The 230,686-nt window shown below is 62.9% G+C and carries 196 protein-coding genes and 18 pseudogenes; 90 read left to right on the top strand and 124 right to left on the bottom strand.

The genetic code is table 11. From position 1 onward, the window contains the following. Nucleotides 1–39 precede the first annotated feature (39 nt). From OKW29_RS10435 to OKW29_RS10425, 3 genes are all read right to left on the bottom strand, one after another. Nucleotides 40–1,215, bottom strand: coding sequence for a M23 family metallopeptidase (locus tag OKW29_RS10435; RefSeq protein ID WP_429290996.1), 1,176 nt, complete (start codon nt 1,213–1,215; stop codon nt 40–42). A gap of 250 nt (nt 1,216–1,465) precedes the next feature. Beyond that, nucleotides 1,466–2,983 carry a mannose-1-phosphate guanylyltransferase/mannose-6-phosphate isomerase gene (locus OKW29_RS10430; RefSeq protein ID WP_429292479.1) on the bottom strand — a complete coding sequence of 506 codons (1,518 nt, stop codon included), beginning with the start codon at nt 2,981–2,983 and terminating at the stop codon, nt 1,466–1,468. A gap of 60 nt (nt 2,984–3,043) precedes the next feature. Next, on the bottom strand, nt 3,044–3,229 hold the full coding sequence (locus OKW29_RS10425) for a hypothetical protein (protein ID WP_184036726.1): 186 nt from the start codon (nt 3,227–3,229) through the stop codon (nt 3,044–3,046). Between the two features lie 172 nt (nt 3,230–3,401). On the opposite strand from OKW29_RS10425, the gene OKW29_RS10420 reads away from it, so the two are divergent. Further along, complete coding sequence (locus OKW29_RS10420) at nt 3,402–3,581, top strand: NAD-dependent epimerase/dehydratase family protein (RefSeq protein WP_429290995.1); 180 nt, start codon at nt 3,402–3,404, stop codon at nt 3,579–3,581. Nucleotides 3,582–3,717: 136 nt separating this feature from the next. Here OKW29_RS10420 and OKW29_RS10415 read toward each other — a convergent pair whose 3' ends face one another. Together OKW29_RS10415 and OKW29_RS10410 are read right to left on the bottom strand one after the other, a co-directional pair. Next, nucleotides 3,718–4,986, bottom strand: coding sequence for a glycosyltransferase family 4 protein (locus OKW29_RS10415; RefSeq protein ID WP_429290994.1), 1,269 nt, complete (start codon nt 4,984–4,986; stop codon nt 3,718–3,720). Between the two features lie 323 nt (nt 4,987–5,309). Further along, nucleotides 5,310–6,320, bottom strand: coding sequence for a GlxA family transcriptional regulator (locus OKW29_RS10410; RefSeq protein WP_429290993.1), 1,011 nt, complete (start codon nt 6,318–6,320; stop codon nt 5,310–5,312). Between the two features lie 471 nt (nt 6,321–6,791). Between OKW29_RS10410 and OKW29_RS10405 the strand changes: the two genes are divergently transcribed. After that, nucleotides 6,792–7,559: a class I SAM-dependent DNA methyltransferase gene (locus tag OKW29_RS10405; RefSeq protein ID WP_429290992.1), complete on the top strand. Its 768-nt coding sequence runs from the start codon at nt 6,792–6,794 to the stop codon at nt 7,557–7,559. Nucleotides 7,560–7,782: 223 nt separating this feature from the next. Here OKW29_RS10405 and OKW29_RS10400 read toward each other — a convergent pair whose 3' ends face one another. Further along, on the bottom strand, nt 7,783–8,943 hold the full coding sequence (locus OKW29_RS10400) for a DegT/DnrJ/EryC1/StrS family aminotransferase (RefSeq protein WP_429290991.1): 1,161 nt from the start codon (nt 8,941–8,943) through the stop codon (nt 7,783–7,785). After that, nucleotides 8,940–9,461: a hypothetical protein gene (locus OKW29_RS10395; RefSeq protein WP_429290990.1), complete on the bottom strand. Its 522-nt coding sequence runs from the start codon at nt 9,459–9,461 to the stop codon at nt 8,940–8,942. Before OKW29_RS10395 ends, OKW29_RS10400 begins: the two co-directional genes overlap by 4 nt. Before the next feature lie 398 nt (nt 9,462–9,859). Here OKW29_RS10395 and OKW29_RS10390 point away from each other — a divergent pair, with 398 nt between their 5' ends. Further along, nucleotides 9,860–10,810 (top strand): GDP-L-fucose synthase family protein, encoded by a 951-nt coding sequence (locus tag OKW29_RS10390; protein ID WP_429290989.1) that lies wholly within the window; start codon nt 9,860–9,862, stop codon nt 10,808–10,810. A gap of 169 nt (nt 10,811–10,979) precedes the next feature. On the opposite strand, the gene OKW29_RS10385 is transcribed toward OKW29_RS10390, so the two are convergent. From OKW29_RS10385 to OKW29_RS10325, 13 genes are all read right to left on the bottom strand, one after another. Then, a complete protein-coding gene (locus OKW29_RS10385; protein WP_429290988.1) occupies nt 10,980–12,038 on the bottom strand; it encodes an IS630 family transposase in 1,059 nt (352 codons plus the stop codon). A gap of 39 nt (nt 12,039–12,077) precedes the next feature. Continuing rightward, a complete protein-coding gene (locus OKW29_RS10380; protein WP_429290987.1) occupies nt 12,078–13,244 on the bottom strand; it encodes a glycosyltransferase in 1,167 nt (388 codons plus the stop codon). Next, the gene (locus OKW29_RS10375; RefSeq protein ID WP_429290986.1) at nt 13,229–14,611 is read right to left on the bottom strand and encodes a hypothetical protein; all 1,383 of its coding nucleotides are present in this window, start codon (nt 14,609–14,611) and stop codon (nt 13,229–13,231) included. The genes OKW29_RS10380 and OKW29_RS10375 overlap by 16 nt, the downstream gene beginning before the upstream one ends. Before the next feature lie 45 nt (nt 14,612–14,656). Further along, entirely contained in the window at nt 14,657–15,775 is a 1,119-nt protein-coding gene (gene gmd, locus OKW29_RS10370; protein WP_429290985.1) for a GDP-mannose 4,6-dehydratase, read from the bottom strand. A gap of 55 nt (nt 15,776–15,830) precedes the next feature. Next, nucleotides 15,831–18,068, bottom strand: a complete 2,238-nt coding sequence (locus OKW29_RS10365; protein ID WP_429290984.1) for a polysaccharide biosynthesis tyrosine autokinase — start codon at nt 18,066–18,068, stop codon at nt 15,831–15,833. Between the two features lie 311 nt (nt 18,069–18,379). After that, nucleotides 18,380–18,622: a DUF6429 family protein gene (locus OKW29_RS10360; protein ID WP_184071575.1), complete on the bottom strand. Its 243-nt coding sequence runs from the start codon at nt 18,620–18,622 to the stop codon at nt 18,380–18,382. Nucleotides 18,623–18,760: 138 nt separating this feature from the next. Continuing rightward, nucleotides 18,761–20,833 carry a hypothetical protein gene (locus OKW29_RS10355; protein ID WP_429290983.1) on the bottom strand — a complete coding sequence of 691 codons (2,073 nt, stop codon included), beginning with the start codon at nt 20,831–20,833 and terminating at the stop codon, nt 18,761–18,763. A 24-nt stretch (nt 20,834–20,857) separates the two neighbouring features. Continuing rightward, on the bottom strand, nt 20,858–22,285 hold the full coding sequence (locus tag OKW29_RS10350; RefSeq protein ID WP_429290982.1) for a lipopolysaccharide biosynthesis protein: 1,428 nt from the start codon (nt 22,283–22,285) through the stop codon (nt 20,858–20,860). A gap of 141 nt (nt 22,286–22,426) precedes the next feature. Continuing rightward, nucleotides 22,427–23,578 (bottom strand): glycosyltransferase, encoded by a 1,152-nt coding sequence (locus OKW29_RS10345; RefSeq protein ID WP_429290981.1) that lies wholly within the window; start codon nt 23,576–23,578, stop codon nt 22,427–22,429. 50 nt (nt 23,579–23,628) lie between these two features. Beyond that, on the bottom strand, nt 23,629–24,498 hold the full coding sequence (locus OKW29_RS10340) for a glycosyltransferase family 2 protein (protein ID WP_429290980.1): 870 nt from the start codon (nt 24,496–24,498) through the stop codon (nt 23,629–23,631). Next, on the bottom strand, nt 24,461–25,099 hold the full coding sequence (locus OKW29_RS10335; RefSeq protein ID WP_429290979.1) for a putative colanic acid biosynthesis acetyltransferase: 639 nt from the start codon (nt 25,097–25,099) through the stop codon (nt 24,461–24,463). The genes OKW29_RS10340 and OKW29_RS10335 overlap by 38 nt, the downstream gene beginning before the upstream one ends. Before the next feature lie 66 nt (nt 25,100–25,165). Further along, nucleotides 25,166–25,354 (bottom strand): GMC oxidoreductase, encoded by a 189-nt coding sequence (locus OKW29_RS10330; RefSeq protein ID WP_429292478.1) that lies wholly within the window; start codon nt 25,352–25,354, stop codon nt 25,166–25,168. A 1,350-nt stretch (nt 25,355–26,704) separates the two neighbouring features. Further along, nucleotides 26,705–27,520 carry an aldo/keto reductase gene (locus OKW29_RS10325; protein ID WP_429290978.1) on the bottom strand — a complete coding sequence of 272 codons (816 nt, stop codon included), beginning with the start codon at nt 27,518–27,520 and terminating at the stop codon, nt 26,705–26,707. A gap of 464 nt (nt 27,521–27,984) precedes the next feature. On the opposite strand from OKW29_RS10325, the gene OKW29_RS10320 reads away from it, so the two are divergent. Both OKW29_RS10320 and OKW29_RS10315 read left to right on the top strand, forming a co-directional pair. Then, nucleotides 27,985–29,238, top strand: coding sequence for a glycosyltransferase WbuB (locus OKW29_RS10320; RefSeq protein ID WP_429290977.1), 1,254 nt, complete (start codon nt 27,985–27,987; stop codon nt 29,236–29,238). A gap of 93 nt (nt 29,239–29,331) precedes the next feature. After that, the gene (locus OKW29_RS10315; RefSeq protein ID WP_429290976.1) at nt 29,332–29,547 is read left to right on the top strand and encodes a hypothetical protein; all 216 of its coding nucleotides are present in this window, start codon (nt 29,332–29,334) and stop codon (nt 29,545–29,547) included. 394 nt (nt 29,548–29,941) lie between these two features. Here OKW29_RS10315 and OKW29_RS10310 read toward each other — a convergent pair whose 3' ends face one another. Further along, complete coding sequence (locus tag OKW29_RS10310; RefSeq protein WP_429290975.1) at nt 29,942–30,184, bottom strand: hypothetical protein; 243 nt, start codon at nt 30,182–30,184, stop codon at nt 29,942–29,944. A 148-nt stretch (nt 30,185–30,332) separates the two neighbouring features. Between OKW29_RS10310 and OKW29_RS10305 the strand changes: the two genes are divergently transcribed. Further along, nucleotides 30,333–31,238 carry a GlxA family transcriptional regulator gene (locus OKW29_RS10305; RefSeq protein ID WP_429290974.1) on the top strand — a complete coding sequence of 302 codons (906 nt, stop codon included), beginning with the start codon at nt 30,333–30,335 and terminating at the stop codon, nt 31,236–31,238. A 399-nt stretch (nt 31,239–31,637) separates the two neighbouring features. Here the strand turns inward: OKW29_RS10305 and OKW29_RS10300 are convergent. After that, nucleotides 31,638–32,394, bottom strand: a pseudogene (locus OKW29_RS10300) (IS110 family transposase). 165 nt (nt 32,395–32,559) lie between these two features. Beyond that, nucleotides 32,560–33,747, bottom strand: a pseudogene (locus OKW29_RS10295) (IS3 family transposase). Between the two features lie 63 nt (nt 33,748–33,810). On the opposite strand from OKW29_RS10295, the pseudogene OKW29_RS10290 reads away from it, so the two are divergent. From OKW29_RS10290 to OKW29_RS10275, 4 genes and pseudogenes are all read left to right on the top strand, one after another. Continuing rightward, nucleotides 33,811–33,956: pseudogene (locus tag OKW29_RS10290) on the top strand (IS5/IS1182 family transposase); the annotation flags it as partial. Nucleotides 33,957–33,987: 31 nt separating this feature from the next. Beyond that, nucleotides 33,988–34,149, top strand: a complete 162-nt coding sequence (locus OKW29_RS10285; protein WP_429290973.1) for a hypothetical protein — start codon at nt 33,988–33,990, stop codon at nt 34,147–34,149. Nucleotides 34,150–34,314: 165 nt separating this feature from the next. Beyond that, a complete protein-coding gene (locus OKW29_RS10280; RefSeq protein ID WP_429290972.1) occupies nt 34,315–35,274 on the top strand; it encodes an IS5 family transposase in 960 nt (319 codons plus the stop codon). Between the two features lie 453 nt (nt 35,275–35,727). Then, nucleotides 35,728–36,711, top strand: coding sequence for a phytanoyl-CoA dioxygenase family protein (locus OKW29_RS10275; protein ID WP_018424982.1), 984 nt, complete (start codon nt 35,728–35,730; stop codon nt 36,709–36,711). A gap of 74 nt (nt 36,712–36,785) precedes the next feature. On the opposite strand, the pseudogene OKW29_RS10270 reads toward OKW29_RS10275, so the two are convergent. After that, nucleotides 36,786–37,968, bottom strand: a pseudogene (locus tag OKW29_RS10270) (IS3 family transposase). 200 nt (nt 37,969–38,168) lie between these two features. Between OKW29_RS10270 and OKW29_RS10265 the strand changes: the two are divergent. Then, the gene (locus OKW29_RS10265; RefSeq protein ID WP_184036555.1) at nt 38,169–38,471 is read left to right on the top strand and encodes an ArsR/SmtB family transcription factor; all 303 of its coding nucleotides are present in this window, start codon (nt 38,169–38,171) and stop codon (nt 38,469–38,471) included. 83 nt (nt 38,472–38,554) lie between these two features. Then, nucleotides 38,555–39,613, top strand: coding sequence for an alkene reductase (locus OKW29_RS10260; RefSeq protein WP_429290971.1), 1,059 nt, complete (start codon nt 38,555–38,557; stop codon nt 39,611–39,613). Between the two features lie 91 nt (nt 39,614–39,704). On the opposite strand, the gene OKW29_RS10255 is transcribed toward OKW29_RS10260, so the two are convergent. Then, entirely contained in the window at nt 39,705–40,232 is a 528-nt protein-coding gene (locus tag OKW29_RS10255) for a GNAT family N-acetyltransferase (protein ID WP_429290970.1), read from the bottom strand. A gap of 150 nt (nt 40,233–40,382) precedes the next feature. Between OKW29_RS10255 and OKW29_RS10250 the strand changes: the two genes are divergently transcribed. From OKW29_RS10250 to OKW29_RS10235, 4 genes are all read left to right on the top strand, one after another. Further along, complete coding sequence (locus OKW29_RS10250) at nt 40,383–41,030, top strand: VTT domain-containing protein (protein WP_184036546.1); 648 nt, start codon at nt 40,383–40,385, stop codon at nt 41,028–41,030. 120 nt (nt 41,031–41,150) lie between these two features. Next, complete coding sequence (locus tag OKW29_RS10245; RefSeq protein WP_184065162.1) at nt 41,151–41,603, top strand: MarR family winged helix-turn-helix transcriptional regulator; 453 nt, start codon at nt 41,151–41,153, stop codon at nt 41,601–41,603. A 45-nt stretch (nt 41,604–41,648) separates the two neighbouring features. Next, on the top strand, nt 41,649–42,215 hold the full coding sequence (locus OKW29_RS10240) for an isochorismatase family protein (RefSeq protein ID WP_187629144.1): 567 nt from the start codon (nt 41,649–41,651) through the stop codon (nt 42,213–42,215). Between the two features lie 63 nt (nt 42,216–42,278). Beyond that, nucleotides 42,279–43,628, top strand: a complete 1,350-nt coding sequence (locus OKW29_RS10235) for an MFS transporter (protein WP_429290969.1) — start codon at nt 42,279–42,281, stop codon at nt 43,626–43,628. Between the two features lie 40 nt (nt 43,629–43,668). On the opposite strand, the pseudogene OKW29_RS10230 reads toward OKW29_RS10235, so the two are convergent. Then, nucleotides 43,669–43,933: pseudogene (locus OKW29_RS10230) on the bottom strand (LysR family transcriptional regulator); the annotation flags it as partial. 230 nt (nt 43,934–44,163) lie between these two features. Here OKW29_RS10230 and OKW29_RS10225 point away from each other — a divergent pair. The 3 genes and pseudogenes from OKW29_RS10225 to OKW29_RS10215 form a co-directional block, all read left to right on the top strand. Beyond that, nucleotides 44,164–45,567, top strand: coding sequence for an MFS transporter (locus OKW29_RS10225; protein ID WP_429290968.1), 1,404 nt, complete (start codon nt 44,164–44,166; stop codon nt 45,565–45,567). Nucleotides 45,568–45,618: 51 nt separating this feature from the next. Further along, nucleotides 45,619–45,759 (top strand): annotated as a pseudogene (locus OKW29_RS10220) (gfo/Idh/MocA family oxidoreductase); the annotation flags it as partial. Further along, a pseudogene (locus tag OKW29_RS10215) lies at nt 45,750–45,836 on the top strand (type II 3-dehydroquinate dehydratase); the annotation flags it as partial. The pseudogenes OKW29_RS10220 and OKW29_RS10215, both read left to right, overlap by 10 nt. A gap of 37 nt (nt 45,837–45,873) precedes the next feature. Here the strand turns inward: OKW29_RS10215 and OKW29_RS10210 are convergent. Next, nucleotides 45,874–46,953 (bottom strand): hypothetical protein, encoded by a 1,080-nt coding sequence (locus OKW29_RS10210; protein WP_429290967.1) that lies wholly within the window; start codon nt 46,951–46,953, stop codon nt 45,874–45,876. A 119-nt stretch (nt 46,954–47,072) separates the two neighbouring features. Between OKW29_RS10210 and OKW29_RS10205 the strand changes: the two genes are divergently transcribed. The 3 genes from OKW29_RS10205 to OKW29_RS10195 all read left to right on the top strand — a co-directional run bounded on the left by OKW29_RS10205 (nt 47,073) and on the right by OKW29_RS10195 (nt 49,934). Then, nucleotides 47,073–47,978 carry a LysR substrate-binding domain-containing protein gene (locus tag OKW29_RS10205; RefSeq protein WP_429290966.1) on the top strand — a complete coding sequence of 302 codons (906 nt, stop codon included), beginning with the start codon at nt 47,073–47,075 and terminating at the stop codon, nt 47,976–47,978. A 98-nt stretch (nt 47,979–48,076) separates the two neighbouring features. After that, nucleotides 48,077–48,751, top strand: a complete 675-nt coding sequence (locus OKW29_RS10200) for an HAD-IA family hydrolase (protein ID WP_429290965.1) — start codon at nt 48,077–48,079, stop codon at nt 48,749–48,751. 34 nt (nt 48,752–48,785) lie between these two features. Continuing rightward, nucleotides 48,786–49,934: a DSD1 family PLP-dependent enzyme gene (locus OKW29_RS10195; protein ID WP_429290964.1), complete on the top strand. Its 1,149-nt coding sequence runs from the start codon at nt 48,786–48,788 to the stop codon at nt 49,932–49,934. A 9-nt stretch (nt 49,935–49,943) separates the two neighbouring features. Here OKW29_RS10195 and hpaR read toward each other — a convergent pair whose 3' ends face one another. After that, a complete protein-coding gene (gene hpaR / locus OKW29_RS10190; protein ID WP_018424961.1) occupies nt 49,944–50,351 on the bottom strand; it encodes a homoprotocatechuate degradation operon regulator HpaR in 408 nt (135 codons plus the stop codon). A gap of 191 nt (nt 50,352–50,542) precedes the next feature. Here hpaR and OKW29_RS10185 point away from each other — a divergent pair, with 191 nt between their 5' ends. From OKW29_RS10185 to hpaI, 7 genes are all read left to right on the top strand, one after another. After that, the gene (locus tag OKW29_RS10185) at nt 50,543–51,316 is read left to right on the top strand and encodes a fumarylacetoacetate hydrolase family protein (protein ID WP_429290963.1); all 774 of its coding nucleotides are present in this window, start codon (nt 50,543–50,545) and stop codon (nt 51,314–51,316) included. Further along, the gene (locus OKW29_RS10180; protein ID WP_429290962.1) at nt 51,313–52,071 is read left to right on the top strand and encodes a fumarylacetoacetate hydrolase family protein; all 759 of its coding nucleotides are present in this window, start codon (nt 51,313–51,315) and stop codon (nt 52,069–52,071) included. The genes OKW29_RS10185 and OKW29_RS10180 overlap by 4 nt, the downstream gene beginning before the upstream one ends. A 40-nt stretch (nt 52,072–52,111) precedes the next feature. Then, nucleotides 52,112–53,569 (top strand): 5-carboxymethyl-2-hydroxymuconate semialdehyde dehydrogenase, encoded by a 1,458-nt coding sequence (gene hpaE, locus OKW29_RS10175; RefSeq protein WP_429290961.1) that lies wholly within the window; start codon nt 52,112–52,114, stop codon nt 53,567–53,569. 82 nt (nt 53,570–53,651) lie between these two features. Continuing rightward, nucleotides 53,652–54,515 (top strand): 3,4-dihydroxyphenylacetate 2,3-dioxygenase, encoded by an 864-nt coding sequence (gene hpaD / locus OKW29_RS10170; RefSeq protein WP_429290960.1) that lies wholly within the window; start codon nt 53,652–53,654, stop codon nt 54,513–54,515. Between the two features lie 19 nt (nt 54,516–54,534). Further along, a complete protein-coding gene (locus OKW29_RS10165) occupies nt 54,535–54,933 on the top strand; it encodes a 5-carboxymethyl-2-hydroxymuconate Delta-isomerase (RefSeq protein WP_090806343.1) in 399 nt (132 codons plus the stop codon). Nucleotides 54,934–54,940: 7 nt separating this feature from the next. Then, nucleotides 54,941–55,744 carry a 2-oxo-hept-4-ene-1,7-dioate hydratase gene (gene hpaH / locus OKW29_RS10160; protein WP_429290959.1) on the top strand — a complete coding sequence of 268 codons (804 nt, stop codon included), beginning with the start codon at nt 54,941–54,943 and terminating at the stop codon, nt 55,742–55,744. A 10-nt stretch (nt 55,745–55,754) separates the two neighbouring features. Then, nucleotides 55,755–56,558, top strand: coding sequence for a 4-hydroxy-2-oxoheptanedioate aldolase (gene hpaI / locus OKW29_RS10155; RefSeq protein ID WP_429290958.1), 804 nt, complete (start codon nt 55,755–55,757; stop codon nt 56,556–56,558). Nucleotides 56,559–56,579: 21 nt separating this feature from the next. Here the strand turns inward: hpaI and OKW29_RS10150 are convergent, their stop codons facing one another. After that, a complete protein-coding gene (locus OKW29_RS10150) occupies nt 56,580–58,901 on the bottom strand; it encodes an EAL domain-containing protein (protein WP_429290957.1) in 2,322 nt (773 codons plus the stop codon). A 378-nt stretch (nt 58,902–59,279) separates the two neighbouring features. Beyond that, nucleotides 59,280–59,435 (bottom strand): hypothetical protein, encoded by a 156-nt coding sequence (locus OKW29_RS10145; RefSeq protein ID WP_429290956.1) that lies wholly within the window; start codon nt 59,433–59,435, stop codon nt 59,280–59,282. A gap of 475 nt (nt 59,436–59,910) precedes the next feature. Here OKW29_RS10145 and bcsD point away from each other — a divergent pair, with 475 nt between their 5' ends. The 10 genes from bcsD (at nt 59,911) to OKW29_RS10095 (ending at nt 76,892) form a co-directional block, all read left to right on the top strand. Then, complete coding sequence (bcsD, locus tag OKW29_RS10140) at nt 59,911–60,366, top strand: cellulose biosynthesis protein BcsD (protein ID WP_429290955.1); 456 nt, start codon at nt 59,911–59,913, stop codon at nt 60,364–60,366. Between the two features lie 147 nt (nt 60,367–60,513). Next, nucleotides 60,514–61,251, top strand: coding sequence for a cellulose biosynthesis protein BcsP (bcsP, locus tag OKW29_RS10135; RefSeq protein ID WP_429290954.1), 738 nt, complete (start codon nt 60,514–60,516; stop codon nt 61,249–61,251). Further along, nucleotides 61,248–62,036, top strand: a complete 789-nt coding sequence (bcsQ, locus tag OKW29_RS10130; protein WP_429290953.1) for a cellulose biosynthesis protein BcsQ — start codon at nt 61,248–61,250, stop codon at nt 62,034–62,036. Before bcsP ends, bcsQ begins: the two co-directional genes overlap by 4 nt. After that, nucleotides 62,033–64,240 carry a UDP-forming cellulose synthase catalytic subunit gene (bcsA, locus tag OKW29_RS10125; protein WP_429290952.1) on the top strand — a complete coding sequence of 736 codons (2,208 nt, stop codon included), beginning with the start codon at nt 62,033–62,035 and terminating at the stop codon, nt 64,238–64,240. The genes bcsQ and bcsA overlap by 4 nt, the downstream gene beginning before the upstream one ends. Before the next feature lie 3 nt (nt 64,241–64,243). Next, nucleotides 64,244–66,808, top strand: coding sequence for a cellulose biosynthesis cyclic di-GMP-binding regulatory protein BcsB (bcsB, locus tag OKW29_RS10120; protein ID WP_429290951.1), 2,565 nt, complete (start codon nt 64,244–64,246; stop codon nt 66,806–66,808). 19 nt (nt 66,809–66,827) lie between these two features. Beyond that, complete coding sequence (gene bcsZ / locus OKW29_RS10115) at nt 66,828–68,015, top strand: cellulose synthase complex periplasmic endoglucanase BcsZ (RefSeq protein WP_429292477.1); 1,188 nt, start codon at nt 66,828–66,830, stop codon at nt 68,013–68,015. Further along, nucleotides 68,006–72,706, top strand: coding sequence for a cellulose synthase subunit BcsC-related outer membrane protein (locus OKW29_RS10110; protein WP_429290950.1), 4,701 nt, complete (start codon nt 68,006–68,008; stop codon nt 72,704–72,706). Before bcsZ ends, OKW29_RS10110 begins: the two co-directional genes overlap by 10 nt. 572 nt (nt 72,707–73,278) lie before the next feature. Then, entirely contained in the window at nt 73,279–75,939 is a 2,661-nt protein-coding gene (locus tag OKW29_RS10105) for a response regulator (RefSeq protein ID WP_429290949.1), read from the top strand. A gap of 205 nt (nt 75,940–76,144) precedes the next feature. Further along, a complete protein-coding gene (locus tag OKW29_RS10100; protein WP_090806367.1) occupies nt 76,145–76,471 on the top strand; it encodes a transposase in 327 nt (108 codons plus the stop codon). A gap of 154 nt (nt 76,472–76,625) precedes the next feature. Beyond that, nucleotides 76,626–76,892 carry a hypothetical protein gene (locus OKW29_RS10095; RefSeq protein WP_184036397.1) on the top strand — a complete coding sequence of 89 codons (267 nt, stop codon included), beginning with the start codon at nt 76,626–76,628 and terminating at the stop codon, nt 76,890–76,892. A 28-nt stretch (nt 76,893–76,920) separates the two neighbouring features. Here the strand turns inward: OKW29_RS10095 and OKW29_RS10090 are convergent, their stop codons facing one another. Genes OKW29_RS10090 through OKW29_RS10080 form a run of 3 tightly spaced genes read right to left on the bottom strand, consistent with a single transcriptional unit; the run spans nt 76,921 to nt 79,325 of the window. Further along, nucleotides 76,921–78,294 carry an ATP-binding protein gene (locus OKW29_RS10090; RefSeq protein ID WP_429290948.1) on the bottom strand — a complete coding sequence of 458 codons (1,374 nt, stop codon included), beginning with the start codon at nt 78,292–78,294 and terminating at the stop codon, nt 76,921–76,923. Beyond that, the gene (locus tag OKW29_RS10085) at nt 78,291–79,004 is read right to left on the bottom strand and encodes a response regulator (protein WP_429290947.1); all 714 of its coding nucleotides are present in this window, start codon (nt 79,002–79,004) and stop codon (nt 78,291–78,293) included. Before OKW29_RS10085 ends, OKW29_RS10090 begins: the two co-directional genes overlap by 4 nt. A gap of 27 nt (nt 79,005–79,031) precedes the next feature. After that, nucleotides 79,032–79,325, bottom strand: coding sequence for an EF-hand domain-containing protein (locus OKW29_RS10080; protein WP_184065271.1), 294 nt, complete (start codon nt 79,323–79,325; stop codon nt 79,032–79,034). 247 nt (nt 79,326–79,572) lie between these two features. On the opposite strand from OKW29_RS10080, the gene OKW29_RS10075 reads away from it, so the two are divergent. Continuing rightward, nucleotides 79,573–79,863: a hypothetical protein gene (locus OKW29_RS10075; RefSeq protein ID WP_184036386.1), complete on the top strand. Its 291-nt coding sequence runs from the start codon at nt 79,573–79,575 to the stop codon at nt 79,861–79,863. A 317-nt stretch (nt 79,864–80,180) separates the two neighbouring features. Beyond that, nucleotides 80,181–80,459: a hypothetical protein gene (locus OKW29_RS10070; RefSeq protein ID WP_429290946.1), complete on the top strand. Its 279-nt coding sequence runs from the start codon at nt 80,181–80,183 to the stop codon at nt 80,457–80,459. Here the strand turns inward: OKW29_RS10070 and OKW29_RS10065 are convergent. Next, a complete protein-coding gene (locus tag OKW29_RS10065; RefSeq protein ID WP_429290945.1) occupies nt 80,448–81,698 on the bottom strand; it encodes an arsenic transporter in 1,251 nt (416 codons plus the stop codon). The genes OKW29_RS10070 and OKW29_RS10065 overlap by 12 nt on opposite strands. Before the next feature lie 273 nt (nt 81,699–81,971). Between OKW29_RS10065 and OKW29_RS10060 the strand changes: the two genes are divergently transcribed. The 3 genes from OKW29_RS10060 to OKW29_RS10050 all read left to right on the top strand — a co-directional run bounded on the left by OKW29_RS10060 (nt 81,972) and on the right by OKW29_RS10050 (nt 83,857). Continuing rightward, complete coding sequence (locus OKW29_RS10060) at nt 81,972–82,535, top strand: cytochrome b (protein ID WP_429290944.1); 564 nt, start codon at nt 81,972–81,974, stop codon at nt 82,533–82,535. Nucleotides 82,536–82,651: 116 nt separating this feature from the next. Then, nucleotides 82,652–83,227: a YceI family protein gene (locus tag OKW29_RS10055; RefSeq protein ID WP_429290943.1), complete on the top strand. Its 576-nt coding sequence runs from the start codon at nt 82,652–82,654 to the stop codon at nt 83,225–83,227. Between the two features lie 48 nt (nt 83,228–83,275). Then, the gene (locus tag OKW29_RS10050) at nt 83,276–83,857 is read left to right on the top strand and encodes a YceI family protein (protein WP_184065285.1); all 582 of its coding nucleotides are present in this window, start codon (nt 83,276–83,278) and stop codon (nt 83,855–83,857) included. A 32-nt stretch (nt 83,858–83,889) separates the two neighbouring features. Here OKW29_RS10050 and OKW29_RS10045 read toward each other — a convergent pair. Beyond that, nucleotides 83,890–84,381: pseudogene (locus tag OKW29_RS10045) on the bottom strand (EAL domain-containing protein); the annotation flags it as partial. A 74-nt stretch (nt 84,382–84,455) separates the two neighbouring features. On the opposite strand from OKW29_RS10045, the pseudogene OKW29_RS10040 reads away from it, so the two are divergent. Further along, nucleotides 84,456–84,777: pseudogene (locus OKW29_RS10040) on the top strand (IS110 family transposase); the annotation flags it as partial. 256 nt (nt 84,778–85,033) lie between these two features. Here the strand turns inward: OKW29_RS10040 and OKW29_RS10035 are convergent. From OKW29_RS10035 to OKW29_RS10025, 3 genes and pseudogenes are all read right to left on the bottom strand, one after another. Continuing rightward, nucleotides 85,034–85,303 (bottom strand): carbohydrate kinase family protein, encoded by a 270-nt coding sequence (locus OKW29_RS10035; RefSeq protein ID WP_429290942.1) that lies wholly within the window; start codon nt 85,301–85,303, stop codon nt 85,034–85,036. Between the two features lie 254 nt (nt 85,304–85,557). Beyond that, nucleotides 85,558–85,997: pseudogene (locus OKW29_RS10030) on the bottom strand (family 1 encapsulin nanocompartment shell protein); the annotation flags it as partial. Continuing rightward, nucleotides 85,990–87,045, bottom strand: coding sequence for a Dyp-type peroxidase (locus tag OKW29_RS10025; RefSeq protein ID WP_429290941.1), 1,056 nt, complete (start codon nt 87,043–87,045; stop codon nt 85,990–85,992). The pseudogene OKW29_RS10030 and the gene OKW29_RS10025, both read right to left, overlap by 8 nt. A gap of 428 nt (nt 87,046–87,473) precedes the next feature. Here OKW29_RS10025 and OKW29_RS10020 point away from each other — a divergent pair. Beyond that, a pseudogene (locus OKW29_RS10020) lies at nt 87,474–87,812 on the top strand (IS6 family transposase); the annotation flags it as partial. Between the two features lie 43 nt (nt 87,813–87,855). Here the strand turns inward: OKW29_RS10020 and OKW29_RS10015 are convergent. Together OKW29_RS10015 and OKW29_RS10010 are read right to left on the bottom strand one after the other, a co-directional pair. Continuing rightward, nucleotides 87,856–88,349 (bottom strand): annotated as a pseudogene (locus OKW29_RS10015) (hypothetical protein). A gap of 484 nt (nt 88,350–88,833) precedes the next feature. Then, the gene (locus tag OKW29_RS10010; RefSeq protein ID WP_429290625.1) at nt 88,834–89,850 is read right to left on the bottom strand and encodes an IS110 family transposase; all 1,017 of its coding nucleotides are present in this window, start codon (nt 89,848–89,850) and stop codon (nt 88,834–88,836) included. A gap of 148 nt (nt 89,851–89,998) precedes the next feature. Here OKW29_RS10010 and OKW29_RS10005 point away from each other — a divergent pair, with 148 nt between their 5' ends. From OKW29_RS10005 to OKW29_RS09995, 3 genes are all read left to right on the top strand, one after another. Continuing rightward, nucleotides 89,999–90,319: a DUF4148 domain-containing protein gene (locus OKW29_RS10005; protein WP_429290940.1), complete on the top strand. Its 321-nt coding sequence runs from the start codon at nt 89,999–90,001 to the stop codon at nt 90,317–90,319. A gap of 1,909 nt (nt 90,320–92,228) precedes the next feature. Then, nucleotides 92,229–96,311 carry an autotransporter outer membrane beta-barrel domain-containing protein gene (locus OKW29_RS10000; protein WP_429290939.1) on the top strand — a complete coding sequence of 1,361 codons (4,083 nt, stop codon included), beginning with the start codon at nt 92,229–92,231 and terminating at the stop codon, nt 96,309–96,311. Continuing rightward, nucleotides 96,305–96,619 (top strand): tetratricopeptide repeat protein, encoded by a 315-nt coding sequence (locus tag OKW29_RS09995; protein ID WP_429290938.1) that lies wholly within the window; start codon nt 96,305–96,307, stop codon nt 96,617–96,619. The genes OKW29_RS10000 and OKW29_RS09995 overlap by 7 nt, the downstream gene beginning before the upstream one ends. Nucleotides 96,620–96,917: 298 nt before the next feature. On the opposite strand, the gene OKW29_RS09990 is transcribed toward OKW29_RS09995, so the two are convergent. Together OKW29_RS09990 and OKW29_RS09985 are read right to left on the bottom strand one after the other, a co-directional pair. Continuing rightward, the gene (locus OKW29_RS09990; protein WP_429290937.1) at nt 96,918–97,670 is read right to left on the bottom strand and encodes a hypothetical protein; all 753 of its coding nucleotides are present in this window, start codon (nt 97,668–97,670) and stop codon (nt 96,918–96,920) included. An 827-nt stretch (nt 97,671–98,497) separates the two neighbouring features. Further along, nucleotides 98,498–99,310: a hypothetical protein gene (locus OKW29_RS09985; protein ID WP_429290936.1), complete on the bottom strand. Its 813-nt coding sequence runs from the start codon at nt 99,308–99,310 to the stop codon at nt 98,498–98,500. 1,088 nt (nt 99,311–100,398) lie between these two features. Here OKW29_RS09985 and dinB point away from each other — a divergent pair. Beyond that, nucleotides 100,399–101,544: a DNA polymerase IV gene (gene dinB / locus OKW29_RS09980; RefSeq protein ID WP_429292476.1), complete on the top strand. Its 1,146-nt coding sequence runs from the start codon at nt 100,399–100,401 to the stop codon at nt 101,542–101,544. 182 nt (nt 101,545–101,726) lie between these two features. After that, nucleotides 101,727–102,514: pseudogene (locus OKW29_RS09975) on the top strand (Y-family DNA polymerase); the annotation flags it as partial. Here OKW29_RS09975 and OKW29_RS09970 read toward each other — a convergent pair. The 6 genes from OKW29_RS09970 to OKW29_RS09945 all read right to left on the bottom strand — a co-directional run bounded on the left by OKW29_RS09970 (nt 102,481) and on the right by OKW29_RS09945 (nt 111,677). Beyond that, nucleotides 102,481–103,953: a heavy metal sensor histidine kinase gene (locus OKW29_RS09970; protein WP_429290935.1), complete on the bottom strand. Its 1,473-nt coding sequence runs from the start codon at nt 103,951–103,953 to the stop codon at nt 102,481–102,483. The pseudogene OKW29_RS09975 and the gene OKW29_RS09970 sit on opposite strands and share 34 nt — an antisense overlap. After that, nucleotides 103,950–104,636 carry a heavy metal response regulator transcription factor gene (locus OKW29_RS09965; RefSeq protein ID WP_018424874.1) on the bottom strand — a complete coding sequence of 229 codons (687 nt, stop codon included), beginning with the start codon at nt 104,634–104,636 and terminating at the stop codon, nt 103,950–103,952. The genes OKW29_RS09970 and OKW29_RS09965 overlap by 4 nt, the downstream gene beginning before the upstream one ends. A 106-nt stretch (nt 104,637–104,742) precedes the next feature. After that, on the bottom strand, nt 104,743–106,278 hold the full coding sequence (locus tag OKW29_RS09960; protein ID WP_429292475.1) for an efflux transporter outer membrane subunit: 1,536 nt from the start codon (nt 106,276–106,278) through the stop codon (nt 104,743–104,745). Nucleotides 106,279–106,328: 50 nt separating this feature from the next. Then, nucleotides 106,329–107,555, bottom strand: a complete 1,227-nt coding sequence (locus OKW29_RS09955; RefSeq protein WP_429290934.1) for an efflux RND transporter periplasmic adaptor subunit — start codon at nt 107,553–107,555, stop codon at nt 106,329–106,331. Between the two features lie 23 nt (nt 107,556–107,578). Further along, entirely contained in the window at nt 107,579–110,833 is a 3,255-nt protein-coding gene (locus tag OKW29_RS09950; RefSeq protein WP_429290933.1) for an efflux RND transporter permease subunit, read from the bottom strand. 409 nt (nt 110,834–111,242) lie between these two features. Next, nucleotides 111,243–111,677 (bottom strand): VOC family protein, encoded by a 435-nt coding sequence (locus OKW29_RS09945; RefSeq protein WP_008918388.1) that lies wholly within the window; start codon nt 111,675–111,677, stop codon nt 111,243–111,245. A 151-nt stretch (nt 111,678–111,828) separates the two neighbouring features. Here OKW29_RS09945 and OKW29_RS09940 point away from each other — a divergent pair, with 151 nt between their 5' ends. From OKW29_RS09940 to OKW29_RS09930, 3 genes and pseudogenes are all read left to right on the top strand, one after another. Further along, nucleotides 111,829–112,704, top strand: coding sequence for a LysR family transcriptional regulator (locus tag OKW29_RS09940; RefSeq protein WP_429290932.1), 876 nt, complete (start codon nt 111,829–111,831; stop codon nt 112,702–112,704). Between the two features lie 17 nt (nt 112,705–112,721). Further along, nucleotides 112,722–112,880: pseudogene (locus OKW29_RS09935) on the top strand (LysE family translocator); the annotation flags it as partial. Nucleotides 112,881–112,979: 99 nt separating this feature from the next. Beyond that, nucleotides 112,980–113,330 (top strand): hypothetical protein, encoded by a 351-nt coding sequence (locus OKW29_RS09930; RefSeq protein WP_184040264.1) that lies wholly within the window; start codon nt 112,980–112,982, stop codon nt 113,328–113,330. Nucleotides 113,331–113,471: 141 nt separating this feature from the next. On the opposite strand, the gene OKW29_RS09925 is transcribed toward OKW29_RS09930, so the two are convergent. From OKW29_RS09925 to OKW29_RS09915, 3 genes are read right to left on the bottom strand one after another with little or no spacing between them, the layout of a single operon-like run. Continuing rightward, the gene (locus tag OKW29_RS09925; protein ID WP_429290931.1) at nt 113,472–114,716 is read right to left on the bottom strand and encodes a complex I 51 kDa subunit family protein; all 1,245 of its coding nucleotides are present in this window, start codon (nt 114,714–114,716) and stop codon (nt 113,472–113,474) included. Nucleotides 114,717–114,736: 20 nt separating this feature from the next. After that, nucleotides 114,737–116,386 (bottom strand): FAD-binding protein, encoded by a 1,650-nt coding sequence (locus OKW29_RS09920; protein ID WP_429290930.1) that lies wholly within the window; start codon nt 116,384–116,386, stop codon nt 114,737–114,739. Between the two features lie 15 nt (nt 116,387–116,401). Then, complete coding sequence (locus tag OKW29_RS09915) at nt 116,402–117,040, bottom strand: 4Fe-4S dicluster domain-containing protein (RefSeq protein WP_018424863.1); 639 nt, start codon at nt 117,038–117,040, stop codon at nt 116,402–116,404. 103 nt (nt 117,041–117,143) lie between these two features. Here OKW29_RS09915 and OKW29_RS09910 point away from each other — a divergent pair, with 103 nt between their 5' ends. After that, entirely contained in the window at nt 117,144–118,586 is a 1,443-nt protein-coding gene (locus tag OKW29_RS09910) for an anion permease (protein WP_429290929.1), read from the top strand. A gap of 63 nt (nt 118,587–118,649) precedes the next feature. Here OKW29_RS09910 and glnA read toward each other — a convergent pair whose 3' ends face one another. From glnA to OKW29_RS09835, 15 genes and pseudogenes are all read right to left on the bottom strand, one after another. After that, a complete protein-coding gene (glnA, locus tag OKW29_RS09905; protein ID WP_429290928.1) occupies nt 118,650–120,155 on the bottom strand; it encodes a type I glutamate--ammonia ligase in 1,506 nt (501 codons plus the stop codon). A gap of 93 nt (nt 120,156–120,248) precedes the next feature. Then, nucleotides 120,249–120,452: a hypothetical protein gene (locus OKW29_RS09900; RefSeq protein ID WP_090806402.1), complete on the bottom strand. Its 204-nt coding sequence runs from the start codon at nt 120,450–120,452 to the stop codon at nt 120,249–120,251. A gap of 651 nt (nt 120,453–121,103) precedes the next feature. After that, nucleotides 121,104–122,270, bottom strand: coding sequence for a radical SAM protein (locus OKW29_RS09895; RefSeq protein WP_429290927.1), 1,167 nt, complete (start codon nt 122,268–122,270; stop codon nt 121,104–121,106). Nucleotides 122,271–122,492: 222 nt separating this feature from the next. Next, the gene (locus OKW29_RS09890; protein ID WP_429290926.1) at nt 122,493–123,584 is read right to left on the bottom strand and encodes a hypothetical protein; all 1,092 of its coding nucleotides are present in this window, start codon (nt 123,582–123,584) and stop codon (nt 122,493–122,495) included. A 473-nt stretch (nt 123,585–124,057) separates the two neighbouring features. Beyond that, complete coding sequence (locus OKW29_RS09885; protein ID WP_409340077.1) at nt 124,058–124,183, bottom strand: zinc ribbon domain-containing protein; 126 nt, start codon at nt 124,181–124,183, stop codon at nt 124,058–124,060. 160 nt (nt 124,184–124,343) lie between these two features. Continuing rightward, nucleotides 124,344–125,960: a methyl-accepting chemotaxis protein gene (locus OKW29_RS09880; protein WP_429290925.1), complete on the bottom strand. Its 1,617-nt coding sequence runs from the start codon at nt 125,958–125,960 to the stop codon at nt 124,344–124,346. A 179-nt stretch (nt 125,961–126,139) separates the two neighbouring features. Further along, nucleotides 126,140–126,832 carry a phosphatase PAP2 family protein gene (locus OKW29_RS09875; RefSeq protein ID WP_429290924.1) on the bottom strand — a complete coding sequence of 231 codons (693 nt, stop codon included), beginning with the start codon at nt 126,830–126,832 and terminating at the stop codon, nt 126,140–126,142. 155 nt (nt 126,833–126,987) lie between these two features. Next, entirely contained in the window at nt 126,988–128,700 is a 1,713-nt protein-coding gene (locus tag OKW29_RS09870) for a SulP family inorganic anion transporter (protein ID WP_429292474.1), read from the bottom strand. A 658-nt stretch (nt 128,701–129,358) separates the two neighbouring features. After that, nucleotides 129,359–130,411, bottom strand: coding sequence for a LacI family DNA-binding transcriptional regulator (locus OKW29_RS09865; RefSeq protein ID WP_184049508.1), 1,053 nt, complete (start codon nt 130,409–130,411; stop codon nt 129,359–129,361). A 45-nt stretch (nt 130,412–130,456) separates the two neighbouring features. Beyond that, entirely contained in the window at nt 130,457–131,617 is a 1,161-nt protein-coding gene (locus OKW29_RS09860; RefSeq protein ID WP_429290923.1) for an ABC transporter ATP-binding protein, read from the bottom strand. 3 nt (nt 131,618–131,620) lie between these two features. Continuing rightward, nucleotides 131,621–132,538, bottom strand: coding sequence for a carbohydrate ABC transporter permease (locus OKW29_RS09855; protein WP_429290922.1), 918 nt, complete (start codon nt 132,536–132,538; stop codon nt 131,621–131,623). After that, nucleotides 132,535–133,491, bottom strand: coding sequence for a carbohydrate ABC transporter permease (locus tag OKW29_RS09850; protein WP_429290921.1), 957 nt, complete (start codon nt 133,489–133,491; stop codon nt 132,535–132,537). The genes OKW29_RS09855 and OKW29_RS09850 overlap by 4 nt, the downstream gene beginning before the upstream one ends. A gap of 8 nt (nt 133,492–133,499) precedes the next feature. Continuing rightward, nucleotides 133,500–134,739, bottom strand: a pseudogene (locus tag OKW29_RS09845) (ABC transporter substrate-binding protein). A gap of 94 nt (nt 134,740–134,833) precedes the next feature. Next, nucleotides 134,834–136,252 (bottom strand): GH1 family beta-glucosidase, encoded by a 1,419-nt coding sequence (locus OKW29_RS09840; protein ID WP_429290920.1) that lies wholly within the window; start codon nt 136,250–136,252, stop codon nt 134,834–134,836. Nucleotides 136,253–136,319: 67 nt separating this feature from the next. Next, a complete protein-coding gene (locus OKW29_RS09835; RefSeq protein ID WP_429290919.1) occupies nt 136,320–136,586 on the bottom strand; it encodes a hypothetical protein in 267 nt (88 codons plus the stop codon). Here OKW29_RS09835 and OKW29_RS09830 point away from each other — a divergent pair. Further along, the gene (locus OKW29_RS09830; RefSeq protein WP_429290918.1) at nt 136,573–136,959 is read left to right on the top strand and encodes an ester cyclase; all 387 of its coding nucleotides are present in this window, start codon (nt 136,573–136,575) and stop codon (nt 136,957–136,959) included. The genes OKW29_RS09835 and OKW29_RS09830 overlap by 14 nt on opposite strands. A gap of 59 nt (nt 136,960–137,018) precedes the next feature. On the opposite strand, the gene OKW29_RS09825 is transcribed toward OKW29_RS09830, so the two are convergent. Further along, on the bottom strand, nt 137,019–137,174 hold the full coding sequence (locus OKW29_RS09825; RefSeq protein ID WP_184074006.1) for a hypothetical protein: 156 nt from the start codon (nt 137,172–137,174) through the stop codon (nt 137,019–137,021). 82 nt (nt 137,175–137,256) lie between these two features. Further along, a complete protein-coding gene (locus OKW29_RS09820) occupies nt 137,257–138,501 on the bottom strand; it encodes a DUF1479 domain-containing protein (RefSeq protein ID WP_429290917.1) in 1,245 nt (414 codons plus the stop codon). Nucleotides 138,502–138,596: 95 nt separating this feature from the next. On the opposite strand from OKW29_RS09820, the gene OKW29_RS09815 reads away from it, so the two are divergent. The 5 genes from OKW29_RS09815 to OKW29_RS09795 all read left to right on the top strand — a co-directional run bounded on the left by OKW29_RS09815 (nt 138,597) and on the right by OKW29_RS09795 (nt 143,342). Beyond that, on the top strand, nt 138,597–139,589 hold the full coding sequence (locus tag OKW29_RS09815; protein WP_429290916.1) for a helix-turn-helix domain-containing protein: 993 nt from the start codon (nt 138,597–138,599) through the stop codon (nt 139,587–139,589). 180 nt (nt 139,590–139,769) lie between these two features. Further along, on the top strand, nt 139,770–140,153 hold the full coding sequence (locus OKW29_RS09810; protein WP_429290915.1) for a nuclear transport factor 2 family protein: 384 nt from the start codon (nt 139,770–139,772) through the stop codon (nt 140,151–140,153). Between the two features lie 104 nt (nt 140,154–140,257). Further along, entirely contained in the window at nt 140,258–141,205 is a 948-nt protein-coding gene (locus OKW29_RS09805; protein ID WP_187630110.1) for a lactate/malate family dehydrogenase, read from the top strand. Nucleotides 141,206–141,257: 52 nt separating this feature from the next. Further along, nucleotides 141,258–142,736 carry a DASS family sodium-coupled anion symporter gene (locus OKW29_RS09800; RefSeq protein WP_429290914.1) on the top strand — a complete coding sequence of 493 codons (1,479 nt, stop codon included), beginning with the start codon at nt 141,258–141,260 and terminating at the stop codon, nt 142,734–142,736. Between the two features lie 147 nt (nt 142,737–142,883). Then, nucleotides 142,884–143,342: an MEKHLA domain-containing protein gene (locus OKW29_RS09795; protein ID WP_429290913.1), complete on the top strand. Its 459-nt coding sequence runs from the start codon at nt 142,884–142,886 to the stop codon at nt 143,340–143,342. Between the two features lie 392 nt (nt 143,343–143,734). Here OKW29_RS09795 and OKW29_RS09790 read toward each other — a convergent pair whose 3' ends face one another. From OKW29_RS09790 to OKW29_RS09775, 4 genes are all read right to left on the bottom strand, one after another. Next, on the bottom strand, nt 143,735–144,208 hold the full coding sequence (locus tag OKW29_RS09790; protein WP_429290912.1) for a hypothetical protein: 474 nt from the start codon (nt 144,206–144,208) through the stop codon (nt 143,735–143,737). Between the two features lies 1 nt (nt 144,209). Further along, nucleotides 144,210–144,548, bottom strand: a complete 339-nt coding sequence (locus OKW29_RS09785; RefSeq protein ID WP_429292473.1) for a M35 family metallo-endopeptidase — start codon at nt 144,546–144,548, stop codon at nt 144,210–144,212. Nucleotides 144,549–144,628: 80 nt separating this feature from the next. Next, a complete protein-coding gene (locus OKW29_RS09780; protein ID WP_429290911.1) occupies nt 144,629–144,943 on the bottom strand; it encodes a hypothetical protein in 315 nt (104 codons plus the stop codon). Nucleotides 144,944–145,493: 550 nt separating this feature from the next. Next, nucleotides 145,494–146,711 (bottom strand): DUF2252 domain-containing protein, encoded by a 1,218-nt coding sequence (locus OKW29_RS09775; RefSeq protein WP_429290910.1) that lies wholly within the window; start codon nt 146,709–146,711, stop codon nt 145,494–145,496. Between the two features lie 100 nt (nt 146,712–146,811). On the opposite strand from OKW29_RS09775, the gene OKW29_RS09770 reads away from it, so the two are divergent. Continuing rightward, nucleotides 146,812–147,150: a hypothetical protein gene (locus OKW29_RS09770; RefSeq protein WP_429290909.1), complete on the top strand. Its 339-nt coding sequence runs from the start codon at nt 146,812–146,814 to the stop codon at nt 147,148–147,150. A 28-nt stretch (nt 147,151–147,178) separates the two neighbouring features. Here the strand turns inward: OKW29_RS09770 and ftrA are convergent, their stop codons facing one another. Beyond that, complete coding sequence (ftrA, locus tag OKW29_RS09765) at nt 147,179–148,138, bottom strand: transcriptional regulator FtrA (protein ID WP_429290908.1); 960 nt, start codon at nt 148,136–148,138, stop codon at nt 147,179–147,181. Between the two features lie 119 nt (nt 148,139–148,257). On the opposite strand from ftrA, the gene OKW29_RS09760 reads away from it, so the two are divergent. Beyond that, entirely contained in the window at nt 148,258–148,713 is a 456-nt protein-coding gene (locus tag OKW29_RS09760) for a rhodanese-like domain-containing protein (RefSeq protein WP_429290907.1), read from the top strand. A gap of 152 nt (nt 148,714–148,865) precedes the next feature. Further along, on the top strand, nt 148,866–150,950 hold the full coding sequence (locus OKW29_RS09755) for a putative bifunctional diguanylate cyclase/phosphodiesterase (protein ID WP_429290906.1): 2,085 nt from the start codon (nt 148,866–148,868) through the stop codon (nt 150,948–150,950). On the opposite strand, the pseudogene OKW29_RS09750 reads toward OKW29_RS09755, so the two are convergent. Next, nucleotides 150,943–151,287: pseudogene (locus OKW29_RS09750) on the bottom strand (dihydrodipicolinate synthase family protein); the annotation flags it as partial. The gene OKW29_RS09755 and the pseudogene OKW29_RS09750 overlap by 8 nt on opposite strands. Before the next feature lie 124 nt (nt 151,288–151,411). Here OKW29_RS09750 and OKW29_RS09745 point away from each other — a divergent pair. Next, nucleotides 151,412–152,704: an aspartate carbamoyltransferase gene (locus tag OKW29_RS09745; RefSeq protein ID WP_429290905.1), complete on the top strand. Its 1,293-nt coding sequence runs from the start codon at nt 151,412–151,414 to the stop codon at nt 152,702–152,704. A 19-nt stretch (nt 152,705–152,723) separates the two neighbouring features. Here the strand turns inward: OKW29_RS09745 and OKW29_RS09740 are convergent, their stop codons facing one another. Both OKW29_RS09740 and OKW29_RS09735 read right to left on the bottom strand, forming a co-directional pair. Then, the gene (locus OKW29_RS09740; protein WP_429290904.1) at nt 152,724–153,584 is read right to left on the bottom strand and encodes an alpha/beta hydrolase; all 861 of its coding nucleotides are present in this window, start codon (nt 153,582–153,584) and stop codon (nt 152,724–152,726) included. A gap of 146 nt (nt 153,585–153,730) precedes the next feature. Next, nucleotides 153,731–154,555, bottom strand: coding sequence for an NAD(P)H-dependent oxidoreductase (locus tag OKW29_RS09735; protein WP_429290903.1), 825 nt, complete (start codon nt 154,553–154,555; stop codon nt 153,731–153,733). A gap of 70 nt (nt 154,556–154,625) precedes the next feature. On the opposite strand from OKW29_RS09735, the gene OKW29_RS09730 reads away from it, so the two are divergent. Beyond that, on the top strand, nt 154,626–155,534 hold the full coding sequence (locus OKW29_RS09730) for a LysR family transcriptional regulator (protein ID WP_429290902.1): 909 nt from the start codon (nt 154,626–154,628) through the stop codon (nt 155,532–155,534). Here OKW29_RS09730 and OKW29_RS09725 read toward each other — a convergent pair whose 3' ends face one another. Continuing rightward, nucleotides 155,535–156,410: an aldo/keto reductase family oxidoreductase gene (locus tag OKW29_RS09725; protein WP_429290901.1), complete on the bottom strand. Its 876-nt coding sequence runs from the start codon at nt 156,408–156,410 to the stop codon at nt 155,535–155,537. It abuts the gene before it with no gap. A 107-nt stretch (nt 156,411–156,517) separates the two neighbouring features. Between OKW29_RS09725 and OKW29_RS09720 the strand changes: the two genes are divergently transcribed. Continuing rightward, complete coding sequence (locus OKW29_RS09720) at nt 156,518–157,444, top strand: LysR family transcriptional regulator (RefSeq protein ID WP_429290900.1); 927 nt, start codon at nt 156,518–156,520, stop codon at nt 157,442–157,444. A 37-nt stretch (nt 157,445–157,481) separates the two neighbouring features. On the opposite strand, the gene OKW29_RS09715 is transcribed toward OKW29_RS09720, so the two are convergent. Next, on the bottom strand, nt 157,482–157,844 hold the full coding sequence (locus tag OKW29_RS09715; RefSeq protein WP_429290899.1) for a response regulator: 363 nt from the start codon (nt 157,842–157,844) through the stop codon (nt 157,482–157,484). A gap of 213 nt (nt 157,845–158,057) precedes the next feature. On the opposite strand from OKW29_RS09715, the gene OKW29_RS09710 reads away from it, so the two are divergent. Beyond that, on the top strand, nt 158,058–159,278 hold the full coding sequence (locus tag OKW29_RS09710) for a sensor histidine kinase (protein WP_429290898.1): 1,221 nt from the start codon (nt 158,058–158,060) through the stop codon (nt 159,276–159,278). 16 nt (nt 159,279–159,294) lie between these two features. Here OKW29_RS09710 and OKW29_RS09705 read toward each other — a convergent pair whose 3' ends face one another. The 4 genes from OKW29_RS09705 to OKW29_RS09690 all read right to left on the bottom strand — a co-directional run bounded on the left by OKW29_RS09705 (nt 159,295) and on the right by OKW29_RS09690 (nt 165,090). Beyond that, nucleotides 159,295–160,101: an oxidoreductase gene (locus OKW29_RS09705; RefSeq protein ID WP_429290897.1), complete on the bottom strand. Its 807-nt coding sequence runs from the start codon at nt 160,099–160,101 to the stop codon at nt 159,295–159,297. 35 nt (nt 160,102–160,136) lie between these two features. Next, entirely contained in the window at nt 160,137–163,277 is a 3,141-nt protein-coding gene (locus OKW29_RS09700; RefSeq protein ID WP_429290896.1) for an efflux RND transporter permease subunit, read from the bottom strand. Next, on the bottom strand, nt 163,274–164,389 hold the full coding sequence (locus OKW29_RS09695) for an efflux RND transporter periplasmic adaptor subunit (RefSeq protein ID WP_429290895.1): 1,116 nt from the start codon (nt 164,387–164,389) through the stop codon (nt 163,274–163,276). The genes OKW29_RS09700 and OKW29_RS09695 overlap by 4 nt, the downstream gene beginning before the upstream one ends. A gap of 83 nt (nt 164,390–164,472) precedes the next feature. Further along, entirely contained in the window at nt 164,473–165,090 is a 618-nt protein-coding gene (locus OKW29_RS09690; protein ID WP_184039356.1) for a TetR/AcrR family transcriptional regulator, read from the bottom strand. Between the two features lie 76 nt (nt 165,091–165,166). Here OKW29_RS09690 and OKW29_RS09685 point away from each other — a divergent pair, with 76 nt between their 5' ends. Continuing rightward, entirely contained in the window at nt 165,167–166,627 is a 1,461-nt protein-coding gene (locus OKW29_RS09685; protein WP_429290894.1) for an efflux transporter outer membrane subunit, read from the top strand. A 131-nt stretch (nt 166,628–166,758) separates the two neighbouring features. Beyond that, a complete protein-coding gene (locus OKW29_RS09680; protein ID WP_429290893.1) occupies nt 166,759–167,334 on the top strand; it encodes a TetR/AcrR family transcriptional regulator in 576 nt (191 codons plus the stop codon). 248 nt (nt 167,335–167,582) lie between these two features. Here OKW29_RS09680 and OKW29_RS09675 read toward each other — a convergent pair whose 3' ends face one another. The 3 genes from OKW29_RS09675 to OKW29_RS09665 are packed head-to-tail and all read right to left on the bottom strand — an operon-like array spanning nt 167,583 to nt 169,022. Then, entirely contained in the window at nt 167,583–168,035 is a 453-nt protein-coding gene (locus OKW29_RS09675; protein WP_184073327.1) for a hypothetical protein, read from the bottom strand. After that, complete coding sequence (locus OKW29_RS09670) at nt 168,019–168,582, bottom strand: lysozyme (protein ID WP_429290892.1); 564 nt, start codon at nt 168,580–168,582, stop codon at nt 168,019–168,021. The genes OKW29_RS09675 and OKW29_RS09670 overlap by 17 nt, the downstream gene beginning before the upstream one ends. Then, nucleotides 168,582–169,022, bottom strand: a complete 441-nt coding sequence (locus OKW29_RS09665) for a hypothetical protein (protein WP_429290891.1) — start codon at nt 169,020–169,022, stop codon at nt 168,582–168,584. The genes OKW29_RS09670 and OKW29_RS09665 overlap by 1 nt, the downstream gene beginning before the upstream one ends. Nucleotides 169,023–169,297: 275 nt before the next feature. Here OKW29_RS09665 and OKW29_RS09660 point away from each other — a divergent pair. Continuing rightward, nucleotides 169,298–169,831 (top strand): annotated as a pseudogene (locus OKW29_RS09660) (transposase domain-containing protein); the annotation flags it as partial. A gap of 159 nt (nt 169,832–169,990) precedes the next feature. On the opposite strand, the gene OKW29_RS09655 reads toward OKW29_RS09660, so the two are convergent. The 3 genes from OKW29_RS09655 to OKW29_RS09645 form a co-directional block, all read right to left on the bottom strand. Next, the gene (locus OKW29_RS09655) at nt 169,991–170,299 is read right to left on the bottom strand and encodes a hypothetical protein (RefSeq protein ID WP_429290890.1); all 309 of its coding nucleotides are present in this window, start codon (nt 170,297–170,299) and stop codon (nt 169,991–169,993) included. Between the two features lie 125 nt (nt 170,300–170,424). Then, nucleotides 170,425–171,378 (bottom strand): hypothetical protein, encoded by a 954-nt coding sequence (locus tag OKW29_RS09650; RefSeq protein ID WP_429290889.1) that lies wholly within the window; start codon nt 171,376–171,378, stop codon nt 170,425–170,427. A 272-nt stretch (nt 171,379–171,650) separates the two neighbouring features. Next, nucleotides 171,651–172,229: a hypothetical protein gene (locus tag OKW29_RS09645; protein ID WP_429290888.1), complete on the bottom strand. Its 579-nt coding sequence runs from the start codon at nt 172,227–172,229 to the stop codon at nt 171,651–171,653. A gap of 242 nt (nt 172,230–172,471) precedes the next feature. Here OKW29_RS09645 and OKW29_RS09640 point away from each other — a divergent pair, with 242 nt between their 5' ends. Further along, complete coding sequence (locus OKW29_RS09640) at nt 172,472–172,747, top strand: metal/formaldehyde-sensitive transcriptional repressor (protein WP_026226594.1); 276 nt, start codon at nt 172,472–172,474, stop codon at nt 172,745–172,747. Nucleotides 172,748–172,753: 6 nt separating this feature from the next. Next, nucleotides 172,754–173,671, top strand: coding sequence for a CDF family Co(II)/Ni(II) efflux transporter DmeF (gene dmeF, locus OKW29_RS09635; RefSeq protein ID WP_429290887.1), 918 nt, complete (start codon nt 172,754–172,756; stop codon nt 173,669–173,671). Between the two features lie 143 nt (nt 173,672–173,814). Here dmeF and pcaF read toward each other — a convergent pair whose 3' ends face one another. The 7 genes from pcaF to OKW29_RS09600 form a co-directional block, all read right to left on the bottom strand. Then, nucleotides 173,815–175,017 carry a 3-oxoadipyl-CoA thiolase gene (gene pcaF / locus OKW29_RS09630; protein WP_184039328.1) on the bottom strand — a complete coding sequence of 401 codons (1,203 nt, stop codon included), beginning with the start codon at nt 175,015–175,017 and terminating at the stop codon, nt 173,815–173,817. Between the two features lie 364 nt (nt 175,018–175,381). Beyond that, on the bottom strand, nt 175,382–176,362 hold the full coding sequence (denD, locus tag OKW29_RS09625; RefSeq protein WP_429290886.1) for a D-erythronate dehydrogenase: 981 nt from the start codon (nt 176,360–176,362) through the stop codon (nt 175,382–175,384). A gap of 33 nt (nt 176,363–176,395) precedes the next feature. Beyond that, a complete protein-coding gene (gene otnI / locus OKW29_RS09620) occupies nt 176,396–177,196 on the bottom strand; it encodes a 2-oxo-tetronate isomerase (RefSeq protein ID WP_429290885.1) in 801 nt (266 codons plus the stop codon). 61 nt (nt 177,197–177,257) lie between these two features. Next, a complete protein-coding gene (locus OKW29_RS09615; RefSeq protein ID WP_429290884.1) occupies nt 177,258–177,920 on the bottom strand; it encodes an aldolase in 663 nt (220 codons plus the stop codon). After that, the gene (gene otnK, locus OKW29_RS09610; protein WP_429290883.1) at nt 177,917–179,230 is read right to left on the bottom strand and encodes a 3-oxo-tetronate kinase; all 1,314 of its coding nucleotides are present in this window, start codon (nt 179,228–179,230) and stop codon (nt 177,917–177,919) included. The genes OKW29_RS09615 and otnK overlap by 4 nt, the downstream gene beginning before the upstream one ends. 14 nt (nt 179,231–179,244) lie before the next feature. After that, nucleotides 179,245–180,135 (bottom strand): L-threonate dehydrogenase, encoded by an 891-nt coding sequence (gene ltnD / locus OKW29_RS09605; protein WP_429290882.1) that lies wholly within the window; start codon nt 180,133–180,135, stop codon nt 179,245–179,247. Nucleotides 180,136–180,208: 73 nt separating this feature from the next. Continuing rightward, complete coding sequence (locus OKW29_RS09600; RefSeq protein ID WP_184073348.1) at nt 180,209–180,913, bottom strand: FadR/GntR family transcriptional regulator; 705 nt, start codon at nt 180,911–180,913, stop codon at nt 180,209–180,211. Nucleotides 180,914–181,157: 244 nt separating this feature from the next. Here OKW29_RS09600 and OKW29_RS09595 point away from each other — a divergent pair, with 244 nt between their 5' ends. Then, nucleotides 181,158–181,982 carry an IclR family transcriptional regulator gene (locus OKW29_RS09595; protein ID WP_018424811.1) on the top strand — a complete coding sequence of 275 codons (825 nt, stop codon included), beginning with the start codon at nt 181,158–181,160 and terminating at the stop codon, nt 181,980–181,982. Nucleotides 181,983–182,066: 84 nt separating this feature from the next. Here OKW29_RS09595 and OKW29_RS09590 read toward each other — a convergent pair whose 3' ends face one another. After that, entirely contained in the window at nt 182,067–183,257 is a 1,191-nt protein-coding gene (locus tag OKW29_RS09590; RefSeq protein ID WP_429290881.1) for a M20 aminoacylase family protein, read from the bottom strand. A 111-nt stretch (nt 183,258–183,368) separates the two neighbouring features. On the opposite strand from OKW29_RS09590, the gene OKW29_RS09585 reads away from it, so the two are divergent. Then, a complete protein-coding gene (locus tag OKW29_RS09585; RefSeq protein WP_184039306.1) occupies nt 183,369–184,277 on the top strand; it encodes a LysR family transcriptional regulator in 909 nt (302 codons plus the stop codon). 15 nt (nt 184,278–184,292) lie between these two features. On the opposite strand, the gene phnN is transcribed toward OKW29_RS09585, so the two are convergent. The 3 genes from phnN to phnF are packed head-to-tail and all read right to left on the bottom strand — an operon-like array spanning nt 184,293 to nt 186,360. Continuing rightward, complete coding sequence (phnN, locus tag OKW29_RS09580; protein WP_090809526.1) at nt 184,293–184,844, bottom strand: phosphonate metabolism protein/1,5-bisphosphokinase (PRPP-forming) PhnN; 552 nt, start codon at nt 184,842–184,844, stop codon at nt 184,293–184,295. Then, nucleotides 184,841–185,605, bottom strand: a complete 765-nt coding sequence (locus OKW29_RS09575) for a DUF1045 domain-containing protein (RefSeq protein ID WP_429290880.1) — start codon at nt 185,603–185,605, stop codon at nt 184,841–184,843. The genes phnN and OKW29_RS09575 overlap by 4 nt, the downstream gene beginning before the upstream one ends. Further along, a complete protein-coding gene (gene phnF, locus OKW29_RS09570) occupies nt 185,602–186,360 on the bottom strand; it encodes a phosphonate metabolism transcriptional regulator PhnF (protein ID WP_184039300.1) in 759 nt (252 codons plus the stop codon). The genes OKW29_RS09575 and phnF overlap by 4 nt, the downstream gene beginning before the upstream one ends. A gap of 179 nt (nt 186,361–186,539) precedes the next feature. On the opposite strand from phnF, the gene phnG reads away from it, so the two are divergent. The 7 genes from phnG to OKW29_RS09535 are packed head-to-tail and all read left to right on the top strand — an operon-like array spanning nt 186,540 to nt 192,491. Further along, a complete protein-coding gene (phnG, locus tag OKW29_RS09565) occupies nt 186,540–187,055 on the top strand; it encodes a phosphonate C-P lyase system protein PhnG (RefSeq protein ID WP_429290879.1) in 516 nt (171 codons plus the stop codon). Further along, entirely contained in the window at nt 187,055–187,672 is a 618-nt protein-coding gene (gene phnH / locus OKW29_RS09560; RefSeq protein ID WP_429290878.1) for a phosphonate C-P lyase system protein PhnH, read from the top strand. The genes phnG and phnH overlap by 1 nt, the downstream gene beginning before the upstream one ends. Then, nucleotides 187,672–188,808, top strand: a complete 1,137-nt coding sequence (locus tag OKW29_RS09555; RefSeq protein WP_429290877.1) for a carbon-phosphorus lyase complex subunit PhnI — start codon at nt 187,672–187,674, stop codon at nt 188,806–188,808. Before phnH ends, OKW29_RS09555 begins: the two co-directional genes overlap by 1 nt. Beyond that, on the top strand, nt 188,805–189,755 hold the full coding sequence (locus tag OKW29_RS09550; RefSeq protein WP_429290876.1) for an alpha-D-ribose 1-methylphosphonate 5-phosphate C-P-lyase PhnJ: 951 nt from the start codon (nt 188,805–188,807) through the stop codon (nt 189,753–189,755). Before OKW29_RS09555 ends, OKW29_RS09550 begins: the two co-directional genes overlap by 4 nt. After that, nucleotides 189,752–190,522, top strand: coding sequence for a phosphonate C-P lyase system protein PhnK (gene phnK, locus OKW29_RS09545; protein ID WP_429290875.1), 771 nt, complete (start codon nt 189,752–189,754; stop codon nt 190,520–190,522). The genes OKW29_RS09550 and phnK overlap by 4 nt, the downstream gene beginning before the upstream one ends. Before the next feature lie 8 nt (nt 190,523–190,530). Continuing rightward, the gene (gene phnL, locus OKW29_RS09540) at nt 190,531–191,319 is read left to right on the top strand and encodes a phosphonate C-P lyase system protein PhnL (protein WP_429290874.1); all 789 of its coding nucleotides are present in this window, start codon (nt 190,531–190,533) and stop codon (nt 191,317–191,319) included. Between the two features lie 38 nt (nt 191,320–191,357). Further along, the gene (locus tag OKW29_RS09535) at nt 191,358–192,491 is read left to right on the top strand and encodes an alpha-D-ribose 1-methylphosphonate 5-triphosphate diphosphatase (RefSeq protein WP_429290873.1); all 1,134 of its coding nucleotides are present in this window, start codon (nt 191,358–191,360) and stop codon (nt 192,489–192,491) included. Nucleotides 192,492–192,517: 26 nt separating this feature from the next. On the opposite strand, the pseudogene OKW29_RS09530 reads toward OKW29_RS09535, so the two are convergent. From OKW29_RS09530 to OKW29_RS09520, 3 genes and pseudogenes are all read right to left on the bottom strand, one after another. Beyond that, nucleotides 192,518–192,745 (bottom strand): annotated as a pseudogene (locus OKW29_RS09530) (hypothetical protein); the annotation flags it as partial. Further along, nucleotides 192,742–194,580, bottom strand: a complete 1,839-nt coding sequence (locus OKW29_RS09525) for a diguanylate cyclase domain-containing protein (RefSeq protein ID WP_187613752.1) — start codon at nt 194,578–194,580, stop codon at nt 192,742–192,744. The pseudogene OKW29_RS09530 and the gene OKW29_RS09525, both read right to left, overlap by 4 nt. Beyond that, a complete protein-coding gene (locus OKW29_RS09520; RefSeq protein WP_429290872.1) occupies nt 194,580–195,821 on the bottom strand; it encodes an extracellular solute-binding protein in 1,242 nt (413 codons plus the stop codon). Before OKW29_RS09520 ends, OKW29_RS09525 begins: the two co-directional genes overlap by 1 nt. A 651-nt stretch (nt 195,822–196,472) precedes the next feature. Here OKW29_RS09520 and OKW29_RS09515 point away from each other — a divergent pair. The 5 genes from OKW29_RS09515 to OKW29_RS09495 all read left to right on the top strand — a co-directional run bounded on the left by OKW29_RS09515 (nt 196,473) and on the right by OKW29_RS09495 (nt 202,902). Next, the gene (locus OKW29_RS09515) at nt 196,473–197,255 is read left to right on the top strand and encodes an ABC transporter substrate-binding protein (RefSeq protein ID WP_184039263.1); all 783 of its coding nucleotides are present in this window, start codon (nt 196,473–196,475) and stop codon (nt 197,253–197,255) included. 267 nt (nt 197,256–197,522) lie between these two features. Further along, nucleotides 197,523–198,638, top strand: a complete 1,116-nt coding sequence (locus OKW29_RS09510; RefSeq protein WP_429290871.1) for a succinylglutamate desuccinylase/aspartoacylase family protein — start codon at nt 197,523–197,525, stop codon at nt 198,636–198,638. Between the two features lie 330 nt (nt 198,639–198,968). Then, on the top strand, nt 198,969–200,147 hold the full coding sequence (locus tag OKW29_RS09505; RefSeq protein ID WP_429292472.1) for a porin: 1,179 nt from the start codon (nt 198,969–198,971) through the stop codon (nt 200,145–200,147). Between the two features lie 363 nt (nt 200,148–200,510). Further along, complete coding sequence (locus OKW29_RS09500; protein ID WP_184073377.1) at nt 200,511–201,803, top strand: MFS transporter; 1,293 nt, start codon at nt 200,511–200,513, stop codon at nt 201,801–201,803. A gap of 43 nt (nt 201,804–201,846) precedes the next feature. Then, a complete protein-coding gene (locus OKW29_RS09495) occupies nt 201,847–202,902 on the top strand; it encodes a serine hydrolase domain-containing protein (RefSeq protein ID WP_429290870.1) in 1,056 nt (351 codons plus the stop codon). A 130-nt stretch (nt 202,903–203,032) separates the two neighbouring features. Here the strand turns inward: OKW29_RS09495 and OKW29_RS09490 are convergent, their stop codons facing one another. From OKW29_RS09490 to OKW29_RS09480, 3 genes are all read right to left on the bottom strand, one after another. Next, complete coding sequence (locus OKW29_RS09490) at nt 203,033–204,766, bottom strand: IlvD/Edd family dehydratase (protein WP_429290869.1); 1,734 nt, start codon at nt 204,764–204,766, stop codon at nt 203,033–203,035. 225 nt (nt 204,767–204,991) lie between these two features. After that, nucleotides 204,992–205,417, bottom strand: coding sequence for a DUF1801 domain-containing protein (locus tag OKW29_RS09485; RefSeq protein WP_429290868.1), 426 nt, complete (start codon nt 205,415–205,417; stop codon nt 204,992–204,994). Nucleotides 205,418–205,657: 240 nt separating this feature from the next. Beyond that, nucleotides 205,658–206,449 carry a DUF899 domain-containing protein gene (locus tag OKW29_RS09480; RefSeq protein ID WP_429290867.1) on the bottom strand — a complete coding sequence of 264 codons (792 nt, stop codon included), beginning with the start codon at nt 206,447–206,449 and terminating at the stop codon, nt 205,658–205,660. 297 nt (nt 206,450–206,746) lie between these two features. Here OKW29_RS09480 and OKW29_RS09475 point away from each other — a divergent pair, with 297 nt between their 5' ends. Further along, nucleotides 206,747–207,190: a VOC family protein gene (locus OKW29_RS09475; protein WP_184060608.1), complete on the top strand. Its 444-nt coding sequence runs from the start codon at nt 206,747–206,749 to the stop codon at nt 207,188–207,190. Between the two features lie 53 nt (nt 207,191–207,243). On the opposite strand, the gene OKW29_RS09470 is transcribed toward OKW29_RS09475, so the two are convergent. The 9 genes from OKW29_RS09470 to OKW29_RS09430 all read right to left on the bottom strand — a co-directional run bounded on the left by OKW29_RS09470 (nt 207,244) and on the right by OKW29_RS09430 (nt 216,065). Then, nucleotides 207,244–207,621, bottom strand: a complete 378-nt coding sequence (locus OKW29_RS09470; RefSeq protein WP_429290866.1) for a BON domain-containing protein — start codon at nt 207,619–207,621, stop codon at nt 207,244–207,246. A 30-nt stretch (nt 207,622–207,651) separates the two neighbouring features. Continuing rightward, a complete protein-coding gene (locus OKW29_RS09465) occupies nt 207,652–208,797 on the bottom strand; it encodes a porin (protein WP_429290865.1) in 1,146 nt (381 codons plus the stop codon). 138 nt (nt 208,798–208,935) lie between these two features. Further along, nucleotides 208,936–210,561 (bottom strand): 3-(methylthio)propionyl-CoA ligase, encoded by a 1,626-nt coding sequence (locus OKW29_RS09460; RefSeq protein ID WP_429290864.1) that lies wholly within the window; start codon nt 210,559–210,561, stop codon nt 208,936–208,938. Nucleotides 210,562–210,610: 49 nt separating this feature from the next. Beyond that, nucleotides 210,611–210,967 (bottom strand): Rieske (2Fe-2S) protein, encoded by a 357-nt coding sequence (locus OKW29_RS09455; protein ID WP_429290863.1) that lies wholly within the window; start codon nt 210,965–210,967, stop codon nt 210,611–210,613. A gap of 32 nt (nt 210,968–210,999) precedes the next feature. Continuing rightward, the gene (locus OKW29_RS09450) at nt 211,000–211,566 is read right to left on the bottom strand and encodes an RBBP9/YdeN family alpha/beta hydrolase (RefSeq protein ID WP_429290862.1); all 567 of its coding nucleotides are present in this window, start codon (nt 211,564–211,566) and stop codon (nt 211,000–211,002) included. Between the two features lie 18 nt (nt 211,567–211,584). Next, nucleotides 211,585–212,433, bottom strand: a complete 849-nt coding sequence (locus tag OKW29_RS09445; protein WP_429290861.1) for a TauD/TfdA dioxygenase family protein — start codon at nt 212,431–212,433, stop codon at nt 211,585–211,587. 10 nt (nt 212,434–212,443) lie between these two features. After that, entirely contained in the window at nt 212,444–213,424 is a 981-nt protein-coding gene (locus OKW29_RS09440) for a quinone oxidoreductase family protein (protein WP_429290860.1), read from the bottom strand. 107 nt (nt 213,425–213,531) lie between these two features. Then, nucleotides 213,532–214,854: an MFS transporter gene (locus OKW29_RS09435; RefSeq protein ID WP_429290859.1), complete on the bottom strand. Its 1,323-nt coding sequence runs from the start codon at nt 214,852–214,854 to the stop codon at nt 213,532–213,534. Between the two features lie 155 nt (nt 214,855–215,009). After that, nucleotides 215,010–216,065, bottom strand: a complete 1,056-nt coding sequence (locus tag OKW29_RS09430) for a 3-keto-5-aminohexanoate cleavage protein (protein WP_187618072.1) — start codon at nt 216,063–216,065, stop codon at nt 215,010–215,012. Nucleotides 216,066–216,307: 242 nt separating this feature from the next. Between OKW29_RS09430 and OKW29_RS09425 the strand changes: the two genes are divergently transcribed. Then, entirely contained in the window at nt 216,308–217,309 is a 1,002-nt protein-coding gene (locus OKW29_RS09425) for an AraC family transcriptional regulator (RefSeq protein ID WP_429290858.1), read from the top strand. Nucleotides 217,310–217,396: 87 nt separating this feature from the next. Here the strand turns inward: OKW29_RS09425 and phaC are convergent, their stop codons facing one another. The 9 genes from phaC to gltS form a co-directional block, all read right to left on the bottom strand. Beyond that, on the bottom strand, nt 217,397–219,139 hold the full coding sequence (gene phaC / locus OKW29_RS09420; protein ID WP_429290857.1) for a class I poly(R)-hydroxyalkanoic acid synthase: 1,743 nt from the start codon (nt 219,137–219,139) through the stop codon (nt 217,397–217,399). A 14-nt stretch (nt 219,140–219,153) separates the two neighbouring features. Next, nucleotides 219,154–219,624 carry a MaoC family dehydratase gene (locus OKW29_RS09415; RefSeq protein ID WP_184074472.1) on the bottom strand — a complete coding sequence of 157 codons (471 nt, stop codon included), beginning with the start codon at nt 219,622–219,624 and terminating at the stop codon, nt 219,154–219,156. A gap of 82 nt (nt 219,625–219,706) precedes the next feature. Continuing rightward, the gene (locus tag OKW29_RS09410) at nt 219,707–220,654 is read right to left on the bottom strand and encodes an electron transfer flavoprotein subunit alpha/FixB family protein (protein ID WP_429290856.1); all 948 of its coding nucleotides are present in this window, start codon (nt 220,652–220,654) and stop codon (nt 219,707–219,709) included. 13 nt (nt 220,655–220,667) lie between these two features. Further along, entirely contained in the window at nt 220,668–221,417 is a 750-nt protein-coding gene (locus tag OKW29_RS09405; RefSeq protein WP_429290855.1) for an electron transfer flavoprotein subunit beta/FixA family protein, read from the bottom strand. 71 nt (nt 221,418–221,488) lie between these two features. Further along, nucleotides 221,489–223,291 (bottom strand): acyl-CoA dehydrogenase, encoded by a 1,803-nt coding sequence (locus OKW29_RS09400; protein ID WP_429290854.1) that lies wholly within the window; start codon nt 223,289–223,291, stop codon nt 221,489–221,491. 212 nt (nt 223,292–223,503) lie between these two features. After that, on the bottom strand, nt 223,504–224,508 hold the full coding sequence (locus OKW29_RS09395) for an AraC family transcriptional regulator (protein ID WP_429290853.1): 1,005 nt from the start codon (nt 224,506–224,508) through the stop codon (nt 223,504–223,506). A gap of 122 nt (nt 224,509–224,630) precedes the next feature. Beyond that, on the bottom strand, nt 224,631–225,092 hold the full coding sequence (locus OKW29_RS09390; protein ID WP_429290852.1) for a hypothetical protein: 462 nt from the start codon (nt 225,090–225,092) through the stop codon (nt 224,631–224,633). 101 nt (nt 225,093–225,193) lie between these two features. Beyond that, the gene (locus OKW29_RS09385) at nt 225,194–226,063 is read right to left on the bottom strand and encodes a class I SAM-dependent methyltransferase (RefSeq protein WP_429290851.1); all 870 of its coding nucleotides are present in this window, start codon (nt 226,061–226,063) and stop codon (nt 225,194–225,196) included. A 42-nt stretch (nt 226,064–226,105) separates the two neighbouring features. Then, complete coding sequence (gene gltS, locus OKW29_RS09380; RefSeq protein ID WP_429290850.1) at nt 226,106–227,308, bottom strand: sodium/glutamate symporter; 1,203 nt, start codon at nt 227,306–227,308, stop codon at nt 226,106–226,108. A 344-nt stretch (nt 227,309–227,652) separates the two neighbouring features. On the opposite strand from gltS, the gene OKW29_RS09375 reads away from it, so the two are divergent. Then, the gene (locus OKW29_RS09375) at nt 227,653–227,805 is read left to right on the top strand and encodes a hypothetical protein (protein WP_187630644.1); all 153 of its coding nucleotides are present in this window, start codon (nt 227,653–227,655) and stop codon (nt 227,803–227,805) included. 75 nt (nt 227,806–227,880) lie between these two features. Here the strand turns inward: OKW29_RS09375 and OKW29_RS09370 are convergent, their stop codons facing one another. Beyond that, nucleotides 227,881–230,319 carry a glucose/quinate/shikimate family membrane-bound PQQ-dependent dehydrogenase gene (locus OKW29_RS09370; RefSeq protein WP_429290849.1) on the bottom strand — a complete coding sequence of 813 codons (2,439 nt, stop codon included), beginning with the start codon at nt 230,317–230,319 and terminating at the stop codon, nt 227,881–227,883. Between the last annotated feature and the right edge of the window lie 367 nt (nt 230,320–230,686).

Here is a 230,686-nt window from a genome sequence, read left to right as displayed (position 1 = left end):
GACTTCGTCAATGCGACAATCTCCGCATCGTCTCGCTCCTCAAACCGAGGAGCCCTCCGCCTTTCCAGATCGATTCGGCGTGCCTTCAGCATTCGACGCCATCCTTGTCGTCGGAATATCGACGGGCAATGCCGCGAGTTTCTCGCGCAGAGCGCCCATCGCACTGTCGAACGCGATTCGCTGAATGGTAGTGAGCGGCATGGCGCCAGTTCGGCTCGTCACAGATATTGGATCGATCGGTTGATTATTCTTGCGCACCTCAAAATGCAGGTGAGCTCCGGTGGCCGTCCCAGTGGCGCCTACCGCGCCGAGCGGTTGCCCTTCAGTCACCGGCGCGCCTACGCGCAAATCACGCGCAAAGGCCGACAGGTGAGCATAGAACGTCGTATAGCCTCGCGGATGACGGAGCACGACGATCTTGCCGTATCCGCTTCGGATGCCAACGAACTGCACGGTTCCCGAGGCAGCCGCGACAACCGGGGTCCCCTTCGGGGCGGCAAAGTCCACACCTGTGTGCATCAGGCGCCTGCCCTTGACCGGATGGGTTCGGTAACCGAATCGCGAACTTACCCGAACGTAATCAAGCGGCATCGAGAATGGCTCAGCGGCAAGCCGCCGTCCGTCAAATGAATAGTAGTCTCCGCCAATTTGCCCCGGCGGGACAAACCACATGGCCTGATAGATCTCACCGCGCGACCGGAGTTCGACGGCCGTTAGATGCTTGCGCTGAATGGTTGTCTCGTCGCGCGCGTAGAGAACATGGTAAGTGTCGTCCTTGTGCGCGGGCGCAGCGAGGTCGAGCCGGGAGGCAAAAATACGCGCGATCTGCGCCCGTATTTCGACCGGCACGCTGGCCCGCTCCAAGGTGTCGAGCAAGTTCCCCTCGATGCGTCCCGCGTATGCACCACTGTAAGATTCCGACATGACAAAAGGTCCAGCGTCAGATAGCTGACTATTCCCGGTTTCAGTAACCAATTTGTCAGTAGCCGGCGCAGCCATCTCCAAGGTCAAGGTCGGTTGGGACGCGCTGGATTTGTTCGCGCGACTGACTATCTCGGATACGATCACCCACGCGGACACACTCAGCACCGCAACCACACCGCACAGCAACACGGCGCGCCCCACAGATTCAAATCGGGAATGCACCAAATGACTGACTTTGGTGGAAATGGCCTGAGCGCTTGCGCAGGCATGACGTAGATAGGACAACCGCATCACTTCGATACCTCACAGTCGGAACAAGAGGGGCCGTGGGCATGAATGACGTTGCTCGAAACGTACCGGAAACCTGACTGACAGAAGGCTCCCCTTCGCGCTACACAACCCAGTAGGAAGAACCTCTAGGCTATGGATTGCGGTTAGCCACGAATATCAGCCCGATCCGATTTTTGAGATAACCGGCGCCAGCGCAAGCGGTTGCATCAACGTAGGATTGGCTTCCGATGCACTATGCAATGCGATAGGGTCAAATTCGGCCGTAGCAGTCGTCCAGGCGCACAATATCGTCCTCGCCGAGATAACTGCCCGATTGAACCTCGATGATTTCGAGCTGCACTTTGCCCGGATTCTCCAACCGATGCTGCACGCCGAGCGGAATGAAGGTCGATTGGTTTTCTGAAAGAAGAAACTGGTCCTCGCCCCGTGTCACGAGCGCGGTGCCGCGCACGACGACCCAGTGCTCGGCGCGATGGTGGTGCATCTGCAATGACAGGCGAGCGCCAGGCGCAACCACGATGCGCTTCACCTGAAACCGCTCGCCGCGCTCGATCGCATCGTAGAAGCCCCACGGACGGCGCACCTTCCGGTGCGTCTCGGCTTCAGGCGCGCGCTGCTCGCGAAAGCGCGCCACCAGCGTCTTGATGTCCTGCGCGTGTGAGCGGTCGGCGACGAGCACGGCGTCGTCCGTGTCGACGACGACTACGTTGGCGGTGCCAACGCATGCAACCAGCCGCCCGCCCTCGGCGCGCACATAGCTCGAGGTCGCGCCTTCGAAAACGACACGCCCGCTCGCGACGTTGCCGAGCCCGTCCTTCTCCATCGCTTCCCACACGGCATCCCAGGATCCGAGGTCCGACCATCCCGCCGCCAATGGCACGACCACGCCTTTGCAAGGCGAGCCGGCCGCGCCGATGTGCTCCATTACCGCATAGTCGATGGAATCCGCCGGCACACGGCCGAACTGAAACGGGCAAGGACGAATGAAGTTGTCGTCCGCCTTGCCTTCCGCGAACGCCGCGGTGCAGGCCGCATGCATGTCGCCGTTGAGCTTGGCTAGCGCTTCGAGCCACACGCCCGCTCGCACGATGAAGATGCCGCTGTTCCACCAGTAGGTGCCTGCAGCGACGTACTGCGCGGCGAGTTCGGTCGTGGGCTTTTCGACGAAGCGGTCGATCAGATGTGCGCCGTTTTCGAGGGCGTCGCCGATTCGGATGTAGCCAAAGCCGGTATCCGGCCGTGTGGGCGCAACGCCAAACGTCACGATCATGGAGCGTTCGGCATATTCAGCGGCAATTGCGATCGCACGATGCAGCGCCGGAATGTCTGAGATGGAATGGTCAGACGGCATCACCACCATGATCGCGTCGTCATCCTGATTAACGGCTGCGAGCGCCGCGAGCGTGAGCGCCGGCGCCGTATCGCGCCGCGCAGGCTCGACGATAATCTTCGCGCAGACGCCGCACGCCCGCACCTGCTCTTCTGTCTGGAACCGGTGTTCCTCCCCACACACGACAATCGGCCGAGTGTCGACGTCGAAGCCGCCGACGAAACCCTCCATCCGTGTGACGGTAGCCTGCAGCAATGAATCCCGTCCGACCACATCGATCAATTGCTTTGGAAACTGCTCACGCGACATCGGCCAGAGGCGCGTGCCCGATCCGCCTGCGAGAATGACCGGGACGATGCGCCGACAGGAGTGCCCGAGCGACGCTTCTGCCTTCGCCGCTGCCATTGCTTCTTCAGAACTCACCGCGTCTTCCATCATCCACCCCTCTGGTCTTGCGTCGAACACGTACTTCCCGGCATCGCCAATTCGATTCATCGGTTATGGGTTCGCCGTGAAGCGCACTTTCTCCTGCTCTCCCACATAGGGGCCCTGCTTGACTTCGATGAAAGATACGTCGTCGATGACCTCGAACCCGTGCCCACCTGACGCCAGCAAGATGACATCACCCGCGCACAGCACGCGGCTCGTCAGGAATTTTCGATCGGCCGTATAGAGCTTGACCATCACGCGGCCCCGCTTGATGAAGAGAGAACGACCTCACGCGTCTGCAAGCATAGGAGCAGTTCCAGGGTCACTAGACGGGTTGACCGAATATGCCATGACGTTGGCTGAAGCGAGTTTCGCGGTACCAGGTGGTCTCACACGCACCACCTGATCTGCTCTTCTTTGGTTCATCATGCACTTATCCAAAGTGTTGCCCGCAGCCCATAAAGGAAGAGTACCTGCACACGAGCAGCTTCGGGCATACCAACGAAGCTACGCTATCGCGAAGGTCGCCGGGCTCAAGCTTTGCGAGGGGTATAACCGACAGCACGGAACGCGGTACATATCGGTGATGTCCGAACGACAACGATGATTTGCAGAACGACCCCGGGTCCGCCGTACTGGCCTTGCTCGACGCCGACGGGGCCGAAGGCGTGTTCAATATCGGATACGGACGGGGACACTGCAATCGCGGATCTTGCCCGTCTCGTCTGTGACCTCACCGTACTCTAATTCATCCAGACTTCCTCTCCCCAACACACCGCACGGGTGCGATATCGTTCGAGCACCCGCGCTAGCGTCGACAAGCGGGCTGCGTCATCGTTGCTCGCAAGACGCCGCGTGCCGCGCTCGATCATCAACTGGCGCAATGCAGGCTGCTCGATCAGACTGAAAAGCGCATCCGCCATGCTGTCGGGCCGAGCCAGATCGACCAGCAGTCCCGCGTCGCCGACTTGCTCGCGCAGCGCCTCGAGGTCCGGGTAAAGGACCGGTACGCCCAGACTGAACGCCTCGAGTGGCGGCAGATTGGTCGGGCCGAAATATGTGGGCATCACTAACGCGATCGACTCGCGATACAAGTAAGGCACGTCGCCGTCCGGAACGAAACCGAGAAAGAACACACGCTCGCCCAGACCGAGATCGGCGGCGACCGAACGCACGTATCTCATGTTGCCGAAATCGCTTCCTGTGAAGACCGCACCTACACGGATGCCATAGCGGGACTCCAGCGCGTGCAGTCCCTTCAACAGAAACACATGGTTCTTGTGCGACCAGAACTGCGCGGGATAGTAGACGTATTTCAGATCGCGCGGAATTTTGTACTTCGTCTTGACATCGACGAAGTGCTCCACGTACGCCTCCTCGGAAAGCACTGTCGCGCGGGCGGGCGAGAATGGCATCAAATGCACGCGTTCGCTGTCTACTCCATATCGCCTGACAACCTTCTCGCGGCCGGCCTGCGAATCGACGAAGATGCCGCAGGCCTTCTTCAAGGCAGATCCGTACAGAAATTCGCGACGCTCGAATTCGTGCTTGATCCGGACTTCGGGAAACTCGACGTCGTCGCGGTGGGACAGATCCCAAACGGTGAACAGGTAGTTGAATCGATCAATCGCCAGTGCGAGGTGGGACGGCGTTGTGAAGTACGCAATGTCCGCGCGCATCACCGAAAGCAAGCGGTCCACCGAAGCCATCTTGCCCGGTTTCCGCAGAAACGCGCGCGGGCCTCCACGGCTATATATTGAACCGAGTCTCGCCGCCAGTCCGCGCAAGCGGGGCACCGGAAAAAAAATAGGTTCAATGCCGCTGCGTCGCAGATCATCGATGGTGGATCGCCGCGTCGTCACAAACTCAACCGCGCAAAGTTCCGGCGGAAGACTCTTTAGCAGCAAGGCAGCATTCTTCGCCTGCTGATAACCCCCACCAGAGGTATGTTCATAGTCTATAAATGCCACCACGCGAATAGGCCGTTCCAAGGAACCGTTTGAATTCGTCACTCCTCGCTCCACGTTTCTTGGTCATCTATATGACGATTGCAGCGCTCGACAACGGTTTTCGCGCTCGGTTTGAATTTAGATTGCGCGAGCTTGCTGGTGCCGTTCGTGACTGATTAAGGCAGGTATTTGGCCGGTCCGACGGCTTCCTGAGAAAAGCCCTTGTGCAAGGCTCATATGACGCTCATGCGGCCCTCGGACATCGAGCTTCCGAGGCGAACAGATGCGCGAAGATCTGTTTCTCCTCGAAAATATTTGAATCTGAATGCCGACCAACTGATTCGAAGGCCTCCTTGTCTCGCGGCGAAACTTTCCCTGGCCAGCTCCTAAGCGGACTTCTCCACAGGATCGGCCGTGGCGCCGCTTTTCTTTCGACAGCGGTATTCCGTCGCCGACATCGAGAATTGCCTCCTGAACACTTTCGAAAGCCGCTCGCCATTCGTCAGTCCAACCCTGCGAGCGATCTTGTCTATCGGCAAGTCGCTTCTGACCAACAGTTCACAACTGAGATCGAGGCGCGCTCGCAAAAGATATTCCGACGGTGTCACTCCCATCTCGCGCTTGAACAGACGCAGGAAGTTCCGCTCGCTCATCGCCACCGTACGAGCCGCGTCGCCTATTGAAACCGGGCGTCCGCAATTTCGCTCGAGCCAGCGCGCGGATTCCTGTGCCTTTTCCGCCTGCGTGTTCGTTCCCATGGTGCTCAGCATGGTCGTCAAATTCTGATCTTTGGAGACGGTGAAGTGATCGGCAACCGCTGTCGCGATGTCGTATCCGAGGTCCCGCTTCACGAGCGCGAGCGAGTTGATCAGCGCATCGCCGCCTTCGGTCGACGCCGCGACGTTAGACGTCTCCGGACTCCAGATGCCCGGATCGACCGAAGCCCAATCGCGGCGAGAAATGCCCGCTGCCGCCAGCAGCAAGTCGCCGTTGCCGAGAGGGTTGACGACGCCGGTCTGCGAACATGCTATGGTCAATAACCCAATGAGCACCTCGTCGGCGGCTGCACGCTTTGCGCCCGGTCCGCCCGCAATATACAGTGCGTCGAAGCCTTGGAACCGCTGGCCGCCCAGGCGCTCGGTCCAAACGCAAACGGATGACGAACAGGCTATCATCCCACCGCAGGCAGAGACTAGACGGACGCTGTAAGTTGCGTTTCTTCTCAGACTGCGAGACTGAATCTCGTTGGCGATATGAAGCACCTCGGCAAGGGTGCCCGCTTCCAGCAGCGAAAAACCGTCGTACAACAAAATTCCTATGAGCTTGACTGCGCGTTCTTTAAATCGGTGGAAAATACCGTTATTTCCTGCATCGCCTAAGCTGGTAGCGTGGGACATGCCGTTACCTCCATTTTGCTTCGGTTCCAGATCGCTGCTCTGGCTTGCGTTGGAACGCTGTGGAAAGCGTATGACCTCGTGAGCTTAGTGCCATATTCGATCCACCATGGCCGCGGTGTCCGCCAAAAGCATGTTTCTGGCCGAGAATGTCGCTCCCAGTATCAACAAGACCAAAACATCGTCTGATTTCTTCAGCGCTGAAAGTGAAAACCATAAAGCCGCTCATCAGCGTTTCCCGACCCACTGGACTTGCTGAGCGATAGACCGATCAGACGGCGAATGCTTCAGCAAGGAAACGACCCGTCAACACCTTGCTGAAAACGGTCATGCATGTAGTCTGAAAATCCCCGCTAGATACCCTTTCTCATGAGCACCCTGAGCTTTGGCTTTGGTTGCCTTCGAATAAACAAGAGTGCGTTCGCGTCACGCGTGACTTCGCCACCGCCATACGACCAGACATGGAGTCGCTTCATGAGCTTCAGCACGAGATATTCGCAATACTATGATCTTTTCTATCATGACAAGAACTACAAGGCGGAAGCGTCGTTTGTCACCGGACTGCTCGGGCGGTACGGAATAGTTGGAGGTCACGTGATGGATCTAGGTTGCGGCACCGGACGCCACGCGGCGGAATTCGCAGCCGCGGGATTTTGTGTTGCTGGCGTCGACATGAGCGCCGATATGCTTGCCCGAGCCGCTGCCAGGTGTACCACTCTGCCAGGCGCAGTAGCGAAGCGACTGACGTTTCAGCAAGGCGACGCGCGGATCGTCCGCACGAACGAACTCTACGACGCAGTCGTCTCGCTCTTCCATGTTGCGAGCTATCAAACGACCAACTCCGATTTCATGGCGATGTGTCACACCGCTGCGACGCACCTGCGGCCATCAGGACTGTTCGTGTTCGATTGCTGGTACGGTCCCGCGGTCCTCGCCGCTCCGCCCGACGTACGCATCAAACGCGCCTCCAGCGAAGAAACCGCGGTGATACAAATCGCCGAGCCCACGATGCGTCCTCATGACAATACTGTCGCGTTCAACTACACCGTCCTGCTAACGGATTTGAAAACGCTGTCGGTCGAGACCGTCCTCGAGACGCATGTGATGCGCTACATGTTCAAGCCCGAGATCGAACTGATGCTGGACCTCAGCGGATTCGAGGTCCTGGACAGTTTGAAGTGCATGGGCGGCGAGTTGGGTGCTACCGATCTCTCAGCGACATTCGTCGCGAGAAAACGGTGATGCTCGGAAACAGCCCGAGCGAGAAAACGTCGGAAAATACAACGAATGGCATGCCATAGCCAGCCTCGTCGATGAGTCGAGGCTGAACCGCCAGGCAGTCCCGCGCTGGCTAAGCGCATCGCGTCAAAGCGGCTCGCCGAAAGCCGCGTGCCACCACCTGCCACCCGGATCAAGTGTTTGTTCCGTTGCGTGACGGGCCATATTTGCTGCGGCGAGCAGTCGGTCAGCACCGCGCTGAACTTGACCTGCTGTTGCAGAAACTTCGCGAAAAGGCGGTGGCCAGCATGTCGCGCACCACGCCCACCGTGTAGTCCTGCTGTGCTTCGGTAAGCGCGAGACCACTCGGCAGATACAATCCCCTGCGACTCATGCGTTCGGCAATCGGGAAATTCTCTCCCTGGAACATCCCTTGCTTGAGAAAAACCGGCTGTTCGTGCATCGGCCAGAAGAACGGCCGCGCGCTGACACCTGCCTCCGCCAGCATGGACCGGAGCTCGTCGGCATCAAAGGGCAAGCTGTCGTCCAATACCATACCGAAGACCCAATAGATATTCTCGGCATATGGCAATGCCACCGGCGCCATCCCGATTCCCGGCACTCCCCGCAAAAGGCTTTCGTAGCGGCGGCCCAACTCGCGCTTTCGCGCGATGTGCGCATCTAGCTTCTCGAATTGCGCCAGCCCGACAGCCGCCTGGAGGTTGCTCATCCGATAATTCCAGCCAAGCTCTTCGTGGACGAATCGCCTCTCAGGCTTGAAACACAGGTTTCGCAAACTTCTCGCGCGCGTAGCCAGCTCGTCGTCGTCGCAGACGATCATGCCCCCTTCCCCCGTCGTGATGTGCTTGTTGGCGTAGAAGCTGAAGCACGATATATCGCCGAAACTGCCGCACTTCGCTTCGTTATAGGTTTGTCCGATTGCCTGCGCAGCATCTTCGATCACAACGAGGTTGTATTTCCTTGCGATATCCAGCAACGGAGCCATATCCACCGGCAGACCGAAAGTGTGCACGGCCATGATCGCCCGCGTCCGGCTCGTGATAGCGCTTTCGATCTTCGTCACGTCCATGTTCCACGTATCCGGACTTGAGTCGACCAGTCTCAAGCGGGCACCGGTGCGAACAATGGCCGATGCGCACGATATGATCGTGTGCGTGGGGATGATAACTTCGTCGTCGGGACCGAGCCGCAGAGCCACCGCCGCCACGTCCAACGCAGCGCTGCCGTTCGCGACGGCAATCGCGTGTCTGCGGCCGACGTAACCCGCCATCGCACGTTCGAAACGCTCGACGAACGCCCCGTCCGAAGAAATCCACCCGCTTTCAATGCATTCGTTCAGATAGACGCGCTCCTTTCCGTCGAGCAGGGGTTCGTTGACCGGAATCATCGCGCGCCGTCCTTAACTTCAAGCTCGACGCCTGGGCCGTTACTCGCTTCACTGCATCGGCTCAGGTTTGCGGACGCGAAGCGCAATTTTTCCTGCTCTCCCATATAGGGCCCTTGTTTGACTTCGAAGAAAGACGCGTCCTCAAGCATCTCGAAGCCGTGACCGCCCCACGCCAGCAAGATGACATCGCCCGCGTACAGTACACGGCTCGACAGGTAGTCCTTATCGGGCGTATAGAACTTCACCAGGACACGGCCACGCTTGACGAAGAGCACCTCTTGCGTCCATTCGATCTGCCGCACCAACTTGCTGTGAAGATGCGCGTCGATCACTTTTCCGGCGGGATGTTCCATGTACGCGAGTTGCTGAGGAAACTCCTTCGGAGTAAAGAAACTCACACCACTTCTCGAGAACGAATCCCGGATGATCATGGCGAGCGTTTCACCTTCGAACGAGACTACTTCGAAATTCGAGTCATGAACGACCTCTGCGTTGCCCGTTATCGATAGAGCTTCCATTTTTTTCCTCGAAGAGAGCCGTTAGTATCCCGACACACCGAACCTTTCGGGAGCAAGGCCGCTTACGACATAAATTGGCCCACGGAGGTCCTTCATGCGTCCCCCCCGAAGCTTAGGATCGGTTCGGCGGCCACACGGTCAGATGGCCGAATACGGAATGAAGTTGGCTGACCGGGGTATTACGTTGCAGCGTCACCTCGCGCATCCTTATATCCTCGGCAACGACCGCGGAGAAACGCACACGGACCGCGCCAATATATTGGCACCGTCCGCCATGACCTTGAATGGTCCATATGCGTTGCTAAGCTGATGAAACCGCACGTCGTAGCCCTTTGAATCAAGTGGCGGGGCAACTCACGTTCCGACCGACGTGTCTCTCTCGACTATTGGCCATTCACATGAACAAAAACTCTCGCATCTATGTCGCCGGACATAAGGGAATGGTCGGCTCGGCTCTCCTTCGGCGCCTTGCCAGTTCCGGATATGATCACGTGATCACGGCCTCGAGACAGTCGCTCGACTTGCTGGATCAGCGCGCCGTGATGGATTTTTTCGCTCGAGAGCACATAGACGTCGTCCTCCTGGCCGCAGCCAAAGTCGGCGGAATTCATGCCAATTCGACTCAGCCGGCTTCGTTTCTCTACGAGAACCTCGTCATCGAAACCAATGTGATTCATGCAGCATTCAAGAGTCACACGCAGAAGCTCGTCTTCTTCGGTTCATCGTGCATCTATCCAAAGCTTTGCCCTCAGCCCATAAAAGAGGATTACCTGCTCACGAGCGCTCTCGAACAAACCAACGAAGCCTATGCCATCTCAAAGATCGCGGGTCACAAGCTTTGTGAAGCGTATAACAAGCAATACGGAACGCGCTTCATATCGGTGATGCCCACGAATCTCTATGGCCCCAACGACAACTATGATCTTCAAGGCAGCCATGTGCTGGCCGCGCTCATCCGCAAGGCGCACGAGGCAAAGCTGAACGGACTCGAATCGCTCCCGGTATGGGGCTCCGGATTGCCGAGACGGGAATTCCTTCATGTAGACGATCTGGCGTCCGCGGTTCTCGTCCTGCTGAGCAACGACCTGGTCGAGGGCATGTTTAATGTCGGATATGGAAAGGACATAGCGATTGCCGACCTCGCACGACTGATCTGCGATGTCGTCGGTTTTTCTGGATCGCTGAGATTCGACTCGTCGAAGCCCGATGGGACGCCGCAAAAGTTGCTCGACGTATCGAAGCTCGCCGCTCTGGGTTGGGCGCCCACGATTACGCTCAGAGAGGGCATCGCCTCAACCTACGCCGACTTCGAGAATGACGTGCAGCGTACCGGGCTCGCCAGCGCCTGACGCATTCACGCGGCGTGCGCGATCCTGCACCACGGATTGAAGTTCCGCCCCTGGTATCCAGGGTACCCGTCTGCCGACTGCGGTTCCTGTCCCTCAATGCCAGCAAATCATGTGACTTTCAAGGCCACGACAGGTCATTCCGGTTAGAGCGGCTGATCAAAGCGTCGGCCTAGTCCGTTGAACCGGATGAATTGCACCGGGTTCGCCGCGATGGATCGGAGTACTTCCATTTCAATGGGCGCGCCTGCTTGTTGTATTGACAGATATAACGCATGAGCTTTTTGTTGAGATCCTTGGTGCTGGTGAATACGCCACGCGCAATGTCGTCGCGCTGGATGCGTGCAAACCAGTTCTCGACCTGATTCAGCCATGACGAATACGTCGGGGTGTAATGTATCGACACTTTCGGATGGTCAACCAGAAATGTTTGAACGGCGTTGCTTTTGTGGCTGCTCACGTTGTCGCAGATCACGTGAATCTCCTTTCCGCGCGGCTGTGCCCATACCACCTCCGTGAGGAACGCAACAAACTGGGCACTGGTATGGCGTGGCGCGGTTTTGCCCAGCACCTCACCGGTGGCAACGTTCAATGCGGCGAACAGGCTCAGGGTGCCGTTGCGTTTGTATTTAAAGCCATGGCTCTCGGCGCGTCCAGGCGAGAGCGGCAACATCAGGTCCTTGCGATCCAGCGCCTGGATGGCTGTCTTCCCGTCCACGCAGAACACCACCGCATGCAACGGCGGATTGAGGTACAGCCCGATCACGTCGGCTACCTTCGCCTCAAAGTCGGGATCGTTGGACACCATGTGGGTATCGAGGCGATGTGGCCGAATGTCGTGCTTGCGCCAGATACGCTGCACCGTCATGAAGGCCATGCCCAACTGTGCCGCCAGTTTGCGGCTGCTCCAGTGTGTCGAGCCGTCGGCCGGCTTACGTCGCAGTGTGTAGTCGAGCACTCTCGCTTCAAGAACCGCCAGGTCAGGTCGCGGTGCCCGGCCTGGATGTCTGCCGTACAGCCCAGCCAAACGCTCACTGGTGAAACGCATTTGCCACGTTGTAATGAAACGCGAATCGCAACGCAATTCCGCCATGATCGCCGCACGCGAGGCTCCTTCGTCGAGCAGCAAGATCAACCGCGCACGCCTCACCTGGCCAACGGCCATCGTGCGGCTGCGCTGCATCGACATCAGCTCTTCGCGCTCGGTTTCGCTCAGATTCATTTTGGCCATGCACTATTCGCATCAGTGCATTTTCATTGGTTCAATGGACTAGTCCTTGATTCGACTGCTCAAAGCCCTGGATATCGACCTTTCTAGCGCGTCTCGCGTCAGAAGTTGGGCGGCTGCTTTCATTGCCCGTTCGATGCTCATGCGTTTGCGGCGATACGTCTGCTCTGCGTTTGCCAACGCATCGGCGATGGACCTTGCATCCGCGGAAACAAAGCATATGGCGTCGTGAATCTCCTTCATGCTCATCGGGGGAAGTTCGGTGGAAATGACCAATCTTCCCGACGCGACATATTCGACAACCTTGAAAGGAAAGACCCCGTTACCCATTTTCTCTATCGAAACATGCGGGTTCACCAGCACGTCACAGTCGGAAATCAATTTGAACAAGACTCTTTCGTCCACCCGACCGTGGAAGTGCACCGGGTAATCTTCGGCGGACAGCCTTGCGAACTCGCATGCCAGCGGACCCGTTCCGCAGACGTGAAACATGAGGCGTCCGCCGGACTTCCGGATCAGGTCGAGAACCACGTCAGCACCCTTCTCGACGCTCAGCCCACCGAAATAGCCAACCATCGTTCTAGCATCTGCCGTTCGCGAGAATGGACGCCGCTGTCCACAAGCTTCAATGAGATCGTCCGACACCACGCCCGGACACAGCACCACTGGACAACCGCTGCGTTGATGTTCGCGTGTCGATAAGTGATCGTTAACCGCAAGACATAACGATGGAGCGGGTAACACATATCGCCATGCGATGAAGTCGAGCAACGGCTTCGGATGCCAGCGGCGACGAGAAAGCAGCCAATCTTCGAACTGGAGGATCAGACGCGCACCGAACCGGTGCGTCAGCACGCGAGCGAGCATCGACTCGAACGCGTACGCGTTATAGATCCATACGGCTTCGGGCTTGCCGACCTTCGCTATCTCATCGCTCAGCGCCAAGACTTCGAAGAGGTTCAGCAGCTTGCCGATGGGCCTTACAGGGTAGCAGCGAAGCGAAATCTCCCGAATGCGTTGCGTGCCGATGACGGAATCCCGACATTTTCTACGTGACCATCCTGCCTCTATATGGCCCGTATTGATCAAAAGAACATCCTTGGAAAGTTGCGATGCCAACGCCAGAAAAAACTCCACCTTGCGTGCGGCCCCCAGATTCACATTTGCCCCACGATTAGAGGCGCTGTAAGGCGCTATGAAAACAAGCATTTCTGCTGCTCCACGTCAGCGACTCCTGCTTCAGTGCCACGCAAGTCAACGCCACGCGATCGACGCGTGGACAAATACGCGCCGAGAGAGCACCCGTAGATGTCCCCAAAGCAGAGCATCAGAGTCGTCACCAGTGGATACTGCTCGAATAGGTTGATGTCCATGCAGGCTGCAATCGTGATCCCAATTAACACCACATATCGAACTGACTGACGCCTCGAATGACGCGGACGGATGCGCCAGAAAAACGCCGTCGCACCCGTCGCGAAAATTAGCATACCCACAATTCCGATTTGAAACTGCATCGTCACGAAGGCGTTATCGATGAGCAGATTGAACCGGTATTGCTCAGGGTCGACGCCCGCACGCTCGAGGAGCATGACGGCTGTGTTCGTGCCTACGCCGAGGCCCCGCCCCAAAAAGAGTTCTCCCGGAGTTGCCTCTGACAACTGCTCCGCTATCTTCCCCAGGTTGGATAAACGACCGCCTTCCTCGAGTTGATCAGTCAGCACATCACCGCGGCCGACCGCTTCCACCATGTGAGAATAGCCAACGATTGCGAGCCAAATAGCAATCGGTAGCGCAGTCACCACCAGCAGCATCCGATCATTACGGCTCAGCCGTCCCCCAAGCGTTTCCCAAACCACTACGCCGACGATGGACGCGATACTGAGCATAGCGAATCGCGTTCCCGAAGAGACGGCAATCGCGACTGCGAGGGAGAGCAATATAAGCCGATAAAACAGCCGGGCGCGGTCCAGAATGAGCACCATGCTTGCAAGCGAAATCGCATACATGCCTGCTAGCGCCGCGTTACTGAACAGGCCCGTGTACCGATCCTGCATAAATAGAACTTGCTGTATTTGTCCGAGTTGTATCCATTGTCGCAGGACAACGTAAAAGTCCAATGCGGCAAGCGCGAGCAATGCGAGGACGAGGGCCGTTTGTCCCTGCTTCTCGGCCGGCAGCAAACTCGCGAACACAAACAGGCCGAATGACGCATGAACCAGCAGAACCCAGCGCAATCCCGCAGGTAGGAAGAACAATGGCGTCCAACCTGCGATGAACGGCACGAGTCCCACCGATACGATGCAAAGAATCCACGTGAAGAACATCAGAATAAACGTACGCATTCCCCCCCGAAAGCGATTCAAACCGAGCGCAAGAGGCCACCCGACTCCGATCAAGGCGATGCTCGCGTCCTTCACGTACTTGACAGCACCTGCGTCATCCATGGCGGCCGAATTTAAGTTCCAGACGTTGATTGCTCCGGTGCCGAGCGCGCCAAGCGCCTGATCCGCGTATTGTGCCAAGCTTGCCGCGAAGAGCGTAAAGACAGCGAGTGAAAATACGAAACGCGGCGACATTCCACACGCTCCTGAGTTACATGCCGATTCGGCCAAACTTCGTCCTTACTCGTGATGCTCCAACGCCCTGTAGCCAGCCAGCGTGATCAGCGCATCCCGCTTGGCGATCTGATAGTCGGACAACACCATTTCCCTGACAAGAGCGCCGAACGTCACGGTCGGTGCCCATCCGAGCTTCGCGTGGGCTTTCGACGGATCGCCGAGCAAGGTCTCGACCTCTGTCGGTCGAAAATAGCGAGGATCCACTCGCACAATGACCGTCCCGGGCGCGACCCGGCATTCCCGGCTGCTCACACTTTCGACGATCCCGACTTCATCGACTCCGCTTCCGTCAAACCGAAGCTTGATGCCGAGTTCGCACGCCGCCTGCTGAACGAATTCGCGCACGCTGTATTGCACGCCAGATGCAATGACAAAGTCTTCCGGCTCGTCCTGTTGCAACATGAGCCATTGCATCTGGACGTAATCGCGCGCGTGTCCCCAGTCGCGTTTCGCCGACAAATTGCCAAGGTAAAGGCAATTCTGCGAACCGATTGCAATACGTGCGATGGCGCGCGTAATTTTGCGCGTAACGAACGTCTCGCCCCGAACGGGTGATTCATGATTGAACAGAATGCCGTTGCAAGCGTATATGCCATACGCCTCGCGATAGTTGACCGTGATCCAGTACGCGTACATCTTCGCTACCGCATACGGACTGCGCGGATAAAAGGGCGTGCCCTCCCGTTGCGGCACTTCCTGCACGAGTCCGAACAACTCCGATGTCGACGCCTGATAGAACCGGGCCGTCTTCTCGAAGCCCAGAATTCGCACGGCTTCTAGCATGCGCAGCGCACCCAGGCCGTCCGCGTTCGCCGTGTACTCAGGCTCCTCAAACGAAACCGCAACATGGCTTTGCGCGGCGAGGTTATAGATCTCATCCGGTTGCACCCGCTGAATAATTCGCAAGATGCTCGACGAGTCGGTCAGGTCGCCATGGTGAAGATGAAAGCGGCGCTGCGATGCGTGGTCGTCCTCGTATAAATGGTCGATGCGATCCGTGTTGAAGAGCGAGGTGCGCCGCTTGACGCCATGCACTTCATATCCTTTGTCGAGCAGGAATTGAGCAAGATAAGAGCCATCCTGGCCTGTGATACCGGTGACCAGTGCAACCTTGTTCGACATGGTTCCTTCTCCTTGTTTTGATACTGCGCTGTGCGTGATACTTCTTGCGATTCGTTCAGGCTGTCCTGACGTTGGACTCGCCGCCGCTTTTGCCGTACCCGTCGTACCCTGAACCGTATCGCGCCTTGTCGAGCGGAACATCGGTAAAGAGAGTTCCTGCCACGTTCACGCCACTACTGCGCAACCGGTTGAGCGCCTCATACAGTTCGTCCACCGGATGCCGACCGTGCCGAACGACCAGCAGCGTTGTACCGGCCTGCCGGCCGATCAGCGTTGCATCGGTGACAGCAAGCACAGGCGGCGTATCGACGACGACAGCGTCATACCGCCGCGATGCAACATCGAGTATCTCGCTCAGTCTCCGGGTCGTGAGCAAGTCCGCGGCGTTTGGCGTCTCGCCCCCGCGCGGGATCAGGTCGACGCCATTCATGACATCGCGGACGACCACGTCGTCAAACGCCGCACCTTTTAGCAACTCGGTCAAGCCGGGGCCGCCAGCCGGGTTGAAGGATCTGTGTATGTCGCCCATGCGCATGTCGGCATCGATCAGGAGCACCTTTTTCCCGCCTGTCGCCAACACGATTGCAAGATTGGCCGCGACAAACGACTTTCCTACCCCGGCACGGGAACTTGTGATCATCACGACATTGTTCCTGACTTCCGATCCGATCGATTGCAACGCTGTTCGCAAGCTTCGCACGCCTTCGACCGCGACATCCCCTGGCCATACCGCAGCAAGCACATGTATGCCCGGAGCCTTGCGGCGCATTGCCTCCTGCAAACGAATTTGCCGTTCGCTGTGCGGCACGACAGCGCAAACGGGTATTCCAAGGGCTGCCTCGATCTCGGCGCTTCGCTCGATTCCACCAGACAACGCCTTGCGAAGGAACGCGGTGACGATTCCCAGTACAAGCCCAAGCACGGCAGACAACGACAATAGTACCTGCCAGTTAGGCTTGCTCGACTTCTCGGGGGGCACGGCGAGATCGACAATGCGCACGTTGCCTACGTTGCCCGCCTTGACGACACGAAGCTGTTGCGCACTGTTCAGGAGATTCGTATAGAGGTCTGTGTCGACCTGAACGTTGCGCATCAGTCGCACTGCGTTTTGCTCCTTGTCCGGCAAACTGGCAACACGCTGGCTCAGCGCTTCGCGGTCTTGTTGCAATCGGGCGATCTTCGAGTCCACCGCCGTAAGTAGCGGGTAACCCTCCTTGTAATGCTGCGAGATGTCGTCGCGCTGCTGCAAGAGTCCGCGCAAGGCGGTATCGAGATCGACAACCTGTTGCAACAACAACCGGCTTTCCACACTCAGATCGACGGTTCCATTGCTATTACGAAAAGCATTGTACTTATCCTCTGCTTGCTGTAATTCGTCCCGCAGCTTCGGCAATTGACCCTCGAGGAAGAGAAGCGAGTGTTCGGCCTCGGACGTACGCCTTGCAAGATCCTGAGCGAGATACTGCTGAGCAACCGCATTGACGATGTCCGCAGTGCGCACCGGGTCGGGTCCCTCCAGGGCAACACCGATCATGCCGGTTTGCGACTTTCTTTCTGAAATGACCAAAGCATCTTTCAGCGCGAGGATCGTGGCCTCTATCGAACTTGACTTCAGTGTAAATTCCCCGCCGGGAGAAGCGGATAACTTATTGACGAGAAGATGTACCTTGCCGTCGCCGAAAGGCACCACCAGCTCGTGGCCGACTTCTCCTTTTCCGAGCGCTTTGCCGTCAGGTGCAATCAACTTGAAGTACGGGGCCTGTCTCGCCTTTACGATGAATTCGTGGCCGATTGCAGCATGAGGAACATCGAATTTCGATACTTCGATCGACTCGTCGCTCCAGGCGAACTGCCGCAGTCCAAACAGGGGTTTCATGCTGGCGGACCCGCTGCGGAGTCGCGCGATCCAACGGCCAATAAGTGGGAAGTACCGAGGTTGCGCCGTAGTTTGGAGATTCAGTTGCTGCACCGCCTCGCCGACCACCAGGCGTGAGCGCATGAGTTCCATCTCGGCGTCTGCACTGGCTTTCACCCTCGAATCGAATATCGAGGCAAGCCGGCCCAACGCTTCGGCTTCGGGAGAGCTGGACGCGGGTGTGCCAATCTGTATGAGCGCATCGGCCCGGTACAAGGGCGGATGCATCAGGCCGTACAACAATCCCAGCGCGAGAACGCCGAGCGCAATCATGCCGATTAGACGCCAGCTCTCGCCGATTGTGCGAAGGTAGTCCGAGATGGAGATCTCATCGCCCTGCAGCGGATCATCGCGCGTGATCTGTTTCCTTGAGGCCATGGTTTCTCGGGTGGAGTGCTTTGCGCCCGCCAGCGGGATAACGCCAGGGGCAACCAGTTACGGGAGCGACGACGCGACGCATTGACCGTGCGTCCATTTGGACAGGTACTCTGCTACTACTTCAATGACTGAAATTCGAGAATGCGGAACATTCGCCGCCGCAGTCTATTTTAGATAAGCCTGCTGCTTGCGCCGTGTCGAGACCGAAATCGCCAAGATGTTGTCGGGTACGATAGGACGGTCGTTTAGAATGAAACGATCCACTGGCCAGTAGCGTGACCTTTGGTGTCGTGAGTTGGAAATTCGTTTCATTAATTGGTTTTGCTGCCAGCGGTGACGAAGTGCTGCTTGAAGAGGCGTTCAGATTCTCGCAGGCCGTCCTCCGTCAGCACCACGGATTTTGCTTTGTTGACCGGATCGGCAATGAGCCCTCGTTCATGCAGTCGGTTGAGCGCATCCCAATCGAAGCTTTTCCAAGCCCGGCTATGGTCATGCAGGGTCAAATAGAGGAGCGCGAGGACAGCATCGTCAATCGCCGCAGTATTGATGTTCATGGCGTTCATCCTGATACCATCAGCTGCCATCGCCAGCGTCTGCTGCTTCATCCTGTTCTGCCTTATTCTCTCCGATCTATAACGCTCGGAGTAGCTCTGCGGTGGGCTTGATCAGCTTTGCCCCAGATGCGGGTTGGTCTAAGTCTCGAACGGCCGGTTGCCGATCATCACGACGTGGTGTGCGCCATGGACAGTAGCTCGTAGTTCCAGCATGTTCCGCGGACTTACAGCAAAACGCAGGACATCGCTTCCCGACACGAGCGTTCCAACCGGAGCGCTCGTACTATTACGCGAAAGCTGCAGCAGATAAAGACCGGACGACGCGCTCTCTACGCGGTTCGCATCGCGTGACACCAGCACCATGACTGCATGCCCTTCTTCGTCCTTCGGGCAGGAAATCTCAGTGTCGAAACTGCCGCCATCGAAATGCACGGTGTAGAGGCCCAATCCACCGATCCGATGCCTGGCATCCTCCAATGCGCGAAGCGCTCCACCGCGTATCGTCACATCGTCGGTGAAAGTGGTGGCAGGCAGGGTGTAGCGAGGCTGCGGTTCTTTGAAAACACAGTCCGATGACTGGACGGATCCGACAGGGCCGTCAGATCGAACGACCGAAACGCCGAAAGACTGCTGGATGTTGACACCGGAAACGCAGGAGGAGACGTCGAGTTCTCCTATGAACGCCGGGACGAGGACGCCATGACCAAGGTAAGGATCGTCCCATCCAGCGCCAACGGCACCGGTTCGCTTGCGATGGTCGCGATAGCCGACGCGTTCCATATAAACGCCGTTGAAGACAGCCGATTGGCATGCATCAACCAGCACCGCTGGACGCGGCGAGTAAGCGTGCGTTATTTGCATGAAGACATTGCTATTCGAAGGGCGCGCATAGCGCGCCATGACGCGTATGCAGAATCCGCAAATGCCCCGATAGGGATACGCCCTCGCCGGTGACGCGGCATTAGTCCGCGCGCTGAGTCTGCGCTCGCTGTTGATTGACTTGAAGAACGTGGCATCGAACCATTGATCGATCTTGCGCTCATCGTCGCCATAGACGCGGTCATAGATGTTACGTACGTTGATGATGGTGCACTTGTCCGCGAAGCCGCCTCGTTCGTTGTAGTCGTCGTTGCGATCGACCCATTGCCCTCCGACAAGAACAGGGACGCCCGTGCGCAGCGCCTCGATATTGCTGAACGTGCACTGTTCCAGCACAGCCGCATAGATACCCACCCCGCAGCCGACAAAGTGAAGTCTGTCAAAGATGCAGCCTGCGAGCGTCGCGGACAGGGCGCCAAAAGCCATGAAGCAATCCACGCATGTCAGATTCTCGAGCCCTGCATCCATCGCCGTGTCGAATTGATCGAGCAAGCCGAAAGTGACTGGCTGCGACGCGTCCGCCATGCCGTAGCGATAGTTGCCCTTCACCACGGCGTTATGTCCACATAGTTTGACCCCCGGCCATACGCCTACGCAATAGGGCTGTCGCATGGCAGGCTCAGACGGGAGTCTCCCGCCTTTTCCCTGCTTAACCGTGCCATCGTCGTGACAAGGGATGGCCAGCGTTCCGCGCGCGGCTGCAAGGTAGAACGTGCCGTTATCAAGCACAACGCACTGAGTCCGGCCCGTCGACGCATAGAGCGATCCTGCGAATGCGACGGCGCGATTGATCGCGTCACCGTCATCCGTCGTGCCGTCACCGCGTGCACCGAACCATCGGGCACGGATGTCGCCCTCGAATACGCGCTTCCAACGCTTTCCGCTCTTCGAAACCAGCACTGTGCCACCATTGTCCCGGCTCAAGACGTCGGTAGGATCGAGCCAATAATATGCAGCATCCAAATCGCGTTCGCCCGCAGCGTGCTGAAAAACGAGCAGTCTCGTAAGCGGTCCGCCGTAGTCACGCAAGCTGGCGTAGCCCTGAATCGGACCTTGCGCAAGCACAAATTCAGCGAGGTGTCGGATTTCGGTGTATGCGAGCGAAGACCTGGTGACTATCACCCTGTCGTCGGGCGACAAGTCGCTCACGGGCTGCATCGAGGTCGAACCGCTCTGCGTGTGCGACGGCTGCAGTCCCGATGCCTGCCGCTGCGCCGCTTGTGCAGATGCGCCAGACAGGCCGAAGCAGGCGGCCATGATTCTCCTCAAGGCACCACGTCTGTTTTTGAGCGCGTCCCCCGCCAACCGCAACTTTTCCTGGAAGTCGGCCATACGTTCAGAAGGTGGGTGTGAGAGTCACGAAAGCGGACCGAGCGACGCGTGCGCAAGAATCTGCTTCCTGAAGAGGCCGATATAGACGCCATAGTCGGCGATGATGCTCGCAATGATGGACGACCAGACCACCCATTCCACTGTGCCGAACTTCAAGAGCAGACATACCTTGAGCGGAATGGATACCGCGCTAAAGATCAGCACGGCAAGCAACTGGGGGCGTAATTCGCTCATTCCATTCAGAAAGATGGTGAAAGCGTTTCCCATTGCTTCGACCACCGCCAGCATCCCCGCCGCGCACAGCAATGGGAAAGGTACAGCCAGGTGATTGCCCGTCCAAACCTTCAGAAGCCAGGGGGAAGCTGCCAGAATCAGCGCGCTTGTCAGCACCGCGATGCCGCCCGTGACGCCCATGGACACCTTCAGCGTGTGCCTGATGAACATCTTCTCACCGCGCGAGTGTGCGTCGGCATAGAGACCCCAGAGCGGTCCCGACAGCATGGCCATCCCGACGGTGATCGCCTGGAACAACCGCTGCGCAACGGCCAGTCTCGCCACTTCCTTCGCGCCGAGAATGTTTGAAACGATCAGGGGATCGCATGCGCTGCCGCATATCATGCCAAGTTGAAGAATCAGGAACATGCCGCTCGTCCGCAGTAGCAGCCTCGAGTCTTGCCACCCCGTTCCCAGCCATATGCCGCGATGAACGCGAATAATCCGCTCCCGGCGAAGACGCCAAACGAGAATCAACGTCGTGCCGACCTGCATGCCATAGGTAGAAAGCACGAGATACGGCAACGGTGCGCGATAGCGGTTGCAGAGATAAAGAAGCGGTAGCGAGAAAAAGTATCCGATCGCAGCAGCGATATGTGGCTCCCATGCTCGCTGAAGACCATAAAAAACCTTTCTCACGCCGCTTAGTGGGATGTTCACGCAAAACAGCGTGATGAAAACCACCGTTGACTCCACCGCTTCTCTTGTGACGTCTGCCGATTCGATCTTGAGCAGCCTTTGGAAGTCCAGCAACCTCACGGCACCAACGAGCACAGCCCCAGCGGCTGCGCCGATCACCACGAGCAGCAGTACGCCGCGAGTCGCAATCGTCTGCAGTTTCTCTTGATCGCCGCTCGTTTTCGTGTCCGCAACCAGGTTGACGAGGCCATTCGCCACGCCAAGGTCAAGCACCGACAACATCACTGCGAGGCTTGATATTGTCATCCAAATGCCAAAGCGCTCTTGCCCGAGATACGGAAGCGTTAAAGAGACCGAGAGCAGCACTACCGCAAAGCCCATCGCGGCACTCACCGCATTGCATGCAGCGGAACGCGCGGCGCGCACATAGCGATCCCTGTCGCGCCCTTCCGAGGCTCCGATACCAAACGGCAAGCGACGAAAACAGAGCCGCAGGATGGAGACCGGTGCGCGCACGAAAAAATTATCTGCAAGCGGCATTGAAGCGTGTGATCCTCTGACGCTGCTCTTCCGCGAATGAGATGTCCTGGAAGGGGCAGCAACGGTTGAGCGTAAAATCGCGCTGACGAACTCAACTTCCTGCGACAGCCATCCTGCACGCGTGTGTTAAAGCAGAAATGCTTACGCTACCTGCTTGCTCATCAACGCGATATAGTTCTGCGCGACTCTGGAGATATGAAACCGATTGTTGAAACACTGCTTTGCCGAACATTGCATCGCAACCTTCTCGTCGTCCGGCAGCATTGCCCATTGCGTCAGAAGGCGGGTGATACCCTCTCGCGTGTCGTCGTCCACGAACCCGGCTCCATCGGCAACGACCTCTTGCCAGATTCCGACCTTGTCGGTCAAGAGCACCGGCACGCCGCACGCTAGTGCTTCGGCCACCACCACGCCGAAGTTTTCCTGATGCGAGGGCAAAACCATGACGTCGGCAGCGCGCAGCAGGGACCACTTGTGCGCCCCCGTTACCATGCCAGGCCAGCTAACACGATCCGCGATGCCGAGCCGCACGGCCTCGCGACGCAATCTCGCCCCGAGTCCATGATCATCGGGGCCTGCGACGACGAGGCGATAGTCGGTGCTCAAGTTCTGGAGATCGTGAAACGACTGGATTAGCAAGTCGCAGCCCTTCTTCTCGTGAATTCGCCCGAGAAAGAGGATAATCTTGCCCGGCGTCGCTAGCGAATGCCGCTGCGCAACGTCCAACGTTTCCGTCGAAGGTGGCGGTGCCGTGCCAATCATCATCATCAGCTCCTTCGCCCTGTACAGCGGAAACGCCAAGCGCGCCAGTTCGCGCTCACTGTCGGTGGTGAAGAGAACCCCCTTCGCATTGCTGATGACATGACGCTCCACAAATATCCAATAGACTAGCTTCTTGGCATGTTTCAACGGGCGGCCGATGTTGAACCATGGATCGAGCATGCCGTGCGGCATCACGAAATATGGGATCTTTTGCGGAAGAAGCGAGAGAACGGCCGCCGCGCTGTGGAACTGCCATATGCCGTCTACGATAATTGCATCGTACTGGTTCGCATGCTGTGTCAGCCACCCAACAAGCCTGAAGTTGAGCGCGTATTTGCCAGCGTGGTGGCCTAGCCTGACAACCAGATCGAAAACATTGTCGTCCGATTTGTCAGCATCAATAGATGAGTCAAGACAGACAATGTCGATAGTGTGTCCGGAAAGCCGGAGCTCCGTCGCGAGCCGTTTGAGCGCCTCAGCAGGACCACCATATCTTCGCTCGATTGACGAGATAATGTGAAGGGTTCTCAAGGCGGGATCTCCGGCTGACACTGACATTCATCATAACGCGCAGGTGCGGTTCAACTCTTCAATTCTTCGCTTAACGTAGGCCGATCGACTTGCGTTCTCGCCGCCCTCATCTTCTCCCTGACTTTCAGAACGATGAAGTACTCATAGACCGACTGCAGCGTCGCATACACCAAGCCCGGGTGCCCGTCGAGGAAGCCTCGACGAACGAAGTAAAGTAGAACGAACTTGATCACCGGGCGGCATGGAAGTTGGTAGAACAGGCGCTTTTGATGATAGCGGCGAGTCTGGAAATCGGCCGCAAACAGCGCCTGGGAAAGGCTGAACTTGTTGCCGTTCGCCTTATTGCGAAGGAACTGATCTGCCTCCAGCGAACTGTAGGCGTTATGCCGTGAAAGCCAGTGCGATAGCCCCTTGCTGAAAGGGAAGTGATCGAGATAGCCGTCGAGCCGGCCAGTCTTGCCATCCACCACGGTGACGGGATTGACGAGCCGTTCATAGTGGATATGCTGGGGTCTGAAAAGCCGAACGAAGTACGGTGAACCCTGCACGTGCCTGAGCCACCTGTCATTGAAGAAGTCGCGGCGTCTAATCTGAAACGCCACCGCATCGCCGGCGTTCGAGACCGCCGTTTCAATCTCCGGTACGAGCAATGGGGGAACGCGCTCGTCGGCATCCAGATACAGCACCCATTCGTGCTTGAATGGGATGTTTTTCAATCCCCAGTTCTGGTGAGTGGACCAGTCGTCGAATGGTCTGGAGATCACGTTCGCGCATACCGAGCGAGCGTACGCGACGGTCCCGTCTGTGCTGAGCGAATCAAATACGTGGATGTCGTCGGACCACCCGATGACGGTCTCAAGACAACCAGGCAAATCCTGTTCTTCATTCTTCGTCAGCACTAGTACGGACACTTTGCTCATTGGGCTCTCCGTGCTTGACTCTAAGAGAAATCTTCCTTGCTGGCATGCCGGCATACACAGTCCACTCATCCAGCAGACTCCGCGTTACCACTGATCGCGCGCCTACAACCGCTCCCGGCGCGATATGAATGCCAGGGCAAACGAATACTTCAGCGCACACCCACGCGTCCGATCCCACAATAATCGGCTTTGCCGTTAGCTGAAACGTCGGATGGTTGTAGTCGTGACTTCCTGTACAGAGCTGCGCGCCCTGCGATATCGTGCAACGCTCACCTAACGTGATGCGTTCGATGGAATACAAGTTCACTCCATTGGCAACGCCTGTAAAGTCGCCGATCGAAAGATTCCATGGCGCCCAGATGCGCACACGCGGATAGACGTGAACACCTGCGCCTATAGTGGCCCCGAATAGTCGCAGAATCCAGCGACGCCACGCATGAAAGACACGCGGCGTCGGTACGAAGAAGACGATGTAGATGACGCCCCAAAGAACCCTCAGAAATCTGTTCGACAACGAAAATGAAGGTCCCTGTCTCGAATTCACGCCTTTCAGGATTATGCTCGGACGAACGCCTTCCCGGTTGATTGCATCTTCAGGCATAGACTCCTCTCTCAACTGACCATCGTAGCGTCAACACGGCTCAATACCCGCGGTTGGCGGAAAGCATCAAGCTTTTGGCGGGGTGCTGCCGGCAGCGTGCTGATTGACACATCGCATCCCCAGCAGCAGGAGCATCATAGTCGGATTCGCCCCACCTCCCGTCGGCAAGACTGACGTGGCAAGCAGCTGGACATTCGCGACACCGAAGAGGTTGAGGTTTTTGTCCACCACGCCATCGGCGGGGCAAGCACCCATGCGAGTCGAACCCGTCGGATGGAAGATGCCTTCTGCGTTATCGATGTTGGCCCAGATTTGCTGTGGCTCGATCGATTTCCATACGCCAAGCGAGGCGAATTTGCTCTTCTCCAAGTTTTTTTAAATAGTTCCGATGTCTCGATTACGTTTTCTTTGTCTTCCGTGGACAACCTCCAGTTGATCTCAGCGAGTGGCAAGCCGAAGCGGTCGCAGCACGTATCGCTGAGAGTGATACGATTGTTGGGAGATGGAAGCTGCTCAACCACCGCATGGACAATCAGGCGCGAGTGAGCGGGAAACAGTAGACGTTTGTTCACGAGCCTCCACCACATGGCGCGCGCAAGCCAGGGGGTATTCGCAATCAAATCGAAGATTACTCGTGGCGGCGGTGACTTACGACGCTGTACATTCCGGAATATCTCCCGTAGCACATCAAAGCCACCGGGTTTCTCAACCTTGAACCCGATGTGGCAGAAACCTGGCGGCAGATGCCGCCGCGCCTCCGCTTGTGGCGCTAGCTCGAAACGAATATTGCGCATTGAACCGGCGGCGCCGAATCGAAAGCCGACGATCTTATTTAGCAAAGCGCTCTCGGAGGCGTCGATTTCCGCTACTTCTGCGGAAATATGATCCGCGAAGTTATGACCGAGCGCAGACGTAAGGGCGGAGACGGCTCCATTGTTCTGACGGTCGATTAGCAATGCCAGACGGGTTGTTTCGATCGCGCCAGCGGCGACGATGAGCTTCCTCCCCGAAATAGCTAGCCTGTCACCATTTTGCGATACCGCTTCCAGTCGGACGCCTTCAGTCTGAGTTTTGATTTTGACGACATGGGCATTCAACCAGACCTGAAGGTTGGCTGCCGCAGCGACGTCAGCGTCCAACAACGCCGCTACATTGCGCTTCGGGAATTCTGGCCACTTGGCGAAACGATTGACATGGGTCCCACCGAACTCGAACGGAAAGGAGACGTCGGAATACAGGCCCGGTTCCAGGGAGAATAGCCGCTCGACGTCACCGATGAAAGGGGTTAGTTCATCGAGTGAGATCGGCCAGTGGGCATTGCAGAGATCAGAGTTTTGGAAGGGAATGAGGGCACCGCCCCATCGCATCGAGGTACCGCCCAGGCATCGGAAACGTCCGTGCGAGGCACCCTTGTAGAACATCCCCTGCTGGACGACTTCATTGAGCGGATGCGTGTCCTCTTCCTGGCGCAATCCGCCGGTTTCCAGGCAGATGACGGTTGCGCCTGTCTTGCGCGCCAGTAGTACGCTGATCGGTAGGCCGACGGTTCCCGCGCCGATGACTATGAAATCGGCTGCCCGCGAAATCGCGCCCTGCCCGCCCAGGTCATTGAGCATTGGCCGTTTCCTCCACGAGCCGGGCATATTGCTGCAGCCTGGCCAACTGCTTCGTGCTAGCGATGATTGCGCCATTCGTATTGCGAAGTAGTGCCCGACGCAGAACCTCTGTCACGGACAGCGGCGACCCCTCCTTGCGGGACGCGGAGACATAACCGTAAGTGATCTGGAAGGGTTTGCGGTAGCAGGTCAGTACGTCAGCCTCCCGACCGGTGAGACTGTCGTGGACCTGAATGAAACGGGTCAGTTCGGAGCCGGCAGCGAGGAACGGTTCGACCTTATCCGTAGTTAGCGCGAGGCCGAAAGTACGGACCGTTCTGTCGCGTAGGAGACTCTCGAGCCATTTCAACCATTCATCAGTATTGAGCAGGGAAAGTTCAGGCTCGTGCAGCGCGTAGATGTCGATAGAGTCACGCTTCAGACGACGCAAACTGCCCTCGAGTGTTCTCTTCGCTCGGGCGACTGAAAAGTCCACCGTTGGACCCGAGATGGCCTTTATGAAGCGCCCTGTCGCCTTGCGAACAAAAACAGCGGCCCCGCTTTGCTCCTCGCCGCCGGGCGAATAGATACCGACTTTGGTGGTGACAGTGACCTCCGGTCGTGCTTTGAGAACGTGGCCAAGATCGCGCTCGGCCAAGCCAAAGCCATAGTAGGGGGCCGTGTCGAAATGGGTAAACCCGGCGTCCACCGCAGAGAATAATAGTCGTCGTCTTGCTTTTTCGGAGCCACTGTTGAAAAGACTGGCGGTGCCGAATATGAATCGCGAAAGTACGATGGGAGTCCCGGTCAACTGAACGCTTTGCACGATTAGCTCCCGCTAAATGCTCGTCAAGCCCGCGCCTTGAATTGAATGACGAGAATGTTCTACCGACGATCAGCGTTACCCCGACGTGAAAGGAATATAAGCGCCGCGCCCTGATGCCCCCCGGTCAAGACGGAAATTGGCAAGAAGTTGTCGGCTTTCGCCCACCGCGAGTGGGAAGAGACCGGCACCAGGCCTCCTGCGCCCACACGACTTGCGATCATATGTCCTGGCTGGCGAAGCCCATCTAGGCGAGGCACGACAAGCATTTGTCCGACCGGGCAATTGGATATCTGCGATCTTCGAATCAGGAAGGCGAACGCGCAGCTTTGACACAACGCGAATACGAATGCGACTGCGAGCAAGCCACGGAACGATAGCCTCCATCAGAGTCCGAACGCATGGGTCGTACATTCCCGTGCCCAACGCAGACTTGATCTTTTTTTTCCCAAGATGTGGATTACTCAATGAAAGTGCTGATAATCTCGCTCAACTATGCGCCAGAGGTGACAGGGGTGGGAAAGTACTCCGCGGAGCTTGCGGAGTGGCTCGCATTACAGGGGCACACGATACGCGTGATAACCGCGTCTCCATACTATCCTGAGTGGCGCATCAAGGCTGGCTATAACGCGTTGACGTACTCGACTGAGCAAATCAACAACGTTTCCGTCATACGCGTTCCCTTCTGGTGCCCCAAGCGCCCGTCGGGTCTGAAGCGCGTGCTACATCTGATGAGCTTCGCGGTCTTCGCGAGTCCGGCCGCCCTATGGCAGATCGCGTGGCGTCCGCACGCCGTGTGGCTCGTAGAGCCACCTTTGTTCGCGTCTCCCGTCGCGTTGTTCGCCGCCCGCGTCGCCAGCGCCTCATGTTGGCTTCATGTACAGGACTACGAAGTCGACGCGGCGTTTCGACTGGGCATACTGAAAGGCCATGTCGCAAGAAAGCTGGCTTTGCGCGTGGAAAGATGGTTGATGTCACGCGCCGACGTCGTCTCGACACCCTCCGCAGCAATGACACGGCTCGCCGTGCAGAAGGGGGTCTCCTCGGAAAAAGCTTTCACCTTTCCCAACTGGGTCGATACTCAACACGCGCATCCAAACAGCACGGACAACCCCTATCGCGCGCAGCTCACCATCGGCCACGGAGCGCTGGTCGTCCTCTACTCAGGCAATCTCGGACTTAAGCAAGGTCTGGAAATCATTGTCGACGCTGCAAAGCTTCTCACGTGGCGCGCGGACATCATGTTCCTGATCTGTGGCGCTGGACCAGCAAAAGATGTCCTACTCGAAAAGGCCCGTGACGTACCGAACGTCAAGTTTCTCGCGCTGCAACCTAAAGAGCGGTTCAATGAATTGCTATCGCTTGCGGACATACACGTCCTTCCACAGCTTGCAGGCGCCGCGGATCTCGTCATGCCTTCGAAGCTTGGCCCGATGCTGTCGAGCAGCCGACCGGTAATTGCGACTGCGAATGAAGGTACCGAGTTATGGAGCGTCATCAACTCGGTTGGCGTCGCAGTCGAGCCCGGCTCTTTCACGGCGTTGTCACACGCCATCCTTCGTCTCGCCGACGACCCGTCGCTTCGTGAGCGCCTTGGCACCCTCGGACGGCAATACGCCGCATCCAATTTCTCGAAAGAAACGATTCTTCTCCAGTTTGAGGCACGGCTTCGCAGCTCAGTTCTCGGCAAACGAGACCTCGGAGACCGCGCGACGACGTAGGCCCACTTAACAGTCTTCGGATCCGGTGCTAGCGCAAATGAGCGAGATCCAGCTTGCTTCGTAAGCCTCACAAAGTATCCTAAGGAGGCAGGGATGAATTCAGAAGGGCTTAGTGCTGACCTTCCCGTAGACTGGACGGATGAGGAGTCGGAGTTCTTTATGCGTGCATTGGAGGCGATCGCACTGGCCTACAAAGAACAGACCATCACGCTTGAAGAGGCCGGAGACCGGATTTGCATGGTTGCGGTCACGAGACTCGGTGAAGCCATGGGCATGAATGATTCAATCAGATGTATTAGCCGGGACTAGATCTGAAGCGGCTTCGCCTTGCAGCGCTTTTCGTCCACCCAGACGTCAACACCTGGACTTTTGCAGACCTTCCCTACTAATTCACCAAGGTATGCGGCCAGTTGAACGCGCCGTAGTTTCATTAAGTCAAAACTTAGCCCTGTCCGGCCGATAAAGGTTGAAAGTAATTGGTGGGATTTTTTTTCACGCGGTAAGTTATGGCGTGTAACGATATTTACGTGGCACAACTCCTCATTATCTTGCCAGTTTATCTTCAAAGTCTACTATATGAAGAATACGCTTGAACTAGGAATACCGATATATGGGAACCTCGCTGATTCGCATCAGGCGCAGACTCCCGATATCGTTATACGAAACGGGAAGTCGATGCTTGTTGTTACTATTTTCTTTCTGATTACCGGGGTTGCTGCCCATATTGCGGTGACGCCTCCGCTATTTTGAAGCGGACACCTTGCATCTCGACATTGAGGCAAGGCCGCTGCATTTTCCGCTGACAGTCGTTTTTATCGCGCGCCGCGACCTGGGATGCCGGGCTTGCATCTCCGCCCTTCGGCAACGTATTTTTCTCGCCTGAAACCTTGTCGATTAAAACGGCAAGGATAAATCTGAAAACGCGAGAATCGAAGTCCGACGACACATGGAAATCCTGTCTTTTTTCTGTGTGACGAATAGAAACCTGCCGAACTGGAGGCCGCATGACGCCAATCTTATCTGACGCGCTAGCACCGCTTGATTGTCCGAGACAGGACATTCGGTCTGTTCAGTGTTCGACAATCGTGAAACACGTGGCGATTATTTTGTATGACGGATTTTCGTTGCTGGACGCCGGTACGCTCGCCGAAGCTCTGCATGTCGCTAATGAATTACAATCTCAAAGTTCGAATCATTCCGTGACATATCGCGTGAACCTCATCTCGGCTGGCGGTGGAGGGGTTGCGTGCTCGTCATCGATGATGGTTTGGACAGACCATTTTTCCACGCGCGATTTCGATCGTCTCGACAACCTCTTCATTCCCAGCGGGAGTGGTGTCGCTCACGCCTCCGTCGACGACAACCTCATTGATCTGTTGCGACTGGTTTGTGCAAGAGGCGTCAGTGTCACCGCGATCGGGAATGGGCACATGGTTTTGTCGGCTGCCGGCGTGGCGCGGTGTGATTGGCCTTCGATGAAGCATGATATCCGTCTCCGATCGTTATCCGCGAGCGCTGCGGAGCATGATCGCGATCAGGCTTTGGTGACCTCGCTCGCACTGCTCAGGATGGATCTGGGAGCGGAGTTGGCCGCGCGCGTGGCGGACCGTCTCGGCTCGGATGGCGGGCGTACATTGGCCCCCGCGTTCGAAGAGATGGATGCAAAGACGCTCGCCGAGAAAGCACGTGCGTCGGCGCGTTGGATCGTCCAGAACTGCGCGAAGCCCATATCGGTGGGCGATGCGGCGCGCACGTCTTCGATGAGTGAGCGCAATTTCCTGCGTCTGTTCAAACGGGAGCTCGGTGTTACGCCTTCAAAGTACCTTCTTGGTGCGCGGCTCGATCTTACGTGCAAGCTGCTCGCCAACAGCGATCTTCCGGTGGACAAGATCGCTCGTAGAACCGGTCTTAGCAACGGAGAGAGACTGTCGAAGCTTTTCCGTAAAGAGCTCTCGATGTCGCCTACTGAGTTCCGGACGCAGAGTCGACGAAAGAGTTGACGTACGAACAGCAATCCAGATGCGCAAGTGGGGAGTCACGTCAAGCGCACCGGTGAACCGCCCCGGGAATCGTGGAGGCTGGTTGGTTTAAGTTAATGCGAGTTCGGCGACCGTTGTTTCAAGTTGCCGATAGTAGTTTGTATATGAACGTCTCCCGTTTGAGCAAGCTCTCTTGTGCGTAGACGGACAGGATGGGTTGCAGCTGTATATCCGGCCTTGCTGCAGCTGGTTCTTCCGCTGCGGGCCACTATGGAATCCGCTGACCCGCACCTCATTTTTCTCACGAGCTCGGAGCTCCTGGAGCCATTCAGGTTTAGCGAATCACGGTCCGACCTGTGTTGCCATCACTCTCGATTCCCAACGCAACCTTCGACGCTCCACTTCAACAGGGTCAATTTCTTACGAGACGTTTCCCACTTCCGCTGGATGTATGCTCACGTATCCCTTCTGGTACGGACGATCATTGGCTAGTACCGCCCAGATCGTCCGCGCCATTCTGTTTGCCAGTACGACAATCACCACGTTCGGATGCCGCCGCTTTTTCAGCTGCTCGACCCACGCGCCTGGTTCTTTCGCATTTATCAACACACTGCGTGCACCGTGGATTAGCAGCGTTCGCAAATATGTGTCGCCGCGCTTACTTATGCCGTGAAGGTTTGCCTTGCCACCCGAACCGGTCTGCTTCGGCACCGACGCCCGTCCTTTAGCCGTAACTTCGCCGTACTCGGTTAGCAGTCCGCGCAAGCCGTTGATTTGCATGGCCCGGAACTTTCACAAGTTGCTCGCGCATGCGATGCAGCGCCAGCATTGCCTGCTGCATTTCAGTTTTCACCGCAACGGCCTTGCCAGGCTGCTGCACAGCAAGCGAGATCGCCCGGGCGTCCGCTGCGTCGTTCTTGTTTTGGATGTTGAATGCCTTCACGAATTCTCCTGGCATCAACTTGACTTGATGGCCCATCTTCAGCAGTGTCCGCGCCCAGTGGTGCGCACCACCGCACGCTTCCATGCCAATAAGGCAACGCAACCGGTTCGCGAAATGTTCGAGTAACGCCGCACGTTTGATTGGTTTGTTCACGATCTCGCCCGTGTCCTCGTCCACGTAGTGCACCTGGAAGACCGTCTTTGCAATATCGATTCCAACTGGCGTCAGCTTCATCTCGGCCTCTCCGGTTTGCCTTTGAACATCCACATAATCTTGCACCATGAGCATGCCCATGCCATAGGCCCGTGAAAGTCGACCTTTGTTACCTGCGAAATTCCTACCATTTCCTCAAGGCGGAGTGACCTTGCCCCCGTTTGACGAATCCCATAGCTGGAGGAATTACGCGGCTTCGCCTCGCTGAGTTGCGAACCAGTTCTTCTCGAATGTCATGGGGCTGACGTAGTCGAGTGTCGAGTGTAACCGGCGCGCATTGTAAAAGCCGAGCCAATCAATCACCTCATCCATTGCAGAACGCCGCGTGGCGAAGTGTCGTCCATGCATGCGTGCTACTTTCAGCGAACCCCACAGACTCTCGGTCGGCGCATTATCCCAACAATCGCCGCGTCGGCTCATCGACGAACGCATGCCATAGGCTTTCAACGTGTCCTGAAACAGGCCGCTGCAGTACTGGGCGGATTCAACCGGTCGCTATGCACGATTACGCCGGCTTCAGGGCGTCGCCGGAACCACGCCATACGCAATGCGTCTGTGACCAGTTCAGCCTTCATGTGCGGTTGCATCGACCAGCCCACCACCTGCCGGCTGAACAGGTCGATGATGACCGCGAGGTACACCCAACCTTCGGCTGTCGCCAGATACGTGATGTCGGTCGTCCAGACCCGGTTCGGCGCGTTAGCACTGAAGTTGCGCTCCAACAGATTCGGCGCGACTGGCAAATCGTGGTTCGAGTTCGTAGTCGCGATGTACTTGCGCTTGTGGCGGGCTCGAATGCCGTGCTGCGCCATCAGCTTGCGAACCCGCTCCTTGCCGACGCGAACGCCACGTGCAAGTAGCTCCTTGCACATGCGCGGCCAGCCGTACTCGCCTTTGACCTGCGCGTGAATCGCCTTGATGTTGCCAGCAGTATGTCGTTGCTCAGGCGGCTTCGCTGCGGCTTGTCCTGCGCAGCGCGTTGTCGGCGCTGATGATAGCCGCTGGGACTGACCTCCAGCACTTCGCACAGCACTGAGACCGGCCAGTGGCGCCGATTGCACTCGATGAACGCGTACTTCACATCGATTCCTTCGCGAAGTACGCCGCGCACTTTTTTAAAATATCGCGCTCCATCTTCAGGCGAGCCACTTCCGCACGCAGCCGCGCCAGCTCCATCTGTTCCGGGCTCACAGGCTTCGCGCCTGCTCCTGCCAGTTTGCCTTCCCGGTCAGCCTTTACCCAGTTGTACAGCGTCTGTTCCACCACACTCAGTGTCCCCGCCACTGCCGCCATGCTTTGCCCAGCCTTGACCAGTCGCACCGCTTCCAGTTTGAACTCGAGCGTGTACTGCGCTCGCTTTGCCTTGCTTGTCATCGTTCTTCTCCTTGCTTGAGTTTACCTGCTCAGCAAGAGATTCGTTTTTCGGGGGCAAGCTCAAACCTGTTCAACCACAAGGAGGCTCGCTACCGGGGCCTGGCTAAAACGGTGCGCAGTACGATACCTTGTTTGCGCTGGGCAATCTGGTGATTGCAAAGAAAGCGTTGTTGCAATCAATGGAGAACTCCGTCTGCGGGGCGGCATAAAGCGCAAAACAGTGGTGAAAGCCCCGCAGAAATGAATATTCGCACTGGCTGGTGGGCAAATCCGCTGGCGGTTCGCGACAGAATCCGCATCGTGCGAACAGCGCTGCACGATCCTTCTTTGTTCAGCGTTTCCTTAACGTCTTTAGCGTTTTACGCCAATCATTTGGCGGAAATGGTTCATCTGGTCTTGTAGTATCGAAGCGAGATGACACGTATGATCGGTGATGCCTTCTAGGGGCGTTGTTGCAAAACCCGAGGCGCTTCGCGAGGGCTTGACGTTTACGCGCAACGATCGGGTTATCCAGGATGTTAACTTCGCATCGAACTGCGTAGATTCTCGATTTTTTTCCCCGAGAAGATGCGCAAGGACGAACGCAAAGCAAGTGAGCCCAAAGGGGTGTACCGCGTCAGGAACTGGCGGGAATACAACGCCGGTTTGATCGCGAGAGGTGACGTGACCATGTGGATCGACGAAAGCGTACTGGTTCAGGTTTCCGGGGCTGGCCCGGCCAGGTGCGGTCGGCCGCGTGTCTACAGCGATGCAGTGATCCAGATGCTTCTCGGGCTCAAACAGGTTTTTCATCTGCCGCTGCGCGCTCTGCAAGGCTTCGCGCTCAGTCTGCACAAACTCGCCTACCCGGGCTTGCCGGTGCCGAACTACACGACCCTGAGCCGTCGCGCACAGACCCTGAAGGTCGTACTGCCAACGCAGCGCCCCGATGAACCCTTGCACCTGGTGATCGACAGTACTGGCCTGAAGGTGTACGGCGAGGGTGAGTGGAAAGTGCGCAAGCACGGCTATTCGAAACGCCGGACATGGCGAAAGGTCCATCTTGCGATGGACACGAACACCGGCCAGATCTGTGCTGCGCTGATGACCCATCAGGACGAAGGTGATGGCGAAGTGTTGCCGGATCTGCTCGACCAGATTCCGGCTGATGTGGTGATCGATACCATCGGCGGCGATGGTGCCTACGACACCAGGCCGTGCCACGCGCAGATTGCCGCGCGTAGCGCGACCCCATCGATTCCGCCGCGCGAGGGAGCGAAGCCCTGGCCAGATAGCACGCCCGGCGCCGCCTGGCGCAATGCAGCTATCGACGCTATCGGGAGAAGCAGTAGGCGCGAATGGAAACTGGCGACTGGCTACCACCGACGCTCGCTTGCCGAGACCTTGATGTACCGGCTCAAGGTACTCACGGGTGCCTGCCTGTGGGCTCGTGAAACTGGATCGCAGGCGACCGAAGTATCGATTCGTGCGGGCGTGCTCAACCGCATGACGGCACTCGCGCGCCCGCAGTCCGTCCGCATTGCCTGAGATCGAAGACATGGAAGTCATTTCGTTCTTACGCTATTTATGCAACAAGGCCCCTTCTAGGGCATGCAGTTATACATAAATGTCGGCATCACCCTTAACGCGTAACCCACGCCGTGTTTAGACAGCAACATGAACCTCTTTGACTCCAAGTCAGGTTGTTTTGACGCCAGGTTTTCCATTGCTGTTGCCGCCGAGGAATCCGCCGGGTTGGACTGCCAATCGTTCCGCAAGCATGCTCATTCGCGTGTCCAGACGCGCATCGCTGAGGCTAGTTGCTTGAATTCCGTCTCTGTCCAGTGCGTCGATGCTGGTTCCAATGCATCACCCAGAACGAGAGTAAAAGTCAAATGCCAAATTATTCAAGCGCCGCACTATGTCGCTGAATGTAAATACCTGTTCTCAAACCGAGCGTCGGCGGGAGAGATTTCGTATAACTGATATGCTGGAGGGCATATGCATCAAATTCTGAGTCCGATTGGCACTAAAATTGAAATTCCGGAAGTTGAGGCCGAGAACGGGACTACCTTCCAATTGACGGATCTGGTCGGCGCCAAGCGCTATTACGAAGAAAACGGCTACGTTGTTGTGCGCAACGTGGTCGATCCGGATATCTGCGATTCCATTCGCGGGGCTTTCGACCACACGGTCAAGCGCTATCCGGGATACATCTACCGTCAGGCCACCGCGAATCCAGAAAAGAACAGGATCAACGAGCACGGCTTCGTGATGAATCCGTTGCTCAATCTTCAGTCACTGAGTGACGCGGACTTCGCGCCGCTAAAGCGACTCGCTGTAAGTGTGTTTGCGAGCGCGCCCATTAAGTCCGTCAACCGGGAACTCTTTTCGGAAGAGGGGACGCTCGTTCAGAGCATGTATTTCGAGGGCAACTCGGAAACCTGGCCCCATCAGGACACGTATTACCTCGACAGCGAGAGCATCGGCACGATGGCTGCCTGCTGGTACGCCCTCGAGGACATTGATGCGGGCGCGGGCCGGTTCTTCGTGGTGCCGAAGAGTCATCGCATCGACATGGCGAAGAACGGGAAGAATTTTGATGTGGCGTTCAATCACGATCGCTACAAGCAACTGGTCAAGAAAATCCTGACGGAACATCGGCTTGAGTTTCGTGCGCCGTTCCTGCAAAAGGGCGACGTCCTGTTCTGGAACGCCAAGACGATTCACGGCAGTTTGCGCACGACGCGCCCGCAGTTTTCCCGCAGCTCACTGACATCGCACTTCATCCCAGCGTCTCATCGGTTCCTGCAGTTTCAGTCGAAAATCAAGCCTTTGCAGCTGCGAGAGTTCGACGGCATGGCATTTCATTGTCCCAAGGACATGGATCGTTTTTCCAGCAGAGTGGTCATGGGAGTGGAAACCACCTTTCCGAAGACGTTCCAGATGACCAAGAGATTGGCCATCAAGGTGTTGGTGAAGTGATGCACTCGGGGACGCTCGCGGGAAAAGGGAACTATGACCTTGCCCCCGTTTGACGAATCCCATAGCTGGAGGAATTACGCGGCTTCGCCTCGCTGAGTTGCGAACCAGTTCTTCTCGAATGTCATGGGGCTGACGTAGTCGAGTGTCGAGTGTAACCGGCGCGCATTGTAAAAGCCGAGCCAATCAATCACCTCATCCATTGCAGAACGCCGCGTGGCGAAGTGTCGTCCATGCATGCGTGCTACTTTCAGCGAACCCCACAGACTCTCGGTCGGCGCATTATCCCAACAATCGCCGCGTCGGCTCATCGACGAACGCATGCCATAGGCTTTCAACGTGTCCTGAAACAGGCCGCTGCAGTACTGGCTGCCCCGGTCGCTATGCACGATTACGCCGGCTTCAGGGCGTCGCCGGAACCACGCCATACGCAATGCGTCTGTGACCAGTTCAGCCTTCATGTGCGGTTGCATCGACCAGCCCACCACCTGCCGGCTGAACAGGTCGATGATGACCGCGAGGTACACCCAACCTTCGGCTGTCGCCAGATACGTGATGTCGGTCGTCCAGACCCGGTTCGGCGCGTTAGCACTGAAGTTGCGCTCCAACAGATTCGGCGCGACTGGCAAATCGTGGTTCGAGTTCGTAGTCGCGATGTACTTGCGCTTGTGGCGGGCTCGAATGCCGTGCTGCGCCATCAGCTTGCGAACCCGCTCCTTGCCGACGCGAACGCCACGTGCAAGTAGCTCCTTGCACATGCGCGGCCAGCCGTACTCGCCTTTGACCTGCGCGTGAATCGCCTTGATGTTGCCAGCAGTATGTCGTTGCTCAGGCGGCTTCGCTGCGGCTTGTCCTGCGCAGCGCGTTGTCGGCGCTGATGATAGCCGCTGGGACTGACCTCCAGCACTTCGCACAGCACTGAGACCGGCCAGTGGCGCCGATTGCACTCGATGAACGCGTACTTCACATCGATTCCTTCGCGAAGTACGCCGCGCACTTTTTTAAAATATCGCGCTCCATCTTCAGGCGAGCCACTTCCGCACGCAGCCGCGCCAGCTCCATCTGTTCCGGGCTCACAGGCTTCGCGCCTGCTCCTGCCAGTTTGCCTTCCCGGTCAGCCTTTACCCAGTTGTACAGCGTCTGTTCCACCACACTCAGTGTCCCCGCCACTGCCGCCATGCTTTGCCCAGCCTTGACCAGTCGCACCGCTTCCAGTTTGAACTCGAGCGTGTACTGCGCTCGCTTTGCCTTGCTTGTCATCGTTCTTCTCCTTGCTTGAGTTTACCTGCTCAGCAAGGGATTCGTTTTTCGGGGGCAAGCTCAGTCGATGCCTATCGCCCCATCCGCAGTAGTGTTTTCACCCATATCGTTAAATTCCGATATATGATTCGTTCTGTAGCGATGCATGTCGCGCACGCCATGCGGCGTGCCGGTTGCCGAATCACCTGAAAACCATCCACATGACGCCCGATTTCGACGCGATCCACAAAGCGCTGGCCAACCCGGTCCGCCGGGAGATTCTCGGCTGGCTGCGTGAGCCGTACGCGCATTTTGCCGATCAGGAGTTGCCGCTCGACCACGGCGTGTGCGCGGGCAAGATCGACTCGCGCTGTGGCCTGTCGCAGTCCACCGTGTCGGCGCACCTGGCCGCGTTGCAGCGCGCGGGGCTCGTCACGTCGAAACGGGTTGGTCAATGGGTGTTTTTCAAACGCAACGAGCCCGTCATTCAGGCGTTCCTCGAATACATGAACGCGAAGCTCTGAGCGCCGCATTCGCATCGCCGCGCTTCCTTTTTCACGCAGTTTTTTGAGGCTCGGGCCTTGCCCGCCGCCAAAGGTGAACTCTTATGCCGACTCTTTTCGATCCGCTGCAAATTGGCGATATCACGCTGCCGAACCGCATCATCATGGCGCCGCTCACGCGTCAGCGCGCCGAGGAAATCCGCGTGCCGAACGCGTTGATGGCGCGCTACTACGCCGAGCGCGCGAGCGCCGGTCTGATCCTCAGCGAAGCGACATCGGTCACGCCGCAAGGCGTCGGCTACGCCGAAACGCCGGGCATCTGGTCGCAGGAGCAGGTCGAAGGCTGGAAGCTCGTCACGCAGGCCGTGCACGACGCGGGCGGCAAGATCTTCCTGCAGCTCTGGCACGTCGGCCGTATTTCGGATCCGGTGTTCCTGAACGGAGAGCTGCCGGTCGCGCCGAGCGCGATCGCGGCGGGTGGTCACGTGAGCCTCGTGCGTCCCGAGCGTCCGTTCGTGACGCCGCGCGCGCTCGAGCTCGATGAAATCGCCGGTGTCATCGAAGCGTTCCGCAAGGGCGCGGAAAACGCCAAGGCCGCGGGCTTCGATGGCGTCGAAGTGCACGGCGCGAACGGCTATCTGCTCGACCAGTTCCTGCAGGACAGCACCAACAAGCGTACCGATGCCTACGGCGGCCCGATCGAAAACCGCGCGCGTCTGCTGCTCGAAGTCACCGACGCGTGCATCAGCGTGTGGGGCGCAAACCGCGTCGGCGTGCATATCGCGCCGCGCCGCGACGCGCACACGATGGGCGATTCCGATCCGGCCGCAACGTTCGGCTATGTCGCGCGCGAACTCGGCAAGCGCAAGATCGCGTTTATCGCGGCACGTGAAGCGCTCGGCGACGACCGCCTCGGCCCGCAGTTGAAGGAAGCGTTCGGCGGCCCGTATATCGCGAACGAGAAGTTCACCAGGGAAAGCGCGCAGCAGGTGCTCGACTCCGGCGAAGCGGATGCGGTGGCCTGGGGTCAGCTGTACATCGCGAATCCGGATCTGGTGCGCCGCTTCGCTGAAGATGCGCCGCTGAACAAGCCGGTCCCGGCGACGTACTATGCGCGCGGCGAAGTCGGCTACACCGATTATCCGGCGCTCGAAACGGTGTAATCGGTAGCGACAGCGGGCTCATGTCCGCTGTATGAAATGACAAAGCGGCGGGCGTGACTGAATTCCAGTCACGCCCGCCGCTTTTTGTGCGCTAGAAAAGCTCGCGCCGCATAAACACCCGTTTCGATTCATCGAGTCCGCGCGCGATATGCGCGTCGCGCCGCGCGAGCAACGCCGCGTCGAGCTCCGACGTGTCGAGATCGCGAAACCCGAGCCGCCGGTAATACGGCGCATTCCACGGCACGTCGCGATACGTCGACAGCACCAGCTGTGTCAATTGTCGCGCGCGCGCGATTCGCGCGACCTCTTCGATCAATGCCGCGCCGATGCGCCTGCCCGCGTGCGAGCTCAGCACATCGAGTTCCTGGACGTAGATGCGCGTCGGCTGCGGCTCGAACATCACGAAGCCCGCGCAGATCGTCTGCTGGTCGAGCGCGACGATGATCTCGCGCGCTTTGATCTTGCGCTCGACGACCTCGCGCGCCATGGGCGGCGCGTCGGCAATCCCGGTCATGCCGACGCTGACGAAACGCAGGCCCGCTTCGAATTCGATGGCACGAATCGTTTCGGCTTCGTGCAAAGCGGCAAATCGGAAGGTGATGGCGGAATCGTGCGACATGGCGTTGCGTCCGATGAAGACCGCCCGAGTTTGACATCGGCACCGCAACATCGACAAGCGGCATATGGCATAAACTCGCGCAAGCGCCCTGCACGCACGCTCGCGGGACTACACTCATCACATCCGAACGCCACCCGAGGCCACGCCAAGATGAACCTGATGAACGTGCTGCAGATCGCGCTGCACCTCGACCAGCACCTGAGCGCGCTGATCGTGCAGTTCGGCACGGCAATCTACGCACTGCTGTTTGTCGTCGTGTTCGTCGAATACGGTTTTCTGCCGCTGTTCTTTCTGCCCGGCGATCCGCTGATCTTCATCTGCGGCGCGCTCGCGGCCACCGGCGCGTTGAACGTGTGGATCATCGCGCCCGTGCTGTTCGTCGCGACGGTCGCCGGCAGCAGCGTCGGGTACGCGATCGGCCATGCGGTCGGCGACAAGGTCTATACCCGCAACTACTACTGGCTCAATCGCGATGCGCTGCGCCGCGCCCACGTGTTCAGCGAGACGCGCGGCCGCCTGACCTTCCTGCTGTCACCGTACATCGCCGTGGTGCGCACGTTTGCACCGTTCGCCGCGGGCGTGTCGCGCATGACGTTCTCGCGCTTCGTCACGTTCGTCACCGCCGGCGCGGCGCTGTGGGTCGTCTCGCTGATCGCGGGCGGCTATCTGTTCGGCAATGTGCCGGTGGTGCGCGAGCATCTGAGTTCGCTGGTGTTGCTAGGCCTCGCGCTCGGCGGTGCGATGCTCGTCGGCGGAGCGGTATGGCGCTTTTTCAACCGGCGCGTGCGGGCGCGCTGAGGCCATCGCGGCGACGTCCCAGCGTACGGCCTCCCGCCACCTCAAAACTTGACCCGGGCGAGATACGAAGGTAACCTTATCAGGAAACCTTCACATCATGTCATCGCACGAGTTCACCGCATGACCCAATCCCCTCCCGCAGTTACGCCGGAAGAACTTCATACGCTCGCCGAAGATCTGCGCGTGCTGGCGGGCAAGCTGCGCCGGCGTCTGCGCGAAGAGTCGCATGTCGGCGACTTCACGCCGTCGCAGGTGCAGGTGCTGAACTTGCTGGAACGCGAAGGCCCGGCCACCGTCACCTCGCTCGCGCGTGCGCACGGCATGCGGCCGCAGTCGATGGGAGAAACGCTCGCGGTACTGAAAGCCGCGGGGCTCGTCAGCGGCACGCCCGATCCTAACGATGGACGGCAGACGGTTCTGTCGCTGACACCCTCCTTTCGCAAGAAGGTCAAGGCAAGCCGCGCGGCACGCGAAGACTGGCTGTACCGCACGATTCAAACGCGTTTCACGGCAGCCGAACAGCAACAACTCGCGACGGGCGTCGATCTGCTGAAACGTCTCGTCGATTTGTAACTCGCGATTCGCGCACACGCGTCTCGCCACTCGCAGGAGCACTTCATGGCACTCACGACTCTCGACGCCAAAACCGCACTGGTCGTCGTCGACCTGCAGCGCGGCATCGTCGCGCTGCCCACCGCCCCCCATCCGGCCAGCGAAATCGTCGAACGTTCGGTTACGCTGCTCGACGCGTTCCGCCGCCACGGCCTGCCCGTCGTGCTCGTGAACGTCACCGCCGGCGCACCGGGCCGCACCGACCAGGGTCGCCACTCCGCCGACTTCCCGCCCGGCTTCGCCGACCTTCTGCCCGAACTGAAGCAGCAGCCGTCGGACCATCTGGTCACGAAGCGCACGTGGGGCGCCTTCACGAACACGGACCTGGCCGCGTATCTGCAACAGCAAGGCGTCACGCAAGTGGTGCTCGTCGGTATCGCGACCAGCATCGGCGTCGAATCGACCGCGCGCTTCGCGAGCGAGGCGGGCCTGAACGTCGCGCTCGTCGTCGACGCGATGACCGATCTGAACGCCGACGCGCACACCAACAGCATCACGCGCATCTTCCCGCGCCTCGGCGAAACCGGCACGACGCGGGAAGTGCTCGATCTGCTAGAACGTTCGCGCGCTTAAAGCCTGAATTGAAGCGGGCCGCTACCCGCATGCGGCCCACCCCGCGTTGAGGAAACCCCTGCCGTGAGCACCACGTTCCGTTCGCTGCGCATATTCAACTATCGTGTCTGGGCGAGCGGCGCGATCGTCTCGAACATCGGCACATGGATGCAGCGCACGGCGCAGGACTGGCTCGTGCTCACCGAGCTTACGCATCACAACGCGACGGCGGTGGGCATCGTGATGTCGCTGCAGTTCGGACCGCAGATGCTGTTGCTGCCGCTCACCGGCTACGCGGCCGATCACGTCGACCGCCGCAAGCTGCTGTTCGCGACCCAGGCGGCAATGGGTACGCTGGCGCTCGCGCTCGGTCTGCTCACGGTCACGGGGCTCGTGCAGCTATGGCAGGTCTACGTATTCGCGGGCCTGCTCGGCTGCGTGACCGCGTTCGATTCCCCCGCACGCCAAACCTTCGTATCCGACCTCGTCGGCGAACGCGATCTCGCGAATGCCGTCGCGCTGAACTCCACGTCGTTCAACGCCGCGCGCATGCTCGGGCCAGCGGTCGCGGGTCTGTTGATCGCGTCGGTGGGCAGTGGCTGGGTGTTTCTGATCAACGCGCTTTCGTTTGTCGCCGTGCTCGGTGCACTGCGCATGCTGCGGCTGGACCAGTTACAGATCAAGCCGCGCAATGTGCGCTCGCGCGGCAGCTTCGTCGAAGGCTTCAAATATGTCTGGACACGCCCCGATCTGAAGGCGGCGCTCCTGATGCTGTTCCTGATCGGCACCTTCGGCCTGAACTTCCCGATCTTCATCTCGACGATGTCCGTCACCGCGTTCCGTGCGGGCGCGGGCGAGTACGGCGTGCTCAGCTCGACGATGGCGATTGGCTCGGTCACCGGCGCTCTGCTCGCCGCGCGCCGCGCGCGGCCCACCATGGGGCTGCTGCTCGGCGCCGGCGCGATGTTCGGCGTCGGCTGCACGGCAGCTGCGCTGATGCCGAACTACGTGCTGTTCGGCATCGTGCTGATTGCGATCGGCGTGTCGACGCAGACCTTCACCACCTCGACCAATAGCCTCGTGCAACTGACCACCGAACCGGCCATGCGCGGCCGCGTGATCGCGATCCTGCTCGCGATCGCGCTCGGCGGCACACCGCTCGGCGCGCCGGTGGTCGGCTGGGTCGCCGACCGTTTCGGGCCGCGCTGGGCGCTCGGCGTCGGCGCTGCATCGGGCTTCGGCGCCGCGCTCGTCGGACTTGTCTATCTGATGCGATACCGGCAACTGAGTTTCTATCGCGAAGGCTGGCGCCTGCGTTACAGCATCGAAGATCCGCGGCCCGTCACGGCCACCACGGTCATTCCCGACTCCGTAACGACGGTTCAGCGTAGCGAGCTGGACGAGGCGGAAGAGGATACGGCTTCGAGCGTGTAAAAGCGCAAGCGTGTGAGCACCGGATCCAGGCAGGCGCAGCTCAGAGTCCGCCCACGCCGCGCGTCGCCAGTGCACACGGTCCGTGCGTCAGCGGCTCCCTGAGAAACTCGATGCACACCTGAATCCGCGCCGACGACGACAAACGCTCGGCCGTCACCGCCCACACTCCCGTATCCCTCCTTCGCCCACTGCACGACGATGTCGCTCAGATTCGACGCGACCGTGCCCGTCACCTTCACGCTCCTTTCGCCATGCGGCCCGCTCAGGCGCCAGACCCCGAAGCGGTCGCCGCGGCCGCGAAACAGTGGGGCAAGGGGCAGTCGTTTGAAGCCGGTTTGAATGCAATGCCCGGCGTACTCAGGCCGTGGTTAACCCGGAGTGCGCCGCGGCAGCTCGTGACACACGTCGATCCATCCCGTTGTGCCGCACCGCGGCAACGAGACCAGGAAAATCCTGGCTTGCGCGGCGCCCGTTTAAAGGCGCCAATGATTCAGCCGTAGAAGCTGACAAAAACATTTCCCATTCAGGAGACGTCATGCAAACGAACGCATCGGCAAGCAGCGGGCATAGCTCGCAGGCGCGCAAGGCTACCGCCAGCGGCTGGATCGGCTCGGCACTCGAGTACTACGATTTCTTCATCTATGCGCAGGCCGCCGCCCTGATCTTTCCTCAGCTGTTCTTCCCTTCCGGTAATCCCAAGATCGCGATCGTCGCATCGCTCGCAACCTACGGCGTCGGCTACGTCGCGCGGCCGATCGGCGCGGTCGTGCTCGGGCACTGGGGCGATACACACGGGCGCAAGAACGTACTGCTCGTCTGCATGTTCCTGATGGGTCTGTCGACGATGGCGGTCGGTCTGCTGCCGACCTATCAGCACGTCGGCTTTCTCGCGCCGGTGCTGCTCGTCGTGCTGCGACTGATCCAGGGCTTCGCGGTCGCTGGTGAAATCTCGGGCGCCAGTTCGATGATCCTCGAACACGCGCCATTCGGGCGACGCGGCTTTTATGCGAGCTTCACGCTGCAAGGCGTGCAGGCCGGCCAGATTCTGGCCGCCGCGGTCTTCCTGCCGCTCGCCTATTTCATGAACGACGCCTCGTTCAATGCGTGGGGCTGGCGCATTCCGTTCCTGCTCAGCTCGGTTGTGCTGATCGCCGGCTACATCATCCGCCGCGAAGTCCACGAAACACCCGCGTTCGAGAAGGAGGACGCGAGCGGCGGCGTGCCGCGCTCGCCGATCGTCGAAGCGTTCAAGTACAACTGGGACGACATGCTGCGCGTCGTGCTGTGCTCGCTGATGAACGTGATCCCGGTCGTCGCGACGATTTTCGGCGCGGCGTACGCGGTGCAGCCGTCGTACGGGATCGGCTTTTCGAAGAGCCTGTATCTGTGGATTCCGGTAATCGGCAACATCGTCGCGGTGCTGGTGATTCCGTACGTGGGCAATCTGTCCGACCGGATCGGGCGGCGTCTGCCGATCATCGTCGGCTCGCTCGGCGCAGGGCTGCTTTCTTTCGCGTATCTGTACGCGATCAGCATCCACAACGTGCCGCTCGCGATGGTGATGTCGATCCTGATGTGGGGCGTCATCTATCAAGGCTACAACGCGATCTTCCCGAGCTTCTACCCGGAACTGTTCCCGACCCGTTCGCGCGTCTCCGCGATGGCGATCGGCCAGAACATCGGCACGACGATCACCGCGTTGCTGCCGGCGCTGTTCGCCTACGTCGCGCCGCCGGGATCGCACAACGTGCCGCTGACGATCGGCGCGATCACGTTCGCCATCACGATCGTCTGCGCGATCGCCGCATGGAGCGCGCGTGAGAACTTCCGTGTGCGGCTTGGCGACCTCGGCGCAAAGAACGTCGTGCCGCTCGACAAGCTCAGCTACGACGCAATGCGCGCGCAGAGCATGGCCGACGCGAAAAAGGCCGCTGCTTGAGCCCGCTTGCCCTTTAACGCGTCTTGATCAGGACTTTCAGGGAACCCGCTCATGAACCGCACCCGGATCGCCGTCGCCGGCGCGGGGTACATCGGCGGCGTCCATCTGGCGGTCGCGCAGCAAAGCGACGCGTGCACGCTGTCGGCGATCGTCGACCCGTCGCTCGCGGCCGAGGCGGGCGTGCCGCTCTGGTCAAAGGACAGATTTGCGGCTTCGGCGTGGGCAGCTATCTGCTCGGGCTGCGCGCGGCGGTATCGGCGGCGGGCTAGCCACGGGAACGCGCCGCGCGGCGCTGGCCTCGCACGGCTAGCGCCATGTTTCGGTCAACTCGTTGGCCAGCACCATCTTCTGGCGCACCACCTCGACGAAGGCCGCGTCGATGCCCGCCTGCGCCTTCAGGAATTTAAGCGCGGCGGAATGCACGGCGCGCAACGCGCCGCCGTCGATGCCCGTCATACGCGCCGCGCCGCGGCGCGTTTCCTCGACCAGATCGCGCGCGCTCGTTAAGTCGGGCGACAAGCCGCATTGCGCGTCGAACGCGGCGCGCAGACCGGCCGCGTAGTCGCGCGACTCGCCGAGCCGCTCCATATCGATCAGCAAATCGACGCCCTCGCCCATGCGCAGCGCGCAGAGGATCCACAACGCAATGAACGCGCGATACGCGTTGTCGCTGTCCACCGTGCGCGCGAATTGCTCGCAGGCGACGGCATACGCGTCATCGGGCATCGACGGTTGCGGCGGCAGGCGTACGCCGCACACGCCGATCGCTTCGCGCACCAGCGGGTCCATCTGATTCAGACCGAGCACGCGAAACGGCGCGGCGACAAAGAATGCATTGCTCCACTGCTGCCGCAGCATCCAACCCGATGCGAACTGCGATGCGGGATTGCGCAGCACGCCCACGTGCAGCGCCTCGGCAAACGCGCGCTTCAGCCACGGCAGACGACCGCCCGTGCGGCAAAACTTGAAGACGGGCACGCGGCCCTGCTCGATCGTGTGCTCGCTCAGCGCGCGCAGATAGGCCTGCAGTGAAGAGAATGTCGCATCGGGATCGCGCGTAAAGCGATCGATGCTGAAGCGCCGGTCGTAACCCGCCACGCCGCGCGCATCTTCGCGCAGAAACGGGCGGTATTCGTCGAAGTATGGTGCGGCGAGCGGCGGGTGCCCCGAGGTCAAGGTCGGCCGCGAAGCGGGCACGTCGGCGGGTTTGAGATCGGCGAGCACATTGCTGAGCGGCTCGTAAAAACCGGCCGCGCGCTCGTGTTCGCGCAGCCGCGACCACACCCACGTGCCCGCGCTGCGCCAGCCCGTGTGCAGAAAAACCGCCTGTTTCAGCGGAGTATTGGGCGTGGCGTCGTACGCGGACGACTCATGAGGCAACGGCATGGGACTTCTCTTCCAATGATTGGATCAATAGACTGGAAGCGCCACTTTACCCTGTGATCGGTCCGGACGCATTATGCTGCGAGATTCCCCGCTCCCGCCATTGCACCCACCTCGCACCCATGAACGATTCGGCCGATATTCGCTTCCTGCTCACGCTGCGCGCGAGCGGCAGCCTGATCGCCGCCGCGCGCCGACTCGCGCTGTCGCCGTCGGCGGTCACGCAGCGCCTGCAGCAACTCGAAAAGAAGCTCGGCATGCAGCTCGTGAACCGCAGCGCGCGCCGCCTGCAATTCACCGACGAAGGCCTGCTGCTGTGCGAGCGCGGCGCCGAACTTATCGAGCAGTTCGACGCGTTGTTCGACGATCTGCAAACGCGCCGCGGCGGCCTCGTCGGCACGCTGAAGATCAATGCGCCGCTCGGTTTCGGACGACGCCATCTGGCGCCGCTGATCGGCGAGTTCCAGCAGCAGAACCCCGACATCGACGTCGCACTGACGCTGTCCGACCGGCCCTTGACCGAAACGCTCGATCGCTTCGATATCGTCGTGCATATCGGCGAGCTGCCGTTGTCGAACCTGGTCGGCTATACGATCGCGCCGAACGCGCGCTTCGTCTGTGCGGCGCCCGCGCTCGTCAAGCGAATCGGCCAGCCCGAATCGCCGGCTGCGTTGAGCCGGCTGCCATGCATCGTGCTGCGCGAAAACAATGAGGACGTGTCACTGTGGCAGTTCAGCAAGGGCCGCACGCGCCGCGGCGTGCGCGTATCCGCGCATCTGAGTTGCAACGACGGTGACGTGATCCGCCAATGGGCCTGCGAGGGACGCGGCGTGATTCTGCGCTCCGAATGGGACGTCGCCGAGGATCTTGCGAAGGGCAAACTCGTGCGTCTGCTGCCGGGCTGGAAAGCGCCGGACGCGAACGTGATCGCGCTCACGCATCAGCGGGCGGGACTGCCCGCGCGCACGCGCCATTTCATGCAGTATCTGCAAGGCCGCTTCAGGCCGCTGCCACCGTGGCGGCGGTGATTCAGTCCATCTGAATCTAAGAGTTAACCTATCTGAACGCTGAAGTACTATCGAAAACCTATAATTGACTCATCCTCAACAGCCGGCCCCATGCAATCATGACTGCCGCCGCCCATTCCACCGACACCCCCGCCTACCCCGACGCGGTCCTGTTCGACCTGCTAACCGCCCTGCTCGACTCGTGGACCTCATGGAACCGTGCGGCAGGCTCCGACGAAGCGGGCCGCGCATGGCGTGCCGCCTATCTGCATCTGACATACGGCTGCGGCCGCTACGTTCCCTACGAACAACTGGTGCGCGAGGCCGCCACGCAAGTCGGTTTGTCCGAATCGGCCGCGAACGCGCTCCAGGCGAACTGGCTGAACCTGACGCCGTGGCCCGGCGCGCTCGGTGCGTTGCGCGCGCTCGCGCCGCACTGCAAGCTCGCGGTCGTCACCAATTGCTCGACGCGGCTCGGCTCGCAGGCGGCCGCGCTCTTGCCCGTGCGCTGGGACGCGATCGTGACCGCCGAGGAAGCCGGCGTCTACAAGCCGGACCCGCAACCGTACCGCCTCGCGCTCGACAAGCTCGGCGTCGAGTCGCGCCGCGCCGCGTTCGTCGCCGGCTCGAGCTACGACATGTTCGGCACCGCGGCCGTCGGCTTGCGGACCTACTGGCACAACCACGTCGGCCTGCCGCTCGTCACGGGAGCGCAGGCGCCCGAGGTCGAAGCGGCATCGCTCGATGGGCTGGTGCCGTGGCTCGCAGGCTTTGGCCGCGATCGTCGTCACTGAATCTCCAACCTCACCCCGCTCCTCAGGTGCAAACATGAAACTCGAACAGATCGAAACCCCGGCCGCGCTGATCGACGTCGCGCGGATGCAGAAGAACATCGCGCGGATGCAGGGGCGGATGAATGCGCTCGGCGTCGCGTTCCGGCCACACGTGAAGACCACCAAGTGCATCGACGTCGTGCGCGCGCAGATCGCCGCCGGCGCGCGCGGCATTACGGTGTCGACGCTGAAGGAAGCGGAAGCGTTCTTCGCGGCCGGCGTCAACGACATCCTGTACGCCGTCAGCATGGTTCCGTCGAAGCTGCCGCGCGCGCTCGCGCTGCGCCGCCAGGGCTGCGAACTGAAGCTCGTGGTCGACAATCCGACCGCCGCCACGGCGATCGCCGCGTTCGGCGACCAGCACGGCGAAACGTTCGAGGTCTGGATCGAGGTCGATACGGACGGGCATCGCTCGGGCATCCAGCCCGAACAGCAGACGCTGCTCGACGTCGGGCGGATCCTGCACGAGAACGGCGTGAAGGTCGGCGGCGTGATGACCCATGCGGGTTCGAGCTACGAGTTGAATACGCCTGAGGCGCTCGCCGCGCTCGCGGAGCAGGAGCGCGCGGGCTGCGTGCGCGCCGCCGAACGGTTGCGCGAGGCGGGCATCGCGTGTCCGGCCGTCAGCGTCGGTTCGACGCCGACCGCGCTCGCCGCGCGGCATCTCGAAGGCGTCACCGAGGTGCGGGCCGGCGTCTACGTGCTGTTCGATCTGGTCATGCACAACGTGGGCGTTTGCACGCTCGACGACATCGCGCTTAGCGTACTCACGACCGTGATCGGTCATCAGGAAGACAAACGCTGGGCGATTCTCGACGCGGGCTGGATGGCGTTAAGCCGTGATCGCGGTACGTCGCGGCAGTCGCACGATTTCGGCTATGGGCAGCCGTGTTTGCTCAATGGCACGTTGCTGCCGGACTATCTCGTGAGCGGCGCCAATCAGGAGCATGGGATTCTTGCGGCGGTTCCGGCCGATGCGCGAGCCGATGCACAGACCGACGACATCGCGCAGCGCTTTCCGATCGGTATGAAACTGCGCGTCCTGCCGAACCACGCTTGTGCGACCGGCGCGCAGTTCCCCGAGTATCACGCGGTTGCGCCGGACGGCAGCAGCGTCGAATGGCAGCGATTTTACGGCTGGTAAGTCAGCGCGTCACTCATCCTCTTCCGACAACCCCGCCAACAGATCGTCGACCGCGCGATACACGCGCTCGACGATCTCCGGTCCCACCTTGCGCTCGAGCTCGCGATAGTGCGCCTCGAGATCCTTCGAAATCACGCGCACCAGTTCGACGCTCGTATCGGTCAGCGACACGAGCACGCGCCGCTGATCCTCCGCGAAACGTTCTTTCGTCACGAGTTCCATGCTCTCCATGCGCGCGAGCACGCCGGCCATGCTCGGGCTCGAAATCGTGCAGATGTCGGAGATGTGGCGCGGCTCCATCGGGCCGTGCTCGTTGAGCGCGCGAATCACGCGCCATTGCTGCTCGGTGAGTCCATGCGCGGTGATCAACGGACGAAAACGCTCCATCATTTTTTCGCGGGCGCGTAACAACAGCATCGGCAAATTGCGGTGCAAAACTCGGGTGGACGCAGCGGACATGGTGGCAAGGAATCAGAAAAAAACAGCTGTCGAAGCTTACGGGAAAACCCCCGATCAACCGGCAGCCTATTGACCGTCGATGATATCAAGCGGGATACTACTAACATCTTAGTGTTTTCGTCAAACTTTCGCCACGAGGCTGCGCATTTATGTTTGCCCTTGCCGATCATCTGCTGCATCCCGAAGGCGACGCGCTGCCTCGCGACGTGGACGCGCACGCCGCGGCCGCGTTGCTGGCACGCGGCGTTGCGTGTCGCGCGCCGGTCGGCGGCGCCGTGTACGGCACCCTGCTGAACGATCGCGCCGCCTTGAACGCGCTGGGCGACGCAGCGCATGCGGCACCGTACAAGGCACCGCCGAAAGCGCCGATTCTGTATCTGAAGCCGCGCAACACGCTGGCCGGGCATCGGGCGCGCGTGGTCGTGCCGGATAACACGCTCGGCGTCGAGGTCGGCGCGTCACTCGGCATCGTGATCGGCCGTACCGCGACGCGCGTCGGCGTCGAGCGCGCGGCGGACTACATCGCCGGCTATACGCTGGTCGGCGATCTGAGCGTGCCGCATACCAACGTGTATCGCCCGAACGTGCGACTGCGCGCATGCGACGGCTTCTGCGTGATCGGACCGGCACTCGTCGCCGCGCGCCACGTCGCGGCGCCGGATCGGCTCGACATCGCCGTCTCGCTGAACCGCGCCGAACCGTTCACGGCAAGCACCGCAACTTCGGTGCGCAACATCGCGCAATTGCTCGCCGACGTCACCGATTTCATGACGCTGAACGCGGGCGACGTGCTCACGCTCGGCGTCCGGCACGGCTCGCCGGTCGCGCACGTCGGCGATACGGCCACGCTGTCGATCGGCACGCTCCCGCCCTTGACCATATCGTTCATCGGCATGGATCAACACAACGGAGAACCGTCATGATGCGCGGCCGCGTCGCCTATGCGGGAGCGATTCACGAAGCGTATCCGCACGAGCAGGGTGTCCGCCTCGCCGACGGCCGCGTGCGTCGCGAGGACGAAGTGGTCTGGCTTGCGCCGATCGAAGTCGGCACGATCTTCGCGCTCGGCCTGAACTACGCCGAGCACGCGAAGGAATTGCAGTTCAGCAAACAGGAAGAACCGCTGGTGTTTCTGAAGGGGCCCGGCACGGTGCTCGGCCATCGCGGCGTCACGCGTCGCCCCGCCGACGTCACGTTCATGCACTCCGAGTGCGAGCTCGCGGTCGTGATCGGGCGAACCGCGCAAAACGTCGCGCGTGAAGACGCCATGCAGCACGTGGCGGGCTACATGATCGCGAACGACTACGCGATTCGCGACTACCTCGAAAACTACTATCGCCCGAATCTGCGCGTGAAAAATCGCGACGGCGGCACGGTGCTCGGCCCCTGGTTCGTCGACGCCGCCGACATCGCCGACGTCACGCAGCTCGAGCTGCGCACGTTCGTCAACGGCACGCGTCAGCAATGCGGCAATACACGCGATCTCGTCACGGGCATCCGCGCACTGATCGAATACCTGAGCGGCTTCATGACGCTCGCGCCCGGCGACGTGATCCTGACCGGCACGCCCGAAGGCATCGTCAACGTCAACACGGGCGACGAAGTCGTCTGCGAAATTGACGGCCTCGGCCGTCTCGTCAACACGATCGCCTCGGACGCGGACTTCGGCCGCGCCTGATCGACAGCAAAAACCCACCGAACAGCGAAAGGACAAGGCAATGCCGATCGACCATCTGATCAACGGCGAGGCGTGCACCTCGAGCGACTATTTCGAAACCGTCAATCCGGCCACCCAGGAAGTGCTCGCCGAGGTCGCACGCGGCGGCGCGAAGGAGATCGATGCGGCCGTGCAAGCGGCCAAAGGCGCCTTCCCCGCCTGGGCCACGAAACCCGCCGCGGAACGCGCGAAGCTGATCCGCAAACTCGGCGAGCTGATCACGAAGCAAGTGCCTGAAATCTCGGAGACCGAAACGAAGGACACCGGCCAGACGATCTCGCAGACGCGCAAGCAACTGGTGCCGCGCGCGGCCGACAACTTCAGCTATTTCGCCGAGATGTGCACGCGCGTAGACGGCCACACGTACCCGACCGACTCGCATCTGAACTACACGCTGTTTCATCCGGTCGGCGTGTGCGCGCTGATCTCGCCGTGGAACGTGCCGTTCATGACGGCCACCTGGAAGGTGGCGCCCTGCCTCGCGTTCGGCAACACCGCTGTGCTGAAGATGAGCGAGCTGTCGCCGCTGACCGCCTCGATGCTCGGCAAGCTCGCGCTCGAAGCGGGCATCCCGGCGGGCGTGCTGAACGTCGTGCACGGCTATGGCAAGGAAGCGGGCGAGCCACTCGTCGCGCATCGCGACGTGCGCGCGGTGTCGTTCACCGGGTCGACCGCGACCGGCAATCGCATCGTGCAAACCGCAGGCCTGAAGAAGTTCTCGATGGAGCTTGGCGGCAAGTCGCCGTTCGTGATCTTCGACGACGCCGACTTCGAACGCGCGCTCGACGCCGCGGTGTTCATGATCTTCTCGAACAATGGCGAGCGCTGCACCGCGGGCTCGCGCATTCTCGTGCAGCGCTCCATTTACGCGCGGTTTGCCGAGCGCTTCGTCGAGCGCGCGAAGCGCCTGACGGTAGGCGATCCGCTCGCGGACAGCACGATCGTCGGCCCGATGATCAGCGAGGGGCATCTCGCCAAAGTGCGCAGCTATATCGAACTCGGCCCGAAGGAAGGTGCCACGCTTGCGTGCGGCGGGCTCGATACGCCCGAGTTGCCCGACGCCTTGCGTCACGGCAATTTCGTCACGCCGACCGTGTTCGTCGACGTCGACAACCGTATGCGCATCGCGCAGGAAGAGATCTTCGGACCGGTCGCGTGCCTGATTCCATTCGACGATGAAGCCGAGGCGATCCGTCTCGCCAACGATGTTTCGTATGGTCTGTCGAGCTATATCTGGACCGAGAACACGGGCCGCGCGTTGCGCGTGGCGGCCGCCGTCGAAGCCGGCATGTGCTTCGTGAACAGCCAGAACGTGCGCGATCTGCGCCAGCCGTTCGGCGGCACGAAGGCGTCGGGTGTGGGCCGTGAAGGCGGGACGTGGAGTTATGAAGTGTTCCTCGAACCGAAGAACGTCTGCGTGTCGCTCGGCTCGCATCATATTCCGCGCTGGGGCATTTAATTGCGACGTCAAACGAAATTGCTAAGGCATGGGACCGGAGTAAGAGCTGACGCTCTAACTCCGCTCGACACTGGAGACCGCGATGGGCAAACTCGCGTTGGCAGCAAAAGTTACACATGTGCCGTCGTTGTATTTATCCGAACTCGACGGTCCGCACAAGGGTTGCCGTCAGGCCGCGATCGACGGACACCATGAAATCGGCCGACGCTGCCGCGAACTTGGCGTCGATACGATCGTCGTGTTCGACGTGCACTGGCTAGTGAATAGCGAATACCGCATCAATTGCGCGCCGAAGTTCGAAGGCGTGTACACGAGCAACGAGCTGCCGCATTTCATCAGGAACATGCCGTACGCGTATCCGGGCAATGTCGGGCTCGGTCAGCTGATCGCGGACGTCGCCAACGAAATGGGCGTGAAAAGCCGCGCGCACAGCGAGACCACGCTCGAGCTCGAATACGGCACGCTGGTGCCGATGCGCTATATGAACGGCGATCAGCACTTCAAGGCGGTGTCGGTGGCGGGCTGGTGCATGTGGCACGACCTCGCGACCAGCGCGTGTTTCGGCCTCGCGGTACGCAAGGCCATCGAAGAACGCTACAACGGTACCGTGGCCATTCTCGCGAGCGGCTCGCTGTCGCATCACTTCGCGAACAACGGCACCGCCGAGCAGTTCATGCACAAAGTCTGGAGCCCGTTCCTCGAACAGATGGATCGCAGCGTGGTGCGCATGTGGGAAGCCGGCGACTGGAAGACCTTCTGCGACATGCTGCCGCTCTACAACGAGAAATGTTGGGGCGAAGGCGGCATGCACGATACCGCGATGCTGCTCGGTGCGCTCGGCTGGGATCGTTACGACGGCAAGGTCGAAGTCGTCAAGCCTTATTTCGGCAGTTCGGGCACCGGCCAGATCAACGCGATCTTCCCGGTCACGCCGCTACCCGTCTGACATTCGCGAAGGAATCGCCATGCCTCACTTGACACTCGAATACAGCGCCAACCTCGCGGACGCGCAACGCCTCGGCGAACTATGCAAAGACCTCGCGCAGTGCCTCGACGCGCAGCGCGATAACGGCGAGCGCGTCTATCCGCTCGGCGGCATCCGCGTGCGCGCGCTGCGCTGCGACCAGTACTGCATCGCCGATGGGCGGCCCGACGCCGCGTTCCTGCACGCGAATCTGAAGATCGGCGCGGGCCGCCCGGAGGCCGTCAAGAAGGCGACCGGCGACGCGCTGTTCGCGCTGATCAAGCAGCGCTTCGCCACTGAGTTCGAACGGCAGGGGCTCGCGTTGTCGCTCGAAATCAACGAGTTCAGCGAAGCGGGCACCTGGAAGCACAACAATCTGCACGCGCGGTTCAAGGGCTGACATCAGCATGCTAGACGAACAAACCATTCGCGACCTCGCCGCGCAACTCGATCACGCGGAAAAGACCCGCACGCAGCTGCGCCATTTTTCCGTGCAGTATCCAGAGATGACCGTACTGGACGGCTACGCGATACAACGCGAGTGGGTCAAGCTGAAACTCGCCGAAGGCCACGTAATCAAGGGCAGGAAGATCGGCCTGACGTCGCGCGCGATGCAGCGCTCGTCGCAGATCGACGAACCGGACTACGCGCCACTGCTCGACAGCATGTTCATCGAAAGCGGCCAGGACATTCGCGTGGATCGCTTCATCGCGCCGCGCGTCGAAGTGGAACTCGCGTTCGTGCTGAACAAACCGCTGAAGGGCCCCGGCGTCACGCTGTTCGATGTGCTCGACGCGACCGCGTACGTGAGCCCGGCCGTCGAAATCATCGACGCGCGCATCGAGCAGTTCGATCGCGAAACACGCGCGCCGCGCAAGGTCCATGACACGATCTCCGACTTCGCCGCGAACGCGGGCGTCGTGCTCGGCGGCCGGCCGGTGCGTCCGCTCGACGTCGACCTGCGCTGGGTCGGCGCGTTGCTGTACAGGAACGGCGCGGTCGAGGAAAGCGGGCTCGCGGCGGCGGTGCTCAACCATCCGGCCACCGGCGTCGCGTGGCTCGCCAACAAAATTGCTCCGCATGACGAATCGTTGAATGCGGGCGACGTGATCCTGAGCGGCTCGTTCACGAGCCCGGTTCCCGCCCGCGCGGGCGACACGTTCCACATCGACTATGGCCCGCTCGGCGGCATCGGTTTGAATTTCATCTGAACGCATCAATATGTCCTTGCCGAACAACCCCTTCAAGCGCGCGCTCGCCGAAGGCAGACCGCAGTTCGGCCTGTGGGCCGCGCTCGCCGACGCCTACGTGACCGAGTTGCTCGCCACCGCCGGCTTCGACTGGCTGCTGATCGACAACGAGCACGCACCGAACGACGTACGCAGCACGCTGTCGCAATTGCAGGCGGTCGCCGCGTATCCGTCGCATCCGGTCGTGCGGCCGGTACGCAGCGACGCCGCGCTGATCAAGCAGTTGCTCGACATCGGCACGCAAACGCTGCTGCTGCCAATGATCGACACGGCCGCGCAAGCGCTCGATGCGGTCGCGGCCACGCGTTATCCGCCACAAGGCATTCGCGGCGTCGGCAGCGCGCTCGCGCGTGCGTCGCGCTGGAATCGCGTGTCCGACTATCTGGACACCGCCGCCGACGAACTGTGCGTGATCGTGCAGGCGGAGACCGTGCAGAGCCTCGACAATCTCGTGGAGATCGCGCATGTGGATGGCGTCGATGGCGTGTTTTTCGGGCCGTCGGATCTGAGCGCATCGATGGGATTGCTCGGCAAGCCGGGCGACGCGCGGGTGCGCGACGCGATTCGCCACGGCATCGATACCGTGCGCACCGCTGGCAAGGCAGCGGGCGTGCTCGCCCCTGATCCCGCGCTGGCGGCCGGATATCTGGCGGCGGGAGCGACCTTCGTCGCGGTCGGCACGGACACCGGCTTGCTGAGCCGCGCGGCCGCGGACCTCGCCGCGTCGTACAAGGAGCTGGCGGCGAGCGCGCCGCAGGTCAAAGGCGGGTATTGAAGCGAAAGCCTTTCACTTCCCCTACTCGCCCGCCGGCCAAGGCAAGCCTCGCGCCGACCAATCCAGCTCGACCCCCATCACACAGCGCCCGCTCGCCAGCTGCACGGCAAGTGTCACTGCGATGCACGGCCGCCCGCTCGCGAGCGACAGATAAGGATTACTGGTGACCGCCTCGCCGGGCAGCAGCACCGCATTGCGGAAGTACGGCCGATGATCCCAGCGCGCATCGCGCGGATTCGCGACCGGCTGCAGCGACGCCGCGTCCTCGCACCACGCCGGCCCACGCACCTCGTGACCGATCTGGCGGCCGGTGTCGTCGAGGATGAAACAGCTGATGCAACGCTTGAAGGTGGCGAGCAGCGCGAACGCGTCGTCCATCATGGCGCCGGCGCGCAAGCCGTCGGCCGCGCGCCGCAGTTCGAGCCGGTACGGCTCCATTTCGGATTCGAACAACGCATGCTGATGCGCACGGCCCTGCGCGATCACGTCGAACGCATCGTCGATCTGGCGATGCACCGACTCGGGCGGCGCGATCTCTGCCGCGGGCCGCCCTAGCAGATAGCCCTGCGCGAAATCGACATTCGACTCGACCGCGAGAATCAGCTCGTCCGCCGTCTCGACGCCTTCGACGACCACCAGCATCCCCGCCTGGTGCAGCAGCGACACGAGTTTCGGCAGGATCGGCTGCTGCGTGCCGTACGTGGTCGCGCGAATCAGCTCGCCGTCGAGCTTGACGAGGTCCGGCCGGATCCGCAGCAGCCGGTCGAGATTCGACTGGCCCGCGCCGAAGTCGTCGACTGCGATCAGGAAGCCGTGCTGGCGATAGCGCGCCGCCGCGCGCGACATCTCGTCGACGCTGCCGCCATGCGATTCGAGAATCTCCAGAATCACGCGCTCGGGTTCGAGCCCTGCGACGCGCACGATCTTCGTCAACTGGTCGGCGTAGCCTTCGGCGACGAAGGTGGACGGCAGGATGTTCAGGAACAGCCACGCGTCGCCGGGCAGCGCGCGACGCGCGTTGCCGAGATGCACCGCGTGGCTCGCGCGGTCGAGCGCGCCTTCGTCGCTCGACGGCTTCGGCGCGAACATCACGACCGGCGGCACCAGCGTGCCGTCGTCATGCTCTCCGCGTAGCAGCGCCTCGAAGCCGACCTGCTTCTGATGCGATAGGCTGTAGAGCGGCTGAAAGTGCGAGATCAGAGAGAAGTCTTCCCAGCGGTAACGCGCCGCGTCGGCGCTCGGATCGCCGAACGGTGACTGCAGCGCGTCGAACGGCAGCGCGCGTTCCGCGCAGACACGGTTGCGGCCCGTCTGCTTCGCGCGCAGCAAGGCTTCGTCCGCGCGATCGAGCAGCATCATGAAGCTTTCGCCGCGCCGATGCTCGGCGACGCCGAAGCTCGCGGTCAGATGGCCGTCCGGCCGTTCGATCGCGGCGATGTCGAGGCGCAGCCGCTCGGCGAGCTGCAGCGCGCCGGTGAGATCATCGTCGAGCAGCAGCGCGAATTCCTCGCCGCCGATGCGGCTCACGCCTGGGTAGAGCGCAACCGCGTCCTTCAGCACCTGCGCGACCTGGAACAGCGCATGGTCGCCGACCGCATGACCGAAGCGGTCGTTGAGCGACTTGAAGCTGTCGATGTCGAGAAAGATCGCGCTGATCTGCGCCCCTGGCGCCAGCGTCTCGAGGCGTCCCTCCGCGTGCTTGACGAACGAGCGACGATTTTGCAGGCCCGTCAGCGGATCGGTCGCCGCGAGTTGCGCGAGCTGGCTCTCGAGCAGAAAGTGATTGCGCCGGAAACGGTAGAAGCCGAAATGGAATACCGCCGCCGTCGGCGCGCCGATCGCGATGACCCACGTCCACACGGCCGCCTCGACCTCGGGCGCATGAGCTTTGCCGCGCAGCAGCGCGATGGCCGCCGCGTAGAACACCACGCTGCCGGTGACGAAATGCGCGGGCGTGAGCCATAGCGGCGCCGCGCAGATCGGTATCACCACGAATGCGGGCAATAGCCACGGCAACGGATACGCGAGGCCCTTCGCGTTCAGCACGAGCCCGGCGATCAGCACCAGTTCGTACGCGACGCCGATCGCGCCGAACAGCGCCGTCGACTTCGCACGCGGGATCGCCAGCACCAGCAGCGCGAGCAGGAGCGCGCACAGCAGCCGGTACGCGAGCGGCCCGGCCGGTGCGCCGACCAGTTCGCGCGCCGTTACCATGCACAGGAACGCAACCACCGTGAAGCCCATCGTCACGAGGGAAAGCGGCCGCTGATGGTCGAGCGAGCGCCGGTGAAAGCGCTCACGCATGCTTGGCTCGGGGAGGTGCTGCGTCGGGATGGCAGACATAGATGGCTGATCAGGGTTTCCGGTCACTCCGCCAATAGTTATCGGCAAACGTTCGATAAACATTTATGGCTAACGTAACGCGACGTATAAATTCCGCGCCTGCGTGCTTGAAAGTCGCGCTGCGTTTCCACTTTGCGATCCGGCGATCGGGTCACCGGCCGGGCCGCGCTACGCCGCCATCACCCGATCGCGCCCCGCAGCTTTCGCCGCGTACAGTACGACGCACGGTCGGCGCGCGCCATCATCTGCGCAAGCCGTACATGGCACCGCGCGTCGTGTGGCCGAGGCACAGCAGCAGCGCCGCTGTCGCGAGAAAGTAGAAGCTGTAGCGCGGCCGGTTGGCCGGGGTTCGGTCAGTATCAGCAGCCCGAGCACCCCCTAGAGGCTCGCGTGATAGGCGGACACCAGCGCGACGCGCGCATTGAAGTTCGGCGCGACGAAGGTCCAGTAGACCATGCCGACCAGCACGAACAGCAGCCCCACATAAGCGGGCCACGGCCGCGAGCGCGTTGGCGGCGATCCAGTAGTTGACACCGCACGGCCATCGCCATTGCGTCCGCCAGAATCGTGACCAGCAGAATAGTGAGTGGATTGAGCATTGCAAATTATTTGAATCGAACGACGCCGCGCCGATCCTTCGCGCGACTCACCATCCGCCGAATGCATGATTAAAAGACTAAAGCTCAAAGCAGGCCGGATTGCCGGCTAATACACATATGGTTCCGCAAGCCTTTTCGCGCGCCAGCGCGAAGATTAACCTTTCAATTTCTTTTAAGCAGCAAAAATTACGCAATTCATGTGTATCGAGTGCGCGTTCATTAACATATAAGCCAAGCAATGGAAAGTGGCTAAAAGCCTGTGTCTTAAGTAGACTTCTCCTGATGTGTGCCGGGCACCCTAGACAACCCGGCAGAAATGACGTAATCGGCGCCCGATTGCCGAACGACTCCGATGCTCAATGGCTGTCACGTTCGCGATGTGCAACGGGCCGCGACCACTTCCGGAAAACATGGTCCCAATCCTCAACTATCTGCTCGAACGCCAAATCTCGCCGCAATGGCGCGGCATGCTGAGCGCGCTGGCGAGCGAGTTCGAAGCGCAAATCGGACACGACGATCTGCGCCAGCTGATGCATCGCGTCGGCAGCCGTTTCGCGCTCGCGTATCCGCTGCCCGCCTGCGCATCCACGGCCGAGCTCGAGCAGGTGTTGAATTCTTACTGGCATCAGATGGATTGGGGTTACGTCGCACTCGCCGATGAGGCGGAGTCGCTGCGCATCATTCACTATTGCGCGCCGCTGCCCGCCTTCGGCGAATCGGCGCTCGCCTGGACGCCGGCATTTCTCGAAGGCGCCTATCAGACGTGGTTGAGCGCGTTGGGCGCGCAGGGTTTGTCGGTCGTGCAGACGAGCGCGTTCGGCGAGGACAGCTCGCTCGAATTCCGCCTCGGCCGTCACCCTGCCTGAGCACCAGCGGGCGCTGCACGCGCACGTGCGAACGAGCGTGCCACGGCGATACAGCCGCCATGCAGAATCAGGGAAGGCAGTTCAAATAAACAGCACCCCGAGCAGTCGGCTTGGGGCCATGCACGGTATGTAACAGACGACGGCATCATGAGTTCATCGAGCGACATCGAAAAACTGTTCGAGCAATTTGGAGGCGACGCCAACGCGTACCAGGAGATCGGCCGCGAGAACGACGCGCGCACCGCGCGCACTCGTTGGCCGCTGCTCGTGACGCTCGATCTGACGCAACCGGCCATTCCGGCAATTGGCCAGCTTCGCGACGCGAAACCACAGCCGCCGATAAGCGTGGCGCCACGGGCCGCCGTCCACGAGGACACGACACCGAAGGACATGGCATCCGTGACGCGCGCGAAGGCACCGCTGTTCACGCGCCCGCACCGGCGTGACATTCCACCGGTACCTGTGGCCGCAGCCCAGCCCGCGGCGCCGAGCGGCGCGTCACGCTTCCGCACGGCTGACGAACTCGACGAGGCGGCCGCGCAAACGATTGCGCCTGTCGCGCCAGGCAGGACACGCCCCGCCGCGCCCGCCGCGCCCGCTTATGGCAGCGCGAGCACGGCACCGGCATCGTCGATGCCACCGCCACCAGCGCCGCAACCCACCTATACCGCCCAACCCGCGCAACCGGCCCAACCGCCGTCGATCCTCGGCAAGATGTTTGCAGCGCAAACCCCGAGCGCGCCGCCGCAAGCGGCCGCGGCCGCGTCGCTGAACTCGGTGTTCGACCGTCTGCGCGGCACGTCCGCCCAAGGCGCGCAAGCACCCGCCGGCACCGCGCGCGGCGGCTTCGCCTCGTGGCTCACCAACGGTCCGCGTCGCTCATGAAAGTCATTGCCGTGGTGTCCGCCAAAGGGGGGGTCGGCAAGACCACCCTCGCCGCCAATCTCGCCTCGGTGCTCGCCAACAGCGGCCGGCGTGTGATTGCACTCGATCTCGATCCGCAGAACGCCCTGCGGCTGCACTTCGGCGTGCCGCTCGACAGCATCGACGGCCTGTCGCGCGCGACTCTGTCGGGCAACCCGTGGCAAACGGTGATGTTCGACGGCATCGACGGCGTGACCGTGCTGCCGTACGGCGCGCTGCTGGAGGACGACCGCCGCCGCCTCGAGGCGCAGATCGACCAGCATCCGCAATGGCTCGCGCAGTCGCTGCAGCACCTGCGGCTCGATGCGTCCGACATCGTGATCGTCGATACGCCGCCCGGCTCGTCGACCTACGTGCGAACCGCGCTGAGCGCGGCCACCTTCGCGTTGAACATCGTGCTCGCCGACGCCGCGTCGTACGCAGCGATCCCGCAGATGGAGCGGCTGATCGAAACCTATGCGGCGCCGCGCGCGGACTTCGGCGGCGTCGGCTACGTGATCAACCAGATCGACCAATCCCGCCAGTTGACCAAGGACGTGCTGAAGGTGCTGCGTCAGATGCTCGCCGGCAAGGTGTTCCCCGGCGTGATCCATCTCGACGAAGGCGTCAGCGAAGCGCTCGCCTGCGACACCACGCTGATCCATTACGATCCGCTGAGCCAGGCCGCCGCCGATTTCCGCGCATGCGCCGCCTGGCTCATGGCGGCGCTCGACGCGATCGCCGCCCAGCCAAGGAACGTCGCATGAGCAGTCCAGCCTCCTCGCGCGAGCCCGAGGGCGGCGAGCCGTCGCGGTTTCAACGCTTCATCGACGCAAGCTTCTGGAACAGCCGCATCGTCACCGGGCTCGTCACGATGCTCGCGCTGTACATGCTGTACTTCGTGTTCACGGTGCCGCTCGAGTTCTATCAGCAGCTGACCTTCGCGACCCTGTGCTTCGTGCTCGCGCTGCTGTTTCGCCGTCGGCCCGGCCGCTACGCGACGATGGTGATGATCATGCTGTCGATCGTCGCGTCGGGCCGCTACATGTACTGGCGGCTGACCGAAACGACGTACTGGGAGCATCCGCTCGACGCCGGCTGGGGTCTGCTGCTCGTGTCCGCCGAGCTCTACGCGACGATCGTGCTGATGCTCGGCTACTTCCAGACCGCGTGGCCGCTCAAGCGCAAGCCGATGCCGCTGCCCGCCAATCGCGACGAATGGCCGACCGTCGACGTGTTCATCCCGACCTACAACGAGCCGCTCGCCGTCGTGAAGCCGACCGTCTACGCGGCGCTCGCGCTCGACTACCCGGCCGACAAGATGTCGATCCACGTGCTCGACGATGGCCGCCGCGCCGAGTTCAAGGCGTTCTGCGAGGAAGTCGGGGTGAACTGGACGATCCGCACGCACAATCGCCACGCGAAGGCCGGCAACATCAACGAGGCGCTGAAGATCACGAGCGGCGAGTACCTCGCGATCTTCGACTGCGATCACATCCCGACCCGCTCGTTCCTGCAGATCGGCCTCGGCTGGTTCCTGCGCGACAAGCTGCTGTCGATGCTGCAAACGCCGCACCACTTCTTCTCCGCCGACCCGTTCGAGCGCAACCTCGGCACTTTCCGCAAGGTGCCGAACGAAGGCGAGCTGTTCTACGGCCTCGTGCAGGACGGCAACGATCTGTGGAACGCGACGTTCTTCTGCGGCTCGTGCGCGCTGCTGCGCCGGAGCATGGTCGACGAGATCGGCGGCATCGCGGTGGAGACCGTCACCGAGGACGCGCACACCGCGCTGAAGCTGCACCGCCTCGGCTACACCACCGCGTATCTGGCGATTCCGCAGGCCGCAGGCCTCGCGACCGAAAGCCTGTCGGGCCACATCGGCCAGCGCATCCGCTGGGCGCGCGGCATGACGCAGATCTTCCGCATCGACAATCCGCTCACCGGCAAGGGGCTGAAGATCGGCCAGCGGCTGTGTTACCTGAACGCGATGATGCACTTCTTCTACGGCGTGCCGCGTCTCGTGTTCCTGACCGCGCCGCTGTCGTATCTGTTCTTCGGCGCGCATGTGATCGAGGCGGCGGCCAGCACGATCGCGATCTACGCGCTACCGCACATGATGCACGCGAGCATCACCAACTCGCGGATGCAGCGCCTGTTCCGCCATTCGTTCTGGGCCGAGGTGTACGAGTCGGTGCTGGCGTCGTACATCACCGCGCCGACGCTGCTCGCGCTGATCAACCCGAAGCTCGGCAAGTTCAACGTGACGGCCAAGGGCGGCGTGATCGAGAAGAGCTACTTCGACTGGTCGATCTCGCGACCGTATCTGTTCCTGCTGCTGCTGAACCTGCTCGGCTTCCTCGCCGGTCTGGTGCACATCTACATGAACTGGCACGTGCGCAGCATCGTCGAGACCACACTGCTCAATCTCGCGTGGACCAGCTACAACATGCTGATCCTCGGTGCGAGCGTGGCCGCCGCGAGCGAGCGCCGCCAGATCCGCGCGGTGCCGCGCGTCGCGATGAAGATGCCGGTGATGCTGAAGTTCTCGACCGGCCGCACGCTCGCGTGCGAAACGATCGACTACTCGGAAGGCGGCGTCGGCGTCGCGCTGCCCAGCACCATCGAAGTGCCGATGCAGGAGCGCGTGACCGTGTCGCTGTTCCGCGGCGACGAAGAGTACGCGTTCCCCGCCACCGTCAGTTTTACCGAGCCGGGACGCGTGGGGCTGCGCTTTTCGTCGATGTCGCGCGAACAGGAGTACGAGTTCGTCAAAACCACCTTCGCCCGCGCGGATGCGTGGACCGGCTGGGCCGAGGGACGCGAGACGGACACCCCGCTGCGCGGTCTGTCGCACGTGCTGAAGGTCGGCGTGCGCGGCATCGCGGGGCTGTTCGAACATCTGTACGACGACTTGCGCAGTTCGATCAAAAGCCGTCCCGCGGACGTCAAGAAGCTAAAAACGAAAGACTGATCTATGGGCTACCGGATGGCCACGGACAATATCGAACGCCCGGCACACGGGCGCAACAGCACTGGACCCCAATCGCGCCTGTTTGCTTGTCGCGGCTTGCGACACTCGCGGCGAATCATGCGCGGCGTCGCCTGCTGGCTCGCGCTTCAGACCGCGCTGGCGTCGTTCGTGCCGCTCGCTGAAGCGGCCAGCCCTGCCGCCGCCGCGGCCAAACCGGCGTCGGACGCGGCGGCACCCGCCGGCGCGCCGCAAACCCTGCAAGTCGCGACCGGTGTCGGCAACGTGCCCGCGCCGAGCGCGGCGGTGCCGTTCGATCCGAACGCGATCGCCCAGGGCCAGCTCGCCACGCCGACGCCCGCGCTCGCGGCGGCGTCGGTGAAGGCGCTCGGCATGCGCACGCCGACCACCGCCGAGCCCGGCACGCTGGTGCCCGGAGGCCGCCGCCAGACGCTGACGTTCGCCGACTTCGGCGCGCTCGACCCGCTGCAATTGCGCGGCGTCGACGGACAGAACGGCATCGCGTTCTCGGTGCGCGGCGACGAGGTCGTGACCGGCGCGACGCTGCATCTGATCTACAGTTATTCGCCCGCGCTGTTGGCGAACCTGTCGCAGCTGAAGGTGCTGGTCAACGGCGAAGTCGCGGCGACACTGCCGCTGCCGCACGAGCAGGCCGGCATGCTGGTCGCGCGCGAGATCACGATCGATCCGCGCTTCATCACCGACTTCAACCACCTGAACCTGCAGCTGATCGGCCACTACACGACGGCCTGCGAAGACCCCGCGAACTCATCGCTGTGGGCGACGATCAGCAACGCGAGCTCGCTCGACCTGACCTACTCGTCGCTCGCGACGAAGGCGGAGCTGGCCGCGCTGCCGCAGCCGTTCTTCGACCGCCGCGACGTGCGCCGCCTCGAGCTTCCGTTCGTGCTCGCGCAGAAGCCGGGCAACGGCACGCTCGAAGCCGCCGGCATCGTCGCGTCGTGGTTCGGCTCGCTCGCCGGCTACCGCGGCGCGGTGTTTCCCACCCAGCTCGACAACGCGCCGCTGTCGGGCAACGCGGTCGTGTTCGCGACCAGCGACCAGCATCCGGCCGGCGTGACGATTCCCGAGATCACCGGGCCGACCATCGCGGTGGTCGAGCGCGACGCGAACGCGCGCGGCAAGCTGCTGCTCGTGCTCGGTCGCAACGAGGCCGAGCTGAAGACCGCCGCGAAATCGCTCGGGATCGGCCATAGCGCGCTGTCCGGCGCGAGCGCCACGATCACGTCGCTGAACGAAATTACGCCGCGCGTGCCGTACGACGCGCCGAACTGGCTGCCGACCGACCGCGCGGTGCGCTTCGGCGAGCTAGCCGATCCGAAAGACCTGACCGTGTTCGGCTACGACGCCGACGCGGTGCGCATCAACATGCGGGTGCCGCCCGATCTGTTCATGTGGCACACGCGCGGCGTGCCGATCGATCTGCGCTACCGCTACACGGTGCGGCCGGCGCGCGACCGCTCGTCGCTGAACATCGGCGTGAACAACGGCTTCGTGCAGGCGCTGCCGATTCCGGCGCGCCCTGCGTCGGTGTTCGACCTGAGCCGCTACTTCAACCTCATCATGCCCGACGGCACCGCCGACGCGCGCCGCAACATCCGCATCCCGCCGCTGCTGATGACGCCGCGCACACAGCTGCGGCTGCACTTCTACTACGACATCCCGAACACCGGCGAATGCGCGGGCCGCCTGCTGCAGAACGTGGTCGGCGCGATCGATCCGAACTCGACGATCGACCTGTCGTCGTTCCCGCACTACATGGCGCTGCCCGATCTGGCCGCGTTCGCCAACAGCGGCTTTCCGTTCACGCGGATGGCGGACCTCTCCGAGACCGCCGTCGTGCTGCCGGACGACCCGGACGCGAGCGACTACAGCCTGTATCTGCTGACGATGGGCCGGATGGGCGAATCGACCGGCTATCCGGTCTCCGGCGTGACCGTCGCTCATGCGGCCGACGTCGGCCGCCTCGCCGACAAGGACCTGCTGGTGTTCGGCGCGCCTGGCAAGCAGCCGCTGTTGCAGCGCTGGTCGAAGTCGATGCCGTTCTCCAGCGACGGCGCCGCGCACACGTTCCAGCTCACCGACCTGGTGTTCAAGCTGCGGGACTGGTGGCACGGCGAGCGCGGCGTCGAGCGCACGCCCGCGCGTGCCGATCTGACGATGGTCAGCTCGAACGGCGCGGCGCTGCTAACCGGCTTCGAGTCGCCGCTGCAGCGAGGCCGCAGCGCGGTTGCGCTGATCAGCGCGGCCGGCCCGTCGGATGCCGATCTGTCCGCCGCGCTGCTCGACGCCGACGTGCTGCCGAAGATTCAAGGCGCGATGGCCGTGATCCATGGCCGCGCCGTCACCATCACGTCGAACGGCACCGCATACTACGTGGGCCGTCTGTCGCCGCAGGAGTATCTGCGCTGGGCACTATCGTCGCATCCGCTGCTGCTGTTGCTCGGCGGCGTGCTCGCCGCGCTGATCATCGCGGCCTTGTGCTACCGGACCCTTCGCGCGATCGCCGCGCGTCGACTGAAGGACTGATGGAACGGCTATGACTCGGATGCGGTTTCGGATCAACAGAAGAACCACTTTTGCGCTGGCGCTCGGTATCGGCATGACGGCGTCGGCCAGTCTGGCGGGTTTGAGCGGCGCCGCTCAGGCCGCGCAGAACGGCGCTGCATGCGGCGACTGGGTCGCCTGGCAAAGCTTCGTGCAACGCTTCGTCCAGGCCGACGGCCGCGTGATCGACTACTCGACGCCGGCCCAGCAGACCACCTCGGAAGGCCAGTCCTACGCGCTCTTTTTCGCGCTGGTCGCCAACGACCGCGCGACCTTCGACAAGCTGCTCGGCTGGACCCGCGCGAATCTCGCGGGCAACCAGTTCGACGTCCAGAACCTGCGGCTGCCCGCATGGCAATGGGGCAAGAAGCCGGACGGCTCGTACGGCGTGCTCGATGCGAATTCGGCATCGGATTCCGACCTCTGGATCGCCTACGATCTGCTGCAGGCCGGCCGCCTGTGGCACAACCCCGCCTACACGCAACTGGGCCAGGCACTCGCCGAGCGCATCGCGCACGACGAAGTCGCGAATCTATCTGGCCTCGGGCCGATGCTGCTGCCGGGGGCGCAGGGCTTCAGGAACGGCAACGTCACGCGTCTGAATCCGAGCTATCTGCCGCTGCCGGTGTTGCGCGCGCTCGCGCACGAGGTGCCGGACGGCCCGTGGGCCAAGCTCGCCGACAACGCTTATCAGTTCGTCAAAACCGTGTCGCCGCAAGGCTTCGCGCCTGACTGGGCGGCGTGGCAGAACGGTCGGTTCGTCGTCGATCCGAAGAACGGCGACGTCGGCAGCTACGATGCGATCCGCGTCTATCTGTGGGCCGGCCTCGCTTCGCCCGCCGATCCGCTCGCGAAGCCGTGGCTCGGCGCGCTCGGCGGCATGCGCGCGAAGGTCGCGCAGAACGGCTTCCCGCCGGAGAAGGTGTCGTCGACCACCGGCGCGTCGAGCGGCGAAGGCCCGCTCAGCTATTGGGGCGCGCTCGCGCCATACTTCAAGACACTGGGCGACGAGCACGGACTCGGCCTCGCGCGCACGCGGCTCGCCGCGCTCGACGCGAACGTTCCGGGCCGTGAACCGGTGTACTACGATCGTGTGTTGGGTCTGTTCGGCACGGGTTTCATCGATGGCCGCTATCGCTTCGATGAAGCCGGCAGTCTCGTGCCCGCCTGGAGGACCGCATGCGATTGAACGCCCTCGCCGTTTCGCTGGATATCGCGCTGTCCGTCGGCGCGGTCTTGTGCGCGGCCGCGGCCGCGCCCGATGCGCTCGCGCAGGCGAGCAAAGATCCGCTGACCGTGCTGATCGATCAGGGCAAGTACTGGCAGTCGCATCAGCGCGGCGACCTCGCCGAGCAGGCCTGGCAGAAGGTGCTCAGCATCGATCCGAAGCAGCCCGACGCCCTGTTCGGCATGGGCATGGTGCTGGCCGACCGCAAGGACGGCGCCGGCGCGCAGCAGTACCTCGCGCGGCTGAAGGCGGTCGCGCCGAATTATCCGAATCTCGATGAGCTCGGCCGCCGCCTTGGCGAGACGAGCCCGCGCGACCAGACCATCAGCGAGGCGCGACGGCTCGCGCAAGCCGGTCAGAGCGCGAGCGCGGTGCAGGAGTATCAGCGCGCGCTGGCCGGCAAGCCCACCACGCCCCAGTTGCAGCTCGAGTATTACCAGGCGCTGTCGGCGACGCCGCAAGGCTGGGACGAAGCACGCCGCGGCCTCGAACAGCTCGCCCACGACAACCCCAACGACCCGCGTTTCGCACTCGCGTACGCGCAGCATCTGACCTATCGCGACGTCACGCGGCGCGACGGTATCGCGCGGCTGCAACAGCTCGCCGGCGACACCTCGGTCGGCGCGGCGGCGAAAAAGAGCTGGCGCCAGGCGCTGCTGTGGCTCGACGCGCGGCCCTCGGACGCCGCGCTGTACGAGTCGTACTTTCAGACCGCCGGTGAAGATGCCGCCGTGAAGGCGCGCTTCGAATCGATGGTGCAGCAGGGCAGCGCGGCGCGCGCCCGCGCGCAGGAAAACGCCGCCGCCGACGCGCGCGGCCGCGTGATCGCCGACGGGTTCGCCGCGCTCGACCGCGACGACATCGTGAGCGCGCGCGCCAGGTTCTCGTCGGTACTCGCGAACAGTCCTAACGATACCGACGCGCTCGGCGGCATGGGTATCGCCGCGCTGAAGCAGGAGCGTTTCGCCGAGGCGCGCAACTACCTCGAGCGCGCCTCGCGCGGACCGAATCCGGCGCGCTGGAAAACCGCGCTCGACAGCGCGACCTACTGGACCTACACGAGCGAAGCGATCGGCGCGCGCAGCAATGGCGAGTTCGCGAAGGCGAAGGCACTGTTCGAGCGCGCGATCGCGCTGAATCCGTCCGACGTGACCGCCCAGGTGCAGCTCGGTGAAATGCTGCTCACGACCGGCGACCCGGCCGGCGCCGAGCAGGCATACCGGATGGCACTGCGCCGCCAGGCCGACAACCCGGACGCGATTCGCGGCCTCGTCGGTGCGCTCGCCGCGCAGGGCCGTGCCGACGAGGCGCTGCAGTTCGCCAATCAGCTGAACGCGCAGCAACAGGCGAAGGTCGGCGGCATCGACCGTTTGCGCGGCGACGCGCAGGCAGCGCAGGCGCGCGCGGCCGAAGCGCGCGGCGATCTCGGCAGCGCGCGCAGCCTGTTCGAAGACGCGCTGCTGAACAAGCCCGACGATCCGTGGCTGCGGCTCGACCTCGCGCGCATCTACGTGCGCCAGGGCGCGGTCGCGAATGCGCGCAGCATGATGGACGGTCTGCTCGCCGCGCATCCGGACATGACCGATGCGCTGTACGCGAGCGCGCTGCTGTCGGCGGAAACGCAGGACTGGTCGACCGGTCTCGCGCAGCTCGACCGTATTGCGCCCGCGCATCGCACCGATGCGATGACGACGTTGCAGCATCGGCTGTGGGTGCATCGGCAGGCCGACCTCGCGACGCGCATGGCGAAGAACGGCCAGACGCAACAGGCCATCGCGACGTTGCGCGCCGCCGAGCCGGTGGCCGGCAACAACCCCGAGCTGATCGGCGTGATCGCCGGCGCGTACCAGCAGGCCGGCGACCTGACCCGCGCGCTCGCACTCGTGCGCGGCGCGATGAGCGCGGCGCCCGGCAACACCGATCTGCTGCTGCAATACGCGAGCATTCTGTCCGCGGCCAACCAGCAGGCCGAGCTCGGCGCCGTGATGCGCCAGTTGCAAGGCATGCAACTGACGCCGCAGCAGCGCACTGACTTCAACAACCTGAATCTCGGCATCGTCATCCGACAAGCCGACGCGGTACGCCTGCGCGGCGATCTCGCGAGCGCCTACGACGTGATCGCGCCGTGGCTCGCCGCGATGCCCGACAACCCCGACCTGCAGGCCGCGCTCGGCCGCATGTATGCGAGCGCGGGCGACGACCGCAACGCGCTCACGAGCTTCCGCGTCGCACTGCAGCGCCGCCCCGACGATCTGAATCTGCTGCAGGCTGCGATCTCGGCTGCGGCCGGCGCGAAGCAGTTCAGCTACGCCGAAACCCTCGCGAACCAGGCGCTCGCCCTCGCGCCCAACGACCCGGGCGTGCTCGCGACCGTGGGGCGCATGTATCGCGCCCAGGGCAAGCTGTCGCTCGCGTCGACCTATCTGCAACGCTCGCTGGTCGCGGCCAATACGCCGCTGGCGGCGAACGCGCCCCGCAACGCAGGCACCAACGTGCCGCGCGGCTGGGAAGCGGCGATGAGCCAGATCGGCGCGACGCCGCTGCCGGGCACCAATCCGTTCGAAGGCAAAACGGCGATCGTCCCTTCGGGCGACGCCGACAATGCCGCGCGTCCCGCGCTTCCGTTCCTGAATACGCAGTCTTCCTCGCCGACGCAGACCGTGCCGAACTATCCGCCGCCCCTTCAGCCCGCGCCGTATGTCGCGCCCTATACGGCGCCCACCGCGACGCCTTATAACGCGCCTGCCGCACAGCCCGCGCCGGTCGCCGCACCGTACGGAGCGCCCCGCTCCGCCGCCGAGGTCGGCGGCTACGGACAGGAATCCAACGGATCGAGCCAGTCGGGCGCGCCGTTGCAGTCTTATCCGGGACAAGGCCAGGCGCCCGGGCAGCCGATGCCGCGGCAGCAGTACGACGCGGGCTATGCGCAGCCGCAGCCCTATGCGCAGCAGCAAGCGTATTCGCAGCCACAGCCTTACCCGCAGCAGCAAGCGTATCCGCAGCAACCGGCATACGGGCAACCAGCGTACGGGCAGCAGCCCTACGGCGCGCAGGACGGCTATGCGGCCACACCGTGGCCTATGTCGCCGGCCGCGCGCCAAGCGCAGGCCAACGCCGCGTCGACGACGGCGCTGCCGTACGGATCGACACGCACGAGCACGCAGAAGAGCACAAAGAAGAGCACGGCGAAAACGAGCCAACCCGCGCCGGTCTACGCGCAGCCGCCGCCGTATCCGCAGCAGCAGGGCTACGCGCAGCCGTATCAGCCGTACCCGCCGCAACAGCCCTATCAACCGCAGCCTTACCCGAACCAGGGCTACTACGCGCAGCAGCCGTACATTCCGCAACCGCCGGCCGGCTACGCGCAGCCGTACTACCCGCCCGGCAGCAACGCGCAGAACAACCCGCAGTCGAACGTCGCGAACGCGCAGACGCTCGGCGTCGCCGAGGAGCTTGCGCAGGTCAATCGCGAGCAGTCGAGCACCGTGTCGGGCGGCCTGATCTTTCGCAATCGCGTCGGCGAGGACGGACTGTCGTCGCTCACCGACATCGAGGCGCCGATTCAGGGGCGTATCAAGGCGGGCAACGGTCACGTGGTCGTGACCGCGACCCCGGTCACGCTCGACGCAGGCACCGCGTCGAACAGCACGTCGACGCTCGCGCGCTTCGGCGCGGGGCTTTCGACCGCGTCGTCGAAAGCGGCGGCGCAGAACGGCACCAACAACTACGGCAGCCAGACCGCGAGCGGTGTGGGCCTGTCCGTCGGCTATGACAGTCGCAGCATCAGCGGCGATATCGGCGTGACGCCGATCGGCTTGCGCGAGACCAACATCGTCGGTGGCGCGCAATACAACGGCGGCATCACCGACAAGGTCTCGTACTCGATCGCGGTCGCGCGACGCGCGGTGACGGACAGCCTGCTGTCGTACGCGGGCGCGCGCGATGCGGCCGCCGGCCTCGAATGGGGCGGCGTCACGTCGAACGGCGCGCTTGCCAGCCTCAGCTGGGACGACGGCACGAGCGGCCTGTACGTGAACGCGTCGTATCAGCACTACATGGGCACCAACGTGCCGGGCAACAACGCGATCAAGGGTGGCGGCGGCGTCTACACGCGTCTGCTGAAAGACGCCGACCAGACGCTGACGGTCGGCGTGAACACGACGATCATGGGCTACAACCGCAATCTGTCGTACTTCACTTATGGCCAGGGCGGCTACTTCAGTCCGCAGCAGTACGTGATCCTGAATCTGCCAGTCGAATGGTCGGGCCGCGCGGGCCTGTTTACATATGACGTGAAAGGTTCGATCGGCGTGCAGCATTATCGCGAGGATACGTCGAACTACTTCCCGCTGAACGACGGCTCGACGCGGCAAGGCGACGCGGCCGCCGCCGCGCAATCCCTCGGCAACGGTCTGACCGCCGTCTACCCGGGTCAGAGCAAGACCGGCGTGTCGTATTCGATCAGCGGCGTCGGTGAATATCAGCTCGCGCCGCAGCTCGCGGTCGGGGCGACCGCGTCGCTCGGCAATGCCTATGAATATCGCGAGTGGCTCGCGGCCGTGTACGTGCGCTACAGCTTCAACAAGCAGACCGGCTTGCAGCCGTTCCCGCCGGTGCCGTTGACGTCGCAGTATCTGTCGCTGTCCAACTGACGGACGCACTCGTTGGATGAGGTCGCGGCTTGCATTCGATGAATCGCAAGCCTCGTCGCCCCCGCCCTCACTTTCGTTCGCACTCCATCGCATAGCGCCGGCAATGCTCGAGATAGCCGGCCTCGTGGCTGCTCACGGCTCGACGGCGGGTTTGGGGAGTGGATATCGTGTGATGTTTTCCTTCGCCATCGTACGGTGCGTTCCGTTGAAGTTCGAAGCTCGCGCAGGAATCGGGGACGACAGCACGATTCGCACCTGACCGTGGGCACGACCACGCCCTACGCGAAGGTATCGAGCCACGCCTGAAATGCGGGCGCTTCTTCCGCTTTCGCCGCGCAGCAAATGCGCCTCGCGGTAAATGTTGCCCGCGCATCGAACGAGGTGCCAAATTGGTACGGTTTCGGACACGGGTGCTTACCCGGCAAAACCCCGAATAGCGTCTGCGATGCATCAACGATAAGGCGTTGTGCCCTACAATATTTGGGGTTCGCGAGACTGCGCAACGCGCGCGAACCCTCGAAGCTTCGGTTAAGAGCCAATCATTTTCGACGTGATTTCACGTGGAGCGCGGCATGCCTTTTCCGGCACAAGACTGCGGCTGCGCTGGCTGGCGCGGCGAGATGGCGCGACGCATCAGCGAATTCGACTGGCGCGCGACCACCCTCGGCGCGATCGAAAACTGGCAGCGCAGTCTGACCTCGACGGTCCAGATGATGCTCGCCTCGCCGGTGCCGCTCGTGCTGTTGTGGGGCGAGCCTGGCTACATGATCTACAACGACGCCTATGCGGTCTTCGCGGGCGGGCGGCATCCGTATCTGCTCGGCCGTCCGGTCGAAGACGGCTGGCCCGAAGTCGCCGATTTCAACCATCACGTGATGGTCACCTGCCTCGCGGGCGGCACGCTGTCATACCGCGACAAGGCGCTCATGCTGCTGCGCGACGGCAAGCCGGAAGACGTGTGGATGGATCTGTACTACAGCCCGGTCGCGGGCGACAGCGGCGCGCCGGCCGGCGTGCTCGCGATGGTTGTCGAGACCACCGGGCGCGTGCTGACCGAGCGCCGGCGCCAGCAAGCCGAAACCGAATTGCACGAGACCAACGAACGCCTGCAGCTCGCTCTGAACACCGGCGCGGTGCTCGGCACCTGGGTGCTCGACGTGCGCACCGGCGAGGTCACGGGCGACGAACGCTTCGCGCGGACCTTCCTGTTTGCGCGCGACAAAGCGTCGAAGGGCGTCGCGCGCGATGCCGTGACGCAGATGATCCACCCCGACGACCAGGCGCTCAACGACCGCCTGACCGCCGAAGCGATCCGCAGCGGCGAGCCGTTTCGCGCCGAGTACCGAATCCGGCGGCCTGACGGCGGCTATATGTGGGTACAGGCGAACGGCCGCTGCCAGTTCGATGAACACGGCGAACCGACGCGCTTTCCGGGCGTGCTGATCGACATTCACGATCGCAAGATCGCCGAACAGCAGCTTCTTCAGTTGACCGAAACGCTTGAGCAGCGCGTCGCCGATTCGATCGCGGCGCGCGCGCTCGCCGAGGAACAGCTGCGCCAGGCGCAGAAGATGGAAGCGATCGGCAGCCTGACGGGCGGCGTGGCGCACGACTTCAACAACGTACTGCAGGTGATCAACGGCAATCTGCAGATGCTCGCGGCCGACGCCGACGACGACCCGGTCACGCAGCGGCGTTTATCCGCCGCGACCGATGCCGTCAAACGCGGCGCGAAGCTCGCCGCGCATCTGCTCGCGTTCGCGCGGCGTCAGCCGCTGTCGCCGACCGTGCTGAATCCGCGCCGCCTGCTGACCGGCATGAGCGAGATGCTGCATCGCGCGCTCGGCGAAACGGTGCGGATCGACACGGTGCTCAGCGACGATCTGTGGAACGTGCAGGTCGACCGCAACCAGCTCGAAAACGCGCTGCTCAATCTCGCGATCAATGCGCGCGACGCGATGCGCGCCGACGGCGTGCTGACCGTGCGCGCGACCAACCGCACGCTCGACGCCGCGTTCTGCCGCGGCAAGCCGGAGTTGTCGCCCGGCGAATACGTGGAGTTCTCGGTTGCCGACACCGGCTCGGGCATGCCGCCCGAAGTGCTGCAACGCGTGTTCGAGCCGTTCTTCACGACCAAACCCGACGGCCACGGCACCGGCCTTGGCCTGTCCATGGTGTTCGGCTTCGCGCGGCAAAGCGGCGGACATGTGTCGATAGAAAGCGAAGTGGGACACGGCACCACGGTGTCGCTGTTCTTTCCGCGCTGCTGCGAGGCGGAGACGCCGGAGACCGTCGATGGCACCGCGGCATCGGTCGGGGGCGGCGAAACGATACTCGTCGTCGAGGACGATGCCGACGTGCGGCTGACCGCGGTCGAAATGCTCGCGCAACTCGGCTACAAGGTGCTGACCGCGTCGAACGGCGACGCGGCGCTCGAATTCATCGACAGCGACGTGCCGATCGATCTGCTGTTCACCGACGTCGTGATACCCGGCAAGCTGAAGAGCGTCGAGCTCGCGCAACGCGCGGCCGCGCGCACGCCACCGCTGCCTACGCTGTTCACGTCGGGCTATACGCGCGACGAAATCGTCCACCACGGCAAGCTCGACGCCGGTATCACGCTGCTGTCGAAGCCGTACCGGCGCGACGATCTTGCCCGTCTGGTGCGTAACGTTCTACGCGCGGGCGCCGCGCGCGCGGACCACGCGGCCGGGATGCGCGAAGCGCGTATCGCCGCATGCGTGCCGCCCGCCGCGTACGAAAGCGCCAACACGTGCGCCACTGCGAAGGGCCCGCGGAAAGCGTCGAACAAAGAGCCGAAGAAAAAGCCGCAACAGCCGATCCAGCCGCGTGCGGCCCACGAAGCCGCGCGCGTGCTGTTCGTCGAGGACGACACCGAATCGCGCGAGGCGCTCGGCGAACTGCTCGGCGCGTTAGGCCTCGCCTGCACCGCGGTCGCGAGCGCGGAAGCAGCGTTGCCGCTCGCGAACACGCAACGCTACGACGTGCTGTTGACCGACCTCACGCTGCCCGGCATGTCCGGCCACGAACTCGCGCGCGCGGTGCGGCGAGTGCAGCCGGAGATACGCGTGCTGCTGGTGTCGGGCTACGGTCGCAGCGCGGAGATCGGGGCGGCGATTCCGGGTGCACGGCTACTCGGCAAGCCGCTCGATATCGCGCAGTTGCGACGCGAGTTCGCGCAATGGCTCGACCACACCGAAGCGGCGTCCTAGGGCCGAAAAGATCAGCGTCAGCTCCTTCAACGTGGTCGCGGTAAGCCCCGGCGCGTCGCAGATGAAGGTCAGGAAAGCAACGCTAGCATCATCGGACGCGAAGCAATCCGCGGTTCAGCGGGCCAAACCCCGCGTAAATCCGGAATTAGAAGGAACCGCCCAAACCGTAAGATCGACATAAACCGGTCAGTCAGGTGTTCGCGGCATGCTAGATCTTCCTCTTTCCGATGACGCCTGGGCGCGCATCAGTCATCTGTTCAAGCAGGACCCCAAGAAACGTCTGGGCCGGCCCGCGCGTCCTCCGCGCGAGATCCTGGACGCGATTCTGTGGGTCGTCACGCGCAACGAGAAATGGCATCGGCTGCCCGGCACGTTTCCGCCGTCGCAGACGTGCTACATCAGGTGGCTGCAATGGCGCCGCACGGGCTTGATGAGCGCGATTCTCGACGAGCTCGGCCTGAGCGGTTGCGCGCTTGCATCGGCGTCTCGCGCGGATTCGGCGCCTCCGGCGGGGTCGACTGCCGACGCCTGAAATCGCGGCCTGGAATGGCATATATTGTTGGTAAGGATGAGTACCGCAACGGCGCGGCCCCGATCTGCATCAGCCGCGCGGTGCGGGTATGATGCCGGGCGCGGTGCCCGCCGCACCCGCTTCCGATGCCGCATTTTTTGCCACGAGAACCATCATGCCTGCCCAACACGACGAAGCACCCGGCGCTCACGACACGACGGACAAGCCGAAGCGCAAGACGCTGTCCATGTCCGTGCGCAATCTCCTGATGGTCGCCATTGGCGTCGTGATGTTCACGATCGTGTCGGGCGTCGTGCTGTACAACCCGATCATGTACGGCGACGAGATCCCGAACTTCGGCATCATCCTGATGCTGACCGTGCCGGTCATCGCGGGCGTCGCGTTTCGGGTCGGGCTCGACGCGTGGCTCGATCGCGAGTGAGCGGCAAGAACGCCACGTCCTCATCCCATCATGCCGCCTCGACCGGCAATACGACCCACACTTCGAGGCCGCCGCCGTCGCGCGGATGAAACTGCAGGCCGCCGCCGTGCAGCCGCGCGATCCGATCGACGATCGACAGCCCCAGCCCCGTGCCGCCGCTATGCGCACGCGCATTGCGGCCGCGCTGGAACGGCGCCTTCAGCTTCTCCAACTCCTCCGCCGTCAAACCTTTACCGCGATCGCCGACCGCAACCGTGACCGCATCCTGCGTCGCCCACGTGCGGACCGCAAGCCCGCTGCCGCCGTAGACGATCGCGTTCTGCATCAGATTCATCAGCAGCCGCATCATGCTGATCGGCCGATATCGAACGGCCGGCAAGCTGCCCAGCGACAGGTCGAACTCGTGCCCGAGCCCAGCGAAGTCGCCCGCGAGCCGTTCGATCAGCGCATTCAGATCGCCGGGCTGCGCTTCCTCGCGCTCGCCGCTGCCCGCGTAATCCATGAACTGCTGCAGAATCGTCTCGATCTGATCGAGATACGATTCGGCGGCGATGACGAAACTGCTGTCGGCCCCCTGCGGCATCGCCATCGCCATCGACAGGCGCAGCTTCGTCAACGGCGTGCGGATGTCGTGCGAGATGCCCGCGAGCATCAACGCGCGCGTCGCTTCGGCGTCCTGTAACGCGCGCGTCATCTGATTGAAAGCGCTGCCCACGGCGGCGATTTCGGCGGGGCCGTCGGTCGGCAGCGGCGCGGGCAGGTCGCCGGCGCTGACGCGCCGCGCCGCTTGCGTGAGCTCGTGCAACGGTTCGTTCAGGTGCAGTTGGATCGCGTAGCCGGCGAGCGCGGCGAGCACGCCGAGACCCAACGACAGGAAGATCGCCGCTTCGAGGCCGCTGCCCTGCGCGTCCTCGGGAACCGGCAGCGCGATCCAGTATGGCGCGCTGGCCAACGAACCGGCCGCGTGGTCGGACCCGGCAGCCGGCGCATGCATGCGAATCCACAGCCGCTGCCCGCCCTCGGTCTGCCACCGCACGGGCATATCGGCGGGCAGATGCTTCTGCAGGCTGTCGACGAAAACGCCGTGCTGATAGGTGCTGTACACATGCAACAGATCGTGCGGCGGTGTGTCGGTCGCTTCGGGCGGCAACTGCTCGCGCGCGTCGAGACGCGCGGTCAGCGCCGCGCGCGAGGCGGGCGGAGTGGCCGCGAGCAGGTTGTCGAGCGTCGTCACGTAGGTCGCGAACACGGCCGCCGCGCGTTCGACGCGTGGCCGCTGCACGTAATGCAGCAGCACGACGATCGAGCAGATCTGGCTCAGCATCACGAGCGCGATCAACAGCGCGATATTGCGCGCGAGCAGCGTGCGCGGCAGCAGTGCGCGCGAGAGTGAGCGCATCATGATTCGACATCGGCGACGAGCATATAGCCGACGCCCCAGACGGTGCGAATGAAACGCGGCTTCGACGGATCGTCCTCGACGATCTGCCTCAGCCGCAGCACCTGTACGTCGATGCTGCGATCGAGCGCGTCATGGTCGCGCCCTCGCGCACGCGCGAGCAGGTTGTCGCGGCTCACCGCACGATTCGGCGACGACGCGAGCGCGACCAGCAGCAGCATCTGCGCGGAATGAATCTCGAGCGGCTCGCCCGCGCGCGACAGCTCCTGCTTGCCGATGTCGAGCGTGAAGTCGCCGAAACACACGCACTGCGACGTCAGCGTGAGGTCGCCCGCGGCCATCTTCTGGCGGCGCAGCAACGCATTGATTCGCGCCACCAGTTCGCGCGGCAGAAACGGTTTCGCGAGGTAGTCGTCGGCGCCGGTTTCGAGGCCGGTCACGCGATCGAGCGGATCGCCCTTCGCCGTCAACATCAGGATCGGCAAGGTCTGCCCTTGAGCGCGCAGCTTCGCGCAGATCTCGAGGCCGTCCTCTTCGCCGATCATCAGATCGAGTATCAGCAGGTCGAACGGCTCGCGCTCCAGGTAGCGATTCAGGCGCTTGCCGTCCTCGGCCGCGCGCACGTCGAAGCCATGACCGCGCAGAAAGCGCAGCAGCATGTTGCGCAATTCGGCTTCGTCGTCGAGCACGATGATCCTGGCGGGGCGTTCCATCCGAAAGCTCCTCGATAACCGAGCCGCTCAGTGTGCGGCCCCGCGTTCCTGCATGAATGCCTCGATCTGCGGGAGCGTGATGTAGCCGGCCTTCTGCGTGTCGATCTCGTCGAAATGACGCGCGAGCAGCGGCATGCCGGCCGCTGCCTGGTCGCGCGTCAGCTTGCCGTCGTGGGTGGTGTTCGCGCTTGAAAAACGCGTTTGCAACTGCTGCTCCATGCGCTCCATCCGCTGCTGGCTGATACCTTGCGGCGCGGCGGCCTGAGCGAACGCGACGGTGGACGCGCAGCACAGCAGCACGGTGGCGAGCAACTTCTTCATGACTGACTCCTTCGGTTGGAACATCGACCGTCGCCTGCCTGGGTGCCGCGAGCCGTTTCGATGACAGGCCGAATTGTTGGTCAGACGCCGCGCGATCGCAATTCGAGAATCATGTCGAATCATGTCACGGCGCCGGGTGCCGCTGCAGCGTGACATCGAATGAAATGAGTTCGCGGTTTCGTTTTGCGGGCCTGCTGCGTATCGTTCCGTCTGCCGTTCGTCGGCATTCACGTATCAGGAGTCCCAAATGACTATCCGTCTCGCCTGCGCCTCGACTTTCACCGCCATCGGTCTCGCCTGTTCTTCCGCTGCCTACGCGCGAGTCGTCGTGTATCTGCCCGCCGCCGTGGTCTACGCGCCGCCGCCGCGGCCGGTCTACTACCCGGTGCCGGTCAATCCCGTGTATGTATCGGCACCGCCTGTCGCCGTGCCTGTGGCGGCCGCGACCATCGTCGCGGCGCCGCCCGCGCTCAACTACGCGGTGGTGCCCGCGCCGACGGTCAGCTATGCGCAACCGCTCGTGATCGCGCCGCGTTGAAAGCGCGCGCCGGGCCGTCGCGCGGGCGGTTTCGATCGCCCCGAGACCGGCCCACGCCGTTGACTCAGCATAGGACACGCGCCTCGCGGGCACGCCTGGTGAATTCCCGTTGTCCCGTTGAGAGGTGGAGCGCCGCGTAAAGCTTGCATGGAGTTTGCCGCTTCTTACCATCGCGCACCGCGCCAGGCGCGCGCCCGATGTGGCGCTCTGCGCCGGCACGGCTGATATTGACTACATATAGGCGGGATGGAACGGACCTTGCGACCCCTGTCAGGTTCGCGCGCCCCTTATCCCACCTTCTTTCCTGGACCTTTGTGATGAGCTACCAAGATATCGACAAGGAAATCGCCCACCTCGAAGTCGTTTTCAACGCACTTTCTGGGCGCGACCGTTTTCCGCTGTCGTACTGGCATCGTCGGCTGCATGCGTTGAACCGTTCGTCGATGGTGCCCGCACAACGCCAGCGCGTCGCCCGCTTCGAAGCAAGGCTGCGCTCGGTCGGCGCGCGACTGGACCAGCTCGCCGGCGCGACGCGCGTCGGTTCCTGCGCAAGCCCGCTGATGGCGGGCGGGTCCGGCATCCGTTCAGCCAGTTAATATCCGCGCCCCAAGCGCCAGCACGAGCGCGGGCACCATCACCAGCGCGCCGACTTTCAGAAACTTCATGAAGCTGACGTCTTCGCCTTCGCGGCGAATCGCGTTGAGCCACAGGATCGTCGCGAGCGAGCCGGTGATCGACAGGTTCGGCCCGAGGTCGACGCCGATCAACAGCGCGTCGATCACGCGCTCGGGGCTATGCGCCTGCATCACGGTCGAACTCGCGATCAAGCCGGCCGGCAGGTTGTTGATCAGATTGCTGAGGAACGCGACGCTCGCGCCGGCCCACCCGGCCGCTTCCATTTCGTTGTGTTCGGTCGCGCGGCGCAACGCACCCGCGAACATGTTGATCACACCGGTGTGATCGAGCATCTCGACCAGCACGAACAGCCCGGCGACGAGCGGCAACACGTTCCACGAAATTTCGCGCATCATCGGCAGCGGCGATCTGCGCTCCTTGATCAGCACGACGAGCGCGGTCAGCGTGCCGAGGATCGCGGTCGGCAGGCCGAGCTGGATGTCGTAGGCGGAGACCGTCAGCAGCGCGCCGGCCGTCACCGCGATGCCCGCGAGCGCGACGCGCCCGCTCGCCGACAGCTCGACCGCGTCGAGATTTGCCTCGCAGACGCCAGCGAGCGCCTCGCGTTGCGTCCAGCGCAGCATCACGAAGGTCGCGGCAATCGACAGCACCGACGGCAGCGTGAAGCGCAGCATCCACGGTCCCAGCGGCGGCGTGTGATTGCCGTACAGCACGATGTTGGCCGGATTCGAAATCGGCAGCACGAAGCTTGCCGCATTGGCGACGAACGCGCAGACGAACAGCAGCGGCAGCGGCGGTGTCTTCGCTTTCTTCGCCGCCGCGAACACGGCGGGCGTCAGCACGACGGCGGTGGCGTCGTTGGAAAGAAACGCGGTGATCACCACGCCGAACAGATACACGAGCACGAACAGCTTGCGCGGCGAACTGCGCGCATGATTGACAGCGAGCACCGCGACCCAGTCGAACAGCCCTTCGCGGCGGCCGACTTCGGATAGCAGCATCATGCCGAACAGGAACAGATAGACGTCGGTGCCCTTGCCGATCGCTTCGACCGCGAGATGCAAGGGCAATAGGCCGAGGGCGACGAGCAGCGCCGCGCCGGCGACGGCCCACACGGCTTCGGGCCATTTGAACGGCCGTGTGATCACGCCGGCGGTAGCGAGCGCGGCAATACTCCAGGAAAGAAAAACGGAATTCACGGCTTAACGCCCGGATAATGGGTTATGTCCGTGGCTGCGCAAAGCGCGCAACCTGTTGTTCGGGGCAACAAATTACCACAGCGGTACCACGGCGAGCGCTCCATAGCAGTGTGCGTGCCTTCATGCGCGGACCTTTCAGCGCGCATACCTCTCGACACGATTGACATCACCGCGACAACGATCTGTTCCCGCCCACCCGCCTATTCAGTTTGAATGGGCATCCCTACTATCCGCATTCTCACGCGGCTTCTCGCGAGCAACGGATAGAACACGATGCAAACACACGCTTGCGCTCCCACGCGCTACCACGGCGCGGCGATCGCGCTGCACTGGCTGGTCGCCGCGCTGATGATCTGCGGCTTCTACATCGGCTGGATCATGACCGATATCCCCGGCTTCACGCCGACGAAACTCAAGTACTTCTCGTGGCACAAATGGATTGGCGTGACCGTGTTCGCGCTGGCGCTGCTGCGGGTGCTGTGGCGCGCGACGCATCGCGCGCCCGAACTCGATGCCGCGACGCCCGCGTGGCAGAAGGCCGCCGCGCATCTGGTGCACGGCCTGCTGTATCTGCTGATGCTCGCGATTCCGCTGTCCGGCTACTTCTACAGCTCGGCGGCCGGCATTCAGGTCGTGTATCTGGGCATCGTGCCGCTGCCGACGATCATCGGTCCCGATCAGGCGCTGAAGGCCACGCTGCGCACGGTACACGTGCTGCTCAATTACACGCTGCTCGCGCTCGTGCTGATGCACATGCTCGCGGCGCTCAAGCACCAGTTCATCGATCGCGACGGATTGCTCGCGCGCATGGTGCCGTTTCTGAAGACCCGCGCATAACGATACGACAGCTTGAAGAAAGCCATCACTTTTGTCGATTGGTTACGACTGGTTGGCAATCAAATTCCTCGCGGTGTGCAATCAGGCCGCGAAGCTCGGATAGGATGCGTACCATCATGAAGACACCCTTTTATCTCTCCGCTCGTCGCGCGACGCTCGCGTCCTTCACGGCGCTTGCGCTGCTCGGCGCGAACCTCGCGCACGCCGACGTCGACCTCGCGAAAAGCAGCGTCATCGCCACGACCAAACAGATGAACGTGCCCGTCGACGGCAAGTTCAGGAAGTTCTCCGCGCAACTGAATTTCGATCCGGCGAAGCCGGCTGCGGGCAGCGCGAACGTGTCGATCGACACCGCGAGCTACGACCTCGGCGCCGACGACTACAACAAGCAGGCGCAAGGCAAGGAATGGTTCGACAGCGGCGCCTTCCCGAGCGCGACCTTCGTGTCGAGCTCGATCGCGCCGGCTGGCGGCAACCAGTACAAGGTGACCGGCAAGCTGACGATCAAAGGCAAATCGCAAACGGTCGTCGTGCCGGTCGTGATCGCGAGCCAGCGCGCCACGCAAACTTTCGACGGCTCGCTGCCGATCAAGCGCACGCAGTTCGACGTCGGCACCGGCGAATGGAAAGACACGTCGGTGGTCGCCGACGAAGTCGTCATCAAATTTCATCTGGTCGCGGCGAAGAAATAACCCACAACGCCGCAGCACCGCCTTACCCTTCGACCTCTGGAGTCCAACTTGAAGCAATCCTTCCTGCTCGCCGCCGGCGCGCTCGCCGCTGCATGCTCGTTCAACGCGATGGCCGCCGCCGAAACCTACCTGCTCGATCCGACGCACACGTCGCCGAGCTTCGAGACCGACCACTTCGGCGGCCTGTCGATCTGGCGCGGCAAGTTCCAGAAAAGCAGCGGTACCGTCGTGCTCGATCGCGCGGCGAAGACCGGCACGGTCGAGGCGACGATCGACCTGACCTCGGTCGGCATCGGCAACGACAAGCTCAACGAGGAACTGGTCGGCGACAAGTTCTTCGACACCGCGAAGTTCCCGACCGCGACCTACAAAGGCACGCAGATCCGCTTCGACGGCGACAAGCCGGTCGAAGTGATCGGCACGCTGACGCTGCACGGCGTCACGAAACCGGTCAACCTGAAGATCGAATCGTTCAAGTGCATCCAGCACCCGATGCTGAAGCGCGAAGTGTGCGGCACCGAATCGGTCGCGACGTTCAATCGCGACGATTTCGGCATCGATTTCGGCAAGGCGTACGGCTTCAACATGAAGACCACGCTGCATATCCAGGCCGAAGGCGTCAAGCAGTAAGCGCATCGCGCCCGGCACGGCCGGGCGCCGAACTACTGGATCGTGGGCTGCGCCGGCGCGTGCGACGCGTGGCGCGCCTCCAGCCATGCGACCAGTTCCTCGCGGCGCATGGCCTTCGCGAACAGCCAGCCCTGTCCGTACTGAACGCCTCGGCGCAGCAGATACTCGACCTGCTCGTCGCGCTCGATTCCCTCCGCCACGACTTCCACCCCCAATTCGTGCGCCATGTCGATGATATGCGGCGCAACGATGCTCGACGCCGCATCCCGGGCGATCGTGTCGACGAACGATTTGTCGATCTTCAGAGCGTCGATCATGAAAGTCTGCAAATAGGCGAGGCTCGAATAGCCGGTGCCGAAATCGTCGATATAGACCGGGTGGCCGGCGCTTCGGAAGGCCGCGATCGTCTGCCGGGTCACATTGGCGTTCAGGAAGCTGCGCTCCGTCGCTTCGATTCTGATCTGGGAGGGACGTATGCCGGTTCTGGCGAGCTTTGCGGTGATGATCTTCAGAAAGCGCGGCGTGAAGGTTTAGCTGTGGCTAAGGAAACGATCTGTTACTGCGGGTGTAGCGGGAAAAGAAATCGCTGCCCGCTGAAATGAAGTATAGCGGCATCGCTCTGCACTCGAATAATGCCGTGGTCGCCGTGATCGACGATCAGGACCGGGTGCTGTACTGCAGGCGACTGACCAATGACCTGCCATTAATTATCGCAGCCCTCGCGCCATTCCACGAGGACCTGCAAGGCATCGTGGTGGAATCGACCAATAACTGGTACTGGCTTGTCGATGGCCTGGGTGGCCGCTGGCTTTGCCGTGCATCTTGCCAACACATCTGCCATCAAGCAGTACGAGGGACTGAAGTACGCTGGCGACGAACGCGACGCCGTGTTTCTCGCGCATATCTTCCGTCTTGGGGTATTCGTACCTTTCGTGCAATTTCTGGCGGTTGGTGTCTAAAAACGTTTATTTATCAATGGCTTGGTGAATTCGCGTTCTGAGGAACTGGTGCAGCACGGGAAATCCTTGTGGGACGGGACTCTGCGGGCGATGACTGCCAGAAATTGCACGAAAGGTACGAATACCCCAAGAACCAATACCTTGGTCATCTTCTTTCTCTCGGATTCATTAAAGCGTTGAACGTTGCGCCGATAGCTCGGGTGGCCATGCCGCCTGCTCACAGCCCGGCCTCTTCCAGTTCTTCGCGGTGCGGCGATCGCTCGGTGTCGCCAATCACCTGCGCCGCGCGAGCACCGATCCAGGCGCTGCGTCCAACCGCGTCGGACACGTCCCGTCCTTCGAGCAAGGCGCTGAGAACGCCAACCGCGAAGCCGTCTCCGGCGCCCACGGTGTCGATCACCCGCGAGACCGGATGCGCGGGCACAGTGCCGGAACCAGCCGCCCGGTCATCGAAATACGCGCCGTGCGGGCAGAGTTTGACAATCACCCGAGCCGCGCCGCGGTCGCGGAAGAATCGCGCGATCGCCGCTGGCTCACCGGTCCCCGGCGAGCGCGAGCCCCTCGGCCACTCCGGGCATGACCGTGTCGCATGAGGCTGCCAGCTCATTGAGCCTTGCGCGCATCGCGTCCTGCGATGCCCAGAGGGCTCGATGATATTCAACGGGCGGTGGTGCGAGACAATTATCCTTTGCCAGCATTATCGCTGGCTCAGGCCCCGGCCCGTCCACTTAGCCGACTGTCCGAATTCGCGAGGCCACCTCTGGCATCCGCCCCAAGCAGCACGGAGTATGGGCCGTCAACGCGCGCGAGCCGCAGCTTCGAAGACTGCGCTGTCCTCGGCGAGTGTCAGCTCGCTCGCGGCGGTCTTCGCGGGCTGCCAGTCGCCGTCGTTCGAGCCGCGCTCCACGCTATCGATCGCCTCGCGCTGCAGCGTGAACGGCACGCTCATCTGCACCAATTGCTTGGCGTCGTAGAGCTTCGCCGACACGCCTTTCCTCGGCGCCGCGACGCTCGTCTGGTGCCCCGTGCCGATGGCCGCCAGGGCCGTGCCGCCCCGGGCTTTTCACGTCCACGACGCGCCGCCCCGCGACGGAGCGCCTGAAGGCGCGCGCCACTTCGGCTTCCATCTGTTCCCATGCGTCCTCGGAAATCGGCGCAAGCTCGCGATGCAGGTTATTCATATTGTGAAGTACCTTTAAGTGAGCCGATGTTCAATGTTCCTCTGCGGCTTGTTTCGTTTGATGGCGTGCTGGACGGCTGAGATGACGTCGACGCCGCCGCAGAGCCTCTGTCCGGGAGCGCGTCGAGCAGATCGGCGGACGGCACGAAGAAGAGACCTCCCGTCACTGCGCGGCTGTAGTCGAGCAATCGGTCGTAATTGCCCCGCGGTCGACCGACGAACATGTTTTCCATCATCTGCTCGATCGACGCGGGCGTGCGCGCATAGCCGATGAAGTATGTCCCAAACTCCTTTGCGCCAGGACGGCCGAAGGCCATGTTGTGCCGCAGGATCTTGATCTCCTGGCCGTTCTCATCGATGGTCGTGAGCGAGCTATGCGAGCACGAGGGCTTCACAGCCGCGTCTAGTTCGACGTCGGACAGCTTCTTGCGCCCGATGATCTTCTCCTGTTGCTCCACCGTCAGGCCATCCCATGCATCCATATTGTGAAAGTACTTCTGCACAATCACATAGCTGCCGCCCGCGAATTCCGAATCCTCCTCGCCGATGATCGTGTGGTTCGGGGCGCTTCTCCCTGATGGATTCTCCGTGCCGTCGACGAAGCCCACCATGTCGCGCAGGTCGAAGTAGCGAAAACCCTGCACCTCGTCGACGACCGTGACGGCGTCGCCCAGTTTGATGAGCAACTGTGACGCGAGCTCGAAGCATAGATCCATGTGATCCGCGCGGATATGCAGCAGGATGTCTCCAGGTGTGGCGATGGCGCGGCGCTCGCCCGATCCGACCTCGATGAAAGGATGCAGCGACGCGGGACGCGGCGCGCCGAAAAGAAAATCCCACGCTTCGGAACCGAAGCCGCACACGCAAGAAAGGTTAGCGGTAGGCGCGCGCGTGCCGACCGCGCGGACCAGCGCGGCAATGTCGCCGCACCATTCACGCACGGTGTCGGCTTGGCCTTCGCCGCGCGCTACCGTGAGTGTGAGGAAGATCGCACTTCGGGAAATCGGATCACAGACGGCTTGTGGTTCGGGAGTGTCGTTGTTGGGCATCTGAAATTTATTTGATTACGCCAAGGGAGTCACGACGGCATTCATGCAACGGCGGACCGCGATGGACTCGAAATAATGCTGGATTTCGTCACCCAAGCAAGCCTCGCCCCGTGCGCACATGGTCGACCTAAAGCAAGAACGTTGGAATATCTCGTTCATTAAAACCGGTACGACCCGATATAGATAGTCCGTTCCGCTTTCGCTGATACTGGTTGCACTGGGAGCTTGCTGCCAGTGCAGGCGGAACATGCACCCGCGGGCTACGAATAAGTCGACTCAAACGCCTGGACGTTTGCCGCTTTAGCTTCGAGTCCGCGGGTGCGCTTGCGCTCGTCAACGAATACTCAGGGTTCGCCGTCGCACCGGCTCACTATATTGCCTTCGCAGGGCGTTGTCACGTTCGCGCGCTGGTCAGCTACGATGACGTGATGAAGAAGACGAAATCGCTCTACCATGGCCATCGATTCCCGGCGTCAGTCATCAGCCACGCGGTTCGGTGGTATTTCCGCTTTCAACTCAGCCTTCGCGACATCGAGGAGCTACTGTTCGAGCGCGGCGTGGTTGTCAGCCATGAATCGATCCGGCGGTGGACGGACAAGTTCGGCGCCAGTTTTGCGCATCAGGTCAGGACTGCCCGTCGCAAGCCGGGCAGCACATGGCATCTGGACGAAATGTTCGTGACGCTGCGCGGCGAGCCCTGGCTGCTGTGGCGTGCAGTCGATGAGCACGGCATTGAACTCGACATCCTGCTTCAGAAGCGCGGCGACAATGTGCGGCCGAACGAAACCGCGGCGCGCGAGGATGATGAACTCATGCGGCGAGACGTCCGAGCATCGAGACGCACGTCACCCTCTCCCAAGCCTCGAAGGCTTGGGTGCGTACCTCTCGCTTCTGTTGCGCATTCGTGTGATATCGGCAGTGCATGAACAGGTTGCCCACCTGATCATGGACCGAAGCGAATCGTTGTAGTTGACGCACTGACTTGAAGCGGCGCATCACTTTCTCGCGTATCCGCGTTGGCTGGTGCGAGTTCTCCGCCCGGTTGTTCAATCCTTTGTGCTGGCGGCGGTAGAGCGAATACGCCGGGCAATGCCCAGGCCAAACCTCACCGACCAGCGCCGCACCGTCTCGTAGGTCAGATCGATGCCGCGCGCGGCCAGCAGTTCTTCGACCATGCGCAGGCTTAATGGGAAACGCTAGTACAACCACAGCGCGTAGCCGATCACGTCGGGCGGGAATCGGTAGCCGGCATAGGAAACGGTGTCGGTGGCAGGTGCGTCGTGCTGCAGGGCGGCTCGTTTCATATCAGAGATTGTCGCCGGATCTCCGTCAACCTGCCAATAACGTGACACCCATTAGCCGGCCCAAGTCAAGGCACGAATTCATCCATCGCCAGATTGCAGTGCCGACGGAAATATCATCGACACTGCAATCTGGCGATGCTTTTCCGTTGTCTGTCGTGCTGTCTACGAAGCCTGATCACATCCGTTTTCTCTCAGCTGGTTGCGAACCGGGTCGCACCAGACACCCATCGGGATCAAGCATGCCGCAGGTCTGCAGCCGCCCTGGCGACTATTGCCGCCCCAGAGAAACGTTGGTGCCAGGCGACGTCCAATGGCTTGCATCGCAGAGCCGTGGCTGTCACTTTCGCGACGCCAGTCAGTTATGGCTCATCGCCCGGGCGATCCGGTTTTTCGCAAACAGTGGGGCCGGCGCAGGAGCACGTCCAATCAGTAGCCCTGGCTGCAGGCCAGTCACGTTACTGGCTCGCCTCCATACGTCGACCCGTCAGGCAAAACATCGCTTCACGTCAAACGGCTGGTGCTCACGCAACATGTGATAGCACGCGCGCGCCAGCTTGTGCGCCAGCGCCTTGATTGCGAGGATTCCATTCCTTGCGCGCTTCTTGCGCTCATAAAAACGCCTGGCCTGCGGGCAGTAGCGAATAGCATAGTTCGCCGCCTCGACAAACGCCCAGGCGAGGTACTTGTTTCCATTCTTCGTGTTGCCTTCCCCTTTCTTGCGGTTGTTGCTTTCCCGTCGGCTATCCACACAGCGACAATACGAGCTGAAGTTGCCAACGTCGGCAAAGCGCGTGATGGTCCCCGTCTCTAGCATGATCGTTGTCGCCAGTACGGGGCCGACACCGGGTATCGACTTCAGCAGCGCATAATCCGGGCGCAGTTGTACACGCTCCATGAGTCGCTTCTGCAAGATGATGATTTCCTCCTGCAGCGTGCGCATCACCGCCAGACTGGCTTTCATGGCGAGCGTCACATCAGGCGCAAAACCGAGCGCGGTTACCTGCTCGTCGCTCAGATGCTTGATCACTTCTCCGGTCATCCGCTGACCTGTCTGTCGGGAAAGCAGGTTTTCGATTGAGAGTATCTGTGCGGTCCGGCAGCGCACCAGTTGCATTCGTTTGCGCGAGAGGTCCCGCACTGGCCGCTCTTCTGCTGGATAAATGTAGCCTTCTGGCAATAGCCTCAGACGCAGGAGTTGCGCAAGATGGGCTGCATCGGTGAAGTCGCCGCTGTATTTCAGACCCTCGTACTGCCTGATTGCCGCCGGGTTCGCCAGATGGACCTGATAGCCATCCCCCATCAACTCGTCCACCAGCCAGTACCAGTTGAACGTCGCTTCGATGACCACCCCGACCAGTTCGGCGCGGTACGGTGCCAGAGCGGCCCGAATCTGGATCGGATCGTTGGGTAATCGCCGCTGGTAGAGGACCCGGTCAACCTCATCACAGATCACCACCACACTGTTGTTCGAGTGCAAGTCGATTCCGCCAAACTTGTCCATGCTGACCTCCCGTGCATCAAGTCGGTTTGGACCTTGACTTTACGCTGGCCGTCGCTGCTGGACCGAAAGCAGGCCGGCTATATGATTATCAGCGCCGGGAAACGGGAGTCGAGAAATCCTGCTTCCTGGCAATTACGAGGAGGTTGTCATGAAATCAGTCGTTATCGCGGTTGCCGCAGCGTCGGCGCTTTCCTTCCCTCTTGCCACGTTCTCGCAGACCGATCCGACACCGACACGTGCCCAGGTGCAGGCGGAGCTACAGCAGCTCGAACAGGCCGGGTATGATCCGGCCAAAGGCGAGGATGCGAGTTATCCGAGCGACATCCAGGCGGCGGAGGCACAGATATCGACCCAGAGCCCAACCGCGTATGGCGGCGTGCCCTTCGGCTCATCGACGTCCGGTTCCCGCGCGGTCGTTCACCCCGCCTCTACCGAAGACATGAAGCAACTCTATTTTGGAGGCGAGTAGTACCTTCCCCCTTCTTCCCGCTGTGGTGTGCCACATCGGAACCGCTGCTTGATCAATCGCGGAACGACTTGTGCGCCGGAAATGTCAATCTTCGGCGCACGCCGGAACCCGGGAGCGGTTGCCTCCCTTGTGCCGCGATCCCAGCGACCATTGCCTTGCTGCTGGGTTTCCCGATTGTCCACGAACGGGCCGGAACTGACCGGCGAGCTTCCGTAAGCGACCCACTTCTGCCCCTCGACCGACGGTATCTCAACGGGAGCTTTAGCTGCGGAGCAGACAGTCGGAAAAAGTCGTTCGGAGGGAGGCACGAGCGATGCACTGGCGTGGGCGCTACACTCATAGCTGTACTCCGACTGCGATGACGATGGAGACGGCGAGGACCCACAGCTCGATGGCGGTGAAGCGGGGGTATCCAATCTTTTTCATCGTCTTCCTCTCCTTATGCCCCGCAGCCTGAACTTCATTGGGCATGCCTGGCCGGCAAGTACCTGCTCTGGCCGTCGTCGATGTGCAACAAATCGAGGGCTTGTACCTCAGCCGACGTTGAAACCTCGGCCCGAGGTCGAGGTCGACGCGCCGTACTTGGCCGGGGTCTGCGCCTGTCTACCGGTGGCAGGCGCTTTCCGCCGCTCGCTGACCGCTCGGTAAAAAAAAGCCGGCGGAAGCCGGCTTCGAAGGAGGTTCCGTTTTTCCCAGGGGTGGGAAGGTAGGAACCTGAGGAGACTCATTGTGTCAACGCGTTGGCCGGGTGATGTCCTACAACTGTTCACAAGTGTCCAAACTAAGCCCTGCCGATTCGATCCTCGCCTCCTGCATAACAATCGCACCGTCCATGGAACCATGATATGCGGATGGTCCCAAGACGGCCATTCTACGAACGGTTGCCGCAGTCGTACGTGAGCGTCGGGCTCTTATACTCGTGTATATCATCGAGACGATGAAGCGGGCCGGGCGTCGAACCAACATATCGCAGTACAACAAGACGGAGCCTGCCTGCCCGAGCGGCGGGTACTGCGGGGTAGCAGACGTCGGAACGTCCGCGCGAAGGTGCCGACCAACGTCCGTAGCTGGCCGACAGTACTCATCCACAGAAGCCGCCCGAAAGCGGCCGTCGACGATTTTCAACGGTCGCTCTACAGGACCTTCATTGAACTGGTGCTCTCGGCCACCTTCTGCCATTCGCCGGCGTGTCCCCCAGACACTCAAACGCCCGCTCCGGTCAGGGTAGCCGACATTCACGGCTATGTGGCAGGCGCGACGGTATGACGTTAAAGCCGTTCACGGGCTGCAGTTCCTGGAAACATGGCAGGCACACCTGCAAGCGTGTCGCTGATTCATCGCAGCCTGCTCGGTGCGTCTTGCCGATCCCTCTATAGCGGAAGGCATTTTAATGTTCGCTAACCTTGGGACCAGCGAGAATTTGCGTCCCGATAGTTTCACGATGGGTCTCACGTCGCAATCACATATTCGCGCCCCGCTCCCCGTTGAAAGTGTCTATATTTGTTGAGTGATTTTTTCGCCAGCTTTTCGAACTGTCGGTGGCATATCGCCGACGTCCCGCGCATTCCCGTTTCGACAGAAGTCGACCTGGTCTAAGGGGGAAATGGTGAAGCATAGGCAACTGAAAAGAATGCCGTTCGTACCGAGCAGGCGAATCCGGTGCACAGGCGCTTCGTCAGATATTCCAGTCCTATTGCCAATAACATCGTTCCTGAATGTCGCGATAAGGCAACCCGGCCAGTTGCCGGGACTGGCTGCGCTGCCTCTCGCTACATGGCTTGCGCTGGAAGCCCCCCATTGCGCGCCCTCCTGCGATCTGGCTAGCCGACCTGGCCCGCCGCGCCGTGGCAGGCCGGTCGCTCCAGGCCGGAGGCTTCACGCATCCGCGCTCATTCTGCTGAACCTCGCCGTGCTCGCCGCCCTGCAACCGTCGGAACGCGCGATGGCGCAGCCTCCCTGCATTGACTCAACCGGCGCCTTTGTTGCGGATGAGATCGACGGCTGCGGTGGCTATGGCGGGGGTGCCACGACGGGTAATACGCCAAGCACCGGCGGTGCCAGCAATCCGCTTGGAGCAGGCACGAACGGCTCTGGTGCTGCGACCACGAGCGGCGGGTCCGGAGGCGGAGGCGGCGCCGGCGCCGGAACCGCCGGTGGCACTGGTGGCGCTGGTGGCGGAACTGCCGGTGGCAGCGGCGGAAGCCAGGGTGCCAACGGCAACAACGGCGGCCCCAACAGTGGTGGCGGTGGCGGCGGCGGTGGCGCCGGCGCCCATGGGGTCCTGCCGTCGTCACTGGAGAACCCCGCAGGCGGCGTGATCGCCGGTGGAAACGGCGGTAATGGTGGCAATGGTGGCGTGCCGAGCGGGGCAGCGTCGATCGGCGGCGGCGGCGCCGGCGCTGGCGGTTATGGCCTCGTGATCAACAGCGGAGTCAGTCTCACCAACAACGGGCAGATCAACGGCGGAGCCGGCGGGACCGGCGGAAACGGCGGGGTGACCGGAAGCGGCAGCATTCAGGGATCGGCTGGCGAAGGCGGCGACGGCGGTTTTGGCGTTTTCGTCAATCTCAACGCCACCGGGGTCGGGCTAACCAATACCGGCACGATCCAGGGAGGCCGCGGCGGAAACAGCGGAAACGGAAATTTTACGGAGGGCGGTAACGGCAGCGCCGGCATCAGGGCAACCGCGGTGAACGCCACCCCGATCAATACCTTCAGCATCGAGAACAGCGGCACGATTCGCGGCGGCAATGGCGGCGACGCATCCCTGCCGACGCCAGGCGCTATCACCATTGGCGGCAATGGCGGCGCTGGCATCAGCGGCTCCAGTCTCACCATCACCAACAACAGCGGCGGCACGATTCAAGGCGGCAACGGCGGCGCCACGTTACGTGCCGGCAGCAGCGCGACGAGCAGCGGTGGGGTTGGGATCGTCGGCGACAATCTGACGATCTATAACAGCGGGAATATTATTGGCGGGTTCACCGGAGGGAACGTGCCGGGCGGTGTCAGCCCGTCGCAGGTCAATGCCATCACCTTCACCGGTGGCGCCAATTATCTGGAGCTACGTCAGGGCTTCGTTATCGGCGGAAATGTGGTCGTCCAATCGGGCGCATCAGGCACGCTGGCGCTTGGCGGCAGCAACAATGGAAGCTTCAGTGCGTCGAGCGTTGGCGCCCCTGCGCAGTACCAGGGCTTCACCGAGTTCGTGAAAACTGGCTCCAGCGTCTGGACGCTTACCGGCACGCCTGTGCAGGCTGGTACACCGTGGACATTGCTCGGCGGTGAGCTGTCGGTCGCAAGCGGCGTTAGTCTCGGCACCCCAGCGAACAGCGGACTGACTTTCAACGGCGGCATCCTCCAGGTTACAGGCACAGGCTACATAGCGATCGAGCCTACGCGAGGGATTACCTGGGCCGCGAACGGTGGCGGGTTCGACGTCGCAGACGGTGCCAATGTATTCACGGTCTCCCAGAACCTCGAGAATGGCGGCCAGCTAACCAAGCTCGGCCTCGGCACACTGGTTTTGACCGGCAGCAACACCTATGTTGGCGATACGCTTCTTGGCGAAGGTACGATCAGCGTCGGCAACGACTCGGCGCTCGGCAATGCATCTCAGTCCACCTTAAGGATGGCCAACGGGACGACGCTGTCCTTCACCAACGGCAACTTCACGGTCGCCAACAACATTGCTATCACCGGCACTGGCAACTTCACGCCACCCTCGGGCACAGTGCAGACGCTGTCAGGCACCATCTCCGACGGCACCTCGGCTGGCACGCTTGCGATGCAGGCCCCAGGTACGTTGGTGCTGGCTGCGGACAACAGCTACTCCGGCGGCACGACGATCTCCGCCGGCACGCTACAGGTTGGCGATGGTGGCTCGACCGGCAGCGTCGGCAGCGGCGCGATTCTCGACAATGGTGCGCTGGTCTTCCATCGCAGCGATACGGTGCTTGTTCCAGGAGCGATCACTGGCAGCGGAAACCTCACGCAGGACGGCGTGGATGGCGGCACGATAGTGCTCACAGGCGGCAACACTTACACCGGCGGCACCACGATCAGCGCCGGTACGCTGCAACTCGGTAACGGGGGCACCAGTGGTGGCATCGTGGGCAACGTCACCGACAACGGCACATTGGCCTTCAACCGCAGCGATACGGTCACCTTTGCCGGCAAGATTTCGGGCACCGGTGACCTCGCGCAGATCGGCTCCGGCACGACAATCCTGACCAACAGCAATCCCTACGCAGGTGGCACCACGGTCAACGCCGGCACGCTCGTCGTCGGCGACCCCGCACATCCGTCTGCGGCGCTGTCGGGGGGCGGGCCGGTCGTGGTGGAATCGGGCGCCACGCTGGGCGGTTTCGGTACTGTCACCGGGGCGGTGACCAATGACGGTATGGTAGCGGCCGGCAACGGCACGCCAGGGTTTGGCACGTCACCGGCGGGCACCTTCACCGTCATCGGCAACCTGCTCAATCGAGGAACGGTCAACCTGGCTTCGGATCCGATCGTCGGCAACGTACTGTCAGTGTCGAATGGCAACTATGCCGGGGCTGGCGGCAGGATGAACATCAATACGGTGCTCGCGGGCGATAATTCTCCGTCGGACAAGCTGGTGATCATAGGTGGCACCGCGACCGGCAATACACTGGTGCATGTCACCAACGCCGGCGGCGCCGGTGCGCTGACCGTCGCGAACGGCATTCCGGTGGTGGAAGCGATCGATGGGGGAACCACCGCGGCCGGGGCCTTCGGGCTAGCTGGCGAGGTGCGCGGCGGGGCATTTACTTACGACCTGTTCCGGGGCGGACACAACGGCAGCAACCCCGATGACTGGTTCCTGCGCTCGGATTTCCAGGTCGGGCCGTCGGAGGAGCCGGACCTCCCCCCCGGCGAAGTCCCGCCATCGGAGGAGCCAGGCATCCCCAATGGTGACGTCCTGCCCTTAGATCCGCCTCCGGCCGAACTGCCCCCGGGCGAATACCCGATTATCGGGCCGGAAATTGCCACCTACTCGGTGGTGCAGCCGCTCGCGAGACAACTGGGCCTCACCATGCTCGGCACGATGCACGAGCGCATCGGCGATACGCTCACCGATACCGGGGGCGGCACCAGCAGCGCAGGCATAGCCAACTCGGCCTGGGTGCGGGTGTTCGGACAGCAGATCGACAATCACTACGAGACCTACACCGATTCGCGTGCCAATGGCCGGATGGTCGGCGTACAGGCCGGCGTCGATCTCTGGCGCGGCAGCTTTCTGCCCGGCCATCACGATGCAACCGGCGTCTATTTCGCGTACGGCAACAGCAACGTCGACGTGGACGGTCTCATCACCAATGCGGACGCGACGGCCTATGTGCTGAGTCACACCGGCTCGGTCAACCTCAACGCGTATTCGGGCGGCGCGTACTGGACTCACTATGGCCCCGGCGGGTGGTATATCGACGCGATCCTGCAGGGCACCCACTACGACGGCGACGCGACGACACAGTTTGCACGGTTGCCCATCTCCGGTTCAGGGTTTGCCACTTCGCTGGAAGTGGGCTATCCGTTTCACCTGCCGCTTGGACCAGGCTTCGTGCTCGAGCCTCAGGCGCAGGTCATCTGGCAGCATATCGGGTTGAGTGAGAACAATGACGGGCTGGGTTCGGTCGATCCTGGTTCGACGTCAGGCGTGACTGGGCGGCTCGGGGTGCGTGGGCAGTGGAGCATCGAGCGCGCGAATGGGGAAGTGTGGCAGCCGTACCTTCGCGCCAACATCTGGCGGGATTGGGGCGCGCAAGCAACGACGACTTACTCTGGCGTGGAGCAGGTACCACTCGCGCAGCAATTCACGCGCATGGACTTTGCTGCCGGCGTGACCGCAAAGCTCGACGCACGCATGAGCCTGTACGGCCAGTTCGGCTATCAGTTCTCGATCAACAGTTCGGCGACCGGCAGCCGCAAGGGGGTCTGGGGCGACATTGGGCTGCGCTACTTGTGGTAACGCATTCTTCGCCAATTCTCACAACGGGCACGGAAAAGGAACAGGGCGACGCGCATGGCCGCGTCGATCACGAGAGCCTGAGCACGAGCCTGCACTTTGTCGGCTCCTGCCTGTCGAGCGTCGGCAAGTACGACGAGGCGCGGCCGTGGTTCGAGCGCGCGGTCACGGAAGCGGAACAGGGCGACACGCATGGCCGGGTCGATCACGGCAGCCTGAAGTCTAGCTTGAGAACCTTCGCCGTCTGCTACCGAAGACTTGACCGACTCGACGACACGATGAAATTAGAGGAACGGATCTCGCGAATCTGAAAATCGCTTCGCCGGTGGTAACACGTGCGGCATCTCCGAACATGCCACCTTGCGCTCGCCGCTGCTACCGCTGATGGCCGTGGCTGCGAGCGCTGACGAGCGTCCGCAAACGGATATTCAAAGGTCGTAGGAGTGACGTTAGGAGCCGGTGACGGATCGGCCGCAGATGGCCGACTCCAGTCCACGATGCTCACTGCCCACGCTGCGCAGCAGGAAGATGGGTAATGTTCTTCCAGGTAGACGAGCGCAACCTCTTGTGGCGCCGGGGCTGACTCGATGGCCCCGGGCTCGCCGCACGTCACATCATTCCGCCGTTGCTGCCAGTACTGCCAGTGCCGGAAGAAGGTGCGGACGTCGCTGTAAGCGGATGGGCGAGACCCGCCGCGGACAGCAGCGAGACGGCGGCCTGATCGGGCATGCCATTGGCGTCGAGAGCCCCTGCTGCCGCTAGCGCGCCCAGGTCGCTGTCGACACCTATTTGGCCAACGGTAAAGGATGTCGTTAGAAACGCCGGTGCCGTCAGCGTGACCGCATAGCGCTGCTGTAGATTCGTGACGACTGCCGATTGCGCAGCCTGCACGTCGGCCTGGTTTGCCAGCACCTCCTGGAACTGTGAGTTGGTCGGGAAGCGCGCTATCAGACCGCTCTCGCTCGTGCCGAGTTGCGAAGCGATGTAGACAAACATCAGTTCGGTCTCTGGCGTCGTATTGAAGGTGCCGCCGGCAAATGCCACCGAATGCAGGCCAATGCCACCAGAGGTCACGGTGAGGATGCAGGGAGGCGTGGCATTGAACGTAATCGCGTAGTGTCCACCGCCGTCGGACAGGGTGGAGCCCGAGCCCTGCACACAACTGAAGCTGACCGTCGCGCTGGCGACCGCACTACCGGTGGCGGCCGTGCCGGATATAGCGACGGTTGGCGTCACGTTTCCGCCACCGCAACTGTCGAGGCCGATACAGGCGTTTCCGCCGCAAGCGGCGAGCGTTGCGAGGGAAGCCACGCAAATTGCAGCCAGCGCCGGACGAACGAAACACGCGTAGTGAGTGTTCATGATTGCCTGCCGTTGATAGATCGGGATGGGGCAATCGGTTCCACGGAACGGACCAATGCGACGTACAATTTTAGCGCCCCATGCCTGGAGACCGTTCTACACGTCAATCACATTCGCCGGTGTTATCAACTGCTGAACGGTGGCTCGTCGGCTCGCCGACAGGCGAAGGTCGACCCGCAGCGGCCCGTCGACCCAGCGCGACATATAGGGCGGCTTCCAAGGTACAACGAACGTTCGTTGACTCGCATTGCGAGACTGGAATTCGGCCAGAGCCGTCATTCGAGCATCGGTGCTGGTCAGACGGGTATGGGGCGCTTTCCTGTCATGCACGGATCGGTGGTCGCGAATGACTCGTCCCACGGAAAGCGAACGAGTACTTGCGACCCGTTTGAGCCACTCCACTTTTCCTTGTTGAATGGCTCATTCCGAGGGAACAACGGCCACGGCTTCCTGCGTCACCGCGCATTGTGGCTCGACGGTCTTGGTCCGCCGGCAAAACCCTGTTGCGACCGTGCGCAGCGGAGGCATCGCCCGAAGTTGGCCGGCAGCATTGGCCGCGGACGGCCGTCGAACCGGTGGTAACCCGTGAGCTGCCTGCACCGCGTGCGTGGGCGCTTCGATGCGCACGCGGCGGCGTCGAGTCCCGAATTGCGGTCGACACACGTCGGGGTGCCGCAACGCGTGCGGCCGTGAGGTGATTTTTGCGGCGGCTTGCGTCGCGGCGATCCGGCGCCGGCACTGACCACCCTCGCCGAACACGCGTGCCCGAATGACTACGACGACGCCGTGCATGGCTGAGCCTTCGCGACGTCGCGAGCTGCTAGCCATCAAGCGGTGCTCCGCTTGAACACGTGATAAAAATTTCGATGCGGTGTCGTGAATTCGAAATTTCTCTGCTTTACGTAGGCATCGAGCCAGGACTTGACGAACGCGAGCAGCGTGGCATCGACCACGAAGCCATCGCCATACTCCTTATACGACGTGTCAAGCGCGTAGACTCCGGCGTTGGGATCGAAGAAATACAACGACCCACCGCGGCTACGATAGAACGCGATCGCATGCTTGCCTTGTGTGCATTCGACCTCGATGATGACCGCCCTGCCTTTGCGGAGGTTTTCCCCAGCTTCCGCAATGGTCTTGTCGTCAAGTCGGTTGACACCGCCGCCGGGCGCCGGTTCCTGTGCGATATGAATGTCGTCTTCCAAGTCTGCTTCTACGAGACCCAGTTCGCGGGCGACCGTGCTCACCGGTCTACCGCTGTAAGCGTTTTGCGTCATCGCGGCAGCCAGCATGGTATCTGCGTTGCGCGGACCGCTTTTACCCTTGTCGATCAAACTTGCGAGCGGGGAACCCGCCGGCGGCGAAATGCCTTGGCTCATGCGGCTGACTGGATTCAACGGATTGGCGAACCGCTTCGTCGTCGGGTTCAGCAACGGACCGTCCTTGTTCAGAATGCCGTTGGAGGTGGTCATTTTTTCCTTGACCCAGTTCAGCACGGCGCCCATACAAACACCATGGGCCAGACCTTCCGAATAGTTGCTGCCCATTACGTCTCGATTGATCTTCTGAAAAGAGTCGCTCTGAGCAAACTTGTACTCGCGGCGTGCATATTGGTTTAGCGCACTGAAGTCCATTCCCATTGTGTAACTTCCCTTCGGCTGAATGCGTGGCTGATCAAAAGCGGGGTGAGCGTCTCAAACAGCAGAACAACCGGTGCGCGCGTTTTATTCCTGTGCCGAGCGGATCTTGTCGGCTGCGTGACGTTCGGCGTCCGATGTTCACCAGCAGAGCGAGCGCGAGCGGCGATCAACGCGGCTCGGCGAAGCAAAGACAGTCGAACGCAACGTACGCGAACACCGCTGCTGCGATCAACCGCGAATGGCCGGTCAACTCAAGCAGCTTCGTGCCGGCTGTAGCGCAGGCTACTGTACGAAAGCCATGCCAGACCGGGCATCATCGCGGCGGCGACCGTAGGCCGATCGGACGTCGAATCGCGCCGCACGACGCCGCGTGTTCGCCCAGACGTGCCTGCAGTCAGCACGTGGCCGGCATGTCTCGATCGATGACGACGCCGTCGCCTCGGCGGCTCGCGAAAAACTCACGCGAATGCAGACATCCCCTCTTGACCACAAGGCAAACCAGCAAGCGGCGGGAGCCGGAGCGACGTCCGATAACGGCCTGGGAGCGGTCGTTGAACTGTTTCTCATAGGCCGAAGTTGATCGGCTGAAGATGGGCCGATCTTTGCCGGCGACGCGATGCTCGCTATCATTCTTTCGGTTCCTCAGCGCAGTTCGAGTTGGGGCTTGGGCGCGGGGCCCCGAGAGAAAAGCAATCGGGCCTGCACATGAAACCCGTCGACGACGGAGAGTCTTGCCATCCGCCTCAAGCGCCGAAACGTAGGGTGCGTCGATACGCGACTGCATGTGACGATCCGCTTCAACGTTTCATCGATGGAAGTAGCACACCTCCTTTGCAACCGGGTCGGACTTTGTCTCCTCCGTCGCCCACCCGAATAGACATGAGGAAGCAGCCCAGCCCTCGCCGGAGCTCCCCATTTATATTACAAAAACGGTGCCGCCACCTGACAAAAATACTGTATGGATGTACAGTTTAGGCATTTGACGGGGAGAACGCGATTTCTCAATGTTTCGATGTTCATCATCCGGGGCTCTGCGGAGCGCCGCGTTGGCCCAGCTAGACACTGAACGCTATTTTGAGTATCAAGGCATGCCAGATCATAGGCGCATAGCCCACATTGACATGGATGCATTCTTTGCGTCTTGTGAACTTTCGCAGTATCCAGAACTGCGAGGCCAAGCCATGGTGGTCGCGGGCCGTCGTTCGGATGCGCCCCGAACGAACGCGGACGGCACGCGTGAATTCTCGCGGTTACGCGACTATACGGGCAGAGGTGTATTGACGACTGCAACCTACGAAGCACGAGCGCTCGGAGTTCACTCTGGGATGCCGGCGATGAAGGCGGCCCGACTGGCGCCGAATGCCATTCTCCTTCCGGTGAACTTTGACCTGTACCGAACATACTCACGACTGTTCAAGGAAGCAGTTCGATCCATAAGTCCTACAATCGAGGACGTGGGAATAGATGAGGTCTATGCCGATCTATCGTTCTTGAATGACGAATCGGAGCAAATTGCGCGGAACCTGAAATCCGCGGTCGTCGAGGCGACCAATCTGACCTGTTCGGTTGGAATTGCGCCAAATAAGCTCTTGGCAAAATTGTGTTCCGACATGGAAAAGCCAGACGGAATCACAATTTTGCGGCTTGAAGATTTGCAAGCAAGGATCTGGCCGATGGCTGCCGGAAAAATCAACGGTATTGGGCCGAAGGCCAACGCCAAGCTGACGTCTCTCGGGATAACGACGATCGGTGAAATTGCCGCATGCGGCGAGCAATGGCTGATCGAACAGTTCGGACGGAGCTATGGGTCATGGCTTCGCCAAGTTTCCCATGGGCTCGACGACAGGCCAGTGGTGACTCATAGCGAGCCTGTCTCGATGAGCCGAGAGACTACATTCGAGCAAGACCTGCACGCCGTACGGCACAAGCAGGAACTCGGTACCGCATTTACCCGTTTATGCGAGCAGGTGGCGCTAGATTTGCAGCGTAAAGGCTATCTCGCGCGAAGGATCGGGATCAAACTTCGCTTCAACGACTTTCAGACAGTAACGCGTGACGTCACTCTCCCAGAACCTGTTGCGGACGCTAAGGCACTGCGTCACGCGGCCACCCAATGCCTGAAACGGGTCGAACTTGTTAAATCCATCAGGCTACTGGGGGTCAAGGCGGGCGGCCTCCAACGTGCGGGAACGACGGCGAGCGAGGCGTCGTCGCAGTTCGAGTTGGATTTTTAATGCGCGTACCACCTTACCGAGCAAATGTATCCTAACTTACCAAAACCGACCAAAACAGGTAGGTTGGGCGACACTGAGCTTCTCAAATGTCTTTTTCTAAGAAAAACGTGACTGATTGTTTTATACAAATCAGATAGTTACAACCAGAGCGTCCAGAGTTACCCCGCCCACGTTCGCCATACGAGATCTATATCGACCTGACCGACCTGCCGGGCGAACCGGCCGACATCGGCCGGCGCATCAAGGACGCTGTTCATCAGGCCACCGGTCTCACGTGTTCGATCTGCGTCGCGCGCCGAACAAGCTGCTCGCGAAGATCGGCTCCGAACTCGACAAGCCTGACGGCCTGACGATCCTGACGCCGGCCGATATACCGCTGCGCGTGTGGCCGCTGCCGGTGCGCAAGGTCAACGGCATCGGCCCGAAGGCCGCGCAGAAGCTGACCACACTCGGCCTCGCGACGGTCGGCGATCTGGCCGCCGCCGACGCCGGGTTGTTGCAGGACAACTTCGGGCGCAGCTATTCCGCCTGGCTAATGCAGGTCGCACAGGGTCACGACGAGCGGCCCGTGGTGGTCGAATCGGAGCCGAAGTCGATCAGCCGCGAGACCACGTTCGAGCGCGATCTGCATCCGCGCCACGATCGACCGGCGTTATCGAGCGCGTTTACGGGGCTGTGCGTGCGTGTCGCCGACGATCTCGTGCGCAAGGGTTACGTGGGCCGCACGATCGGCATCAAGCTGCGCTACGACGATTTCCACACCGTCACGCGCGACCTGACGCTCGACGAACCGACCGCCGACGCGAGCGAAATCCGCCGCGCGGCGACCGAATGTTTGCGACGGGTGGAGTTGAACCGCAAGCTGCGGCTATTGGGCGTGCGCATCAGCACGCTGACGTCGGCCAGCGAACAGGCGCTGAAGCCGCGCCTGCCGGTTCAGGCCGACTTGCCTTTCGCGAGCGACGAATAGGCGCTGTCGCCGGCGACGCCGGTCGAGTTCGCACGCGTGGCCGGCACGTCGCCCGACGTGGACAGCGCCGACGCCGCCACCGAAAACGAGAACGTGTTGACGCCGTTGGCGCTGTGCGCGGACACGGTGCCGCGATGCATCTCCGCGATCGCCTTCACGATCGCGAGCCCTAGCCCGTGGTTTTCGCGGCTATTGGTGCGCGAGACTTCCGCGCGATAGAAACGGTCGAACAGATGTTCGAGGACGTCCGGCGCGATCGGCTCGCCAGGATTTGCCACGGCGACGCGCACCTGGTCGCGCATCGGTCCTTTCCCGCGCGCGATCGTCACGGTGATCGACGCGCCCGGCTCGCAATGCTGGATCGCGTTCATCAGCAGGTTCGTGCACGCGCGGCCGAATAGCGACCGGTTCACGCGCGCGAACGCATCGCCGTGCAACTGCGCATGCACGTGCGCCTCTTCGAGCGGAATCTCCAGAAACTCGAGCGTATGCGCGAGTTCCGCCGCGAGCGACACCTCGACGAGCCCCGTCGCGCGTTCGCCCTGATCGGCGCGCGCGAGGAACAGCATGTCGTTGATGATCGTGCGCATCCGCTCGAATTCTTCGAGATTCGATTGCAGCGTGTGGCGCAGATCGTCGACCGAACGGTTGCGGGTCAGCGCGACCTCGGTCTGGCCGATCAGGATCGTGACCGGCGTGCGCAGTTCATGCGCGACGTCCGCGTTGAACGATTCGAGCCGGCCGTAGGCGCCGTCGAGCCGTTCGAGCGCGCCGTTGAACGAGTTCGCGAGGTCGTTCAGTTCGGGCGGCAGCGACGCCGTATTAAGCCGCTGCGAGCGGTTGTTCGGGCTGACCGCCGATGCGTCGCGCGTCAGACGCGTGAGCGGTGCGAGACCGATGCGCGTGACCGAGTAGCTGAGCAGCAGCACCGCGAGACTGCCGAGCGCGGACAACGCCGCGAGCGCCGAGCCGAACACGCGCATCGTGCGCAGGTTCGGTGAATAGCTCGACGCGACCTGCAACTGCACCGGCGGGCGCGCGGCGTTGGCGGGCAAGGTCACCGTCGAGGTCAGCATGTCGGGGCCGCCGCCCGCCGGCGCGATGCGCGCATAGCCGCCCGGCCAGCTCTTCGTGACGGTGCCCTGCACCGGCGTGCCGAAGTGATAGCTCGGGTCCGCGCTCGTCACCGAGTACACGGTGCTGCCGTCGTGCGGCGTCATGTCGGTGAGTTTTTCGCGGCACATCCGCCATTTTTCGGGCGTCACCGCGTGATAGACGATGATGCGTGAGATCTGCGTGCGATCGTCGAGCGACTCGCGCAGATGATGTTCGAGCTGCGTGCGCAGCACCAGAAAGAGCCCCGTGCCGACGAGCGTAAACACGAACAGCGCGACCAGCGCGAACATCGACGCGAGACGGCGGGCAATCGAACGGTTCATGATGTCTCGGCCTCTTCGCGCACTTCGAGCACGTAGCCCATGCCGCGCACCGTGTGCAGCAGCTTCGACGGGAACGGGCCGTCGAGCTTCGCGCGCAGCCGCTTGATCGCGGTTTCGACGACGTTCGTGTGGCTGTCGAAGTTGACGTCCCACACGAGTTCGGTGATCGCGGTCTTCGACAGAATGTCGCCCTGACGGCGCGCGAGCACGCTGAGCAGTTGAAACTCTTTGGCGGTCAGGTCGAGGCGTACGCCGTCGCGCGTCGCGCGGCGGCCGATCAGATCGACGAACAGATCGCCGACGGAAATCAACGTGGACTCCTGCGAACGCGTGCGGCGCGCGAGCGCATGCAGACGCTCGACCAGTTCGAGGAACGAGAACGGTTTGGTCAGGTAGTCGTCCGCGCCTTCGCGCAGGCCGCGCACGCGGTCGTTCACGTGATCGCGCGCGGTCAGCATGATGACCGGCGTCGACTTGCGCATGCGCAGCGCCTTCAGCACGCTGAAGCCGTCGCGCTTAGGCAGCATCACGTCGAGGACGATCACGTCGTAATCGAATTCGGTGGCCAGATGCATGCCTTCCTCGCCGTCGAGCGCGACATCGACGACCCAGCCCTGCTCTGTCAAACCGGAGCGCAGGTAGTCCACCACCTTGTGCTCGTCTTCAACGATCAGCAATTTCATCCGCGTCCCCATGCCACGTTTGGCGGTCAACTGTCCATTATACGAAACGCCCCTAATGCCTCGCGCCGATCCCACTCCCTCGGCATGGAAGCTCTGCCGGGGCGATTCAGTGTGCAGGAGCCGGCATCTCCTTCTGCTGCGCGCCGCCGGCTGGCGCTTGCTGCGGCGATGCCGTAGCACTGGCGACGTTCGCTGTCGCGTTCGTAGGGGTAGCCTCGTTCCCGGCCATTGCGCCACCTTGCGCGCCGCCCTCCCAGCCGCCGCCGAGCGCCTTCACGAGCGCCACCGACAGCGCCAACTGCTGGCCGTGAATCTGCACGTCCGTGCGCTCGCTCGTCAGCAGCGACTCCTGCGCGTCGATCACGTTCAGATACGCGACGAGGCCGCCCGAATAGCGATCGTTCGCGAGCGACAGCAGCCGCTGCGCGTCCTCGACCGCCTCGCGCGACTGCTTCGCCGCGCCGTCGAGCACCGACAGTCCTGTGATGCCGTCCTGTACCTGCTGGAACGCGCTCAGCACGGTCTGCCGATAATTCGCCTCGGTCGCCTTGTAGCCCGCGCTCGCGTACTGGACGTTGGCCGCGCGCCGGCCGCCGTCGAAGATCACTTGACCGACCGTCGCGCCGAGCGTCCACATCAGCGTCGGCGCGCTCAGCAGATTGGCGAACTCGGTGCTCTCCCAGCCGATGCCCGGCGTCAGCGTGAGGCTCGGGAAGAACGCCGCCTTGGCCACGCCGATCTGCGCGTTGGCCGCCGCCATCGCACGTTCCGCCGAGGCGACGTCGGGACGCCTTTGCAGCACGTCGCTCGGCACGCCGAGCGGTACGGTCGGCGCCTTGATGTCGAGCACCTTCGGCTCGATCGCGAACTGCGGTGCCGGCACGCCGACCAGCGCGGCGATCGCATGCTCGAACTGCGCGCGCTGATTGAGCAGCAGTTGCGCCTGCACGCGCGTCGAATCGAGCTGCGATTTCTGCTGCAGCACGTCGAGGCCCGATACCGAACCGAGATCGTGCTCGGTGTTCACGTAGTCGAGCGCTTTCTGCTGCAGCTTCACCGACTGGTTCAGCACGTCGATCTCGTTGTCGAGCTCACGCAGCGAGAAGTAGTCGGTGGCGAGGTCGGTCGTCAGCACGAGGCGCGCGTTCGCGAGATCGTCCGCCGACTGTTCGGCCGACGCCTGCGCGCCCTCGACCTGACGACGGATGCGGCCGAACAGATCGGTGTCGTAGCTGATCGTCGGCCCGAGCTGGATATTGTTCTGCACCGTCGATTCGGTCGGCGTCGCGTAGTTCGTCAGCGGCCGGTCGTGCGAAATACGGAAGCGCGAGGCCTGTGCGTTGAAATCGACTTCCGGCACGCGCTGCGCGCTGGTGTTCGCGAGCGTCGCCTTTGCCTGCTCGTAGTGCGCGCTCGCGGCGGCGAGCGTCTGGTTCTGCGCGAGTGCCTGGGTTTCGAGCGTCGCGAGCGTGGGGTCGGCGAAGCCCGTCCACCAGTCCGGCGCGATCGGCGCATGCGACGGCGCGGCGACACGCCAGAACGAATCGGTGTGCCATTCGGGCGGCACCTCGGCCTGCGGCCGCTGATAGTCCGGGCCGACCGTGCACGCGGCGAGCAGCGCCGCGCCGGCGCACGCGCTCAGCGCGGTGAAGACAGTGCCACGCGTACGCGCCTGGCGTGAAGCCGCGAACGTCACGACGCCCCCTTGCCGTTCTTCTGCAGCGGCTGCACCTGCACGTGATCGCCATCGGCAATCGAATCGCTCGGGTTGACGATGATGCGATCGCTCGGCGAGATACCGCTTTCGATTTCGAGCTGCTGTCCGAGGTCCACCGCGATCACGACCTTGCGCAGGCTCACGTTGCCCTTTGCATCGACGACCGCGAGGCGCGGACCCTCCGCGCGAAACAGCAGCGCGTTGCCGGGCACCGTGAGACGCGCATGCGCGGCGGCCGGCACCGCGACCTGCACGTACGCGCCGGGGCGCAGCTTGTCCTCGGGATTCGGCAGCGTCACTTCGATCTGCAACGAGCGCGTGGGTACGTCGATCGCGCCAGATATATGCGTGATCTTGCCGTTGAACTGCTGGCCCGGCAGCTCGGCCTGCGTGACCACGACCTTCTGCCCGACCGCGACGTTCTGCGCGTAGGCCTGCGGCAACTGCACATAGACGCGCAACCGGTCCGATTGGGCAAGCGCGAACAACGCACGGCTCGTGCCGCTGCCCGCGTCGATCAGATCGCCGACGTCGACGTTGCGCTGCGTGACCACGCCGGTAAACGGCGCGACGATCCGCTTGAACGATTCGAGCTGCTGCAGACGCTTGACGTTCGCATCGGCGGCCGCGAGATTCGCGAGATCCTGCGTGTAGGTGCTTTGCCGTTCATCGAGTTCCTGCTGCGACACCGCATCACGCTGGCGCAACTGCTGCCAACGGTCCAGCGAGCTCTTCGCGAGCGCGAGGCTCGAATTGATCTGCTGACGCTGTGCCAGAGCCTGCGCGAGTTCCTGGTCGATTTCCGGCGTATCGAGCTCGGCGAGCAGCTGCCCCTGCTTCACGTGGGTGCCGATGTCGGCGTACCAGTGCAGCAGATAGCCGGTCGCGCGTGCATAGATCGGCGACTCGACATAGCCGCGCAGCGTGCCCGGCAGCAGCGTGTCGCCGCCGCCCTCGGTCTGGGTCGGCGTGACGACGTTCACGTACTGCGTGGCATTCTGCTGCGCGATCGCCGCGACTTCGCGGTTTTGCAGCACGTTCGCGATCACGGTGCGGAGTGTGCCTGCCACGAGCAGCACGAGCACGATCACGACGGCGATCTTCGCGCGCTTCCATTCGCGATGGCGCGGCGGCAGCCGGTGCTCTCCTTCTTCGGTTTCCCGCGCGGGGATCGCTAGCGATGCATGAGTTTTTTCGGTCATCTCAGTCAACCATCGTTTAACTTTTACGCGGGCGTCGCCGCACTGCTGGGTTCCGGTGCGGGGGTGTCACTATGGCCGCCACTGCCACTGCCACCGCCGTTGCCGCCATCGTCGCCACCGCCGTCGTCGCCGCCGTTCTTATGACGGCGCGCGAGCCACGAATGAATTCCCGCAAACACGAGCGGCACGAAAAACAGCGTCGATACGGTCGCGAACAGCAACCCGCCGATCACCGCGCGGCCAAGCGGCGCATTCTGCTCGGCGCCCTCGCCGAGACCGAGCGCCATCGGAATCATGCCGATGATCATCGCGAACGCGGTCATCAGCACCGGACGAATCCGGCTCGCGCCGGCTTCGAGCGCGGCCGTGAGCGGCGGCGCGCCGGCCGACAGCCGCTGGCGCGCGAACGCGACCATCAGAATACTGTTCGCGGTCGCGACGCCCATCGTCATGATCGCGCCGGTCAGCGCCGGCACGCTCAGATGGGTGCCGGTCAGGAACAGCATCCACATGATCCCCGCGAGCGCCGCCGGCAACGCGCTGACGATGATCAGCGGATCGACCCACGACTGGAAGTTCACGACGATCAGCAGATACACGAGCACGATCGCCATCGCGACGCCGATGCCGAGCCCAAAGAACGAACTGCGCATCGTCTGTACCTGGCCGCGCACGGTGATCGTGCTGCCGCGTGGCAGCGAGCCGCGCACCTCGTCGACGATCTTGTCGACCTGATTCGCCACGCTGCCGAGATCGCGCTTTTCAACGCTCACATACAGATCGATCACCGGACGGATGTTGTAATGCGTGACTTCCGCGAACTGGCTCTTCGGCGAGATCTGCACGAGGTTGCCGAGCAGTTGCGTCGGCCCGTTCATCGTGGCCGAGACCGGGGTGCGCAACAGTTCGTCGATCGAAGACACCTGGTACTGCGGCGTTTGCACCGCCACCTTGTATTCCACGCCGTTCCTGTTGTTGACCCAGAAGCCCGGCGACGTCTGCGAGCTGCCCGATAACGAAACGAGCACGTTCTGCGCGACGTCGTTCGCGGTCAGGTTCAGTTGTTGCAGGCGGGTACGGTCCATGTGCAGATCGATCACCGGTTCGTCGAGCTTCTGCTGGATATGCGTGTCGACGGTGCCGGGAATCAGTCGCACCTGCTTCAGCAGCTTGCGCGCGACGTCGAGGTTGCCCTGCTGATTCGCGCCCGAAATCTGCACGTCCACCGCGGCAGGCAGGCCGAAGTTCAGGATCTGCGTGACGATATCGGCCGGCTGAAAGAAGAACTCGACGCCCGGGAAACGCTGCGGCAGGATCGCGCGCAGCTTGTCCATGTAGATCTGCGACGGCTTGTGGCCTTCGTTCAACGCAATCTGGATCTCGCCGTCGAGCGTGCCCATCGTGCCCGCATTGCTATACGACAGGTTGATGCCGCTATACGGCAGCCCGAGGTTGTCGAGAATCGTGCCCAACTCCCTGGGCGGCACGACTTCGCGGATCACCTTCTCGACCTCGTCGGCCAGCCGCGCGGTTTCTTCGATACGCGTGCCGGTCGGCGCGCGCATGTGCAGACGGATGTCGCCCGCGTCGACGCTCGGAAAGAAGTCTTCGCCGAGTGCAAAGAACAGGCCCATCGACAGCACGCAGAAACCGAGGAACAGCGCGCCGAACATCTTGCGACGCACGAGCAGGCTGCTCAGGATCATGATGTAAGTCGCGCGCATGCGCTCGAAGCCTGCGTCGAAGCGGTGATACAGACGCATGAACAGATTCGGCTTCGTGCACGCCTTCGGCTTGTGCGCGTGGCCCATCAGCAGCATCGCGAGCGTCGGCACGAGCGTACGCGACAGGATGTACGAAGCGAGCATCGCGAACACCACCGCTTCCGCGAGCGGCACGAATAGATAGCGCGCGACGCCGGTCAGGAAGAACATCGGCACGAACACGATACAGATACACAGTGTCGAGACGAGCGCCGGCACTGCGATTTCGCCGGCGCCGTCGAGAATCGCATCGTGCAGATTCGTGCCCAAGTGCAGGTGCCGCTCGATGTTCTCGATCGTCACGGTCGCGTCGTCCACCAAGATGCCGACCGCGAGCGCGAGGCCGCCCAATGTCATGATGTTGATGGTCTGCCCGAGCGCGTGCAGCACGATCAGCGACGACAGAATGGACAGCGGAATCGAGATCGCGATGATGCAGGTGCTGCGCCAGTTGCCAAGGAACAGCAGGATCATCGCGGCGGTCAGCGCGGCGGCGACCAGCGCTTCGCGCACCACACCCTGCACCGCCGCCTTCACGAACACCGACTGGTCGAACAGCGCGGTGATTTGCAGATCCGGCGGCAGCGTGGCGCGCGCGGCCGGCAAAATGCCTTTCAACGTATCGACGATCGACAGCGTCGACGCGTTGCCGTTCTTCAGCACCGATATCAGCACGCCGCGATGGCCGTTCTGTCGCACGATGTTGGTCTGCGGCGAGAAGCCGTCGCGCACATGCGCGACTTCACGCAGATAGGTCGTCGCGCCGTTGACGGTGCGCACCGGAATGTCGTTGAGACCTTCCAACGTCGGCGGCGACCCGTTCATGTCGATCGTGTATTCCTTCGGCCCGATCTTGGCCGTGCCGGTGGGCAGAATCAGGTTTTGCGCGTTGAACGCGTTGACCACGTCGGCAGGTGTCAGGCCCTTGGCCAGCAGCGCGCGCGTATCGAGGTCGACCGAGATCAGCCGCGATTTGCCGCCATACGGATACGGCACGGCCGCGCCCGGAATCGTCACCAGTTGCGGTCGCAGGAAGTTCAGCGCGGTGTCGTTGAGATCCTGCTCCGAGAGTTTCGGACTCGACAGGCCGAGCTGGATGACTGGAATGCTGGAAGCCGAGTAGCTGATGACCAGCGGCGCGGTGGCGCCCGGCGGCATCTGCTTCAATTGCGCCTGCTCGATGGCGACCGTCTGCGCGATCGCCGTCTGGATGTTCGCGTTCGGCTGCAGAAACACCTTCAGGATCGCGATGCCGGGGAGCGATTGCGATTCGATATGTTCGATGTCGTTGACCGTCGTGGTCAGACTGCGCTCGTTGACCGACGTGATGCGGGTGGCCATGTCTTCGGCCGACAGCCCCGTATACGTCCAGATGATGCTGACGACCGGAATGTTGATATCCGGCAGCACGTCGACGGGCATGGTGAACAGCACGAAGGGCGTCGCCAGCACGATCAGAATTGCCATCACGATGAACGTGTATGGCCGCTTAAGCGCTACGTTGACGATCCACATTGAAACGGGCCAGAGAAAATGCGGGTGGAGGGAGGGATTGAATCTGCGCTTATGCTAGATCGATGGCACCAACGCCTGCATGGCATGAAAATGGCGAAATCGTCAGGAAGCTTGTTGAAAGCAAATGCGCCATTTTTGAAGGCGAAGAGCTCTCGCCGAATTAGCTGCGAATTAGCCGCAAAGCAAACGTTTGTTGAATAAATTTACGCGCAGTTAATGAAACGTTTGCTGATACGCGGTACGTTTTTTGGCCGAAATAGTATGAAACATGCTTTCAGATTGATTCGCAAGACGAGGCGATTTTGCTCCGAGTGGCCATCCCCTTCAACGAAAATAGGCCGGTCAACCTGAATGGTCGACCGGCCTTCATTTGCAGTTATCCGTGTCTTGGTGTCAACGCCCGCGACGCTTATTTGGCGAACAGCGACGACATATCGGCGAACGCCTTGAACTCGAGCGCATTACCCGACGGATCGAGGAAGAACATCGTCGCCTGCTCGCCGACCTCGCCCTTGAAGCGCACATGCGGCTCGATGATGAATTCGATGCCGGCCTTCTGCAGTTTGTCCGCGGCGGCCTGCCATTGCTCCATCGACAGCACCGCGCCGAAGTGGCGCACCGGCACCGCGTCGCCATCCACTGCGCTGGTATGACGGTGACCGACTTCGTCCGGCGCCAGATGCGCGACGATCTGATGACCGTAGAAATTGAAATCGACCCATGCGTCCGAACTGCGCCCTTCCGGGCAGCCGAGCAATTCGCCGTAGAACTCGCGCGCGGCGGCGAGGCTATGAACAGGAAACGCCAGGTGGAACGGCGGCAAAGCGGTTTCGGCAACGCTCATGACAGGAAGACTCGCTGGGGTGGGTGTGAGGATGAATTACGACTGGCACGACTGGCAACCGGTTCAGTTGAAGCAAAGTTTAATCATGAATAAAAATGTTGAGAAACGATATATATTTGACCTGACCATCACCAAAATCGATTGATAGATCATGCTCAGCGAGTTGAAAACCTTGATTGCCGTCAGCCAGTACGGCACGTTCTCCGGCGCGGGCGCGCGCATCGGGCTCACGCAATCGGCCGTCAGCGCGCAGATGCAGCGGCTCGAACAGGAACTCGGCTTTCAGCTGTTCGACCGCACCGGCCGCTCTGCGACGCTCAATGAGGCGGGCCGCGAAACGCTCGCGCTCGCAGAGGAAATGATGACGCTCTATGCGCGGCTCTCCGAGCGCAGCGGCGGCGGCGCCGAAAGCGGCATGCTGCGGGTCGGCGCGATCGCGTCCGCGCAGGTGTCGCTGCTCGCCGACGCGCTCGCGCGCTTTCGCGACGACCGTCCCGGCTGGCGGATTCGCGTGGTTCCGGGCGTGTCGCTGGGGCTGCTCGGCCAGGTCGACTCGGGCGAGCTCGATCTGGCCGTCATCATCAAACCGCCGTTCGCGCTGCCGTCGGAACTCGAATGGCGCACGCTCGTCGCCGAACCGTTCGTGCTGCTCGCGCCGAAACAGCTTGCGCGCGGCGGCCGCTCGTGGCGCGAACTGCTGCGCAGCGAGCCGTTCATCCGCTACGACCGCGCGTCGTTCGGCGGACGGCTCGTCGACCGTTTTCTGCGGCGCGCGCGCCTTGGCGTGCGCGATGCGGTCGAGCTCGACGAATTGCAGGCGATCGTGCAACTGGTCGCGCGCGGCATGGGTGTCGCGCTGATTCCGAATACGGCCGGGCTCGGCAAATGGCCAGCGAGCGTCGTCGCACTCGAACTCGGCGATGCGAGCTTCGAGCGCGAGATCGGGCTCGTGCTGCGGCCGCGGCATAGCCGGCCGGTGGTCGCCGATGCGTTGGCGGAGTGTATTGCGAGCGCGGCGCACGGTTGAGCGCTTTGCACGCCGCATGCATGCTGATCGGCGCGACGGTATTCAGCAGCTACGCGGTGCTGTTTTCGACGGCGTCCGCACGCCGCGTCTATACGGCGATCCGGCGCTGGCTCGATGGCTCGCTCGCGGTGATGTTCGGCATTGCGGGGGTCAAATTGTTGACGTCGAAGAGTTGAGGTGGGTCGGGCGCGTCTGGGTCGCCCGAGGCCGCGCTCTGCGATACTGGCGGTTCGGCTCCATCAACGACGGCTGCTAGCGCACCCACCTACGCAACGATGAACGGCAACGACCACGACGCACCTTCTTCCAACCAACGCTCGCCGCTGCAAAAGCGGCTCTATCTCACCGGCGCCGCGATCCTGGTCGTCAGCCTGATCGCCGCGGTGCTCATCTACGTGAGCGTGCCGCCGCCCGATAGCGCGGTCGCGATGTACGGCATGATCGATCCGCGCTATCAGATCGAGCTACAGCAAATCGGCGGCAACGCGGCAGTGCTGATGGCGCAGTTGCATCAATGGTTCGATAGCTTGTGGCACGGTGCCAGGCTCGCTTATACGGTCGCGGCGCTGGGCGCTGCGCTGGCGGCCGGCTGTTTTTTCATCGGCCGTTTTTTCGCGGACGATTAGTCGCGAGACGCTCGCCGTCAATCGCTCTCACGCCATGACCGAGCTTGCGACGTAGCAACGTCCGCACTTCGCTGTCGCTCAGAATTCCGATGTCGGGCGAAATGTCGTCAATGTCGCCACGAGCGGCGATCCTCATCCGGCCTACGCCATCAATAGCGCTTCATATTCCGCGCGGAACTGGTCGATGGAACTCTCCACCACCGTCACCGCGCCGTCGATCAAACCGCAACGTCCGCTGCCGGGAAGAAGGCGGCACAGGTTCTCCAGTGCATCCAGATCGGCACGCACGCCGCGGCCCGTGTCGAGCCGGTTGAGAAGCCGCATCATCTGAAACGTTCCGCCCTTGCATGGCGGGCACTGGCCGCACGAACCCTGAGCGAAGAAGTTCACGTAGTCCGCGACTTTGCGCACGATGCTGGTGCCTTCCGACACCACGATCATCGCGCCCGTCCCCAGACGCGAACGGCGTTGACGCACCGAGTCGAAGTCCAGTGCAACGTCGAGATCGCGCTTCGTCAGCAGCGTGTTGGATGGGCCGCCCGTGAAGACCGCCTTGAACTCCTTGCCCTGCAGCATGCCGCCGCCGTGCTGGAACACCAGCGTCTCCAGGCTCGTGCCCATCGGCAGTTCGTACAGGCCGGGGCGCAGCACGTCGCCGGAAAGCGAATAGAGCTTGGTTCCGGCGGCGCTCCCCACCCCGAGGTCGCGGTACCACTGCGCGCCGTGGCGCAGAATCCCGGGTACGTGCGCCAGCGTCTCGACGTTGTTGACGATGGTCGGTGCGCCGTGCACGCCCTGCTCTGCCGGGAAAGGCGGTTTGCGCCGCGGAAACGGAAAGCCGCCTTCGACGCTGGCGATCACCGCCGTCTCCTCTCCGCCGATGTACAGCCCCGAGCCAGGCACGACGCCAAGCGACACCGGCGCACCGATCCAACGCTCGATAGCGGCGAATTGCGCGTGCCCCGACCACTGCTTGACCGCCTCGCGAGTCGCGGCGAGAGACCCCGTCTGATGCGGATTCACGTACAAGACGACATGGTTGGCTCGCGTCGCCACCGCGGCAATCAGCGCGCCCTCGATCACCTGATGCGGTGTGTGTTCGAGCAGAAAGCGATCCTTGAAGGTGCCCGGCTCGTCTTCGTTGCCATTGCAAACAACGTACTTGTCGCCGTCAGGGGCGGCCGCGACCGGCGCCCACTTTCGATGCGCGGGGAAGCCAGCGCCTCCCATTCCACGCAGGTCGGCCTGGGCGATCTCGGCGAGGATCGCCCCCGGGTCTTCGAGCGCTTTGGCGAGTCCCTCGCCGCCGCCGCGCGCGAACCACGCATCGAGGTCGGCACCGACGCGGAAATCGTCCCTCATCAAGCACTGATTCAGCAATTGCATCGCGCGCTCCGTGGTTCGCCTCACCGGATGCCGCCGATCACGCGACCGCGTGCGCTCGCGCGCAATCCCGCATCGACTCGCAGATCGAAATGGGCATAGGCGGGAAAGAGCTGCGGCGCCTTCACGTGAAGCGGCAGTCCCGCCAGCGTCAGCTCTCTCTGCCACGCGTGCACGTGACCGATTCCGGCGCGGTTCGCCATCACCCACTCGCTGGATTGCGCGGCCTTCGCGCCGGCACGGCGCCCCATGCTCAGAATGTCGAGCAGCGCGTTACCCATCAAGCGGTTGCGGCCGTGGATGCCGCCCGTCACCTCGCCGACACAGAAAAGGCCGGGGACGTTGGGGGCGCCGTCTTTGTCGATGGCGACGCCGCCGTTCTGGTAGTGGAGCGTGGGATAAACGAGGAACGGCTCCTGCGCCGCGTCGATACCGCATTTGTGCGCGAGATGGCGAAGCGTGACGAGGCGTTTGGCCAGAATGCCCGGATGCTCGATTTCGAGTGTCGGCGTATCGAGGAACACGCCGACCTGGCCGTCGCGCTCGATCCCGCGGCCCTGAGCGCACTCGCGCAGGATCGCCGATGCGACGACGTCGCGCGGCTTGAGTTCGTCCACGAAGCGTTGCCCTTCGCCGTTCAGGAGTCTCGCTCCCGCGGATCGCGCCGCCTCGGAAATCAGACCGCCCGCCAGATGGTGCGGGTAGGCGATGCCGGTGGGATGGTACTGGAACGAGTCGAGCTCGCGCAGGCGCGCGCCGATCCGATAGGCGAGCACCAGACCGTCGGCGGTGGCGCCGTAGTGGTTGGAGGTCGGAAACGAATTCAGGTGCAGTCGCCCCGCGCCGCCGGTGGCGAGGATCACGGCGCGCGCGCGCACCAGCACGAAGGTACGCCATTCGAGGTTGTAGATCACCGCTCCGGCGCAGCCGCCGCGCTCGTCGGACAGCAGTTCGACCACAGGGCAGCGGTTCCACAATTCGATGCCCGGGTCGAGGTCCACCGCCTCGCGCAGCACGCGCATCATTTCGAGGCCGGTATAGTCGCGATACGACAGAATGCGCGCCGCCGATGCGCCTCCGGGCTTCTTGCGCATCAGATTGCCGCCGAGCGGCTGGTCCTCTTCCAGATCGAACATCATGCCGAGCTGGATCAGCCAGCGAATCACATCGGGGCCGTCCATCACCATCTGGGCCACGAGTTCGGGTTCGCCGCAGAAGTGCCCGGCGCGAAGCGTGTCCTCGAAATGCAGTTGCGGGCTGTCATCCTCGCCGATGGCCGCCTGGATTCCGCCTTCGGCCATCACGGTATTGCTGTCGCCGAGGCGCAGCTTGGTGGCGAGAATCACGCGCGCGCCTTGCTGCGCCGCCGTGAGCGCCGCGGCGCAGCCACCACCGCCGCCGCCGATCACCAGCACCTCGGTAGTCATCAGCTGCGCGCCGGCGATATCGACATCATCGATCAGCGCGTTGGCCTGCAGGTGCCGCGCGAGATCGGGCTGACACGGCTCGCCGCGATTGACCCCGACGCTCAGCGTGACGCGCGCATGCGGCCCATGATCGGGGTGATAAGCCTTCAGCAATTCATCGACCGGAACGTCATCGCCGCGGACCGTGGCCGCCATCCCGGGGCGGTAGCGCTGGCGCGCGTTTTCGTAGGGTATGCCGGCGGACATGATGATTCGCCCCGGTCAGCGCGGCGGCTGCGCGCCCGGCGCAGCGAAGTCGATCTTCAGCTCGCCGCTCTCGATCTGCTGCAGCCGTCGCATCAGATTGGCCGGACGCAGCGAAAGCGACGCGATCATCCGGCGCACGAACACACCCAGATGGTTGGGCCGGATATGCTCGGGGCATGCGAGCGTGCACAGGTTGCACATCACGCATTCGTCGAACACCTGGCTCGATGCGGCCAGATTGCCCTCCACCGCCAGGTTCACGCCGCGCTGCACGTCCAGCCCCTTCGGACAGGCGCGATCGCAACCGTTGCAATGACGGCAATGCGATGCTTCGGGGAAGATCTCGGCGATCTTGCTGAGCGCCTGCCAGCTGTCACCGATATCTTCCATTCGATACAGGTGACGTTCCGATTCGGTGAAGTAATCGAGGAAGGCGACCTGCATACCCTCTTCGACGAGGGTCTCGCAAGCGAGCGCGGTGTGGACTTCCTGCTCGCCGTTTCGTCGCACCATCACACGGCACGACCCGCACACGCCCTGCGACATGCAGCCGACACCCTCGACGAGGGTCTGCCCCGCGTGCCCCATGGCCTGCAGAATCGAGCAATTGCCCGGCGCCTGAATCTCGCGCCCTTCGATACTCACGCGAACCATGGCCTCGCACTCTCCTTGCACGCCGTGAACACTTCACTGGCGAACGCGCCGAAAAGGTCATATAAACCTTAGCACAAGGACGGTTATGAGAAAGGGGCATGGCATGAAAACTTTCTGGAAGGCCGTCGCTCCGCTGATCGTGGCGATCGTGATCGCACTGATTCCCGCCCCTCCCGGTCTCGCGCAGCACGCGTGGTATTACTTCGCGATTTTCGCGGGCGTGATCGTCGGGCTGATGCTGGAGCCCATTCCGGGCGCCGCGATCGGTCTCATCGCGGTGACGCTCGTCGCTGTATTCAGCGAGTGGGTGTTCTTCAGTCCCGCACAACTCGCCAAGCCCGGTTTCAACGTCGCGAACGCGGGGCTCAGCTGGGCGCTTTCAGGTTTCTCGAATGGCACGGTGTGGCTGATCTTCGGTGCCTTCATGTTCGCCCTCGGATACGAGAAAACCGGGCTCGGCCGGCGCATTGCATTGATGCTCGTGCGGGCGCTGGGTCGCCGGACCCTCACGCTCGGTTATGCGGTGATGGCGGCGGACGCCGTGATCGCGCCATTTACCCCTTCCAATACGGCCCGCAGCGGCGGGACGATCTTTCCGGTGATTCGCAGTTTGCCGCCGCTTTACGACTCGAAGCCGAACGATCCGTCGGCGCGGCGCATCGGTTCGTACATCATGTGGACCGCTATCGCCACGACCTGCGTGACGAGCTCGATGTTCCTCACCGCGCTCGCACCCAATCTGCTCGCCGTGGAACTCGTCAAGAAAACGGTCGGCATCGACCTCGAATGGACGCAGTGGTTTCTGGCCTTCGCGCCCGCGGGCATCTTGCTGCTGCTGGCCATACCGCTGCTGACCTACGTGCTTTATCCGCCGCAAGTGAAGCGTAGCGCCGAGGTGCCAGCCTGGGCTGCCCAGCAGCTCAAGGAGATGGGGCCGCTCACGAGGCGGGAAATCATGCTCGCCGTGCTGGTGCTGATCGCTCTCGCGCTGTGGGTCTTTGCGGACGACTACGTCAATCCCACGACCGCGGCGCTGATGGTGATCGCGCTGATGCTGATCACCCGGGTGGTGAGCTGGGACGACATGCTCGCCAACAAGCAGGCCTGGAATACCCTCGTTTGGTTCGCGACGCTCGTCGCCCTCGCCGATGGGCTCAGCAGGACCGGCTTCGTCAAATGGTTCGCCGCGACGATATCGACCCACATGACCGGCTTTGCGCCGACGACGGCCGCGATCGTCCTCGTGCTGATCTTTTTCTTCACGCATTACATGTTCGCGAGCATCACCGCCCATGCGACGGCGATGCTGCCGGTCATGCTGGCGGTGGGCTCGACGATTCCCGGCATGCCGATGGAGGCGTTCGCGCTGATGCTCTCGCTGACGTTGGGGATCATGGGGGTCCTGACACCGTATGGAGCGGGGCCGAGCCCTGTGTACTTCGGCAGCGGGTATCTGCCCGCGGGGGATTTCTGGAGACTCGGGCTGATTTTCGGCGTCGTTTATATCGCCGTGTTTCTTCTGATTTGCGCGCCGATCCTGCTTTGAGCTTTGAGGCCGCGCTTGCGCGGCCTCCTGCTTCGAAAGATCGCGACGATTTCCCTCGTTCTTCTAGATATCGAAGTACAGATAAAACTCCCATGGATGCGGACGCAATTTGATGGTGTCGATCTCGCGGCTGCGCTTGTAGTCGATCCAGGTCTGGATCACGTCGTCGGTAAAGACATCGCCTTTGCGCAGGAACGTGTTATCGGTTTCGAGCGCCGCCAGCGCCGCGTCGAGGGAGCCTGGCACCTGCCGTATATTGCGCGCTTCTTCGGGCGGCAGATCGTAGATGTTGCGGTCGAGCGGCTCGCCGGGATCGGTCTTGTTTTCAATGCCGTCGAGGCCGGCCATCAGCATTGCGGCGAAAGCAAGATATGCATTGGCCGACGGGTCCGGACAGCGAAATTCGACGCGCCGGGCGTTCGCCGAATCCGAATACATCGGAATGCGCGCCGCGGCCGACCGGTTGCGCTGCGACATCGCCAGATTGACGGGCGCCTCATATCCGGGTACCAGGCGTTTGTATGAATTCGTCGTCGGCGCGCAGAAGGCCATCAGCGCGGGTGCGTGCTGGAGCAATCCGCCGATGTACCAGCGGCACAGGTCCGAAGTCAGCGCCCAGCCGCCCGCGTCGTAAAAGAGGTTCTGTTCGTCTTTCCACAGGCTCTGGTGACAATGCATGCCGCTCGCATTGTCGGCGAACAGCGGCTTCGGCATGAAGGTTGCGACCTTGCCGTGCCGACGCGCGACGTTCTTGCAGACGTACTTGTAGATCATCACGTTGTCGGCCATGCGGGTCAGCGTCGCAAAGCGCATGTCGATCTCGTTCTGTCCCGCGGTCGCAACTTCGTGGTGATGCACTTCGATCTGTACGCCCGCCTGCTGGAGCGTCAGCGCGATTTCCGAGCGGATCTCCTGCAGCGTGTCATGAGGCGGCACCGGGAAATAGCCCTCCTTGTAGTGCTGCTTGTAGCCGAGGTTGCCACCGCCGTATGCGCCTTCGTCGCGACCGGTGGTCCAGTCGCCCTCGCCCGACTCGACGTAGTAGTAGCCGCAGTGCTGATCCTGGCCGAAGCGGATGGAGTCGAAGATGAAGAATTCGAGCTCCGGCCCGAAATAACACGTCGTCGCGATGCCCGTCTGGCGCAGATAGTTCTCCGCCTTTTTCGCCACGTAGCGCGGATCGCGCGAATACGGCTGCCGCAGCACGGGATCGACGACGTCGCAAATGATCGACAGCGTCGGCGTGCCGCAAGCCGGGTCGACGAAGGCCGTTGCCGGGTCAGGCCGCAGCAGCATGTCGGACTCGTGGATCTCCTGAAAGCCGCGGATCGATGAACCATCGAAACCGATGCCGGCGCTGAACAGGTCGTCGTGAACCTCGGGAAGCGTGATCGAAAAATGCTGCCAGAGTCCGGGCAAGTCGGTGAATTTCAGATCGACGATCTGAATATCGCGCGCTTGCAGCAGGCCGATCACATCGCTTGCGCTTTGTGGTCGCGTGACGCGATAGCTGCCCGCTTCGACGGACGCCGCAAACGGCGATCCGGTGGTTCCTTGCGTACTGGCCATGAACTATGCCCTCTTCCGCCCCATTACCGCCCGTGTACTTATAGTCCAACGTTAGTACGTCCACGCGCGAAAGCAAGGCGGCAGTGCGTGGACCTAGCGGTCTTGCTCCAGTGCCTTCAAATGAGCCTCGCCGGCATCTCTGGCAGCGGCGGAGGTCGCATACGTCTCGTCCGAAACGAGCGAGCGTTTGACCTCACGGGCCGCGAAGTCGACCAGCGTGATTACCCAGACATGCTCGCCACTCTGCTCGGCCGTTTGCACGAACGCGCGCACGTCGCCCTTGTCCTCTGATTTCATCGTGACCTCCTTGTGGAAAAGTCGCGCGGAAAAAGGGGCGCGCGACAATAAAGCCGTTCGCGAGCCGCGGTGCTTTCCTCACGGAGCGCGTAGCTTGATCTTAGGCAATGGAATCGGTCCAATGACAGTTTTCTCGCTTCCGATGCCGAGCACAGCCGATGGGTTCGGCGGTGAAAGCGGCTCGCCCGCATTCATCTAAAGCCCTCATCGAGACCTTGTCGGGAGGCGCGGTTGCGCCGGTCGAGTAACGCGGACGGGCGTTCGACTGGGCGAGCCGTCTCCCCCTAGGGTCTGTTTACATATGGAACGCACGTGCGAATGCCCGCTATCGGCCGTCCCCCAAGGGGACTTCCTTCGGGGCGTCCCCCAAGGGGACTTCCTTCGGGGCGCAGGGCAAGGAGTAAGGAGCGCTGCGTGGCCGCGCCACGTGAGCGACGCGCGACGCCGCCATGCGGCCGATAGCGGGCATTCCCCTGAAATGAAATTCAGAACTGGGGTTGCCGCGAGAAGGGCCGCTCGCTGCGTCATGCTCCTTGCGAATACGTCGAGTATTCGCGGCGTCGCAATCCTTGCGAGCGGCCCTTCTCGCGGCAACGCACGTGCGTTCCATATGTAAACAGACCCCAGGAACCTCAGTCGCGGAAATCGAGCTCATTCAGTTTGCGGCGTGGAACGGCGTTGGCCAGTCCGTCTTGCGAACGAGATGAGCGCCGCCCGAGGCAATTCTTCGACTGAAAGCGCCCACAGCGAATACGCAACGCTGCGCTGGAACAACAAGCCGACAGCAGCCCGAAGCTGCCCCTTGCCCAGCGCGTACACCGAGTCAGTCACGGCGACGGCACCGTGCATCAGAATGCTGGCATGCCGGTAGCATCCCATCATGCAGTCATTGCAGGGTTGCCGTTGATCGGGCAGGCGGTCGAGGTCGAAGACGGAGCCCATCGGCTCAGGCCACGCCTCGCAACGCCAAACATCGAGGTTCCAGTCGATATAAAAGTACTTGCTGCCACCGATGCATGGAACCAGTTGCTGTTCGCCGCGCACGAAACGCGCGACCTCGGCCAGCGCAGCGCTCGGGTCCATGACACGGAAATGCTTCTTGAGGCGCGCGATTGCGCTCAACGCTTCAAGTAGTTCGTCGGCGTTCAGGTCGACGAGTTTCGATTCTTCGTCGTAAACAAGCGATGTAGATCCAAACGCCTCGCGCCGTGGATAGGAAAAAACGACGGCATCGAAGCCAAGGCGGTTGAGCGTCTCAGGAAGCAACTCGTAACGGACCAGTCGGCTCACCGTAATCGATGCGCAGACCTCGATGCCGAAGCTATGGGCCTGACTGATGCCGTCGCGGATGCGGGCCTCGAGACCGCGCAGACCGCGATTGCGCTCATGCTCGCGCATGTCCGCGCTATCGATGGAAATCAGCAGACGCCTGAGGCCGGCCGCCGCCAGTGGCTTGATGTAGCGGGGAAGAAACCAGCCGTTCGTGATCACGCCGCACTGCATGCCGGCCTTGGTGGCCGAAGCCACGAGCGATGCGATCTCGGGATGAACCAGCGGCTCGCCTCCCTGCAGCGTCATGTAACGAATCCGGCGTCTGCGCAGGATCGGCAGTGCGCGCGCGAACTCATCAGGGTCGAGATAGCGACGTGGCCCCGCCAGATTTTTCTCGCGAGAGAACCCGCAGAAGTCGCATGCGGCGTTGCAAACGTTCGTCACCGATACGTCACACACCGCGGGCAGCGGATTGCGCGGTTCGCTGCCGACACCGTCTACATGCCGCTGATCGCGCCACTTGATGATCCGCTCTGTCGTATCCATGGGACCCTCACGGCCTGCCGACGAATTCTGCAAGAAGCTTCATAGAATACGCTCAACGCGCTGCGCGTGATCCATTCTTACGCCAGCCTACGCCCCGCCCCGTGACGGCCAGCGGATGGAAACTCCGCACCGTTGAAGTTAAACAACCGCATAACGGCAACCACGCGCAAATGACGTTGCCTATCATGCGTACCGCGCCGTCAAACTGGCAGCGCGCACTGTCTATTTCCAGATTTGCACGCTCCCATCGAGATACCCAATCTCCTTCGTCTTGCTGCCCGTGAGCAGGCACGAGGTTGAAACGGCCCGAGTCTGGAGCGCAAGTCGGCTCACGTCTCGCAGATGTGCATAGGATTTCAAACGAGTCGGCGTTTTTGGTGTGACATCCCGTTTCAGGCTCCTGATAAACACGTACTTATGGTCGCTTTCTGTGTCGTGTTCGGCCAGGTAATTAGCCAACCACGCAGTCGCAATTGAAATGACGCGATTCCGCGCTTCATTGGCGTTATTCTGGGCTATCGACTTCCCCATATTGACCGTTCCGAAACCGGCCATCGGATGCTTTGCCATCTTACGCGTGAGGCCTGATTTCGCGCTCCGTCCTGGAATGTCGTCCGGCGCGGGTTGCGCGTCTGACGCGCCGGCATGCATCAACATCGACGCCCAGGTATAGTACTGGCCGTTTAGCCCATAGCATATTTGCTTCTCAATCAAGTCGAGCAGCATGAAGGTCGCCATAAAAACGCCTCCTCCCGACTTATCCCGGTCGGCGCCTCCCTCGCTGATCAGCAGTCCCGCGATCGTATTGGCCAATTCGACCGCGTCGTCGTCGCCGCTGGTTTGCCCCCACAGGAGTTGCCGCGCTTTGGTGGCCGCTGTCGAATAAACCTTCGCGACCCGCCGTGCCTTGCGGGTGTAGACCGTCTGCGCCTTCGGGTCGAATCCGCGCGCCTTATCAGCCGACTCGCCTGCGGTTACCACGTGCGAAGTCGCCAAGGCGACTTCGCCTTCGAGGAGTTCGGGCGGAACCTCAGTCACGTCCGACGTGTAGCTCTTCAAACCTTTTGCCGCTCCGCCCCACTTCGCAATCAGCCGGTCTGCCACCTTGATAAAAACGGTTTCTTTCCCCACCGGCTGTTGGCTTAACCAATACCAGTATCCAATTCCAAGGGGTTGGTAGGGAACGGCGAACGTGCCCTCGCCGTGTGGTTTGCTTGCGGTTGGTTTGGTGCTTGCTAACAGGTTCCAAATGTCCGCATACAGCAGGTGATCAACGTCTAGCGATTTGAATGCTCTACCGAATCCGATCTTCATCTCGACCTCACAAAGTGGGTTTGAATCGAAAATTGGTATACCGCAATCAAGCTGTCGCGCAAGTTGGCGGAATTGGCGCGTTCTTCAACTCGACTTCCTCGAGCTATGCCTTTTAAATTCCGCGCGTTAAGCCGCAATTGAACATGACGCTCGCGCTATATATCTTATTAAAATTCGCGGCGGATTTCGTTCTCTATCGCTTTGGTGCATTTGATCCAGGTGGACGCCATTTACCGCGATTAGCGTCTATGGCTTATGCCATTTGTCCGGATGGATTGCCTACAGAAATGTTGTTACGGGACTCGACTGCGCCGCACAGTCGGCAACCGGCTTACGCCATCCCACAAGGCGACGGGAGGATCGGCGAGCGTAGATCCGCCGGCATGGCAGAACCGACGCACGAATGTCCGCGTGAAAGCATGGGCAACGGCTGCAAATGGCCCGGATTTTGCCGTCGCCCGATCAGACAGGTTTCAGCTCTTTCTGGAGGTTTTCGGCACAAATGGCGTGGGTATGTGCAGAACCTTCTCGCTTCCGCACTTTGGGCAAGCCGGATGAGCGTTTTCATGTTCAGCAAGATGCTCGGCATGTTCGAACATCTCACCGCACTTCTCACACCTGTACCGGTAAGTCGGCATGGCATTCCTCCAAAGAGAATCCCGCACGTCGGGCTGACCAGATACGTCTACGACGTCGGCAATAACCCATTCTAGTGCAGGAAAGTGCGAGAAACGCCTGCGTGCCCCTCGCGCGCAGCGCTCATCGTATGGGGCAAATATCAGTTTGCCCGTCGCCTACCAGCCGAAATACCTGCACGGCATCTTCCAATGTAGACGCCTGTTCTTGCATGCTGGCTGCCGCGGCTGCCACCTGCTCCACCAGGGCAACGTTCTGCTGGGTCATCTCGTCCATCTGCCCGATCGCGCGGTTGACTTCGCCGATGCCGGTACTTTGCTCGTTGCTCGCGTGGGTAATCTCACCCATCAAAGTGACCACACTATCGACAGCCGTGACGATTTCGGTCATGTCCCGGCCAGCCTGGTCGACCAGTTCGCCGCCTGCATTGACGTTGCCGACCGAGTCGGTGATCAGCGCCTTGATTTCCTTGGCGGCCATGGCGCTGCGTTGGGCCAGGCTGCGCACCTCGGCGGCGACGACCGCAAAGCCGCGCCCCTGGTCGCCGGCGCGTGCTGCCTCGACGGCCGCGTTCAAAGCCAGGATATTGGTCTGAAAGGCAATTGAGTCGATCATGCTAATGATGTCGACGATCTTGTGTGAACTGCCGCGGATCAACGACATGGTGGTCACCACATGCCCCACCACGGTGCCGCCTTTGACCGCGAGATCGGAGGCCGAGGCGATGTGTTGGTTGGCGTCCGAAGCGCGTTCGGCATTGGCGCGGACCATCGCCGTCAATTGTTCCATCGTCGATGCGGTTTCCTCGAGCGAGCCAGCCTGCGCCTCGGTGCGGGACGAAAGCTCCGCGTTGCCGGCCGCAATTTCGCGCGCGCCCAGCGCGATCATATCGGAGGCACGTCGGACGTTGCCGACTACCGAGGCCAAACCGACACTGATACCGTTCATTGCCTGCATCAACTGGCCCAGTTCGTCGCGCCGGCTGACATGAACTTGCGCGGTCAAATCGCCGGCCGCGAGTTTTTCGGCGGCGGCCTTCGCTTCGAGCAGTTGCATGCCGAGACCGCGCCGGGTCGTCACGAAGACCAGCGCGCTGACCAGCAGCGCGCCGAGTAGCCCGAAGCCGATCACCCCGGTTTGCAGGAAAGCGGGCAACGCCGCTCCCGGGCTCGATCGGTCGGGGGGGATCACGGCCTCCAGCAGCCGACCATAGCCCAGCAGAAGTACGGTATTGGCGGCCAGGGTAAGCAGCGCGAGTCTGGCTCCGATCGACAGGTTCCACACCTCACTGACGTCGAGGCCGACATACAGCGCGCCGATTATCTCGCCAGAACTGTCCCGGATCGGCTCGTACCGTGTCATGTATTGCTTGCCGAATAGCGTCGCGTAACCGGTGTAGGGTTGCCCGCCGCGCAGCATCCGATAGCCGGGATGCGAGCGGTCGAGTACCGTGCCCACGGCCCGCTCGCCGGTTTGCCTTTTGACCGAAGTGGCGACGCGCACGAAGTCGTCGCCAATTGCGACGAATAACGTGCCCGTCGCGCGGGTTTTGCCGGTGAAGTGGTCCACTTCGCCGTAGTTGAGGTTCAGCAGGGTGTTCCCGTTCAGCAGCCCGGGGGTCATGACACCGAGGATGTCGACACTGCTTGATTTGTCGCGTGAAAATGGAGCTGGAAAATACCCGGCGAGCGTTCGCGCGTGACGGCGCACCTGGGCCTTGAGCGGCAGCAGAGAGTACATGAAGTGAACCCCGTCGACTAAGTCAGCGAGCCGAATAAATCGGACGTTTTATTCTGAATTCATTAGACAGAATATTGCATCAGATGGCAATAGAGTGTGCTCGCTAATCTCAGCTCACTGAAAGGCGGCGCCAGGCGAACCTCAAGAATATCGGCATGCGCCGTGGCGCTCCGCGCGGGTCATAGATGTTTGAACACGCCGAACGCCAGAGCACGCAGTTCTTCGAACTGCGTGACGAGTTCGACACACAAAATGAAGGCCAGCATTGCAGAAGGTCCCGGATGGCGTTCGATCCATCGCAGCGCCGGGGTCGCGTAGCGCGCGCGGATCGCATCTCGAGTCAGGACCAAGGTAATCACGATGCCCACGGCGCCCCCTACCAACAAATCGGTCGGATAGTGAAAGCCGAGATAGGCCCGCGGAAGGCAAATGAAGAGCGCGGTGTAGAGAAGCGCCAGCACGCCGATGCCCCGCCACACGAGGAAGATGCCGGTGGCGATGGCCATCCACAGCATGGCGTGATCGCTTGGGAACGAACTCCAGTCTGACAACTGCGCAGCCTGGGTCGCGCCGCTCGCGAACTGCAGATGAAGTTCGGCGCTATAGATGGGACGCACTCTAAATGGCAACCAGTGAGCCAGCAGCCTTCCGACGAAGAGCGCGACGACACCGCTGAGAAGCGTCGCGAGAACTATTTCGCGCCGCCATTCGGCGTGCCCGTCTTGCTGAAACCAGATCCACCAAAGCAAGGCAGTCAGTACCAGGCCTTTAAAGGTGTAGAGGTCGGCGATGGCTTGTATCGATTGGGTCGCGAAATGACCGAAGTGTATGCTGGACAGATATGTTTCGATGGTCGAATTGAAGCTGTTCATGCTCTTGCAATCAATATCTGCTAGCCGAAGCGGAACGTCAGAATAATTGAGGCAAGCGACAACAAATGAGGCGCAGACAACGTTTGCTAGCAATTTGCCCGTCCGAGGCGGTGTTCGCGGCACGCGCCGCCTCAGTGCGAAGCCAGGGCGGCCCGTTATGGCGCCCCCTTAACCCGCTCATGCGGATTCTCCACTCCCGCCATGCTCAGCGCCTCATGCAGCGTGCCGAAAATACAGCGCTCCTCGACGATCGGCGTGATTCCATGCCGATCCATATCCGAGCGCAAATAGCGATTCACCCGCGCAAAGACCACCTCGATCCCATTGCGCTTGAGCGCCGAGCACAACTCGCCCACCGAGCGCGCCGCCGAATAATCGACATCCGTAATCGCGCTCGCATCGACGACGAACCAGCGCACGGCGTTCGGTGCGTGATCGATCAGGCGGCGCGTATCGTCGACGAAAAAATGATCGTTCGCGTAGAACAGATCGGCGCCGAAACGATACACGATCAACCCCGGCGCGGTCTCCACGCCGGGCACCGCCGGCACCGGCACCCACATGCCGTCGCCGTTGGGCGCGAGCATCATCGTGTGGGGGCGGTAGCTGTGTCGCACGTGACGCAGCAACGACAACGCGACGGCGACCAGAATGCCGTGCTCGACGCCGATCAGCACGACCGCCGCCGCCGTGAACAAAGCCAGCGCGAATTCGCCGGGACTTTCGCGGCGAATCGAAAAAAGCGACTGCAGATTGATCAGGCCGACCGCGATCGTAAACACGATGCTCGCGAGAATGCAGTGCGGCAGATACTGCAGATAGCGGCTGAAAAACAGCAGCACGACCACCACGACCGCCGCGAACACGAGCTGCGCGAACTGGCTGCGCGTGCCGGCGCGATCGGCCATCGCGGTCTGCGTCAGGCTGCCGTTGACGACGAACGCGCCGGAAAACGCCGCCGCCGCGTTGGCGGCCGCGATGCCGAGCAGGTCTGCGTTGGTATCGACCGGCTCGTGATAGCGGTCGGCGAACACCCGGCTCGCCGCGGCGCTTTGCGCGACGATCATCACGAAGCACGACGCCGCGACCGGCACGAGATCGAGCATCTGCTGCCACGTCACCGACGGAATCCGCAGCGGCGGCAATCCGCCCTCCACCGGTCCGAGGATGGAGATGCCGTGCGCGGCGAATCCGAACACATCGCTCGCGGCAATGCCCGCGACGACCGCGACCAACGGCACCGGCAGGCGCGGCCAGAAACGTTTGCAGACGAGAATCGCGGTCACCACGAGCAGCGAGATCGCCAGTGTCGGCCGATTGATCTGCGCGGCGTCGCTCACGACGAGCAGCAGTTGTTTCACGCTGCTCGCCGCATGTCCGGGCACGCCGAGCATGTCGCCGAGCATCGCGATGCCGACCTGCACGCCGACGCCCGCAAGAAAGCCGACCAGCACCGTACGCGACAGGAAATCGGCGAGAAAGCCGAGCTTGAAGATGCGCGCGACGAACAGCAACGCGGCCGTCAGCAACGCGACCATCGCCGCGAGCGCCGCATACTCGGCGCTCGACGTGGGCGCCATCGTCGAAAGACGACTCGCGAAGATCGTCGCGGTGGCCGAATCGGCGGCCACGACCAGATGCCGCGAAGCACCGAAGAACGCGAACGCGACGAGCGGCAGGAACACCGTGTAGAGCCCGGTGACGGCCGGCATGCCGGCAATGCGCGCATAGCCGAGGACCTGCGGAATATCCATCGACGCAAGCTGCACACCGGCCAGCGCATCGCGCGCCGCCGCAATCCGGCTCAAGGGAAGAACGCCCTTCAGCACGCTGGCACGCGCCGCCATTTTTTGCAGAGAATCTTGCATACGCGATGCTGACCTAAAACGAAAGTAATCGCGCATCGTGCCGCGAACCGGCGCGCCAAGGCAAGACTTATGGAAGGGGGAACGGGCTATTGACGAAAACGAAAACGAGAAAGCAAACCGAAAGAACGCAAACGATTGCTCCTTTCAAGCGCACAACGAACTAACGGACGTTAATCGCAAAGCGAAAATCTCCACGGCGCAGCCGCGGAAAAAAACGCGCGAAGAAGATCTACCGTTTGAATTGCCCTGTCTGCGGGTCCACATGGCGCGCGAAACCGAACAGCGCAGCAATGCAGATCGGACAGGCGATCAGAAAGATGGTCAACATCACACTCACCCCGTAACAACTTGTTACCGGGAAGTGTAAAGAAATTTGAAGTAAGTTTAATGAGGGAAAACCGCAAAGCACTATTGCGCAGGATTACGGGAGCCTGAAAAAGATCGTCGATACGCAAGTGAAAACGCGAATAGGCGCACCATGCCGCGCGTGAAAAACCGCGCGGAAATATCCGTTGGACTTCAAGGAAAACCCCCGCCGCGCATTGTTGGCAGCCGCACCCCTGTCCGTTCGCAGGTCTGCACACCGCCCGCATACGACAGCCGCCGCGGCGCGCGTCCGCGCGCCAGGCATCACACCGCCGCGATTAGGCAAACCCTTCTACCGCTTTGCGCCGCGCGTATTTTTCTTCGGCATCGGCGCTGGCCCGACCGATTCGCGCATCGTCACGCTGAGCGGAAACTCGCGCAAGATCTCCCAGGTGGTGCCGTAACACTGGTTGATGAGCCAGCGCACCGCGTTTTGCGTAAGTTCCCCGGTTGGAATATGCACCGACGTGAGCCCGGGCGCCGCGTAGGCGGCCGAGTAGTCGTCGTCGTAGCTGATCACGGAGATGTCGTGGGGCACCGAAATGCCCGCCTGGTGAAAGCGCGCGAGCACGCTGACCGCCATCGTGTCGTTCGCGCAGAACAGGCCGGTCACGCGCCGCTGCGTCTCGAGCAGCTTCTGCGCGGCCGCGTAGCCGCCTTCGGGCGAAAAGTCGGATTCGATCAGCGTGACGTCGTCGCGCGCAATGCCGGCTCGCGCGAGCTCGGCGAAAAAGCCGTCGATCCGCATCACGTTGTCCGACGCGGTAGCGGGCCCTGAAATCACCGCGATGTCGCGATGCCCGTGATCGAGCAGCGTGCGCGCCGCGAGTTCGCCGCCGCGCCGATGATCCGCGCTGAACGACGCCTCGGGCAACTGCTCGAACGCGCGATTCAGGAACACCATCTTCGGATGCATGCCATGCAGCATGATCAGGTCTTCGTCGTGCAGATCGTGGCTGATCACGACCACGCCATCGCAATCGCGGCCGATCAAAAAGCGCACTGCCTCGATCGCCTGCTCGCGCGGCGACACCTCGCCGCAACCGGTCGCGACCACGACATGGCGCCCCACCGCGCGCAGCTCGGTGTCGGTCTGCTTCAGGATCGTGCCGTAGTAGGAACCAAAGAAGGTCGGCACGAAGATGCCGATGATGCCGAGCTGCTGCGTCGCCATCGCCCGGCCGATCGACGACGGGCGGAAATTCAGCGCCTCGATCGCCGCCTTCACGCGCGCTGCGGCATCGGCGGAAATCGGTCCCTTGCCGGAAATGGCTCGTGAGGCGGTCGACATGCCCACGCCGGCCAGTTCCGCGACGTCCTTGAGTGTTGCCACGCGGTTCTCCATCAAGCCTGTCTCGACGAGCCGCTTCGCGCGTGACGCGCCGCGGCGTTATAAGCGCGCGCCGCTCGCTTCGTCGAATAGCGAGACATGCGCGGCGTCGAACGAGAACGCCACGGTGTCATCCTCCGCAATCGGCGCTTTGGTCTGATCGATCGACGCGATCTGTTCGCCATGATAGTCGAGCCAGATCACGCGGTGGTTGCCCATCGGCTCCATTAGCGAAACTTTCGCGCGCTCGCTGGCGCCTTCCGTGATATGCACGTCTTCGGCGCGCACGCCGAGCATGCAGCGCACGCCCTGCGCGGGCGCCCCCTTGAACGCGTACGCCGACACGTCGATCCGCACCTGCCCAGTGCAAAAGTGAAGCGCGCCGTCGCGCGTCTCGAGCGTGCCCTTCAGCAGATTCATGGCCGGCGAGCCGAGGAAGGTCGCCACGAACAGATTGTTCGGCCGCGCATAGACCTCGGCCGGCGTGCCGAACTGCTGGATCACGCCGCCGCGCATCACGGCCATGCGCGTCGCGAGCGTCATCGCCTCGACCTGGTCGTGCGTCACGTAGATCATCGTCGCGCCCAGGCTGTGATGCAGCTGCTTCAGTTCGCGGCGCAGTTCGGTGCGCAGCTTCGCGTCGAGGTTCGACAGCGGCTCGTCGAACAGGAACACGTCGGCCTCGCGCACGATCGCGCGGCCGATTGCGACGCGCTGCCGCTGTCCGCCCGACAACTGCGACGGCTTGCGCTTGAGCAGCGGCCCCAGTTGCAGCATCTCCGACGCGCGGGCGACACGCCGCGCGATTTCCGCCTTCGGCGTGCCGTTGATGCGCAGCGCGAACGACAGGTTGCGCTCGACGCTCATGGTCGGATACAACGCGTACGACTGGAACACCAGCGCGATGCGGCGATCCTTCGGATCGGCCCACGTCATGTCCTCGCCGGCGATCTCGATGCTGCCGTCGCTGACGTCGATCAATCCCGCGATGCTGTGCAACAGCGTGGACTTGCCGCAACCCGACGGCCCCAGCAGCACGACGAACTCGCCGGCGAGCACGTCGAGATCGAGGTTCTCGATCACCGTGTTCGAACCGAGGCGAATCGTCAGATTGCGGACCGCCACATTGGCGGGATGCGTGAGCGCCGCGGCGTCGGAGTCAACGTCAGCGCTTGCACCCGACACGCCGGCCGCATCGATCGTATTAGCCATGTTTGCCATGCCCTACCCTTTGACGGCGCCCGACGCAATGCCGCGCACGAACCAGCGGCCCGAAATGAAATAAACCGCGAGCGGCACCAGCGACGTCAGGATCGTCGCCGCCATATTGACGTTGTAGAGCCGCTCGCCGGTCGTCGTGTTGATGATGTTGTTCAACTGCACCGTCATCGGCAGATTCTTCGTGCCAGCGAACACGAGGCCCAGAATGAAGTCGTTCCAGATGTTCGTGACCTGCATGATCAGCGCGACGACGATGATCGGCGTCGACATCGGCAGCATCAGTTGAAAGAAGATGCGCCAGAAGCTGCCGCCGTCGATACGCGCGGCCTTGAACAGCTCCTGCGGAATCGACGCGTAGTAGTTGCGGAACAGCAGCGTCATCACCGGCATGCCGAACATCGTATGGATCAGCACGATGCCCGGCAGCGAGCTGAACAGATGCACGCTCGCGAGCACGCGCACGAGCGGATAGATCATGACCTGCACTGGAATGAACGCGCCGACGAGCAGCACGCCGAACAGCAGACCCGCGCCGCGCGGCCGCCAGAACGACAGCGCGTAGCCGTTCACCGCGCCGACCAGGATCGACAGCACCGTGCTTGGCACGACGATACGCACCGAGTTCCAGAAGCCGACGCGAATGCCGTTGCAATCGAGCCCGGTGCAGGCCGACTGCCATGCGGCGCTCCACGCGTCGAGCGTGAAATGCATCGGCAAGCCGAGCAGATTGCCGAGGCGGATCTCGCTCATCGGTTTGACCGACGTGACCAGCATCACGTAGAGCGGCAGCAGAAAGAACACCGCCGCGGTGAGCAGAAACGCGTAGATGCCGAGCCGCGCCGGCGAGAACGCCGAGCGGCGGGGCCGCGTGCGCGCGCGATGCGGCATGCCGCCTTTGAGCGTGGAATCGAGCGTGTTCATCCTCTCTCCCCGCGCAGCGCCGCACGGCTGCGTGCATAGAAGAACGGCGCGAGCACCGCGAGCACCGTCGCCAGCAGCACGATCGATGCAGCCGACGCAAGGCCGATGTTCGCGCGCCCGAACAGATAGTCCATGATGAATTTCGCCGGCACTTCGCTCGCGGTGCCGGGGCCGCCCTGCGTCATCGCGACGACCGCGTCGTACAGCTTCACGACCATCACGAACAGCAGCACGAACGCGGTCGAGATCGACGGTCCGAGCATCGGCACCACGATGCTCGCGTACACGCGCCAGCGAGGAATGCCGTCGATGCGCGCGGCTTTCCACAACTCTTCGTCGATGCCGCGCAGGCCCGCGAGCAACAGCGCCATCACGAGGCCCGAAGCCTGCCACACGGTCGCGATCACGATCGTGTAGATGACCCAGTCCTGATCGACGATCCAGTCGAAGCGCGCATGCGCGAAGCCGAGATTGCGCAGCACCTGCTGCGCACCGAGCGCGGGATTCAGGATCCATTGCCATACGAGCCCGGTCGCGACGAACGACATCGCGTACGGATACAGAAACACCGTGCGCAACGCGCCTTCCGCGACCACGCGCTGATCGATAAAGATTGCCAGCAGCAAGCCGATCACCATGCACGCGATGATGAAACACGCGCCATAGATCACGATGTTCTGCAGCGACGTCAACCAGCGGTCGTTGTGAAAGAGCCGCACGTACTGCGTGAAGCCCACGAAGTCGTTCGACGGAAACGTGTGCGAATTGCTGAGCGACACGCGCGCGGTCCAGACCATCGTGCCCAGGTACGTGAACACGACGGTCAGGAGCATCGGCAGCAAGGCCAGCCAGACCGCGATCGAAAACCGCCGGTTCAGCGGCTTGTTTCGCGGTTTGGGGTGCGACTTACCCTGTGGTTTCGAACCCTCGGCTGGCAGCTTGAGCGCGTGCATGGCGAGGCCTAGCCCTTCAACGCGCTGGCGAACGCTTTCTGCGCGTCGTCGACGGACTCGTTCTTGTTCCAGAAGTTCGTCACGACGTCAGTCAGCGCACCCTGCGTATCGGGCGACAGCAGCATTTCCGGATTCGGCAACTGGCGCGACTTGTCCTTCATGATCGCGATGCCCTCCTTGGCGCAGATGTCGAGGCTGCTTGTGTCGACGTCAGACCGGATCGGAATCGAGCCCTTCTTCGCGCTGAACGCGACCTGCGCGGACGGCGAGGTCATCACCGTGGCGAGCAGATTCTGCGCCTTGATCGCCGACGCGCTGTCGGTCTTCGGAAACACGAAGACGTCGCCCGCGACCAGATACGGCGAACGCGGACCGAAGCCCGGGAAGCAGCCGAAGTCCTTGCCCGCCGTTTGATTCGCCGCGACGAACTCGCCCTTCGCCCAGTCGCCCATGATCTGAACGCCGGCCTTGCCCGAAGTCACGAGCGCGGTCGCGTCGTTCCAGTTGCGGCCAGGCGAGCCCGGATCGACGAAATCGTGCAGCCGCTTGAACGACACGAGCACCTTCTTGAACGCATCGGAGTTCACCGCGTTCTGATCGTGATCGCGATAGACCTTCATATACAGGTCCGGGCCGCCCACATCGGCGAGCACCGCGTCGAACGTGATCTTCTCCTGCCACGGCTGGCCGCCGAACGCGAGCGGAATCACGCCCGCGCTCTTCAGCTTGCCGAGATCGGCGATGAATTCGTCGTAGTTTTTGGGGCTCGCTCGCGATGCCCGCTTTCTGGAACACCGGCTTCGAGTAGAAGAACCACGCGGGCATATGAATGTCGACCGGCGCCGCGTAGAAATGGCCCTTCACGCGGATACTGTCGAGAATCGACTGCGGGAAAATACCGTTCCAGTTTTCTTTCGCGGCGACGTCGTCGACGTTATTCAGGAGTCCCTGGTCGATCAGATCGTGAAACTGCTTCGACGTATTGAACTGGGCGGCGGTGGGTGGATCACCGCCGACGATCCGGTTGATCGCGGTGGCGCGCGCCTGATCTCCGCCGGCGACTGCGTTGTCGACCCATTGGCCACCGGCCTTGTCGTACGCGACGGCAAACTGCCGAATCGCGGCCGACTCGCCGCCCGAGGTCCACCAGTGAATCACGTTAGCCTTGAGCGGTTCCGCATGCGCGACGACGCCATACAGCGCCAGTGCCGCAACTACGCCTCGCAAGACCATTCTGTTGCTGTTCATTCCGTCTCCTCCAGGCTCAGTGCCCGTGTGTCAAGTCGAAATACCAATCAGCTCCACCCGGTTTTACATCGTTGCTGCGTCGTTTTAATTGTGTTTATTGCGCTTGCGCGTTGCGATCTTCCAGGAATTTCGACACCAGCTCCGCGCTGCGCTTGACCGTACGCTTCTGCGTTTGGTAGTCGACGTGCACGATGCCGAAGCGCCGCTCATAGCCGAAAGCCCACTCGAAGTTGTCCATCAGCGACCACAGGAAATAGCCGCGCACGTCGACGCCCGCCTTGATCGCCTGATCGACCGCGGCGAGATGGCGCTTCAGGAACGAGATGCGCTGCGTGTCCTCGACGCGGCCGTCGATCACCTTGTCGTCCGATGCCATGCCGTTCTCGGTGATGTAGATCGGCGGCAGATTGGCATAGGTATCCCTGAAACCGGTCAACAGATCGCGAAGACCGTCAGGGTAAACCTCCCAGCCCATCTGCGTGCGCTCGACACCCTCGAGCGGCACCTCCTTGAAACCGTGCCCACCATCGCTCGCCACGTTGGTGCGGAAATAATAGTTGATGCCGAGAAAATCGAGCGGCGTATTGATCGTCTGCATGTCGCCTTCGAGCACGAGCGGCTCGCTGCCAGGCCACAACTCGAACAGATCTTGCGGATACTCGCCCTTGAACAGCGGATCGAGAATCCACGCGTTGTGCTGAACTTCGAACAGCTCGGCCGCGCGACGGTCGGCGGCGCTGTCGCTATTCGGCGTGCCGCGCCCGACATTCGCGACGATGCCCTTGTGCGAGCGCGGATCGTTCGCGCGCAGCACCGGAATCGCGAGACCGTGCGCGAGCAGCAGATGATGCATGGCCTGCGCGGCGAAACGCAGGTTCGAGAGTCCCGGCGCGTGATGGCCGTTGCCGTAGCCGAGGTACGCCGAACACCACGGCTCGTTGAGCGTCGCCCACGCATCGACGAGCCCGTGCAGCTCGCGGCTCATCAGATCCGCGTAATCGACGAAACGGTACGCGGTTTCGCGATTGAGCCAGCCGCCGCGATCCTCGAGATGCTGAGGCAGATCCCAGTGATAAAGCGTGACGAAAGTCGTGATGCTCTTCTCTTTGAGCCGTCCGAGCAGGCGCTTGTAGAAGTCGAGCCCCTTGCGGTTCGGCGTGCCGTTTTCGTCCATCACACGCGGCCATGCGGTCGACAGCCGATACGCTTCGAGGCCGAGGCCCGCGAGCAGGTTGACGTCCTGTTCCCAGCGATGATAGTGATCGCACGCGACGGCGCCGGTGTCGCCGGCCAACACCTTGCCCGGTGTGGCCGAGAACGTGTCCCAGATCGACGGCAGGCGGCCGTCTTCGTTGACCGCGCCTTCGATCTGATACGACGCGGTGGCCGCGCCGAGCAGGAAATCCTGGCGCCACAGCGACGAATCGGCGGGCGGTGTGAATGGATCGGAATGCGGGTCGCCGTGAGCGGCTGGACGGGCGGCGTCGATGAATGCGGATGCGTCGTTTACCACGGATTCTCTCCTGCCAATGAGGTCGTTGAACCGGGAGTGGTGGAGCTCGAGGCGCTCGCGTTCGGACTTACTGTGAACGCTTAAGTGGAAGCGCTTCCACACCGTCCAGCGAACGATAGCAGCGGGGAAATTGGCGCAGCAATCCGGGTTTGTCTGGAGGGGTTTCTGGCGTGCGTGCGAGGGTGATGCGGCGCGCATCGAGGTTGTCCGACTGCAACGGATAGTTGCGGCTTCCGACGAAAATCCCTGGCAGCCGTGCAACGCAAAGTCTCGGATCGCCGACAATCGGCTTATCCACTGAAGCATGGAAGACGATTGCGATGAGCGAATTCAATCTGTCGGAACTCTACCGCGGCTATATCGCCTGCCTGAACACGCAGGACTGGTCAAAGCTGCGAGACTTCGTTGGCGAAGACGTGAAGTACAACGGCCAACGAATCGGTTTGTCCGGCTGTCGCGAGATGCTGGAAAGAGACTTCCGCGAAATTCCCGACCTGCACTTCGAGATTCAGATGCTGGTTTGCGAGCCGCCACATATCGCAAGCCGATTGCATTTTGACTGCACACCCATCGGCTTGTTACTTGGGCTTCCCGTGCAAGGAAAACGGGTGGAGTTTTCCGAGAACGTCTTCTACGAGTTTGGTGACGGCAAGATCCAGCAAGTCTGGTCGGTCATCGATAAAGCCGCGATCGAGAGTCAGTTGTAGCGGCTCAGGGACACGCCCGCATTTCACTTCGATTCTTTTTATCGGGCGAATGCGCTCGTCTATGGCTCGTCGTCCTCGCGATCGGGGTCGACGTCGGGATCGAGCGGCGGCTCATCCGGGTCCTGCGAGGGACCGACGTCGGGCAGATCCGTCTGCACGACGTCGGACTGATCCGGGCGGATCGGGTTTTCGTCCTTGTTCGGTGTGGTTGCCATGGCCGGTCCTCCTTAGGTCGTTGCCATGCTGAAGCGGCAGCAAGTTCCGCTCCCGATCCAGACGCGGCCATGCCCTTTCCGGTCACAAATCGAAGCCCATTTGCGCACGGCCAAGCTCGGTGAGATCGTCTGGCGTCGCGCGGCCGACGAAATCGACTTCGAAATGATCGGCCGGAAAATCCGGCGGGCTCCTGCCTTCGAGAAAGCCCGGCAGTTGCCGCTTCAGATACGCATCGTTCTTCGCGCAGCCCGGCAGCGAAGCGATATACATCACGTTGCTATAGCCGTTGCCGCGATGCGCGTCCTCGACCGCGTGAATGACGTCGCTATGCCAGAACACGGTGTCGCCCGCCTGCATCAGCGGAATCGACGACAGCGCATGAAACAGCGGCGCGTGATATCCGGACTTGATCGACAGCGCGCGCCCCGGCAGCGCTCCGCACAGATCGTCTTCGGCGACATCATCCTGCAGCGCGCGCAACAGGATGTAGACCATCGAGTTCGCCATTGGCACCAACTGCAGCGTGCCGTCGCCGGGACCCTGCGGCGTCAGGGCGGTCCAGCCTTGAAACGTGCGGAACATCGAGCAGACGGCCGGCGATGCGATCTCCTCGACTTCGGTTCGCCACGCGGCGTCGAACGGATCGTAGTCGCGCCAGTGGCCCGAGAACACATGGCGATAGACCTTGCGGAAGTTCGGCTCGATCCAGCGCTCCACCGAACCGCCGTCGCAATGCACCGACAACCCGAGCGATTCCGATCCGGGCGGCCGACGGCGCAGGCGGTCCGCATACACCGGCACATGGTTCGGATCGAAATGCACGCGCCCTTCGCTTTCGGTGCGCCACAGCCGGTTCAGGAACACGCGGGCCTGCGTGAGCTCGGTCGATTGCCGCGCGAGCACCTGCGGTTTCGACCAGTACACACCGTAGATTTGCGGCTTGCTCGAGGCGAGCTGCCCAAAGTACTTGTCTTCCGCGCGATTCTGCAGCTTTGCGTCGAGGTCGTTGCGCTCGACGTAGTCGGCGATGTCCTGATCCCATTGCTCGACGAGCGACCGGTCGAACACCTTGCGGATCACACAGGCGCCGCGAGCTTTGACGAGCGCGATCTGCTCGTCGGTGACCCGGTTCGCCACGATGTCGGCGAACTGGATTTCCGGAATGACCGGCTCGCCGCGCTCACGCAGCGTCGCGATTCGCTCCGCCTCCTTCGTCATCGCCGCTTCGACGTCGGCGAACACGTCGCGGTAGTTCGGCAGCATCGCGCGCAGTTGGCGCTTCGCTTGACGGATGGCTGCCGGCAGGTCGTCGATTTGCAAGGCCATTGCATCGTCTCCATGTGATTTCCGATGCTTGAAGCGTACGCGAACGATCGCCGCCTGCGTGATACTATCCGGTCAAAGATTTGACGATTTCGGACATGAAAGCCGCTTTTGAACATGTGGATTTTGGCCGGGACTGTTCGGTCAGGGTTTACCACCGCCGGCTGCCCCGCATCCCTTTCGAATGGCACCACCATCCCGAGTACGAGCTGACGCTGACGATGAACAGTCAGGGCAAGCGGTACATCGGAGACTCCGTCGCGACCTACGGCGCGGACGATCTGGTGCTGGTGCCCCCGAATCTGCCGCACACTTGGGCCTCGAACCGTTCGATCGACGCGGCGCACCCGCAGGTCGCGATCGTCGTATGGTTCGACGGCGCGTGGGTGCGGCGACTCGCCGATGTCTGCCCCGAATACAACGGACTCTGCGACCTGTTGCGCAGAGCGGCCTGCGGCCTCGCGTTCGAAGACGGTGCCGGCACACGCATGCGCGAACACCTCGACCGCCTGCTGTCCGACAAACCGCGCGAACGCTTGCAGGCGGCGCTCGATGTACTGGATCTGCTGTCGGCGCTCCCCGCCACGCCGCTCGCGTCCCCAAGCGCATTCGACGCGCGAACCGGCACGCCGACTGGCCACGAATCCGATCAGATCAATCGCGTGCTCGCGTTGATCGAAACACAGTTCGCGTACCCGCTTCGGCTTTCCGCGCTGGCCAAGGCGTCGGGGCTTTCCGAGCGCTCGTTGACGCGGCATTTCATGCAGCATCTTGGCGAGAGCGTCGGGCGCTACGTGACGCGCGTACGAATCGGCCACGCATGCCGGATGTTGACCGATACGCAAGCGCCGATTTCCGTCATTGCGTCGCGCTCCGGATTCGCGAACGTCGCGAATTTCAACCGGCAATTCAAAGCCGCCAAGGACATGACACCGGTTGAATTCAGGCAGCAGTTCGCGGGCGCGCGGCGGGCGGAGCAACAGATGTCGCCAATGCTCACCGAGCGCTCGCCTTCTCTGCGGAGACTTCGCAACAAAGGAGACGGCAAGCGGATGTCTCGGCACGCACGTGCAAGCCGGCAGTCCAAATGACCGGACTACTCGGCGAGCAATCCCTGCAGGCGCCAGACATTTTTTGCACGTCCGGGGGAGTACTTGCAGCAAGGGTGGGGCCAGGGATTTTATGGCGCAGACTATGCGCTGGCGGCGAAATTTCAACGCGACGGCAACGCGCGGCTGGTCGACTGCAACACCCGGCTCTGGAGGCACTCCATGAACGAAGAAGCGATACGTGAAGCCTTGAACGCACACTGGCGAGCCTCGGCGGACGGCGATCTCGACGCCGAACACGCTATCTACGCCGACGATGCGATCTGCGACTATCCCCAATCAGGCGAGAGAATTCATGGACGAACCAATTTGCAGGCTCTGCGCGGCCATCATCCCGGCAAGCCATCGGGTTTCGCGATCAGGCGAATTCAAGGCGAGGGCAATCTGTGGATCACCGAGTACACGATCAACTATCAGGGGCGCATCGCTTACACGGTCAGCGTGATGGAGTTCCGCGAAGGCAAGGTCGTCCACGAGACGCAGTATTTTGCTGATCCGTTCGAGGCACCGGATTGGCGGAGTCAATGGGTTGAGCGGACCGCGTGAAAAAACGCGCGGCGGCCGTGTAGGACCAAGGTCCGATTGATGACAAACGCGCGCATGCGACTATGCTTCGAGGGGGCTGAAGCCCGAACTTGACGAGGTTCGCTATGCGGCAGGCCAAGATCGTTATCGTCGGCGCGGGGCTGGTCGGAGGATCGGCAGCCCTGCTCGTGGCATTGGCCATTCCGAGTGCGAAAGTCGTCATGATCGATGTCGCGCGGGTGCGCGCTGAGGGACAGGTTCTCGATCTCGCCCACGCCGCGGCATTCTGGGGGCACAGCCGTTTTCGCGCAGGGGACTACGAAGACGCGCGTGACGCCGACATCGTCGTGATCACGGCCGGCGCCGGCGTCAAACCCGGCGAGACTCGCCTGCACCTTGCCAGAACCAATGCGGACATCGCGACCGAAATCGTCGGGCGGATCGCGCCGCTCGCGCCCGACGCCATCTATCTGATCGCGACCAACCCATGCGACGTGCTGACCGGCGCCGTTTACGACCAATTGCGTTGCGAGCGCGAGCGCGTCATCAGCACGGGAACCTCGCTCGATACCGGGCGGCTGCGCTCCCTGCTGTCCGAGCGGCTCGGCGTGGTGGCCTCCGCGATTCACGCCTATGTGCTCGGCGAGCACGGCGAATCGGCCGTGATCCAGTGGTCCGCCGCAACGGTCTGCGGCATGCCCCTCGAAACCTTCCTGACGCGCAACGGCAAGGAGTTGGGCCCCGCCAGCAGGGATCTGATCCTGCGCTCCGTCCACGAGGCGGCGAAGCTCATCAAGGAAGGCAAAGGCGCCACCCATTACGGCATCGCCAGCGCGATAGGAAGGATCTGCGAGGCCATCGTGCACGACACCGATCTGATTCTCACGGTTGGCATCGTCCAGCCCGAAGTGGAAGGCGTACCGGACGTGTGCGTGTCGCTGCCAATGGTCGTCAATGGCGCGGGCGCGCGGTTGATCGCCTATCCGGAACTCGACCCTATCGAGCGCGAGACCTTGCTAGGTAGCGCGCGCATCGTCAAGGACGCGACGGAAAGCGTGCTCCACGAGCGGTGACGCCTTCCCGCGCACTCCGAAAATACCCAACCACGCCGGTACGAGGTCCATCATGGCTCCTACACCTGCCAAGGTTTCACGGCCCACCAGCTCGCCTCCCGCCACGCCGAAGCCCTCGGTCGGACTGCCGGCCGGCGTCTGGAAATATCTGGTACCGATCGCGGTCGGCGTCGCGCTGTGGTTTGTGCCCGCGCCCGCCGGCCTCCAGCCGAAGGCGTGGCATATGTTCGCCGTGTTCGTCGCGACCATTGCCGGCATCATGACCGCCCCGCTGCCGATGTCGGTGGTTGCCATCATCGGCTCGACCATTGGCGTGCTCGTCGGCGTTCTGTCGTTTGCCGACGTCACCAAATCCACCGGCACCGACCTCGTATGGCTCGTGATGCTCGCGTTTTTCATTTCACGCGGCGTGATCAAGACCGGCCTTGGCCGCCGGATCGCGCTTCTGTTCATGCGATTGCTGGGAAAGCGAACGACGGGGCTCGGCTACGGGCTCGTGTTGACCGAACTCGTGATCTCCCCCGCGATGCCGAGCATCACCGCGCGCGCGGGCGGCGTGATGTTGCCGATCACGCGAGCCATCTCCGAAGTGCTGGGCAGTCACGCCGACGATCCGGAATCACGCGTGAAGGTGGGACGCTACCTGATTCTCTGCGCCTTCCACGCGAACATCATCACGGCGGGCATGTTCATCACGGCAATGGCGGGCAATCCGCTGGCGGTCAGGCTGGCCGCGGACCAGGGCGTGTCGATCAGTTGGCTCGACTGGGCGGTGGCGGCGTCGATCCCCGGTCTGCTGTGCCTCGCCGTGATTCCGATCGCCATGCTGTGGATCGCCCCGCCGCAGGTCAGACGCACCCCCGATGCCACCGACCTCGCGCAACGAGAGCTCACGACGATGGGGCCCATCTCGGTCAAAGAAATCATCATGGCGTGCATCTTCGTCGGCTTGCTGGTGCTATGGGTGTTCGGCGACGATCTCGGCGTCGGCGCGACGCTCGCGGCGGCGATCGGCGTTTCGTTGCTGTTCATCAGCGGCGTGCTGACCTGGCAGGACGCGCTGAACGAGAAGTCCGCCTGGGACACGATGATCTGGATCGGCCTGCTCATCATGCTGGCCTCCAAGCTCAACGAATATGGCATGGTGAGCTGGTTCGGCAAGGAATTCGGCGCGCATCTCGCGGGCTTTCCGATGCTGGCGGTCTATATGATGGTGGCGGCGATCTACGTTTACATTCACTACTTTTTCGCCAGCGCCACCGCGCATATCAGCGCGCTGTTTCCGCTCTCCATGGCACTGATGGTCGCCGCCGGCGTCCCGCCCTTCGTCGCCGCAGTCTCGCTCGGGATTCTGAGCAATGTGAACGGCTGCCTGACGCAATATGGCATCGGCTCCGGTCCCGTCATGTTCGGCGCGGGCTACGTGACCCAGGGCGAATGGTGGAAGGCGGGATTTTTGATGAGCCTGTTTTACATGGTGGCCTGGCTGGTCGTTGGGCCGCTTTGGTGGAAGGTGCTGGGGCACGTATGAGAGATTCGCGCCGGAGCAAGATGGAGCGCAACGTTCCAGATCGAGTCTGATTGGATAACATAAGGCCGCGAAACTTCGCTTGCAGATGCTGTATCGTGAGCGCCTACGCCCTTGCATAGGTCCACGATCTCCGTCCAGACGTCTCAGATGATTCCGCTCCACCGCAATCCAGCTTTCTATCAGCTCCTTGCCGACAGCTACGCCCAGCGGCTTGGTCGTCCGCTGGTGCCGCAGGCCATGCCCGTGGACGAAGGAACCGAATGGCTCTACGAGAGTGCCCCATTCGCGGTACTCGCGCACAACACCGATCCCGACCCGCTCTTTATTTACGGCAACAAGGCCGCACAGCGCCGCTTTGGATACAGCTGGGATGAAATCACCCGACTGCCGTCCCGACTCTCAGCCGAGGCCCCTAACCGCGAGGAGCGGCAGCAATTCCTGGCACGCGTCCAGCGGCTGGGCTACGAGGCGGGCTACAAGGGCGTGCGTGTCACTAAGTCCGGCCAGCGCTTCATGATCGAGGAAGCCACGCTGTGGCAACTTCGCGACGCGGACGGCAAACTGCACGGCCAGGCCGTTGTCATCCCGCGGACGCGCGACATCTGATCTCATGCCAACGGTTGATGCGTGAGCCTACTGCCGCGAAACCACGAGACGAGATACTCGCGACGAAGACCTTTGTGGGATCGATCTGATAGCGCTGAAGTTTTGTGATCGTGGACGTGGCCGATCCGGCGTCCGCGATGGGGCTCGAGGTGGCGGCTAACGCTTTTGCCTGTGCAGATGCTGCCGGTCCACTTACATCCGTACTGGCCGAATCGCCACCGCCCCGCATCCGAGGAGACGATCGCTGACACGGTTGCCGACGCTAACCGTTGGCCTAACGTCATCGTCATCATGGTCGAACTGTTCATCGTTCACAGCAAGTCCCAGCAGTAGGGGCGAATGAGCAAGATTGCGGCTCTGCCGAAGGACTGCCTTTAGGTGTCAGCAGAGGCCTACTTGATTGCCTTGCTTGTCGGCGTCACGCGCGGATCGTCGCACAGTCGCTGGCAGCCACCCTTGCATAACGGCATGAGACCCACGCTAAGCTGTAGATATCCACTGCGCCCAGTGCTATCTTTTGGATAAGGCAATTTCTCCAGATGAGAGTCAACATATATATATTGCGGCTTTATACCAAGTTCAATCAAAAATTCTTTTAGCAGCTTACCCCGCGACTCTGCCAGTTCTTTAGCATTGGCTTCCCCAACGTAAGCGTTTGCGACGATTTGGGCTTGAATCTCAACATTGGGCCATTGCCGGGCATTCAATACCATGCTCATCATTTTTAGACGGTAGGCGTTTGGAATTCCTTGGTAGTTCAGTGGAACGCTTTCGGTCAAATCTTCTGATATCGTACAAGCCATCAATTGCTGCGATACAGCAAAAGAGAATACAAAAAAAACGGATAAAATAAATTTTTTGACCATATTACCAAATCTTCTTTTCGGAAAATTCACTGAGGGTATCAAAATGGGCAATATAGCACGCGAAATTGTCTGCATTCCTGCATGCCCCCTCTGGATCAGTTTGCGCCCAATAACCAATACCAGGTCCAAAACCATAAACTACATCGTCTGAATCGAATGTATCGACATAGTGCGTACATTCATGAATCAAGACCTTCAACTTGCAATTTGTCGAAACATCAACATCAGGAAGGGTACAAAAATGTGGATAGATTGCGATTATTCTACGTGCCGAATCCGGCTTGCATACTGCCGCATCGTTGCCCCCTCTATCGGGAGCTATTGCACACGAAATCTGCATGCCCTTCTGTTCGTCCCAACGAATGATCTTCTCGGGTTTTAGCTGCTGCATCGCGGTTGCCAGCCTGGGCAGGCCGAAACTCAATCGATTGTGGATATCCGGTAACGCACCCCCGCCTGTCGCTTGCCAGTGTAGTCTCTTAACTCGAACTGCTCATTGAACCGTTTGGGGGCACGCTCGCGACAATCGCACGCCCATGCGTAACCCAGGGCTTCGGCCATGTCGTAACCGTTTGAATACGACTTCAGCCTATCGAACGGAAACCATTCGCCGGTTTCGGCGTTCAGCGCCATGGCGAACGGCATTGGCGGGAAGTTTGTGTAGATTGAATAGGTGATACGGCAAAGCTGGCACTCTTCCTTGCCGCCGGTTTCATCCTGTTTCTGCTGTCCCATTTGACCTCATCTGATTTTCCAGAAAACACCCGACGAATTAACCATCTAAACAGCGTCTCGGTCAACGACATTAATTTTAGATTAAAACTTTTTGACAAAAATTCACGATGAACTTGGGCATCTCATTTTTAAGCTCATCTTTCGGATGAGTCTCTTTTACATGGTTGCATGGCTGGTTGTTGGCCCGCTCGGGTGGAAAATGCTGGGCATATATGAATGATTGGCGCCGAGTCTCGGGATGCATCGAACGTGGGCATCGCCGCACTATTCACACGATGTCGCCACCGGAACTCTGCCGCCCAACTCGTCGAAATGAGTCGATCTGAAAAGCGACGGAGCCGATCTTCAATGCACCTTCGGTGGTCGACAGGAATCCGACCGTGCGCCGTCGAAAGCTCGGAACGCTCGTTCGGAGTTCGACCGGCCGGGCCCTATCACAGCAATGGCTTATCGGAGAACTCGATGGCTACGAACACTTCAGTGTGGTGATGGTTTCGGTTCCGGAGATCGAGTCACCCTCTACTTACCGCCGTCTTCAATCCCCCGCCGATCATCCCTGGAAACCGCCAGTCTCGAAGGTTCCCCGATCATAAGCTTCGCAATAAGCCTTCCAGTCCGCCGCGACCTGCGCCTCACACTGCGTCGCAAGATCGATCAACGGCAGTTGCCAATCGCGCCGACTGCCAAACGCGATCAGATCGTCTGCGATCGCCGACTTCTGCCGCCCTCCGCTGCGCAGATGCGCCCACGCGCTCAACTCGGCCATGCTGTTGATCACTGCCTCGAGCCGCGGCAGCTTGCCGTCCCAGTCGGCAAGCGCGACGCGATCTTCCGATGGCTGCAAACTCCGCAACACATAGGAGCGCTGGTTGAATTCCACCGCGTGCAAAAAGGCCTGCGAGACCGCCTGATTGCGCCGCTGCACTTCGACGACACGCTGCGCCTCGGTCTGCCACTTCGGCTGCGTCGCCGTCACGTGCGCACTCACCGATGACGGCAGCGCCTCTTTCAAATCGATCAGGTAGTTGCCATCGGGCGAGCCCTTGCCCTCGACCAGAATCACATAGCGATCGACACCGAGGCTGCCCGTCCCCGCAATGCGGCGCGCGACATCGAGCGTGCGGTAGAACTCGGGATTCGGCTCCGTCACCGCGAACTGCTGCATGAACTGCGCGACCGCGGCACGCCGTTCATCGCTGACGGGCAGCGCTTTCTTGCCGTCGACCTTCAGCATGCGCGTTTTGCCCTTGAGCACCGTGCGACGGTCCAGATGCGCGGCGCGCGTGCGGCTCGCGAGCGCGACGAACAGATCGCGCACCATGCCGGTCGCGGTCTCCGCTTCGATCCAGCGCGACTTGCCGTACGCGAGCGCGGCGCCGTAGGCATCGAGCGCGGTGTGGCACAGCGCGAGCGCTTCAGCGCGGCTCAGCTTCAGGTTGGCCGCGCCGACCAGCACGCTCGTCAACAGACGCACGAGCTCGTACGGAACCGGCGCGAGACAGGCTTCGTCGAAGTCGTTGTTGTCGAAGTAGACGAGGCGATTGTCGCCCTTGTAGCTGCCGAAATTTTCGAGGTGCATGTCGCCGCAGATCCACACGTGCGGCGCGTCGTCGAGTACGTTCGCGGGCGGCAGACGCGCATAGAACAGATGGCAGGTGCCGCGCAGAAACACGAACGGCGAGCCGCGCATGGCTTTGTATTTCATCGCGAGTCGTTCGGGGTCCCGCCCGGCGTTGAAGTTGGCGATGATCTTTGCGATATCGGACATAGCGGGTTCCGTTGAATGGGCAAGCTCGACGTGAGCTCCGTGCCTGCTGCTGTGACCTCGGGACGTGCCGCGAATTCAATGCGCGTTCAACCCGGATGCAGTGACGTGGCTGTCGTTGCTTGTCGCGGCAGTGGCGATCGGTGGGCTGCTTGCCTACGGGTATCGCCAGTGGGCGCGCTCGACAGGCTCGAACTTCGAGTTCTATGCGTCGTTGTTGGCGTTCAACGCGACCGCGCTCCTGTTGCTGACGAACGCGCTATGTTGGTTCGAATACATGTCCAACGTCATCAATGTGTCGCATCCATTGTGCTTACGATCTGCTCGACTGGGCTTTTCCAGCGACCTCCGTCGCCATACTCGCCTTCGTGATGAGCCGGACGCGCTACGCGATAGCCAGCCATCGGCGCTCGCTCGCCTGGTCAGGTCGTCGCCGCGGTGAGCAAGGTGATTGCATCGCCCGGCCCCACTCACCCCTCTCCACCGAACCTGCGCCGATACGCCCCTGGACTCGTCAACGCGATCCGGCGAAAATGCCGCCGCAACGACTCCTCCGACCCGAACCCCGCCAGCTCGGCGACGCGCGCCATCGGCAGCGGCGTCGCGGCTTCGAGCAACTCACGCGCAAGCGCGACGCGCTCCCTGACGAGCCATTCATAAGGCGCCATGCCGGTCGCGTCGCGGAACTGCCGTTGCAGCGTGCGCGGGCTCATCGCCGCGCGCCCGGCGAGCGAGCGCAGCGTATGCGGCTCGGCCGCATGGCTGCGCACCCAGTCCATCAGCTTCGCGATACGTCCGCTTTCGTCGGGCGGCATCGGGCGCGGCACGAACTGCGCCTGGCCACCCTCGCGATGCGGCGGCACCACGAGCCGTTGCGCGACGCGATTCGCGACCGCGCCGCCATGATCGCGCCGCACCAGATGCAGCAGCATGTCGAGCCCGGCCGCCGATCCCGCCGACGTGATCACCTGCCCTTCATCGACATACAGCGCGTCGGGCTGCACACGCAGTTGCGGATAGCGCTGCTGCAACTTGTCCGCGTAGCGCCAGTGGGTCGTCACGGTCTTGCCGTCGAGCACGCCAGCCGCCGCGAGCACGAACACGCCCGAGCAGATCGAGCAGAGCCGCGCGCCGCGCCCGTAAGCCGCGCGAAGCTTGCGCAGCAGCGCGGCCGGCGGCACCTCGTCGGCATCGCGCCAACCCGGAATCACGATCGTGTCGGCGCTCGCGAGCAGCTTCAGCGTGTAGGGCGCGGCCAGCGTGATGCCGCCCGCCGCGCGGATCGGCCCGGGCTCGCTCGCACAGACCGCGAAGCGATACCACGGCACGCCGAGTTCGGGACGCTCGAGCGCGAACAGTTCGGTCACGCAGCCGAATTCGAAGGTGCAAAGCCGGTCGTAGGCCAGCGCGACGACGAGATGATTGTGCATGGCGCAATGTTACCGAAGATTGACGATCACGCCACTTACCGGGCGACCCGCCGCTCATCACAATCGACCGTGCCTGAAACGCGCGCGCCCCACCACCCAATCAACTCACCCCTGCTGCCATGACTCACGACAACCTCACCACCGTCCCGAACGCCGTCACCGCGATCCCCGCCGCCGACAGCGCCGCCGCGCTCGCGCACTTCCAGGCGTCGCTGCGCTTCGAAACCGATTGCACCGACGTCCACGCCGCGCTCGCGAGCGGCGCGCCCGGCTTCGTGCTGCTCGACGTGCGCAGTCCCGCGCTGTTCGCGCAGGGCCACGTGCCGGGCGCGCTGAATCTGCCGCACGGCAAGATCGTCACGTCGAAGCTCGCGGCTTATGCGCCGGACACGCTGTTCGTCACCTACTGCGCGGGGCCGCACTGCAACGGCGCGGCGCGCGGCGCACTGCGGCTCGCCCAGTTGGGCCGGCCCGTCAAGCTGATGGCGGGCGGCGTCACCGGCTGGCTGGACGAAGGCTTCCCGCTGAGCCGCGAGGACGCCGATCCGCCGTCCGATCTACGCTCGGATGCATAGCGTGACTCGCAATCCGACACGCGTTCCAGCGCGGCATCCGCCGCCGTCCGCGCGCCGGTTTTGCCCCCTGTTCGCAAATCGCAAATAAGTTGAACAAAAGTTCGAAAAGTGCCGATAAGATGTCCAGCCGGACTCCTCCCGGCGGACCCAATATGCAGAGTTCATATAATTTCTGGCTCGTCGCGATTTCGTTCGCGGTCGCGACCCTCGCGTCGTACACCGCGCTCGATCTGACGGGCCGCATCTTCCTGCTCGGCTCGACGCGCCGGCGGCACGCATGGCGGCTCGGCGGCGCGTTCGCGCTCGGTGTCGGCATCTGGTCGATGCACTTCGTCGCGATGCTCGCGTTCTCGCTGCCTATCCCGCTCGGGTATGACCTGGCGACGACCGCCTGCTCGCTGGCCCTCGCGATCGGCGCTTCGTATCTGGCGCTCTCGCTGACGACCCAGCAGCGCCTGACGCCGGTCCGGCTGCTGATGGGCGGCGTGGCGATGGGGATCGCTATCGCCGGCATGCATTACACCGGGATGGCGGCGCTGCGCATGGCGCCCGCGATCCACTACCAGCCGGCATGGTTCGCGGCCTCGATCGCGATCGCGATCGGTGCGTCGAGCGCCGCGCTGTGGATGGCGCGCGCGCTCAGCAACGAACACGAGCGCCATATCGCGCGCAAACGTCTCGCCGCGGCGCTGGTGATGGGCGTCGCGATCAGCGGCATGCACTACACCGGCATGGCCGCCGCCGACTTCGCGCCGGGCGCGATCTGCGGCGCGGCCAACGACATGAACGCGCGATGGCTCGCCACCTCGGTGATCCTGCTCACGTTCGCGGTGCTGATCGTCACGCTGATGCTGTCGCGCTTCGACGTGCGCACCACCTTCCTGCTCGGCGCGGTGTCGCGGCTGAACGGCCAGATCGTGCGGCTCGCGACGCTCGACGCACTGACGGGGCTGCCGAACCGCGCGACGCTGACCGAGCGGATCGAACGCGCGATCAGCGGCGCGCGTCGCCAGCGTACGTCGTTCGCGGTGCTGTTCATGGATCTCGACGGCTTCAAGACGATCAACGATTCTCTCGGTCACTCGGCTGGCGACGCGGTGCTGTCCGCATTCGCGCAACGCCTGCAGCAATGCGTGCGTTCGAGCGACACCGTCGCGCGGCTCGGCGGCGACGAGTTCGTCGTGCTCACGGAACACCTTACGTGCGGCGACGACGCGGCCGCGCTCGCCGACGGCGTGCTTCACCGGATGCGCCAGGGCACGTGGAGCGACGAACAACCGCTGCAGGTGATGCCGAGCATCGGCATTGCGCTTTATCCGCGCGATGGCGACAGCGTCGAGACGCTGCTCCAGCACGCGGACGCCGCGATGTACGAAGCGAAGCGCGCCGGCCGCGGCACCTACCGCTTCTTCGAGCGCAGCATGAACGAGGCCGCCACGCGCACGCTGCGGATCCAGCAAGTGCTGCACGACGCCTTCGCGAATGATCGTTTCTCGCTGCTGTTCCAGCCGAAGTTTCAGCGCGGCGGCGACGCGCTCGCGGGCGCCGAGGCGCTGATCCGCCTGCACGATCCGGAGATGGGCGCGCTGATGCCGGCCGAGTTCATCCCGGTCGCCGAGCGCTCCGGGCAGATCGTGCAGATCGGCTACTGGGTCGTGCGCGAAACCTGCCGGCGCATTCGCGGCTGGATCGAACAGGGCCTGCCGGCGATGAAGGTGGCGATCAACCTGTCGCCGCGTCAGCTGTTGCAACCGGACCTCGTCGAGACGATCCTCGACATCGTCAGGAGCGAGGACGTCGCGTGCGAGCAGATCATGTTCGAGATCACCGAGACCGTAGCGATGCAGGATGCCGCGCGCACCGTCGAAGTAATCCGCGCGTTTCAGGCGAGCGGCTTCGACATCTCGATCGACGACTTCGGCACCGGCTATTCGAGCCTCGCGTATCTGCAGCGCTTCCAGGTGAAGCAGCTGAAGATCGATCGCTTCTTCATCAACGGTCTCGACGCGAACGGCGCCGCGGGCAGCGCAATCGTGTCGGCGATCATCGCGCTCGCGCACTCGCTCGAAATGGACGTGGTCGCCGAGGGCGTCGAAACCCAATCGCAGCTCGACAAGCTGTGCTCGATGATGTGCGACGAAGTGCAGGGCTACCTGCTCGGCAAGCCGATCGACGCCGACGCCTTCGGCGCAATGCTCCGCGGCAGAACGATGGCCGCAAGCGGAGTCTCTATCTGAGCAGCGTCTCCCCCAACGCCGCGAGCCGTTCGGTCAACGCCTCGCTCGCACGCGTCATCGGCAAACGCAATTCGTTGCGCACCCATCCCCTCGCCGCGAGCAGCGCCTTCACCGGCGCGGGATTCGGTTCCGCGAACGCGAGCTGGATCTGCGGCACGAGCGCGTGAAAAATGCGTCGTCCTTCGTCGAGCTTCCCCTGCGTCAACGCGCGATAAAGCGCGACGAAACGCTCGGGCCGCACGCCGGTGCGTTGCGGAATATCGTAGAGCACGACTGGATGCACGCTCGCGTCCGCGAGCGCGCTGAAATGCGCGACGATGCCGTCCTGCGAGGGCCGACGAACCAGTTCCCGGAGGAAAACGCTTGACTTCTACGCGCCGGAAACTAATATACGCACCGCGTACATCAACGCGTTTTGCTGCCTTACTCCCGCCGACCCCACTTTTGCGACAGGTGCCCTCATGAGCGTTCCGCAACAAGCCTTCCTACGCGATGCGATGCGTCGCCTGAACATGACGCGCGATACGTTCGCTAACCGCATCGGCGTGTCGCGCCGGGCGCTGGATACGTGGCTGCTGCCGGACGACTCGCAGGAATCGCGGGCGATGCCGGAAATCGTCGAGCGTTTCGTCTCGGAGATCGTCGCGAACACGGAGCCGGGCGAAGGATATACGCAAAGCGTAGACTCGCAATCGCTCGCAAGCCAGATTCTGTTCGAGGGCAAGCCGCAGCTGCTGTCGGTCGATCAGTTTTCGCGCGACTCGGTCGAGGCGCTCTTTCGCGTCGCCGACATCATGCAGCCGATCGCCCGGCGCCGCAAAATCTCGCGCGTGCTCGAAGGCGCGGTGCTCGGCAATCTGTTCTTCGAGGCGAGCACGCGTACCCGTGTGAGCTTCGGCGCGGCGTTCTGCCGGCTCGGTGGCTCGGTGTGCGACACGACCGGCTTCACGTTTTCGTCGATGGCGAAGGGAGAATCGATCTACGACACGAGCCGGGTGATGAGCGGCTATGTCGACGCGCTGGTGATCCGCCACCCGGAGCAAGGCTCGGTGGCCGAATTCGCGCGCGCGACCAACGTGCCGGTGATCAACGGCGGCGACGGTCCCGGCGAGCATCCGAGCCAGGCGCTGCTCGATCTCTACACGATCCAGCGCGAGTTCTCGCGGCTCGGCAAGATCGTCGACGGCGCGCACATCGCGCTGGTCGGCGACCTCAAGTACGGACGTACCGTGCATTCGCTCGTGAAGCTGCTGGCGCTCTATCGCGGCATCAAGTTCACGCTGATTTCGCCGCCGATGCTCGAATTGCCGGGCTATATCATCGAGCAGATTTCGCGCAACGCTCACGTGATCGAACAGACGCACGACCTGCGCACTGGCTTGCGCGGCGCCGACGTCGTATACGCGACGCGCATCCAGAAGGAGCGCTTCACGGACGAATCGTTCGAAGGCTACACGCCCGACTTCCAGATCAACCAGGCGCTCGTCGATAGCGTGTGCGGCGCCGAAACACTGATCATGCACCCACTGCCGCGCGACAGCCGGCCCGGCGCGAACGATTTGAGCACCGACCTCAATCACGATTCGCGGCTCGCGATTTTCCGGCAGACCGACAACGGCATTCCGGTGCGGATGGCGATTTTCGCGGTGCTGCTCGGCGTCGACAAACAGGTCCAGCATTCGATGCGCGATGCCGCGTGGCGCCCGCCGGTCTGCCTGGGACCTGACGACGCGGTGTTTCACGGAATCGATTGACGCGGCTAGCCGTCCGCCGTCAGGCCGCGGCCGCGGCGCGCGCGTCACGCATTTCGCGCGCGGCCTGCCTGAACGCGCCAGCAAAGAACAGCACCTGATATTTGACCGCGTTCGACCAGTACTTCCACGTATGGCCGCCGGGCCGCTCGGCGTAATCGTGCGGCACGCCGAGTTCGACGAGCCGCTCGTGCAGCAGCCGGTTCGACTGCACGAGCGAGTCGTTCACGCCGCAATCGATCGTCAGCGCGATATGGTCGCGGCCGAAATCCTCCGCACTCGCGACGATCGCCTTGCTGTTCCAGAAGTCCGCATATTGCATCGGGTCGCCGAACACCCGCTCGATGCCGGGCTCGTCCTCGCTGCCGCGCGGGTCCACCGCACCGCTGATGCTGCCCGCCGCGCCGAACGCGTCGGGCCGGTCGAGCGCGATGCGTAGCGCGCCGAAGCCGCCCATGCTCAAGCCCGTGATAGCGCGCGCCTGCTTCGTCGCGATCGTGCGGAAATGGCTGTCGATATAGGCCACCACTTCCGTACCCACGTAGGTTTCGTAGCGGCTGCGCGGATCGACGGGGCTATCGATGTACCAGCTGTCGCGGCCGCCGTCGGGCATCACGAGGATCACGTGATAGCGGTCGGCGAGCTTGCCGATATGCGAATTCGCGGTCCAGTCCGTGTAATCGCCGCCCGAGCCATGTAGCACGTAGACGACCGGAAAGCGCGCGGCCTGGTTGCCACGCGCGTATCGATCGGGCAGCACGACGGTTGCGTCGAACGTACGATGCATCGCCGCGCTCGGAATCGTGACGACGCGCGACTGGAACGCCCACGCCGGCGATGCGATCAGCATCAGAATGAGCCAGAACGTATGGACTGGATTCATGGTGAGTCGCCCCTTGCGGTTGCTTCCGGCTGCTTACGTTCGTCAGGCATCCGAAGAAGAGCGCCCCAGCATGCCTCGGCCTATGTCCGCGAACGACTGTAGCAATGGCGACTTACAACCAAATTTCAGCGAAACATACGATCCAGTCAAGCTTCGGTCGCTTCATCGGCTTCGGTTGCCGTCTCTGCGCCCGCATCTTCGACGTGCGCGGCAAACCCCACCCGCCCCGGCGCCCGATCGTCCCGCAATGTGAGCGCCGGAATCTCATACGCGCCGCCGTTCTGCGGCAGGAACGCGATCGGCGCAGCCGTCCACAGCGTGTCGAGCCGTCGCCCGAGCGCCTCGCTGACCTCGGCATACTTCGCCTCGTCGACGCGGCTCGTGCGATAGACGACGAACGGCGGCAATACTTCGAAGCCGGGGTAATACAGCACACCGTGCTGGATCGGGAACAGCACGTCGTCGATCGGACCGTTGATGCCGCGTGCGCTGTAGTGCGACTCCCAGCCGCCCGTCGTGACGATCAGCATCGCGCGCTTGCCCGCGAAACGGCCCTCGCCATAACGCTCGCCCCACCGCACATCGGAATGCTCGCCGACACCATACGCGAGACCGTACGCATAGACACGCTCCACCCAGCCCTTCATGATCGCCGGCATCGAGAACCACCACAGCGGAAACTGCAGGATCACCGCATCGGCCCACTTCAGCTTGTCCTGCTCACGCGCGATGTCCTCGCTCTGCAAACCGTTCTCGAACGCATGCTTCGATTCGAGCGACGCGAAGAAGCGCTCGCCGCTGTGACGCTCGCTGGTGTCGCGTGCGTCTAGCGACGCTTTCCAGTTCATCGCGTACAGATCGGACACCTGCACCGTATGGCCGGCGCGTTCGAGATGGCGGACACTGAAGTCCTTCAGCGAACCGTTCAACGATTTCGGTTCGGGATGCGCATAGATGATGAGAACGTTCATGATGGGACCTTCGTGGCTGAAAACAGTCACGATAGGCATCGCCGAGGTATATTGGAAATGAATTCCCAATATGTCAGGTATTGCCGTGGTTAATCTCAGAAGACTCGACCTGAACCTGCTGGTCACGCTCGACGTGCTGCTCGAAGAGCACAACGTCACCCGCGCCGCCGAACGGCTGAACTTCTCTCAGCCGTCGGTCAGCGTGCATCTGGCGAAACTGCGCGACGTATTCGGCGATCCGCTGCTGTTGCCGGGACCGCGCGGCATGCGGCCCACCGCGAAAGCGCAGGCACTGCGCGAGCCGTTGCGCGAAGCGCTCGACGCACTGCAGCGCGCGGTCGCGCCAACCCGTCCATTCGATCCGGCCGCGGCGACGCAAACCTGGCGCATCGCCGCAACGGACTACGCGGAGTCGACGATCATCCTGCCGATGCTCGCGGGCTTGCGCGCGGCGGCGCCCGGCACGCGTCTCGCGATCGTCGAGGCGGTGCCGCCGCGGCTCGCTCGCCAGGCCGAACAGGGCGATATCGATATCGGCTTTCATACGAGCGAAGGCGCGCCCGAAGGCTTGCGCCGTCGCGTGCTGTTTGCCGAGCGCTACGTGCTGGTCGGCCGCGCGGGTCATCCGAAGCTGAAGCGCCGGCCCACCCTCGCGCAGTTCTGCAAGCTCGAACACGTGATCGTGTCGCCCGATGGCGGCGGCTTTTTCGGCGTCACCGACGAGACGCTCGCGAAGGTGGGTCTCGCGCGCAAGGTCGTGCTGTCGGTGCCGCACTTTCTGTTCATGCAGTCGGTGCTCGCGAGCACGGATCTCGTGGGGATGCTGCCCGCGCGTCTCGTGCGCGGCACGGACGCGCTGCGGATGGTCGAGCCGCCCGTCGAGGTGCCGGGCTACGAGATGGCGATGCTATGGCACGAGCGGGTGCATCGCGATCCCGCGCATCAATGGTTGCGGGAGTTCATCGCGGCATCGGTGTAATCAGCCCTTTTCAGCGCCGATCGCATCCAGCTGATCGAGCACCTCGTCGCTGAGCTTCAACTGCGCCGACTGCAGGTTTTCACGCAGATGAGTCACCGAAGACGTGCCCGGAATCAGCAGAATGTTAGGTGCCCGATGCAATAGCCAGGCAAGCGCGACCTGCATCGGCGTCGCCTCGAGCTTGCGCGCAAGCTCCGACAGCTCGGACGATTGAATCGGCGTGAAGCCACCCAGCGGGAAAAACGGCACGTAGGCGATGCCCTGCTCCGCGAGCGCATCGATCAGCGCGTCGTCGTCGCGATGCACGAGGTTGTAGTGATTCTGCACGCACACGACCTTCGTGATGCGCTGGGCCTCGGCAATCTGGGCGGCCGTCACGTTGCTCAGGCCGACATGACGCACGAGCCCGCGCTGCTGCAGCTCGGCGAGCGCCGTGACCTGCTTTTCGATCGAGCCCTCACTCGGCTCGTGCACGTTGCCCATCACGCGCATGTTGACCACGTCGAGCGCGTCGAGCCCGAGGTTGCGCAGATTGTCATGCACCGCGCGCTCGAGGTCGGCGGGCTCCTGCGCCGGCAGCCAGGCGCCGGCGCCGTCGCGCACCGCGCCCACCTTCGTCACGATCGTCAGATCGCGTGGATACGGGTGGAGCGCCTCGCGGATCAACTGATTGGTCACGTGCGGCCCGTAAAAATCGCTGGTATCGATGTGATCGACGCCCGACGCGACCGCCTCACGCAGCACCGCGAGCGCCGCGTCGCGGTCTTTCGGCGGCCCGAACACGCCGGGGCCGGCCAGCTGCATCGCGCCATAGCCCATGCGCCGCACCGGGCGGCCGGCTAGTGCGAAAGTGTCGATGAAGCTGAAGTTCGGCATGACGATCTCCTTGTGAAGTGATGAGCGGCAGTATCGCCGCAATTGCGTTGTTGAATAAAGCGGTCTAACGTGTACGGGTTGTTCAAAATTCTGCACAATCAATCGTCATGGAACTGAATGATCTGGCCGCCTTCGTTTCCGTCGCCCGCGCCGGCGGCTTTCGCGACGCGGCGCGCGTGAGCGGCGTGTCGGCGTCGAGTCTGAGCGTCGCGGTGCGGCGCCTCGAAACGAAACTCGGGCTGCGGCTCCTGAACCGCACCACGCGCAGCGTCGCGCCGACCGAAGCCGGGCTGCGTCTGATCGAGAAGCTGACGCCGCTGTTCGGCGAAATGGAAGCGGCGCTCGACGTGCTGAACGGCTTTCGCGACAAGCCGACCGGCACATTGAAGCTCAACGTGCCGTCGAGCGTCGCGCGCATCGTACTGCCCGACGTGCTTGCGCGCTTTCTGAAGCAGTACCCGGATATTCGCGTCGAAGTGGTGGTCGAGGATGGTTTCGTCGATGTGCTATCGATCGGGTGCGATGCGGGCATTCGCTACGATGAACGCCTCGAGCAGGACATGATCGCGGTGCCGATCGGCGCGCGCGTGCAGCGCTTCGCGACCGCCGCATCGCCCGCGTACCTCGACGCGCACGGCCGTCCGCAACATCCCGGCGAATTGCTCGCGCATGCCTGCCTGCGCGGGCAATTCGCCAGCGGCGCGATGCCGACCTGGTACTTCGAGCGCGACGGCGAGCTGCTGCAATTGAATCCCACCGGACCGCTGCTGGTGCGGCCCGGCGCCGCGATCGACCTCGCGGTCAGCGGCGCGGTCGCGGGCCTCGGCATCATTCACCTGTTCGAAGACATGCTGCGCCCGCATCTGGACAGCGGTGCGCTCGAAGCGATTCTCGAACCGTGGTGGCAGCGCTTTTCAGGGCCTTTTCTTTACTATCCGGGTCATCGTCATGTGCCCGCGCCGCTGCGCGCGTTCGTCGATTTCCTGAAGGCCGATTCGGCAGGCGTCCCGGACGATGACGTGGCACGGCGTTGACGTCATCACGACGGTGATCGCGGCGACGCGTGCCATATCAGCACCGTTGCGCGCAGAGCTGCGCGATCGTGGTCAGAAAGAGATCCGCGCCGATCGGCTTCAGCAGACATGCGCTGCAGTAATGCGCATCGCTGTCCGAAGGCTGCACCGCGGTATGGACCAGAATCGGTACGTTGACGGATAGCGGCATCGATTTCAAACGGCGGCATAACTCCGCGCCGTCCATAACCGGCATCATCCAGTCCGTAACAATCAGGTCGGGAACGTGAGCGACGACACAAGCGAGTGCTTCGGCGCCGTTGCTCGCGCAACTCACCTCATACCCTGCGCTCTCCAGAATCAACCGCCATGCGGCTAGAATTTCCGGTTCGTCGTCGACCAGCAATATCGAATACATCATGTTTTGCGGACGAAATTTGCCTTCTTGTCTGATCAGAGTCTCGCAAGAGATGTTCCACGAACGGCAATTGCGCGGATAATGACGCGGGTCGCCGGCGCGCATCGGGTCGCCTGGCCGATCGCCAGCGAAACAGGTTTGCGGTGCCCGCGCAAATCGAGGCGTTCGAACCGTTCGCGCGTTGTATGTTGTAGAAACTCCATTCCGGTATCCATCATGACCGACAGACGCGTGAGCCCGCTGCGCAACTTCGCCAACTTCATCCGCGCGGAACGGGGCGGCCTGACGCGGCAATGGATGCATGCCGTCTCCGCCGACGCCGATCTCGTCGAAGCGGACAAGCTCACTTATCGGCAACTGGCCGACCATCTGCCGGATATTCTCGACGAGCTGTGCCGGGGGCTCGATGCAGAAGATCTCGAGCGCGTCGAAACGTCGATCGAACGCGACGCGAAGAAGCACGGCAAGGTCCGTTGGCAGCAGGGCTACCGGATCGAAGAGCTGGTGCGCGAACTGGACCTCTTTCAGCAGGTGCTCTTCGAAGCGCTCGAAGAGTTCGTCGAACGCGACCGGACGTGCACGCGCCGTCACGAGAGCCGCGCGCGCCGCCTGATCGCCGAAGCATTCAGCGTGGTCAGGTATGAGTCGATCAAGGAAGCGGTCGCCGAACGCGATCGCAAGATCGACGAATACACAGGACGGCTCGAACGCGCGAATCACGAATTGACGCTCGAGCAACGGCTGGTCGGCGATCTATATGCATCGCGGATGCAGATCACGCGCAGCGTCGTGCACGATCTGCGCAATTTCCTCAACGCGTTTTCGGTCGCGCTGCAACTGATCGAGCGAGCGCCGTCGAAAGCCGATACCGCATTGACGCTCGCGAACCGTCAGGCTGCCGACATGAAGCAACTGGTCGACCAGATGGTCGAGTACTCGGTCGTGCTCGGAGACTCCGCGCCGCTCGTGCTCGAAGACGTCGATTTGCGCGAACTCTTCGACGAACTCGTCGCGTCGACGCGACCGTCGATCGAGGCGAAAGGGCTTGCGTTGCGCAGCGCGTTCGACGCGGCGCTGCCGGTCGTCACGTCGAATCGGCTGAAGCTCAAGCAGATCGCGGTCAATCTGTTGACCAACGCGATCAAGTACACGAAGTCGGGGCAAGTCGAAATCCGGTTCGCGATGCATGGCGCCGAACATTGGGCAATTCGCGTCTCCGACACCGGCGTCGGCATTGCGCCCGCCGACGCGGAGCGCGTATTCGATGAGTTCGAGCGCGCGGCCTGCGACGAGATTCCGGGCACGGGGCTCGGGCTCGCGATCGTCAGGGAGCTATGCCGCGTGCTCGATGGGCAGATCGAGTTTGCGTCGCGCGAGGGCGTGGGGACCACGTTCGAGATCCGGTTTCCGCTGCGCCGAACCTTGGCCGCAATGTGATGCGTGGACGAGCGCTTCAACCAAGTCCGAATGTATTCCTCAAGCTTGAATCGACGGGACCAGCGGGCATAAAGCGGCGTAACTTGCTCAGCAACGACGCCTGTCCGGCAGGCGTGCGACGCATCCGCCAGGCGCCAAGCGCCGCTTCGACAATAGTGTTCGCCACGCCCTCGGGCTCGGGGGCACCTTTGACACTGTTCACGACTGCGCTCGTTGCAAGGGCACGCTCGCGGTCATAGTCGGCGATGTTCGAACCCGCCTGGGGCGCATTGATGTCGAGATTGGTCCTGGTAAAAGTCGGTTCGACCAGCGTTGCGCGTATGCCGAACTGGCGCACCTCATGATCCAGGGTTTCGGTCAGCCCTTCCACAGCGTGCTTGGACGCCGAATAGAGTCCCATGTAGGGCGCCGGGAGAAACCCGAGCACCGAACTGACATTGACGATCCTTCCACCGCGTTGTGCCCGCATGTGGGGGAGTACAGCCTGTGTCGCGCGCAGAATGCTGAATACATTGGTATCGAACAGAGACGAGGCCTCGGCAGTCGACGTTTCCTCGACCGCGCCAATCATGCTCGTTCCTGCATTGTTGACGAGCACGTCGATTCGCCTGGCGCGATCGATGACGGACTGGATTCCAGCCTGGACCGAAGCATCGTTGCGAACATCCATCTCGACAAGCTCGACTCCCGAGATAGGCGCGGCTTTTGCGATGCTGCGCACGGTGCCAAATACGCGGCACCCCCGCCTGGCAAACTTCTCGGCGGCGGCGCGTCCGATACCCGATGACACGCCGGTAACAACGACAACAGTGGAATTCGACATGAACAGCTCCCTTCAGGTGAATTGATGGTGTTTTTTTAACTGTCCGCGTCGAGCGCGTCCTGCAGCGTTTGCTCGGAAGGCTGCACCTGCTCATGCCGATCTTTGCGCAAGCCGGCGATACGCTCGGGTCGAATCCTGAACCAGATCGAATACATCGCCGGCAGGAAGACCAGGGTCAGAATCGTCCCGGCGAACGTACCGCCGATCAGCGTGTACGCGAGGGTTCCCCAGAACACCGAATGGGTCAGCGGGATGAAAGCGAGGATCGCCGCCATGGCCGTCAGGATCACCGGTCTGGCACGCTGCACGGTGGCTTCGACGATCGCATGGAACGGGTCCAGCCCGGCCTGCTCGTTCTGGTGAATCTGTCCGATGAGGATCAGCGTGTTGCGCATCAGGATGCCCGATAGCGCGATGAGACCGACCAGCGCATTGATGCCGAACGGCTGCCTGAACAGGATCAACGTCGGCACCACCCCGATCAGGCCCAGCGGGCTGGTCAGGAACACCATCACCATTGCGGAGATCGAGCGCACCTGGAAGATGATGATGATGAGCGTAACCGCCAGCATGATCGGGAAGAGCGGCAACATGGCTTTCGTCGCTTTAGCCGATTCCTCGATGGAGCCCGCCTCTTCGATACGGTAGCCGGTCGGAAGCCTGGCGATGATGGGTTGGAGCTGCCTGGTGATCGCCGTCGATACGTCCGGCGGCTGAAGGTTGTCGGCGATGTCGCCCCGTACCGTGATCGTCGGCACGCGGTCCCGCCAGCGCGTGATTGGTTCCTCCATGCGCACGTCGACCTTGCCCACCTGCGACAGCGGAATGCGTTGCCCGTTCGCGCCAGCCAGCGTGAAGTCACCGAGCCGCGCCGGGTCGAGACGAACATCGCCGGCCGAACGCGCGATGACCTGCACGGTTCGAATATCCTCACGCACGGCGGTGACGGGCACGCCGGTTAGCAGGAATTGCAGTTGTTGCGCCACGGCGCTGGATGTCAGCCCCACCGCCTGCAGACGGTCCTGCTGCAACGTGAAGTGCAGCGTGGGCGTGCGCGTCCCCCAGTCAGCATTGACCGTACGCATCATCGGACTGGCCTCCATCCCCTGCTCGACTTCTCCCGCAATACCGCGCAGCTTGTCCGGGTCCGGACCAGAGATACGGTAGGCGACCGGGAACGGCGAATACGGACCGAACACGAGTTGCGTGACCCGCACGCGCGCCTCGGAGGCGAGACCGTTGGCGACTGCCTGACGCAGTCGCTGCTTCAATGCGTCGCGCTCATCCTGGCTGTCCGTGCGCACCACGATCTTGGCAAACGACGGATCGGGCAGTTCCGGCCCCATCGCCAGGTAAAAGCGTGGCGCGCCTTGCCCGACGTACGCGGTGACGATCCTGGCTTCCTTCTGCTTCGCGAGCCACGCTTCGACCTTCGTCGTCGCGGCGCTGGTTTGCGAGATCGACGTGCCATAGGGCATCTGCACCTCGACCAGCACTTCGGGACGGTCGGAGATCGGGAAAAACTGTTTTTTGACCACGCCCATGCCGAGGATCGCCAGCACGAAGAGGCCCACGACCGAACCGGCGACCAGCCATTTGCGCGCGATGACGCGCGTAAGCAGCTGACGGAAGCGGTTGTAGCGCGGCGTGTCGTAGATCGCGTCGTGACCGCCTTCGACCTTTTTGAAGTCGGGCAGCATCTTCACACCCAGGTAGGGCGTGAAGACCACGGCGACGACCCACGATGCGATCAGTGCGATGCCGACGATCCAGAACATGTTGCTGGTGTATTCGCCGGCCGTGGAGCGCGCGAAGCCATTGGGCATGAAGCCGACGGCGGTCACCAGCGTGCCCGCCAGCATCGGCGCGGCCGTATGGCTCCACGCGTAGGCGGAGGCGGCGATGCGGCTGTAGCCTTCCTCCATCTTTACCACCATCATTTCGATCGCGATGATCGCGTCGTCCACGAGCAGGCCGAGCGCGAGGATCAGCGATCCGAGCGTGATGCGATCGAAGTTCTTGCCGGTTGCGGCCATCACCACGAACACCACCGCGAGTGTCAGCGGTACGGCCGCGGCAACGACGAGGCCCACGCGCCAGCCCATGCTGACGAAACTCACCAGCATAACCACTAGCAACGCGACGAAAAACTTGAGCATGAACTCGTCGACCGCCGAATGAATGTTGACGGCCTGATCGGTGACTTTGGTGAGGCTCATGCCCAGCGGCAGCCCGGCGTTGATTGCGCCGACCTCGCTGTCCAGCGCCTTGCCGAGATCGAGCCCGTTCCAGCCGTCGCGCATGACGATGCCCAGCAGCAGTGCCGGTTCGCCGTTGTTGCGGATCATGAACGTCGCCGGATCTTCATAACCACGTGTGACGGTGGCAATGTCCGATAGCTTCAGCGTGCGGCCCTGCGCTACGACCGGCGTGTCGTGGATCTTCTGCAGGTTGTCAAAGGCACCGTCCAGGCGAATGAACACCTCCGGACCTTTGGTCTCCACGGAGCCGGCCGGCGTCAGGGCATTCTGACCGTTGAGCGCGGCGAACACGTCCTGGGGGCTCACGCCCAGCGTTGCCAGACGGTCATGTGAGAGCTCGACATAGATCCGCTCCGCCTGCTCGCCGATGATGTCGACCTTCTTCACGCCCGGCACGTGGAGCAACCGTTGGCGCAGCGTCTCCGCATCGCGCACCAGCAGGCGCTGCGGTTCGCCCCTGGCCTTCAGTGCGAAGAGGGCAAACGTGACGTCCGCATATTCGTCATTGACCATCGGCCCGATCACGCCAGCCGGAAGGTTATTTGCCTCGTCGCTGATTTTTTTCCGGGCCTGGTAGAACTGCTCCTGCACTTCCGACGGCGGCGTGCTGTCGAGCAAGGTCAAGGTCGTGAAGGCCAGCCCAGGCCGTGTGTAGGTCTCGGTCCGGTCGTACCAGCGCAGCTCCTGCATGCGCTTTTCGATCTTCTCGGCGACCTGATCGTGCATTTCCTGCGCCGTGGCTCCCGGCCAGGCGGTGATGATGGTCATCACCTTGACCGTGAACGCGGGGTCTTCCGCCCGGCCCAGCTTGAAGAACGAAACGAGCCCGGCCAGTGAAATCAGGCAGATCAGGAACAGGGTGATGGAGCGCTCGCGCACGGCGAGCGCCGACAGGTTGAAACGGCCTTCGCTCACGGACGGGCTCCCTCGGCCGTCATGGCGACGGCTTGACTTGTCACCCGGACCTGCTCGCCTTCGCGCAGCAGCTGCGCGCCGAGCGCGACGATCCGGTCGCCTTGCTTGATCTCACCGGCGACGCGAGCACTATCGTCGTCCAGATGTTCGACAGTAACCGGCCGCCAGGCAACCTTTGCCGGCTCGCCGTTGATGACCCACACCCCCGGTCCCTTGCCCGCGTCAAACAGCGCGCCGATCGGCACCTGCAAACCGCCTTGCACCGCGGAACGCGCGTCCGGAATCTGGACCGTGACGGTGGCGCCCAGTGGGGCGTCGGCCAGCTCTCCCTGCAGCACATACCGCGCTTCAAAGGTCCGGGTGCGAGGATCCGCCGTATCCGAAAGCTGGCGCAGCGTCGCCGGCACGCTAACACCGCCGTTGCCGAACAGCGTGGCCTGGGCGGCCGAACCGATTGCGGGGCGTAGGGTTTCGGGTAGCTGGATGACAGCCTCGCGGCGCCCGGCGTGCGCCAGGCGCACCACGGGCTGCCCGGCGCTGACGACCTGGCCCGGCTCGGCCAGCGTTTCCATCACGACGCCATCGCCGTCCGCCAACAGTTCGGCATAACCCGTCGCGTTGCGCGCAACGTCGGCGTCAGCCTCGGCCGCGCTGAGCTGCGCTTTGGCGGCGTCGGCCGCCGCCTTGATCTGGTCGTAGGCCGATGCCGATATCGCGCCGGTGCCGCGCAGGTCGCGGTAGCGCTCTTCGTCCTGCGCGGTCTGCTGCGCCCGTGCTCGCGCGGCGGTGACCGCGTCCTGCCGGGCCTGCGCGGCAAGCCTCAGATCGATGGGGTCGAGGCGCATCAGCAGCTGGCCGCGTTTGACGGTTTGCCCGGCATCCACCAGCCGCTGGAGCACCTTGCCGGAGACGCGAAATCCCAGGTCGCTCTGCACACGCGCGGCGACGGTTCCGGTAAACGAACGGGAGGCGGGGATCGCCGCCCGAGCAATGGCGGTGCGCACCAGGGGCGCTTCGGTGCGCGGATCGGACGGTGCTTTTGCGCCGCAGGCGGCTAGCGCAAGTGCCAGTGCACAGACGACTGTAGAGGTAGCAAGGCGACGCCGGAGCATGAAAGACCCATTGACGGAGTGATCGGGGCTTTCATTATGGTTCTAGTGACCAATTTAGTCAATAGTCACACACGAGATTTCCATCAAGGCGACAGACTGCGGAGCACGAGACCGGACAGTTGTGCAGGCGCGACCTTGGTGTAATCGAAGCTGTACTGCAGGAGCATCGGGTTGAGGTAGGGGCGCAACACCAGATAGATCGCCATCGCAGTCTCATCGAGGGGGGTTTTGCGCTCGAAGTCTCCGCTTTGCCGACCCTCCTGGAGGACGTCTCGAAGCAACTTCTGGACGCGCTCTTCATACGCAAGCACCGCCTGCCAGTTCTCCGTGGCCGCCGATGCGGCAATCTCGTAAAGTTTGCGGTCCTGGAAAAACAGACGGAGGCTCGCTTCCGTGAAGACGTTGAACATCCGCCGTAGCTTCTCCGGTGGCAGATCTGTCTGTGCGACGGCCGACCTGACCTCGGTTTCGATCTCGTGCAGGCAGTTCGCGCAAATCATCTCGCCAATGGCCTGCTTGGACTCGAAGAACTTGTAGATGTAGGCCTTGGAAAACCCGATCGCCTTGGCGAGGTCTGAGACCGTCGTTTTCTCGTAGCCATACCGGCTGAAGTGCTCGGTGGCGGCGACAACGATCTGATCCCGTACCTCGTGGTCAGCGGGGCCGCGCGCCGGGATGGGGGAACTGGTGGCTTTTTTCATGGGTATAGCATACAGGAATGGACAACCAGTGACTATTTGGTATTATAGTCACCACCGGAATCTTGCGAAGACGCTCATGCTACCCAAACCCATCCTTGCCGCGGTTATTGCCGCCAGTCTCTCGGCTGGCTGCGCTGTAGGCCCCGATTATGTCCGGCCCAATGTAGCCATGCCCGAGCAGTTCCAGGGCCAGGCCGCGGTGGATCACCGGCACGCGGCGGCCAGTGCCGACCTTGTCACGTGGTGGACGGGTTTCGATGATCCGCAACTGACACGATTCGTCACGCTCGCACTGGATCAGAACCTGGACCTCGCGCAGGCCGCCGCTCGCGTCTCGCAGGCGCGCGCGGGACTTGGCGCGGCGAATGCCGCGCTGCTGCCGTCCGGCACTGTCAGCGGGCAGGCGGCGCGAGTCTACCAGTCGGTTGAAACCCCCTTGGGGCGAGTTCTGAATTCGACGCCCGGTTTCGATCGCTACGGCAATGATTACGAGGCTAATTTCAACGCGAGCTGGGAACTGGATGTGTTTGGTGGCCTGCGTCGCGGGCGGGAAGCCGCACTTGCCGAATACCAGGCTTCGGAAGCCGGTGCGGTGGCCACGCGCCTGGCAGTGGCGGCGCAGACTGGCGATATTTACATCACGATTCGTGGATTGCAGGCCCGTCTGAAGGTTGCCCGGCGGCAGGTGCAGACGCAGCAGGATCTGCTTTCGACCATCAACCTCCTGTATAGCAAAGGATTGGCGGCCGACCTTCAGGTGAGCCAGGCCGAAGGTGCGCTGTCCCAGGTTCAGGCATCCGTCCCGGTCCTCGAGGCGGGTCTGGATGCAGCGATGAACGCGCTGGATGTAATGCTGGGTTCACAGCCCGGCACGCATCGAGCCGAACTGGTCGAAGCTGGTGACATCCCGGTCGCCCCGCGGATCGCGGCCACCGGTTCGCCGGGTGAGTTACTCAGGCGCCGGCCGGACCTGATCGTGGCCGAGCGACACCTCGCCGCATCGAACGCGCGCATCGGCGTGGCCATCGCCGAGTATTACCCCAAGGTGTCGCTCAGTGGACTGCTCGGCAGCGCCACCTCGGTGGCCAGCGGCAACCTGTTCAGTACCGGCGCCAATCAGGCCGCTGGCGTGCTGGGGCTGCGCTGGCGTCTGTTCGATTTCGGCCGCATCAATGCGCAGATCGAGCAGGCCAAGGGGCAGCAGGCGGAAATGCTGGCCGCGTATCGGCTCGCCGCGCTTCATGCAACCGAAGACGTCGAGAACTCATTCTCGGCACTCGTGAAGCGCGAGCAAGAGGCCGCGGTGCTCGCCCAGGGAGTGGATTCGCTCGGTCGCGCTCGAGCGGCCTCGTTCGCAGCCTATCAAAAAGGCGTCGTCAGCCTGATCGAAGTCCTGCAGGCCGACGACAACCTGCTACGCGCCTCCGATGAGCGGGTGCAGGCGCAAACGGAATCCGCACGCGCAGCCGTTGCTGCCTTCAAGGCGCTCGGTGGCGGATGGCAACCTCGCGAATCCGAAGCGGTCGCCATCAAATAGCAACCCTACGCACCCAACGATTTGCCAGGAGCGTGGATTTTGGCCATCGTTCTTTGCCATATGGGCGCTTTGCCGCATGCCACACAAACGAATGACGCGAGCAGAAAGCCGCGAGCGAACCCGGCGGGCGCTTGCTCGACGCAGCAGCGTCGAGCATCGCCGAAAAAGGGTTTGCTGCGACTAGCGTGGAGGATATCGCAGCCCAGGCCGGCTATACCCGCGGCGCGTTTTACTCGAACTTCAGCAGCAAGAGCGATCTATTCGTCGAACTGCTCCGTCTCGATCACCAGAACATGCAAGAAAACTTGCAGAAGCTGCGAGACGCCGCACCGTCCAGCGAAGACCTGCAAGTGCAGCTCACCTTGTTGTACGCGCAGTGCTATCGCGACGACAACAACTACATCATCTGGGCTGAGGCACGTTTGCATGCCATGCGTGACGCGAAATTCCGACAACATGTGAGTGCCTTATGCCTGCAAAAGCGCGACATGATCGCGTACTTCATTGAGCAGTTATGCGAGCGCCTCAACATACAGTTGCCGGGCCCTTTCGCCGACCACGCGCTCGCCGTTATCGCATTGATCGACGGCATCCTCTACTTCAACATGACGATGCCCAATGATCTGTCGAACGCTTCGGCCGAAGCGATTTTGAGCAACGTTTTGACAAAGATGTTCTGCAATGCACCAGTCCTGACTGAAACATAGTTTGATCTTGCGCGGCGGACTGGCCGCCACTGCCGCCGCTGCACGATGTTGAAATTAGCTGGATGGGGCCTAACGGCTTCGTGCTCACCGGCATCGAGTTCATCGGCGATGTCGCGTATGCCCAGTCGTGGTGGTGCCGCTTGCCTGCATGACCTGCCTTTAAATGGTCCCGTCGAAACGGGTCGTTCAACCCGTATTTATTGGATAGAGGTCGACACAAATTCATTGCGTCACTCTCGCAATCCTTTCTACTGACTTCTTCGAAGTAATTTATTGATCGCAGCACATTTTGGAATTTTTGATGTTTCCATATCTCCAGGACAAGCCAGCCACTTATAGAATTCCATTTCCTGCGACGCGATCTTCAACCGGCATTCCGCAACCTGAAAACCAGTATCAGGAGCATAGCGATCACTCCATTCGTTAAACGAATAAGCGATTAAAGTACAGTCCGATGATATTTTTTCATTCCATACCTCAAAATTCTTGTCTAGAGCAATTTGTTTATCTCCCGTCGTGATCTTCCTGATGCCTCGATACAGCTTCTCTGCGTCAGCGAGAATTTTTTCTGTGTCGGCGTTAGTGCAGGCAAGAAAATCGTTTCGCGTTTTTGCCTTTTCTTCACATGACGTATCCGCAAACACGGAAATAGATGCCGATACAATTAATACGGCCACGATGGCTTTAATGGCTGTGGTCATAATTTCCTTCTTTGAAAGGACTACCTTCTGAGCGACGTCGCTTGATCAGTCCACGCGGACGCACACCACCGGCCATCGTGTACTCCAAAAATTTTGCCGGCACGCGGTCATAATGACCCGAGTTAACAAGATTCAACAAGCCAGCATTACCACTTGGAAGATTATATACAAAGCAAACAAGTGCGTCGTACTCGAACTGATATAGTGGCACGTGAATTTTTTTATTTACAATGCGCTCCGGGTATTCAAGATCAAGCAGCAATAATTCTCGTGCCTCAGCAATTGTTATGCCATTACGAAACGGCGCTTCAGACGCCGCACCAGATATTGGCCCCATATGAACCAGATGCCCATATCCAACAGTTGCATTACCTCCCTTACCAGCCCCGTCATTGTCATATATATGCGGCATGAAAGCTTCCCAGCCTGCAATGAAAGTTATCCCTTGTCGCGATATCTTCCAGGCTTTGCCTAGTCGTCTGGATTGGACCACCATATTGGAATCCGGATTTGTATTCGTTACCGCTGTTCCAGGTGCGTCAGGCATTACGCCTCCTCTCTGTGACCAAGATAAATATGTATGGATGGAGCGCCGTTTGTTTTGTAGCGCTTAGTGCATCCCAGACCATCCGTTACGCCGTGGACGAGCGAACCGGACGGCAGACGAACCGTGTAATACGTGTCGGGCATAACGCGCCCGTCACTATCTTTGAGTGTGTATTGTTCGTCGTGAATGCGATCCTTCGACGTTAGCGCTGGCGCTGCCTTCCCGCGACAGTCGCACGCCCATGCGTAACCCAGGGCTGCGGCCATGTCGTAACCGTTTGAATACGACTTCAGCCTATCGAACGGAAACCATTCGCCGGTTTCGGCGTTCAGCGCCATGGCGAACGGCATTGGCGGGAAATTTGAGTAGATTGAATAGGTGATACGGCAAAGCTGGCACTCTTCCTTGCCGCCGGTTTCATCCTGTTTCTGCTGTCCCATTTGACCTCTGCTGATTTTCCAGAACACAGGCAAAGAATTAACCATCTAACACACGACACGGTCAACGACCTTAATTTGAGATAAAACCATTTTGACAAATATTTGCGATTCTGATGATTCCGAGCATCTCATTCAGTGCATTTTTCCGATATCACGGCCCAACAAAAATGGCGGCATTGAGCCCTAATGCCGTTCAGTTAAGCGACTGAACGGCGTTTTTGTTTCCTGCGCAAAGTAGTTGTAAACGGGGCGTGGCGATGTTAATTTGCATCGCAATGCTGGTTGATGATCTGCGCCTTCTTGTCAAATCACGGCCGCCCCTCGCATGGGGACGGCTGGGCCAGCATCTGCCGTACGAATGGATCGAGTCTGCAGTGCAGGCCAGTGGCAGTGCCAGCGTGCGTCGGCGTCGACTTCCCCCGCAACAGGTCGTATGGCTGGTGATCGCGCTCGCGCTGTACCGACACCAGTCAATCAGCGAGGTCGTCGATGAACTGGACCTTGCGTTACCTGTGGCCGATGCGTCGTTTGTCAGCGGGAGTGCCATCACCCAGGCGCGGTAGCGCGTCGGCGTGACGCCACTGGCGTGGCTGTTTCACGAATCAGCTAGAAACTGGGTTGCGCAGGATCAGGACCGATACCTCTTCAAGGGATTCTCGCTGTTCGCGATGGATGGCACCACGCTGCGCCCCGCCGACAGCGCCGCCAACCGCAGACATTTCGGCGCCTCTGCCGCCGCTCATGGCCGCAGTGGTAGCTACCCCCAACTGCGCGCGGTTACGCTCACCGCGCTTGCCACGCATCTGGTGCCGGGCTATCGCCGCATGCGTCTCACACGCTGCCGACGATGCAAGCGGCGCTCGGCCTCTACGCATCGCTGGGATTCGATGCCCATCGACGCCTACGTGTTCAATCCGATCCCCGCCGCGATTTTTCTGGAAGGCGATCTGACGCGGCCGCGTTCAATGTCATGGCGGTGCAGGTCTGACCCGGCCTGCAGGTATGCACTCGCTCATTGCCCCGTTCTGCTGGCTCAAGCCACGCACGACCACCTCGGACGATTTGCCGTCACGCCGCGCGAGTTCGGCCAGATCGAGCAACGCGGCGTAGCGCGCGGAACAGTCGCTCGCCGCGCCGGCGTCGGGGTTCGCGCGAAGGTCGTCGCTGGCGTCGTTGGCGTCGATGACTGCGTTGATCGCCAGCAACGTCGCCACGACGATCGTCGCGAGCGCGACCGTTTTGCGGAGCGCGCCCCGCGCAGCCCTTTGCGCTCGCAAGTGACGCTCCGCCTCAGCAGATGGCGGACACGAGCCCGCCATTTCGCACATCGCGTCGCACCGCGCGGCGCGACGTGAGCGCCACGATTCTACGCAGGTTCTGATTCTCATCGCCGCGCTCATCGTCAGGCCCAATGCGCCGGCACCCACACGCGCCCGACCCAATGGCCCGGCACCCAGACCGCAACCCGCGGCGCGACATACACGGGACGCGCCGCGACGTAGACGACCGGCGGCGGGGGCGGCGCCACGACCACCACCGGCGGCGGAACATAGGCCGGCGGAGGCGTCACCACGACGGGCTTCGGCGGCACGTACACGACCGGCGGCGGCACGACGACCGGCGGGGGCGGCGCCACGACCACCACCGGCTTCGGCGCAACGACCACGGTCGTACCGGTCGCCGTCGTGGTCCCGCCCGCGACCACCACCCCGCCTGTTACCACCGTACCGCTCGACGTCACCGTGTGGCCTTGCGTGCCGGTCACGCTCGTCGAAGTCGTCACGACGCCGGGCGCGACCCGCGTCGCGGTGCCTGAGTGATAGACGTTGTTGTTGTCCGGACCCGTCACCGTGCCCGAGCGCGCGCAGGTCGAACCCGCGCAATTCGTCGACGCAGAATGATTGACCGTATTGCCGTTCGACCCGGTGATCGAGCCCGACGACGAATACTGGCCCGGCGCGGTGCGCGTCACGTCGCCGGACGTCGTCGCCGTTTTGCCGTCGGGACCGGTCAGCGTGCCGCTATGCGAGCAGGAGCCGCCCGCGCAGCTGGTGTCGCCCGAGTGCTGCACCGAGTTGCCGTAGCGGCCCGTCGCGGTACCCGAGTTCGAGAACTGGCCGGGCGCCGTGCGCGTAACTGTGCCAGTGTTGCTTGCAAAGCCGCCATAGGGGCCGGCCACGCTGCCCGCATGCGAGCAGCTACCGCCACCGCACGAGCCGTAGTGCGAACCGTTATAGACGCCGCGCGACGTGTACGCGGTGCCGTGACCCGACCACGCGAACGCCGATGCGCTGCCGAGCGCGAGCACGGCGGCGGCCGCGCCGAACACCACCTTGCGCAGCGCGCCTCGCGCCATGCTGGCGCAGACCCTCTCGGAACCTGCGAATGAACGATTTATCACGGTATGTCCTTGCTGGATTCGGGCCACTTGCGTCACTGCCGCGTGGCGACGAACGGACTATAGAAGGACACATCGCGGAAATCATCACGGAACATATGTCGCGCTGTTTCACCGCGACGCGGGCCCGCCAGGCAAGGTTTTGCGGGCATTCGGCGGGAGCCGCGACATATTTCGACATAGATTGCGAAACAGATGCGGCCGCCGGAATCGACTGCGGCCCCCGCCGCTCACTGCCCGACCGGCGTCACCTGCACCGCGGCGGCCGGCACGAACGCCGCATGCACGGTGTCGCCGACCTTCACGTCGCTCAAATCGACGTCGGGCGCGGCTTCGAAGGTCTGGGTCTGATACGCGCCGCGCAGCGTCACGAGGCGCTGCTTGCGATCGATCTTCAGCACGGTCGCGAGCACCTCGGTCTGCCGCGCCGACTCGTACCCGCCCGACGCCGGCGCATAGCTCCGCCGGTCGACCCGCTCGCGAATCCCCTTGCCCGCGCTGCTTGCCTTCTCGACCTTGGTGAGCAACGCATTCTTGTACAGCACGTCGACGCGATCGCCGATCTTCAGCTGATCGAAACCGGCGACCTGCTGGCTGACGAGCACGATCGCGACGTCGCCATGCGGGCCCTTCAATGTCAGCGAGCGGTTGCCCGCATCGATGGCGACGATCTCCGCCGTCATATGCACCGGCTGCGCCGCGCTGAGCACCGCTTGCGCGGTGCTCGCCATGTCGTCCTGCGCTCGCGCCGGCGGGGCCGCGGCCACCACCGCGATGACCAATGCTGCAGCTATCGTCGCTGTTTTCATCCGCGTTCTCCTCCTGCAAGGGATCAATACGGCTCGACGGTCGGTCATGCGCGTCGAGCGCGATCGCTTCGTGCTACGCAGCATTCGTGCCCGGCGTCATGAACTCCGCGTCTACAGGACGACCACGGCCAACAGTATGACGCGAACGATTTGCCGACGTATGCGTCGGCATGGCCGCCGACAGCCATCAGAAACGCCACCTCAGTACCGTGCTATCCTATATACCTATAGGGGGTATATGTATGGCACATCTGAGCACACACAAAGACGGTTTATTAAAGCGCGTTCGTCGCATCGCGGGCCAGGTTCAGGCTATCGAGCGTTCACTGGAGTCGGACGCCGATTGCGAAAAAGTCCTGCACCTGGTGGCCGCGACCCGCGGCGCAATGAACGGCCTGCTGGACGAGATCGTCGAGGCGCACGCGCGCGAACATGTCGCGCATCCGGACCTGACGGCCAGCCAGCGCAAGAAGGGAGTTGATGCATTGATCGGCGCAATCCGCCGCTATTCGAAGTAAGTTTGTATGACTGACCATCTGATCCGCAAACACGAGCACTCGTTTCTCGGCAGCTCGCACGACGACAACGCGCGCCGGACCCGCTTCGTCGTCGCGCTCACCGTTGTCATGATGATCGGCGAAATCGCGGCCGGTTACGTGACCGGCTCGATGGCGCTGCTCGCCGATGGCTTCCACATGGCGACGCATGCCGGCGCGCTCGGCATTGCCGCGCTCGCGTATGCGTTCGCGAGACGCAACTCGGCAAACCGCGCGTTCAGTTTCGGAACGGGAAAAGTGGGCGAGCTTGCCGGCTTCGCTTCGGCGCTGATTCTCGCGCTGGTGTCGCTTGGCATCGGCATCGAATCGGCGATCCGGCTCGTTCATCCCACCGGTGTCGCGTTCGGGCAGGCCGCGGTGATTGCGGCGATCGGGCTGGTCGTGAACATCGTCAGCGCGCTGCTGTTGTCGGGCGGCCATGCGCACCATGGGCATCACGATCATCACCATCATCGCGACCATGCGCATGGGTCCGACAACAACCTGCGCTCGGCCTATGTGCACGTGCTCGCCGATGCGCTGACCTCGGTGCTGGCGATCGTGGCCATGCTGGCCGGCCGCTATCTCCGGTGGGTCTGGATGGACCCGCTGATGGGCATCGTCGGATCAATCGTCATCGCGCGCTGGGCATGGACGCTGATGCGCGACACGGCCGGCGTGCTGCTCGACAGAACCGACGAGCACGTGGCCGGCGAAATCCGCGAAATCCTGGATTCGCACGGCGACGCCGAGATCGCCGACCTGCACGTCTGGCAGATCGGCCCGGAGGCGCGAGCGGCGATCGTCAGTGTGCGCACGCATGGCGGCGTTACGGCCGAGACGATCCGCGCGCGGCTCGCGCCGGTGCATGAGGTCATGCATCTGACCGTCGAAGCGGCGTCATAACGCCTGCGCCCGGCGCAACAAGGCGCGATAAAAACAAAGGGCCGGCGTGTCTCGACGCCGGCCCTTCTGCTTTTTACTATTCAGCTTGCGCGGAGACCCGCCTAGCGCGGGGACCGAAGTCTCGCGCTAAACCAGTTCACGCATCACACGCGCTCGATCGCGATCGCGATGCCTTGGCCGACGCCGATACACATCGTGCACAGCGCGAAGCGGCCCTGCGTGCGTTGCAGCTGATACGTCGCGGTCGTCACCAGACGCGCGCCGCTCATGCCGAGCGGGTGGCCGAGCGCAATCGCGCCGCCGTTCGGGTTCACGCGGGGATCGTCGTCGGCGACGCCGAGGGCGCGCAGCACCGCGATACCTTGCGAGGCGAACGCTTCGTTCAGTTCGATCACGTCGAACTGATCGATCGTCATGCCCAGACGCGCGAGCAGCTTCTGCGTGGCGGGTGCCGGGCCGATGCCCATCACGCGCGGCTCGACGCCGGCGGTGGCCACGCCGAGCACGCGGGCGCGCGGCGTGAGGCCGAAGCGCTTCGCGGTCTCTTCATTGGCAAGCAGCAACGCCGCCGCGCCGTCGTTCACGCCCGATGCGTTACCGGCCGTAACCGTGCCGTCCGGACGCACGACGCCCTTCAGCTTCGCGAGCGTTTCGAGGCTCGTTTCGCGCGGATGCTCGTCCTGCATGACCGTGATCGGATCGCCCTTCTTCTGCGCGATCGTCACGCCGACGATCTCCTGCGCGAGCGTGCCGTCGCGTTGCGCGCGCGCCGCCTTCTGCTGGCTGCGCAGCGCGAATGCGTCCTGGTCGGCGCGGCTGATGTTGTAGTCGGTCGCGACGTTTTCACCGGTTTCCGGCATCGAGTCGACGCCGTACAGCTTCTTCATCAGCGGATTCACGAAACGCCAGCCGATCGTCGTGTCGTAGACCTCGTTCTGACGCGAGAACGCGCTGGTCGCCTTGGGCATCACGAACGGCGCGCGGCTCATGCTTTCGACGCCACCGGCAATCATCAGCGCGGCCTCGCCCGACTTGATCGCGCGCGCGGCGATGCCGACCGCGTCCATGCCCGAGCCGCACAGACGGTTGACCGTCGAGCCCGGCACGTCCTTCGGCAGACCCGCGAGCAACAGCGACATGCGCGCGACGTTGCGGTTGTCGTCACCGGCCTGGTTGGCGCAGCCGTAGATGAGGTCGTCGATCGCGGTCCAGTCGACGTTCTTGTTGCGCTCCATCAGCGCCTTGAGCGGCACCGCGCCCAGGTCGTCGGCGCGCACCGACGACAGCGAACCCGCATAGCGGCCAATGGGGGTGCGAATCGCGTCGCACAGGAATGCTTCGGTCATGGGATGTCTCCAGTTGAGATGCTGCGTGCGCTGCGCCTCGGCCGGCCTTGCACCGATGACGCCGGTTCGATGCGCCGAGGCATCGGCCCGAGGGCCAACGGCCGCGGACGGGAGGCTGCAAAACGGCGGCGGCGCGGCGGCCGTCACATCGGAGCAGCTTAGCGCAGGATCGTGAACGATGGGCTTGGGATTGACGACCGATACGGCTGCCGCCCCTTCTTCGCCCCGCCTCATGTTCTATATACGAACACAAGGTCATATATCGAACAAAACAGCCTCGATAATAGGCGGGGGCGCGAAAGCATGTCAAGCACGGCCGCAGCCGTGCCAAGCGACACCAGGGAATACGCGGAGGGGGCGATCTTCAGCGAACTTCGATTCCTTCATCGGCGATGTAGCCGCGAATCACGTCCGCGAAACTGCGCTCGGTCGCGAGCCCGAGCCGTTCGGCGCGCGACGTATCCCACGCGCCGGGCCAGCTGCCGACGATCTTCTCGATGCGCTCGTCGAGCTGCCGCACAATGCGGTTCGCGACCGCCTCGCCCGCGACCTCGCGCAGTGCCGCGATCATCTCGTCGACGCTGACCGACAAGCCCGGCAGGTTCAGCACGCGTTGCTTGCCAAGCGCGGCGCCATCGAGTTCGAGGCCGGCGATAAGACTCTCGATCGCCTTGCGCGGCGACAGCAACCACAGCCGCGTCGAACCGGCGACCGGACACACGGCCTCCTCGCCATTGAGCGGCTCGCGGACGATGCCGCTCGCGAACGACGACGCCGCCGCATTCGGCCGCCCCGGCCGCACGCTGATGGTCGGCAGCCGCAGCACGCGGCCGTCGACGAAACCGCGCCGCGAATAATCGTTGAGCAGCAGCTCCGCGATCGCCTTCTGCGCGCCGTACGACGACTGCGGATTGAGCGCGGTGTCGTCCTGCACGACTGCAGGCAGATCGCCACCGTAGACCGCGACCGAACTGGTGAACACGACGCGCGGTTGGTGCCCGCGCTGCCGGCAGATTTCAAGCAGCAGCCGCGACGCATCGAGATTGATGCGCATGCCGAGATCGAAGTCCGCCTCGGCCTGGCTGCTGACGATCGCAGCGAGATGAAAGATCGCCGAGGTTTGATCGTCGATCACGCGTTCGAGCACACTGCGCTCCGCGATATCGCCGACTTCGGTGCGCACGCGCGCATCGCCGTAATCGTGTGCGCGCACGACGTCGAGCAACACGAGCCCGGTAATCGCTTGCGATGCGCCGTGCGCATCTTTCAGCGCGCCGCGCGCGAGCAGCTCGCGCGCGAGACGCTGGCCGAGAAATCCGGCACCGCCGGTGATCAATACTTTCATGGTTACGTGTGCGTCAGTGGTTGTCGGAAAGAGTCAACGCCCCGCATCGAGATAAGGCTTCAGCCAGCCAAGCCCCGCCGAGGTCCCCGCGCGCGGCCGGTATTCGCAGCCGATGTAGCCGTCGTAGCCGAGCGCATCGATCAGATCGAACAGGTACGGGTAGTTCAGCTCACCGATGTCGGGCTCGTGCCGCTCGGGCACACCCGCAACCTGGATGTGACCGATGCCGGCCATATCGCGTTTGAGCTTCATCGCGAGATCGCCCTCGACGATCTGGCAGTGATAGCAATCGAACTGCACCTTCAGATTCGGCGCGCCGACTTCGGCGCAGATCGCTTGCGCGTCGTCCTGTCGATTGAGGAAATAGCCGGGCATGTCGCGCGTATTGATCGGCTCGATGACGACCGTGATCTGTTCGGCTTGCGCGGTCCGCGCGGCATAGGCGAGGTTGTTCAGGTACACGTCGCGTTGTGTTTTGCGCTGCGTTTCGCCCGCTTGATCGCCGGCGATCAACCCCGCCATCACATGCAGCTTGCGATTGCCGAGCACGCGCGCGTACTCGAGTGCCGTGTCGATGCCGCGGCGGAACTCGTCCTCACGGCCCGGCAACGACGCAAGGCCGCGCTCGCCGCCGCTCCAGTCGCCGGGTGGCGCATTGAACAGCGCCTGCGTAAGGCCATGCGCGTCGAGCCGCGCCTTCAGCTCGCCCGGGCGGAACTCGTAGGGAAACAGGAATTCGACCGCGTTGAAGCCGTCGCGCGCGGCGGCGGCGAAACGATCGAGGAACGCGTGCTCGTTGTACATCATCGACAGATTGGCGGCGAAGCGAGGCATGGTGGCAACTCCTTCAAGACAGTGCGATACGGTGCGCGGCGTTCATCGGCAATGCGCGCTGCTACCAGCGCGCGCCGAACGCGGCACGGAGTTCATCGATCGCGGCGGCGTCGAGCGGCGCGGGCCGCGGATTCGTCATCAGCCACAGGCGCGCGGTCTCCTCGAGTTCTTCGAGCGCATACGACGCGTGCGCGACCGAGCGCTCCCACACTACCGGCCCCAGACGTTCGAGCAACACCGCGCGCACCCGATCGGCCAGCGCAGCGATCTGCGCGGCCACTCGGGGATCACCCGGGCGTTCGTAGCGAATCAGCGGTACGTGGCCCACTTTCATCACGTAGTACGGTGTGATCGGCGGCAGCACGTCCGCTTCGCTCCACACGCCCGCGAGCGTCAACGCGACCAGATGCGTCGAATGGGTATGGACGATGCCGCGCGCCTCGCCGTTGCGCGCATAGATACCGCGATGCAGCGCCAGCGTTTTCGACGGTTTGCCGCCCGACACCGCGTGGCCGTTTGCGTCGACCTTCGCGATCTCGGCGGGATCGAGGCGGCCGAGGCACGCGTCGGTCGGGGTGATCAGCCAGCCGTCGTCGAGCCGCGCGCTGATGTTGCCGGCGCTGCCGACCGTATAGCCGCGCTGATACAGGCTCGCGCCGACCGCGCAGATTTCCTCGCGAACGCGCGCTTCGGCGCAGGTGTGAAGTGCCGGTGCGTCGCTCATTGCGCGGCTCCGTCGAGATGGCGCAGCGCCTTGTCGAAGAAGTCGGTGGTACCGAAATTGCCGGATTTCAGCGCGAGTGCGAGCGGTTCCGCTTCGGTCGTCGCCGTGGCCGGCACGCCCGGATCGATCTGCGCGCCGATGCGCAGCATGCGCACGTCGAGCGCCTGCACGACGGCGCCCGAAGTCTCGCCGCCCGCGACGACGAACTTGCGCACTCCCCGTTCGCGCAGACCGCGCGCAATCGCCGCCAACGTCTTCTCGACCAGATGCCCGGCCTCGTTGACGCCGAGTTCGCGCTGCACGGCCTGCACTTCGTCGGGCGATGCGGTCGCATAGACCAGCACCGGTTCCGCGTGCACGAAGCGCTGTTGTGCGAACGCTAGCGCCTCGCCGACGACGTCCTCGCCGCGCGCCGCCGCGAGCGGATCGATGCGGAACGCGGGCCGTGTCGCGCACCAGGCGGCGACCTGCGCGTTGGTCGCCGTCGACGCACTGCCCGCGAGCACCGCCGACAAACCTTCTATACGCGGCAATTGCGCGGCATGGGTTTGCTCGCCGAGCAGACCCGCGCGCCGGAAGTTGGCGGGCAAACCAAGCGCGACGCCGGAGCCGCCGGTGATCAGCGCGAGATCCGCGCAGGCCGCGCCGAGCGTGTGCAGATCGGCGTCGGACACCGCATCGGCAATCGCGATGCGCACGCCGTCGGCGCGCAACGCGGCGAATGCGGCACGCACGGCCGCATCGCCTTGCGCGAGCTGGTCGTAACGCACGAGCCCGACCTTCGATTGCGTTTGCCGCCGCAGCACGCGCACGAGGTTCGCGTCGCGCATCGGCGTCAGCGGATGGTTTTCCATGCCCGACTCGTTGAGCAGCGCATCGCCGACGAACAGATGACCGCGAAAAATGGTGCGGCCGTTCTCGGGAAACGCGGGGCACGCGATCGTGAACGACGCGCGCTCAGCGAACTCGGTGGACAGCGCATTCAGCAACGCATCGGTCACCGGGCCGATGTTGCCCGCATCGGTCGAATCGAAGGTCGAGCAGTACTTGAAGAAGAATTGCCGACACCCTTGCGCGCGCAGCCAGGCGAGCGCGGCCAGCGATTGCGCGACCGCGTCGGCGGCCGGGATCGTGCGCGACTTCAGCGCGACGACGAGCGCGTCGGCGCCGAGCGCTGCGTTGGAGGTGGGCACGCCGATCGTCTGCACCGTGCGCATGCCACCGCGCACAAGCATGTTGGCGAGATCGGTGGCGCCGGTGAAGTCGTCGGCGATGCAGCCGAGCAGCGCGGGTTTCGTTTGAGCCGTCATGACCTCTCCCTCGCCTATTGCTTCGTCGGCAATTCGATGGCTGGGAAAATCTTCACGACCGCCGAGTCGTCTTCGCCACCGTGGCCCGCCGTCGACGCCATCATGAACATCTGATGCGCTGCCGCCGACAGCGGCAACGGAAACTTCGTGCGACGCGCGGTATCGAGCACGAGGCCGAGGTCCTTGACGAAAATATCGACCGCCGACAGCGGCGTGTAGTCGCCCGCGAGAATATGCGGCACGCGGTTCTCGAACATCCACGAATTGCCCGCGCTGTGCGTGATCACGTCGTACAGCGCGTGCGGGTCGACACCTTCGCGCAGGCCGAGCGCCATTGCCTCGGCGGCCACCGCGATATGCACGCCGGCCAGCAACTGGTTGATGATCTTCACCTTCGAGCCTGCGCCATGCGTGGCGCCGAGCCGATACACGTTGCCGGCGATCGCGGCGAGCACGTCTTCGCACGCGGCATAAGCGGCCGCGGGACCGGACGTCATCATCGTCATCTCGCCCGACGCCGCGCGCGCCGCGCCGCCCGACACCGGCGCATCGAGCATCTGCAGACCGGCCGCCTCGACGCGCTTGCCGAGATCGCTCGCGAACTCCGGCGCGACCGTGGCACTCGCGATCACGACGCCGCCCGGCTTCATGGCCGCGAGCGCGCCGTGCTCACCGAACAGCACGGCCTCGGTTTGCGCCGCATTCACGACCAGCGTGATCACGACCTCGCACCGCGCGCCGAGCTCCGCGGGCGTCGCACAGCCGATGCCCCCTTCATCGACGAACGCCTGCAGCGCGTCGCGCCGCAAGTCGCACGCGTGGACCCTGAAGCCCGCGCGCAACAGCGAGCGCGCGACGCCGAGCCCCATGGCCCCCAAGCCAATGACACCGACATTTCTCGACATGCATGACCTCTATGGATTGGTGCCGCATTCGTGGGTTCGCGCGCGTCGGAATCACCGCGCACCTTTCAGCGCGTCAGACGATGCCCGCCTCGGCAAGCCGCCGCGCCGCGTTGTACAGATGCGTCTGCGCGGCATTGCGCGCCGCCATCGGATCGCCGGCGCGAATCGCCGCGGCGATCGCCGCGTGCTCCTCGCGCACCTGCCGCGAGAAGTCCTCGCGCAGCGCCTCGTTGCGGCGCGTGACGACCGTGCCCGCTTCGAGGTACTGATTGAGGAACGTCAACGTCTTCAGGAAATACGGATTGCCCGTAGCCGCCGCGATCGCGCGATGAAACGCGACGTCTTCGGCGACGCCGTCTTCGCCGTTGCCGACCGCGCGCTCGATGCGCGCGAGCGCGGCGTCGATCGCAGCCATGTCGGCATCGCTGCGGCGCATCGCGGCTTCCGACGCGACCTCCGCCTCGATCGCGCGACGCAGCGCGAGGATCTGCACGACCGAGCCCGGCTCCACGGCTTCCGCGTAGTCGATTCGCAGCGGGCGGATCGCGCCGTGCCCGGCGACGAACACGCCACTGCCCTGGCGCGGCTCGACCACCCCCTCGTTCTTCAGTCGCGACAGCGCCTCGCGAATCACCGTGCGGCTTACGCCGAACTGTTGCGCGAGCACGGCTTCGGTCGGCAGCCTGGCGCCGCGCGCGAAGGTGCCCTTGTCGATCTGCTTCAGCAGTTGCTGCGCGACTGTGTCGCTCAAAGCGCGCGCGGGAATCTTGTCGAACATGGTGGATCGGTTGGACAGGGTGTCGCGAACTAGTCAGGTTATCGGGTCATCATACAAATTTGGAGTGGGAATCGCATCCACGCAAACCCTGGGGTTTTTGCACGAATCGGCGTTATTTGGCGAAATAGAAGGCTTAAGCTATCGTCTCGCCTTTGCGCCGCAACGCAAAACGCGTCGCCGCATCGAAACGAACGCGCGTCGCGCGTCCTTCGCGCGCACTCTTCCGAACCCACGATCAAGGTCCATGAGCAAAGCCCTGCCGCCGTCTTCCGTCGCGCCCGCCAACGCCGAACCGGCCCCGGAGAAACCGGGCGACTCGTACGTGCAGTCGTTCGCGCGCGGCCTCGCGGTCATCCGCGCGTTCGACGCGACGCGGCCTGAACAGACGCTCACCGACGTCGCCGCGGCGACTGGCCTCACGCGCGCCGGCGCGCGCCGGATCCTGCTGACGCTGCAAACACTCGGCTATGTGGAAGCCGAGGGACGCCTGTTTCGCCTGACGCCGAAGATTCTCGACCTCGGCTTCGCGTATCTGACCTCGATGCCGTTCTGGAATCTCGCCGAACCGGTGATGGAAAGCCTGTCGGCGCAGGTGCACGAAAGCTGCTCCGCGGCCGTGCTCGATCGCACCGAGATCGTCTACGTGCTGCGCGTGCCGACTCACAAGATCATGACGATCAACCTGTCGATCGGCAGCCGCCTGCCCGCGTACTGCACGTCGATGGGCCGCGTGCTGCTTGCCTCGCTCGACGACGAGACGCTCGACGCGACGCTGAACTCGACGCCGCTCTACGCGCACACGCCGCGCACCGTCACCGACAAGCAAGAGTTGAAGAAGCTGATCGAGCAGGTGCGTCGCCAGGGGTGGGCGATCGTCGATCAGGAGCTCGAAGGCGGCTTGATTTCGCTGTCCGCGCCGATTCGCAATCGCCAGGGCCGCGTGATCGCCGCGATGAACATCAGCGGCAACGCACAGCGCAATTCGGCCAAACAGATGGTGAAGGCGTTTCTGGAACCGCTGCAGCGAGCCGCGCAGACAGTCTCGGAGATGGTCGCGCGGCGCGGCTAATGAACGTTTCGTGGCTCTGGCCGCGCGGTGATGAGTAGCCGGGCGCGCACGCCTCGTGCGCGCCGCGTCGTTTGCATCAAGCGCTCACTGCGCGAGATAGCGCTCCACCAGCCGTGCCCAGAACGCCGCGCCGATCGGCAGACTGCGGTCGTTGAAGTCGTAGTGCGGGTTGTGCACCATGCAACCGTCCTCGCCGACGCCATTGCCAATGCGCAGGAACGTGCCCGGCCGCTTCTGCAGCATGAATGCGAAGTCCTCGCTGCCCATCAGGATGTCGGTCTGCTCGACCACCTTGTCGTCGCCCACCAGTTCGCGCGCGACCTGCACCGCGAAATCCGTTTCGGCATCCGTATTGATGACGACCGGATAGCCTTCGATGTACTCGACGTGCGCTTTGCCGCCATAGCTCGCGGCCTGCGACTCGGCCAACTCAGTGATGCGCTTTTTCAGCAACGCGCGTACCTCGGGGCTGAACGAGCGCACGCTGAGTTCGAGCCGCGCGCTGCTGGAAATCACGTTGTTCGCGGTGCCCGCGTGCATCGAGCCGACCGTCACCACGGCGGGCTGCGACGGATCGACGTTGCGCGCGACGATCGTTTGCAGCGCCATCACGATGCTCGCGGCGACCACGACCGGATCGACGGTCAGATGCGGACGCGCCGCATGGCCGCCGACGCCTTCGATCGTGATGATCGCCTTGTCGCCCGCCGACATGAACGGTCCCTTGCGGAACAGCAACACGCCCGGCTCGGCTCCCGGATGGTTGTGCAGGCCGAACACGGCGTCGCACGGGAAGCGCTCGAACAGGCCGTCGTCGATCATCTTCAGCGCACCGCTGTCGATGCCGCTTTCCTCGGCCGGCTGGAAATACAAATGCACGGTGCCCGAGAAATTGCGCGTCGCCGCGAGACGTTGTGCGGCGCCGAGCAGGATCGTGGTGTGACCGTCGTGGCCGCACGCGTGCATCTTGCCGTGGGTGCCGCTCGCGTACGGCAGGCCGGTCTGTTCGATGATCGGCAACGCGTCCATGTCTGCGCGAATGCCGATGCTGCGCTTGCCGTCACCCTCTTTCAGCGTGCCGACCACGCCGGTCTGGCCGACCCCACGCGTGACCTGCCAGCCCCACTGTTCGAGTTTTTCCGCGACGAGCGCCGCGGTCTGCACTTCCTCGTACGCGAGTTCCGGATGGTGGTGAATGTGATGGCGAATCTCGCGCAGGCTCGCGGCAGCGGGTTCCAGATCGGACACTTCGGTCAAACGCGGGGTCTCGTTCATAGTTTGTATGGCTCCAGTGAGTAGCCTCGCACTATAGCCACGCCGTTTTGTTCGAATAAGATGCTATTTTTTTCACCCTGATTAACAGGCCTTATATACGGGGTTACCCTTATGAAGCTGCAGCAGTTGCAGGCCTTCGTCGCCGCCGCGCATCACCGCAGTCTGCGCGCCGCCGCGCGTGAGCTTGGCGTCACGCAGCCGGCCGTCACGCATACGATTCGCGAGCTGGAAAGCGCGCTCAACGCCGAGCTGATGGTGCGCAGCGTGCGCGGCATCGAGCTGACCGCGTGCGGGCTCGCGCTGTTGCCGCGCGCCGAGCAGTTGCTCGGCGACATGCGCCGCACGGTCGAGGCCGTCGAGCAGGTCAAGGGCGAACTGGCCGGCAAGGTCAGCGTCGGCACGATGCCATCGCTCGCGCTGACGGTACTGCCGCATGCGGTGTCGAGCTTTCGCGAGCGGATGCCGCTCGTGAGTCTGCATCTGGAGGAAGTGACGGTGCCCGACGCGCTCGCGCGTCTGCGCAACGGCGCGCTCGATCTCGCGGCGATCCATCACGTTCTGGCATTGGATAACGATCTGGTGCAGGTGCCGCTGTACTCGACGCAGTTCGTCGTCACGATGCGCGCTGGCCATCCGCTCGCGAACGTCACGCGTCTGTCCGAGCTGCTCGACGCCGAGTGGATCGTCACGGTCGGCGCCGACCACTTCCCGCACAGCGTGATGATGGCGATGTTCAGCGCGCACGGCTTGCCGGTACCGAAGCGCTTGCTGCGCGCGCCGTCGTCGTTTGCAGTCACGCTCGGGCTCGTGTCGCAGACTGACGTGATCAGTTGCTTCACGCGACCGCTTGCGCAAAGGGTCGCGCCTCTAGGCATTCGCGTCGCACAGATCGAAGACGCGCTGCCGAACTACGATCTGAGCATCATCTCGCGACGCGATCTGCTGCCGACGCCGGCCGTGCAGCAGTTCGTCGCATGTTTGCGGCAGGTGACGCGGGAGCGGATGGGAGCCGTGCAGTAAGGCCGCGCGCTTGCGCTACGCGCTCACCTGCTCCTTGAGCACCGTGATCAATGCGTGCCCCGCTTCTTCGAGCGCGCCGGAGTTGTCGATCGTCGTGCAGCGCACGCCGGCCGGCAACGCAAACGGCGCGCGCCGCGCGAGCCGCGCCGCGACCTGCTCCGACGATTCGCGCGCCCGCGCGCCGAGCCGTGCTTCGAGAATATGCGGCGCGGCGCTCACGTGCACCACTTCCGCGCGTGGATAGCGCGCGAGCGCATGCTGCAGGTACTGCCGCGAGCCGTTGACGACCACCGTGCAGCCGCGCGCGAGCCACGCATCGAGTTCGATGCCGATGCCATAGCGCAGCGAATGGCTCGACCATTCGAGCGCGAACAGGCCAAGCACCGAGCGCGCGGCGAACTCCTCGACGCTTAGTGCAACATGCACCTCGCCATTGCCGCTCGGCCGCGTGATGTAACGATGCGCGAATACGAGCGGCTCGCCGGCGAGCCGCATGCGCGCGAACTGCAGCAGCGAATCCTTGCCCGCGCCCGACGGCCCCATCACATAGATCAAACGCCCAGTCATTGGCTGCTCACCTCGTCTTGCTGCTTGTTCGTGCGATCGCCAGGTTGCGCGCCGTGGCTGAACGGCAGCGGCTGCCATAGCACGAACGGCTCACCCGCCGCCGGCTCGACGAACAGCGCGGCCTGATCGACAGCGAGCGGCCCGAGCGCGGGCGTGCGCTCCCGCCACCATGCGATCAGCGTCGCGCGCTCGTCGGCATCGGCGAGCGAACTGGACAACGTCATATGAAAACGGAACTCGTCGAACACGTACGGATAGCCCCATTGCAACAGCAACGCACGTTGGCGTTCGCTGAGCGGCGCGGCGAGCCGTCGCTCGAGATCGGCCGCCGACGGCCGCGCGCACAGCCCGTCGAGCGACTGCAGCGCGTTCGACGCGAGTTCGCGAATGCGCGTCTCGCCATCTGCATCGGCCGGTCGCAACGCGACGAAGTCGCCCAGCGTGGCCGCTTCTACCGGCAACGTGAACGGCCGCTGCGCGAGCGCCCAGGCTCGCGCGGCCGCGAGCACGTCGGGCTGCGTAGCGCCGGCGCCGAGCCGGAACGGAGCGACCAGCGTGCCATGCCAGCCATAGCGGCGCGGCGCGTCGGTCAATGCGGCGAGCGGGCGCGTCAGGCCTGGCGGCTGCGGCTGCGCGCGGCGCTCGCCGCTGTGCGCATCGCGGCCGAGCCATGTCGAGCCGGCCTGCCACCACGCCGATTCAACCGACGGCGCGTAGTACAGCGCAAAGCGCGCTTCGGCACTCCATACGGGGCCGCTCACAGGTCATGCTCCACGAGCAGTTGCACGCGATCGGCCGCGAAATGCGTGAAGCCGTATTTGACCGGCGTGCCCTGCAGATCGACGTCGACGTTCTCGACCCACAGCACCGGCTGCTGACGGTTGATGTTGAGCCGCCGCGCGACTTCCGGCTCGGGCAGCACGCTGCCGATGCGGCTCCACTTGCGCAGATAATCGTCCACGCCGAATTCGGCCAGCGCTTTCGTCGTGCCGCCGAGGCGTTGCACGACCTCCGGCAAATCCGGAAAACGCGCGGCCGGATACCAGCTGCGCGCGTACGTGAGCGGCACGCCGTCCGACGCGTTCAGCGATTCGATGCGATAGACCGCCGCGCCCGCGCGCAGACCCAACGCCTTCGCGACACTGGGCTCGGCCTTCACGCGCGCGGCCGACAGCATCGTGCCCGCGGGCGAGTGGTGTTGTTGACGCAGGTTCTCGGTGAAACGCGTACGGCGGCCGATCGAATAGTCGATCGCGCCGGGCTGCACGAACGTGCCACGCCCCTGCTCGACGCTGACGAGGCCGAGCGCGGCGAGGCCGAGCATCGCGCGGCGCACCGTGTGACGGTTGACGTCGAAGCGCTTCGCCAGCTCACCCTCGCTCGGCAGCCGCCCTTCTTCGCCGAACCCGCTTGCCGTGATCTCTGCGGCGAGAATCTGTTCGATCTGTCTCCAGACGGCCACGCCCGCGCCGCGTTCGAGCGTCGTGGCCGGGGCCGCGCTGTCGTTCGATGTCATGGTGCTGTCATTCCCTTCGGTTCAAATGATCGCCATGACGTGCATTGTAGTGCGCGAGCCGTGATGAAAATATGAATGTCCGCCGCGCACGACAGTCCAGACAACTATGCTTATAAACGTCTAGACGTTTAGATGAATAGATGCTTCAATACCCACTCGCTGGATCGACAGGAAATCCGATGAGCCCGAGTTCCGTTCCGCCCAATCCACCCTCTTCGCCGTTGCCGGCCGTGTCTTCGGCGGCGCGGCGCGCCTGGATGGCCGTGCTGGCGCGCACGCCGCACGCCGACCTCGAAGCCGCGCTGCAGCGCGCGCTGCAAGGCCGCCCCACCCCCGCCTACGACTGGCTGCGCCCCCCTGAAATCGGCCTCGCGATGGTGCGCGGGCGCATCGGCGGCAGCGGCGATCCGTTCAATCTCGGCGAAGCCACGGTCACGCGCGCCACGCTGCGTCTGCATGCCAGCGGCGACGCCGAAGCCACCGTCGGCGTCGCCTGCCATCTGGGACGCGACCGCCGTCGCGCCGAACTTGCCGCGCTCGCCGATGCCTTGCTGCAGATGCCCGAGCATCACGACAGCCTGCATCGTCAATTGATCGAGCCATTCGCCGCGCAACAGCAGGCCCGGGGCGCGCAACAGCAACAGGACGTCGCGGCGACGCGCGTCGAATTCTTCACGATGGTGCGAGGCGACTGATGGAACGTTCACCGATTGCGTTGTCCACGCTGACGCCGGGTTTCGCGGACCCGGTCCACGATACCCAGGCCGTGTTTCGCACGCTGCTCGACGCGTTGTCGCGGCCCGGCACGATCGGCGTGATCCGCGACGTGCTGCCCGAGTTGCGCAACACGCCGGTCGAACCCGCCGCGTTTGCCGCACTGCTGACGCTCTGCGACTACGCGACGCCGGTGTGGCTCGCGCAGCCTGATCCCGCGCTCGCGTCGGCGTTGCGTTTTCATACCGGCGCGCCGCTCGTCGATGCGCCCGGCAACGCCGCGTTCGTGTTCGTGTATGTGCACGATGCCGACGCGTTGCCATCGCTCGAAAGCTTCGCGCCCGGCAGCGCCGAGTCACCGGAACAATCGGCCACGTTGCTGATCCGCGTCGACGCGCTGACGGGCGGCGCAGCGGTCACGCTGAGCGGCCCCGGCATTCTGGATGCCGAAACGATTTCGCCGGTCGGTCTTCCCGCGCGGTTCTGGCAAGAACGCGCAATGCTCGCGCCGCTGTTTCCGTGCGGCATCGACTGTTATCTGGTTTGCGGCCCGCGCGTGATCGGCCTGCCGCGCACAACCGAAGCGAGGGTGAACTGATGTACGTTGCCGTCAAAGGTGGAGAACGCGCGATCGAAGCGTCGTGGCGCCTGCTCGACAAAGCGCGCCGCGGCGATACGCGAATTGCCGAGCTGAGCGTCGCGCAGATTCGCGAGCAGTTGCGGCTCGCGGTCGCACGCGTGATGACCGAAGGCTCGGTCTACGACGAGGAGCTTGCGGCGCTCGCAATCAAGCAGGCGGCCGGCGATCTGGTCGAGGCGATTTTCCTGCTGCGCGCGTATCGCACCACGTTGCCGCGCTTCGGCTATACGCGCGCCATCGATACCGAAACGATGCAGGTCGAGCGGCGCATCTCGGCGACGTTCAAGGACCTGCCCGGCGGCCAGCTGCTCGGCGCGACCTATGACTACACGCAGCGTCTGCTCGATTTCGCGTTGCTCGCCGATGGTGATGACGCGCGGCAGGACGTGACGCGTGGCAACGCGCCCGTTCCGCAAGAACCGCCAGCGCCAGAATCGATGCCGCGCGTCGTGTCGCTGCTCGACAAGGAAGGCCTGATCGAACAGGAGCGCCCGACACCCGACGGCGCGGAACCCGGCGACCTGTCGCGTGAACCGCTCGCCTTTCCGGCGAGCCGCGCGACGCGTCTGCAAAATCTCGCGCGTGGCGACGAAGGCTTTCTGCTCGCGATGGGCTATGCGACGCAACGCGGCTACGCGCACTCGCATCCGTTCGCGGGCGAGATCCGCTTCGGCACGATCGCGGTCGAGATGGACCTCGACGAACTCGGCGAAGCGGTCGACATCGGCGATATCGACATCACCGAATGCCAGATGATCAACCAGTTCGCGGGCAGCGGCACGGTGCCGCCGACCTTCACGCAGGGCTACGGCCTCGCGTTCGGCCACTCGGAGCGCAAGGCGATGGCGATGGCGCTCGTCGATCGCGCGTTGCGCGCCGAAGAACTCGGCGAGACGCTCGCGTCACCGACGCAGGACATCGAGTTCATGCTGTCGCATAGCGACAACGTCGAGGCGTCGGGCTTCGTGCAGCACCTGAAGCTGCCGCATTACGTCGACTTCCAGGCGGAGCTGGAGCTGGTGCGGCGTTTGCGCGCGCAGCATCGCAGCAACGATGAAACAGGCCACGCCACCGACAAGGAGAAGGCAGCATGAACGCGCCCGACACCGCTGTTGCCAACACCTCATACGACACCGCCGCGCACGGCTACAACTTCGCGTATCTCGACGAGCAGACCAAGCGCATGCTGCGCCGCGCGCTGCTGAAGGCAGTCGCCGTGCCGGGCTACCAGGTGCCGTTCGCGTCGCGCGAAATGCCACTGCCGTACGGCTGGGGCACCGGCGGCATCCAGGTGACGGCCGCGATCATCGGCAGGACGGACACGCTGAAGGTCATCGATCAGGGCTCCGACGAAACCACCAACGCCGTCAACATCCGCCGCTTCTTCGCGCGCACCACGGGTGTGGCGACCACGCGGCACACGAGCGAAGCGACGATCATCCAGACGCGGCACCGGATTCCCGAAACGCCGCTGACCGAGCGGCAGATCCTCGTCTATCAGGTGCCGATGCCCGAGCCGCTGTACCGGCTCGAGCCGCGCGTCGCCGAATGCAAGACGCTGCATGCGCTCGCCGATTACGGGCTGATCAGCGTGAAACTGTACGAGGACATCGTGCATCACGGCAGCATCGCGACCACGTACGACTACCCCGTGATCGTCAATCATCGCTATCTGAGCTCGCCGTCGCCGATCCCGAAGTTTGACAATCCGAAGATGCATATGAACGCCGCGCTGCAACTGTTCGGCGCGGGCCGCGAGCGCCGCATTCACGCGATTCCGCCTTATACGCCGGTGCGCAGCCTCGACTTCGACGATCATCCGTTCGAAGTGCAGAAGTGGCAGCACGCGTGTGCGCTGTGCGGATCGAAGGAAAGCTTTCTCGACGAGATGATCGTCGACGATGCGGGCACGCGCATGTTCGTGTGCTCGGACAGCGACTACTGTCACGGGCGGCGCGGCGATGGCGATAGCGATAGCGACGGCGCTATCGAAGCGCAAGCGCCGCTGCCCCACGCCACGCGCGAAGGAGAATCCGCATGACGCCGCTTCTGAGCGCACGCGCGCTCACCAAACAATATGGCGGCCGCAACGGTTGCCGCAACGTGAGTTTCGATCTGTATCCGGGCGAAGTGCTGTGCATCGTCGGTGAATCGGGTTCGGGCAAGACCACGCTGCTCAACACGCTGGCGCTGAAGACCGAGGCCGATAGCGGCTCGCTGCACTACACCGCGTCGCATGGCGACTCGCTCGATCTGCGCGCGCTGTCCGAGCCGCGCCGCCGTCTGTTGACGCGCACCGAGTGGGGCTTCGTGCAGCAGAATCCGCGCGACGGCCTGCGCAGCGGCGTATCGGCCGGCGCCAACATCGGCGAGCCATTGATGGCGGTCGGCGCGCGCCACTACGGCGAAATTCGCCGCACAGCCACGCAATGGATGGAGCGCGTCGAGCTCGACCCGACGCGCATCGACGAATTCCCCGTCGCGTTTTCGGGCGGTATGCAGCAACGTCTGCAGATCGCGCGCAATCTCGTCACCGGTCCGCGTCTGGTGTTCATGGACGAACCGACCGCCGGTCTCGACGTGTCCGTGCAGGCGCGTCTGCTCGATTTGCTGCGCACGCTGAGCTCGACGCTGCATCTGTCGGTGCTGATCGTCACGCACGATATCGGCGTCGCGCGTCTGCTCGCGCATCGGCTGATGGTGATGCAGGGGGGCGAAGTCGTCGAGGCGGGTCTGACCGATCAGGTGCTCGACGATCCGCAGCACCCGTATACGCAAACGCTGGTTTCCTCGGTTCTGCCGGTTTGAGGTTTACGATGCAATCCACTGAGGTAGTCACTGAGGTAGTCAATGAAGCAGGCAGCGATGCACGCCACGGCGAGCGCGCTTTCGCCGACAACGCGGCGCTGATGCTGCGCGCCATCGGCATCGGCAAGACTTTCACGCTGCACGGCCAGGGCGGCGTGCGGATCGACGCGCTCGCGAACGTCTCGCTCGAGGTCGAGCGCGGTGAATGCGTGGTGCTGGTCGGGCCGTCGGGTGCGGGCAAGAGCACGCTGCTGCGCTGTCTGTACGGCAACTATCTGGCGAGCAGCGGCTCGATCGCGATCCGCGACACCAGCGATCACGGTCGGCCCATTGCAATCACCGGTGCCGAAGCGCGTGACGTGCTGCGGCTGCGCCGTCGCGTGGTCGGCTATGTGAGCCAGTTTTTGCGCGTAATCCCGCGCGTGCCGACGCTTGCGCTGGTCGCCGAGCCGCTGGTCTTGCACGGCGTCGCCGAACCTGAAGCAAACGCGCGCGCCGCTGAATTGCTCGCGCGGCTGAACGTGCCGGAACGTTTGTGGTCGCTCGCGCCCGCGACGTTTTCGGGCGGCGAGCAGCAACGCGTGAACATCGCGCGAGGTTTGATCGCCGGACATCCGCTGCTGCTGCTCGACGAACCGACCGCTTCGCTCGATGCGGAAAACCGCGACGTTGTGGCCGATCTGATCGTCGAGGCGCGCGAGCGCGGCGCGGCGATCGTTGGTATCTTTCACGACGAAGAGACCCGCAACAAGGTCGCGACGCGCCGCCTGGAACTGCGGCCGCCGCTGCGGCACTAAAAATTGACACCAGTCCCGACTGACTACGGAGCAAGTCGATGTTGATCAGCAACGCTCGCATCGTGACGCGAGACGAAGAATTCATTGGCACCGTGCGCGTGGAAGACGGCGTGATTCGCGACGTCGAACGCGGCGCGGGTTTGGCGCGCGACGCCGAAGACTGGGACGGCGATTATCTGCTGCCCGGTCTGATCGAACTGCATACGGACAACCTCGAGAAGCACCTCGTGCCGCGTCCCGGCGTCGAATGGAATACCGACGCGGCCTTCGTGATCCACGACGCGCAGGTCGCCGCTGCCGGCATCACCACGGTATTCGACGCGCTCGCCATCGGCTCGCGCTCGAGCGTTGGGCTGCGTAACCGCGATGTGCAAACGCAATGCGCCGATTCGCTGCTGCGGCTGTCCACGCGTCGACTGCTGCGCGCCGAGCACTTTCTGCATCTGCGCTGCGAGATCGCGACCGCCGACGTGCTCGAGGTATTCGATTCGCTGTGCGCGCATCCGCTGCTGCGGCTCGCGTCGGTGATGGACCATACGCCGGGCCAGCGCCAATGGCACGACCCCGAGCAATGGCGCCGCTTCCAGGAGCGCAACGGCAAGATGAGCGACGAGCGTGTCGCGAGCACGCTCGCCGAACTCGCGGTCGAACAGGAGCGTTACGCGGATGAGCACCGCCGCGAGATCGTCGCGCGTTGCCGGCAGCTCGGCATTCCGGTCGCGAGCCACGACGACACGCTGATCGAGCACGTCGAACAGGCGAAGGCCGAGGGCATCGTGCTCGCCGAATTCCCGACCACACGGATCGCCGCGCAAGCCGCGCGCGAGCATGGCATCGCGACGATCATGGGCGCGCCGAACATCGTGCGCGGTGGCTCGCATTCGGGCAACGTGTCGGCGCTGGAACTCGCGCGCGCGGACCTGCTCGACATCCTGTCGTCGGATTACGTGCCGTCGAGCTTGCTGACCGCGGTGTTCGATCTCGTCGAAAAAGCGGGCTGGTCGCTGCCGCGCGCGATGGCAACGGTCTCGGCCGAGCCGGCGCGCACCGCCGGTCTCACGGACCGCGGCGCGATCGAGCCCGGCCTGCGCGCGGATCTCGTGCGCGTGACGATGCTCGACAAGCTCCCGGTGCCGCGCGCGACTTATCGCGCAGGGGTGCGGATCGTTTGAGTGGGCTGGTTGAGCGCGCCTGCGTCTCAGCTCGACAACGGCACACGCTCCGGCTCGTCGGCCTCGAACCACGCGGGATTGCGCTCGGCGATGGGGCCGAGCGACACGAGGATTTCGCGCAGATGGTGGCGCATCGCGTCTTCTGCGGCGCTCGGGTCGTGCGCGCGCACTGCCGCCTTGCGCACCACCGCGGTTTCGATCGCCTCGCGAATGAAGCGTCCTTCGCGCACCCGGCGCGGGTAAGACCGCGTCACGCGGTGGGCTCCGCCTCGCGCCCCTCGGTCGCATCGCGCGCGGCGTGCGCCTGGGCCAGCTGGGCCTGGGCAGCCCTCGCCTGCCCAGCCTGTTCGTCGAGCCGCATGGCGAGCAGATCCTGATAGCGCAGATACGCGCAACGGCCACCCGATTTCGCCGCATACATCGCGGCATCGGCGTTCAGCAGCAGTTCCTCGGCATTGCCGCTGTCGTGCGGGAACTCGCTGATGCCGATGCTCGCGCCGACCGTCATGCTATTGCCGTCGACGGTCAGCGTTTCGTTCAGCGCGTCCATGATGCGCTCGGCGATTTCTGGCGTGACCTCGGCCGCGCGCTGCCCTTCGATCAGCACGATGAATTCGTCGCCGCCGAGCCGCGCGACCACGTCCCCGGCATACAGCACGTCCTTCAGACGGCGTGCGACCGCGACCAGCACCTTGTCGCCGACCGAGTGACCGAACTGATCGTTGATCTGCTTGAAGCGGTCGAGGTCGACGAACAGCACGGCGAGGCCTTCGCGGCGGAAGCTTGCCTCCTCGATCGCGTTCTCGAGCTTCTGCATGAACAGCATGCGGTTCGGCAAGCCGGTCAGCACGTCGTGCGAGGCCAGATGCACGAGCTCGCTCTGCTTGCTGTGCAGCGTATCCATCTGCGCGCGGATTTCGCAACGCAAACGCTCGAAGCAGCGCGCGAGCACGCCGATTTCGTCGGTGCGTTTGAGCGGCAAGGTGTGCATCGCGTGGTCGGCGAACAGGTGCGTCGCCGCATACGCGAGCAGATGCAGCGGCTTGGTCAGCGCTCGCGCGAACAGGATCGCCAGCAGTACCGACAATGCGCTGAACACCAGCACCATGCGAATGATCCGCGTGCCGAGCTGATTGGCGCCGGTCAGCACGTCCTCGAGCGGCTTCGCGAGACCGAGCACGATGAAGCGGTTGCCCTCGGAACCGCCGAACGGCCGCCGCACGAACGCGAGCACACGGCCGGCCGCCTCGCCGGGTCTAGCGAGACCGTTGATGAGCACCTCGCTTTGGCGTTGCTCGAACAGCTGCTTCGTGGCCGGGAAGCTGTCCTGCATCAGCACGCGCCGGCCGCGGTCGAAGCCGAAGGTTTTCGACGCGTCGGGATGGATCAGGAAGTCGCCCCACTCGTTCGCCAGATAGACCTGATAGTCGCTCGGCAGATCGCTCTGCAAACGCCGCAGCATGCCGGCCAGATCGACATCGATTACGACGACGCCGACCACCGTGCCGCGCGCATCCGCGATCGGCGTGCCGAGACGCAGCGTCGGCTTGCCTTGCGCCGCATGCGTGCCGGATTCGTGATTGACCGAAATCGGCGACGTGTAGATGCGGCCCGGCGAAAACGCGAGCGTTTCGAATACGTAGGGAAACTGAGCTTTTTCCTGCAAATCGTCACCCTCTACACGCACGAGGCCATCGCTGTCGCGATCGAAACGGATCAGTTCGAGACCGTGATGCTGCCGCGTGATCAGCCGCACCTGCAGATACTCCGGGTGGTGCAGCATGAAGCTCGAATACACCTGCGCGAGCCGCTCGCGGCCGAGGTTCGGGCCGATACCGTCGTCGGTCTGCGCGACGCTCACCGACGACGGCATCGTCGCGAGCACGAGCGCGTCCGCCGCGACGTCGTCGATCGATACCGCGATGCGCTGGCCGAGCAGCTCCGTCGACGTCTGCAGGCTGTGCTCCGCTTCGTTGACCAGCATCGTGCGATTCGCGCGATACGCGTAATAGCCGGTCGCGCCCGACGCCAGCACGCCGATGCACGCGAGCAGCACGGATAGCTTGAAGGTCAGGCCGCGATGCAGCATCAGAAGCGCTCCGAACGGTCGCCCGACACGATGCGCGTCCACAGTTGCTCGCGGCGCTCGATATCTTCCACCGGACTGATCCAGACGATGTGCGCGTTGGCGCTGCCTTCGGCCGGCTCGGTCAGCGTGTTCGCGAGCCCCTGGCGCTGTGTCAGCAACGCGCTCACGCTCGGCTCGAGCATGTAGTTGATCCATGCGAGCGCGAGCGGCTGGTCGCTCGCCGCGCGCGTCATCGACCAGCAATCGAGCCACGCGAGCGCGCCTTCGTCCGGAATTACGTAGCCGACGTCGGCGCCCGCGCGCCGCAGCAACTGCACCTGCTGCGTGCCGTAGTTGCCGAACATCAACGCGACCTTGTGCTGGATGAAGAATGCGGTCGCCTCTTCGGGCAGCGTGTAGTAGGTCAGCAGGTTGCGGCGCAGATCGACGAGCTTGTGCGCGATCGTGCGCATCTGCGCGGGGTCGAGTTGAAACGGATGCGGATAGCCGAGCGCAAGCGCGGTGAACGAGAAGTTGTGCTGCGCGCTATTGAAGTCGAGCACCTTGCCACGATAGCGCGGGTTCCACAGTTCGAGCATCGAATGCGGCGCAACCGGAATCTGCTTGCGATCGTAGATGAGTCCCATCGACGAATACGTGAACGGAATCGCGTATACCTTGCCCGCCGAGGTCAGGCCGTCGATCGAGCCGAGCGCCTGGAAACGCGGCAACTGCTTCTTCGTATTCGGCAGACTCGCGAGATCGAGCGGCGCGAGCAGCTTCGCCTGCGTATAGCGGCGGATTTCGGCGGTGTTGGCGGCGAGTACGTCGAACGGCGGCGCGCCCTTGCTGTGCATCTGCGCCCACAGCGCCTCATCGGAATCGACGAGCGTGACCTCGACCTTCGCGCCGTAGCGCGCTTCGAACGCCTTCACGACGTCCGGGTCCGCATAGCCGGGCCATGCGAGAACGTGCAGCACTTTCTCGGCGGCCGCTGCGGGCGTCGCCGCGCCGAAACCCGCGCACAGCAATGCGCCTATCAGAACGCGCGACACGCGGGGTAAAAACCCGGAAAAAACGTCGCACGAAAATCCGGATGCGCCAATCGATGAAAATCCCGATGTAACGCTCGACAAAAAACTGTCAAAAAAACGGCGTTGCAATAATGCCGCGCGAGCCCGCACGCCGGCGCTCGCGATTTGTCGCTTAAAAGTCTGTTTACGACAGCCTGTTCGATCCGCCGTGAACAACATCGTGTGCATGCATAACACCGTTGAGCAGAAAGGCCATGTGAGCGAGCGCAAACGCGCGGAATTTGAATCTTGACGGCTATCCAACGACCTGCGCCCGAGCGATCGCCGCCTGCGCGGGCGGTCGGCGTCCAACGCAGGGAGCATCGATGATAGCGCCAAAGCCTTTGTTTTTGCACCGGTTCGAAACGGCGGGGCAAAAATATCGGTGTTGGTAATAACGTGCAAGGCAATAGCCTCGAGGCTGTTCTTAATTAACGGCAAATTCAGCCGCGAGCTTTAACGATCCGTCCACGTTTCAAACTCGCGTTTCAAACCGTTTTTCGGTGAACTCGCGAGAAAACCGGCGTAAATCCCAGTCGATTACGCTCGCCGGCCCTTCGTATTACCGCTCGTGCATTGCATCCGCGTTACGCAAACCCGACCAACGGTGTACGATCCGGCAACACCGGCTGGGGCGCAAGCGTTGCTCTAGAGGGCCTCCTCCCGCGCCATCCGGTGTTTTACTAGCTTCCCAATATTTTTGAACTGGTAAGCTTGGCGCGCGTTGCAGGCCACCCCGGCTTGCATCCTGACCAGAAGCCCGTTTGCGAGTCGCGCCGGGCGTCCCGAGGCGGCACAACCGCCGAGGGCGTAATTGAACTACACCGAGGAGTAAAAACAGTGAAAAAACTGCTAGCGGCTTTGACGGTTGCTCTGCTTGCCACCGTCTCGATTGGCGCACACGCGAAAGATTGGTCGACGATCCGTTTTGGTGTTGATGCCAGCTATCCCCCGTTCGAGTCGAAAGGCGCGGACGGCAAGCTCGTGGGCTTCGATATCGACCTCGGCAACGAAATCTGCAAGCGCGTCGGTGCGAAGTGCGTGTGGGTGGAAAACGACTTCGACGGCATGATCCCGGCACTGAAGGCGAAGAAGTTCGACGGCGTGCTGTCGTCGATGTCGATGACGCCGCAACGCGCCGAACAGATCGCTTTCTCGTCGAAGCTGTTCAACACGCCGACGCGCCTCGTCGCGAAGCAGGGCTCGGGCATCCTGCCGACCGCTGAATCGCTGAAGGGCAAGACGGTGGGCGTCGAACAGGGCACCATCCAGGAAACCTACGCGAAGACCTACTGGGAACCGGCGGGCGCGAAAGTCGTGGCGTATCAGAACCAGGACCAGGTCTACGCCGACCTGATCTCGGGCCGTCTGGACGCAGCGCTGCAAGACGCGGTGCAGGCTGACCAGGGCTTCCTGAAGACGCCGCGCGGCAAGGGCTTCGCGTTCGTCGGCAAGGACCTCGACGATCCGAAGATCCTCGGCAATGGCGCCGGCATCGGCATGCGCAAGGAAGACACCGATCTGAAGGTGAAGGTCGACAAGGCGATCGCCGACATGATCAAGGACGGCACCTACAAGAAGATCGAGAAGAAGTACTTCGACTTCGACGTGTACGGCAGCTAAATCGCCCACGCGCGCCGTACGGCGCGCCGGCAGCGTGTCCGAAACGGGCTCCGCGACGCGGAGCCCGTTTTGTTTTTGCGGCTCCACATCTAGCCACATCAAGCCACATCGTGTGGCATATCGGCTAAGATCGTGCGAGACGCGGCTCCCCTGAGACAGGTTGCCGCAGTCCGCGCATGCGGACCACGCGCGCTGCCGGCGCGCATCTTTCCCCTTGCAATCAACCACCTAGCGCGGCTGCTCCGACCGGGCCGCGAAGCCAAAACCATGCAAACCCTGACCCATCCGCTGATTGCCCCGTCGCTTGGCACCGCCCGTGAACTGACGAGTTTCCACTACGGCCCCGGCGACGGCCAGAAAATCTATATCCAGTCGTCGCTGCATGCGGACGAACTGCCCGGGATGCTGGTGTCGTGGACGCTGCGCCGCAAGCTGGCCGCGCTCGAAGCCGCGGGCAAGCTGCGTGGCGAAGTCGTGGTCGTGCCGGTGCCGAATCCGATCGGCCTTAATCAGCATCTGCTCGGCCAGATGCTCGGCCGCTTCGAAACCGGCAGCGCGCAGAACTTCAACCGCAACTTCTACGACCTCGCGGAACTCGTGCAGCCGTTCATCGAATCGCGTCTGACCAGCGACATCGACGCGAACCGCGCCGCCATCCGCGCGGCGATGCGCGAAGCGCTCGACGCGCAGCAGCCGACCACCGAACTCGGCTCGCAACGCCTCGCGCTGCAAAAGCTCTCGTACGACGCCGACGTCGTGCTCGATCTGCATTGCGACTGGGAAGCCGCGATGCACCTGTACACCAATCCGGACCTGTGGCCCGAAGTCGAGCCGCTCGCGCGCTACCTGGACGCGAAGGCGTCGCTGCTCGCGCTGAACTCGGTCGGCAATCCGTTCGACGAGATCCACAGCTTCTGCTGGTCGGATCTGCGCGGCCGTTTCGGCGAGCGCTTCCCGATCCCGAACGGCGGCATCTCGGTCACGATCGAACTGCGCGGCCAGCGCGATGTGTCGTACGAACTCGCGGAAAAAGACGCGCAGGCGATCATCGAGTATCTGACCTCGCGCGGCGTGGTCGACGGCGAGCCGGCGCCGATGCCGGCGCTCGAATTCGCGGCGACGCCGCTCGCAGGCGCCGAGCCGCTCGTCGCGCCGATCAGCGGCGTGCTCGTCTACCGCTGCGCGGTCGGCACGTGGGTGGACGTGGGCCAGGAAATCGCGGACATCGTCGATCCGTTGACGGACCGCGTCGTCACGATCAAAAACACCGTGGCCGGCGTGCTGTACGCGCGGCATCTGGCGCGTTTCGCGACGGCCGGCCTCGAATTCGCGCGCATCGCCGGCCAGACGCCGTTCCGCAGCGGCTCGTTGCTGAGCAACTGACGCCAGAGCCGCTGCGACCGTCGCTGCTGTCGCGGCCGGCCATGTAACTGCATTTTCACGCACCAGCTGAAATAACCGATCGCCCGCCGCCAGGCGGGCGATTCGCTGCCACGCGTCCAGCCTCGCTCCCAGGGTCGACCGACCCGCCCCGCCACCGATACACCTGCCTCCGGTGCACACGCAAAGTGTCGCGCCGACACGACACCGTGGAAAGAATTTTTCAGTGTCACATACCTTACTCAGCGCTCCCTTAAATTGCCGGCCATCGCGCGACGTTGCCGCAGAGCAGCGCGTCGCGATCGCCAAAATTTGCTAACTCGGAGAAGTATGTTGAACAAGAAAATCCTGACCGCCGCTACGTTTGCCGTCTTCGCCTCCGCCGCTCACGCACAAAGCAGCGTCACGCTGTACGGCCTGATCGATGCCGGTATCAGCTACGTGAACAACTCGAAAACGGCCACCGGCCACAGCAGCCTGACCAAGTACGACGACGGCGTCGCGAACGGCAGCCGCTGGGGCCTGCGTGGCACGGAAGACCTTGGTAATGGCCTGAAGGCGCTGTTCGTGTTGGAAAACGGCTTCAACAGCGGAAACGGCACCGCCGGCCAGGGCGGCGCGATGTTCGGCCGCCAGGCGTACGTCGGCGTGTCGCAGAACAACGTCGGCTCGCTGACGTTCGGTCGCCAGTACTCGTTCTCGACCGACTACCTCGGCTCCAACTACGCGACCGGCGGCCAGACCGTCGCGGGCAACTACGCTTACCACATCAACGACGTCGACCAGCTCACGTCGAGCCGTATCAACAACTCGGTCAAGTTCAGCAGCGCGAACTTCTCCGGCCTGACCTTCGGCGCGATGTACGGCTTCTCGAACACGGCAGGCGGCTTTGCCGGCACGCCGGGTACGGGCACGTCCACTGCCCCGGTGGCAGGTTCGTCGCGCGCTTACAGCTTCGGCGCGAACTACGCGAACGGCCCGTTCGGTATCGGCGCGGCGTACACGGACATCCGTTATCCGGGCCAGGCATCGCCGGCCTTCTCGACTTCGCTGGCAAACGTCACCTTCCCGACGATCGGCAACGGCCAGATCCAGGATCTGCGCACGTTCGGCGTTGGCGGCCGCTACGCATTCGGCCCGGCGACGCTGTGGGCCCTGTACACGAACACGCGCCTCGCACCGATCTCGGGTGGGTCGACCACGTTCGCCGCCTACGAAGCAGGCGCGAAGTACGCGGTCACGCCGGCTATCACGGCAGGTGCGGGCTACACGTACATGCACCTGAGCGGCGCGAACGTCGGTCACTGGAACCAGGTGAACCTGAGCGGCGACTACGCGCTGTCGAAGCGCACGGACGTGTACGTGCTGGGCATCTATCAGATCGCGTCGGGCCGCAACGGCACGCAGGATCTGCAGGCACAGATCGGTTCGAGCTCGAGCTACTTCAGCACGTCGGGCGTCGGCGCCGACAATCAGCTGGCGTTCCGTCTCGGTCTGCGTCACAAGTTCTAAGCAGACGGTTCGCGGTGGGGAACATCTGTGTTCCCTGCCTGATCGAATCGATGGAAAGCGCCCTACGGGGCGCTTTTTCTTTTGCGGCGCGCAATCAGTCGAGCAACGCCGGATTCTCGATCGCGCCCGTCAGCAATTCGACGAACGCCGGATCGAACGCGAGGCCTTCGAGACTGCATGCGATATCGAATAGCTGGGTCATCTCGATTCTGCTTTGCCGTTTCGGCAACGATATCTGCCAAATATTGTAATTGTCTATCAATATCGTCCACCCCAACATCGGGTCACACGCTTCGATCCCGCGCCCGCGCCGCTCACGCGACACTGCCGGCGCGCCTCCCAATGCCGCCAGAGGACTTCGTCATGAGCATGGACTCCGTCACCACCGCCGACGCGCTCGCGCGGCACACTTCGCGCTCGAGCGTATCGCGGCTGATTCTCGCGACCTCGATCGGCAACGCACTGGAGTTCTACGATCTGGTCGTGTACGGCTACTTCGCGGCCGTGCTGTCGCGCACGTTTTTTCCGGTGCACGACCGCACCGTGTCGCTGCTGCTCACGCTCGGCACCTTCGCGCTGTCGTATCTCGCGCGACCGATCGGCGCGCTCGCGCTCGGCTCGTTCAGCGACCGCAAAGGCCGCAAGGCATCGTTGACGCTATCGATTGCGATGATGACGCTCGGCACCAGCATGATCGCGTTGATGCCGTCGTATGCGGCGATCGGCGTGCTCGCGCCGATCGGCGTATTCGCGTCGCGGCTGTTGCAGGGATTCTCGGCGGGCGGCGAGTTCGGCAGTTCGACCGCGTTTCTGATCGAACATGCGCCGGAGCGCAAAGGCTTCATGGCGAGCTGGCAGTTCTCGAGCCAGGGCGCGAGCACGGTGCTGGCGTCGCTGTTCGGCGCGGTGTTGACGAGCACGCTGACGACCGCGCAACTCGAAGGCTGGGGCTGGCGCATTCCGTTCCTGTTCGGCATGCTGATCGGTCCGGTCGGGCTCTACATTCGCCGCCGCATCGACGAAACGCCGGAGTTCGAGCGCGCGGAAAAATCCGCCGCGCCGGTGCGAGAACTGCTCGCGACGCAAAAGGAACGGGTGCTCGTGTCGATCGGCGTGCTCGTGCTGACCACCACGGCCAACTACATGCTGCTCTACATGCCGACCTACGCGGCGCGGCAGCTCGGACTCGCACCATCGTCGGGCTTCATCGCGACGCTCGCGGCCGGTCTGATCATGATGATGCTCACGCCGGTCGTCGGTCATCTGTCCGACAAGGTAGGCCGCGTGCGCATCATGCTCGGCGCCGGCGTGCTGTTCTTCGCGACCGTGTATCCCGCCTTCGTGCTGATGAACGCGCGCCCGTCGCTCGGCTCGTTGCTTGCCGCGGTCACGTGGGTCGCGTTGCTGAAGGCGACCTACTTCGCGCCGATTCCGGCCTTGATGTCCGAGTTGTTCCCGACCCGCACGCGCACGACCGGCATGGCGTTCGGCTACAACATCGGCACCACCGTGTTCGGGGGCTTCACGCCGCTCGCCGTTGCCGCGCTGATCGCGGCGACCGGCAATAATCTCGCGCCCGGACTCTATCTGATGCTCGCGGCCGTGCTCAGCCTTTTCACCGTGATGTGGGCACGCGTGCGACTGCACGCACGCTGAGTCTCTGCCTCGCGGGCTTCGTTGAACCGACAGGACCTTATCCATGCAAGACCGTTTGCAGCAAGCCGTGCAGTTCGCGGTGGATCATGAATCGCTTTGGGACCGCCACGTGAGTGGCGCATGGGGTGTGCACGTGAACGACCCGCCGCCGTGGAACAGGCTGCTCGGTCCCGTGCATGATCGCGGGCCGGTGTCTGGCGCGATCGCCGTCGACGGCCGCGTGCTGACGAGCTGGGGCGAACCGGATCGCGCCGACCTGACCTTCAGTGTCGCGAAGATGTACCTCGCGCTGCTGGCCGGCGTCGCGCACGATCGCGGCCTGTTGCCCGACGTCGACGAACCGGTGCGCGTGCGCGTACCCGACATCGGCTTCGACGACGAACACAACGCGCCGATCAGCTGGGCGCATCTACTACAGCAAACGAGCGAATGGCGCGGCACGTACTTCGGTTTGTCGGATCAGGCGGATCACTACCGTGCGGTCAATTTCGCCGCGCCGCCCGATGGCAAAAAAGGCGATCTGCGTCCGCCGCAACGGCCGGGCACGTACTGGGAATACAACGACGTCCGCATCAACCAGTTCTCGCTCGCGCTGCTGCATCTGTTCCGTCAGCCGCTGCCCGAGGTGTTTCGCGAAGCGATCATGCGGCCTTCGGGGGCGAGCGAAAACTGGCAATGGGTCGGCTACGACAATGCGTGGGTCGAAATCGACGGGCGACGCATGCAGTCGGTGCCGGGCGGCACGCACTGGGGCGGCGGCATATCGGTCAGCGCGAACGATCAGTTGAAGGTCGCACAGATGCTGCTCGACGACGGCGTCGCGAACGGCCAGCGCGTGCTGTCGTCCGAATGGATCGCGCGCATGCGCACGCCGTGCGCGATCGCGCCGTTCTATGGCTACCTCGTGTGGCTCAACACCGGGCGCAAGGTGTTCCCGAACGTGCCGGAGTCGAGCTATTTCGGTGTCGGCGCAGGCAGTTCGTTCACGTGGGTCGAACCGGAGCGGCGCATGACGGTGGTCGTGCGCTGGCTGAATCCGGCCGCGGCGAACGAGTTCTTCGGACTCGTGCTCGACGCGGTCGACAACCTCGGCCAATAGCCATTAGCGGCGCACCTTCCAAGGCAGCTGCGCCGCGAACGTCAACGACAGGTCATAAAAAAATGCGGGCGATGCACGAATGCATCGCCCGCACGGCCAAGGGCCGAGCCGTTGCCGTTGCAACGGCGCGTCAGTGCGAATGCCGCGGTACAGCGGAACCTCGACACCCCACGAGGAAGTCGAGGTCGCAACCCTCATCGGCCTGCAGCACATGATCGATATACAGGCGCCGGTAGCCGCCACCTTCCGGCGGCTGGGGCGGCACATGCTGCGCGAGACGGCGCTCGAGTTCCGCGTCGCTGACATCGAGGTGCAGCGTGCCCGCGTCGCAATCGAGCTCGATCCAGTCGCCGTCCTGCACCGCGGCGAGCGGGCCGCCGGCCGCCGCTTCCGGCGTCACGTGCAGCACCACGGTGCCGTAGGCGGTACCGCTCATGCGCGCATCGGAAATGCGCACCATGTCCTTCACGCCCTGCCTCAGCAGCTTCGGCGGCAGGCCCATGTTGCCGACTTCGGCCATGCCCGGATAACCCTTCGGCCCGCAGTTCTTCATCACCAGCACCGAATTCGCGTCGACGTCGAGCGTCTCGTCGACGATGCGCGCCTTGTAGTGCTCCAGGTTCTCGAACACGACCGCGCGTCCGCGATGCTTGAGCAACTCGGGTGTCGCCGCCGACGGCTTCAGCACCGCGCCGCGCGGCGCGAGATTGCCGCGCAGCACGCGGATGCCGCCATCGGCGACGAGCGGCTTGTCGAGCGGACGGATCACTTCGTCGTTGGTATTGGGTGCATTCTTCACGTTGTCCCACAGCGACTTGCCGTTGACCGTCAACGCGTCCGGATGCGGCAGCAGGTTCGCTTCGCCGAGCCGGCGCAGCACGGCCGGCAGGCCGCCCGCGTAATAAAACTCTTCCATCAGGAAACGGCCCGACGGCATCAGGTCGACGATCGTCGGCGTGTCGCGGCCGATGCGCACCCAGTCGTCGAGTTCGAGATCGATACCGATGCGCCCCGCGATCGCCTTCAGATGAATCACCGCGTTGGTCGAGCCGCCGATCGCCGCATTGACGCGAATCGCGTTGACGAACGCCTCGCGCGTGAGGATCTTCGACAGCTTCAGGTCTTCGAGCGCCATTTCGACGATCCGGATTCCCGACATATGCGCAAGCACGTAGCGGCGCGAGTCGACCGCGGGAATCGCCGCGTTGTGCGGCAGCGACGTGCCGAGCGCCTCGGCCATGCAGGCCATCGTCGACGCGGTGCCCATCGTGTTGCAGGTGCCCGCCGAGCGCGACATGCCCGCCTCGGCCGACAGGAACTGATGCAGATCGATCTCGCCGGCCTTCAGCGATTCGTGCAGCTGCCACACCGCGGTGCCAGAGCCGATGTTCTTGCCGTCGAGCTTGCCGTTCAGCATCGGGCCGCCGGTCACGACGATCGCCGGCACGTCGCAGCTCGCCGCGCCCATCAGCAGCGCGGGGGTCGTCTTGTCACAGCCGGTCAGCAGCACGACCGCGTCGATCGGATTGCCGCGGATCGCCTCCTCGACATCCATCGCCGCGAGATTGCGCGTGAGCATCGCGGTCGGACGCAGATTCGATTCGCCGTTGGAAAACACCGGGAACTCGACCGGGAAGCCGCCCGCTTCATAGACGCCGCGCTTCACGTGCTCGGCGAGCTTGCGAAAGTGCGCGTTGCACGGCGTCAGCTCGGACCACGTGTTGCAGATACCGATCACGGGACGCCCGTCGAACTCATGATCGGGAATGCCCTGATTCTTCATCCAGCTTCGATACATGAAGCCGTTCTTGTCAGCCGTGCCGAACCACTCGGCCGAGCGCAATTTCCGCTTTATTTCCGACATGCTAGGTCCTTGATGCATGTGCCGGGACCCTCACCGGCCAATTTGACTGAAGCGGCCCGCCCGGCGCTACGGTGCGAGGTTGCCGCTCAGTGTCCAGGGATGGTGAAGTGTACGGAGCGAGTTGATATCTTTCCAATTATATTTTTGGCGATATCGATATCAATTCTGGTATCGACTCACCGGAGCTGGCGGCGCGGCGGGGCTGGCGAGTGGACTGTGCCGGCCTCAGGCGTCGCCAGACGCCCGCTTACGGCCGGCTTTCTGCAGTGCGCCGCGCATGTTCTTCTTGAGATGATTCTGGTTATAGTCGATTGCGGCGCGCACCAGCGCTTTCAGTGCGCGCTCGTCGACCCCGTCGCTCTCGAAGAAGTCGATCGCGCGCCGCGCGTTGCCTTCGAGGCCTGCGTTGAACAAGCCGTCCGGGTCGGCCAGGCCCGCCCCATGCGCGAAGGTCAGCTTGACCTTACCCTTGTGCGCGTTGGCGACCGCAATCATGCCGTCGCGCGACCAGACCGGGCTACCCATCCACTTGAATTCCTCGACGATCGCCGGGTCCGCCGCGAGCACGCATTGACGGATGCGAGCGAAGATCGCGCCGCGCCAGTCGGTGAGTCCTGCGATCAGTTCGTCGATACGTTCGGACGCGTTCATCGGAGTGTGGCCCTCGTAAGCGGGGAAACGAAGCGGTTGAACCGATAGGATGCCGTAACGATCCAGTCATTGTAATCTCCGCCTGGATTCGTGGCTGGCGGATGACGCGATTTCAAACATCGAACGTACCGCGATACTGCTCATTCGCATCCGGGGACCTGGACTCAGATTTCACCTCGAAACTCTACGCTCGAAGTGAGTCACTCGGAGAAACGACAGCGATCGATGATTCGTCAGGCGCTAGTCGTCGCGTTTCCGAAACGCAGCCTCTCCGGCATCTGACACCTCGACCCACTTCGGATCGGGAGCCGCGCCGGGGACGTAAGTGTCGTTCCAGTTCCACCACTTGTACGGTCGGCTCTGCGGGTAGCCCTCCGGCGAATCCTCCCACGTCTCCTGCCGCCCGAGCGCCGTCATGTCAAGGTAGCTCCAGATCGTGCCCATCGCCTCGTCCCCACGCCCGTTAATGAAGTACGTTCGGAACACCCGCTCGCCGTCCCGGATGAACGCGTTGTGGCCGTGCCATTCGTCCACGCCGAAGTCGGCGTCGAAACTGTCGGTGATGGTGTACCAGGGGATCATCTCCCAGCCCATCCGGGTCTTCAGCCGCGCGATATCCGCTTGCGGCGCGCGGGACGCGTACACAAGCGTAGTGTCGCGAGCGTGCAAATGGGCAAGGTGGGAGACCTGATCGGCCCCCAGGGAACAGCCAATGCACGCATGCTCTGGCCACCCGTGCACGCCGGGCTCGAAAAAGGCGCGATAGACGACCAGCTGGCGGCGGCCGCTGAACAGGTCGAGCAGGCTTACTCTGCCTTCCGGCCCGTCGAACGCATACGTTTTTTCCACGGCAAGCCATGGCATCCGCCGTCGCTCAGCGGCCAGCGCGTCGCGGGCACGTGTCAAGGCTTTCTCCTTGACGAGCAGCTGCTCGCGCGCGGCCTCCCACTCTTGGCGCGACACAATCGGTGGTGTCTTCATGGCAGGCTGTCCATCTTTCCCGCGCTTCTCAGGTGACTTGATCGTTGTCATCGTAGCCTCCGGGTTAGAGCGAAGTCCTGTGCGTTCGGGTCGGAAGGCGATTCGCTCACCGGGCATCGCTCGCTGCTGATGATGGGGTAGTTTAGGCCGCCGGACATCGAATGGTGGGAGTGACAAATGTGACGCGATTCAGGTGCGGCCCGATTCAGAAGGAGCAGCGCTAGCGACCTCGATTCATCGTTGGTCAAAAGGCGATGGAATCCCGTGGGTAGCCAAGCGACCGCTTAGCGGATCGAGGCAGACTATTATGTCCGGCAACCCTCATTCGCCCACCACCCGGAGGTGACGATGAACGCGATCCACGAGCTCTACCCCTATCTGCGCGTGCGCAACGCCGCACGGGCTATCGAGTTCTACGCGCAGGCATTCGGCGGCGTCGAGCAGTTTCGCCTGACCGAGCCAGGCGGCCGCATCGGTCATGCCGAAGTGAAGATCGGTCCCGCGACTGTGATGCTGTCCGATGAATATCCCGAGCATGACATGCTTGGACCGACCGGCGACAGCCGGCCGAGTGTGCTGCTGCATATCCACTGCGACGACGTCGACGAGCTGTTCGCACGAGCGGTTGCAGCGGGCGCAACCGTGGTCCGCCCGCTAACCGATCATTTTTATGGCGAGCGCTCGGCGACCGTGCGCGATCCATTCGGCCACGAATGGATGCTCGGCGCGCAGATCGAAGCGCTCACGCCTGAAGAGATGCAGCGCCGTTACACGGCGCTGTTCGACAGCTAGTGGATTGTTATATTGGGCTCCTCGCGCTTAATCCCCCGATGCGTGAGTTCTTTTTACATCCCGCCGAACGGCTTTTGCACCGTGAGCTTGTTGGTCACCGAAGTCACCCCCGGAACACCCCTCGCGATCTCCGCGACCTGATTGATCTGGGAAACGTCGGTGACCGTGCCGCTCAGCGTCACCGCGCCGCCTTTTGCGATGACGCTTATATTGCCGGCGCTGATCTCCTTGTGCTTGCCGATCGCGGCATACACCCGCCGACGCAGCGCGCGATTGGCTTGCCTCGGGCTGACGGGGGCGGCTGCGCTAGCTGACATCGCGGGTGCCCCCGAAGCTGCACTAGCCGTCTGGCCCGACTGCGACCATGCGTTGCTCGACGCGGCCAGAATCAATATGGCAATCGCCAACGCGCGTGCCTGAATGCTTTTCATCGAATACTCCAGTTGTTATAGGCGACGTAATCAGAAGTTGTGGCGGATGCCGACCATGGCCGCCGTGGTGGACACGCCAGGCGCAACCGGGGCGCCATAGACGATGGTCTGGTTCATGGTCCCCCTGTTGTTGACATAACCCACCTGCGCGTAAGCCTTGGTGCGCTGCGACAGGTTGTATTCCGCGCCCACGGCGAACTCGCCGGAATGGTTCGCCGAATTGTTCTTGTCTTTCAGGTAGTAGTACCCGGACGTGATCTTGAAACGCGGATTGAACTGGTAGCCGAGGCCCCCCGAGATCATTTCGAAGTCCGCGGTGTTGGTATGGGCCGGGTTCTTGCCGGCGCCGTACGAGGCCGACACCGAAAATCCGGCGATCGTGTACATCGCACCGAAATAGTAGAAACGGTTGTTCGCAAGCCCGGTCGCGGGGATAGCGGGCGCCGCCGGGTAGGTGATCGGGTACGGATTGGTATCGTGGCCGTTGTAATACAACGCGGACAGATTCAGACCGTAGTTCGAATACTTGAGCACGGCCGACTCGCGCGTGCCGCCCTGGAAATGACCGGCGACGCCGCCCGGCGCGTACTCGAGTGCGAGCGACGCGCCATGGAATTTCGGCGAGTTGTAGACGAGCGCGTTGCTGTCGTACAGCGCGCCGATCGGCGCGTTCGTGCTCGTGCCTGGCCAGCCGGCCGCCTGATTGATGCCCAGCCACGCGGTCAGAATACTGCCGAAATACTGCGCGCCGCGGACGTCGGTTTCCGCCATCGCGTAGATCATCGGAATGATCTGCCGGCCGGCGTCGAAGGTACCGAACGGCCCCGATGCGCCGACCGTCGCGAACTGGTTGAAGATCGCCGTGACGCCCGGCGTGTCGGACAGACCGAACTTGCCGTTCGTGGTGTTGAACGTACCCTGCAGCTTGAAGTTGATCTTGTAACCGCCGCCGATGTCTTCGCTTCCCTTCATACCCCAGAAGCTCGCATAGATACCGCCGTCCTTCAGCTGATAAATTTTGCCCGTGTTCGGCGCGTGCGGCAGAAAGGTAGCGGCCGATGTGCTCTGATACAGCAGCCCCGTATCGACTACGCCATAAAGCGTCACTGACGACTGCGCATGAGCCGCGGTGGCGAAAATGGCCAACACGACAGCGCTGCTTGACTTCAACTTCATTGTGTCTCCTTCGCGTACCGGCGGTGGCGCAAAAGCCGATGCTGCGGTCGCTTCAAGTGGTTGGTGGTTTTGTGTGCGCCGGGCGTACCCGGTCGCGTTGTTGCGTGAATCGAACTGCGTTGCTGCGAAAGCCGTGCGTCAGGGCAGGTAGTAGTTGCCGAACTGATCGCGTAACTGGTTCTTCAGGACCTTGCCTGTTGCGCCGATAGGCACCGTGTCGACGAACACCACTGCATCGGGAGTCCACCAGCGCGCGACCCGGCCGTTGAAGAAGGACAGCAGTTCGTCGCTGGCCAGCTCGCTGCCCGGCTTTTTCACGACCAGCAGCAGCGGCCGTTCGTCCCACTTAGGATGCCGCGCGGCGATACACACTGCCGTCGAGACTTCCGGATGCAGATAAGCGACGTTTTCGATCGCCGCCGAACTGATCCATTCGCCGCCCGACTTGATCACGTCCTTGCTGCGATCGGTGATCTGCATGAAGCCGTGCCGGTCGATCGTCGCGATGTCGCCGGTCGGAAACCAGCCGTCGCACAATGGCGACTCGACGTCGGCGCCGAAGTACTGCTGCGTGACCCAGTGACCGCGCACCTGCAGGTCGCCAGCGCTCTCGCCGCCCCACGGCAATTCATTACCGTGGGAGTCGACGATCCGCATGTCGATGCCGAACAGCGCGCGTCCCTGCTTCGCCTGAACCTTGTACTGATCCTCCATCGGCAGCGACTGCTGATGCGCCTTGAAGCTGCAGACCGTGCCGATCGGGCTCAATTCGGTCATGCCCCACGCGTGCAGCACCTCCACCCGGTGGCGCTTCTGGAACGCCTCGGTCATCGCGGTCGGACACGGCGCGCCGCCGATCACCGTGCGTCGCATCGACGAGAAGGTCCCGCCCATCGCATCGACATGCGTGAGCAGTCCCTGCCACACCGTCGGCACGCCGGCCGACAGCGTCACGTGTTCCGTTTCGATCAGTTCATAGAGCGACTTGCCGTCTAGCGCCGGCCCCGGAAACACCAGCTTCGCGCCGACCATGCAGGCGATATAGGGCAGTCCCCACGCGTTCACATGGAACATCGGCACGACCGGCAGGATCACGTCGCGCGCGGAACAGTTCAGCGAGTCGGGCAGCGCCGCCGCGTAGGTGTGCAGCACGGTCGAACGATGGCTATACAGCACGCCCTTCGGATTGCCGGTGGTGCCCGACGTGTAGCACAGCGACGACGCGCTGTTTTCATCGAGCAGCGGCCATTCGAAAACGTCGTCGTGCAGCTCGAGCAGATCCTCGTAGCACATCAGCATGCCGGTCAGGTCGTTCGCTTGCGGCATGTGCGCGCGATCGGTCATCGCCACGAATACTTTCGGGCTCTTCACCCGGGGCGCGACGCTCTCGATCAACGGCAGAAAGGTCAGGTCGAAGAACACGACACGATCTTCCGCATGCTCGATGATGTACGCGAGCTGGTCGACGTGCAGTCGTGGGTTCAGCGTATGCAGCACGGAGCCGGAGCCCGACACCGCGAAATAGAGCTCCATGTGGCGATAGCCGTTCCACGCGAGCGTCGCGACGCGCTCGCCCTGGCCGACGCCGAGCGTCGACAGCGCGTTGGCCATACGGCGCGCGCGCTGCGCGAGGTGCCGATACGAATAACGATGGATGTCTCCTTCCACGCGTCGCGACACGATTTCCTGTTCGCCGTGATGGCGCTCCGCGTGCGTGAGCAGCGCGGAAACCAGCAGCGACTGCTGCATCATCAAGCCTTGCATCTTTCCGTCTCCTGATTGGTTGTGGTGTCTCGGGCCCGGCCTACCGGCCTTACGTTGCCGCGCTGCCGACTCGCGCATGCGAGGGCGTCGCGTTCGCCTCGTCGAGACTCACCACCACCTTTGAATCCACTATTTCGACCGGGAAGGTCGTCACGCTCAATCCGCCTGTTCCCGCCATGCAGCCCGTGCGCACGTCGAAGCGCAGACCGTGCGCCGGACAGCGCAACATGCAGCCTTCCAGCTGGCCGCTCGACAGCGCGGCCCCGTTGTGCGGACATGTGTTGTCGATGGCGTGAAGCGTGCCTGCGATGTTGAACAGCACGATGCTGCGGCCATCGATGAAGGCCAGCTTGCGCTGGCCCGGCGCGAGTTCGCCGGCAACACCCACCACGATCCGACGCGACATCCCGGACTCCTTCTGATCCGACGCGGGCCGCGTCACATCAGTACCAGGCGGCGAATCAACGTCTCCGCCATCGGCCATTCGCCAAAGCCCGAAGCAGGATTGAGGTGCCCCACTTCGCCGAGATCGACGAGGCGGCTGCCCCAGTCCTGCGCCATCTCCTGCACCTTCTCGAACCGCGCGAGCGGATCGTTGCGGCTCGCGGCGACGATGCTCGGAAACGGCAGCGGCTTGCATGGAATCGGCAGCCAGCCGTTCTGCTCGAGCGTATCCAGCTCCGGATAGCCCGCCGGCATCGGCGTCTCGAGGTCCGCGGGCGCCGCGAGCAGCGCAGCGTGAATCTCGCGCTTGTGCTGCGCCGCCCAATGCACGGTGATCATCACGCCAGCGCTATGCGCGACCAGAATGACCGGGCCGTCGATCCGCGCGAGCGTGGCATCGAGCGCCGCGACGCGTGCCGCGCAACTGAGCTTGTCGTGTTCGAGCGGCGGCACCGACAGCGCTTTCGGCAGCCGTTGCTGCAACAGGGTTTGCCAATGCTCCGCGACGTGGTCGCGCAGACCCGGGACCATCAGAATGGTCGGTTTCAATTCGTAATTCATGGGAAGCTACCTGCTAGTTCAGTACGGCTTGTCGCCGACGATGCCGGCGCGTTCCATCTTGCGGTGGCACGGCGGGTAGTCCATCACCGCATAGTGCTGCGTGCTGCGGTTGTCCCAGATCGCGATGCTGTTCTTCTGCCAGCGCCAGCGCACCTGGTACTCGGGGATGTACGCCTGGCTGATCAGATAGCGCAGCAGATCGCCCGCGCCCGGATTCGCGTCCTGCCCGAAGCGCACTCGCTCCGGCGTGTGAAAGTTCGTGAAATGGCTCGTGAAAGCGCTCACGAACAGCACCTTCTCCTCCGTTTCCGGATGCGTGCGCACGACCGGGTGCTCCGCGTCCGGAAATTGCGCCTTCAGCGCGAGACGCTTTTCGATCGGCATCGCGGCACCGAAGCTCGCCTCGATGCTGTGGCGCGCGCGCAGGTCCGCGATCTGAGCCTTCACGTACGCCGGCAGATTCTCGTAGGCGAGGACCATGTTCGCCCACATCGTGTCGCCGCCGACGGGCGGACACTCGACGCAGCGCAGCACGGCACCGAACTGCGGCGCTTCGCGCCAGGTGGCGTCGGCATGCCACGCGTTTTCGTAGCGATCGTTGGGCTGATCCGGGGTCTTGTAGATCCGCACGAGGCCCGGATTTTCCGGATCGCTGCCCGCGACCGGATGGTCTTCCAGTTCGCCGAAGCGGCGCGCGAACGCCACGTGTTCGGCACGCGTGATGTCCTGGTCGCGCAGGAACAGCACCCGGTGCTTCAGCAGCGCCGAGCGGATTTGGGCAAACAGGCCATCGTCATGGATGGCGTGGGCGAGATTCACCCCTATCAGTTCGGCGCCGATCGAGTACGTCAGTTGTTCGACTCGCATGGCTAGCTCCTTAGATGACGAAGATCGACGAACCCGTCGTCTTGCGCGACTCCAGATCACGATGGGCTTGCGCCGCATCTTCGAGCGCATAGCGCTGATTCAACTCGATCTTGATGCGTCCCGAGGCGATGAGCCCGAAGATTTCGCCGGCAAGCTCGTCCTTCTCGGCCGGGTCGGCGATGTAGTCAGCCAGCGCCGGGCGGGTCAGATAGAGCGAACCTTTCATAGCCAGCAGTTGCGGATTGAACGGCGGGATCGGGCCGGAGGCCGTACCGACGCAAACCAGCAGACCGCGGCGCTTCAGCGAATCGAGCGAGGCCTCGAAGGTGTCTTTGCCGACGCTGTCGAACACGACGTTCACGCCGACGCCATCGGTCAGTTCGCGCACGCGCCTGGCGACGTCTTCGTGGCTGTAGTTGATGACGTGGTCGCAGCCGTGCGCGCGGGCCACCTCGCCCTTGGCCTCGTTCGAAACCGTGCCGATCACGGTCAGACCCAGCAGCTTCGCCCATTGCGAAACGATCAGGCCGACACCGCCGGCGGCGGCATGCAGAAGGATCGTGTCGCCCGCCTTGAAGTCGTGAATGCGGCGCATCAGATACGCGGAGGTCAACCCGCGCATGGTCATGCCGGCAGCCGTTTCGCAGCCGATCGCATCGGGCAGCCGGATCAGCGGCGCGGCCGGAATCAGGCGTTCGGTGCTGTACGCGCCAAGCGTGTTGAGGAAGCCCGTGTAAGTCACACGATCGCCCACCGCGACGTTCGTGACGTCCGGGCCAACGGCCTCGACCACGCCCGCGGCCTCCACGCCCATCCCCGCGGGCAGCGGGACCGGATACAGGCCGCTGCGAAAGTAGGTGTCGGCGAAATTGAGGCCCACTGCCTGATGGCGCAGGCGAACCTGACCGGGACCGGGGTTGCCCACTTCGACGTCCTCGTAGCGCAGCACGTCGGGACCACCGGTTTCATGAAAGCGAACTGCCTTTGCCATGTTGACTCTCCAATTCTTTACTTGATCTGCACTTTGCAGAATTCGTTGCGCCAGCGGCGCAGTTACAGGTTCGGTGCTCCGCGCCGTCCGCGCGGCACCATGCGATGTCAGCGTGCGGCCTGCTCGCGCAGCGTGTTCAGCCGATCCAGATCGCCCGAGTAGTTCCGTTTGCCGATCATGAATGCGGCGGCCGCGACAAGCGGTGCGAACGGCACCAGTTGCAACGCGCCCAGCAGTCCGATCCGATCGGCGATGATCCCCGTGAGAACAGCCGCCGGCGCGAGGCCCAGCAGGTTGTTCGCGAGCGTCAGGGTCGCAAACGCCGAGGCGTGAATCGTCGGCGGCGTGAGGTTCGCCACCATCGCACCCGACGGGCCGCTCGCACCGGCGCAGAAGAACATGCCGGCGCCGATCACGACCAGCTGCCATGGCCCCGCGGGCATCCGCAAGCCAATCGCGAGCAGAACGAAACAGGCGAGGCAGAAGGCGATCGCGGCGCTCCACTTGCGTTCCCGCATGTTCTTGCTGAGCCGGTCGGCGAGGTTTCCGCACACCACCATGCCCACCCCGGTCACCAGCACGAACACCGCCGCGCACATCGCAGCCTTGCCGGTGGCCATGCCGTAGTAGCGATTCAGGAAGCTCGGCATCCATGCCCACACAGCGGCGGGAACCAGCAGATGGAGGCCGCTGCCCACATAGGCGCACACCACGGACTTCGTCGAAAACAACCCCTTCATCAGCGCGCGCAGGCTCATGCACATGCCGCGCGATTGCGCCTGCCTCGTCACGCTCGCCGGCTGCAGCGGCACAAGACGCTTTTCGGTGACGACGAGGCGGTAGATCACGACCAGCACGACCCCCATCGCCGCCATGGCGCCGAATGCCGAACGCCAGCCGAGGTGAGCCGCCACCGCGCCGCCGAGCGCCATGCCCAGCACCGAGCCGAACGCGCCGCCCGCCATGAAGGTGCCGGTCAGCGTGGAGCGCAGCCGGACCGGAAAGATGCTCAGAACAACTGCGATACCGACACTGCCATAGGCCGCTTCGCCGATTCCGACAAAGGCACGCGCCAGCAGCAACTGCCCATAGTTCGCCGAGATCGCGCAGCCCACCGTCGCGAGACTCCACATCGCCGCCATCAGCACGATGCTCTTCACGCGGCCCCAGCGGTCGGCCAGAACCGACAGCGGGAACGTGAGCACACCGACCATCAGCGCGACCACGCTGCTGAGCGAACCCAGCTGCGCATCGGACAGATGCCATGCCGCCTTGAGCGGCGGAAACACGGCATTCAACACTTGCCGCGACATATAGTCGGAAAGCAGCAATCCGACCGTCAACGCAAACACTACCCACGCATAAGCGCGCACGTCCGTCTGAGCTGCCGAAGCTTCGCCCGTCGCGGGCGCTGCATGCTGAACGAGCATATTTTGTCTCCTTCCACGCTGACTCCCTGGCGGCCGCCTTGCCCGCGTGGGCCGACGACCTGTTATGGATTCAGCTATCTGCTCCCCGCTATGCACCGGAAGCGTTAGCCATGAAACCCGGCCTCGGCCAATGCGCCGGCCCGGGCTCCTGGTGATCACGCCGCGCGAAGCGGCAGGTTCCTGACACCGGCCTGGCGGTTCGGCGCCATGCCGTTGGCGACCAGCGTCTCTTCGACCGTCTCGTACTGCACACCAATACGGTAGATCTCGCGCGCTTCTTTGCCAGTGGCAATTTCGCGCCCCAGTTCGCGCGCGACGCGCACGCACTGCTCGATCTGCTGCACCGACGTGAAGCGCTTGCCGTGCTGGTCGATGATCGTGTCCTCGATGCCGCAGCGCGGATGCAGTCCCATCGACATGGCCATCATGTTGAACGGCAGCACGTTCTTCAGCAGCGACTCGGCGGTGAGCGTGCAGCCATCCGGCGCGCGATGCACGAAGTTGAAGAAGTTGAATGGATTGGGGCCGTCGAAGCCGCCACCGATACCGATCCACGTCAGGTTCAGCGGGCCCTTGTAGACGCCCTTGCGCACGAGGCGCTCGAGCGTTTCGAGCGCGTGGATGCCCGTGAGCTGGAAGTGCGGCTGGATGCCCGAAGCCTGCAGGCGGCGCAGGTGTTCCTCGACCCATGCGGGACCGGCCGGCACCGTCATTTCACTATAGGCGGCCATGAACGCGGGGTTGGAAAGCGAGGTGCCTGCCAGATACTCCGGATAGAGCAGCTCCATGATGTTCATCTGCGTGGTGTTGATCGCGACCGTCACCTGATCGGGCTTCGGATCGAGATCGGCCAGCATATGGCGCGTATCGTCGGACAGCCACTTCGCGGCTTGTCCGTCGTCTTCCGGCGCAAACGAGATCGAGCCACCGACCTGAATGATCATGTCGGGCACTGCCGCGCGCACACCCGCGATCAGTTCGTTGAACTTCGACAGGCGCTTCGAGCCCTTGCCGTCCAGTTCGCGCACGTGCAGGTGCAATACCGTGGCGCCGGCGTTATAGCAATCGACGGCCTTCTGGATCTGCTCGTCCATCGTCACGGGGATGTCTTCCGGGAAGTCCTCGGGCATCCATTCCGGGCCGTACGGCGCGGTGGTGATGACTACCTTGTCCTGATTCTCAGGGTGCAGCGAATCGTCGAGAAATTGCATTTGTTTGCCTCCATCCAATTTTGAAGTCACGGTGTTCCGCTATCGCGAGGTCGCATGAAAATTTGCTGGAACACATCGAACGATATGTGCCCACGATACGGCAATCGCGCGCTACACTTTTATGATTGGACGCCATCCTTTTAGCGATTCGTGCCACTGCGCGTTAACACCAATAATTGCGCGAAGCAAGTGTTTAATGACTAGAAAAATACTCAGCGTATGAATCGTCCGGAGAAACTACGATGGAAACGATGGTGACGTCGGTAGCCATGAGCGGTTATTTCGAAGTGACGCGACGGCTTGGACTCAATCCGGTCGAGCTCGCGAAGCAGGCCGGCATCGACGCCGGCGCGCTCGCGAATCCGGACGATCGCGTATCGGCCACCGCCTGTTGCCGGCTGCTGGAAATGACGGCCGAAAAGGCGTCGTGCCCGACCCTCGCGCTGCAAATGGCGGAAACGCGGCAGACCTTCGGCAGCGGCGTGATCAATGTCCTGCTCGCGCACAAACGCACGCTGCGCGAAGTGTTGCTGGCCGCGGCCGAATACCGCCATCTGCTCAACGAAGCGCTGGCGGTGTACGTCGAGGACGCGGACAATACGGTCACCATTCGGGAGGAACTCGTCGTCGAACGGGGTACCCCGACAAGGCAGGCGATCGAACTGGCGCTCGGCGTCCTCGCGCGCCACTCCAGTGCCCTGCTCGGCCAGTTCTGGAAACCGCGCGAGGTCCACTTCACGCATCCGGCGCCCGCAGACCTGACCTTTCATCGACGCTTCTTCGGCTGTCCGCTGGTGTTCGGCAGCGACTTCAACGGGTTCGTCTGCGCGAGCGCCGATCTCGACTACCCGAATCCACTGGCCGATCCTGAACTCGTGCGCTATGCGGAAAGCCTCGCCTCTCCGCTGAACGTGAGCGCCGCGGAATCGGCCGCGCTGGAAGTGCGCAAGGCGATCTACCTGCTGCTGCCGCTCGAGCAGGCGAACGTCGAGCTGGTTGCACGTTATTTGCGTCTGAGCGTACGCACCATGCAACGGCAGTTGAATTCGGCCGGCACCAGTTTTTCGGATCAGGTCGAGGAAGTCCGCGGCGAACTCGCCGTGCGTTACATGAGCAATCCCACCTATCCGATCGGACGCGTCTCGGCGCTTCTCGGCTACGCGCAACAGGGATCGTTCACGAACTGGTTCGTGTCGCGCTTCCACATGACGCCGCGCGACTGGCGCGCGAGCCATGCGAAGTGACGGCCGGTGGCAGTGAAGACAAAAAAACGGAGGGTGATGCACTGAGCATTACCCTCCGTTGTTGCCGCACCCGCTATCGCCATCCGGTCACTCGGCGCGAAGCTTCACATAGCGGCCCGGTGCGCTCTCGATTGCCTTGTACTTCCTGTTGCCGAGCTTCGTGCGCGCCTCGACCTGCTCGCCGGAATGCTGCTTGACCCAGTCGATCCAGTGATTCCACCAGCTGCCGCGCTGCTGAACCGACGTTGCGAGCCACTCGTCGGCGTTCTCGTCGCAGGTATCGTTGGTTCGGTAGCTGCGCTTGTTCTTAGTCGCCGGATTGATCACACCCGCGATATGGCCGCTTGCCCCCAGCACGAACTCGGTTTGACCGCCCAGTAGTTGCGTCGACTGATAGGCGGATCGCCACGGCACGATATGATCTTCCTCGGCCGCCATCAGATAGCTCGGAATATCGATGTTGCCGAGATCCACCGGCGTGTCGCAAAACTTCAGTTTGTTCGGCACGCGCAGACTGTTTTCGAGGTACATGTTGCGCAGATAGAAGCTGTACATCGGACCGGGCAGATTGGTCGTGTCCGCGTTCCAGTACAGCAGATCGAACGCGGCCGGGGTTTTGCCTTTCAGGTAATTGTTCACGACATACGGCCAGATCAGATCGTTGGCACGCAGCGACTGGAATACGAAGCCGAGTTCGCGTCCGGGATAGAGCCCACCGCCACCGATCGCATGCTCGCGCATCGCCACGCCCTGCTCGTCGATGAACACGCCGAGATCGCCCGGGTCGGTGAAGTCGAGCAACGCCGTCAGCAGCGTCAGGCTGGCCACGGAGTCGTCGCCGTTCGCACGCATGACCGCCAGCGCCGACGACAGCATCGTGCCGCCCACGCACCAGCCCAATGCATTGACCTGGTCGGCCCGGCTAATCGCACGCGCGACGCTGATCGCCTGCATCACGCCGTCCTCGAGGTAGGCGTCCCACGTGGTCTGCGCCATGTCCTGCTGCGGGTTGCGCCACGACACGACGAACACCGTCAGGCCCTGCTCGCAGGCGAAGCGCACGAAGGAATTCTCCGGCTGCAGATCCAGGATGTAGAACTTGTTGATGCACGGAGGAACGATCACGAGCGGCCGCGCGGCGACCTTGGGTGTCAGCGGCTCGTACTGGATCAGCTGAAACAGCTCGTTCTCATAGACCACCGCGCCACTGGACGTGGCAACGCTGCGGCCCACTTCGAACGCGCTTTGATCGGTGATCGAAATCGAGCCGCTGCCCAGATCGTCGAGCAGATGCGCAACGCCCGCGAGCAGGCTCGATCCGCCCGATTCCACCGCCGCCCGGATGACTTCGGGATTCGTCGCGACGAAATTCGCGGGGCTGGCGAAGTCGATGAACTGGCGCATGAAAAAGCGCAGCTTGTGCTTGCCCTTTTCGTCGAGCGCGCTCGCCTCGACGAACTCCGCGAGTGCCCGGGCATTGATCAGATAGCTCTGTTTAAGAAGGCTGTACCAGCCGTTGCTGGACCAGTCGTCGGCGTGAAAGCGCCGGTCTCCCTGCTCGGGCTCGGCGACCGCCTTCAACTCCGTGCGCCCGCCGACCAATCCGGCGACGGCGTCGCTCCACAGTTGCGCCTGCTGTTGCAGGTAGTGGGCGCTCGTGTGGGTCACGGAGCCTCGCGCAATCGGCCCGTTGAAATCGAAGTCCGAGCCGTCGGTGTCGGGCACCGTCGTGGCGTATTCATCCTTGACCGGCGAAAAACGCCAGAAATCGAAGCCGGCATTGACCCAGCCCGTGGAAAACTCGTGTGGCATGCTGAATGGCATTCTCATGGCGGGGCTCGCTATCATGCTTTGCTGACGGCGCAAGCCGCGTCCTCGACGACACGGTCGCGGCAGGTTGTCGGCATGACCACGGCGTCGCCTTCGATCACCACCTTGCCGCCGACCGTGCAAACGGTGGACAGCACCACGCGGCGCTTGTCGTGAATCAGTTCCTTGACGGTCACTTCGGCCTGCACGGTGTCGCCGGGTCGAACCGGCGCCTTGAAGCGCAGGTTCTGCCCGAGGTAGATCGTGCCCGGGCCGGGCAGCCGCCCCGCGATCGCCGCGGAGATGATGCTGGCGGTCAACATGCCGTGAGCGATGCGCCCCTTGAAGGGTGTGGTTTGCGCAAACTGCTCGTTGATGTGAACCGCGTTGATGTCTCCCGACGCGCCCGCGAAAAGCAGAATGTCCGCCTCCGTGATGGTCTTGGCGAACCGGGCACTCATGCCCGGTCGCAGATCTTCGAAATCGTATCCGTTAAGCTCATTCATGATTATTCCGCTTGCTGGGCGCGCATTTGCCCTCTTCTGGCGCGAACTGCGCGTTGTGCCGGACGCTAACCGCTGGATGCGGTTAGCCGAGCGCCTGCTCGAGTTCCGGCACGAGGGTGAACAGATCGCCAACCAAGCCGTAATCGGCCACGCCGAAGATCGGCGCTTCTTCATCCTTGTTGATCACGATGATGACCTTCGAGTCCTTCATGCCGGCGAGGTGCTGGATCGCACCCGAGATGCCGACCGCGACGTACAGTTGCGGCGCGACGATCTTGCCGGTCTGGCCGACCTGATAGTCGTTCGGCACGAAGCCCGCGTCGACCGCCGCGCGCGATGCGCCGAGCGCCGCGCCGAGCTTGTCGGCCAGCGGCTCGAGCACCTTCATGTAGTTCTCGCCATTGCCCAGACCACGGCCACCCGACACGATGATCTTCGCGCTCGTCAGTTCCGGACGATCGAGCTTCGTCACTTCGCGGCTCACGAACTGCGCGAGGCCTGCGTCGGCTGCCGCTTCGATCTTCTCGACCGCTGCGCTGCCGCCTTCGGCTGCAACTGCATCAAAACCGGTCGAGCGCACGGTGATGACCTTGATCGGATCAGCCGATTGCACGATCGCGATTGCGTTGCCCGCGTAGATCGGACGCTCGAACGTGTCGGCGCTATCCACTGCCGTGATGTCGCTGATCTGCGCGACGTCGAGCTTCGCGGCGATACGCGGCGCGACATTCTTGCCGTAGGCGGTAGCCGGCGCGAGGATGTGCGTGTAGTGCTTCGCCGCATCTTGCACAAGCGTCAGCACCGTTGCTTCGACGTTTTCCGCGAGGCCTTCGGCCAGTTGCGGCGCATCGGCGAGCAGCACCTTGCTGACACCCGCGATCTTCGCGGCCGCATCGGCCGCGCCCTGCCCATTATGTCCCGCGACCAGCACGTGAATATCACCGCCGATCTTCCGTGCCGCTGCGATCGTGTTCAGCGTCGCGGCCTTGATCGACGCATTGTCGTGTTCTGCAATTACCAGGTTCGTCATTTCTCGGGTCTCCTCACAGCACCTTCGCTTCGGTCTTCAGCTTCTCGACCAGCGTCTTCACGTCCGGCACCTTCACACCGGCGGAGCGCCTGGGCGGCTCGGCGACTTTCAGCGTCTTCAGACGCGGCGTGACATCGACGCCGAGGTCTTCGGGCTTGACCGTTTCCAGCGGCTTTTTCTTCGCCTTCATGATGTTAGGCAGCGTTACGTAACGCGGCTCGTTCAGGCGCAGATCGGTCGTGACCACGGCCGGCAGCGTCAGCGACAGCGTTTCCGCGCCGCCGTCCACTTCACGCGACACCGTTGCCTTGCCGTCCGCCACGACAAGCTTCGACGCGAACGTCGCCTGCGGCAGATTCGCGAGCGCGGCGAGCATCTGGCCGGTCTGATTGGAGTCGTCGTCGATGGCCTGTTTGCCGAGGATCACCAGTTGCGGCTGCTCCTTGTCGACGAGCGCCTTGAGCAGCTTCGCGACGGCGAGCGGCTGCAGGTCTTCACCAGATTCGATCAGGATCGCGCGATCCGCGCCGATGGCGAGCGCGGTGCGCAGCGTTTCCTGCGCCTGCGCAACACCGGCCGACACGGCGACAACTTCGGTCGCGACGCCCGCTTCCTTCAGACGCACCGCTTCTTCAACCGCGATTTCGTCGAACGGGTTCATCGACATTTTCACGTTCGCGATATCGACGCCCGTACCGTCCGATTTCACGCGCACCTTCACGTTGTAGTCGACCACTCGCTTGACTGCTACAAGAACTCTCACAACACTCTCCTTCCCACACCGATAGGGCCGAGCCCTACCGCTTTGAATGACACATTACGTCCGTTGATCGATCAGAACTGGTCTTCGCGCAGCGCCAGCGCGCCTTCGCCATCGCGAGCACCGCGAACCGCCGCTTCGAGCGCGATTGCACGAGGCAGCACCTGCGTCGCGTAGCTATGCGCGGTCGCGATCTTCGCGTCATGGAAGGACGGATCTTCGTCGCGCTTGTCGGCCGCCAGCACGAGCGACCGTGCGACTTGCCAACCCGCGAGCACGATACCCGCGAGCATCAGATAGGACACGCTGCCGGCGAACACCGCATTCGGATCGCTTTTGACGTTCTCGACCACGTAGCGCACCGCGCTGTACAACGCCTCGCGGCCGGCGGACAGATGACGATGCATCGCCTGAAAAGCCGCGCTCGAACCATACGAGGGGTGCGCTTGCACCGCGGCCAGGGTCGCGTCGATCTGCGCGAGCAGCATCCCGGCCACCTCGCCGATGTCGCGCATGGTCTTGCGGCCGACGAGGTCGTTGGCCTGGATCGCCGTCGTGCCTTCGTAGATCGGCAGAATGCGCGCATCGCGGTAGTACTGCGCGGCGCCGGTTTCCTCGATGAAGCCCATGCCGCCGTGCACCTGCACGCCGAGACTCGTCACCTCCAGCGACATCTCCGTGCTCCAGCCCTTCACGATCGGCACCAGGTATTCGTAGATCGCCTGATGCTTCGCGCGCGTCGCGCCGTCCGGATGACGATGCGCGAGATCGCAATGCGACGCCGACACATAGGCCAGAGCGCGTGCGCCTTCGGTCAGCGCGCGCATCGTCGAGAGCATGCGCCGCACGTCGGGATGCTGGATGATCGCGACCGACTGCTTCGCGGAGCCATCCACGGGACGGCTCTGCACGCGCTCCTTCGCATACGCGACGGCCTGCTGGTACGCGCGATCCGAGATCGCCACGCCCTGTACCCCCACGGCGAAGCGCGCGGCGTTCATCATGATGAACATGTACTCCAGACCGCGGTTCTCCTCGCCGACGAGCTGCCCGATCGCGCCGCCGTGATCGCCGAACTGCAGCACGGCGGTCGGGCTCGCCTTGATGCCGAGCTTGTGTTCGATCGATACGCAGTGAACGTCGTTGCGCTCGCCGAGCGAGCCGTCTTCGTTGACGAGGAACTTCGGCACGACGAACAGCGAAATGCCTCTCACGCCTTCAGGCGCGCCCGGCGTGCGTGCGAGCACCAGATGCACGATGTTTTCCGTCATGTCGTGCTCGCCCCAGGTGATGAAAATCTTCGTGCCGAAGATCCGGTACGAGCCGTCGCCCTGCGGCTCGGCGCGGCTGCGCACGAGCGAGAGGTCGGAGCCGGCTTGCGGCTCGGTCAGATTCATCGTGCCGGTCCAAACACCTGCGATCATCTTCGGCACGTAGCGCTGCTTCAGCTCCTCGCTACCCGCCGTCAGCAGCGCTTCGATCGCGCCGTCGGTCAGGAGCGGGCACAGCCCCAGCGACAGGTTGGCGGCGTTGAGCATTTCGATGCAGGGCGTCGACAGCAGCTTGGGCAGATCCTGACCGCCGTATTCAGACGGATGTTGCAAACCCTGCCAGCCGCCTTCGCTGAACTGGCGAAACGCGTCCTTGAAACCGGCCGTGGCGGTCACCACGCCGTCCTTCCAGGTGCTCGGGCTGCGGTCGCCGTCGACGTTCAGCGGCGCGAGCACGCCTTCGTGCAGCCGCGCGGCCTCTTCGAGCACCGCACGAGCGGTGTCGGCGGTTGCGTCCTCGCAGCCGGGCAAGCCCGCCAGTTGGTCGATTCCGGCCAGTTCCGTGAGTGCAAACAACATCTCTTTGAGAGGCGCGACGTAGCTCATTACCATTCTTCCGATCAGATAGTCCGTAGGGAAAGTCACCCGTCTGGCACCGATGCGGCCGGGGTAACGTATGGCTGAATCGTAGCGTCGGACGGGCCCTCCCCGGTTGTCCAAACCGGACGATCTATTGACATCTCTGGCCACGTCGGAGGGAGTAAGCGCCCCGTGGGAACTACGTCGGCGGGTGTTGCCGACGCATCGATATGACGCGATCAGCCACCCCGGCGATAGGCCGCCGGGGTGCTGCCGGTCCAGTGACGGAACGCTCTGTGGAATGCGGTGGGGTCGCCGAAGCCGACGTCGCCCGCGATGATGGCGATGGGCTCGCGCGTGCCCGTCAGGCGCTGGATCGCGATGTCGCGGCGCAATTCGTCCTTGAGCACCTGGAACGCCGTGCCCTCGGCGGCAAGATGACGGCACAGCGTTCTGACCGAGCAGTGCAGGGCTTCCGCCGCCTCTTCGATGGACGGGACGTCGGGCAGCCGGGACGCGAGATGTTCCCGCACGCGATGACTGAACAGCTGCTCGTTGAACGAAACGAAGATCCAGTCTTCCGGCGCGCGAGCGAGAAACCTGCGCAGGTTCGCCTTGCGCTGACGCACGGGCAGGTCGAAATAGCTGCTGCTGAACTGCATCGAGGTCTGAGCGCAGTCGAACTTCGCCGGTCCGGGAAACAGATAAAGATACTCGAGCGCGTGAGCGGGACGGGGAAAGGCGAACTGCACCTGCAACAACGCAATCCGTTGACCGATCAGCCAGGACGCGATCCCATGCGCGAGCTTCAGCATCAGCTCCTGGCCCAGCATGCCGGGTAGCGCTCCCGTGCTTCCCGGACGCAGCGCCAGGCTCGTGACGAGGTCGCCGCGGCGCGACTCGAAGCGGAAGTCGTCCAGCACGAGATGGAAGAACTGGCCGAACCGGCGCATCGCGGATTCGAGATTCGGCGCATCCAGCAGGCTCAGGCAGAGAAACTTGAGCGCGCCGCTGCGCAGCGGGCGCGAGAAAACGCCGGGCATCTCATCGTCGAGTTCGATCGCGAGCGAGCGGTAGAGCGTGGAGAACTGTTCCTCGGTGACGCGCGCTCCAGGCTGGTCCAGAAGCGCGCGCGGAATGTTCGCGCCCGACAGATGCCGGTCGACGATATCCGGCCGCGTCCCGACGCTGCCGAGGAACCCGTTGACAAGCGAGATCGGTACGGTTGCGCCAGGAGCTTGCATGAGAAGGTTCCGCGAGGCGAAGAGGCATCAGCATAGCGCCTCGCGCCGCATCGTGGCGAGGGTTCGGCGAATCGCTCCGCGAATGCCGCGTTCGGGGCCCGGTGGTTCCGGTAGCTTGCCGCCTATTGCGCCGATGCGTGCGAGCGCAGATATGGCACGTAGCCGTTCTGAATCTTCAGGATCTTCTCGGCGCACTCGTCATAGTCGTCGCCCTTCGCGTTGTCGGGCCCATACATGCCGCGGCACTGCGCGAACAGCGACAGCGTCGCGCCGCCCGTGCTCTTGTTCGCGCGGGTCGCTGAGAAAGCGGCTTTGCCCGAATCGTCGGGCACGTCTGTATCGATCGCGACCGCGTCCGCGCGGATCACGTGCGTGTCGGAATGCTGCTCGATATAGCGTTTCGTCGCCGCCCACGCGGCATCGCAATTCGCCGGTGTGCAGTCGATCACCGCGTCGCGTTGCGCGGCGCGGAGGTTCGGCTCGCTATGAAGGACCTCCTGCTGGGCGCGCTGCGCCTGCTTTTCCGGAGACGAGCAGGCGGCGAGTGCGCATGCGACGAGTGCGAAGGCAGCGATCTTTTTCATGAGTAGACTTCGGAGGCCATGGTCGAGCGCGATTATAGCGGTGCGGGGAAAGCGATTGCGTATTCACGACTCACATGCTGGGTTGGTAACTTCGGTTGGCGTCATCGCCCATAGGTGTTCGCCACCAGCAATTCCTCCGCATTGCCCGGCGGTCGCAGCCCATCCGTTCGAGCCGCGAAGTAGCGCTGCGTCAGATCGGCCGCGGACACGTGCCGCGCGTCGTCGAAGCCCGCTTCGCGCCCCATGGCGATCATCTGCTGCGGCATGAAGAAGCTGATGAACGGTGTACCGCCCGCACGCGCGCCCTTCTCTGCCATTTCGAGTCCGGGGCGCACGTCCGGGTCCGCCATCTCCAGCGGCAACAGGAACGTCATCGCGAACGTCGAGCCGCGCGCTAGCCCGGCCACTTCGCGCAGCGTCGCCGCGTTCGCCTCTTTCGTCAGATACATGCTGACGCCGGTCGACACGACGACGGCCGGCCTGCTTTCGTCGAAGCCTTCGGCGACGAGACGCTGCCGCCAGCTATCGCCCGCTTCGAAGTCGACCGGCACGAAACGCAGCCAGTCCGGCAGGCCGAAACCAAGCTCGCCGAGCCGCTGACGCTTCCACGTTTGCGGTCCCGGCGGGTCGACCTCGAACACGGTGAGCCGCGACGCAATGTCTGGCCGGCGTTGCGCGAAGCTGTCGAGACCGGCGCCCAGAATCACGTATTGATCCACACCGCGCCCGGTCTGCTCGACGACCAGATCCTCGATAAAGCGTGCGCGCGCGACGATCGACGCGCGAAACGGCCGCGTGAACCGCGGATCCATGTCGCCACGGCTGCGCCAGTCTTCGGCGGGTGCCAGCAACTGCAAGCCGACTTCGTCTTCGAGAACGTGCGGCGGCGCGTCGGCCTGCACGTGCAGCGCACGCCATAACGCGACGCGCGCGGCGGTACTGTCGGGTGCGATGTGTCGTGGATCGCTCATGGTATTTGCCCGCTTGGGTTGATGTGCCAATGCCACCGCTGCTCAATGGAAAAACGGCAGCGCGAGAAACAGTTTGATGACGATCGCGTTGACGATGTCCATGAAAAACGCGCCCGTCAAGGGCACGATCAGGAACGCGAGATGAGAATGGCCGAAGCGGTTCGTGATCGCCTGCATGTTCGCGATCGCGGTCGGCGTGGCGCCAAGTCCGAGGCCGCATTGCGCCGCGCACAACACGACCGCGTCGTAGTTGCGGCCCATCGCGGGGAACGTGATGAATACCACGTAGAGCGCCATCAGCAGCGTCTGTCCCGCGAGGATCGAGATGATCGGCACCGCGAGCGCGGCAAGCCCCCATAGGTCGAGCCGCATCAGCGCCATCGCGAGAAAGAGCGCGAGCGCGACGTTGCCGACAAGCGCGACCGCGTGCTGGTCGATCCGCACACGCACGAGCGCGAGCACGTTGTTCAGGATCACGCCGATGAACAGCGTGCAGACGAACGTCGGCAATTCGAACGCGGTGTCCGCGATCCAGTCGGCAAACATTTCGCCGCCCGCGAGGCAGATCGAGATCAGCGCGAGCGTCGTGATGATCGCGGCGGGCGTGGTGGCCTGCTGCGCCTTCGGTTCTTCGAAGACCAGCGTTTCGTCCTCTAGCTGTTTGACGCGCAGCAACTCGTCGGCGCTGATCCGCCGCATCAGCAGCCGTGCGATCGGACCGCCGAGCACGCCGCCCATCACGAGGCCAAACGTCGCGCAGCCGATCGCGATCTCGGTCGCCGACTCCAGTCCGTGACGCTCGGCAAAGATCTGGCTCCACGCGGCGCCAGTACCGTGGCCGCCCGACAACGTGACCGAGCCGCCGAGAATCCCAAGCAGCGGATCGACGCCGAGGGCGAACGCGAGCAGCAAGCCGACCACGTTCTGCAGGATCAGCAGCCCGCAGACCAGCGCGAGAAAGCGGATCAACACCGGGCCGCCCGCCTTCAAACTTGATAGCTGCGCATTCAGACCGATCGTCGAGAAGAACGCGAGCATCAGCGGCGCCTGCATCGTCGAATCGAACCTGACCTGCACGTGGGTGGTGAGGCGCGTGATCAGCACGCAGATCGCGACGATGAGCCCGCCTGCCACCGGCGCCGGAATCGAATAGGTCCTTAGCACGCCGATCCACTGCACGAGCTTTTCGCCGAGCAGCAGCACGAGCGACGTCGCGACCAGCGTGGCATATACGCCAATAGTCATGAATGGCCTCCGAGCGGGAGCGTGACAACGTTTTCTGTTTTCCCGGCGCGACGCCGCGGCGCATCGGGATGCGGCACGGCTTTGTCGTCATCCGGAGCGCGCGCGAACCTGCGACATCTTAGCCAATCCGTCCAGGCAAAGTATGATTTTCCTTGGGTTTTATCCGGCAAGGTCGGAGCCCATATTGGGTTTCTCAGTACACGGAGTGACCGACAGATTCTCGCACTGACGTGAATTCAAGGTAGCGGGAACAGGAGATGCATAGCTCTGCTGGATAGCCCGACGAGTGCTGTCCGATTGCCTCGCAAGTATTGATCGGATGCCACCCAACCACAGGAGATGTCATGAAACCAATCCTCTACCGCCGGCTTCTCGCGAGCGCGATCACGATCGCTATCGCCGCGATGTGCGTGGGCTGCAAGCCCGCCGATAAGGCGGGTGGAACAGCCAACGCGGATTCGGCGGCGAGCAGTTCGCCGTCCGCCGCAAGTCAGTGACAAACAGATGACCGCATTGCCGTGGGTGGACGTGGCAGTCCTGTCCACGCACGTCCACCCTGCTTCACCGCTTTGCTATTGCGGCAACGCATAGGCAATCACGTAGTCGCCGAGCTTCGTACCGAATGAGCCGTGACCGCCTGCCGCAATCACCACGAACTGACGTCCGTTGACCGAATAGCTCATCGGCGTTGCCTGCCCGCCGGCGGGCAGACGCGCCTGCCAGAGCTGCCTGCCGTTGTTCACGTCGAAGCCGCGAATGTAGTTGTCGGCCGTCGCGCCGATGAACGCCACGCCGCCCGCCGTGATGATCGGGCCGCCGAGCATCGGCATCCCCATCTTGAACGGCAACGGAATCGGTGAGCTGTCCCGCACCGTTCCGATCCGCTTCTTCCATACGATCTGGTTGGTCTTCAGATCGATCGCCGAAATGAAGCCCCAGGCAGGTTGCTTGCAAGGAAGACCCAACGGTGACATGAACGCATTCAGTGTCACGCCGAACGGAACGCCGTATTGCGGCTGAATTCCGGTCTCCGTCCCCGAACCTTTCGCGCCCGGTACCGGCTGAATCGGATTGCCCGGGCCACGCGGAATCAGCCGCGAAACGAACGGCAGCGCAATCGGATTGGCGATCGCAATCTGGCGATCCGTATCGACCGCCATGCCGCCCCACTCGAACATGCCGAGATTGCCCGGAAAGACCAGCGTCCCCTGCACCGACGGAGGTGTGAAGGTGCCTTCATAGCGCAGCTTGTGGAACATGATCCGGCATACCAGCTGGTCGTACATCGTGGCGCCCCACATGTCGGCATCGGTGAGATCCTTCGATGGCCGGAATGTCAGTCCGGAGAACGGCTGGGTAGGCGAAACATGGTCGCCCGGCGCCGCACCCTGCGGCACCGGACGCTCCGGAGCCGGCACCACCGGCACGCCCGTGCGCCGGTCGAGCACGAACAGGTTGCCGGTTTTGGCCGGCGCATACACGACAGGCACGGTATTGCCCTTGACGTCGGTAATGTCCGCGAGCGTGGGCTGCGATGGCAGGTCCATGTCCCACAGGTCGTGGTGGACCGTCTGATAGAACCACGCGAGCTTGCCCGTCGACGCGTGCAGCGCGAGCAGGCCGCTCGCGAAGCGCTCCTGCTCCGCCGTCCGGTTGCCGCCCCAGATGTCCGGCGTGGTCACGCCCATCGGCAGATAGACGATGTCCAGCTTGGGATCGTATGCAGAGGGCGCCCACGAGTTCGGGGACGTGAGCGTGTAGTGACCGCCGGCGGGAGGATTCTGATTCGGGTCCTTCGCGCCCGGGTCGAACACCCACAGCAGTTCGCCGGAACGCACATCGAAGCCGCGGATCACGCCCGACGGCTCGCGCGTCGAATAGTTGTCCTCGACCGCGCCCGCGACGACGATCACGTCGTTCGTGATGACCGGCGGCGAGGTCGGCTCATACATGCCGGGGGTCGTCACCGGCTGGTTGTGCTGGAGATCGAGATCGCCGCCGTTGGCAAAGGTTTTGCACAGCGCCCCTGTCTCCGCGTCGAGCGCATACAGGTGGCCATCGTTGACGGGCAGATAGATGCGGCGCATGCAGGCCCCGGCGGTCGCGGCAGTCGCAGCGGGCGCAGACGCTGGTTGCTGAGCGGGCGCAGCGGCCGATGCGCCCGAGGGCTGATCAGCCGTCGGCGCGGGACCGGCCGCGGAAAGATCGACGTAAGACACACCACGGCAGGTCACGTGCTGGAACGACGGATCGGCCTTCAGCTGCGGATCGAATTTCCATTTCAACTTGCCGGTCCGCGCATCCAACGCCCATAGGATCTGATGCGGCGAGCATAGAAACAAGGTCTCGCCGATCTTGATCGGCGTGACTTCGTCCGTAATCTCGACGGGGTCGTTGGGGCCTTTGCTATCCCCGGTCCGGAAGGTCCACGCGACCTGTAAGTCCTTGACGTTTGCAGGCGTGATTTGAGTCAGCGGGGAATAGCGGGTACCGGCCTGGGTGCGCGCGTAGGCCGGCCAGTCGGCGGCGCTATCACCGGTCTCTGCGGGGGCCGCTGTTGCCGCACTGAAGCTCCCGTTGACCGTTTGCGGGTCGTTGAAGTTCGCATAGATGAGCACGCCCGCCCAGACAGCCAATGCAACGACGAGCGAACCAATGCCGAGCCCGCGTGCGCCCTCCATCCGCCAGCTCACGAGCAGCAGTAGCCACACGCCGAAAATGACCAGCACCCCGGAGCGCGGAGCCAATGCCCAGAAGTCCGTGCCGGACTCCCACAGTGCCCAGACCGCCGTCGCAATCATCACGAGCGCATAGAGAACGAGCGCAGCGGGCTTGCGCCGGTAAAGCAACCACGTCACTACTGCGAGCATCAGGCCCGTGATCAGGTAGTACCACGACCCGCCTACGGCAATCAGCCATGCTCCGCCGATCACGAGGTAAAGCGAAGTGAGCGCGAGAAACACAAGTGTGATTGCACCGATGACGACTGACCAACCGGGCTGTCTCGACATGATGATCTTCCACCCTAATCAAGAACGACGTGCGCGCGCAGACCGCAAAAGATGGGCCTGGTCTGTCCTGTTGTTCGATGCAGGCGCCTGACTTCTCGCGGGTTATCGCGCGTGCAGCGATGAGATCGAACCTGCCGCGGACATGCAACCGATACCTCGCTATCTGACCTGTTGGCCCAGGTGGTCGAGAGCGTAGCGTCGGCAATGCACAAGATATGCCGCTTCGTTGGCGACGGTCAATTGAATCATGCTGCGCCACAGCGATAATCGAAGTGGCGCGCTACTAGCGTCGAAGCCAATGTGCATGTTCGCGCACCTCAGTATGCGGCGCACGAACATGCACTCGATCGAACTCATTTTCCCAGGG

Origin of the sequence: Paraburkholderia sp. CI3 (assembly GCF_050436505.1) — a bacterium.
In the GTDB taxonomy this organism is placed as follows: Bacteria; Pseudomonadota; Gammaproteobacteria; order Burkholderiales; family Burkholderiaceae; genus Paraburkholderia; species Paraburkholderia tuberum.
Note: the sequence above shows the minus strand (reverse complement) of the source record. Positions and strands in the feature narration are given on the sequence as shown.

What these genes read in the sequence shown, in the direction of transcription:
- OKW29_RS10435 (WP_429290996.1), bottom strand. Translation starts at nt 1,215, where the DNA reads ATGCGGTTGTCCTATCTACGTCATGCCTGCGCAAGCGCTCAGGCCATT.
- OKW29_RS10430 (WP_429292479.1), bottom strand. Translation starts at nt 2,983, where the DNA reads ATGATGGAAGACGCGGTGAGTTCTGAAGAAGCAATGGCAGCGGCGAAG.
- OKW29_RS10425 (WP_184036726.1), bottom strand. Translation starts at nt 3,229, where the DNA reads ATGGTCAAGCTCTATACGGCCGATCGAAAATTCCTGACGAGCCGCGTG.
- OKW29_RS10420 (WP_429290995.1), top strand. Translation starts at nt 3,402, where the DNA reads ATGCACTTATCCAAAGTGTTGCCCGCAGCCCATAAAGGAAGAGTACCT.
- OKW29_RS10410 (WP_429290993.1), bottom strand. Translation starts at nt 6,320, where the DNA reads ATGTCCCACGCTACCAGCTTAGGCGATGCAGGAAATAACGGTATTTTC.
- OKW29_RS10405 (WP_429290992.1), top strand. Translation starts at nt 6,792, where the DNA reads ATGAGCTTCAGCACGAGATATTCGCAATACTATGATCTTTTCTATCAT.
- OKW29_RS10400 (WP_429290991.1), bottom strand. Translation starts at nt 8,943, where the DNA reads ATGATTCCGGTCAACGAACCCCTGCTCGACGGAAAGGAGCGCGTCTAT.
- OKW29_RS10395 (WP_429290990.1), bottom strand. Translation starts at nt 9,461, where the DNA reads ATGGAAGCTCTATCGATAACGGGCAACGCAGAGGTCGTTCATGACTCG.
- OKW29_RS10390 (WP_429290989.1), top strand. Translation starts at nt 9,860, where the DNA reads ATGAACAAAAACTCTCGCATCTATGTCGCCGGACATAAGGGAATGGTC.
- OKW29_RS10385 (WP_429290988.1), bottom strand. Translation starts at nt 12,038, where the DNA reads ATGGCCAAAATGAATCTGAGCGAAACCGAGCGCGAAGAGCTGATGTCG.
- OKW29_RS10380 (WP_429290987.1), bottom strand. Translation starts at nt 13,244, where the DNA reads ATGCTTGTTTTCATAGCGCCTTACAGCGCCTCTAATCGTGGGGCAAAT.
- OKW29_RS10375 (WP_429290986.1), bottom strand. Translation starts at nt 14,611, where the DNA reads ATGTCGCCGCGTTTCGTATTTTCACTCGCTGTCTTTACGCTCTTCGCG.
- gmd (WP_429290985.1), bottom strand. Translation starts at nt 15,775, where the DNA reads ATGTCGAACAAGGTTGCACTGGTCACCGGTATCACAGGCCAGGATGGC.
- OKW29_RS10365 (WP_429290984.1), bottom strand. Translation starts at nt 18,068, where the DNA reads ATGGCCTCAAGGAAACAGATCACGCGCGATGATCCGCTGCAGGGCGAT.
- OKW29_RS10360 (WP_184071575.1), bottom strand. Translation starts at nt 18,622, where the DNA reads ATGAACATCAATACTGCGGCGATTGACGATGCTGTCCTCGCGCTCCTC.
- OKW29_RS10355 (WP_429290983.1), bottom strand. Translation starts at nt 20,833, where the DNA reads ATGGCCGACTTCCAGGAAAAGTTGCGGTTGGCGGGGGACGCGCTCAAA.
- OKW29_RS10350 (WP_429290982.1), bottom strand. Translation starts at nt 22,285, where the DNA reads ATGCCGCTTGCAGATAATTTTTTCGTGCGCGCACCGGTCTCCATCCTG.
- OKW29_RS10340 (WP_429290980.1), bottom strand. Translation starts at nt 24,498, where the DNA reads ATGAGCAAAGTGTCCGTACTAGTGCTGACGAAGAATGAAGAACAGGAT.
- OKW29_RS10335 (WP_429290979.1), bottom strand. Translation starts at nt 25,099, where the DNA reads ATGCCTGAAGATGCAATCAACCGGGAAGGCGTTCGTCCGAGCATAATC.
- OKW29_RS10330 (WP_429292478.1), bottom strand. Translation starts at nt 25,354, where the DNA reads ATGGGTGCTTGCCCCGCCGATGGCGTGGTGGACAAAAACCTCAACCTC.
- OKW29_RS10320 (WP_429290977.1), top strand. Translation starts at nt 27,985, where the DNA reads ATGAAAGTGCTGATAATCTCGCTCAACTATGCGCCAGAGGTGACAGGG.
- OKW29_RS10315 (WP_429290976.1), top strand. Translation starts at nt 29,332, where the DNA reads ATGAATTCAGAAGGGCTTAGTGCTGACCTTCCCGTAGACTGGACGGAT.
- OKW29_RS10285 (WP_429290973.1), top strand. Translation starts at nt 33,988, where the DNA reads ATGAATATTCGCACTGGCTGGTGGGCAAATCCGCTGGCGGTTCGCGAC.
- OKW29_RS10280 (WP_429290972.1), top strand. Translation starts at nt 34,315, where the DNA reads ATGCGCAAGGACGAACGCAAAGCAAGTGAGCCCAAAGGGGTGTACCGC.
- OKW29_RS10275 (WP_018424982.1), top strand. Translation starts at nt 35,728, where the DNA reads ATGCATCAAATTCTGAGTCCGATTGGCACTAAAATTGAAATTCCGGAA.
- OKW29_RS10265 (WP_184036555.1), top strand. Translation starts at nt 38,169, where the DNA reads ATGACGCCCGATTTCGACGCGATCCACAAAGCGCTGGCCAACCCGGTC.
- OKW29_RS10260 (WP_429290971.1), top strand. Translation starts at nt 38,555, where the DNA reads ATGCCGACTCTTTTCGATCCGCTGCAAATTGGCGATATCACGCTGCCG.
- OKW29_RS10255 (WP_429290970.1), bottom strand. Translation starts at nt 40,232, where the DNA reads ATGTCGCACGATTCCGCCATCACCTTCCGATTTGCCGCTTTGCACGAA.
- OKW29_RS10250 (WP_184036546.1), top strand. Translation starts at nt 40,383, where the DNA reads ATGAACCTGATGAACGTGCTGCAGATCGCGCTGCACCTCGACCAGCAC.
- OKW29_RS10245 (WP_184065162.1), top strand. Translation starts at nt 41,151, where the DNA reads ATGACCCAATCCCCTCCCGCAGTTACGCCGGAAGAACTTCATACGCTC.
- OKW29_RS10240 (WP_187629144.1), top strand. Translation starts at nt 41,649, where the DNA reads ATGGCACTCACGACTCTCGACGCCAAAACCGCACTGGTCGTCGTCGAC.
- OKW29_RS10225 (WP_429290968.1), top strand. Translation starts at nt 44,164, where the DNA reads ATGCAAACGAACGCATCGGCAAGCAGCGGGCATAGCTCGCAGGCGCGC.
- OKW29_RS10210 (WP_429290967.1), bottom strand. Translation starts at nt 46,953, where the DNA reads ATGCCGTTGCCTCATGAGTCGTCCGCGTACGACGCCACGCCCAATACT.
- OKW29_RS10205 (WP_429290966.1), top strand. Translation starts at nt 47,073, where the DNA reads ATGAACGATTCGGCCGATATTCGCTTCCTGCTCACGCTGCGCGCGAGC.
- OKW29_RS10200 (WP_429290965.1), top strand. Translation starts at nt 48,077, where the DNA reads ATGACTGCCGCCGCCCATTCCACCGACACCCCCGCCTACCCCGACGCG.
- OKW29_RS10195 (WP_429290964.1), top strand. Translation starts at nt 48,786, where the DNA reads ATGAAACTCGAACAGATCGAAACCCCGGCCGCGCTGATCGACGTCGCG.
- hpaR (WP_018424961.1), bottom strand. Translation starts at nt 50,351, where the DNA reads ATGCTGTTGTTACGCGCCCGCGAAAAAATGATGGAGCGTTTTCGTCCG.
- OKW29_RS10185 (WP_429290963.1), top strand. Translation starts at nt 50,543, where the DNA reads ATGTTTGCCCTTGCCGATCATCTGCTGCATCCCGAAGGCGACGCGCTG.
- OKW29_RS10180 (WP_429290962.1), top strand. Translation starts at nt 51,313, where the DNA reads ATGATGCGCGGCCGCGTCGCCTATGCGGGAGCGATTCACGAAGCGTAT.
- hpaE (WP_429290961.1), top strand. Translation starts at nt 52,112, where the DNA reads ATGCCGATCGACCATCTGATCAACGGCGAGGCGTGCACCTCGAGCGAC.
- hpaD (WP_429290960.1), top strand. Translation starts at nt 53,652, where the DNA reads ATGGGCAAACTCGCGTTGGCAGCAAAAGTTACACATGTGCCGTCGTTG.
- OKW29_RS10165 (WP_090806343.1), top strand. Translation starts at nt 54,535, where the DNA reads ATGCCTCACTTGACACTCGAATACAGCGCCAACCTCGCGGACGCGCAA.
- hpaH (WP_429290959.1), top strand. Translation starts at nt 54,941, where the DNA reads ATGCTAGACGAACAAACCATTCGCGACCTCGCCGCGCAACTCGATCAC.
- hpaI (WP_429290958.1), top strand. Translation starts at nt 55,755, where the DNA reads ATGTCCTTGCCGAACAACCCCTTCAAGCGCGCGCTCGCCGAAGGCAGA.
- OKW29_RS10150 (WP_429290957.1), bottom strand. Translation starts at nt 58,901, where the DNA reads ATGTCTGCCATCCCGACGCAGCACCTCCCCGAGCCAAGCATGCGTGAG.
- bcsD (WP_429290955.1), top strand. Translation starts at nt 59,911, where the DNA reads ATGGTCCCAATCCTCAACTATCTGCTCGAACGCCAAATCTCGCCGCAA.
- bcsP (WP_429290954.1), top strand. Translation starts at nt 60,514, where the DNA reads ATGAGTTCATCGAGCGACATCGAAAAACTGTTCGAGCAATTTGGAGGC.
- bcsQ (WP_429290953.1), top strand. Translation starts at nt 61,248, where the DNA reads ATGAAAGTCATTGCCGTGGTGTCCGCCAAAGGGGGGGTCGGCAAGACC.
- bcsA (WP_429290952.1), top strand. Translation starts at nt 62,033, where the DNA reads ATGAGCAGTCCAGCCTCCTCGCGCGAGCCCGAGGGCGGCGAGCCGTCG.
- bcsB (WP_429290951.1), top strand. Translation starts at nt 64,244, where the DNA reads ATGGGCTACCGGATGGCCACGGACAATATCGAACGCCCGGCACACGGG.
- bcsZ (WP_429292477.1), top strand. Translation starts at nt 66,828, where the DNA reads ATGCGGTTTCGGATCAACAGAAGAACCACTTTTGCGCTGGCGCTCGGT.
- OKW29_RS10110 (WP_429290950.1), top strand. Translation starts at nt 68,006, where the DNA reads ATGCGATTGAACGCCCTCGCCGTTTCGCTGGATATCGCGCTGTCCGTC.
- OKW29_RS10105 (WP_429290949.1), top strand. Translation starts at nt 73,279, where the DNA reads ATGCCTTTTCCGGCACAAGACTGCGGCTGCGCTGGCTGGCGCGGCGAG.
- OKW29_RS10100 (WP_090806367.1), top strand. Translation starts at nt 76,145, where the DNA reads ATGCTAGATCTTCCTCTTTCCGATGACGCCTGGGCGCGCATCAGTCAT.
- OKW29_RS10095 (WP_184036397.1), top strand. Translation starts at nt 76,626, where the DNA reads ATGCCTGCCCAACACGACGAAGCACCCGGCGCTCACGACACGACGGAC.
- OKW29_RS10090 (WP_429290948.1), bottom strand. Translation starts at nt 78,294, where the DNA reads ATGATGCGCTCACTCTCGCGCGCACTGCTGCCGCGCACGCTGCTCGCG.
- OKW29_RS10085 (WP_429290947.1), bottom strand. Translation starts at nt 79,004, where the DNA reads ATGGAACGCCCCGCCAGGATCATCGTGCTCGACGACGAAGCCGAATTG.
- OKW29_RS10080 (WP_184065271.1), bottom strand. Translation starts at nt 79,325, where the DNA reads ATGAAGAAGTTGCTCGCCACCGTGCTGCTGTGCTGCGCGTCCACCGTC.
- OKW29_RS10075 (WP_184036386.1), top strand. Translation starts at nt 79,573, where the DNA reads ATGACTATCCGTCTCGCCTGCGCCTCGACTTTCACCGCCATCGGTCTC.
- OKW29_RS10070 (WP_429290946.1), top strand. Translation starts at nt 80,181, where the DNA reads ATGAGCTACCAAGATATCGACAAGGAAATCGCCCACCTCGAAGTCGTT.
- OKW29_RS10060 (WP_429290944.1), top strand. Translation starts at nt 81,972, where the DNA reads ATGCAAACACACGCTTGCGCTCCCACGCGCTACCACGGCGCGGCGATC.
- OKW29_RS10055 (WP_429290943.1), top strand. Translation starts at nt 82,652, where the DNA reads ATGAAGACACCCTTTTATCTCTCCGCTCGTCGCGCGACGCTCGCGTCC.
- OKW29_RS10025 (WP_429290941.1), bottom strand. Translation starts at nt 87,045, where the DNA reads ATGCCCAACAACGACACTCCCGAACCACAAGCCGTCTGTGATCCGATT.
- OKW29_RS10010 (WP_429290625.1), bottom strand. Translation starts at nt 89,850, where the DNA reads ATGGACAAGTTTGGCGGAATCGACTTGCACTCGAACAACAGTGTGGTG.
- OKW29_RS10005 (WP_429290940.1), top strand. Translation starts at nt 89,999, where the DNA reads ATGAAATCAGTCGTTATCGCGGTTGCCGCAGCGTCGGCGCTTTCCTTC.
- OKW29_RS09990 (WP_429290937.1), bottom strand. Translation starts at nt 97,670, where the DNA reads ATGAACACTCACTACGCGTGTTTCGTTCGTCCGGCGCTGGCTGCAATT.
- OKW29_RS09985 (WP_429290936.1), bottom strand. Translation starts at nt 99,310, where the DNA reads ATGGGAATGGACTTCAGTGCGCTAAACCAATATGCACGCCGCGAGTAC.
- dinB (WP_429292476.1), top strand. Translation starts at nt 100,399, where the DNA reads ATGCCAGATCATAGGCGCATAGCCCACATTGACATGGATGCATTCTTT.
- OKW29_RS09970 (WP_429290935.1), bottom strand. Translation starts at nt 103,953, where the DNA reads ATGAACCGTTCGATTGCCCGCCGTCTCGCGTCGATGTTCGCGCTGGTC.
- OKW29_RS09965 (WP_018424874.1), bottom strand. Translation starts at nt 104,636, where the DNA reads ATGAAATTGCTGATCGTTGAAGACGAGCACAAGGTGGTGGACTACCTG.
- OKW29_RS09955 (WP_429290934.1), bottom strand. Translation starts at nt 107,555, where the DNA reads ATGACCGAAAAAACTCATGCATCGCTAGCGATCCCCGCGCGGGAAACC.
- OKW29_RS09950 (WP_429290933.1), bottom strand. Translation starts at nt 110,833, where the DNA reads ATGTGGATCGTCAACGTAGCGCTTAAGCGGCCATACACGTTCATCGTG.
- OKW29_RS09945 (WP_008918388.1), bottom strand. Translation starts at nt 111,677, where the DNA reads ATGAGCGTTGCCGAAACCGCTTTGCCGCCGTTCCACCTGGCGTTTCCT.
- OKW29_RS09940 (WP_429290932.1), top strand. Translation starts at nt 111,829, where the DNA reads ATGCTCAGCGAGTTGAAAACCTTGATTGCCGTCAGCCAGTACGGCACG.
- OKW29_RS09930 (WP_184040264.1), top strand. Translation starts at nt 112,980, where the DNA reads ATGAACGGCAACGACCACGACGCACCTTCTTCCAACCAACGCTCGCCG.
- OKW29_RS09925 (WP_429290931.1), bottom strand. Translation starts at nt 114,716, where the DNA reads ATGCAATTGCTGAATCAGTGCTTGATGAGGGACGATTTCCGCGTCGGT.
- OKW29_RS09920 (WP_429290930.1), bottom strand. Translation starts at nt 116,386, where the DNA reads ATGTCCGCCGGCATACCCTACGAAAACGCGCGCCAGCGCTACCGCCCC.
- OKW29_RS09915 (WP_018424863.1), bottom strand. Translation starts at nt 117,040, where the DNA reads ATGGTTCGCGTGAGTATCGAAGGGCGCGAGATTCAGGCGCCGGGCAAT.
- OKW29_RS09910 (WP_429290929.1), top strand. Translation starts at nt 117,144, where the DNA reads ATGAAAACTTTCTGGAAGGCCGTCGCTCCGCTGATCGTGGCGATCGTG.
- glnA (WP_429290928.1), bottom strand. Translation starts at nt 120,155, where the DNA reads ATGGCCAGTACGCAAGGAACCACCGGATCGCCGTTTGCGGCGTCCGTC.
- OKW29_RS09900 (WP_090806402.1), bottom strand. Translation starts at nt 120,452, where the DNA reads ATGAAATCAGAGGACAAGGGCGACGTGCGCGCGTTCGTGCAAACGGCC.
- OKW29_RS09895 (WP_429290927.1), bottom strand. Translation starts at nt 122,270, where the DNA reads ATGGATACGACAGAGCGGATCATCAAGTGGCGCGATCAGCGGCATGTA.
- OKW29_RS09890 (WP_429290926.1), bottom strand. Translation starts at nt 123,584, where the DNA reads ATGAAGATCGGATTCGGTAGAGCATTCAAATCGCTAGACGTTGATCAC.
- OKW29_RS09885 (WP_409340077.1), bottom strand. Translation starts at nt 124,183, where the DNA reads ATGTTCGAACATGCCGAGCATCTTGCTGAACATGAAAACGCTCATCCG.
- OKW29_RS09880 (WP_429290925.1), bottom strand. Translation starts at nt 125,960, where the DNA reads ATGTACTCTCTGCTGCCGCTCAAGGCCCAGGTGCGCCGTCACGCGCGA.
- OKW29_RS09875 (WP_429290924.1), bottom strand. Translation starts at nt 126,832, where the DNA reads ATGAACAGCTTCAATTCGACCATCGAAACATATCTGTCCAGCATACAC.
- OKW29_RS09870 (WP_429292474.1), bottom strand. Translation starts at nt 128,700, where the DNA reads ATGCAAGATTCTCTGCAAAAAATGGCGGCGCGTGCCAGCGTGCTGAAG.
- OKW29_RS09865 (WP_184049508.1), bottom strand. Translation starts at nt 130,411, where the DNA reads ATGGAGAACCGCGTGGCAACACTCAAGGACGTCGCGGAACTGGCCGGC.
- OKW29_RS09860 (WP_429290923.1), bottom strand. Translation starts at nt 131,617, where the DNA reads ATGGCAAACATGGCTAATACGATCGATGCGGCCGGCGTGTCGGGTGCA.
- OKW29_RS09855 (WP_429290922.1), bottom strand. Translation starts at nt 132,538, where the DNA reads ATGAACACGCTCGATTCCACGCTCAAAGGCGGCATGCCGCATCGCGCG.
- OKW29_RS09850 (WP_429290921.1), bottom strand. Translation starts at nt 133,491, where the DNA reads ATGCACGCGCTCAAGCTGCCAGCCGAGGGTTCGAAACCACAGGGTAAG.
- OKW29_RS09830 (WP_429290918.1), top strand. Translation starts at nt 136,573, where the DNA reads ATGAGCGAATTCAATCTGTCGGAACTCTACCGCGGCTATATCGCCTGC.
- OKW29_RS09825 (WP_184074006.1), bottom strand. Translation starts at nt 137,174, where the DNA reads ATGGCAACCACACCGAACAAGGACGAAAACCCGATCCGCCCGGATCAG.
- OKW29_RS09820 (WP_429290917.1), bottom strand. Translation starts at nt 138,501, where the DNA reads ATGGCCTTGCAAATCGACGACCTGCCGGCAGCCATCCGTCAAGCGAAG.
- OKW29_RS09815 (WP_429290916.1), top strand. Translation starts at nt 138,597, where the DNA reads ATGAAAGCCGCTTTTGAACATGTGGATTTTGGCCGGGACTGTTCGGTC.
- OKW29_RS09810 (WP_429290915.1), top strand. Translation starts at nt 139,770, where the DNA reads ATGAACGAAGAAGCGATACGTGAAGCCTTGAACGCACACTGGCGAGCC.
- OKW29_RS09805 (WP_187630110.1), top strand. Translation starts at nt 140,258, where the DNA reads ATGCGGCAGGCCAAGATCGTTATCGTCGGCGCGGGGCTGGTCGGAGGA.
- OKW29_RS09800 (WP_429290914.1), top strand. Translation starts at nt 141,258, where the DNA reads ATGGCTCCTACACCTGCCAAGGTTTCACGGCCCACCAGCTCGCCTCCC.
- OKW29_RS09795 (WP_429290913.1), top strand. Translation starts at nt 142,884, where the DNA reads ATGATTCCGCTCCACCGCAATCCAGCTTTCTATCAGCTCCTTGCCGAC.
- OKW29_RS09790 (WP_429290912.1), bottom strand. Translation starts at nt 144,208, where the DNA reads ATGGTCAAAAAATTTATTTTATCCGTTTTTTTTGTATTCTCTTTTGCT.
- OKW29_RS09785 (WP_429292473.1), bottom strand. Translation starts at nt 144,548, where the DNA reads ATGCAGATTTCGTGTGCAATAGCTCCCGATAGAGGGGGCAACGATGCG.
- OKW29_RS09780 (WP_429290911.1), bottom strand. Translation starts at nt 144,943, where the DNA reads ATGGGACAGCAGAAACAGGATGAAACCGGCGGCAAGGAAGAGTGCCAG.
- OKW29_RS09775 (WP_429290910.1), bottom strand. Translation starts at nt 146,711, where the DNA reads ATGTCCGATATCGCAAAGATCATCGCCAACTTCAACGCCGGGCGGGAC.
- ftrA (WP_429290908.1), bottom strand. Translation starts at nt 148,138, where the DNA reads ATGCACAATCATCTCGTCGTCGCGCTGGCCTACGACCGGCTTTGCACC.
- OKW29_RS09760 (WP_429290907.1), top strand. Translation starts at nt 148,258, where the DNA reads ATGACTCACGACAACCTCACCACCGTCCCGAACGCCGTCACCGCGATC.
- OKW29_RS09755 (WP_429290906.1), top strand. Translation starts at nt 148,866, where the DNA reads ATGCAGAGTTCATATAATTTCTGGCTCGTCGCGATTTCGTTCGCGGTC.
- OKW29_RS09745 (WP_429290905.1), top strand. Translation starts at nt 151,412, where the DNA reads ATGAGCGTTCCGCAACAAGCCTTCCTACGCGATGCGATGCGTCGCCTG.
- OKW29_RS09740 (WP_429290904.1), bottom strand. Translation starts at nt 153,584, where the DNA reads ATGAATCCAGTCCATACGTTCTGGCTCATTCTGATGCTGATCGCATCG.
- OKW29_RS09735 (WP_429290903.1), bottom strand. Translation starts at nt 154,555, where the DNA reads ATGAACGTTCTCATCATCTATGCGCATCCCGAACCGAAATCGTTGAAC.
- OKW29_RS09730 (WP_429290902.1), top strand. Translation starts at nt 154,626, where the DNA reads ATGTCAGGTATTGCCGTGGTTAATCTCAGAAGACTCGACCTGAACCTG.
- OKW29_RS09725 (WP_429290901.1), bottom strand. Translation starts at nt 156,410, where the DNA reads ATGCCGAACTTCAGCTTCATCGACACTTTCGCACTAGCCGGCCGCCCG.
- OKW29_RS09720 (WP_429290900.1), top strand. Translation starts at nt 156,518, where the DNA reads ATGGAACTGAATGATCTGGCCGCCTTCGTTTCCGTCGCCCGCGCCGGC.
- OKW29_RS09715 (WP_429290899.1), bottom strand. Translation starts at nt 157,844, where the DNA reads ATGATGTATTCGATATTGCTGGTCGACGACGAACCGGAAATTCTAGCC.
- OKW29_RS09710 (WP_429290898.1), top strand. Translation starts at nt 158,058, where the DNA reads ATGACCGACAGACGCGTGAGCCCGCTGCGCAACTTCGCCAACTTCATC.
- OKW29_RS09705 (WP_429290897.1), bottom strand. Translation starts at nt 160,101, where the DNA reads ATGTCGAATTCCACTGTTGTCGTTGTTACCGGCGTGTCATCGGGTATC.
- OKW29_RS09695 (WP_429290895.1), bottom strand. Translation starts at nt 164,389, where the DNA reads ATGCTCCGGCGTCGCCTTGCTACCTCTACAGTCGTCTGTGCACTGGCA.
- OKW29_RS09690 (WP_184039356.1), bottom strand. Translation starts at nt 165,090, where the DNA reads ATGAAAAAAGCCACCAGTTCCCCCATCCCGGCGCGCGGCCCCGCTGAC.
- OKW29_RS09685 (WP_429290894.1), top strand. Translation starts at nt 165,167, where the DNA reads ATGCTACCCAAACCCATCCTTGCCGCGGTTATTGCCGCCAGTCTCTCG.
- OKW29_RS09675 (WP_184073327.1), bottom strand. Translation starts at nt 168,035, where the DNA reads ATGACCACAGCCATTAAAGCCATCGTGGCCGTATTAATTGTATCGGCA.
- OKW29_RS09670 (WP_429290892.1), bottom strand. Translation starts at nt 168,582, where the DNA reads ATGCCTGACGCACCTGGAACAGCGGTAACGAATACAAATCCGGATTCC.
- OKW29_RS09665 (WP_429290891.1), bottom strand. Translation starts at nt 169,022, where the DNA reads ATGGGACAGCAGAAACAGGATGAAACCGGCGGCAAGGAAGAGTGCCAG.
- OKW29_RS09650 (WP_429290889.1), bottom strand. Translation starts at nt 171,378, where the DNA reads ATGGCGCGAGGCGCGCTGCGCAAGGTGGTGTTCGGCGCGGCCGCCGCC.
- OKW29_RS09645 (WP_429290888.1), bottom strand. Translation starts at nt 172,229, where the DNA reads ATGAAAACAGCGACGATAGCTGCAGCATTGGTCATCGCGGTGGTGGCC.
- OKW29_RS09640 (WP_026226594.1), top strand. Translation starts at nt 172,472, where the DNA reads ATGGCACATCTGAGCACACACAAAGACGGTTTATTAAAGCGCGTTCGT.
- dmeF (WP_429290887.1), top strand. Translation starts at nt 172,754, where the DNA reads ATGACTGACCATCTGATCCGCAAACACGAGCACTCGTTTCTCGGCAGC.
- pcaF (WP_184039328.1), bottom strand. Translation starts at nt 175,017, where the DNA reads ATGACCGAAGCATTCCTGTGCGACGCGATTCGCACCCCCATTGGCCGC.
- denD (WP_429290886.1), bottom strand. Translation starts at nt 176,362, where the DNA reads ATGAAAGTATTGATCACCGGCGGTGCCGGATTTCTCGGCCAGCGTCTC.
- otnI (WP_429290885.1), bottom strand. Translation starts at nt 177,196, where the DNA reads ATGCCTCGCTTCGCCGCCAATCTGTCGATGATGTACAACGAGCACGCG.
- OKW29_RS09615 (WP_429290884.1), bottom strand. Translation starts at nt 177,920, where the DNA reads ATGAGCGACGCACCGGCACTTCACACCTGCGCCGAAGCGCGCGTTCGC.
- otnK (WP_429290883.1), bottom strand. Translation starts at nt 179,230, where the DNA reads ATGACGGCTCAAACGAAACCCGCGCTGCTCGGCTGCATCGCCGACGAC.
- ltnD (WP_429290882.1), bottom strand. Translation starts at nt 180,135, where the DNA reads ATGTCGAGAAATGTCGGTGTCATTGGCTTGGGGGCCATGGGGCTCGGC.
- OKW29_RS09600 (WP_184073348.1), bottom strand. Translation starts at nt 180,913, where the DNA reads ATGTTCGACAAGATTCCCGCGCGCGCTTTGAGCGACACAGTCGCGCAG.
- OKW29_RS09595 (WP_018424811.1), top strand. Translation starts at nt 181,158, where the DNA reads ATGAGCAAAGCCCTGCCGCCGTCTTCCGTCGCGCCCGCCAACGCCGAA.
- OKW29_RS09590 (WP_429290881.1), bottom strand. Translation starts at nt 183,257, where the DNA reads ATGAACGAGACCCCGCGTTTGACCGAAGTGTCCGATCTGGAACCCGCT.
- OKW29_RS09585 (WP_184039306.1), top strand. Translation starts at nt 183,369, where the DNA reads ATGAAGCTGCAGCAGTTGCAGGCCTTCGTCGCCGCCGCGCATCACCGC.
- phnN (WP_090809526.1), bottom strand. Translation starts at nt 184,844, where the DNA reads ATGACTGGGCGTTTGATCTATGTGATGGGGCCGTCGGGCGCGGGCAAG.
- phnF (WP_184039300.1), bottom strand. Translation starts at nt 186,360, where the DNA reads ATGACATCGAACGACAGCGCGGCCCCGGCCACGACGCTCGAACGCGGC.
- phnG (WP_429290879.1), top strand. Translation starts at nt 186,540, where the DNA reads ATGAGCCCGAGTTCCGTTCCGCCCAATCCACCCTCTTCGCCGTTGCCG.
- phnH (WP_429290878.1), top strand. Translation starts at nt 187,055, where the DNA reads ATGGAACGTTCACCGATTGCGTTGTCCACGCTGACGCCGGGTTTCGCG.
- OKW29_RS09555 (WP_429290877.1), top strand. Translation starts at nt 187,672, where the DNA reads ATGTACGTTGCCGTCAAAGGTGGAGAACGCGCGATCGAAGCGTCGTGG.
- OKW29_RS09550 (WP_429290876.1), top strand. Translation starts at nt 188,805, where the DNA reads ATGAACGCGCCCGACACCGCTGTTGCCAACACCTCATACGACACCGCC.
- phnK (WP_429290875.1), top strand. Translation starts at nt 189,752, where the DNA reads ATGACGCCGCTTCTGAGCGCACGCGCGCTCACCAAACAATATGGCGGC.
- phnL (WP_429290874.1), top strand. Translation starts at nt 190,531, where the DNA reads ATGCAATCCACTGAGGTAGTCACTGAGGTAGTCAATGAAGCAGGCAGC.
- OKW29_RS09535 (WP_429290873.1), top strand. Translation starts at nt 191,358, where the DNA reads ATGTTGATCAGCAACGCTCGCATCGTGACGCGAGACGAAGAATTCATT.
- OKW29_RS09525 (WP_187613752.1), bottom strand. Translation starts at nt 194,580, where the DNA reads ATGCTGCATCGCGGCCTGACCTTCAAGCTATCCGTGCTGCTCGCGTGC.
- OKW29_RS09520 (WP_429290872.1), bottom strand. Translation starts at nt 195,821, where the DNA reads ATGCACACGATGTTGTTCACGGCGGATCGAACAGGCTGTCGTAAACAG.
- OKW29_RS09510 (WP_429290871.1), top strand. Translation starts at nt 197,523, where the DNA reads ATGCAAACCCTGACCCATCCGCTGATTGCCCCGTCGCTTGGCACCGCC.
- OKW29_RS09500 (WP_184073377.1), top strand. Translation starts at nt 200,511, where the DNA reads ATGAGCATGGACTCCGTCACCACCGCCGACGCGCTCGCGCGGCACACT.
- OKW29_RS09495 (WP_429290870.1), top strand. Translation starts at nt 201,847, where the DNA reads ATGCAAGACCGTTTGCAGCAAGCCGTGCAGTTCGCGGTGGATCATGAA.
- OKW29_RS09490 (WP_429290869.1), bottom strand. Translation starts at nt 204,766, where the DNA reads ATGTCGGAAATAAAGCGGAAATTGCGCTCGGCCGAGTGGTTCGGCACG.
- OKW29_RS09485 (WP_429290868.1), bottom strand. Translation starts at nt 205,417, where the DNA reads ATGAACGCGTCCGAACGTATCGACGAACTGATCGCAGGACTCACCGAC.
- OKW29_RS09480 (WP_429290867.1), bottom strand. Translation starts at nt 206,449, where the DNA reads ATGACAACGATCAAGTCACCTGAGAAGCGCGGGAAAGATGGACAGCCT.
- OKW29_RS09475 (WP_184060608.1), top strand. Translation starts at nt 206,747, where the DNA reads ATGAACGCGATCCACGAGCTCTACCCCTATCTGCGCGTGCGCAACGCC.
- OKW29_RS09470 (WP_429290866.1), bottom strand. Translation starts at nt 207,621, where the DNA reads ATGAAAAGCATTCAGGCACGCGCGTTGGCGATTGCCATATTGATTCTG.
- OKW29_RS09465 (WP_429290865.1), bottom strand. Translation starts at nt 208,797, where the DNA reads ATGAAGTTGAAGTCAAGCAGCGCTGTCGTGTTGGCCATTTTCGCCACC.
- OKW29_RS09460 (WP_429290864.1), bottom strand. Translation starts at nt 210,561, where the DNA reads ATGCAAGGCTTGATGATGCAGCAGTCGCTGCTGGTTTCCGCGCTGCTC.
- OKW29_RS09455 (WP_429290863.1), bottom strand. Translation starts at nt 210,967, where the DNA reads ATGTCGCGTCGGATCGTGGTGGGTGTTGCCGGCGAACTCGCGCCGGGC.
- OKW29_RS09450 (WP_429290862.1), bottom strand. Translation starts at nt 211,566, where the DNA reads ATGAATTACGAATTGAAACCGACCATTCTGATGGTCCCGGGTCTGCGC.
- OKW29_RS09445 (WP_429290861.1), bottom strand. Translation starts at nt 212,433, where the DNA reads ATGCGAGTCGAACAACTGACGTACTCGATCGGCGCCGAACTGATAGGG.
- OKW29_RS09440 (WP_429290860.1), bottom strand. Translation starts at nt 213,424, where the DNA reads ATGGCAAAGGCAGTTCGCTTTCATGAAACCGGTGGTCCCGACGTGCTG.
- OKW29_RS09435 (WP_429290859.1), bottom strand. Translation starts at nt 214,854, where the DNA reads ATGCTCGTTCAGCATGCAGCGCCCGCGACGGGCGAAGCTTCGGCAGCT.
- OKW29_RS09430 (WP_187618072.1), bottom strand. Translation starts at nt 216,065, where the DNA reads ATGCAATTTCTCGACGATTCGCTGCACCCTGAGAATCAGGACAAGGTA.
- OKW29_RS09425 (WP_429290858.1), top strand. Translation starts at nt 216,308, where the DNA reads ATGGAAACGATGGTGACGTCGGTAGCCATGAGCGGTTATTTCGAAGTG.
- phaC (WP_429290857.1), bottom strand. Translation starts at nt 219,139, where the DNA reads ATGAGAATGCCATTCAGCATGCCACACGAGTTTTCCACGGGCTGGGTC.
- OKW29_RS09415 (WP_184074472.1), bottom strand. Translation starts at nt 219,624, where the DNA reads ATGAATGAGCTTAACGGATACGATTTCGAAGATCTGCGACCGGGCATG.
- OKW29_RS09410 (WP_429290856.1), bottom strand. Translation starts at nt 220,654, where the DNA reads ATGACGAACCTGGTAATTGCAGAACACGACAATGCGTCGATCAAGGCC.
- OKW29_RS09400 (WP_429290854.1), bottom strand. Translation starts at nt 223,291, where the DNA reads ATGAGCTACGTCGCGCCTCTCAAAGAGATGTTGTTTGCACTCACGGAA.
- OKW29_RS09395 (WP_429290853.1), bottom strand. Translation starts at nt 224,508, where the DNA reads ATGCAAGCTCCTGGCGCAACCGTACCGATCTCGCTTGTCAACGGGTTC.
- OKW29_RS09390 (WP_429290852.1), bottom strand. Translation starts at nt 225,092, where the DNA reads ATGAAAAAGATCGCTGCCTTCGCACTCGTCGCATGCGCACTCGCCGCC.
- OKW29_RS09385 (WP_429290851.1), bottom strand. Translation starts at nt 226,063, where the DNA reads ATGAGCGATCCACGACACATCGCACCCGACAGTACCGCCGCGCGCGTC.
- gltS (WP_429290850.1), bottom strand. Translation starts at nt 227,308, where the DNA reads ATGACTATTGGCGTATATGCCACGCTGGTCGCGACGTCGCTCGTGCTG.
- OKW29_RS09375 (WP_187630644.1), top strand. Translation starts at nt 227,653, where the DNA reads ATGAAACCAATCCTCTACCGCCGGCTTCTCGCGAGCGCGATCACGATC.
- OKW29_RS09370 (WP_429290849.1), bottom strand. Translation starts at nt 230,319, where the DNA reads ATGTCGAGACAGCCCGGTTGGTCAGTCGTCATCGGTGCAATCACACTT.